Genomic DNA, 221,740 nt, shown 5'->3' on the forward strand with positions numbered 1-221,740 from the left:
CCGGCGCGAAATCCAGGACGCAGTCGCGGACCTGCGCCGGCAGGCTGACGCCGCCGTCGCCCACGTGCACCGGATCACCGGGCTCGATGCCGCAGAGAACCTTCGCGATTCCCCGGTGCTGATCGTGGACCGGGCATCCTGGGCCAAGGCAAACTCCCAGAGCTTCGCGGCCCTGATGAATCCCATGCTGCAGCACCTGGCCAAAACCCGTCCCGAGGCAGTCAATTCGACCAACACGGCCGTGGCAGGCGCGCTGACCGGCGCCGAGCTGGGGGCCGTCCTGGCATTCCTGGCCAGCAAGGTCCTGGGCCAGTACGATCCGTTCGCGGCGCTGGCCTCGGACAACCCGGCCAAGACGGCAGGCCGGCTGCTCCTGGTAGCCCCGAACATCATCAGCACGGAACGCGAACTCAACGTTGACCCCACGGACTTCCGCCTGTGGGTCTGCCTGCACGAGCAGACCCACAGGGTGCAGTTCGCTGCCGCCCCCTGGCTGCGCGATCACATGCTGGAACAGATCGGCGCGCTCAGCAACGGCCTGATGGACAAGGCCCAGGGCCTGCCGGAACGGATCAGCCAGCTGGCCAAGCAGCTTTCGGCCGCCGCAGGAACGGACAAGCAGGAAACCGCCTCCGACGGCGTACCCGCCAGGCAGGCTGATGTCCTGTCGCTGCTCCAGGACCCGGAGGACAAGGCCCGCCTCTCCCACATCACCGCGGTGATGAGCCTGCTGGAAGGCCATGCCAACGTGGTGATGGATGCAGTGGACGCCAGCATCATTCCGAGCGTCAAGACCATCCGGCGCCGCTTCAACGACCGCGGCGCCAACCGCCGCTGGCTGGACCGGTTCTTCCGCCGCATCATGGGCCTGGATGCCAAGATGCGCCAGTACGCGGACGGCTCGAAGTTCGTCCGGGCCGTGGTGGACACAGCCGGCATGGAGGGTTTCAACCGCGTCTGGGAAAGCGCCGGGAACCTGCCCACCGAGGCTGAGATCCACAATCCGGAACTGTGGATCCAGCGGATGGGTCTGTAAACCGCCAGTGACCGACTTTCCAGTTGCCTCCTCCAGCACCTCCTCCCTGCCCGCTCCGCGCCCCCGCCAGCGGCTGAACCCCACGCTCGGGAAAGCCCGCGGCCTGCTCCGCGATTCCCTGCGCGATGCCGGGATCATGCCGGATCCCAAAGCGCCGCCGATGCTGCTGGTCGCCTGCAGCGGAGGACCCGACTCGCTCGCCTTGGCGGAAACGGCCAGCTTCTTCAGCCGCCGCGGCGGCTACCGGGTTGGCGCCGCCGTCGTCGACCACGGGCTGCAGCCGGGTTCCGCCGGTGTTGCGGAAGCCGCGGCTGCCAAGCTGCGGGCCATGGGACTGGACCCGGTGACCGTTCACCGGGTGCACGTCCCGGAATCCGGCATGGGCCCGGAAGCGGCCGCCCGCAGCGTGCGGTACGAGGCGCTGGACGAGGCCGCGGATGCCGCGGAGGCAGCCGTGGTGCTGCTGGGACACACCCTGGACGACCAGGCCGAGCAGGTGCTGCTTGGCCTGGCCCGCGGCTCGGGCACCCGCTCCCTGGCGGGCATGCCGGAACAGCGCGGCCGCTACCTCCGGCCGTTCCTGGGCCTGCGGCGCGCCGAGGTTGATGAGATCTGCGCGGCCCAGGAGCTGGATCCGTGGCATGATCCCACCAACGCGGATCCGGCCTACGCCCGGTCCCGGGTCCGCACCACCGTGCTCCCCTTCCTGGAACGCGAACTCGGACCGGGAATCGCTGAGGCCCTTTACCGCAGTTCGCGGATCCTTGCCCAGGACGCCGACTACCTCGACGTCCAGGCCGCGGAAACCTACACCCGGCTGCGCCGTGAAGCCCCGGCCGCCGCCGGACCGGATGAGATCCTGCTCTCGGAAGAAGCGCTGCGGGGCCTGCCCCCGTCCCTGCGCCAGCGGGTCCTGGCCCTCGCCGCCGTCGAGCTTGGAGGTGCCCAGCCCAGCTGGGAACGCGTGCGCGCGGTAGAGGCGCTGCTGCGCCGTGAGGGCTCAGCAGGACCGGTCCAGCTGGTGGGTAAGGTCAGCGCCTACCGCCAGGTGCGGGGCAAACCGGTTCCCCAAGGCACCCCAAGCTATGGCAATCTTGTTTTTAGGAAAAAGAGCAGCGCCTAACTTCAGCTGCAACATCTCGTACCCGGGAGCCATTCGTGGATTCACACGACGTCCAGTCAGACCTCAAGCACGTTCTTTACACCAGGGAACAGATCGCCGATCGGATCAAGGAGCTGGCGGCGGAGATCGACCGCGACTACGCCGGACGCGACGTCCTGCTGGTCGGTGTCCTGAAGGGCGCCGTTATGGTGATGGCGGACCTGTCCCGCGCCCTGCACAGCCACGTCTCCATGGACTGGATGGCAGTGTCCTCCTACGGTTCCGGCACCCAGTCCTCCGGCGTCGTCCGGATCCTCAAGGACCTCGAGACCGACCTGCTGGGCAAGCACGTGCTGATCGTCGAGGACATCATCGACTCCGGCCTGACCCTGTCCTGGCTGCGGACCAACCTGGAATCCCGCGGCCCGGCCAGCGTGGAAATCTGCGCCCTGCTGCGCAAGCCTGCTGCCTCCAAGGTGGACATCGACGTCAAGTATGTCGGCTACGACATCCCGAACGAGTTCGTCGTGGGCTACGGCCTGGACTTCGCCGAGAAGTACCGCAATCTCGACTTCATCGGCACCCTGGCGCCGCACGTTTACGAGTAGGCCAAAGGCACTTTCGTGCCCCGCCCGCTGACCCCGGGCCGCCGCAGCCGGCAGCAGATCTGCCGGCCGCGAACCGGGGCAGCGGGTTTTTCGTTATCCTCATGAGGCGAATCACGCCGCCGGGATACGCCCAGAGGGAACTAATGCGCCCCGCGGGCCGTGTATTTCTGGGGACGGTGTATAGCTAGAGACTGCTAGCCAACGAATTCCCGCGCACAATCAAGCGTTGTTGATCAGGAGGGACGGGGCATCTGCCCTGACGACGAATGAAATCCAAGAACTTCTTCAAGGGACCGATCATTTGGATCGTGCTGGCGCTGGCCGCACTGCTGATCATCCTTCCCAACCTTTCCAACTCCGGCGCGTCCCAGGTGGACACCAACGTTGGCCTGCAGCTGCTGCGGGACAACAAGGTGGAGCAGGCGAAGATCTACGACGGCGACCAGCGCGTGGACCTTACGCTCCGGGAGCCGTACGAGGACAAGGGCGAGAACGTCCAGTTCTTCTTCGGATCGGCCCGCGGCGAGGACATCGTCGAGGCAGTGAACAACTCCGATGTTGACGGCTTCACCGACCAGCCCGTCCAGACCAACTGGTTCACCAGCTTCCTGGGCCTCTTCCTGCCCATCATCATCCTCGGCGTAATCTTCTGGTTCCTGCTCTCCCGCATGCAGGGCGGCGGGTCCAAGGTGATGCAGTTCGGCAAGTCCAAGGCCAAGCTGACCAACAAGGACATGCCCCAGGTGACCTTCGCCGATGTTGCCGGCGCTGATGAGGCAGTCGAAGAGCTGCACGAAATCAAGGAATTTCTGAAGGAACCGGCAAAGTTCCAGGCCGTTGGCGCCAAGATCCCCAAGGGTGTGCTGCTGTACGGCCCTCCCGGCACCGGTAAAACGCTCCTGGCGCGCGCCGTGGCCGGTGAGGCCGGCGTGCCGTTCTACTCCATCTCCGGTTCCGACTTTGTGGAAATGTTCGTTGGCGTGGGCGCTTCCCGTGTCCGCGACCTGTTCGAACAGGCAAAGAACAACGCTCCGGCCATTATCTTCGTTGACGAGATCGACGCCGTCGGCCGTCACCGCGGCGCCGGCGTCGGCGGCGGCAACGACGAACGCGAGCAGACCCTGAACCAGCTGCTGGTGGAGATGGACGGCTTCGACAGCACCACCAACGTTATTCTCATTGCCGCGACCAACCGTCCGGACGTGCTGGACCCCGCACTGCTGCGGCCCGGCCGCTTCGACCGGCAGATCGGCGTCGAGGCCCCGGACATGCAGGGGCGCCTGCAGATCCTGCAGGTCCATGCCAAGGGCAAGCCGATGGCACCGGGCGTGGACCTGGCCTCCGTGGCCAAGAAAACCCCCGGCTTCACCGGTGCGGACCTGGCCAACGTCCTGAACGAGGCCGCCCTGCTGACCGCGCGTTCCAACGCCCAGCTCATCGACGACCGTGCCCTGGACGAGGCGATCGACCGCGTCATCGCCGGCCCGCAGAAGCGCAGCCGCGTGATGAAGGAACTCGAGCGCAAGATCACCGCCTACCACGAGGGCGGACACGCGCTGGTTGCCGCGGCCCTGCGCAACACCGACCCGGTCACCAAGGTCACCATCCTGCCCCGCGGCCGCGCCCTGGGGTACACCATGGTGCTGCCGCAGGACGACAAGTACTCGATTACCCGCAACGAACTGCTGGACCAGCTGGCGTACGCCATGGGCGGCCGGGTCGCGGAGGAAATCGTCTTCCACGATCCGTCCACCGGTGCCTCCAATGACATTGAGAAGGCCACGTCCACGGCCCGCAAGATGGTCACCCAGTACGGCATGAGCGAACGGATCGGTTCCGTGAAGCTGGGCTCCGGCGGCGGCGAGCCGTTCCTGGGCCGGGACATGGGCCAGGAACGGAATTACTCCGATCAGGTGGCCTACGTGGTGGACGAGGAAGTCCGGCGCCTGCTGGACAACGCCCATGACGAGGCATACCAGATCCTGACCGAGAACCGGGACGTCCTGGACCGCCTGGCGCTGGAACTGCTGGAACGCGAAACGCTGAACCAGGCGGAGATCGCCGAGATCTTCCACGATGTCCGCAAGCGGGACCTCCGCGAAGTCTGGCTGTCCAAGCCCACCCGCCCGGTCCACGACATCCCGCCCGTGGTCTCCCCACGGGAACGGGCAGAAGCCGCTGCCGCCGGTGAACCGGATCCGGAGACCGTGGCTCCGCAGGACCAGATCGCCGACGCCGATCTCCCGCAGGACTTCGACGTCTCGAATGACGGGCTCCCTGAGCCCGAAAACAGCGGCCAGGGAAGCCACCGCGGCTCCGCCAGCCGCAGCGAATAGCGCAGGACCGGACGGCAGCCAATCAACACCGGCTGCCGTCCGGGCCGTTCCGGCGTCCACGGTAGGATCAAGCAGTGACCGATTTCGACGACGAACTAATTTTGGCCGAGCTGACCGATACCGCCTCGCCGGTCGACCAGCCCCGGATCGAGCGGGCGGTGCGCGAAATTCTCATCGCGATCGGGGAGGACCCGGACCGGCAGGGTCTGCTGGAGACCCCCGCCCGTGTGGCCAAGTCCTACGCGGAGATTTTCGCCGGCCTGCACCAGAGCCCCGCCGACCTGCTGGCCACCACCTTCGACCTGGACCATGAGGAAATGGTGCTGGTGAAGGACATCCCGTTCTACTCCACCTGTGAGCACCATCTGGTGCCGTTCCACGGGTCCGCCCACATCGGCTACATCCCCTCGCATGACGGCAAGGTGACCGGGCTGAGCAAGCTTGCCCGCCTGGTGGAGGTCTACGCACGGCGCCCCCAGGTCCAGGAACGGCTCACCACCCAGATCGTCGACGCCCTGATGGATAACCTGCAGCCGGTGGGTGCCATTGTGGTCATCGAATGCGAACACCTGTGCATGTCCATGCGCGGCGTGCGCAAGCCCGGGGCCCGGACGGTGACCTCGGCCGTGCGCGGCCAGCTCCGCGAGACTGCCACGCGTGCTGAAGCAATGAGCCTGATACTCGGACGATAGGACGCTACGAATGGATTCCCTCGCCGCCACCCCCGGAACCGGCCCGGCCACCAACCCGCTGCCGGTGATCCGTCCCGGCGTGAAACCCCGCCGGTTCGAGGACCTGCCCACCGGACGCGCTCTGGTGATGGGCATCCTCAACGTCACCCCGGATTCCTTCAGCGACGGCGGTGAACACGTGACGGCGGACGCCGCCATCCGCGCCGGACTCAAGATGCACTATGACGGCGCGGACATCATCGACGTCGGCGGTGAGTCCACCCGCCCCGACTCCAAGCGGATTACCGCGGAGGAAGAGCAGCAGCGGATCCTTCCGGTGGTCCAGGCCCTGGTGAAAGCCGGAGCCTTGGTGAGCGTGGACACCATGAACGCTTCCACCGCGGAAAAGGCCATCGAAGCCGGAGCCGGGATCATCAACGACGTCTCCGGGGTGGAGCTGGATCCCGGGATGCCGGAACTGATCGCCCGGACCAAGGTGCCCTACATCCTGATGCACAGCCGCGGCAGCGTCCGCAGCCAGGATCCGAAGGCCGAGTATGACGACGTGGTTGAGGACGTTATTTCCGAACTGACGTCGCTGCGCGACCGTTTCTACGAGGCCGGAGTGGCTCCGGAGCAGATCATCCTTGACCCCGGACTGGGCTTCGCGAAGAACGCCGAGCACGACTGGGCGCTGCTGCGCAACATCGACCGCCTCACCGTGCTGGGCCACCGCGTCCTCATCGGCGCCTCCCGCAAGCGCTTCCTGGGCTCGCTGCTGACCACGGCCGGCAAGGCGGCGCCTCCGGCGGAGCGAGACAACGCCACCCTGGCCACCTCCGTCCTCGCGGCAAGCCAGGGCGTCTGGGGCGTGCGCGTGCACGACGTCGCGGCCAATGCCGACGCCGTCAAAGTCGCTGCCGCCTGGCAGGGCTAGGCCGTGTCCCTTCCAGCCGGTCCGCCGGCCCCCCGGGACCGGATCCGGCTCAGCGGACTCAGCGCCACCGGCTACCACGGCGTCTTCGAACACGAGCGGCGTGAGGGGCAGAGGTTCGTGGTGGACCTGGTGCTCTACACCGACCTTCGTCCGGCTGCAGCCGCCGACGACCTTACCCGGACCGCTCATTACGGTGAGCTGGCGGAGCAGGTCTGCGCCATCATCGAAGGCGATCCGGTGAACCTGATCGAAACCCTCGCTGAACGGATCGCCGCCCACGTGCTGGCCGCCTTCGAGGTCATCGAAGCCGTGGACGTTACGGTGCACAAGCCGCAGGCACCCATCACCGTCCCGTTCGGCGACGTGGAGATCCTGATCCACCGGGAGCGGGCATGAGCACCCCCGGGATACGCACCATCCTGGCCCTGGGCAGTAACCTCGGCGAGTCCCGCAGCACCCTCTCCGACGCCGTCGCCGCCCTTGCCCGCCATCCGCAGATGACCCTGGTGGACGTCTCCCCGGTGGCCCGGACCCGTCCTGTGGGCGGACCGGAGCAGCCCGACTACCTGAACCTGGTTGCTGCCTTCGACACCACGCTGGACCCGCATGCCCTGCTGGAGCACTGCCACGACGTCGAAAACCGGCACCACCGCAAACGCGAGGTGCGCTGGGGGCCGCGCACGCTCGACGTCGACATCATCACGTACGGCTCGGACCACGTTGATGATCCGGACCTCACCATTCCCCACCCGCGGGCCGCACAGCGGGCCTTTGTGCTGCAGCCGTGGGCCTGGATGGATCCCGGCGCCGTACTGGAAGGTGTCCCGGTGGCAGAATTGGCTGCGCGGGCCGCTGACCTGCCCGGGCTTGAACGCTTCGAGGGGGAGTGAATTCCGCGTGAGGACCATCCGGTACCGCTGGCTCGCAGTCATCGCCGTAGTCTTTGGGATCGCAGGCTGGCTGGTGAATTCCTGGGCCACACGCAACGGGTATCCGGCGCCGGTCCTGAATCTCACGGCCCTCCTTACGCTGGCGTTCATCGTCGGTTTTACCCTGTTTCTTGGCCTCCGGGTCCGCCGGTGGCGGGACGGCAACCGCGAAAAGCAGCTTGATCCGATCGCAGCGGCCCGGACCCTGGTCCTGGCGCAGGCCACCGCCTACGCCGGTGCTCTCCTGCTCGGCTGGCACGGCGGCATCTTCCTGGACCAGGTGGGCCTCTGGGAGATGCGCCCCAACCATGCCCCGACCTGGGCCTCGCTCGCCATGTCAGCCGGCGGGATCATAATGATCGCCACCGGCCTGGTCGTGGAACGGTTCTGCAAACTGCCTCCCGAGGACAAAAACGGCGGCGACCCCAACATGCCAGACAACGGAGGAGAATATGCGTAGCCAAGCCATTGATTCGCAGGGCGTGGACTGGCAGCGGGTCTCTCCGCGGTACCTGACGCTGCGGGTGCTTTCCCTGGCCGTGGAGGCAGTCATTACCCTCGCGGTGGTTTCGATGCCCCTGGTGCTGCGCTCCCTGGACATCTGGGGTGGCTTCCCCGCCTGGATCGCCTGGGGACTTCCGGCACTGTTCCTGGTTATTTTTATCTGGCGGGGAATCCTGCTGCCGCGCCAGGTCCGGGCCATTGGATACGCCGAGCGGCGGGAGGACCTGCTGCTCCGCAGCGGCATCTTCTTCCAGCGCACCCTGGTGGTCCCCTATGGGCGGATGCAGTACGTCGACGTCGGCGTCGGCCCGCTGGAGCGGATGTTCGGTCTGTGCACGCTGAAGCTCCACACCGCAGCCCCGGGAACCAACGCCACCATTCCCGGCCTCCCCGCCCCGGAGGGTGAACGGCTCCGCGAACACCTGTCTGCGCGCGGCGAGGCGCAGCTGGCGGGCCTGTGACTGCCGCGTCCGGGGACCGGGAAAACCAGCTCCCGCCAAACCCGGAACGCCCGGGAACCATCCCGGCCGCGGAGCCGGAATGGAAACGGGTCCATCCGGTCTCCCCGCTGGTCCGCGGTTGGATTGCCCTGGCTGCGATCGCGTACTTCGTGGGCCGCGACCGGGTCGAGGCGATGTTCCGGAACGAGGGCGGCACCGGTCCGCTGCCGGAGGGCACACCCCTGCTCTGGGCGGTGCTCGGGCTGCTCGCCGTGCTCCTGATTGTTGCCGGTATTTTCTTCCTCTCCTGGTGGTTCACCCGTTACCAGGTCACCGCAGACCACGTCCGGGTCCGTTCCGGCGTCCTTTTCCGCCAGCACCGGCAGGCACGCCTGGACCGGGTGCAGGCAATCGACATTGTCCAGCCTTTGCTGGCCCGGCTCTTCGGTCTGGCCGAACTGCGCTTCGAGGTCGCGGACGCCGGAGAATCAGCGGTCCGCCTGGCGTTCCTGCGGATCGACGACGCCCGGTCGCTGCGCGCCACCATCCTCGACCGCGCCTCCGGGGCTGAACCGGAGGCCGGCACCGGCAGCGACGGCGCCGGGCGGGCGCCGGCGTCGGAAGCGCCGGAATACCCGATCCTCGCCCTGGCGCCGAAAAGGGTGGTGGGGGCAACCCTGCTCTCCGGCAACACCATCTTCCTGATCCTTGGCACAGCCTTCGTGGTGGTCCTTGCCGCCGTGACCCGGGCGGGTGTCTCCCTTGCTGTGATCATCCCGGTGATCCTCGGTGTGGCCGGCGGCTACTGGTCCGCCTTCAACAGCGCCTGGAACTTCCGCGCCGCGGTCTCCAGGGACGGGATCCGGATCCGCTACGGACTTCTGGACACCCGGACCCAGACCGTGCCGCCCGGGCGCATCCAGGCCGTCGCTGTCTCCCAGCCGCTGCTGTGGCGGCTCACCGGCTGGTACCGCATCTCCGTCAACGTGGCCGGCTACGGAACCGGCGCCACGTCCGAGGGCGCTGCCCGCACCCGCCTGCTTCCCGCTGGAACACTGGAAGAAACCATGCAGATCCTGGCCATCGTCCTGCCCAATCCCGGCTCGGATGATCCCCGCGGGCTTTTTGCCGCCGGGATGGCCGGCAGCGGGGAGGACCACGGATTCACCGTGTCGCCGCGCCGCGCCCGCTGGGTGGCGCCGCTGCAGTGGCGCCGCAGCGGATTTGCCGTAACGCAGACGGCGCTGCTGTGCCGGTCCGGACGCCTCTGGCGGAGCCTCGCCGTCGTCCCGCATGAGCGGATCCAGTCGATGGCCCTGGAACAGGGGCCGCTGGCCCGGAAACTGAGGATCGCGGACCTGCGGCTGCACTCCACACCCGGACCCGTCGCCCCGCGCATCCGCCAGATCGACGCCGCTGCCGCCCTGGAACTGTTCGACGAGCAGTCCCTGCGGGCGCGCGATGCCCGGCGGCGTGACCGGACCGAACGCTGGCTGCACCGCGAAACGGCCACTGGACCCGCGCCAGCCGCCGGGGACGCCAACGCGTCATCCGCAGCCACACCGCCCGGAACGCCGCCGGCCCCTGAGGTGTCTGCAGCGGATCTCCCGAAGGCCCCGGGCGGCCCGGAGACCCCGGGTGTCCGGCAGACGCCGCCGCCCCCGCCGCCGGCGCCGCCTGCCGGCCCACACGGCACCACGACTGAGGAGAACTGGAATGAACACCGCTGATCAGCGCCGGCGTGGCCGGCTCGGAATCGGCATCATCGGTGCCGGCAAAGTGGGCGCCGTCCTCGGCGCCGCGCTGCGGGCAGCTGAACACGCCGTCGTTGGCGTTTCCGCAGTGTCCGACGCCAGCCGCGAACGGGCCGAGAACCTGCTCCCCGGCGTCCCTGTCCTCGAAATTCCGGACATTGTTGAACGTTCGGAACTGGTGCTCCTCGCCGTGCCCGACGACGCCCTGCCGCCCCTGGTCTCCGGCCTCGCGGCCACCGGCGCCTGGCAGGCCGGGCAGCTGGTGGCCCACACCTCCGGCAGGTTCGGCACCGGGGTGCTGGAACCGGCCCGCCGGGCCGGTGCGATTCCGCTGGCGCTGCACCCGGCGATGACGTTCACGGGCATGAGCCTGGACCTGACCCGGCTGGCCGACTGCTCCTTCGGAGTCACCGCACCCACCGCGGTGCTGCCCATCGCCCAGGCGCTGGTCGTGGAAATGGGTGCCGAACCCATCGTCATCGACGAAGCGGACCGGGTGCCCTATCACGCGGCCTTGGCCCACGCCTCCAATCACCTGGTGACCATCGCAGCACAGTCCTCCGAACTGCTGCGCAGCCTGGGCGTGGAACAACCCGCGCGCCTGCTGGGACCGCTGATGCGGGCTTCACTGGAGAACGCCCTCGCCTCGGGGGAACATGCCCTGACCGGACCCGTGGCACGCGGGGACACCGGCACGGTCCAGGCTCACACTCAGGCCCTGAACGAAGGGGCCTCCCCGGACCTGGCCGCAGCCTACCGGGCGCTCTCCAAGGCCACCGCCCGGCGGGCAGTTGCCCGCGGATTGCTCAGCGATGCCCAGGGACAGGCCATTATTGAAGTATTGAATTCCGAACCCGAAGGACCCCGGTGAACCACCCCCGGTTGGCAGCAACCCCCGCAGAACTCAGCAAGGCAACAGCCGAACTCCTGGCGGCGGCCGGCAAGGACCGCCCCTCGCTTGGCCTCGTCCCCACGATGGGAGCACTCCACCAGGGCCACGCAGCCCTGGCCCGGGCGGCCCGGGCGGAGAACGACGTGGTGGTGGCCAGCATCTTCGTCAATCCGCTCCAGTTCGATGACCCTGAGGACCTGGCACGCTACCCCCGTACCCTCGAAGCGGACCTGGACCTCCTCGGAGCGGCAGGCGTGGACCTGGTTTTCGCTCCCAGCGAGGAAACCATGTACCCCGGGGGGCTGCCGCTGGTGCGGGTCAGTTCCGGGAGCCTGGGCACGCGCTTTGAGGGAGCCTCCCGGCCAGGACATTTCGACGGCGTCCTGACGGTCGTCGCGAAACTGCTGCACTGCGCCCAGCCGGCCGTTCCCGCTGAATACCGGGCCTACTTCGGGCAGAAGGACGCCCAGCAGGTGGCACTGATCCGACGGATGGCCGCCGACCTCAACTTCCCCGTGGAAGTCCGCCCGGTACCCATCGTCCGGGCAGCAGACGGCCTGGCGGAGTCCAGCCGCAATGTTTTCCTGGACCCGGAACAGCGGCGGAACGCGCTCGTGCTCTCCGCGGCCCTGCGCCAGCTGCGGGACCGCGCCGCTGCCGGCCGGCCGCTGGACCTGCCCGCCGCCGCCGGACTTATCGCGGCGCAGGCCGGTGTGGAACTGGACTACCTGCAGGTTGTGGACCCGCTCACCCTCGACCCGCTGCCGGCCGGTCCGGACGACACCCTGTCAGGCCCCGGACTGGCCCTCGTGGCGGCCCGCGTGGGCGGAATCCGGTTGATCGACAACATGGAACTGCAGGTCTGAACCGCGGATCCCGGGCAGTCCCGTCAGGGACCTGCCGCACGGCTGGGTAGACTTAAGAACCGTGACCACCTCTAGCCCCGTTCCCGAAGCAGCCGATTCCTCCGAGCAGATGCGCATCCGCGCGGAAAAGCGCGCCAAGCTGCTTGAACGCGGCGACGAAGCCTATCCCGTCAGCGTCGAACGCACGCACTCCCTGCGGCAGGTCCGGGAAAAGTACGGACACCTGCAGGCAGATGAGGCCAGCGGCGAGACCGTCGGCGTAACCGGCCGCGTCGTTTTCATCCGCAACACGGGCAAGCTGTGCTTCGCCACCCTCCAGGCAGGCGACGGTACCCGGCTGCAGGCCATGCTGTCCCTGGCCTCCATCGGTGAGGAAGCCCTCGCGGACTGGAAGGCCCTGGTTGACCTCGGTGACCACGTTTTCATCCGCGGTGAAGTGATTTCCTCCCGCCGGGGGGAACTCTCCGTGATGGCCGAGTCCTGGTCCATGGCCTCCAAGGCCCTGCGTCCGCTGCCCGTCCTGCACGCCGGCCTGAACGAGGAAACCCGGGTCCGGCAGCGCTACGTCGACCTGATGGTCCGTGACGAGGCCCGGGACATGGTTTACAAGCGGGCATTGATCATCCGCGCGGTCCGCGACACCCTGCACGATCACGGCTATGTCGAAGTCGAGACCCCGATGCTGCAGCTGATCCACGGCGGCGCCGCCGCCCGGCCGTTCGAAACGCACCTGAACGCCTTCGACCAGCCGATGACGCTGCGCATCGCCACCGAGCTGTACCTCAAGCGCGCCGTCGTCGGCGGCATTGAACGCGTCTTCGAACTCGGCCGCATCTTCCGCAATGAGGGCGTCGACTCCACGCACAGCCCCGAGTTCACCACGCTGGAATGCTACGAGGCCTATGCCGACCAGTTCGTTATGGCGGACCGGATCAAGGAGATCATCCTCAACGCTGCGGACGCAGCCGGAAGCCGGCAGATCGAAACCGCTGCCGGAACCATTGACCTCGACGGCGAATGGCGCTGGCTGGCCGTCTACCCGGGCCTGTCCGAGGCAGTTGGAACGGAAATCACCCCGGACACGGATGCAGCCACCCTGCTCCGGATTGCCGAAGAAAAGGGCGTCAAGGTGGACCCGAAGTGGGATGCCGAGAAGCTCGTCGTCGAACTGTTCGGGGAAATCGTCGAACCGACCCTGCTGCAGCCCACCTTTGTTTACGATTACCCGCCGTCGGCCCAGCCCCTGGCCCGCCCGAACCGCAACGATCCCCGCCTGATTGAGGCCTGGGACCTGATTATCGGCGGGATGGAGCGGGGAACGGCGTTCTCCGAGCTGATCGACCCGGTCATCCAGCGTGAACGCCTGACGGAACAGTCCCGCCGGGCTGCCGCGGGTGATGAGGAAGCCATGGCGCTGGATGAGGATTTCCTCCGCGCCCTGGAGTACGGTGCACCGCCCATGGGCGGCATCGGTCTGGGCATCGACCGACTGGTCATGCTTTTCACGAACGTTGGAATCAGGGAAACAATTCTGTTTCCCCTCCTAAAGCCGGAAATGGGTTAGATCATGGAATATGTGGAAGTCCTGCTGCCTTCCATTTGTGTCGCAGCTCTCTTCTTTTTCGCAATGAAGGCGCTGTTGAACGCTGATCGTTCCGAGCGAAAAGCCCTTGCTGAAGCCGAACGCGAGGCCGATCAGTTGGCTATCGATGATCCAGAGGCAGCAAGTGGTGCCGCCGGACCCGCCAATAAAGAATAGTTATTGAAAATGCCTCCTCTGCTTTGACGCGGCATAACCAATTGCGTCATACTCGAAGTAGTCTCGAATTATCAAACATTCCGCTGCTTTGACTGCATAGGAGCCTGACATGGCGCAAAAGGTAAAAATCATTCTGGTCGACGATCTCGACGGTGGAAGCGCGGATGAAACAGTCCGTTTCGGACTCGATGGGTCACAATACGAGATTGACCTCTCAACTGACAATGCGAAGAACCTCCGTGCGGCATTGAAGTCTTATGTGGATGCCGGCCGCAAAACCGGCGGACGCACCGGGCGCCCCCGCGGCACGGGCGCCGCACGCAGCAATGAGGCAGCACAGATTCGGGAATGGGCCCGGAACAACGGCTACACCGTTTCCGAGCGGGGCCGCGTCAACAGCGAAATTATCGAGGCTTACCGCGCAGCCCAGGGCTAACAACCCGCGTGAGGTCACGCCCATGGCGAACACGCCCCTTAAGCGGGGTGTGGAGCCGTAGCATCGAATTACGCGTTAGCTAGGAGTGTGCCTCATGTTTGAAAGATTTACCGACCGTGCCCGTCGCGTTGTCGTGCTTGCCCAAGAAGAGGCACGCATGCTCAACCACAACTACATCGGCACCGAGCACATCCTGCTTGGGCTCATTCATGAGGGTGAGGGTGTTGCCGCCAAGGCCCTCGAATCCCTGAGCATTTCCCTGGGTGCCGTCCGCGAGCAGGTGCAGGAGATCATCGGCCAGGGCCAGCAGGCCCCGTCCGGTCATATCCCCTTCACTCCGCGGGCCAAGAAGGTCCTGGAACTCTCACTGCGGGAAGCCCTGCAGCTGGGCCACAACTACATTGGCACCGAGCACATCCTGCTGGGCCTCATCCGCGAGGGTGAAGGTGTCGCAGCACAGGTGCTCGTCAAGCTGGGCGCAGACCTGAACCGGGTCCGCCAGCAGGTTATCCAGCTGCTCTCCGGCTACCAGGGCAAGGAGCCCGTCTCCGCCGGCGGCCAGCAGCAGGAAGGCCAGCCGGCGGGTTCGGTGGTGCTTGACCAGTTCGGCCGCAACCTGACCCAGGCAGCGCGTGAGGGCAAGCTCGACCCGGTCATCGGGCGCGAGCACGAGATGGAACGGGTCATGCAGGTGCTCTCGCGCCGCACCAAGAACAACCCGGTCCTGATCGGCGAGCCCGGCGTGGGCAAGACCGCCGTCGTCGAAGGACTCGCGCAGGCGATCGTCCGCGGCGATGTTCCGGAAACCATCAAGGACAAGCAGCTCTACACCCTGGACCTCGGCTCGCTCGTGGCAGGTTCGCGCTACCGCGGCGACTTCGAGGAACGCCTGAAGAAGGTCCTCAAGGAAATCCGCACCCGCGGCGACATCATCCTCTTCATCGACGAGATCCACACCCTTGTGGGCGCCGGTGCCGCCGAAGGCGCCATCGACGCAGCATCGATCCTGAAGCCGATGCTGGCCCGCGGGGAACTGCAGACCATCGGCGCCACCACGCTCGACGAATACCGCAAGCACATTGAGAAGGACGCAGCGCTTGAGCGACGCTTCCAGCCGATCCAGGTCAACGAACCTTCCGTTGCCCACGCGATCGAAATCCTCAAGGGCCTGCGGGACCGCTACGAAGCCCACCACCGGGTCTCGATCACTGATGCGGCGCTGGCCTCGGCAGCAACCCTGGCCGAGCGTTACATCAGCGACCGTTTCCTGCCGGACAAGGCCATCGACCTGATCGATGAAGCCGGTGCCCGGCTGCGCATCCGCCGTATGACCGCTCCGCCGGAGCTGAAGGAAATCGACGAGCGCATCTCCGCCCTGAAGATGGAGAAGGAATCCGCGATCGACGCGCAGGACTTCGAAGGTGCTGCTTCCCTGCGGGACAAGGAGCAGAAGCTCCAGGACCAGCGCGCAGAGAAGGAACGCCAGTGGAAGTCCGGCGGCCTGGACGACATCGCCGAGGTGGATGAGGAACTGATCGCCGAAGTACTGGCGAACTCGACCGGCATCCCCGTGGTGAAGCTGAACGAAGAAGAATCCACGCGGCTGCTCAAGATGGAAGATGAGCTGCACAAGCGGGTTATCGGCCAGGACGAAGCCATCAAGTCGATTTCGCAGGCCATGCGGCGTACGCGTGCCGGCCTGAAGGATCCCAAGCGTCCGGGCGGTTCGTTCATCTTCGCCGGCCCCACCGGCGTCGGCAAGACCGAACTCGCCAAGGCCCTGGCGGAATTCCTCTTCGGCGACGAAGAAGCACTGATCACCCTGGACATGTCCGAGTACTCCGAGAAGCACACGGTGTCCCGCCTGTTCGGTGCCCCTCCGGGATATGTCGGCTACGAAGAAGGCGGGCAGCTGACCGAGAAGGTCCGCCGCCGTCCGTTCTCCGTGGTGCTGTTCGACGAGGTTGAGAAGGCCCACGCGGACCTGTTCAACTCGCTGCTGCAGATCCTGGAAGACGGCCGTCTGACCGACTCCCAGGGCCGGGTCGTGGACTTCAAGAACACCATCATCATCATGACGACCAACCTTGGCACCAAGGACATCTCCAAGGGCGTTATGACCGGTTTCCAGTCCGGAACCGACACGAAGACCGGCTACGACCGGATGCGTGCCCGGGTCACGGAAGAGCTGCGCCAGCACTTCCGCCCCGAGTTCCTGAACCGTGTGGATGACACCGTGGTGTTCCCGCAGCTGACCCAGGACGAAATCGTTCAGATCGTGGATCTGTTCGCCGAACGCCTGGGCAAGCGGCTTGCGGAGAAGGGCATGAGCATCGAGCTCAGCCCGGCTGCCAAGATCCTGCTGGCCACCCGCGGCTACGATCCCGCGATGGGCGCCCGCCCGCTGCGCCGCACCATGCAGCGCGAGATCGAGGACCAGCTCTCCGAGAAGATCCTCTTCGGGGATCTCAAGCCCGGGGAAACGGTTTCGGTTGACGTTGAGGGCGAAGGCGACGACGCGAAGTTCACCTTCGTGGGTCACGGTGCACCGCGCGCCATCGAAGAAGCCCCTTCGGCCATCGAGGCCGGCGTAGGCGACGCCAAGTAGCGGCAGGCACCACCAGAAGCACAGAGCAGAACCAAGCAGAAGGAGCTCCCGGGAAACCCGGGAGCTCCTTCTGCGTTCCGCCCGGACCGGATGCCCGGTTCGCGGCCGCAGCCCGGAGAAGTCCTAGACTGAACCAATGACGCTTACCGCACAGACAGCCCCGGTCACCGTCCGCCGCGCCCGCACCTCCGACGTGCAGCACATCCGGGAACTGGTGGCTCCGCTTGCCGACGAACGGGTCCTGATCGCCAAGGAGGCGGTGGCCTACTACGAAGGCCTGCAGGAGTTCCGCATCGCCCAGGACGCTGAGGGAAACGTGATTGGCTGCGGCGCGCTGCACGTGATGTGGGAGGACCTGGCTGAAGTCCGCACCCTGGCAACGCATCAGGACTGGCGGGGCCGCGGCGTCGGCCACCTGCTGCTGGAACAGCTGCTGGCTGATGCGGTGGACATTGGCGTTTCCAGGGTTTTCTGCCTGACCTTCGAGGTTGATTTCTTTCAACGGCACGGCTTTGAGGTGATGGAAAACCAGGCTGCGGTGGATCCGCAGGTTTATTCAGAACTCCTGCGTTCCCAGGATGAAGGCGTGGCCGAATTCCTGGACCTCGCACGGGTGAAACCAAATACGCTTGGCAATACCCGCATGATTCGATCTGTTCGCGGGTAGTGAACTGCCCGATATTACTGGCCATCGAGTAGCGAACCAGATAGAGTAAGGGTACTTAGCATCCACATAAGCCGAGAGCCGGCCGCAGCAGGAATCGTAATGAATCCGACGCGGTAAGCACCTCGGGAGATCAGAAAGCGGGTACCTAATATGGGCGCAGATGACAAGATGCAGAATAAGGGCGAAGAAGTAGGCGGCAAGGTGAAGGAAGGCCTCGGAAAGGTCACCGGAAACCACAGCATGGAAGCCGAAGGCCAGGGCGACCAGGCCAAGGCCAACATGAAGCAGGCCGGCGAGCACGTCAAGGATGCTTTCAAGGGTAAATAGTTTCGGCTAGACCCGGCACGGACAGAATCCGTGCAGACTCCCGGACGCTGTTGTCGCTGTTGACCGGGAAACCCGGAAAACCCGGGAAACACTGAAGGAAGGGCAGACGCCCTTCCTTCAGTGCGTCCGGGCTCATTCGCAGCCTGTGCAGCGCCGCTGCCGAGGGGTAGGGTTGCCTGAATCAGCGATCAGACAGGCGACGGAGCCTGTCCGGTTTAATCCCGTCCTTGTGGGTAAGAGGAGCGTCAGGCCATGAAGAAACTCATCAATGATCCCCGCGCGGTGGTAGCCGAATCCCTGGAAGGCTTCGGACAGGCCCACCACGACCTCGTCACCGTTCACGCCGATCCCGCGTACGTCCTGCGCCGTGACGCCCCCGTACAGGGCAAAGTCGCGCTGGTATCGGGCGGTGGCAGCGGACACGAGCCGCTCCATGCCGGTTACGTAGGACGGGGCATGCTCGACGCCGCCGTCCCGGGCGCCGTCTTCACCTCGCCCACCCCAGACCAGGTCCTGCCCGCCATCACCGGCACCGACTCCGGCGCCGGAGTGCTGCTCATCGTCAAGAACTACACCGGTGACATCCTCAACTTCGAGACGGCAGCGGAACTGGCCCAGGTTGAGGGCATCCAGGTCCGGACCGTAGTGGTGAACGACGACGTCGCGGTGGAAGACTCGCTGTACACGGCCGGCCGGCGCGGGGTCGGCGGCACCGTGCTGCTGGAACGGATTGCCGGAGCCGCGGCGGAACGCGGTGACGACCTTGACTCCGTCACCGCCGTTGCCGAGCGCGTCAATGCGAATGTCCGTTCCATGGGTGTGGCACTGAGTGCCTGTACCGTCCCGCACGCGGGGGAGCCGAGCTTCGAGCTCGCCGAGAACGAGATCGAGCTGGGCGTGGGGATCCACGGCGAACCCGGGCGGCGGCGGATGCCGATGGCGAACGCGGACACAATCACCGACCAGCTGCTCGAGCCGGTCCTCGCCGACCTGGACACAGCCTCCGGAGACCGCGTGCTGCTGTTCGTGAACGGCATGGGCGGGACGCCCCTGAGCGAGTTGTACATCGTCTACCGCCACGCCGCTAAGGTCCTGGCGGACCGCGGGGTCCACGTGGAACGTTCCCTGGTGGGCAACTACATCACTGCCCTGGAAATGCAGGGAGCGTCAGTAACCGTACTGAAACTAGATGACGACATGATCGACTTGTGGGACTCGCCGGTTCATACCGCGGCCCTGCGGTGGGGAGTATAGGGATGGACCTCAACGCCCAGTGGGCCGCTGCCTGGATGCGTGACGCGGCCGCGGCCATGTCCGAAAACCGCCAGCGCCTCATCGACCTTGACCGGGCAATCGGGGACGCGGACCACGGCGAGAACATGGACCGCGGCTTCACCGCGATCGTGGAAAAACTCGACGCCGACGGCGTTCCGGCCACTCCCGCGGACGTCTTCAAGCTGGCTGCCATGACTCTGATGTCCAAGGTCGGCGGCGCCGCCGGACCGCTGTACGGCACGGCGTTCCTGCGTGGTTCCACGGCCGTCACGGGCAAGGAGATCCTTAGCGCGGACGACGTCGTCGCCTTCCTTGCAGCCGCGCGGGACGGGATCGTCAGCCGCGGCAAGGCAGAACCCGGAGACAAGACCATGGTGGATGCCTTCACGCCCGCCGTGGAAGCGGCGCAGACCGCAGCCTCCGCGGACGCCGGCGGACCCCAAACCCTGGCGGCGGCAGCCAACGCAGCCGAGGCCGGTCTGGCCGGCACCGAGCCGCTGATCGCGCGCAAGGGGCGGGCCAGCTATCTCGGGGAGCGCAGTGCGGGCCATCTAGACCCCGGAGCCGCCTCCACGACCCTGATCCTGCAGGCGGCAGCGCAGGCTGCAGGGGAGAAGGCATGAAGGTCGGGCTCGTTATCGTTTCGCACAGTGACAAGCTCGCCGAGGGGCTCAGCGAACTTGCCGGCCAGATGGCGCCCGATGTGGCCATCATTGCTGCCGGCGGAACTGACGACGGCGGGATTGGCACCAGCCTCGAGAAAATCCAGGCGGGCATCGCCCAGGCGGATGGGGGAGCCGGCGTCGCGGTGCTGGCCGATCTCGGCTCGGCTGTGATGACCGCTGAAATGGCGCTGGAATTCCTGGAACCGGATCAGCGGGACAGGGTCCGGCTCGCTGATGCTCCGCTGGTCGAAGGGGCTGTTGCCGCTGCGGTGGCCGCCCAGACCGGGCAGGACCTGCAGGCCGTGGTGCGGGACGCTGAGGCAGCAGCCGCCTCGATGGCAGGAGCCGCAGGCAGTACAGCGCCGGCGGAGGCCGTGCCCGAGCTTGACGACATCGACCAGGATGACACCGGTGTGCGCGAGGCGTCGTGGGAACTGATCAACCCGATGGGGCTGCATGCCCGGCCCGCAGCGGTTGTTGCCCAGGCCATGGCGGACCTCGACGCGGACATTACGATCAACGGCGTGGACGGCAAGTCCGTGATGATGCTGATGACCCTCGGGCTGAAGGCGGGGGACACCCTCACCGTTTCGGCGCACGGGCCGGACGCGGAACGAGCGGTGGAGATGCTGGGGTTGGAAGTCCGAAACGGTTTCGGGGAAATCTAGGCCGGCAGCCGAAGGCCGTCCGCAGAGAGTTCGGCCAGGCCGTCACGCAGCAAACCCTCCAGTGCCCTTTCGAGCTGCTCCTGGGGAGCTGACAGGGCATGCAGCGCTGCCAGCGGTGTGGTCACTGCTTCCTTGCCGGCGGTGAGGTCCACCGGACCGGCCAGCAGCAGTTCGCGCAGGACGGGTCCCTCAGCTTCCCTGAGCACGGCCATCATGGCTCCACGCACCTGGCGGTCGGTCCCGTGCCAGGCCTGGCCCTTGGGGATGTAATGCGGTTCCGGCCTGCCGGCGCGCACCCAGGCGCAGTCTGCCAGCACCGGGCAGTCCGTACAGCTGGGGTTCCGGGCCGTGCAGACCAGGGCCCCGAGTTCCATGACGGAGGCGTTCCAAGCCACCGACCCGGCGGCGTCGCCGGGCAGCAGCGAGACCGCCAGACGCATTTCGGCCGCCGTCAGGGACGGCGAGGGCAGGGCGTTGCCGGTCACCAGCCGGGCATGCACCCGGCGGATGTTGGTGTCCACCACAGTTTCCCGCTGCCCGAAGGCGAAGGCCGCCACGGCCGCCGCGGTATAGTCGCCGACTCCGGGCAGGGTGAGCAGCGCGGCATGGGTGCCCGGGACCTCGCCGCCGTGTCCGGTGACAATGGCTGTGGCCGCCGCATGCAGGCGGAGGGCCCGCCGGGGATAACCCAGCCGGCCCCAGGCCCGGACGGCCTCTCCGCTGGGTTCTGCCGCCAGGGACGCCGGCTCCGGCCACCGCTGCATCCATTCCTGCCAGATGGGCAGGACGCGGACCACCGGAGTCTGCTGCAGCATGACCTCGCTGACCAGGACGCCCCACGGGCTGCAATCCGGTTCCCGCCAGGGCAGGGGGCGGGCGTTGCGGGCGAACCAGGAGGTGATACGGGTATGCAGTTGCGGCACTTGAGCTTCCTGCTCCGGTTCCATGCGCTGCTCCTTCCGTATTGACCAGCAATACTCTACTGATCGGCGTGGGGTCCGCCGTAATCCGGGCCAGTCTCCCTAGCCTTAAGCCATGGCGGTAAAAGGATCCAGCAGAACCCAGCCCAGCAAAGCGGTCTACCGCCGTCGCCGGCTGTTCCTGCTCCTGGTCCTGGCCGCAGTCCTCGGCGGCCTGGTGTGGGGCGGATTCGCCCTGGCCGGTGCGCTGACTGGAGACAAGGACGCCTCGGCCTCCGAACCGTTCCAATCAGCCCCGGAATCCTCTCCGTCAGCAAGCCCGGAGACGAGCGCCCCGGAGTCCGCCGGGGAACCAAAACCGGATGCCTCAGGGAAGGCTGAAGAGCCCGATGCCAGCTGCCCGGCTGCAGCGGTGAAGGTGGCTGCCGCGACCGACGCCCCGGCCTATGCCGCGGGGACCAACCCTCTGCTGACCCTCTCCGTGACCAACACCGGGACGGAACCGTGTGAAATCAACGTGGGCACCAATCAGATGGAATTCATCGTCACCAGCGGTTCAGACCGCATCTTCTCCTCCGCGGACTGCCAGGACGGCGGGGCGGACCTGATGAAGGAATTTGCTGCCGGAGCCACCGAAAAAGCCAACTTCACCTGGGAGCGGCTGCGGTCGGCGCCCGGATGCGGGCCAGTTGCCAGCAACCCGAATCCAGGCTGGTACGTCTTCACCGCCCGGTTGGGCGAGGCGACGAGCGAGAAGGCAGTTTTCCAGCTGGATTAACGCTTTCCGGCCGGACTATCCGCGGCGGCACCGCGGACCGGCGCCCGGCCATATCAACCGGCTACATAAACCGGTCGAGCAGGCTCGTTTCAGCAATCCGGGACAGGCCCTCACGAACCGTGCGGGCCCGCTGTTCTCCGATTCCGTCCACCTGCATCAGGTCTTCGATGTTCGCGGCCATCAGGTTCTGCAGGCCGCCAAAATGGTCCACCAGCCGGTTGGAGACCGCCGGAGGGACGCTCTTGATATTGCTCAGCAGGCGGTACCCGCGCGGCTGCACCACCGCTTCCAGGGACTCCTGGCCGGGCTGGAAACCCACCACAGTGGCGATCTTGCCCAGGTCCACCATGTCGGAGGAGCTGAGGTTCTGCAGCGTCGCCATCCGTTCCTCCACGTCATCCAGGCTGCCGCTGACGTCCACGTAGTCCCGGATGATCATTTCGCTGCCCGGGCCCAGGCCGGTGGTCAGTTCCTCCAGCTGCAGGGAGAGCAGGCGCCCATCGACGCCGAGTTCCAGGACGTACTGGGAGATTTCCTCGGAGATGCGGCGGACCATTTCCTGGCGCTGGAGCGTGACGGCGACATCCCGCATGGTGACCATGGCTTCGATCTCCAGCGCGGAGAGGGAGTTGGTGACCTGGTCCAGGCGGGCACGGTAGCGCTCCAGCGTGGCCAGCGCCTGGTTGGCGCGGGCCGCCACGGGCTCGGACCCTTCCAGGACGTGGCGGAGGCCGCCGACGTAGAGCTGGATGATCTGCATGGACTGGCTGACGGAAATGACGGGAAAGCCGGTCTGGATGGCCACGCGCTCCGCCGTGCGGTGCCGGGTTCCGGATTCGTGCGTCTCAATGGTGTGGTCCGGCACCAGCTGGACCGCGGCCCGGAGAATGTTCGCGCCATCCTTGTCGCAGACGATGGCACCGTCCATTTTGGCCAGTTCGCGCAGCCGGGTGGAGGAAAACTCGATGCCGATGTCGAACCCGCCGGAACAGATGGAATCCACTGTGCGGTCGAACCCCAGGACGATGAGCGCTCCGGTGCGGCCGCGCAGAATCCGCTCGAGTCCATCGCGCAGGGCGGTTCCGGGGGCAACCCTGGCCAGCGTGGCCTTCAACGCATCCTCGGGGGTGCGAGCCATTGTCACTTCCTTCCGGCCAGTCCGGCCCACGGACGTTCTGGGCGTGGGTGCGCAGACACTTCACCATAGTAATGCGCGAAACGGCCACATTTGTCACTTCCGTCACCGGAGTATGACAAATGAACCATCAGGCTTGGCCGGCAGGATCTAGAAGAGCAGTTCCAACGCCTCGGAAAGCGTGGATACCTCTCTTACCTTGAATCCGGCGGGCACCTGCCCCGGTCCGTTGGGCGACGCCGGAACCACGGCGTGGCTGAAACCGAGCCGTTCGGCTTCCTGCACCCGGCGGGCGATTCCGGGGATGGGGCGGACCTCACCCGCCAGCCCCACCTCGCCGAAGGCGATGAGGCGGGCTGGAAGCGGCTTGTTCATTTTGGCGGAGGCGACGGCCAGCGCAACAGCGAGGTCAGTGGCAGGCTCGGTGAGCTTCACGCCCCCGACGGTGGCCACGTAGCTGTCATCCTTGGCCAGGTTCATCGAGGCCCGCTGCTGCAGGACCGCCAGCAGCATCGCCACCCGGGCCGAATCGAGCCCGCTGGTGGCCCGGCGGGCCTGGGCATTGCCGGTTTCGGCGAGCAGTGCCTGCACCTCGGCAACCAGCGGACGCCGCCCCTCGAGGGTCACGGTGATGCAGGTTCCGGAAACCGGGTCCTTGGTCCGGGAGACGAAGAGTCCGCTGGGGTCGGCGAGTCCCTCAATGCCGTCCTCAGTGAGGTCGAAACAGCCGACCTCGTCCGTGGGGCCGTAACGGTTCTTGACGGCGCGGAGCAGCCGCAGGCGGGAGTGCCTGTCGCCGTCGAACTGGCAGACCACGTCCACCAGGTGCTCCAGCAGCCGCGGCCCGGCGATGGAGCCGTCCTTCGTGACATGCCCAACCAGCAGGGTGGTCATGTTCCTGGTCTTGGCGGCGTTGATGAGGGAGGCGGCGACCTCGCGGACCTGGCTCACCCCGCCGGCACTGCCGTCCACCGCGGCGCTGCTGAGGGTCTGGACCGAGTCGACGATCAGCAGGGCCGGCTTGACCTGCTCCACCTGGCCCAGGGCCTGGCCCAGGTCGGTTTCGGCGCTGAGATAAAGGCTGCCGGAGACCGCGCCGATCCGCTCCGCGCGCAGCTTGACCTGTGCCGTTGACTCCTCGCCCGTGACATACAGGACGTCCCGGCCCAGGCCGGCAACCCGTGAGGCGACATCCAGGAGCAGGGTGGACTTTCCGACGCCGGGCTCCCCGGCCAGCAGGATCACAGCCCCGGGGACCAGGCCGCCGCCCAGCACCCGGTCCAGTTCGCCGACGCCGGTCGGCTGGTAGGCAGCCGTGGTGGCATCGACATCGGCAATCAGCTGTGCGGGGCGGGCAACCGTTGCTGCTGCGGTGGTGCGGGCCAGTACTTCCCCGGCTTCCTCGACCGTTCCCCAGGCCTGGCACTCGCCGCAGCGGCCCACCCACTTAGCGGCGGTCCAGCCGCATTCGGTGCAGCGGTAGTTGGCGGTCTTCGCCCGTGTTGTCTTCGTGGCCATGCCAACAGGCTATCCCGCGGCACTGACGGAGCTTCGCCGCGAAAGCACCGCGGAGGATGGCGGCTGCTAGACCTCGGAGAGGTAGGTCACCGCTTCCTCGTGGCTGAGGCCGGTGGCTTCCAACAGGTCCACCACCAGGGGGCGGAACAGCATCACCAGGGCGTCGCCGTGCAGGTCCGTGACGGCCAGTGACGCCGGATGCAGGCGGGAGCCGACGGCGGCCAGTTCGTTCCGTGCCTGACGCAGGTGGCGCTCCCGCATGGCAGGGGATTCGCCGCCGCCCAGTGCGCGGGCCAGCACGTCAACGGCGTCGGCCGTGTCATTGATGACTTCGGAGACCTTCTCCACCGCCTCATCCGAGAGGGCGGCGTGGTTGATCACCGAGGTGGTCCGCCGGGCGAACACCCGGCTGTTCCGGATGGCCAGGTCCAGGTAGCTGACCGAACCGCGCAGGTCCCCCAGCTCGGCAAGGTAGCGGCGGTAGGCCGGGGAAATCCGGGCGACCTCGCGTGCATCACGGATGCTGCGGGACAGCATGTCCAGCTGCGGCTGGGTATTCCGTGCCCGGACCAGCGCGTGCCAGGCCAGTGTGGAGTCGCTGCGGGCCAGGGCGTCGGCGGTCTGGCGCAGCACTGCGGAGAGTTCGCTGAGCAGCTCACGCACATTGGACTTCGGTTCACGCCGTGGATCACGCGGCGCCAGCATGGTGACAATCAGGGCGCAGAGGCCGCCCACGACGGCGTCGGCGCTGCGGGTGAACACCCCGCCGTCGGGCGCCGGAAGCAGCACCACCAGCAGGGACTGCAGGCCCAGCTGCGTGGTGAAGATGACACCGCGGTCCAGGAAGCGGGCCAGCATCAGCGAGGTGAAGAGCACGATGGCGGCCTGCCACAGACCGTTGCCGAGCACCTGCAGGAGGATTTCACCGATAGTGATGCCCAGGGTGCAGCCAATCCCGACTTCCAGCACCCGCCGGGTGCGCGGTTCGCGGGAGAAGCCAAGCGAGATCAGGGCAGCGGTCGCGGCGAACAGCGGGGCCTCGTGGCCCAGGACATACTCGGCGAAGGCATAGGCGCCCACCGCACAGATGGTCATCTGCAGTGCGGGGATCACCGAGGCGCCGCTGCGTTTCAGCCCGATCCGGAACCGGTCCCGCAGGAAACCGCGGGTGGCGGAGAGACTGTCACGGGCGGGCATGCCAACAGTCTAGGACGGAGCGGCTCCAGTCAGGGTGCTGCGCGGGCACTGTGACCTCCCGATCACCGCAGCGAAGCGCTGCGGGAGCCGGCCCGGAAGCCCGCCCGGAAGCTCCGAATCCTGTCCCGGCGCAGAATTCCCGAGCTGCTTGGTTCGAGTTCACTTTCCGTTCACCTTGGCGGGCCACTCTCAATCCGGGACGACCAAACGTCCCAGCGAAAAGACTCCCGGCGTTGACGCGCCGGATATACCACCCTTGAAAGGGAACACAATCGTGAAGGTATTCCGCTTTGGCCGCACTGCGGCCGTACTCTCGGTGGCAGCACTGTCCCTGGCCGCGTGCGGCAGCGACAACGCCACCGACGCCGCCGGCACTGAAACTTCTGCCTCCGCCTCGACCGTCTCGGGAACACTGTCCGGCGTCGGCGCCAGTTCACAGGCCTCGGCCATGGATGCCTGGATTGCAGGGTTTAGTGCCGCGCACCCCGGCGCGTCCGTCCAGTATTCACCGGATGGTTCCGGTGCCGGACGGGAGGCCCTGCTGGCCGGCGGTGCGCAGTTCGCCGGCTCGGACGCCTACCTGAAGGATGAGGAAGCTGCCGCGTCGCAGAAGGTCTGCGGTCCGGACGGCGCCTTCAACGTTCCCGCCTACATCTCCCCGATTGCGATTGCCTTCAACCTGGACGGTGTGAAGGAACTGAACCTGGACGCCGCCACGATCGCCGGCATTTTCCGCGGAGAGATCAGCACTTGGAACGATCCGGCGATCGCCGGGCAGAACGAGGGCACCGAGCTGCCCGCCACACCGATCACCGTTGTCCACCGGGCAGATGACTCCGGAACCACCACTAACTTCACCGACTACCTCGCCGCCGCGGCTCCGGAGGTCTGGACTACCGAGGCCGACGGCGAATGGCCGGCTGAACTCGACGGCCAGGAGAACGCGCAGGGCACCAGCGGCGTCGTCTCCGCGGCCAGCGCAACCAACGGCGCCATCACGTACGCCGATGCCTCCGCCGTCGGGAACATGGGCAAGGTATCGGTCAAGGTGGGCGACGAGTACGTTGCCTACACCTCCGACGCCGCGGCCAAGGCCGTCGAGGCCTCCACTCCGGTCACCGGCGAAGGCCGTCCGGACGTTGACATGGCGATGGATCTGGCCCGCGACACCACGGAATCCGGCGCCTACCCTGTGGTTTTGGTCTCCTACCACATCTACTGCACCACCTACCAGGACCAGGAGACCGTGGATTTGATCAAGGCTTTTGGTGAGTACGTGGTGAGCGAAGAGGGACAGGCTGCAGCTTCCGACGCCGCCGGCAATGCCCCGCTGTCCGCTAACCTGCAGGAGCAGGCCGTCAAGGCCCTCCAATCCATCAAGGTCGCATCGTAATACCCGGCCAGCCGAGGCAGGCCCCCGCACAGCGCCACGGCGCACTGCGGGGGCATTTGCCCCGCCAGGGAGCCAGCTTGAAGTTCACCGGCTGACAGTGAAAACTGGCGAGTGCGGTGTCTTGTCCACAGGTGAAGCAAGTTGCCAACAATTGTTCGAAGGGTTGTGCAGTGTCAAGCAAGTCAATACAGGGCGCCGGCGGTGCCGGACGTGCAGGAGACAAGGTCTTCTCCGGCATCACACTGCTGGCGGGTTGCCTGATCCTGACTGTCCTGTTCGCAGTGGCTGCGTTCCTGCTCTGGCAGGCGCTTCCCACCTTCACCGCACCCTCGTCGGAGATCTCGGGCGGCTCAGGCTTCTTCACCTACATCTTCCCGCTGGTCATCGGTACGGTCATCGCGGCCGCGATCGCACTGCTGATCGCCACCCCGGTGGGAATCGGCGTCGCGCTCTTTATCTCGCACTATGCGCCCCGCCGGCTCGCGCAGAGCCTCGGCTACGTCGTAGACCTGCTGGCAGCGATCCCTTCTGTGGTTTACGGCGCCTGGGGCATGACCGTCCTGGCACCGGCCCTCGTGGGGCCGTATAACTGGCTGGCCGAGAACGCCGGCTGGATCCCGCTTTTCGCCGGACCCGCAAGCCAGACCGGCAAGACCATGCTGACCGCCGGCGTCGTGCTGGCCGTTATGGTCTTGCCGATCATCACCTCCCTGACCCGGGAAATTTTCCTGCAGACGCCGAAACTGCATGAGGAAGCCGCCCTGGCCATGGGTGCCACGCGCTGGGAAATGATCCGCATGGCCGTGCTGCCCTTCGCCCGGCCCGGCATCATCAGCGCCGTGATGCTTGGACTCGGCCGCGCCCTGGGCGAGACCATGGCCGTGGCCCTGGTGCTCTCATCCGGCGGGCTGATCGCCAGCCTGATCAGGCCGGGAAACCAGACCATCGCCGCCGAAATTGCCCTGAACTTCCCCGAGGCCTACGGACTGCGGCTGTCTGAGCTGATCGCCGCCGGCCTGGTCCTGTTCGTGATCACCCTGATCGTCAACGTGATTGCCCGCTGGATCATCAGCCGCCACAAAGAATTCTCGGGAGCCAACTGATGATTGAGACCACCCTGACCCGTTCTTCCGCCCTGACCAAGAACAAGCTCCCCGGCTACGCGATGTGGGCCGTGCTGGCCGCGTCGATCGTGCTGGGAGCGGCGCTCTCTGCGCTGCTGGGGTTCCACGTTGCGTCCTTCGCCATTTTTGCCGCGCTTCTTTTCGTGGCCGGCAGCACCATCGTGACCCGGATGGTGGAAGGCAGCCGGCGCGCCACCGACCGGTTTGCCACCAACCTGATCTACGGCGCCTTCATCCTGGCCCTGGTGCCGCTCATCTCGGTCATCTTCACCGTGCTGGTCCGGGGCCTGCCCGGGCTGAGCCCGGACTTCCTGCTGACCTCCATGGGCGGCATGACCGGAACGGTGGATAACAACACTGCCGAGACCGGCGGACCCGTTCTGGGCGGTGCCTACCACGCGATCATGGGCACGCTGCTGATCACGCTGTGGGCCACCATCATCTCCGTGCCGATCGGCCTGCTGACCGCCGTCTACCTGGTGGAGTACAGCCGGGGCGGCCCCCTGGCCCGGGCCATCACCTTCTTCGTCGACGTGATGACCGGCATCCCGTCCATCGTGGCCGGCCTGTTCGCCGCCGCGTTCTTCGGGCTGCTCTTCGGCCCGGGAACCCGCACCGGCTTCGTCGCCGCCGTCGCGCTGTCCGTCCTGATGATCCCCGTGGTGGTGCGTTCCACCGAGGAAATGCTGAAGATCGTTCCCAATGAACTGCGCGAAGCCGCCTACGCCCTGGGTGTGCGGAAGTGGCGGACCATCCTGAAGATCGTGGTTCCCACCGCCATCTCCGGCATCGCCTCCGGCGTCACCCTGGCCATCGCCCGCGTGATCGGCGAAACCGCGCCGCTGCTGGTGACCGCCGGGTTCGTGAACACCATCAACCTGAACGTCTTCGCCGGCTGGATGTCCAGCCTGCCGACGTTTATCTACCGCCAGCTGATGAGCCCCACCTCGCCCACCAACACTGACCCGAGCACCCAGCGCGCCTGGGCTGCGGCGCTGCTGCTGATCGTCATGGTGATGCTGCTGAACCTCGGCGCCCGCCTCGTTGCCCGGATCTTCGCACCCAAGACCGGCCGCTGACCCTCCAGACCCGGCCGCTGCGGCGGCACCGGAGAATCCGCCTGGATGCTCCACCGGAAAAGAACAGAAGGAAACACATGTCCAAGCGAATCGACGTCAAGGGCCTTAACGTCTTCTACGGCGACTTCCTGGCGGTCGAAGACGTCAGCATCAAGATGGAACCGCGTTCCGTAACGGCGTTCATCGGCCCGTCCGGCTGCGGCAAGTCCACCTTCCTGCGCACCCTGAACCGCATGCACGAGGTCCTGCCCGGCGCACGGGTCGAGGGGGAAGTGCTGCTCGACGGCGAGAACCTGTATGGCCCCGGGGTTGACCCCGTGACCGTCCGCAGCCACATCGGCATGGTGTTCCAGCGGCCCAACCCGTTCCCCACCATGTCTATTCGGGACAACGTGCTGGCCGGGGTGAAGCTGAACAACAAGCGGATTTCCAAGTCCGACGCCGACGACCTGGTGGAGAAGTCCCTCACCGGCGCCAACCTGTGGAAGGAAGTCCGGGACCGCCTGGACAAGCCCGGTTCCGGGCTTTCCGGCGGCCAGCAGCAGCGCCTGTGCATCGCGCGTGCGATCGCAGTGTCCCCCGAGGTGATCCTCATGGACGAGCCGTGCTCCGCCCTGGACCCCATTTCCACGCTGGCCATCGAGGACCTGATCGAGGAGCTCAAGAGCGACTACACAGTCGTGATCGTCACGCACAACATGCAGCAGGCCGCCCGCGTCTCGGACAAGACGGCGTTCTTCAACATCGCCGGCACCGGCAAGCCCGGCAAGCTGATCGAGTATGACGACACCACGGTGATCTTCAACAACCCGTCGGTCAAGGCCACCGAGGACTACGTCTCCGGGCGCTTCGGATAAACCACGCACCAACGCACGCGCAGGACCGGACACCACTGGTGTCCGGTCCTGCGGTGTCTGGAGGGCCTTCTGTGGGGCGGGGAGGCTAGAGGAGCGGGCTGAGGGCCAGGAAGAAGATTCCGCCCAGCAGGGCCGCCGCAGGGGCGGTGATCAGCCAGGTGCCCAGGATGTTGCGCAGCGGAATAAAGCGGACGGCGGCAAAGCGGCGGTTTGCTCCGGCGCCGACGATTGCCGCCGTCATGGTCTGGGTACTGGAGAGCGGGATGTGCAGCCACAATCCGCCCAGGAAGAGCATGCCGGTGGCCACAGCCTGGGCGCTCATACCCCGCAGCGGATCGATCCGCACCAGCCGGTAGCCGAGGGTATGGGTGATCCGCCATCCGCCGAACAGCGACCCCGCGGCCAGGGCGGTGCCGGCGAAAACCTGCACGCCCCAGGGAATCTCCCCGCCGGTCGCGTACCCGGCAGCCACGAGGCCCAGTACCAGGACTGCCATGGTGCGCTGTCCGTCCTGCATCCCGTGGCCCAGCGAGAACGCCGCGGAGAGCACTGACTGCGCAATGCGGTTCCCGGCGTCGCCGCGTCGCAGCGAGCTGTACCGCATCAGCCACATCACCGGGTAGACCAGCAGATAGGCCAGCACGAAGGCAAGGACGGGGGAGAGCAGCAGCGGCAGGGCGATCTGGTCCCAGAGCATCCGGAAGGATTCAGCGATGCTGGGTCCGCCTACCAGTGCGGATGCGGCTCCTGAGCCCACAATGCCGCCCACCAGCGCATGCGTTGAGGAAGACGGCATCCGCCGCCACCAGGTCCACAGGCCCCACGCGCAGGCCGAGGCCAGTCCGGCCATCAGGATCCCCAAGCCGCTGCTGCCCGGGGGCAGTTTCACGAACAGATCCGCCAGGACCAGTGCCAGAGCGGTGCTCATCAGCGCGCCCAGCAGGTTGAAAACGCTGGCCAGCACGACGGCGACGCCCGGTGTCAGGGCACGTGTCCGCACTGCCGCGGCAACGGAATTGGAGACGTCGTGGAAGCCGTTGATGAAGGCGTAACAGCCCGCGAAGGCAAACACGGCGACGAGCAGTGCGGTGGTCAACCTACGATTCCCGCACGAGGATGTTGCCGACGTAGGTGCCGACCCGGCGCAGTTCCTTCGACGCCGCTGCCAGCTGGTCGGCCAGGTCCCGGTGGCGGATGTAGGACAGCGCCTTGTGGTCGTTCATCAGCTCGGCGAGCCACATCCGGTGGGTCCGCTCCACGCGCTTGCTCAGGCGCAGCATTTCGATCCAGTAGTCTTCCAGGTCTTCGAGGGAAGCCAGGCTGCGCATCGCGGCCACGGTCAGTTCGGACTGCCGGCCCAGTACTTCGAGCTGTTCGGCGGCACGCCGGGAAACGTGCGTCAGCTTGTAAAGTGAAATGATCTCAGCGGCACTGTCCAGCCGCTCCATAACGGCCAGCAGAATGAGGGAGAGGTCGTAGAGATCCTCGCGGGGCAGTGGATTAATGAAGCTGGTCCGCATCTGCGTCATCAGGGCGAAATGCAGCTCAGTGGTTTCCGCCTCCAGAGTGTGGAGCTCTTCGGCGAGGCGCGGGAACTCCGCGGGTTCGGCTCCCAAAGCCTCGGAGAGCGTAGCGGTGCCTCGGACTGCTTGTACCGCCATGCGGGAAAGAAGGTCCAGGCCGGCGCTTTCCTGCGGGAACAGCCGGAGTTTCATCGGACAGGCCGGGTGCGCTGGGAGCTCATCACACCGGTAAGAATATCCGATGGAGAACATGTGAACGGTGCCGGACCGGGAGCGCCTCTCGGCGGAAGGCCGCTCGAAGCGGCTCTAAGTTGAAGCCCGGGGGTTCCGCGGTCCGACACCAATTTCAGTTTTCTACTCCCTGTCCCCGATGTCAACTGGAGTGTCCACAGGCCTGGAAGCTGCCCGGGATGGGCTTAGTCCAGTTCTCCGCGGCGCCAGGCCTCGGCCGAATACTCCAGGTCCTCGGCGGTTACCACCAGCTGGCGGGCATTCCGGGTGAGTTCGGTGGCACGCGCGCTGTTGCCTGCCTCCGCCGAGTCCGCGTGGTGGGTTTCGCCAAGGGACACGACCCGGCAGAACGCGGCGAACCGTTCCAGTGCGACGTCGAAGTCCCCTTTGAAGGCGCCGGACAGGATGGTGTCCGCCATGGCCCGCACTTCGTCCGCACCCAGGGGTTCGGCCACGCCTGCCACCACCTTGGAGACCTGTGCGGCTTCCTTGCCTGCCGCATACAACGCGGCAACACGTTCCGGGTTCTGCTGGACGGCCGCGCGCAGGGCGTAGAGCCGCCAGAGGGCTCCGGGCAGGGAGCGCGCCGGGCTGGTTGCCCAGATCTCCGCCACGGCTTCGAGCCCCTGCTGGTCTGCCAGTTCCACCAGACGGCGCGTGACCTCGGGATCGTCGCTTTCCCGTCCATGGTGGACCAGGGCCTGGGCCGCCAGATGGGCGGCCTCGGAAACCCGGGCAGGGTCCGCGCCGCCGGGATGGTTGGCGAAGTCCATGGGTGCATAGAGTTTCGGCTTGTGATGGCGGGGGGCTGATGAATCCGGCTCACTCATGTTTTGAGAATACTCCCGCCGGCACAGGGAATCGAGGCGGCTGCCCGCAGCCGGAGCCGGGCCGGAGGGACCGCCGAAAGAGGCATCCCTGGAAGGGCGGAGAAGGTTTCCGCGTTTCCTCGGCGGTGCGATAAAGTGGGAAAGTCAACACGGCAGGTGTGTTCCGTTTTTAGGTCAGCACCTGGTTTTGTTGATGGGGGCCTTTAGCTCAGTTGGTAGAGCATCGGACTTTTAATCCGTGGGTCGTGGGTTCGAGCCCCACAGGGCCCACCCATTGTTGGATGTTCAAGCCTGCGGTGCCCGCAGGTTTGAACATCCTCACTCGCCGGCACCTGACTCGTCGGCACCTCACTCGCCGGCACTGTGCACGGATCTGGCCGCTGCTGGGGGAATACCAATCTCCTGGATGGTGTGGCCGGAACAACTCGTCCTCGTCACGCTGGCCTGCTCAATGCGCGTCACGAGGAACCAGCGCATTTCATTCCGCAGCTGACACCAGCCGATCAGATACCACCGGCCGTTCGTGGACGCGAAAATCACCGGCTCGACGTCGCGGGTGGTCCTTTCCCCGGTCCGCGAGATGTAGCGGATCCGCACAACATATTGATCGGCCATGGCCTCCTCAAGGGCAGATCTGACGGCCCGCGCCGGAGCCGGTTCGCTGTTGACCCAGACACGGCGCGCGAGCTCGTCGGCCTGTTTCCGGGTTCGGGGGTCAAGGACATCCAGGATCTTCCGGATGCCGGCCGAGGCCAGGTCAGCATAGGGGGCATCGGGGGCTGCCGAAACTGCCGCGAGGAGCGCCACGGCCTGGGACGGGGTCAAACTGATAGGCGGGAGATTGGATCGGGCACTCAGACCGTATCCGCCGCCGGGGCCGGGGCGCGACCAGATCGGCGCGCCGCTGTTCTCAAGCGCGTCGAGGTCCCGTTTGATCGTCCGCACCGAAACGCCAAATTCACTTGCCAGCCGGTCCGCCGTGCACCCTCGGGTACCGCTGCGCCGCAGCATCTCCGACAATGCGTGGAGCCGCTCTCCTCTTTTCATGTCTCAACCTCCAGCCAAATCATGCCAGAAATAGTGACAGGCAGCTGTCCAAAAGGCCTGCGAAGATCGTGGCATGACAACCGACACGCAGAGCCCAACCATCCTTCTGATCCCCGGACACTGGCTGGGGGCCTGGGCGTGGGACGACGTCCTGGAACACCTGACTGGCATGGGCAGGCGGGGTGTTCCGATCACCTTGCCGGGCCTCGACGCGACAGACCCGGACAGAGCGTCCAGGACCCTCGGGGATCAAACCGCGGCAATTGAGCAGGCCCTGGCGGGTGAATCCGGCCCGGTGGTCATCGTTGCCCACAGCGGAGCCAATGCCCCGGTGAGCCTCGTACTCGATCGGCACCCCAACCTGATCCGCAGGGTGGTCTGGGTCGACAGCGGCCCGGTCTCCTCCGGCACTGTCTTCGCCCCCGGAGCGGACATGGAAGAGCTTCCGCTGCCGCCCTTCGAAGTGCTCGGACAGCAAGCCAGTCTTGAAGGCCTCAGCGCGGGCGTTCTTGAGCGTTTCCGGACCCGGGCAGTCCCCGAGCCCGGACCCGTGCTGCGCGGGTCAGTGGAACTGAGCAGCGAGGCACGCTTTCAGGTGCCAACCACCATCGTCTGCTGCTCTCTTCCGAGCACACAGATGATGGAGCTGGCCAGCTCCGGCAATCCCATGTTCGCCGAAGTTGCCAGGCTCGGGAACCTGGACCTTATCGACCTGCCGACAGGCCACTGGCCCATGTGGAGCCGTCCCGCGGACCTTGCCGGGGCGATCGCGGCGGCAGCTTCCTAGATCATCTGCTGGATCAGGACTTCACCAGACGGGCAATGGCGTCGGAGGCTTCCTTGATCTTCTCGTCAGCTTCGGGACCGCCGGCCTTGGCCGCGTTGACGACGCAGTGCTTGAGGTGGTCGTCGAGCAGGGCCAGGGCAACGTTCTCCAGGGCCGAGGTCAGGGCGCTGATCTGCGTGAGGATGTCGATGCAGTAGGTGTCCTCATCCACCATGCGGTGGATGCCGCGGGCCTGCCCTTCGATCCGCTTGAGACGGGCGAGGTAGCGGTCTTTGTCGCTGATGTAGCCGTGTGCGGTTCCGCTGGACGGCTTGGTGCTGGTAGCCATTGTGGTGCTCCTGATTCGGGGGTGCTGGTTAGTCGGAGGTGGTGTGCTGGGCGGTGGCGTGCTGTGTGGTGCTGCTGCCGCCGAAGCGGGCCGCGCTGGCAGCCGGCGACAGGTCCAGGCGCCGGAGCAGCTGGGCGTTGAGGGCGACGACGACGGTGGAGGCGGACATGAGTAATGCGCCGATGCTCATGGGCAGCACGAACCCTACCGGTGCCAGGACGCCCGCGGCCAGCGGGACGGAAATGAGGTTGTAACCGGCGGCCCACCACAGGTTCTGCTTCATCTTCCGGTAGCTGGCCCGGGAGAGGTCGATGACTGAGAGTACCGAGCGCGGGTCGGAACTGGCCAGGATCACGCCGGCGGAGCCGATGGCGACGTCGGTGCCGGCGCCAATGGCGATACCTACATCAGCCTGGGCGAGGGCAGGAGCGTCGTTGACGCCGTCGCCGACCATGGCGACCTTCCTTCCTTCTGCCTGGAGCTCGGCGACCTTCGCCGCTTTGTCTTCGGGGCGGACGCCCGCGAAGACCCTGTCGATCCCCAGCTCCCTGGCCACGGTCCCCGCGACGGCCTGGGCATCGCCGGTGATCATCACCACCTGCGCGCCGGCGGCGTGCAGTGCGTCCACTGCCTGCCGGGACTCGGGGCGGATCTTGTCGGCCAGCCGCAGGGCGCCGATGACGCTGCCGCCTTCGAGGACGTGCAGGATGATGGCGCCTTCAGTCCGCCAGGTATCGGCGATGGACAGTTCGGCAGTGCCGTGTTCCTCGAGCAGGTAAGGCCCGCCAACCTCCACCACCGTGCTTCCGCCCGGGCCGGCGACGGTGGCCTTAACCCCGACTGCCGGAGAGGAGGAAAAATCCGACGCCTTGGCGACGCGCAGTCCGCGGGCATGCGCCGCGCCGGTGACGGCCCTGGCCAGGGGGTGTTCACTGTCCGCTTCGGCAGCGGCAGCCAGCGCGAGGACTTCGTCCTCCGTGTGGCCGTCAACCGGTTCGACGGCGGTGACGGTGGGTTCGCCCTTGGTCAGGGTTCCCGTCTTGTCGAACAGCACAGCATCCACGGAACGCATGGACTCCAGGGCCAGGCGGTCCTTGATCAGCACACCGCCGCGGGCTGCGCGTTCGGTTGCGATCGAGACCACCAGCGGGATCGCCAGGCCCAGGGCATGGGGGCAGGCGATGACCAGGACGGTGATGGTGCGGACCACGGCGTCGTCAGGCAGTCCAAGCAGCGACCAGACGACGGCGGTGATGGCCGCGGAACCGAGGGCGAACCAGAACAGCCAGGCTGCTGCCCTGTCAGCAATCCGCTGGGCGCGTGAGGAAGAGGCCTGGGCATCCGCGACGAGTTTCTGGATGCCGGCCAGGGCTGTATCGTCCCCGATTGCCGTGACTTCCACCCGCAGGCCCGAATCGGTCGCGACGGTGCCGGCGACCACGGCATCGCCGCGTCCGCGGCGGACGGTCCGGGACTCGCCGGTGACCATGGACTCATCCATGCTGGCAGAGCCGTCAACGATTTTTCCGTCAGCAGGTACGGAGGAGCCGGGGCGGACGATAACGACGTCTCCCACCGCCAGATCCGCGGGTGAGACCTTGACGACCTCGTCCCCGTCAACCTTCTCGGCTTCGTCGGGCAGCAGCGCCGCGAGCGAATCCAGGGCCGACGTGGTCTGGGCGAGGGAACGCATCTCGATCCAGTGGCCCAGCAGCATGATCACGACCAGCAGTGCCAGCTCCCACCAGAAGTTCAGCTGAGCATCGAGCAGGCCCAGGCTGGCACCCCAGGAGGCGATGAACGCGACCGTGATGGCCAGTCCGATCAGCAGCATCATCCCGGGTTTGCGCGAACGCACCTCCGATACAGCCCCGGTGAGGAATGGCTGTCCGCCCCAGAAGTACATCACAGTGCCCAGGACGGGGGAGACCCACCAGACCCACGCAGCATCCGGCAGGTGATAGCCGATGAGGTGGGCGAACATGTCATTGAACCCCACCACGGGAACGGCGAGGATGAGCATGATCCAGAACAGCCGCCGGAACTGCCCAACATGGTCTCCGTGTCCGTGCCCGCCGTGCCCGTGATCACCGTGGCCAGCCTGAGCGTGGCCCTCATGGCCCACCTGTGCGGCTGCGGTGTGGCCGTTATGGTCCACCGCTGCCTGGCTGCTGTGAATGGCGTGGGGATCAGGTGCGGCCGACGGATCAGGATGGGGCTGGCGTTCGTGACTGCTCATGAACCTAGCCTATACCCCCTATGGGTATAAAACCAGTGTTCGGAAGCCCTGCAGCTTCCTGCTCCAGACCGCCTAGTCCGTGGCGGAGCCGTGCTTCAGCAGTTTGTGCGTTCCGTCGCACCAGGGTTTGATTTTGGACCCGGCGCAGCGGCACAGCGCCACTGTTTCCCGGTTCTTGGGAACCAGGTTGCCCTCGGCGTCGAACACCTCAAAGTCGCCGCGCACCAGCAGGGGGCCGCCGGGGCAAGCCATGACTGACACTGGTGCAGGGTTGCCGGCAGTGCCCTCCCGGCCCGCCGTGGTGGCGGAAACGCTCACGCCGGTGGCTTCGACCAGTGCCACGGGTTTCCCGGCAGGGGTGCTGCTCATGGTGAGACCCCGGCCGCTGCGGCATCGGCGGCCAGGGCGGCGGTAGCAGGGTGCAGAGCGGGGGCAGCTGTACGGAGCGCCGACCCGTTGTCCTTCCATGCCGCCAGCTGAAACTCGCCCTGGAGTGCGTCAAGGGTCAGGACGGCTGCCGCCCCGAAAAGGATGTCCGGAAGAAGCTCCGGTTCGGCTTCGGCGAGGCCGCCGGCAAGGTCCCGTGCGGCAATCTGCTCATGGACGGCGTCCGCTTCGACATGCTCGTCAAAGTAGAAGGTGACGTCGGGTCCGAATCCCGCACGGCGGAAACCCTTGGCGTAAAAGGAGTTCGGGATGGAGGAAGTCATCTCAAAGGCTGCCAGGTGCCCGGCGATGCTGCCGCGCAGCCGGCGGTTCAATCCGAACAGGGACATGGTGTTGGAGGAAGCGAGCACCAGCGCTGGAATCCGGTCCAGGTAGTAGCCATAACGGGTATCCAGCCCCAGGCCCGCCATGGTGCGGGCGAACAGGTGCGAATGCATCCGCTCCGGACGCCCCCCGCCGTACTCATCGGCCTGGATTTCCACCAGGGCAGCCTTGGCCCGCCCGACCGGAAGGCGGGGAATGGCCCAGCTATGGGGATCAGCTTCGCGCAGCTGGTAGACGGAGCGCAGAATCAGGAACTCACGCAGCTGCTCCTCGGTGGCAGAGCGGGCAATGAACCGGGACACGGAGGGGCCGTCGTCCTCCGCGGCCAGTCCGAACAGGGTCTGGGCCACCGCTTCAGCGTCCGGTTCCGGCGCCTCCGGTGCCGGAACGATGTTCCGCAGGGCGGCCTCGAAAGCCGCTTCCAGGGTGCGCCGCAGCCGGATCAGTTCAGGTTCCCACTCCATCGCGGGGTCCACACCCTCGAGCCCGCTGTAGTGGAGTTCGTAGAGGCAGAAGAGCGCCAGCTGAATATCGTCGTCGCGAAGCAGATCACTGGAAGCGGCAAGGGCGCTTTCCCCTGCGGCTGTTAGCCGGCCGAGTGTTTCAGGCGCGGCATCGGCTCCGGCCAGCAGGGCATCCAGAAGCGCGGAGGTCAATGCTCCGCGGGGAGCAGGTAGCAACATGTCGTTCCTTAGGTGTGAGGCGTCATGCAATGCTGGAGGTCCAGGGGTGGCAACTCCGGAGATAAGCATACTTGGTATTTAGGGACGATCCCGAACCCTGCCAGTGCCGGCAGGGACAGGAAAGGGGGCGTTATGCCCGGCGTGGACGGCAGTCTCCTGGCAGCGATTCCTGCAATCCTGCTGGCGGCTGCGGCAGTTCTCTTCACTGCGCCCGCACTGGATGCAGCGCTGCGCCGGGAAGACGGCGAACGCCTGTTCTGGGTGGGTTTCACCGGGCTGCTGACCGGAATCCTGGCGGTGGCCTGGGCTGGACTGGCGGGCACCGGCGCTGCCGCCGTCACCGGACTGGTCCTGGTGGCGGGATCCGCCGCAGCATCGATCTGGCTGCGGCGCCGGCACCGGGCCAGGAAGCTGGCACGCGCAGAGCGGATCTGGGCCAAACGCCTCCATGGCCTGGATCTGCGGCGGGAAGCAGTCCTGCGGGAGTGGAGTTCCTATGAACTCGACCCCTGGAAAGGCGTGGAATACCCGGGGCTGGGGGATGTGCGGGAAGCGGAAACGAGCCGGCTCGCACGGGCGTCCCGGGATGCCCTCACGGCGCAGGAAGCCGCGCAGTCCCCGTCGCGGGAACCTGCTGCGCTGGGCACGTATGCCGCCGCCGTCGACCGTCTGGAAGAAGCCTGGGAAGCTGCCCGCCATGCCGCGCGGCGGCGGGCAGGATGAGTTTTTGGTCTTTCCCGGAACCGCTGGCGGGCCGGGTGTAAAGCCGGCTGTTAATTGGAGCTGGCTCCCGCCTCTGCATATGGGGGGAACACAGAGGGGGGAGCCAGTTCCAGAAGTATACTAACTGGTAACCGGAGAATCCAATCGAGGAGGCGCAATGGCGGTAGCCGCCAAGGCATTCCAACATTGGCGCTCAACCATAGCCCCCGACGAGTCCACGACGGACCTGTGTCGAATGACCGGAATCAAGCGGTCAACACTCGCCCAGCAGTTGGTGCGGAACAAGGTTTCCATGGCCACGGTCATTCGGGTGGCCCGCGCCTACGGGCAGGATCCCGTCGCCGCGCTCTCCTCCTTCGCAGAGTTCGCGGGCCTGGATGAGGGCAGGCGGGAGCCCACTCAAGCTGAACTCATCAGCCAGGTGTCCTACCCGTGCATCCTCAAGGCCCTCTTGGACCGGGCCACCGCGGCCAAGGGTGGGAAGGTCCCCGAGCCGGAATTGTGCACCTATCCGGATACCGCCTCCGTGCGGCAGTGGTTCGATGCCGTTGATCCGGGCGACCTTCGCCAGCAGCTGTCTGCAGCCACCGGGACCGCGCCCCAGAACATTTCCGCGCAGCTGACCGCGGGACGCCTGGCACCGGATCTTGCCATCGCCGCAGCCCGGCTTGCCGGAGTGTCCCTCACCAGTGGGCTGGTAGTAACCGGTGTGCTGCACCCTGAAGAGGGAGGGTGGCCGCCCAAGGGCCGCGAGAAGGCCATCGCGGAACTTTCCGACGTCGACCTGGTCACGCTGGCACGGGACCGCCTCGATGCGCTGTCGAAGGTGCTGCGCAAGCGGGAGCAGGATGCAAAGTTCGATCAGGCACTTTTGGAGAATTTGGGATGACCGTGGACGTTGCCATCCAGTTGACGGCGCTGGGGCTTAGTTCGCTTTTTGCGCTGCTTCGGCTGCCGGGGGCGCTGCAGGGCAGGAACCGCGGAATGTTTGCCTGCATGGTGCTGATTGCGCTCGCCATGGCACTGAGCCTTCCGGGATTCTACGACCCGGTTGATGCCCTGCTGGGCGGCCGCAACCTTGCCAACCTGGCACTACGACTGGCCCTGTATGCGGTCTTCGTCATTCTGGGCGTGAAAGCCGCGGCGGCCTTTGGTGCCCGATGGTCAAGGAAACTGATCATCGGACCCGTAGGACTGGCGGTGCTGGGCCTGACAGTCGGGTTGACCGTGTACCTCTTCGCGGCCAGTGAGCTGCCGGTGTCCTCTGCGGGTCTGTGGGCCTATGCCGACCAGCAAACGGTCCGGTGGTATGCCTCTGTCGGCCGGCTCTATCCCGGGTATGTAGCCGCGTGCGTCTGCATTCCAGCGCTCGCGGCCGCCGCCAATCCGCGGCTCAGCGTCCTCCACAGGACGGGCGCGGGGTTCGTCGGGGTTGGGCTGGCTGTCGTCTTTGTTTTCAGCGTCCTGATCGAACTGTTCGTCATCGGCGTGTTCGGGTTGGTCCTGCCGTTTTCCGCCGTCATCCTGGTGACGTTGGGGCTGACGATTATGTGGGTCTCACATGCCCGCCAGCGCCGGCGGCCGCCCCAGAACCTCTTGGCGGAAAGTTACCGAAACGTGAGTTGAATTTCACAGAATCTGTTCACAACTTCATGACCCTGTGCCAGACTAATGAATATGTAACGTCCGCTGCCTGTGGGGGGTCAGCGTGAAGTTACTACCGAAGCCAGCGGCCCCGTGCCGCTGGCTTCGTTGTTTGTCCGGTCAGCCGCGGTTGGCGGCGGACTTCCCGCCGTTACTCGGCGTCCAGATCCGTCTCCAGGACCTTGACCAATTCATCCAGGGCAGCATCCGCGCCTTCCCCCTCAGCGCGCAGGACAACGACGTCGCCGTGCGAGGCGCCCAAGCTCATCAGGGCCAGCATGCTCGTGGCATCCATAGCGTCTTCTGCAGGGTCCCCCTCCATTCCGATCGTCACCTCCACCGGCTGCGCCGCGGCGGCTTCCGCGAAGAGGGAAGCCGGGCGGGCATGCAGCCCAACGCGGCTGGCTATGGTTGCAGAACGTTCTGGCATGGGAGGTTCCTTCCGGTTGGGTTGCCTGTGGTGTCTGCTGCCGGGGCTGCGGCTACAGTCCGAGTTTGTCGAGGATGGGCAGTTTGGTACGGACCTGGGTCCTGGCTTCTGCAGCAGTCTGGGAGGAGAGTGCCACGCGGGCAAGTTCCTGGGCCTGGGCCAGCGTCACTGACGCCAGTACCGCTCCGACGGTGGACAACGCGCGCGGTGTCATGGAGAGCGTGTTGACGCCCAGGCCGGCCAGGACGACGGCGAGGGCGGGGTCCGCTGCCGCCTCGCCGCAGACCCCAACGTTCCGGGGCCGGCTGTCTGCTGCGCCCGCCTGTGCGGCGCCGTCCACCGTCATGCCGATGAGCTGCAGGACAGCCGGCTGCCAGGGATCGTTGAGCGTGGCCAGGGTGCCGAGCTGCCGGTCGGCAGCCATGGCGTACTGCGTCAGGTCATTGGTGCCCAGGGAAGCGAACTTCACCTTGGACAGCACAGCCTGGGATTTGATCGCCGCGGCCGGAACCTCGATCATCACGCCCGCGGTGGCGAGCCCGGCGCCGGCACACATCACCGCGAAATCGCTGGCCTCATCGGCGGTGGAGATCATTGGCGCCATGACCCACACATCGGCATCGTGTGCCCCGGCGGCAGCAGCAATGGCCTCGAGCTGCCGGGCGAGGACCCCGGGAGAGGAACGGTCGGTGCGGAATCCACGGACCCCCAGCGCAGGGTTGGGTTCGGTGGCGTCGGTCAGGAACGGCAGGGGTTTGTCCGCACCGGCATCCAGGGTCCGGATCACGACTTTCTTGCCCGGGAAAGCCGCAAACACATCCCCGTAGGCGGCAACCTGTTCCTCCAGGCTGGGCTCGGTATCACGTCCGAGGAAACAGAACTCGGTCCGCAGCAGCCCGACGCCCTCGGCTCCGGCGGTGGCGGCAGCAGCCGCGTCCTTGCCCGATCCCACGTTGGCCAGCAGCGGCACCCGGTGGCCGTCCGACGTCGTTCCGATGCCGTTGAAGGCCGGAAGCGACGCCCGGGAAGCGTATTTCTGTGCCGCGTCCCGTTCTTGTGGACCGGGGTCCACAACCACGCTCCCGCCAGCTCCATCGAGGTAGATCTCAGCGCCGTCGGGAATCGAGTCGGCGCCCACGGCCCCCACGACCGCGGGCAGGCCCAGGGAGCGGGCCAGGATCGCGGTGTGGGACTGCGGGCCGCCGCCGCTGGTCACCAGCCCGATGACCAGGGAGGGGTCCAATGTGGCGGTGTCCGCCGGAGCAAGTTCCTCGGCAGTAAGGATGAATGGAACCTCCGACGCCGGGATCCCGGGAGCGGGCAGCCCGTCCAGCTGCGCCACGATGCGCGCCCGGACATCCAGAACGTCCTGGGTTCGTTCGGCCATATAACCGCCCAGGCTCTGGAGCATGGCTGCGACTTCCAGCCCGGCCTCCCAGACGGCGCGGTCGGCGGCCATGCCGTTGTTGATGTGTTTGCCGGCGGCCTTCAGCAGCATCGGGTCCGTCGCCATCATCGCGGTCGCGTCAAGGACCGCCTTGGCGTCGCCGGAGGCCGCGGCGGAGCGCCGCTTGAGATCCTCCCGCACGTTCTCCGCGGCGTCCTTCAGGCGTTCCTTTTCCGCGTCCACGGAACTGCCGGGACCAAACCTTGACTCGGCGTCGGGCTCCGGAACGGGCGGGGGCATCCGCAGCGACGGGCCGAGGACCCGGCCCGGGCTGACGCCGATTCCCTTGATGGTGCGCATTTCTGTACCTCTCTGTGGACTCGTCTCAGGTCCCTAGGCGACAACGGGTTCTTCGGTCATCTTCGGGGCGGTGAGGCGCTTAAGGCCGACCAGCACCAATGCCGTGACGACCATCCCGGCGATGATGGCCACAAGGAACATAAAGAAGTTCCCAATCGCGAAGAACACGAAAAGCCCGCCATGCGGCGCCTGCGACGTTACGCCGGCTGCCATGCAGATACCACCGGCCACCGCCCCGCCGAGCATTGTGGAGGGAATAACCCGCAGCGGATCCGAGGCGGCGAAGGGAATGGCGCCTTCGGAAATGAATGCCGCTCCCAGTACCCAGGCGGCCTTGCCATTCTCCCGCAGGGCCATGGTGAACTGGCTCTTGTCCAGCACCGTGGCCAGCGCCATACCCAGCGGCGGGACCATGCCGGCAGCCATCACGGCAGCCATAATCTCCCAGGGGGCCTGGTTCTCAAACGAGGCTTCGCCGAGTCCGGCGACCGCAAAGGCATAGGCAACCTTGTTGATGGGACCGCCGAGGTCCGCGCCCATCATCAAGCCCAGGATCGCGCCCAGGCCGATGGCCGCCACACCGGTGAGCCCGGACAGCCAGTTGTTCAGGGCAAGCGTGAGTGCAGCGATGGGGCCGCCCAGGACGAGCAGGAGCAGCCCGGAGGCTATCAGCGAACCCAGCAGGGGGATGATCACCACGGGCATCAGGCCGCGCAGCCAGGTTGGAACCTTCCAGCGGCCCACCCACATGGCCACATAACCGGCGAGCAGGCCGCCCGCGATGCCGCCGAGGAAGCCCGCGTCCATAAACAGGGCGACGGCGCCGGCGGTAAAGCCCGGTGCGATTCCGGGCCGGTCCGCGAGGGCATAGGCGATGTATCCGGCCAGCGCCGGAACCAGGAAACCCAGCGAGATGGTGCCGATTTTCCAGAAGACGGCCCCCAGATAGGCCCACAGTCCTTCGGGCGGGAGGTTGAACAGGCCGGAGCCGGCCAGCAGGTTGTCGCCGTTGGCTACCCCGGCCTCGTCCGACAGGGCGAGTTCGTATCCGCCGAGCAGGAAGCCCAACGCGATGAGGAGGCCGCCGCCGGCCACGAAGGGAATCATGTAGCTGACGCCGGTGAGCAGGGCACGCTTGAGCTGCCCGCCGAAATTCTCGCCGCCGGAGGCTGCACGTTCCTCGCCGCCGCCTCCTCCGCCTGCGACCTTCCGGGAGTTCGGATCCTTCGCCGCGGCCAGGGCCTCGTCGATCATCACCCCGGGCTCGTCGATGCCGCGCTTGACCGGGCCGCTGACCACCGGCTTGCCGGCAAAGCGGCCCTTATCCCGGACATCAACGTCGACCGCAAAAATCACGGCGTCGGCGTTCTTGATGATTTCCGGATCCAGGGGGGTGGCCCCGGCCGACCCCTGGGTTTCCACCTGCAGGTCAATGCCGCGTTCCGCAGCGGCTGCAGCCAGGGAATCCGCCGCCATATAGGTGTGGGCAATTCCGGTGGGGCAGGCGGTCACCGCCACGAGCCGGTGCGGCGTAGCCCCGGACTGGGCCTCATGTCCCTCGTCTGTCGCAGCCGCTCCGGTGCCGCCCTCCGGACCTGAGGTTCCCCGCGTGCCGGCTGCGCCAGTCCCGGCCGCCGCGCCAGCTCCCTCGGCTGCACCCGCTCCGGCGGCGGCGCCTGCTCCCGCTGAGGCAGGGCTCCCGGCCTGGTGGGCGCCGGCAGAACCGGGTTCACCAGCTCCCGCGGTATCCGGTCCCGGTGCAGGCCCCAGCCCGAGGGCGCCGTCAACGAGTTCCACAACTGCCTGCGGCGTTTCCGCGCTGCGCAGGGCAGCGGTGAAATCCTTCTTGATCAGGGACCGCGCCAGCTTTGCCAGCAGCTGCAGGTGTTCCTGGTCTGCGCCTTCCGGTGCCGCGATGAAGAAGACGATGTCCGCCGGCCCGTCCTTCGCGCCCCAATCCACGGGGGGCTGCAGCCGCGCCATGGCCAGGCTGGCCTGAGTCACGGCCGCGGAACGGCAGTGCGGAATGGCGATGCCGCCCGGGACGCCGGTTGCCGTCTTTTGCTCCCGGGCCATGGCGTCGGCATACAGTTCATCGAAACCCGTGGCGCGTCCGGCAGCGACCACCTTTTCTGCAAGGTAGCGGATGACCTGGTCCCGTGAACTGCCAAGATTCTGGTCCAGGGTCACCAGGTCCGGTGTAATAAGGTCTGACATCAGGATTGCTCCTTAGATGAGGTTGGGGCAGGTCCGCGCCTGGTGCTGGAAGCAGGAACCGGCCGCAGTTCCACCGGCGTGACAGTGACCTCTTCCGGGTGGGTTTCGTCCAGCGAAGGCACAGTGGTGCCAGGCAGCGACGCAGCAGCCGCGCCGTGTGCCACTGCCTGCCGAAGACAGTCCTGCGGCGGTTTTCCGGCAGATTCGGCCAGCAGATAACCGGCCAGGGAGGAGTCACCGGCGCCGACCGTGGACCGTGCCGTGACCGGCGGGCGGGTAGCCAGCCAGGCACCGCCGGACGTCACCAGGAGCGCGCCCCTGGCGCCGAGGGTGGCCAGGACGGTCTGCACGCCCCGCTCGATCAGCGTCAGCGCCGCGCCGGCAGCGAGGGAAGGATCGGCCTCAAGCTCATCGCCCGTGGCGATGCCGGTGACCTCCGCCAGTTCTTCACCGTTGGGCTTCAGGAGATTGGGTGCCGCACCATGCAGCAGTGCACCCAGGAGGGGCGGCCCGGAGGAGTCGATGGCGAGGGCGGGGGTGTTGTGTTGGAAGCGCCGCCGCACGGCATCGGCGGCTACAGCGTAGAAATCGGGTGGAACACCGGGTGGCAGTGACCCGGCCAGTACCAGCCATCGGGCCGGCTCGCCTTCGTCCGGTCCGGTGCACGCCTCCAGGGTCAGGGCCAGCAGGTTTTCCTGGATCGCCGTGCCGAGCTCCGGTCCGGGCAAATTGACCTTGGTGGTGGTTCCATCCGGTTCCGTGAACGTGAGATTCGCGCGCAGGGCGGCTCCGATGGGCAGGTTCCGGTGCTTGATGCCCGCAGCCCGCAGGCCTGCCATCACGGGATCCTCGTTATCCCCGGGGAGCACGGCCACACAGTCCGAGCCGGAGGCATTGAGTGCCCGGCAGACGTTCACGCCCTTCCCGCCGGGTTCTTCATGGACTCCCACAGCCCGCTGGACAGCCCCGCGGGCCAGGACTCCGGAGAGTTCCACGGTCCGGTCCAGACTGGGGTTGGCGGTTAGCGTCACTATGGCGCCCCGGTTTGTCCCTGAGTACATGAGCCCCCGCTATCAGCAGCCGCGGCGCACATCTATGCGCTGACTGAAACTGTAGATTCCTGCCATGCCCAGCACAATGGTCGGCAGCTGGCCCGGCGAACGCGGGGGCAAACGCGCCCGGGCACGCTCCGGCCCTACTCTGGAGGGATGCATCACCTCATCTGGTCCGCACCTGCGGCCGAGCGTCCAGGCACACATCTCCTGGTGATGCTTCACGGTTACGGCTCGGATGAAACCGCGATGCAGCCGCTCTTCCCCCCTCCCTCCCGCCCGGGATCACCGGGGTGGCCGCGGGGCAGATTTCACGTTGGAGGGAGTTTTGGCTGGTTCCTGCTGGACCCGATGCTGGACTCCGACGCGGCGGAGGTTCTCCAGGCAGGCTCGGAGCTGCTGGCCACGATCTCCACACTTGAGCAGCAGGGCAGCTTCACGGGGGTATCACTCCTCGGGTTTTCCCAGGGCATGGCGCTCGCCGTCACTGCGCTGCGGCTGCGTCCGGCCGCGTTCACCAGTGCCGTCGGGCTCTCCGGATTCGTGGTGGACAGCGAACTGCTGGCCATGGCGGAGCCCCTGACGCCCCGGGTGCCGTTTTTCTGGGGCCGGGACCGCGCCGACTGGGTAATCCATCCAGAGGCCATCGCGGCAGCCGGCAGATGGCTGGAAGTCAACACCCTGCTGACCGCCAGGACATACCCGGGAATGGGGCACCGGATCGAATCGGACGAAATGCGGGACATAGCTGTCTTCCTGCGCCGTTTCGCCTTGGCGCCGCAGAAAAATAAGGTCACTGATTAAGGCTCTGACTAGGCATGATACAAAAAATAGGGATAAATTTACGCGAAACCGGCTTCGCATAAGCATGCTTATGAAGTAGGCTTATGGAAAGCGTGGCCCACAGGCCATGTTGACTTTCACCAGTCACTCACACAGCGAGGAGTATTCACATGGGTATCATTGCTTTCCTTATTCTGGGACTCATTGCAGGTGCTATTGCGAAGGCTCTGCTTCCGGGACGCCAGGGCGGCGGATGGGTTATCACCCTCGTTCTCGGTGTTGTAGGTGCCCTTCTGGGCGGTTTCATCGGCAACGCCATCTTCAATGTTGGCCTTGAGAACTTCTGGTCGCTCCAGACCTGGATCGTGGCCATTCTTGGCTCGATCGTCGTCCTGCTGGTTTACGGCATGATCACCAAGCGTGGTGCCCGGGCCTAGCCAGGCCAGGGCGCGGGACTTACCCGCAGCCAGCGAACGGGTCCACGGGATATCTTCCGTGGACCCGTTCGTCTTTAACTCCGCTCACGTAGGCTGGGTGGGCGGATAAATCCGGTACACGTAAGGAGCGAATGCGCATGGGCTTCAAGACCACCAGTGCCCTCAGGCTTGCCGGCGGAGCGGTTTTTGACCGGGACGGCAAACCGAAGTCCCACATTGCCCGCGGAATCGAGCGGGCTGTGGAAGTGCAGCGCCCGCTGGTGCTGGCCAACATCCGCCGGCTGCAGCGCAGGCATCCAGAGGCCTCAGCAGCAGAACTGGTCAAAATCCTTGAGCACCACTACCTTGCAGCTGTCGCCGGAGGCGGAGCAGCCGTTGGGGCAACCGCCGTCGTTCCTGCGGTGGGAACCGCTGCCGCACTCGGGCTGTCCGCAGCCGCTACCTTCGGCTTCCTGGAAGCGACCGCTCTTTACGCCCAGTCCGTGGCGGAGCTGCACGGTGTCCGGCTCCAGGACCCGGAGCGGTCCCGCACCGTTGTTATGGCGATCATGCTGGGTGAAGAGGGCACGGCCATGATGCAGCAGCTCAGTAAGGGGAAGCCCTGGGGCAGCGCGATGGGCAGCGCGTCCTCGGGAATGCTGGGCAGCATAGGCTCCTCCATCCGCAAGCAGTTCATGCGGAAGATGCTGGCCAAGCAGGGATCCGTCATCATTGGACGGGCACTTCCGCTGGGGATCGGGGCCGTGATCGGCGGGGCCGGAAACTACACCATGGGCCGCTCCGTCATCAAGGCAACCCACCGGGCCTTCGGCGAAGCTCCGGGCGCTATCCCGGGAGAACTTGCGGCGGACATCCGCGCACTTCCCGAACGCCGGTCCGCCTAGCCGAAGATGGCGTGGGCCACCGTGAAGATGGCCAGGCCAGCGAGTGAACCCACCACGGTTCCGTTAATCCGGATGAACTGCAGGTCCTTTCCGACCTGCAGTTCGATTTTCTCCGAGGTTTCTTCGGCGTCCCAGCGTTCCACTGTCTCCGTGATCACCCCGGCGATGTCCTTGCGGTAGGTGCGCACGAGGTAACCTGCTGCATCAGCGACGTAGGCGTTGACCTTCGCTGCCAGCTCCGGATCGCTGACCAGCCGCGCGCCGAAATCCTGCACGGCTGCCTTGAAATTGGTGGTTAGTTCACTGTCTGGATCGTCCACCGCATCGGTCAGCGCCGACTTGATGGTGCTCCAGGTTTGGGTGACCAGCTCCCGGACCCTGGGATCGTCCAACACCTGTTCCTTGACGCGCTCAGCCTTGGCCATCGCCTCCGGATCATGCTGCAGGTCCCTGGCGAGGCCGCGGAGATAGTTATCCAGCGCCACACGGACCTGGTGGTTCGGGTCATCCTGCACAGCCGCGAGGAACCGGTTCAGTTCAACCTGGACACGGTCTCCCACCAGATCGTCCAGGAACCCGGGCACCCAGGAGGGGGAACGCTCCGCGACCAGCCGGGAAACGACGTCGGGGTTCTGCTGCACCCAGTCGCTCAGGCTGTCTACCAGCAGGTCCACCAGCTGATGGTGATGGCCTTCATCGAAGATCCGTTCGGCCATGCGGCCGGCGGGAGGGCCCCAGGGTACATCCACCACATGCCGGCGGAACATGGATTCAAGGACGTCCCGGACTGCCTCGTCGTCGAGCACGCGGAGGATGCCGCGGATCGCTGCCGCTCCCTCCCGGGCAACGCGGTCCGCGCTCTCCGGCCGGGCCAGCCAGGCGCCGGCCCGCTGCGCTATCCCGATGGAGGCCAGCTTGGCTTCCACGACTTCGTCGGAGAGGAAGTTATCCTCGACGAAGTCGCCCAGGGTAGCGCCAATCTGGTCCTTGTTCCGCGGGATGATTGCCGTGTGCGGGATCTTGATCCCCAGCGGATGCTTGAACAGTGCGGTCACTGCAAACCAATCCGCCAGCGCACCGACCATACCGCCCTCGGCGGCGGCCCGGACATACTGCAGCCAGGGGTATTGGTCCTGCAGGGCGAAGGCCACCACAAAAATGATGCCCAGAATGACCAGCAGACTGGTGGCCACAAGCTTCATCCGGCGCAGGGCAGCGGCCTTCACCGCATCCTTTTCCAGCAGCGGCGTGCTCACCGGCGTGCCCCGGATCCGGCTGCGGACCGGGCAGCCCGCAAATTCGCGGAAATCCAAGAAAGCGGGCGACCAAACATGCAGCAACTCCTGGGCTAGAGTGCGGGACAGCGTATTCCAGGCGTCCGGCTCTTCCGGTGCCTGCGCGAACCGGCACTGCCATCTAACCAGTACCAGGGACTCTCGCGCCACGCGCGGCAGAATTGGGGGGTGCCACGCGCGGCAGGCGGCTCGCGTAGCGTGGACTGCCTGCAGGGACACAGCGGCGAAAGGCCTGACATGCGATCGATCATCTATGCCCACCGCGGTGCCAGCGGTGTTTTCGCGGAGCATACGCGCGCCGCCTACCTGCAGGCCCTTGCTGATGGCGCTGACGGAGTGGAGTGCGATGTCCATCTCAGCCGGGACGGACAGCCTGTGCTCATCCACGACGCGGCGGTGGACCGCACCTCCAACGGAACGGGGCCGGTGGCCTCGCATTCCGTGGAGCAGCTGCGGCAACTGGACTTCAGCAGCTGGAAGCACGCCGCGGTTCCTGCCGCCTACGGAACCCCAGCCGAGCAGTTCCTTACCCTCGCCGATTTGCTGGACCTGCTCGCAGGCGCTGGCCGCCGGATTTCCCTTGCGGTCGAGTTCAAGCAGCCCGGCCCGTTCGGGCTGGACCTGGAGGACACCGTCCTGGCCCTGCTTGAAGCGCAGGGCTGGGAACCGGCGGCCTCCCGGCTCGGACCGGTCACCGTCAGCTTCATGAGTTTCAGCCCGGAGTCCGTCCGCCACCTGTGCCGCAGCGTGCCGGCCGCCTTCGTCTGCCAGCTGCTGGCCGACGTCGACGAGGCCGCCACCGCCGAAGCAGCGCCGCTGCTGCCGCCCGGCTTCGACACTGCGGGGATGCTGAACCGTGCGCTGGCCGAAGGTGAGGCACTGGTGTCCGATGGCGCGGCAGGCATCGCCGGTCCGGGCGTCGAGTATCTTCGCGCCCATCCGGAAAGGGTTGCCGGTTGGGTAGCTGCGGGCAGGACAATCCGGGCGTGGACTGTTGATGATCCTGCCGATGCGGAGGCTGCCTACCGGCTGGGAGTACAGGAGTTCACCACGAATTATCCGAGCGGGCTGCGAAGCGTTCTGGCTGCCCTTGAGCTGGCGGAGTAGGCCCGGGGCCGGATAGGCACGGCCCATAGGCCCCGGACGGCCCGTGTGGTTGAGTGGTGCAATGGCCACTCCGATTGAGGATTATGCCCTGATTTCCGATCTCCACACCGGAGCTTTGGTCTCCCGTGCCGGAAGCATGGACTGGCTTTGCCTGCCGCGGTTTGATTCCCCCTCTGTCTTCGGTGCGCTCCTCGGAACGGAGGACCATGGCCGCTGGCTGCTGGAGCCGGTTGCCTCCGGAGCCCGGGTATTGAGCCGCAGCTATCTTGACGCCAGTTTCATCCTGCGGACTGTGTGGCGGACCGCCGGGGGAGAGGTCCTGGTAACGGACTTTATGCCTGTCGGTGACCGGCGGGCGTCTGTGATCAGGCGTATCGAAGGACTCCGCGGCACGGTGGAAATGCGGCAGGAGCTGGAAGTCCGGTTCAACTACGGTGACACCGTTCCCTGGATGCGGCGGGAGCGCCACGGCGGGGTTGAGCAGCTGCTCGCCATTGCCGGGCCCAGCGCGATGGTCCTGTACGGGGGCAACATTCCGCACGGCAGCGATCACCGTCATACCGGGAGGTTCACTGTCCGCGAGGGCTCCACGGTGGATCTGGAACTGCTCTGGTACCCCTCACACCGGGAAACCCCGGCGAAGGCAGACGTGGATGCGGCTCTGGCTTCCACCACCAAGTACTGGCAGGACTGGGCCGGGCGGTGCGTGGACCTGGAGCGCTACCAGGAGCCGGTGCGGCGCTCGCTGCTGGTGCTGCGTGCACTGACCAACGAGGACACCGGGGGTATTGTGGCTGCGCCCACGACTTCCCTCCCCGAAGAATTCGGCGGCAGCCGGAACTGGGACTACCGCTACTGCTGGCTGCGGGACGCGGCGCTCACCCTGGAAGCGATGATGACGCACGGTTACCACGACGAAGCACTGCACTGGCGCAACTGGCTGCTGCGGGCAGTTGCGGGGGACCCGGAGGACCTGCAGATCATGTACACCGTGGACGGGGGACGGGACCTGCCCGAACGCATACTGCACCAGTTCCCGGGGCATTCCGGCTCGCTTCCGGTGCGGCACGGCAACGGAGCGGTTGACCAGTACCAGGCCGACGTCGTTGGCACGGTTATGGTTTCCCTGGCCCGCCTGCGGGAACGGGGTGTGAAGGAGGACAACTTCTCCTGGGCGCTGCAGCGTGCACTGCTTGGTTTCCTGGAACGGCATCTGGAGGATCCGGACCACGGTATCTGGGAAGTCCGCGGCGAACCGCGGTTCTTCACCCACTCACGGGTGATGATGTGGGCAGCCTTCGACCGGGCTTCCCGGGCGGTCCGGGAGGACGGGCTGGATGGTCCGGTGGAGCTGTGGGAAGCGCTTCGGGACGGCCTGCGCACGGAGATCCTGGAACACGGGTATGACCCCGGGTTGAACTCCTTCGTTCAGTGTTACGGCAGCTCTGAAGTTGACGCCTCGCTGCTGCAGCTGACCCACGTGGGGTTCGTCTCCTATGACGATCCCCGGATGCTCGGGACGGTGGCCCGGATGGAGCAGGACCTGCTCAACGGGGAAGGCCTGCTGCTGCGCTATGAGAGCGCTACCGGAATCGACGGCCTGGAACCGGGAGAGAATCCGTTCCTGGCCTGCAGTTTCTGGCTGGCCGAGCAGTATGCGCACACGGGACGCACCAGCGACGCGGTGGAGCTGATGAACCGGCTGGTCGGCTGCGCGAACGAGGTTGGCCTGCTCAGCGAGGAATATGACACAGTGAACGGGCGTATGGCAGGCAACTACCCCCAGGCCTTCTCGCACCTGGCCCTGGTCCGGGCTGCTGACGCCATGCACAGGATGCACTCCGGCGCGCAGAAGGCGCCGACGCCCTCCGTTCCGCCAATGGAAGAAGCCCATGAATAAACAGACCGCCTCAGCCGCCGCTCTTGCCGCACTGCTGGGCATCAGCGCCGCCAATCACTTCCGGAACCCGGGGTTCTACGCGTCAGTGGTGCCACGCACCCTCTGCCGGGACAAGAGCGGGCGTTTCGGGCTGCTGACCCGCAGCCAGTGGATCTCCGGCAGCGGGGTCATTGAGGGTGTGGCAGCGGCGGGCTTGCTGCTCCCGGCCACGAGGAAGGCTGCGGCCACCGGCACTGCCCTGATGTTCACCGCTTTTGTCGCTGGACACCTCGGTGCCCTGGAGCGTGCCTTTGGTGAGCGCGGCTCGGACCGCGAACGGATTATCCACAGCCTGCGGCTGCCCCTGCAGCTGCCGCTGATCCGCTGGGCCTGGAGCCTGCGGAGGAGCTAGCCCGCGTGCCCTGCCCGCCGCGGAGGAAGGCAGGGCACGAAAGGCCTAGTTCAGGCCGGGCTGGAAAACGACCTTGATGCAGCCGTCTTCCTTCTTCTGGAACTTTTCGTACAGTTCCGGAGCGGCGTCCAGCCCCGCACGGTGGGTGACCAGGTCCGTGACACCCAGCGGATCTGCCGGGTCCTCCACGAGCGGCAGCAGGTCATCCACCCACCGCTTCACGTTGCACTGCCCCATCCGCAGGTTCAGCTGCTTGTCGAACATGGTCATCAGCGGCATCGGACTGGCGGTACCGCCATAGACCCCGCTCAGGGAGATGGTGCCGCCGCGGCGCACGGAATCGACCGCGCTGTGCAGTGCCGCGAGGCGGTCCACACCCGCGGTTTCCATGGCCTTCTGCGCCAGGGCATCCGGCAGCAGTCCAACGGCTGCCTGGGCGAAAGCGCCGACCCCGGAGCCGTGCGCTTCCATGCCCACGGCGTCCACCACCGCATCCGGGCCGCGGCCCTGGGTCATCTCACGCAGCTCATCGCCGAGGTCCTTGGACAGGTCCAGCACCTCCGCACCGTGGCGGGCCGCCAGATCACGGCGCTCCGCCTGGGGTTCGACGCCGATAACCCGGTAGCCGAGGTGGGCTCCGATCCGGGCGGCGAACTGTCCCACCGGGCCCAGTCCGTAGACCGCCAGGGTGCCGCCGTCGGGCACGTTGGCGTACTTCACTCCCTGCCACGCGGTGGGGAGGATGTCGGACAGGAAGAGATACCGGTCGTCGGGGAGTTCGGATCCAACGACGATCGGGCCGTAGTCAGCGTGCGGCACGCGGAGGTACTCGGCCTGGGCGCCGGGAACGGACCCGTAGAGCTCTGAATAGCCGAACAGGGCAGCACCCATGCCCTTGTCCCGGACCTGCGTCGTTTCACACTGGGTCTGCAGTCCCTGCCGACACATAAAACACTGTCCGCAGGCAATCTGGAAGGGGATGACCACCCGGTCGCCGCGCTTGAGGTTGGTGACGGCGCTGCCGACTTCCTCCACGATGCCCATCGGCTCGTGCCCGACGATGTCCCCGGCCTTCATGTAGGGCCCCAGAACTTCGTAAAGATGCAGGTCCGAACCGCACAGTGCGGTGGAGGTGATCCTGATGACCGCGTCAGTTGGCTGCTCGATCACCGGATCGGGCACTTCCTCGACGCTGACCTTCCGCTTGCCCTGCCATGTCACTGCCTTCATGCTGGCCTCCTGCTCGTTGCGGGATGAATAGGCTCCATCCTCCCAAATTCATAAGCCTGCTGACAATTCGTCGGGGTGCGGCGGGGTGCGGCGCTCAACGGCCGCACAGCGGAGTCCAGCTCAGCCGGGCCGCCGGGCAGAGCGGAGGGCGGCGGGATCATGCTGCTGGAAGGCCAGCTCGAACGCCTGCGCGTTGCTCAGCGGATTCCAATCCGGCACCTGGACCCGGGGTGCGCAGGACGGAAGACGGGAGGGCAGGCGCACCGAGACCGTGGTGTGCCCGCCATCAAGCGGCAGGCACGGAACCTGCCCGGTCTGCAGCAGCAGTTCATCCAGAGCGGAGGCGTCCAGATGCAGGGCTTTGGTCAGGTTGAGGACCATATGGGCGCCCAGGGTGGCGGTGTGCCGGAGGATTTCCACCAGGTCCGGGCAGTTGGCCGGCACCAGGCACCCGCGCACCTCAATGCCGGCTGATGAGCTTTTCGTATCGATTCTTACCAGTACCCGCAGGGTGTGTTCCATGCCAACTCCACGCACAAGGGATCCGCGGCTTCTGCTTAACCTGCCGAGAATGCTAGCAAGGCCGGGCACCCGTGTCGCGCCGGAAAGACTGCTCCACGAACTTTCGCGTGGTACCGGCTGGTAGGGGTTGCTGTGCCGGAACTGCGTGCCATGATGGGGCGCTATTCGCGTCCTGCCGCCAAAACGGTATCCGCCGTCGCCTCGGCGATCGCTTCTTCCTCGTCCGTCGGAACCACCAGCACGTCGATGGCCGAATCCGGACTGCTGATCCTGCGGACCTCATTCGAGCGGAGGTTATTGGCGGCGTCATCAAGCCGGACGTTCAGGGCACCAAGCAGGGCCACCACCCGGGCCCGGAAGGCGCCGTCGTTCTCCCCGATCCCGGCCGTGAAGATAATGGCGCGCGCGCCGCCCACGGCCACGTGGTACGCGCCGATGTATTTCGCCAAACGGTAGGCGGAGACTTCCAGTGCCAGTTCCGACTGCTGATCTCCCGCCTCGGCCGCGGCGGTGATCTCCCGCATGTCGGCGACCCCGCTGAGCGCCAGCAGCCCGGATTCACGGTTCAGCAGGGTGTCAATGTCATCCGCGCTGTAGCCCTCACGGGCCAGGAAGACCAGGATCGAAGGGTCGATGTCGCCGCTGCGGGTTCCCATCACCAGCCCGGCCAGCGGGGTGAATCCCATGGAGGTGTCGATGCTCCGGCCGTTCTGCAGGGCGGTCACCGACGCCCCGTTGCCCAGATGGGCCACGACGGCGTTGAACTCGTCCAGGGGGGCGTCCAGGAATTCGGCGGCGAGTTCGCTGACATAAGCGCAGCTGGTGCCGTGGAAGCCATACCGCCGGATCCCGTAGCGCCGGTAGAGCGGCTGCGGGATGGCATACCGCCAGGCGCGCGGCGGCAGGGTCCGGTGGAATGCCGTGTCAAAGACGGCGACCTGGGGGACGCCGGGATAGCGTTCTGCGACCGCCCGGATACCCATGGCACTGGCGGGATTGTGCAGCGGTGCCAGCGGGCTGAGCCGCTCGATGGCGCGGGTGATCTCATTGTCCACCAGCACCGGCTGGCTGAAGCGTTCGCCGCCGTGGACCACGCGGTGTCCTACGGCTTCAATCGTTTTTCCGTGCAGCACCGGCCCGGCTTCCTCACTGAGCCGCAGCAGGGCAGCCCGGTGGTCCGGCACCTCAGCCTCACCGATCCGGTCAATGAGGCCTTTGACCAGGATCTCGTGGGTGTCGGTATTGCGCACCTGGTACTTCAGCGACGAGGAACCTGAGTTAATCACCAAGATCAGCATTAGTCCTCCTGCGCCTGGATGGCCGTGATGGCCACGGTGTTCACAATGTCTTCCACCGTAGCGCCCCTTGACAGGTCATTGACGGGTTTCCGCAGACCCTGCAGAACGGGTCCGACGGCGACCGCCCCGGCGGATTGCTGGACCGCCTTATAGGTGTTGTTGCCGGTGTTCAGGTCCGGAAAGATGAACACGGTCGCCTGCCCGGCGACGGTGGATCCCGGGGCCTTGGACGCGGCGACGGAGGCATCCACGGCGGCGTCGTACTGGATTGGACCTTCAACGGGAAGCTGCGGGCGGGCCTTGCGCACAATCTCGGTGGCTTCCCTGACCTTGTCCACTGCCTCGCCGGCTCCGGAGGCTCCGGTCGCGTAGGAAAGCATTGCCACGCGCGGAGTGACGCCGAACTGGGCGGCGGTGTCCGCGGAGGCCTGCGCAATGTCCGCCAGCTGCTCGGCATTTGGATCCGGGTTCACCGCACAGTCACCGTAGACCAGCACCCGGTCCTGGAGCAGCATCAGGAACACCGAGGAAACGATCTGGGAGCCTTCCTTGGTGCGGATGAACTCCAAGGCCGGCCGGATCGTGTTGGCCGTGGTGTGGGCGGCGCCGGAGACCATACCGTCCACCCGGCCCAGCTTGACCATCATGGTTCCGAAATATGCACCTTGGAGCATGCGTTCCTGGGCGTCCTCCATCGTGACGCCCTTTTTGGCCCGCAGCTGCTGGTATTCGCGGGCGAAGTCGTCCCGCAGTCCGCTGGTGGCCGGGTTGATGATGGTGATTCCGGCCAGGTCGATGCCCTCGCTGGCCGCGAGCTCCCGGACCTCAATCTCGGGGCCGAGCACCGTCAGGGCGCAGACATCGCGGCGGCGCAGGATCTCCGCGGCCCGCAGGATCCGCACGTCCAGGCCTTCGGGGAGCACGATGTGCCGGCGCTTGGCCCGGGCCCGGACGATCAGTTCGTTCAGGAAACGCAGGGGAGTGGTCTTTTCCGGGCGGGGGAGCTCCAGCCTTTCCAGCAGCTCCTGCTCGTCCACGTAGCGGGACCAGATGCCCAGCGCCGCCGCAACCTTGCGGCGCTGGCCGGTGGCGATCTCGCCGCGGACCTGGCTGACGTCCCGGGCAGTGGAATAGGTATCGCTGTCCACGGCAAACACCGGGAAGGGAGCCTGGGCGAGAAGGGCCAGGACACCGGCGTCCAGGGGCAGGCCGCCGGTGAGGATCATGCCGCTGGGAACGGGGAACTCCGCCGAGAAGGAGGAAGCGAGGGCAGCGACCATCACGTCGGCGCGGTCGCCCGGAGCAATCACCAGCGAGCCGTCGGCCAGCTGGGTGATGAAGTTGCTGACGGTCATCGCTGCGACCTTCACGCCCGTGACATCGCGTTCCAGTGACCTGCTGCCGGCTATCTGCCGGGCGGAGAGGGCCTTGGCGACCTCGGAGATCGAGGGCTGGGAGATTTCATTCAGCTCCGGGAGCACGTAGACCGGCCGGTGGGAGGCGCCTGGCCGGACGTGTGACCGAAGCTCATCCACAGCGGGCTCCTCCGCCCGGTTGACCATCATTGCCAGCAGGTCGCACTTGGTGGCGGCCAGCTGGCGGCGGGCAACATCCACGGCGTCGGCAACCTCATCGACGGACATGTCCCGGGCGTTGACCACGGCCATGACCATGGCGCCCAGGTTGTTCGCCAGGCGGGCGTTCAAATCGAACTCGAGGGCGACGTCGTGCCCGGAAAGATCCGTGCCCTCCACGATCACCACATCGCAGTTGGCGGCAATCTCGCTGTAGATGGCCATGCAGCGCGCGTCCACTTCGCCGCGCTCTCCGGTCACCAGCAGGGCCCGCAGCTCCCGCCGGGTCAGCCCGCCGCGGCAGTTGGAGGTGCTGAGGTTAAAGCGGCGCTGCATCAGGCGGACCACCGGATCGTCCTCGCGGTCGGAGCCTTCCACGATCGGGCGGAAAAATCCCACCCGGTCGGCGTGCCGGTGGAGCATGTCCGCCAGGCCCAGACTGATCAGCGTCTTGCCCGATCCCGGCGTCATCGCGCTTACGTAGATTCCGCGGGCCATGGGAGCATCCGATCTCTAGGAGGGGCCCGCACCCGGTCCTCATGGGGCAAGCCACCTCCATCCTCCCAAATGCGCACTGCACTTCGCTACCGCCCTGTGACTACACTGGTACCCCTCGGCCCCACTGGGGCCCTTCCTGCCAGCGCCCCACAGCAAGGATTCCGGAGTGAGCCTTTTCCGCACCAAGCCCATTGAGAAATCACTGGCCGACGCCGATGAGGAAGGCCGCCGGCTCAGACGATCGCTGACCACGTGGGACCTGATGATCATGGGGGTCGCCGTCGCCGTGGGTGCCGGCATCTTCTCCGTGGGTGCCAAAGCCGCGGCCGACTTCTCCGGCCCGGCCGTCACGCTCTCCTTCGTGCTGGCCGCCGTCACCTGCGCACTGGCGATCATGTGCTACGCCGAGTTCGCCACCGCGATCCCGGTGGCTGGTTCCGCTTACGTTTTCAGTTACGCCACGATGGGGGAGCTGGTCGCCTGGATCATTGGCTGGAACCTGATCCTGGAGCTGTTCACCGCGGCGGCGGTGATCGCCAAATACTGGGGCATCTACCTCAGTGAGGTCTTCGCCCTGATCGGCTGGGATATCCCGGCCAGCATTTCGCTGGGCCCGATCGAAATGACCTGGGGTCCGTTCCTGATCGTGGCGGCCTTCACCGTCCTGCTGGTCATGGGCACCAAGCTCTCGGCACGGGTTGGCAACGTCTTCACGCTGATCAAGATCGGTGTGGTCCTCTTCGTCATCGTCGCCGGCTTCTTCTACATCGACTTCGACAACTACACCCCGTTCATTCCCGATGCCGTGTCCACCGAAGCCGCCGGCACCGAAGGGGTCATGGCGCAGTCGCTCTTCTCCTTCCTCACCGGTGCCGCCCCCGCCCAGTACGGGTTGATGGGTGTCTTCGCGGGCGCCGCCGTCGTGTTCTTCGCCTTTATCGGGTTCGACGTCGTCGCGACGTCCGCCGAAGAGGTCAAGAATCCGGGACGTACCCTGCCCCGCGGCATCTTCGCCGGCCTCGCCGTGGTCACGGCCCTGTACATCGGGGTTTCCCTGGCCCTGACCGGCATGGTTTCGTATACCGAACTCGCCTCCGTGGAGGCTCCCAACCTGGCGACGGCGTTCAGTCTCGTCGGCAACACGGGCGCCGCGCAGGTTATTGCCGTCGGCTCGCTGATCGGCCTGACGACAGTCATTATGGTGCTGCTGATGGGGCTGGCCCGGGTGGTGCTGGCTATGTCCCGGGACGGCCTGCTGCCCCGGGCCCTGTCCAGGACCAGTTCCAAGCACGCCACCCCGGCCCGCCTGCAGATCCTCTGCGGTGTGCTCGTGGCGTTCGTGGCCGGATTCACCCAGGTGGACGTCCTCGAGGAAATGATCAACATCGGAACGCTCTCGGCCTTCGTGGTGGTCAGTGCCGGTGTGCTGGTGCTGCGGCGGAAGCGGCCGGATCTGAGGCCGGACTTCCGGGTACCGTTCGGCCCGGTGCTTCCGGTGCTGTCCACCCTGCTGTGCCTGTACCTGATGACCAACCTGTCGGTGGAAACGTGGATCCTTTTCGCCGGCTGGCTGCTCCTCGGATTTGTGGTGTACTTCGGGTACAGCCGCCGCCGTTCACGGCTGAACCCCGCAGTGGAGCGGGAGGAAGCGGCCGCCAAGCGGACAGCGGCCGAGGAAGGCTAGGACTGTGTTGCGCGGTACTACGGAGCGGTTCAGGTTTGACCGGACCGGTGGCAGACTGGGCGCATGCTTGTAGCCTTCTCAGTTGCTCCCTCCGGCGTGGGTCCGGAGACCGGTCCCGGCGGTCCGTCCGCAGACGCTTCGGTGCACGACGCCGTTGCCGCCGCCGTGAAGATCGTCCGCCAGTCGGGCCTGCCGAACCGCACCGACGCCATGTTCACCACGATCGAGGGTGAGTGGGACGAGGTGATGGATGTGATCCGCCGCGCCACCGAGGCGGTGGGACGGTACGGCAGCCGCGTCTCGCTGGTGCTGAAAGCGGACATCCGGCCCGGCCACACCGGCGAATTGACCGGCAAGATCGAGCGCCTGGAGCAGGTCCTGGACGCCGAAGACGAGTACCGCGGGCACTCCTGATGGCCGGCCAGCACCGGGGCATCCGGGCGGAGCACGGCTCCAGCGAGTGGGCCGACGTCGACTCCTACCTCACCGGCGTCGTCGTCCATCCCGATGCAGCGCTGGTCGCCGCGGTGGAGGACGCCGCTGCCGCGGGCCTTCCGCCGATCGAAGTGAGTCCGGGCCAGGGCAAGTTCCTGATGCTGCTGGCGCGGCTGGCCGGTGCCCGCCGGATCCTGGAGATCGGCACCCTCGGCGGGTTCAGCACGTCCTGGCTGGCCCGCGGGCTTCCGGCAGACGGCTCCATGGTGACCTGTGAATACGTGCCCCTGCACGCGGAGGTGGCGCGGAGGAACCTGGACCGGGCCGGCGTCGGGAATCTGGTGGATATCCGGGTGGGCGCGGCCCTGGACACCCTTCCCGGGCTGGAAGGCAGCGAGCCGTTCGACCTCGTTTTCATCGATGCGGACAAGGAAAACAACCCTGCCTACCTGGAATGGGCTATCCGGCTTTCCCGGCCCGGCACGGTGATTGTCCTGGACAACGTGGTCCGCTACGGCGGTGTGCTGGACGCCGGCGGCGATTCAGCCATCCAGGGCACGCGCGCCGCGCTGGAACTGATGGGTACACACCCCCGGCTGGAATCCACTGCCCTGCAGACCGTTGGTGCCAAGGGCTGGGACGGCTTCGCCCTGGCGATCGTGACCTAGGCGCTGGGCAGGTTCCGCCGCGCCTAAGCTGGAAGCATGAGCTTTGCGCAATTTCCTCCGGCCTGTCCCTGATGGGCAGGAAACGTCCCGGCCGCACCGGCACGGAACAACCTGCCGGTGACGGTACCGGGCCTGTGCCCGGCCGGTACGAGATTGATACCGGCACGTGCGAGCTGCTCCCGGACCAGTTCTCCTCCTCCGGCTGGCTGCTGAAGATCAACGGCGTGCACTCCTCCCACATCGACCTGGCGGACCCGCGGGAACTCGACTTCGAGTACATGCGCTGGATTGCCGCACTGGTGGAGTCCCGGTTCGCTCCGGAGGCCAAGCTGCGGGCGCTGCATCTGGGCGGCGGCGCCTGTTCCATGGCCCGCTACTTCGCCGACGTTTACCCGAACGCCAGGCAGGTGGTCGTGGAACTGGACGGCCGGCTCGCGGAGCTGGTGCGTGGCTGGTTCGATCTGCCGCGGGCTCCCCTGATGCGCCTGCGGGTCGGTGAGGCCCGTGAGGTCACGGAGTCGCTCACTGAGGACAGCAGGGACCTGCTGATCCGCGACGTCTTCGCGGGAGACAAAACTCCGCTGCCGCTGACCACGGCCGAATTCCTGGGCCACGCCAAGCGGGTGCTCGGCCCGGCCGGCCTGTACGTGGTCAACTGCGGGGACGCTCCGGACCTGCGCACCGCCCGCCGGGAAGCCGCGACGATCGCCGCCGCCTTCCCCCACACCGCCATCATCGCCGATCCGCCCATGCTCAAGGGCCGCCGCTACGGCAACATCATCATCGCCGGTGCGGATGTTCCCTTCGCGGAGGACCCGGGGCTGCCGCGCAGGCTGCTCGGCGGGGCCGTTCCGGCCCAGCTGTGGGATGACTCCAAGGTGCGGGCGTTTGCCCGCGGCGCCCAGGTGCTCCGGGACACCGAAGCGGAGGTCCCGGCAGTGCGCTGAGTACTGCCTTAACCAAAAATGGTGCCCCTGCCGGATCGGCAGGGGCACCATTTTTGGTGTGTTCGCCGGGGAACTACACGCCCAGTGCAGCTTCGATCGGACCGACGCAGAAGAAGACCGCGAAGGCAGCGGCGACAACCCACATCACCGGGTGGATCTCCTTGGCCCGCCCCTGGAAGACACGGATCAGCACATAGGACACGAACCCGGCGCCGAGTCCGTTGGCGATCGAGTAGGTGAAGGGCATCAGGGCGATGGTCAGGAAGGACGGGAGCGCAAACCCGATGTCGGACCAGTCGATCTTGCCGACCTGGCTGACCATCAGGTAACCCACGACGACGAGGGCGGGGGCCACGGCCTCAAACGGCACCAGGTAGATCAGCGGGGTCAGGAACATCGCCGCGATGAACAGCAGGCCGGTGACAATGGACGCCAGTCCGGTGCGGGCGCCTTCGCCGATGCCGGCGCCGGATTCGACGAACAGCTGGTTGGAGGAGACGCTCGCGCCGCCGCCGACGATCGCGCCGGCTGCATCCACCAGCAGCACCCTCTCGGTGTTGGGGATGTTGCCGTCCTTGTCGATACTTCCGGCCTCGCTGGACAGGCCGACCATGGTGCCCATCGCATCGAAGAAGATGCTCAGGAGGATGACGAACGCAAGCAGGGAAGCACCGATGATGCCCAGCTTCTCGAAGGAGCCGAAGAGATTGAAGTTGCCGATCAGGGACAGATCCGGGGCGCCCCACTCAGGCATGCTCGGGGTGACCAGGGACCAGCCGGTTGCCTCGCCTGCGCCCTGGCTTCCGGGAGATGCCACAGCCTCGATGATCACGGAGAGCACGGTGGAGGCGAGAATGCCGATCAGAATGGCGCCGCGGGCCTTGCGGGCCATCAGTCCAATGGTCAGGATCAGACCAAAAGCGAATACCAGGGTGGGCCAGCCGAGCAGTTCACCGCCGTCGCCAAGCTGCACCGGCACGGTGGTCCCGGCGGCGTCGGGGATCCGGCGGACGAAGCCGGCGTTCACGAAGCCGAGCAGTGCGATGAACATGCCGATGCCCACCACGATCGCGGTTTTCAGGCTCGCGGGCACCGCCTTGAACACAGCTGTCCGGAATCCGGTGAGCACCAGGATGAACATGGTGATACCGGCCAGCACCACCAGGCCCATAACGTCCTGCCAGGTGAGATTCTCATTGGTCGCCACAGTCACGGCAACGAACGCGTTGACGCCGAGCCCGGTGGCCATGGCAAACGGATGCTTGGCCCAGGCGCCCATGATGATGGTCAGGACGCCGGCTACCAGCGCAGTCGCCGCTGCGACCGCAGGCCCGCCAAGGGACCGGCCTGTGCCGTCCTCCCCGCCGAGGATCAACGGGTTCAGCACCACGATGTAACTCATGGCAAAGAAGGTGGCCAGACCTCCACGGATCTCCGTCCCTACCGTGGAACCGCGCTTGGAGATTTCAAAATACCGGTCCAGTCTGGAACCTTGCTTGAGCATGGCGGATTTCCTCTGAAGATGTTGTGGTGTCTGGGGGCGAGCGGACATGCCGCATACCGATAATAGTCCTGCACGGAACCGGCCCCTTAACAGAGCGTGCGTGTGTTGGATGTAAGTCACAGCCCCCCGCCCCGCGCAGTAGGCTGGGTTCAGGAGCGCAACCGATGGTGGTTGAGCGCGTACCCGAAGGGAGCCGGTAATGACCGATTCAGAGTGGAATGCGGCTGCTGCCCGGTCCGGGATCGTCGTCGGCGTTGACGGTTCGGACCAGAGTATCTGCGCGCTGACCTGGGCAGCGCGGGAAGCCCGGCGGCGTGATGTCCCGCTCCATGTGGTGACTGCCTACACGGTTCCGATCTTCGCCGCATCCTCGATGGATGCCGGCTACACGGCCGTTGATGACGCCGTCATCCGTGACGGCGCCCGCTCCGTCCAGGAGAAAACCCTGGCCAGGCTCAACCAGCACGGCCTGGAAATCATCCCCCGCGTCGAGAGCGGAGACGCTGCGGCCGTCCTGCTGGAACTGTCCGAAGACGCCGACCTGATGGTTGTGGGCTCGCGCGGCCGCGGCGGATTCGTGGGGCGGCTCCTCGGCTCGGTCTCCAGTGCGCTGCCGGCCCATGCCAAGTGCCCCACCGTCATTGTTCCGCTGCGGACGGCCGGCCGCCTGCCGGAATCCGGCGTGGCAGCACCGGCGGGCTCCCCGGTGACTGACGACGTGCATCAGGCTGTCGTGGTGGGTGTGGACGGTTCCGAACACGCACGGGCGGCTTCGCTCGCTGCAGCCGAGCAGGCCCGCAGCATGGGCCTGCCGCTGCGGATTGTGTGCGCGCTGCCCCCGTTCAGCGGCTCCCTTGCCTGGGTGCCGGCACCCTTGGACGTCGAAGCGCTCCACGAGGAACTGATGGTGCAGCTCACCGCGGGACGGGAGTGGCTGCAGAGCCACTTCCCGGACCTGGAGATGTCAGTGGAACTGGTGGACGGCCCGCCCGCGGAAATTATGGTTGAACGCACGGCGAAGGCCGAACTGGTGGTCTTGGGTACCCGGGGCCGCGGTGGATTCACCGGGATGCTGCTGGGCTCCACCAGCCAGAGCGTGCTGCACCATGCCAAGGGCCCGGTCATGGTGGTGCCCGATCACGAGGATCCGCGCCTGGCGGACCGTCCGAAGTTCGGACCGATGGTGGAGCAGTAACCGTAGTCCGGCCTCCGGAGCCAGCGCTTAGGCGTGCCGTTCACCTTCGTGGACGGCATGCCGCTCGGGCTCGAGCTGGAAGGTGCAGTGCTCGGTGTCGAAGTGGCTTGAGAGGCACGTGCCCAGCCGGTCCAGGATGGTGTCCATCCCGTGCGGCGTCAAGTACTCCTCATCCACCACCACGTGGGCGGAGAAGACCGGAACGCCGGAGGTAATCGTCCAGATGTGGATGTCATGGGCGTCGCTGACACCTTCGACCGAGACAATATGCTCGCGGATCATTTCCACGTCCACACCCTGCGGTGTGGCTTCGAGCAGCACGTCGATCACCTCGCGCAGGAGCGACCATGCGCGCGGCAGGATCATGAACGCGATCAGGAAGGATGCCCAGACATCCGCCTGCTGGTAGCCGGTAAGCATAATCACCAGGGCCGAAACCACGACGGCGGCGGAGCCCAGCAGGTCCCCAAGGACCTCCAGGTAGGCGCCGCGCACGTTCAGGCTCTCCTTGCGGCCGCTGCGCAGGATGAACAGCGACACCAGGTTGGCGAGCCCGCCGATGATCGCCGCGAAAAGCATGATGCCGGTCTGCACTTCCGGTGCATCCCCGATCCGCCGGATCGCTTCGGTGAAGATGACGACGGCGATCACGATCAGCAGCAGCGAGTTGGCCAGCGCGGCCAGGACCTCGGCCCGCTGATAACCGTAGGTCCGTTTCGACGTCGCGGGCCGTCCCGCGATCCAGGCCGCGAGCAGCGCGATGGAGACGCCGGCAGCGTCGGAAAGCATGTGCCCGGCGTCGGCCATCAGGGCCAGGGAGCCGGAGACCAAAGCGCCGGCAGCCTGGATGAAGACCACGGAGATGGTAATCAGGAAGACGGCAAGCAGCTTGCGGCGGTGCTTACCAGTCGCTGTGCCCTGCGGCAGGCCGTGGCTGTGGCCGGAATGATTCCCCATGCTTACAGGCTATCCCCAGCCGAGTTCGTGCAGCCGCGCGTCATCGATCCCGAAGTGGTGGGCCACTTCATGGATGACGGTAATCCGGATTTCGTCCACCAGTTCCTCCCGGGTGCCGCACATCCGCATGAGGGGACCGCTGAAGATCACGATGCGGTCGGGCAGGGAGCCGGCCCCCCACCAGGAATCCCGTTCGGTCAGGGGAGTGCCGTCATAGAGGCCCAGGAGTTCGGTGGCCGGGTCCTCGCCGGGGCCGGGAACATATTCGTCCTCGATGAAGACGGCCACGTTGTTCATGGCCTTGGCGAGGTCGGCGGGAATGGAGTTCAGGGCGTCGTCGACCGCGGCTTCGAAGTCGTCGGGAGTCATCTCGATCGGCACGTTTCCACTCTAGTGCGTGGCTCCGGGGAGGGCTCGGGGTGACGCTGTTACTGCCGGGTCAGGGCCGTGCGGGTGCCGATTTTGGAAATCCGGGAATTAGGCCCTATAGTTTTATAGGTCCGCAGCCGGGAAATCTGACTGACACCGAACAGATGTTCGGGGTTGGTCAAATTGAACGCTGCGTGTTCTGAGCCCCCATCGTCTAGCGGCCTAGGACACCGCCCTTTCACGGCGGCGGCACGGGTTCGAATCCCGTTGGGGGTACTCACGCAAGTGGTAAATGACCGGCTGAAAAGCTGGTAGAGTTGACACTCGTGAAATGCAAGGCCCTGTAGCGCAGTTGGTTAGCGCGCCGCCCTGTCACGGCGGAGGTCGCGGGTTCAAGTCCCGTCAGGGTCGCTCAGATTTTCTGAAGCGATTTGGAAGATCTCGGTGATCATCGATTCGATGATGCCCGGCTCTGTAGCTCAGTTGGTAGAGCGTTCGACTGAAAATCGAAAGGTCACCGGATCGACGCCGGTCGGAGCCACCAGCTAAAAACCCCGCACTCAGTGAGTGCGGGGTTTTTCTTTTGCCCGAATCCGGGTTACGGGCTCCCCGGGCGCCGGCACCCTTTTCAACTCCTCCTTTACCGGGTTCACTGGGACGCCCGACCCCTACCTGGAGGACAAAGATGTTTCCAAGCAGCGAGAGATTCGAGTGGGAGTCCGTCAGTCCCCACGAAAGCCAAAAGATCAGTGAGGCAGAGTGCTGGGCGCTGCTGAGCGGCGAGGACACCGGGCGCATCGCCTTCCTGCAGGACGGGAGGCTGCTCGTCTTCCCGGTGAACTATCTGGTGCACGGGAAGTCCGTCTACTTCCGCACCAGCAGCCAAAGCGGGCTTGCGCTGCTGCCGGGAGACCTGAACACCTCTTTCCAGGTGGATTCCCACGACGGTGAGCGCATGGCCGGCTGGTCTGTGCTGGTCAGCGGGCGCGCCAACGCTGTCCGGGACGAAGCCCTGCTCACCACACTGTGGGGGCTCCGGGCCGCGGCGCCCTACGGCGGCGGAGAGCGAAACCTGTTTGTGGGTATCGAGCCCACCGAGGTGACAGGCAGGCGGGTGCAGATGGGCTGAGTCTTTCCCTGCCCAACGAAGCAGGTGAGGGGCTAGGCTTGGCTGTTATGGATGACGCCCAGAACACGCCGGGGTCCGGTCCCGCCGATCCCGGAGCACAGCCAGCATCACCGTTACCGCCGCAGCCGGGCGCTCAGCCCGGCCGGCATACTCCCGCAGGCCAGCGCGACCCCGCGGGGCCTCCTCCTGCCAGCCGTCCCCATCCCGCCAGCGGAAATGGTCCGGCCGGCGCATCGACTCCGCCACCCGGGCCAGGACCCAAACCGCAGGAGCCAAGCAGCGGCCGGGTAGCCGGCGCAGCGCCCGCCACTGCAGTCCCGGGTGCCGCAGTGCCCGGTACCGTTTCCCCTGCTGCGGAAATGCCTCCGGCAGCCCCCGTTGTTCCTGGTGAAGCGGCCGGCGGCCGGACTGCCATCTCCGAACAGGCCGTTGCGAAGGTTGCGGCGATTGCTGCGCGTGCGGTCCCGGGCGTCCACGCCCTGGGCTCCGGCGGCGGGCGGACGCTTGGGGCGGTCCGCGATGCCGTCGCCGGTTCGGACAGCAGCGCCACAGCCGGCGTGAATGTCGAAGTGGGGGAGACCGAAGCCGCCGTGGACATCACCCTCGTCGCCGAATACGGCACACCGCTGACCGGGATCGCCGATCAGGTCCGGCAGGCCGTATATACGGCGGTCGAAAACCTGGTGGGACTGAACGTGGTGGAGGTCAACGTCTCCATTGCCGATGTGCACATTCCTGAGGCCACGGAGAGCCGCGGCGCCAAACACCCGCCCGCTGCAGGCGGCCAGGAGTAGCCGTGCGTGAACGGCGCGATGGCACTAACCGAATACCCAACGTGGCTCCAGCCCCGCGCGGAATCGAAAGTAAGGCAGGAATTATGAAACCGACCGTGGTGGGCATGGCCGTAGGCGCCGTGCTGGCCTTCACCGCCCTGATTTTCGACTTCTGGGGCTTCCTGCTGATGGCTCTGTTCATAGCAGTGGGAGCCTTCCTGGGCCGGGCAGCAGAAGGCAAGGTCGACTTCCGCAGCGTGCGGGATGCGCTGACCGGACGCCGTTCCTCCTCATGAGCAGTGCCGTTATGACTGCACCCGCCGGAACCCGTACGGCTTCCAAGCTGGCCGGACACAACCGGATCAGCACGCAGGCACTGACCAGCACGGCGCAGGCAGTGGCCGCAGAACATTTCGGCATCCCCGCTGCAGCGGTCCGCGTCACCTGGAGCGACGACGAGGGGCTGCTCGCCCTGGCCCTGGCCCTGCCCGTCACCATGCCGCCGCTGGACGCCGTCGTGAAAGACCCGGGGCTGGTGGAGCGCACCGGAGGCTCGGTCTGGCACCGGGTCCATGCGGCGAAGCCGCTGCTGCTGCAGCGCATCACCTACCTCACCGGTTCTATCCTTTCCCTCGTGGACATCCGCGTGACTGGTATCCGGGTACAGGAAGGGAGCCGGGTCCGGTGAGTGCGACAACCGCCGCGCCGCCGGCAGAGGGCACCATCAAGCGGATCGTGCGGCGTGAAACCCATGCCGCGCGTACGGTTCCTGCGATCATCGCTGCGGTCTTCGGCATCCTGTTCTGCCTTTACGTCCTGCTGGAATCGGTCCTGCAGTCCCTGGGCCAGGAGGAATGGCTGATCGATCCGCCGACCTTCGCGCACTGGCTCGCCGGCCTGCCCCGGGACGCCGATCCGCTTTTCCTGGGACTCGCTGGGGGCCTGATCTTCCTGGCCGGGCTGTGGTTTTTCCTCATGGCTGTCCTCCCGGGACGCCGTGCACGCTATGCCATCCCCAACCCGCGCGCCGCCGTCGTGGTTGAAGCCGAAGTGCTGGCAGCGTCGCTGGCCCGCCGCAGCCGGGTCAGCGCCGGGGTCACCGCCGGTCAGGTCCTGGTGACGGTGGGGCGGACCCGCGTTGAGGTCCGCATCCGCCCCACCTCGGGAATTCCGGTGAACGCCGACGCCGTGCGGGCCGCGGTGGAGGACGAACTGGCGCTGACCGGCCTGGAGCCGCAGCCTGCCGTCAGTATCCAGATTTCAAGCATGGGGGCGATCGGCCAGTGAACCGCACACCACGAACCCTGAACCGGGTCCTGCTGGGGCTGGGCGGCCTGCTGCTGCTGGCGGCCGGCGGGGGCCTGCTGCTGCTCAGCACCAACGCCGCGGCGGCCCGCTGGTGGCAGGACACGGCTCCGTCGCTGGTGGCTGATGCCGGGCGGATGCTCGAGGACACGGCCATGCCCGGCCAGTCCCAGAGCTGGCTGTGGCCGCTGCTTGCGCTGGCCATGGCCGTGACCGCCGTGCTGCTGGTCCTCTGGATTTCCGCCCAGGGCCGCGGGCGGGTGGACACGCTGGTGGAAGAGTACGACGATGAGGGCGCCCCCGGCCGGATCGCGGTCAGCGGTGCCGTGCCTGAGCAGGCACTGCGGGCGGCGCTGCAGCAGGACCCGGACGTTACATCGGTTGCGGTCAGTACCTGGTCTCTGCGCTCCGGAACGGGGCTGCGGGTCCGCATTACGCCCCGCCAGGGGGCGGCGCCGCACCTGGTCGCCGCAGACGCCACACACCTGGTGGACGCACTGGACGCTGCCCTCGGCCGCAGCTCGACGGTGCTGATCAGCTTGGAGGCAGGTCCGCGCTACCGGCTCGGCCGCGAGGACCGGGTGCGCTGACGCGGCTGGACCGGTGACCTGACGGACCGTTGAGGTGCCGGACCGTTGGCGGGCCGGGATGCTTAGGAGGCGCGGGAACGTTAAGGTGCTGGGGATGCCGGGCCACCGGAACACTGGGGCACGGAACGCTGATGCGCCGGAACTCTGGCGCGGCCGAACGCTGTGCCCGGGACACTTAGGAGGCGCGGGCCAGCTGACGGATGGGGATCCAGCGGCCGGCCAGCCGGCGGTAGGCGGCGGCCGCGCCGGTCATGTCTCCCTCTGCGAGGGATTCGATGCCCAGCCGCACGTCGGACGGGGAATCGTCCGGATACACCAGTTCCGCGACCGGCCCGTAGTCCAGCTCCAGCACCGCGTCCGGGGAAAAAACGTCCAGCCAGGCCACCAGGTCGGTGAGCTCATCCAGCAGGTCCAGCTCCGGGGCCGCCAGGGCAAGGGCTGCGGCGGCGTGCCGGGCCCGTTCGATGCACTGAAGGATCGGTGCGGACAACCGGACGGTGAGGACCCGGCCGTCATCCTCAATAACCTCTGCCTGGTCGTCCTCATGGATCAGCACAAACCAGCCGAACGGGACGCCCCAGGTGGCCGAGCGGGTGTGCAGCTTGGCGAGGGAATCGGCGAAGGCATCCGGATCTATGCGGGCAGCATGGGCTTCGCGGGCGACCTCCGGCAGCAGCACGTCCACCAGCGGCCCGTTGACCGTCTCGCCAAGTGACTCGGCTGCCAACGAGGTCCGCACTGCCAGTTGGTTGGGGCAGTAGAGGCGGGTGGTGGTTCCGTCCGGCCGGGGATGGTGCAGCACGCGGACCAGATCGGTCGAATTATGCGGGAAAGGATCCGATACGGCCCGGACCAGGCGGCGGACCGCATCGCTGCGCTCCAGCACCTCTGTCTCATGCCGGGCCCGGGAGCGCTGGTCCAGGATCCTCAGCTGCTGGTCGTCGTCGAAGGCATCCAGTGGTTCATAGACGCGGAGGTAGGACACGTACGGGAACGTGCGCCATGCGGTACCCCCGGATGCCCCGGCCACGGCTAATCCAGCTCCACAATCACGGGTGCATGGTCAGAGGCGCCTTTGCCCTTGCGTTCTTCGCGGTCAATGCTCGCGCCGGTGACCCGTGCCGCCAGGGCGGGGGAACCCAGGGCGAAGTCGATGCGCATGCCTTCCCGCTTGGGGAAGCGCAGCTGGGTGTAATCCCAGTAGGTGTAAACGCCCGGGCCTTCGGTGTAAGGCCGGGAAAGGTCCTGGAACCCGGCATCCAGGAAAGCCTGGAAGGCAGCGCGCTCCGGCTCGGTGACGTGGGTGGCGTTCTGGGCGCGGAACCAGTCGATGTCCCAGACGTCCTCATCCCGGGGAGCGATGTTGAAGTCGCCCATCAACGCCAGGTTGAGCTTGGGGTCAGCTTCCACCCAGGAAGCCGCCTGGTCTTTGAGGACCTCCAGCCACTCCAGCTTGTACGGCATGTGCGGATCGCCAACGGCGCGGCCGTTGGGAACATACAGGCTCCAAATCCGGACCCCGCCGCAGGTGGCACCGATGGCCCGGGCCTCAGCAGCCGTGGTTTCCTCGGTCTTGCCGAAGTGCGGCTGACCCGGGAACGTGCGTTCGACGTCGTCGAGCCCCACCCGGGACGCAATCGCGACGCCGTTCCACTGGCTCAGGCCGAAGTGCGCAACTTCATAGCCGTTGGACTCGAACATGTCCCACGGAAAGTTCTCATCTTTCGCCTTCGTTTCCTGGATGGCGAGGACATCGACGTCGGAGCGCTGCAGCCAGGCTTCAACGCGGTCGGCACGGGCACGGATGGAGTTCACATTCCAGGTAGCAATCTTCACCCTTGCTACGTTACCCAATCCGGGCATCGGCGTCCTGCGGTGCTGGCTCGCGCGTCTCTTGGGCTGGCCGGGGCCGGGCGGCCAGACTGCCCGCCCGCCCGTCCGCTCGCCCGCCTGTCCGTCCGCCCGCCGGGCGGGACGGAACGGCGGCAACGAAATTCCTTGCTCGCAGAGCTCGCCGGAATATTAAAGCCGCCTAACCCGGCCCGTCCGGAGGGCTGGATCGCGTTGCTTGGCCCGTCCAGGGTGGGCTGACCGCGTAGCTTGACCTGACCGGCGGGCTGGACCGATTGGGTGGACACTCTGGCCTCCGACCGCGGGCCGCGGGTCTGCATGGTCAGGTGTCGCGGCGGGCTGGATTACGTAAACCCGGACCGTCTGGGGGGGGGCAGGACTGCTTACCTGGACCGTCCGGTGGGTTGGACTGCCGGGGTGGATGAGGCCGCCTCCCACCCGCGGGCCGAGGTTTGCATGGTCAGGTAACTTGGCCGGTCGTTTCCGCCGAATCCTCCCCGTCCGGACTGGTGCGCTGGTCCGCAGTGTGTCCAGGGGCAGGCAAAGGGCCGTTTGGAATGGAACCGCATCTGGGGTGAAGACCGCACGGAACTGAGTGCGCAGATACGGCGGGTTCGGGCAGCGTGTCCAATCGCCGCGGCGCCTCCCTGACCCGCCTCCGATGGACCGTAGGCTTTGGGGGTGCTTTCCAAATCACCCTTGCTGCGCAGCGTTCCGGCGGTCCTCAGCGTTGCTGTTGGGTGTGCACTGGTCTGGTGGGCCGCCTCAGTCCACAGCCTGGACTTCAACGTCTACCGGGCAGGGGCGCAGGCTTTTTTGGGGCTCGGCGGATCCGCCCAGCTGTATGACGAGAAGCTATGGAACATAGCCGGGGATGCGTGGCTGCCGTTCACTTATCCTCCCTTCGCGGTCCTGCTGTTCCTGCCGTACGCCGTGATGCCTGCCGAAATGGGTGCTCACATCCATTCGGTGATTCTGCTGATGTCCCTGCTGGCCGTTGTGCACCTGATCATCACCAGATCGAAGGGTATAGCCGGGCTCCTGCAGCGGCGGACAGATTGGCGGGCTGCGGTTCTGCCTGGGCTGGTTGTGGTTCTCGTCGGCATTTCCGGCCCATGGCGGGAGGGGCTGTCCTTTGGCCAGATCAACGCGGCACTGATGGCCATTCTCCTGGCCGATCTGCTGGGTGCCCGGAAGATGGGACTTCCGAGAGGCCTTCTCACAGGTCTAGCGGCCGGCGTGAAATTGACGCCCTTGGCCTTGGGACTGTTCTTCCTGGCCCAGCGCGATTTCAAGGCCCTGTTCTGGATGGCGGCGGGTTTCTTCGGCTCCGTGGCGGTTGGTTTCACCATCAGCGCCGAAGGTTCCGTCTACTACTGGACCGAAGCCCTGTGGACGGCCTCAAGGGTCGGCACCGTGGATGACATGTACAACGCGACACTGCGGTCGTTCACGCTGCACCTCGGATTACCGGAACACGCGGCCACCGCCCTGTGGATAGCCCTGTCCTTGGCGGCCGTCCTCTGCGGCTATGGCGCCATCCGCAGGCTTTTGGCCGCATCCGAACAGCTGGCAGCGATGGGGGTGGCAGCGCTGGTGATGCTGATCATTTCGCCCATCAGCTGGTACCACCACTGGGTCTGGTTCATCCTGCTGCTGCCGGCGCTGGCCTTCCCCTCCCAGCCAGTTCCACGGCGGGTGCTTCGGCGGAGGCGGATCGGCGCAGCGGCCTTTTACCTGCTGTTCCTGACGTCCTCTTATGCCTTGAGCCTGGCCTATTTCGGGCGTATCCAGGGCCACGGCCCCTGGTGGATGGAACTTCTCTCATCAATCTGGCTTTTCGCCGCTGTATCCGCCGCCGCAGCAACAATCACGAAGGACGCCCGCCCCTCACTCCGGACTCCGTCCGATGCTCCGCCGCGGGTCCCGCGGGAAGCTACCGAACAGCCCTCCGGACGGGCCGGATAAGGCGGCTTTAATACTCCGGCGAGCTCTGCGAGCAAAGGAGTTTCGTTGCCGCCGTTCCGGGCCGCCCGGCGGGCGACCCTAGGGTGCCCGGCTGGCCACCCGGCGTGCGACGCCCGTGGATCCGCGATGAAAGGGAAAGACCCGCCCCTACTTCCACCAGGAATCAAGCAGCGAAACGGGCGTGGTGCGCTTGTGGCGGGTCGCCAGGTAGCGCTTCTCGATCTTCTGCGCGGTGTCTTCGGAGACTTCGCGGCCCTCGAGGTAGTCATCAATCTGGTCGTACGTGATGCCCAACTCGGTTTCGTCTGTCTGGCCCGGAACACCGTCGAGCAGGTCCGCCGTCGGGACCTTGCCGACCAGGGTGTCCGAGGCGCCCAGAGCGGAGAGCAGCTGGCGGACCTGGCGCTTGTTGAGGCTGAACAAGGGCAGAATGTCCGCGCCGCCGTCGCCGTACTTGGTGAAGAACCCGGTCACGGACTCCGCGCCGTGATCGGTGCCGATCACCAGCAGGTTGTGCTGGCCGCCGACGGCGTACTGGGCTGTCATGCGCACGCGCGCCTTGATGTTGCCCTTGTTGAAGTCGCTGATGGTTTCGCCGGACATGACGGTGTATTCCTTTTCGAAGCCGTCCACGGCGTCGCCGATGTTGTAGACCCAGGAGGTTTTGGGGCGGATGAAGTCCAGCGCGGCCTGCGCGTCGTCTTCATCGTGCTGCACGCGGTAGGGCAGGCGGAGTGCGATGAAGTTGGCGTCGGTGCCGCCGTCGTTCAGCTCTTCCACGGCCAGCTGGGCCAGCCGGCCGGCCAGAGTGGAATCCACGCCGCCGCTGATGCCCAGCACGAATCCTGCGGTGTGGGACGCGAGCATGTAGTCCTTGAGGAAGTCCACCCGCCGGCGGATCTCCGTCTCCGGATCGATGCTGGGCTGCACACCCATTTCGGCAATGATTTGTGCTTGTAGTTCGCGCATGGCGTTCAGCCTATCCAAAGCAGGGCCGGTGCAGCAGGTGATGCGAATCACTGCGGCGGGACGGGTCAGGCACGGCTGTTCCAACAGCGGCCTGATCAGGGTGCTCCGATAGGATTAGGACCATGACTTCCCCGCAGACCGCCGCGTCCCGTGCCCGCCTCCTGGAACTAATCAAGGAACTGGCGGTGGTACGTGGAAAGGTGATCCTCTCCAGCGGCAAGGAAGCCGATTACTACATTGACCTGCGCCGCGTCACGCTGCAGCACGAAGCCTCCCAGCTGGTCGGCGAGGTCATGCTGGACATGATCGAATCCGCCGGCATCAGCTTCCAGAGCGCCGGCGGCCTGACCATGGGCGCCGACCCAGTGGGCACTGCCGTAATGAACGCTTCGGCCCGCAACGGCGGCACCGTTGACGCGTTCGTGGTCCGCAAGGCGCAGAAGTCCTACGGCATGGGCCGCCAGGTTGAAGGCCCGGATGTGTCCGGCCGGGATGTTGTGGTGCTCGAGGACACGTCCACCACCGGCGGATCCGCGCTCGCCGCCGTCGAAGGGGTCCGCAAGGCAGGCGGCAACGTGGTGGCCGTCGCGGTCATCGTGGACCGCGATACCGGCGCCAAGGAACGGATCGAAGCCGAAGCCGGCGTCCCGTACCTGTTCGCGTTCGGCAAGGATGAACTCGGACTCGACTAGGTCCAACACCTGCAGCGGGAGCCTATGACCGATGACCCAGAAGAGGTCCTGCGCTCGGCGTCGGACCTGGGACGCTACTCCCGGCGGCGGTTCCTGGTGGGAGCCGCCGCAGGCCTGACGCTGGCCACGGACCTGTTTGTTACCCGGCTCATCCAGGAGGGCCGCGAGGAACTGGAAATCCTGCCGGTGCGCGACGACGAGGCGGCCGCCCGCTTCCCGCGGTCCATGTGGTTCCTCTTCCCCGGGTACAAAACCAGCTGGGAAGAAGCCGTCTGGATCCTCAATTCGCTGCGCCCAGCCCTGGCGAGCCGGGGGCAGATGGCCGCCGTCGGCTACTCCAACAAGGGCCTGGACGTGGATACCGTGGAGGCGGAGGTCTTTCGGTTCATCCGCACCCGCCGGATCAACCGGGTTTATTTCTACGGCCACAGCTTCGGTGGGATGCTCGCTGTGGAAATCGCCGCCCGGCTGCTGGCCCGCGGCGTGCAGGTGGAAATCATCCTGCTGGACTCCAGCCCGTCCGGCCGGTTCGACGTGCTGGATGCGGCCATGATCCAGGGCGTGGTTTTCCTCTACGAAGCCGGCGCGCGGATCCCCAGCGCACTGCGCGGCGGCTACGAGCTCCGCGAGCGGATCCTGCACAAGGACGAACGCAGCTGGAGCACCATCGCGGACCAGACGCTGGAGCAGCTCTCACCGCTGGCGCCGTCGAGCACCCTGATCCAATCGGAATCGTCCTACATTTACCACTACAACGCAGCCACCTTTGCCGGTGCCCTCGGGAAGGCCGAGCTCGCGTATCTCGGCAACCCGGATGACACCACGGTGAACTACTACACCGCCCGGCAGCGCTGGACCGAACTGTTCCCGCAGAACATGGTTTCCAACGGCCTGGTGACCGACGGCGCACGGCCGGCCCACGCCAGCCCGCAGTGGAATCCGGTCATCTACCAACAGGTGGTCCAGGACATCCTGGACACCTACGCGCCGCTCCCGGCCACCGGCGGCGGAGGCACTAAAACACCGTTCTAGCCTCCGCGCCGGAACCGGGAACTAAACCGTGTTGATCAGGTCCGCCACGGAGTTCAGCACCTGTGACGGGCGGAACGGGTAGCGGCTGATGTCTTCCCGCTGGGTGATCCCGGAGAGCACCAGCACCGTGGTCAGGCCAGCCTCGATCCCGGCGATGATGTCAGTGTCCATCCGGTCACCGATCATGCCGGTGGTTTCCGAGTGCGCGTCGATCTTGTTCATGGCAGAGCGGAACATCATCGGATTCGGCTTGCCCACAATGTAGGGGACGCGGTCGGTGGCCGCGGTGATCAGCGCCGCAATCGCGCCCGTCGCCGGGATGGGACCCTCCGCGGAGGGACCGGTGACATCCGGGTTGGTCGCGATGAACCGGGCACCGTCCAGGATCAGCCGGATGGCCTTGGTGATCGTGCCGAAGGAGTAGGTCCGGGTCTCGCCCAGGACCACATAGTCCGGGTTCGTGTCGGTGAGGATCAGGCCGGCCTCATGCAGCGCCGTCGTGAGTCCCGCCTCGCCGATCACGAAGGCGCGGCCCGGGGAGGAGGAGTTCTTGAGCTGGTCCTTGAGGAACTCCGCGGTGGCCAGGGCCGAGGTCCAGAGGTTCTCCTCCGGGACTTCCAGACCGGAGGCATGCAGCCGGGCGGCCAGGTCCCGCGGTGTGTAGATCGAGTTGTTGGTCAGCACCAGGAACCGCTTGGAGGTGTCCACCCAGCGGTTGATCAGTTCCGAGGCCCCGGGGATCGGCTGGTTCTCGTGGACCAGCACTCCGTCCATGTCGGTCAGCCAGCACTCGATGTTCTCGTTTTCGCCCACGGTTCCCTCTTCCTGCGTTCAATGCCGGCTCGTCCCGCGGAACGCCGGGGCGCACAGTCTCCGCCCCGCGCGGATGCGGGAAGGTCCAGTCTTTCACCTTAGGCTGGAAGGGTGATAGAGAGCCCCGAAACAATTGACGTTCCCGAGCCCGGACCGGCGGACTCCGCAGTCCACGTGGTCGGCGTCGGACCGTGGGAAGGGCCCTGGCCCGAGGGGGAGCACTGGGACCCTGAGCTGCTGGCCGCCGGCGACCGCCGGAACGTGGTGGATGAATACCGCTACTGGAAGCACGACGCGATCGTTGCGGACCTGGATACGAAGCGGCACGAATTCCACGTCGCCATCGAAAACTGGCAGCACGACCTCAACATCGGTTCCGTGGTGCGCACGGCCAACGCATTTATGGCCAAGGAAGTGCACATCATCGGACGACGCCGGTGGAACCGACGCGGAGCCATGGTCACCGACCGCTACCAGCACGTGCGCCACCACCCCACGGTGGAGGACTTCACCGAGTGGGCCCGCTCGGAGGGGCTGGCGATCATCGGGATCGATAACTTCCCGGACTCCGTTCCGCTGGAAACCTACGACCTGCCGCGCAACGCCGTCCTGGTCTTCGGCCAGGAAGGTCCGGGCCTGACGCCGGAAGTCCACGAAGCCGCTGAAGCCACCCTCTCGATCGCGCAGTTTGGCTCCACCCGGTCCATGAACGCCTCCGCGGCGGCGGCCATCGCGATGCACGGCTGGGTGCGCCGGCACGTTTTCGGGCAGAAAGTCTCCTGAGCCCCGGCGAAGGAGTTTAACCACCCTGATGCTCCCGGGGCACTTGTGGCTAGGATGGGAGGAGCCAAAGAGGGCCCGTCCCTGCCGCATTTTCTCAACTTCGCTAAGGAGTCAGCATGCCTATTGCAACCCCCGAGATCTACGCAGAGATGATCGACCGGGCCAAGGCGGGGGGATTCGCATACCCGGCTGTCAACGTCACCTCCTCGCAGACGCTGAACGCCGCGCTTGCCGGCTTCGCCGAAGCGGGCTCCGACGGCATCGTCCAGGTCTCCACCGGAGGCTCGGCCTACTGGTCCGGAGCCTCGGTCAAGAACATGGTCACCGGTTCGCTGGCCTTCGCCGCCTACGCCCGCGAAGTGGCCAAGAGCTACGACGTGAACATCGCGCTGCACACCGACCACTGCCCCAAGGACAAGCTGGAGGAGTTTGTGCTCCCGCTGCTGGCAGCCTCCGAGGAGCGGGTGAAGCGCGGCGAGGATCCCGTGTTCAACTCGCACATGTGGGACGGTTCCGCCGAAACACTGGATGAAAACCTCAAGATCGCCCAGGACCTGCTGGCCCGTACCGCGGCCGCCAAGATCATCCTCGAAGTCGAAATCGGCACCGTCGGCGGTGAAGAGGACGGCGTGGAGAACGAGATCAACGAGAAGCTCTACACCACCGTCGAAGACGGCATGGCCACCATCCAGGCCCTCGGCGACGGCAGCAAGGGCCGCTACCTCACCGCGCTGACCTTCGGCAACGTGCACGGCGTGTACAAGCCCGGCGGCGTGAAACTGCGCCCGGAAATCCTGCAGGAAATCCAGACCGCAGTCGGCGCTTCGATCGGCAAGGAAACCCCGTTCGACCTGGTCTTCCACGGCGGTTCCGGCTCCTCCGCCCAGGAGATCGCCGACGCCGTGTCCTACGGCGTGGTGAAGATGAACATCGACACCGACACCCAGTACGCCTACACGCGTCCGGTGGCGGACCACATGTTCCGTTACTACGACGGCGTGCTGAAGGTCGACGGCGAGGTTGGCAACAAGAAGCAGTACGACCCCCGCGTCTGGGGGGCCTCTGCCGAGAAGGGCATGGCCGCCCGCGTGGTCGAAGCAGCACAGTCCCTTGGATCGGCAGGAAAGCACCTCTAATGTCAGACGAATTCCGCAAGAACCTGCTCGGCCCCGAGCCCACTTATCTGCCCGAGGAAACGGACGTCCTCGCCCGCCTCGAGGCCGGTGACGAGCCCGTGGACCTGGCAGCTAAGTTCCCCACGTCCTCCCTGGTCTGGGCCCTGCTGGCCGACGATGCCTACGCCGAGGGCCAGCCGGTGGAGTCCTATGCCTACGCACGGGTGGGCTACCACCGAGGCCTGGACGCCCTGCGCCGGGCCGGCTGGCGCGGCACCGGGCCCATCCCGTGGGAGCACGAGCCGAACCGCGGTTTCCTTCGGTCGCTCTACGCCCTGGGCCGCGCGGCCGCCGCGATCAATGAAGCTGAAGAGGTGGACCGGATCGAGAAGTTCCTGGACAGCTCCGATCCGGCCGCCAAGGCGGCCATTGAAGCCGCATAACTGGAATTACTGATAAAAGAAATCCAAGGAGCCTTTGGGCTCCTTGGATTTCTTTTATGTTCCGGGGATTATTTGCAGGAAAGCGCATGGCCTTTCTGGCACAGGATAGTCAGGGTTCTCTGCGGAGTTAATCCGGAAAAGTGAATGGCGCTCATTAATCTCAGTCCTCTTGGGGTGCTTTCCAATGCCTGGACTGTATGCCGGCCTGGGATTCGGACTGCGCATCCATGCCGAAGCGGGCTGCCATTTCATGAATCTGGTGGAGTGTCAGTTGCTGGGCGCAGCGGCTGACCCCGGCCTTGTCTGCGCGGTAGAGGTAGTTGTCGACTCCGCGCAGCCATTTCCGGCGCCAGTTGTGTACCGATTGTTCGGCCGCCGCGGCGCGCATCACGGCGTGCTCACGGTGCAGGAGGGTCGAAACCTGGCGGTGGAAGCTCCGGTTGCTGTGGCCCCCTGACCGGCCAATCCGGCCCAGCGTGGTGTCCAGATGGGCATCCCAGAAGAAATCCCAGGAGACGCGGCGCCGGTCCGCCCATGCTGCGGAACGGGGGCCGCGCATCATCGCGTCGGCCGCGTCGTACATCAGCAGGGCCAGCAGCGCGCGGCGGGTCTGTGCGGTGGCAAACCTGGAGACCGCCCACAGTGTCAGGTCAGAGGACAGCTCGAACAGTTCCTCCGCCAGATTGAGCCCCTGCTCACCGCCCAGCCGGTACAGCTGCAGGGAATCTTCACTGCCGCTGTCCGGGCTGGAGACGGCGGAGGTGTGCCTGCGGGTGCTCACCTCCGTGGGCAAAAGACCCAGCTCTTCCTCTGACTGCTGCCGCAGGGCGGCAAGGAAAGAAGTAATCCGCCGCCCCGAGTCCGCCGCGCCGGAGAACCGGGTTTCAAGCAAAATGCCGCCCTTGACGGGCCGCCGTGAAAAATACCAGCGCTGGGAATTCCACGTGCGGGCCTGCGCAACCAGGGGGGTGAGGATCAAGGTGCACGCCCGGTCAGTGGCGGCCTGGTTCGGGAGCTGAGTGGTGAGAAAAGTCAAGGTCGCTGCCCGTTGGTCCGTGTCCCTTCCGCTGCTGCGGTGTGTTTGCGTTGCCAAAGTCATGGTGCTCCTTTTCCGGTACAGCTCGACAGGCGTGGGTCGCACAGGGGAAAGACTCGCGATGTCATGATGAAAACCCGGAAAGACTAATGAAAGCAAGGGTTCGTGTTGGAATAAACCGGCCTCAAGCAGCTTCCGTTGTGATACGCATTCTGGTCTTCTCGCCACAGTCCCGCGGTGTTACCATTTTTGTTTTTCCCGGACCTTAATGGCGGAAACAATGAGGTCATTAAGTCAATAGACGGCGGGCGCTAAGGGCGGCTGGGGAGGTCAAAACTCTAATCCTTATAAACCAGATGTTATTCAGCCGCCGCGTGCACTGCCGTCATTCTGCTGCTATAGCCCCTAACCAGGACCAGGACCAGGTGCCCGGCGGGGCGGTTACCAGCCCCAGGTGCCAGGCGGGCCCTTGAACGGGCCGGTCACCCGGCTGGTAATCCAGCCGCCGTAAAAGTCGCCGTCCTGGGGCTGCACCTCCTCGCCGTCCACCCGCACGGAGTCCATCAGCCCGGGGTACAGGGCGGCCGTATCGGCCAGCTCCTCGTAGCCGGGTGCCGGGTGTGGATAGGCCCAGGCCGCCCGCGCGGCACGGTGGCCGCCTGCGACGACGTCGTAATAGGAAGCAGCACCCTTGAACTCGCAGAAGGTGCGGCCCGGCACCGGGTGCAGGGCGCCGGAGACGAAGTCCTCCAGCGGCAGATAGTAGACCGGAGGATGGCTGGTTTCCAGCACCCGCAGCGCCGACGACGACTGCGCCAGCAGGGTCCCGCCCAGCCAGACTTCTAACGATTCATCGCTGGGTTCGATCCGGGGCGGGCGCGGGTAAGACCAGACGGATTCGGTATGCGGGTGAAAACGGTTCGCCATGGCCCGCTCACTTCGTCTCGTGCCGCCTCGCGGGCGGTGATGGTGGTGGTGACTGCAAGGATCTGCGGCCGGGACGGCACCGAGGAGAACCCGAACCGCACCGGCGGGCTGACCGGTGCCAGTGGTCCCAGGTCCTGCCCGTTCCAGGAGCATTCCGCCGCCGCGATACGGCGGATGGAACGCACACCGTAATATTCCAGCCGGTCCCCGGTGGTTCCCGCGGTCCGTACCCCGCGCACGATCAGCCCGGCCAGCGGATTCACTGCGCGCAGCCAGGAAGGATGCACAGCCAGCGGCGCCGGCACCGTCTGCAGGACATGGCCCAGGACCGTCACCCGTCCCAACTCGGCACGCAGCCGCAGCGGACCGCCGTCGACCGCCAGCGTTGCACCGTTCAACCGTGCGCTGACCGGCACAACGTCCACCGCATCAAAGGAATAGGTGGAGGAAACGTACCGGGCCGTGTTTTCGTCAGGGGCCAGCAGCAGGCGGGAACCGAACCGGTTCTCCACCATGACATCGGTGAACGGGCCGAACGGGGAATCCGGCCAGTGGCCCACTACCAGGCGGGTTCCGGAGGCGGTGCCCAGCCCGGCGATATAGCCGCGGAAGCGCTCCATGGCTTAAACCGTACGCCCGGCCGGCCGCTTCCGGAGGGGGCCGGCCGGAGATCGGCTAAACTTGACTGGTAAGAGCCCCGCAGCTTGAGCGTGTTCCACGCCACGAGTGCAGGGGCGTTCTCATGCACGGTAGCGGTTCAGCGCCTGGCGCGGCTCCCTAGCGTAACTAATGGGGGAGGATCCCATGCCAGCAATTGTCATCGTCGGCGCCCAGTGGGGCGACGAGGGTAAAGGTAAGGCCACCGACCTTCTCGGCGGCCGCGTCGATTACGTCGTCAAGCCCAACGGCGGAAACAATGCCGGCCACACCGTCGTCGTCGGCGGTGAAAAGTACGAATTGAAGCTGCTGCCCGCCGGCATCCTGAGCCCCAACGCGATTCCGGTCATCGGCAACGGCTGCGTGGTGAACCTCGAGGCGCTGTTCGCCGAAATCGACGGTCTTGAGGCCCGCGGGGCGGATACCTCGAAGCTGCGGATCTCCGCCAATGCCCACCTCGTTGCCCCGTTCCATCAGGTAATGGACAAGGTCACCGAACGCTTCCTGGGCAAGCGTGCCATCGGCACCACCGGCCGCGGCATCGGCCCTGCCTACATCGACAAGGTTGCCCGCCTCGGCATCCGGGTGCAGGACATCTTCGACGAGTCGATCCTGCGGCAGAAGGTCGAAGGCTCGCTGCGGCAGAAGAACCAGCTGCTGCTGAAGGTCTACAACCGCCGCGACGTGGATCCCGAAGAGATGGTGCAGTACTTCCTCTCCTACGCGGACCGGCTGCGCCCCATGGTCATCGACTCGGTGTACGAGTTGAACAAGGCCCTGGACGAAGACAAGGTCATCCTAATGGAAGGCGGCCAGGCCACGTTCCTGGACGTGGACCACGGCACCTACCCGTTTGTGACCTCCTCCAACCCGACGGCAGGCGGCGCCTCGGTGGGCTCCGGCATCGGCCCCACCCGCATCAACCGCGCCGTGGGCATCATCAAGGCCTACACCACCCGCGTCGGCGCCGGCCCGTTCCCCACCGAACTCTTCGATGACATGGGCCTGTACCTGCAGAAGACCGGCGGCGAGTTCGGTGTGAACACCGGCCGTCCCCGCCGCTGCGGCTGGTACGACGCCGTCCTGGCCCGCCACGCTTCCCGCGTAAACGGCTTCACGGACTACTTCGTGACCAAGCTGGACGTGCTCACCGGCATCGAGAAGATCCCGGTCTGCGTCGCCTACGACGTCGACGGCGTGCGTTTCGACGAAATGCCGATGACGCAGACGGACTTCCACCACGCCAAGCCGGTTTTCGAGTACTTCGACGGCTGGACCGAGGACATCACCGGCGCCCGGACCCTTGAGGACCTGCCGGAGAACGCCCGCAACTACGTGCTGGCATTGGAAAAGCTGTCCGGCACCCGGTTCTCCGCGATCGGCGTCGGCCCGGACCGCGACCAGACGATCGTGATCCGCGACCTGATCAGCGAGTAGTTTTTTCCAGCGAAGGCCCCGCAGCCGTTTGGCTGCGGGGCCTTCGCTTGTCCTGCCGCCGTTTCGAGCCCGTGACCTACTCGGAGCCGTCGCCGGAGAGGACGCAGAACTCGTTGCCCTCCGGATCCGCCATCACGACCCAGGAGACATCCGGTCCCTGGCCGACGTCGACCAGGACGGCGCCCAGAGCGAGCAGCCGTTCGACTTCCTCCTCCTGGGTGCAGCCGTCCGGCACCAGATCCAGGTGCAGCCGGTTCTTGGCTGTTTTGGGTTCGGGGACAGGGAAAACGTCGAGCGGCGGGCCCAGGAAACCGTTGCGCGGTGCCAGGCTCTTCCCGCCATCGAATTCCTCGGCCACCTGGTAATCCAGCGCCCGGGTCCAAAACCCGGCCAGCATGGGGACGTCAACGGCGTCCAGGGCGAGGGATGAGAATCTGCTGCTCACGGCTGGCTCCTTCGGCGGCGCGGAAAAGTACCTGCGAACCTAGCAGCGTCGTTCTCCGGGCGTCAATGGACAGCTCTCCCGGCTGCGGGACCGGACCGGGAACGATGCTTTTGCAGCCCGGGCGGCGCAGCTACCAGCGGTTCCGGGCCTCCTCCACCCAGCCTTCCAGCCCGTCGAGCTGGTAGCGGGTGCCGTCCGGCGTGGCCGCCCAGCCGGACCAGATGCCAAAGGCCTGCCAGATTTTCGAGGACACCAGCACGGCGTTGGTGGCTGCCCGGCGCCGGTGGAACGGGGTCAGCACCGCGTCGATCCATTCGCCCCGGACCTTCCACTCTGCCATCGGATTGGCGAGGTCATAGGTGAACTCCAGTTCGCCGTCGTAATGGTGCAGCACACCGTCCACGATCAGCGCGTTCTCCGTCGCCGGTGTGCCGTCGGTCCACAGCCCGCCCAGCTGCAGGCCGAGCCGGGTACCGTCCACGGTCCCGGACCCGGCCGCCCAGATCCACCGCTTGGAATAGGGCCAGCGGCCCCGGCCACGGTCCAGCACGGCGAATGATTCCGGCCCGCCAACCAGGTACTCCCGGCCGTCCACGGTGACGGTTCCACTGACCTCGCGGGCGACGTCCTTGAGCGTGTACTGGTAGCGCGTGGCCGACCAGGGGACCACGACGCCGAGCACGTCGCCGGCAGCGGGCGCATAAAGTTCGACGCCGATGCGTTCCGCGGCGGCGCGCAGGTGCGTGCCGCCGTCGTCGTCGTGGAAACGCAGGTGCGTCCCGCCCATGGTGCCGACGGCGGTCAGCGGCGGGGGCGTATTGGGCAGGATGGTGGTGGAGCCGGGAGGGATGGTCAGCGGGTCATAGCTGATCTCCTTGCCGGTGGCCCGCTCCAGGACGTAGAGCTGCAGGGCAGCCGCGTAGTCCAGATGAACGATCGTCATGTCGACCGCCAGCTCCGGAGTCAGCACACCCCAGTACTCCCAGCGCTTGGTCCGCCAGCCGTGCCGCAGCCCGGAGGGAAGGTCCGTGAAGCCGTGCAGGGCAGTGCGGGAGAAGCCTGCGGCGGCGGGATTCAGGGTGCCGTTCTTCCGGGACAGCTGCACCGGTTCCTTGATCTCTTCCATGGCGCAACAGTCTAGGATGCGGGCGGCAAAAATCCCGGTTCATCCGGCCGCCATACTTCGCGGAGGCCCTGACGGCGGCGACGGCGGCGGCGTAGCGTGGCCCTATGACTGCCCAGGCACGTGCCGCGATTCTGCGCGGCGTCCATGAACCCTTCGAAATCACCGACGTCACTCTCGATGATCCCCGGCCGGACGAGGTGCTGGTCCGGGTTACCGCCTCCGGAGTGTGCGGGACCGATCTGGGTGTCCAGGCCGGACATATTCCCTTTCCCCTGCCCGGAGTCCTTGGGCATGAAGGCGCCGGCGTCGTGGAGGCCGTTGGATCCGGCGTCACCTCGGTGGTGCCTGGCGACCAGGTGCTGCTGAGCTTTTCCAGCTGCGGAGTCTGCCGGAACTGCCGCATGGGCCACCCGGCCTACTGCACGGACTTCCTGGACCTGAACCTGGTGGGCGGGCAGCGCATGGATGGGAGCGCCACCATCACCAAGGACGGCAAAGGGGTCCACGGGCACTTCTTCGCCCAGTCTTCCTTCGCGAACTACGTTCTGGCCGATGCCCGCGGGGTCACCAGGGTGGACCCGGACGCCGACCTGAGCCTGCTGGCACCGCTGGGCTGCGGCATCCAGACCGGGGCCGGCGCCGTGATGAACGTCCTGCGGCCGGAGCCCGGTTCCACCCTCGCCGTCTTCGGGGCCGGTCCCGTGGGCCTGGCCGCAGTGATGGCCGCAGCCCTCTCCGGCTCCACCCGCATTGTGGTGATGGACCTGGTGGACTCCCGGCTCGAGCTGGCCCGCCAACTTGGTGCCACCGACGTCGTCAATTCCGGCAGCACCGACGCACTGCAGGCTTTGTTCGAGCTGACCAACGGCGGCGGCGTGACGCATGCGCTCGAAACCACCGGAAGTACCCGGGTGGCAGCAACCGCCGCCGATGCCCTGGCACCGCTGGGGAAGCTCGGACTGATCGGCGCGCCGGCCGCAGGATCAACCGTGGAACTGGACGTGAACTTCATGCTCAACGGCCGGCAGGTCATCGGCATCACGGAAGGCGACTCCACGCCGCAGATTTTCCTGCCCGCGCTCGTGGAGCTGGTGCAGCAGGGCCGATTCCCGCTGCAGAAGATGATCACCCGGTACGGGTTCAACGAGATCAACGACGCCGCCGCTGCGGCCAAGGCGGGAGAGGTCCTGAAACCTGTGCTCCACTTTGAGGACCTGCATTAGGCTGGAGGAAAGTCCGGTCCTCAAGGCAAGGCGGTAGCCCAATGTTGGTCAGCGTAGGTCAGTTCAGCCCCACCGGGGACGTAGCGGAAAACCTGACGGAGATGCGCTCGCTGGCTGAGAAGGCCAAGAGCGGGGGATCGGCGCTGATCGTGTTCCCCGAAGAGTCGATGTTCAGCATCGGCAAGGTCGAAGGAACCCTGGCAGAAGCGGTCGACGCCGGCTGGAGCACCTTCGTCCAGCGGCTGTCCCTCCTGGCGGCGGAACTGGAAATCGCCGTGATTGCCGGCGGCTACGAGTCCTCCGGCGAGGAACGCCCCTACAACACCCTGGTGGCGATCGAGGCGGACGGCCGGATCGCGGCGACCTACCGGAAACTGCACCTCTACGACGCGTTCAGCTATTCCGAATCCACCCGGATCAAGGCCGGCGACCGTGGAATCCAGGTGGTGGAAATCGGCGGCCTGCGGGTGGGCCTGATGACCTGCTATGACCTCCGGTTCCCGGAACTGGCCCGGGCCCTGGCCGTACAGGGAGCGGATCTGATTGCCGTCCCGGCGGCCTGGTTCAAGGGCGAACACAAAATCGAGCACTGGGAAACGCTGCTTAAGGCCCGGGCGATCGAAAACACCGTCTGGGTCGCAGCCGCGGGTACGTCCAGCGGGCACACCATCGGACACTCGGCCATCCTGGATCCGATGGGTGTGCCGCAGGTCTTCCTGGCCGATGAGACCGCCGGGGTGGCCACCGCGGAAGTGACACGGAACCGGATCGAGGAGGTCCGGGAATTCCTGCCCGTGCTGCGCAACCGCCGGTTCGCCGTCAACGAGCAGATCGAAGCGGCCAACTAGCTCCGGGCGGAAGGTGTGGGCAGCTCGATCGGCTCCCGGCCCTTGCCCTTAATCAGGAACTGGTAGGCGGCCAGCATCAGCAGAAGCCACACCACGCCCACGGCCAGCGCCGTCCGGCCTGGACCGGTGAAGGCGAGGATGACGGTCACCAGGCCCAAAAACGCCAGCGTGACGTAGTTCAGCAGCGGCCATCCCGGGAAAGGGAAGCCCGCTGACGGGGTTCCCTCCCGGCGCATCTGGCGGCGCATGCGGTGGTGGCTGAGCAGGATGGAGGACCACGTGAAAATGGTGGCAAAGGTGGCGGTGGAAGCGACCACCAGGAACAGCTGCTCGGGGATCCACAGGTACAGCCCCAGGCCGCAGACAAGGCTGGCCATGATGATGGCCACCGGCCAGACAGGAACACCGAACCGTGAGACGCGGGTGAATCCCTGCGGAGCGTGTCCCTGCTCCGCCAGGCCGTACATGGTGCGGGAAGCGGCATAGAAAATCGAGTTCATGGCGGAGAGAGCCGCTGTGAGGACAACGGCGTTGATCAGGTGCTCGGCGAAGGGAATGCCCAGCCCGGCGAAAACCTGTACAAAGGGGCTGCCTTCGGAACCGATCCTGTCCCAAGGCAGGAGGCAGAGCATCACACCCAGCGAAAGCACGTAGAAGAGCAGGATCCGCACGGGCACGGTATTAACTGCCTTGGGGATCGCCCGCGAAGGGTCACCGGTTTCACCGGCGGTCACACCGAGGGTTTCGACGCCGCCAAAGGAGAACACCACGATTCCCAGGCTCATCACGATGCCCCATACCCCGAACGGCGCAAACCCGCCGTGGTCCACCAGGTGGTTGACTCCGGGCTCGTACCCGCCGGTGCTGACCCCGAACACAATCAGGTAGATGCCGCCGGCAATCATGGCGACGATGGTGGAAACCTTAATCAGGGTGAACCAAAACTCCAGTTCGCCGAAGACGCTGACCCGCATCAGGTTCAGCCCGCCGATCAAGAGCATGGCCGCGATCATCCAGAGCCAGCCCGGTGTGTCCGGGAACCAGAGGCCCATATACATGCTGACCGCGGTCATGTCCGCGATGGCAACGATGATCATTTCGAACGCAAAGGTCCAGCCGGTCAGGAACCCCATCCGGGGACCAAGATAGCGGCCGGCGTACTGGGCAAACGAACCCGCGACAGGGTGGCGGACCGCCATCTCACCGAGCGCACGCATCACCAGGAACACGGCGCAGCCGGCGATGATGTAGGCAATGAGCACAGCGGGTCCCGCGGCCTGGATGGTCTCGGAGGAGCCGTAGAAGAGGCCGGTGCCGATTGCGGAGCCGAGGGCGATGAAACGGATATGCCGCAGTGAAAGACTGCGTTTGAGCTCTGTGTCGTGGTGCGTGGTGGAGTTGCTGAGGGTCATCAATATCCTGTGCCGCGGGGCTTGGCCGCGGGTTGCCGGTCCGGCGCGGAGCTGGCGTTTTTGATCCCGGCCGGCCGCGCCGCGTCCGCCGTTGGTAAGGCGGAGCCCCCTTAAGTCTCCCACATTCCCTGCCGGCGATGCCTGGCAGGACGGGCTGCGGGGGTCCCCGTCCGGCGCGGGAAAAAGAAATTCCTGCTGCCGCGTAACCTTTTCGGCCTCCGGTGCGATTACCCCTGTGTAATGGCCGCGCCGGGGCTTATCCCCCCAACGAGCTTCGGCGTGGCTATTTCCCTGCAGGACCTGCCTAGGCGGGGTACGATTTGGTTCGCCCCAACGTCCCAGATCGAAAGACCCCGCCTTGGCTGACCCGCTGACAGAGCAGATGGTCTCAGAGGCGCGCGCGGACAACCCGGTGGCCCTGCGGTCGGTCTACCAGGCGCTGGCTCCCGGGGTTCTTGGGTATCTGAGATCCAAGGGCTGCGAGGATCCGGAGGCGCTGGCGCAGGAGGTATTCCTGACCGTCTTTTCCAAGCTGCAGACCGTTGAAGGCGGCGCCGCCGGACTGCGGACCTTCGCCTTTTCGGTGGCCCACGCCAGGATGGTCGACGATCACCGCCGGCGGGAACGCCAGCCGGCCGCAGCACCATATGACCCGCTGGCGGATACCCGGTACACCCTGTCAGCCGAAGCTGCTGTCCTGGACTCCGTTCTGGCGGCGGAGCCTCTTTTGGCAGGACTTACGGAGCAGCAGCGCGAGGTTCTGCTGCTGCGGGTCGTGGCAGATCTGTCCCTCGAGGATTCCGCCAAGATTATGGGGAAGACGGCCAACTCCGTCAAACAACTTCAGCGGCGGGCGCTCATCGCTCTGAAGGAACGCATCGCAGGAAAGGAGGCAGCCGAGCATGAACGGTACGTCCAGCAACCCCAATGACGCGGAAGCAATCCGGCACCTCTTGGCGGAATCAGGTGTGGAAGCCTCCCAGGAGCTCACCGATGCTCTTCTGCGCCTGCGGAAAGCCGGAGGGGAACCGGCACCGGCGCCCTGCGCCGAACTCGAAGCCCTCTTCACCGCGGGGGTCACGCCCCTGCGGAAATCTACCCGCCGGCGGGGCTTCCTGCTGGGCGGCGCGGTGATTGCCGCGATGGCGGCGGGCACCACCGGTGTGGCCGCAACCAGCCATGACTTCTGGGTGACGGCCGAGACGGCGCACGAAGCACCTGCTCCCTTCAGCTACGAGGAGGTTCCGGCCCCCACGCCGGAACCTCCCATTGACCTGGCAGCCAGCCCCGCTGCCGTACCTGGCCCGGCCCCGGCAGAGCCGGAGCCCGTAGAGGAGGCCGCCGCTGATCCCGTCCCGGCCGCGCCTGCCCCTGTCCCTGAGGAAACCGCCGCTGAGGAAGCCACTGATAAAACGGAGCCCGGTTCCGGTGCAAACCGTGGCTGGTCCACCGGCGGCCGCGGGGACGGTCACGGCCGCGCGGAACGTCCCGGGCACCAATGGGACGACGATGATGACGACGACGACGGCTCCCGCGGTGGGCAGCACGCTGTACAACCCGGCGGGTGGCAGCAGCAGAACCAGGGCAGGGACTGGTCATCCGGCGGCAGCCGGAACCACGGCGGAGATTCCGCCTGGGGTCCCGGATCCCGCTAGACCTATGCCCCGGCCCTGCTCCCGCAGGTCTTCACCCCGGACAGGGCCCGGACGCTACGCCGTGAGCTGGCGTTTCGAGGAAATGACCCCGGTGTTGAAGCCGGCCAGGTTCAGCCCGCCGTGGAAGCGGGCATGCTCGATCTTCACGCAGCGGTCCATCACCACGTTCATTCCGGCGGCTTCGGCATCCCGGGCCACTTCCTCATGCCAGGAGCCCAGCTGCAGCCAGAGCGTCTTCGCGCCCACGGCCTTCGCCTCTTCCAGGACAGTCGGCAGATCATCGTGCCGGCGGAAAACGTCCACAATGTCCGGGGTCTCCGGCAGGTCCGCCAGCGAGGCGTAGACCGGCTGGCCCAGGATCTCCTTAGCCACCGGGTTCACAAAGTAGACCTTGTACGGCGAGGAGGAGAGCAGATAGGTGGCAACGAAGTAGGAGGCCCGGGACGGTTTGTCCGAGGCGCCCACGATGGCGATCGACTTGGCCGACCGGAGCAGGGCGAGGCGTTCGGGGGCGCTGGGGCCGGCCCAGGTGCGGCTTTCTGAAACGGCATTCTCAGACATTGGCGGACTCCTGGGTTTCGACGGCGGCCGGGGCGGGCACGGTGCAGGACGCGGCAGCTTCAGCGGTCCCGGCGGCGGGGGCTGCAGCGCCGGATGCTGCGGCTGCTGCTGCTGCGGTGAGACCCTGGTCCAGGTCCCAGAGAATGTCCTCCAGGTCCTCCAGACCCACGGAAATCCGCACGAGGTCCTCCGGAACACCGGCCGCGGCCATCTGCTCGGGGGAAAGCTGCTGATGGGTGGTGGAACCGGGATGGATCACCAGGGTGCGGGAATCGCCGATGTTCGCCAGGTGTGAGGCGAGCTGCAGCGATTCGATGAACACCTGTCCTGCAGCGCGGCCGCCCTTCACCCCGAAGCTGAAGACCGAGCCGGGGCCCTTGGGCAGGTACTTCTGCGCCCGCTCATGGTGCGGATGCGATTCCAGGCCAGCGTAGGACACCCAGGCGACGCGCTCGTCAGCCTCCAGCCACTCGGCCACGGCCTGGGCGTTGCGCAGGTGCTCGTCCACGCGCTGGGCGAGGGTTTCCACCCCCTGCAGCAGCTGAAATGCGGACTGCGCGGAGAGCGTGGGTCCTATGTCGCGCAGCTGCTCGGAGCGCAGCTTGGTCAGGAAGCCGTACTCCCCGAAATTCCCCCACCAGGAGATGTTGCCGTAGGAGGGCACCGGTTCGGTCATGGCCGGGAACTTGCCGTTGCCCCAGTTGAATGTGCCGGCCTCGACGACGACGCCGCCCAGGGTGGTGCCGTGCCCGCCGATGAACTTGGTGGCGGAGTGGATCACGATGTCCGCGCCGTGCTTGAACGGCTGGACCAGGTAGGGCGTGCTCAGGGTGGCGTCGAGGATCAGCGGCACACCGGCGTCGTGCGCCACCTTGGCCAGGCCCTCAATGTCGGTGACTTCGCCGCTCGGGTTGGCCACAACCTCGGCGTACACGGCCTTGGTGTTTTCCTGGATGGCTGCCGCGTAGTCCGCGGGGTCCGTGCCGGGCACGAAGGTGGTCTCGATGCCGAAGCGGCGCAGCGTGACGTCAAGCTGGGTGACCGTGCCGCCGTAAAGCTGGGACGCGGCCACAATGTGGTCCCCGGCCTGGCAGAGCGCCGCGAAGGTGACGAATTCGGCAGACATGCCCGACGCCGTCGCCACCGCACCGATGCCACCCTCCAGGGAGGCGATGCGCTCCTCAAATGCGGCCACCGTGGGGTTGCCGATGCGGGAGTAGATGTTCCCGTACTTCTGCAGCGAGAAGAGGTTGGCGGCGTCGTCGGTGTCCTTGAAGACAAAGGACGTGGTCTGGTAGATGGGAACGGCGCGCGCACCGTGGATGGCGTCGGGCGTGCCGCCCGCGTGCAGGGCGCGGGTACGGAATCCGAACTGGCGATCACTCATGGGACTGAGTGCTCCTTCCTTAGGGGGACCGCTGCGAAGCGGTAAGGCAATGGTTGCTTTATTGGGCGGTGGAAACCAACAATGTTGAGGACAGTTGCGCTGAGCGGGTTCTCACTCCGGCCGGAGCCTGAACCCCACACACCGGGAGTGGGCATGGAACAGTACGTGATCGTCGTCGAAACCGGTTACAAGCTGGCTTCCGCCAACCACAAGATCACCCCCACGGATCCCATGGACCGGATGGACGCGCAGCGGCTGTTCCTTGAACTGATGGAGAACGGGCATCCTGACCTGCTGCCGGAGAAAAAGGACACCTCGATCCTGGAGGTCTCCCCGGTCGAGTTCATCCGGCTGCACCGCGCCATGGGCGGGGCGGTGGAACTGGACCGGGTGACGCTCGCGCGGGTGCATTAGTCAGTGCTCCCGGTGCGCCGGGCCTCGCACGCGGCGTGGATCGCCGGAATGCACGGTTCGTTCTGCAGGCTGGTGGTGTCGCCCAGCGTGCTGCCCTCGAACAGCTGGGTCAGCAGCCGGCGCATGATCTTGCCGGACCGGGTTTTGGGCACATCGGGAACCACCACGACGGCGGCGGGCTTGGCGATCGGCCCGATTTCCTTGGCGACGTGGTTCCGCAGCTCCTTGGTCACCGCGTCCGCATCCTTGGCCGCGGCCTCGGTCAGGACCACGAATGCGGCGATCGCATGCCCGGTCTTCGGATCGGCGACGGGGCAGACCCCGGCTTCAACGACCCAGGGGTGGGAGACCAGGGCGGACTCGATTTCGATCGTGGAGAGCCGGTGGCCGGAGACGTTCAGGACGTCGTCCACCCGGCCCAGGATCCAGGTGTCGCCGTCGTCGTCGTACCGGGCGCCGTCGCCGGCCAGGAACCAGCCCTGCTTCGCGTACTGCCGCCAGTAGGAGGACAGGTAGCGCTGCGGGTCGCCCCAGCAGGTGCGGGCCATGGAGGGACCGGTCCGATCCACCACGATGAACCCCTGCACATTCGGCGGAACGTCGTTGCCGTCCCCGTCGACGATCCGGGTGGAGACGCCGGGCAGGGCGCGGGAGGCGCAGCCGGGCTTGAACGCGGTGTCGGTCTGGCGCGGGGAGAGGATGGTGGCGCCGGTTTCGGACTGCCACCAGGTGTCGATCACCGGGACGTCGCCGCGGCCGAGGTTCTGCCGCAGCCAGCGCCAGGCCTCCGGGTTCACGGCCTCGCCCACGGTGCCGAGCAGCCGGATTGAGGAGAGGTCCCAGGTGTCCGGAACGCCGTCGGGGAACCAGCCCATCAGGGAGCGGACCAGGGTGGGAGCGGTGTAGTAGCTGGTGACCTTGTAGCGTTCGATGATTTCGAAGTGCCGGCCAGGATGCGGGGTGTTCGGGGTGCCTTCGAAGATCACCTCGGTGACACCGTTGGAGAGCGGTCCGTAGATTTCGTAGGTGTGCGCGGTGACCCAGGCGAGGTCCGCGGTGCACCAGTGGACGTCGTCGGCGCGGGCGGATTCGTCCGGGTTGGCGAAGAGGAATTCGTAGCTCCAGGACGCCTGGGTGAGGTAGCCGCCCATGGTGTGCACCAGGCCCTTGGGCTTTCCGGTGGTGCCGGAGGTGTACATGATGAACAGCGGGGTTTCGGCGTCGAAGGACTCCGGTTCGTGCACGGCGGAGGCAGTGTCCACGGTTTCGTGCCACCAGACGTCGCGGCCCTCGGTCCAGGCGATGTCGCAGCCGGTGCGCTTGACCACCAGGACGTGCTCGATCGCGTTGGTGCCGGAGACGGCCTGGTCCGCGTTGTCCTTGACCGGGACGGCTGCCCCGCGGCGGTACTGCCCGTCGGTGGTGACCAGCAGTTTGGCCCGGGTGTCTTCCACCCGGAATTTCAGTGCTTCGGCGGAGAAGCCGCCGAACACGAGCGAGTGCACGGCCCCGATCCGGGCGCAGGCCAGAGTGATGATGATGGTCTCGGCGATGACGGGCAGGTAGATGACCACCCGGTCGCCTTTTTCGATGCCGAGCGCCAGCAGTGCGTTGGCGGCGCGGGAGACTTCCCGCTGCAGGTCCGCGTAGGTCAGCGTGCGCCGGTCGCCGGGCTCGCCCTCAAAGTGCAGGGCAGCCTTGTCCCCGCGGCCGGCGGCAACGTGCCGGTCCACGCAGTTCACCGCGACGTTGAGCTTGCCGCCGTCGAACCACTCGATCTCCGGGACGGTGTACTCCGCGTCGGCTTCAGGAACCTCAGGTGCGCTGAGGCGCTGCGGCGGGAAGAACCGGTGCGCGGTGTGCCATGGTTCCTCCCACTGCAGCCGTCGGGCGGCTTCCTCCCAGAACGCGATGCGCTCTGCTTCGGTGCCGAACTCCGGTTCAGTGGCCGGCTGGATTGCTGTTGTTACGCCCACTTCTTTACTGCCCACTTTTCTGCGACGCCCAGCAGGGCATCCGTTGTCTTGCCAATCACTGCCAGCAGCACGATCGCCAGGAACATGCGGTCGGTGCGGCCGTTGTTCTGCGAGTCCGTGAGCAGGAAGCCGAGCCCCATGGAGGAGGCGATCAGCTCGGCCGCCACCAGGAACAGCCAGGACTGCGCCAGCGCCAGCCGAAGGCCGGAGAACACGGCGGGTACGACGGCGGGCAGCTGCACCGTGGTGAGCAGCTTGACCCCGTTCAGGCCGAAGGCCCGTGCCGCTTCCACCAGGTTCTTGTCCACGTGGCGCAGTGCCAGGGACACGGTGGTGAAGACCGGGAAGAACGCGCCGATGGTGATCAGCGTGACCTTGGAATCCTCGCCGATGCCCATCCAGAGGATGAGCAGCGGCACCAGGGCCAGCGACGGGACGGCGCGGATGGCGCCGAACAGCGGGCCGAGCAGGACATCGGCCAGCTTGGACAGGCCCAGCAGGGCGCCGAGCACCAGGCCCAGCGCGGCGCCGGCGGCGAAGCCGGTCAGCACGCGCTGGGTGGAGATGGCGATGTGCGTCCCCAGCTCCCCGCGTTCCAGCAGGTCGGTTGCGGAGCTCAGCACCGCTCCCGGCGAGGGCAGCTGCACGGCGCTGAAAACCCCCAGCGCCGAAACCAGCTGCCAGAGTGCCAGGATCAGCACGGGTACGACGAGGCCCAGGACCACCCGGACCCAACCTTTGGACAGCGGTCCGGCGGGGCCGGCCTTGCGTTCCGGCCCGGAAGGCTTCGGGGGAAGAGCCGCCGGCGGGCCCTGGATGCCGCCGGATACGACCGAGCCTACGGTGAGGTACGAATCGCTCATTAGGATTCCTTGATGGCTTCCGGATCGGCCTGCTTCGCGAAGGAATCGTCCAGCAGGCTGGCAATGGCGTCGTCGATCGTGGACTGCTGCGCGACGTCACCCGTCTCGACGAAGGTGGGGCCGATCTTTTCCAGGACCGAACGCTGTGCGTCGCCCGGAACCGCGTTCACGTCCAAGTTGCTGCGCTCCAGGATCACGGTCTTGGCGACCTCGAGGTCCAGACCGGCGACGTCGGCCAGGATCTGTGCGGTTTCCTCCGGGTTTTCAGCGGCCCAGGTGCGGGCCTTTTCGTAGGCGTTCACGACAGCCTGCGCGAGTTCGGGCTTTTCCTCGAGGAAGGACTCGGTGGCGTTCAGGAAGCCGTAAGTGTTGAAGTCCAGGTTGCGGTAGACCAGTTTCGCTCCGGCCTGCTCAGCGCCTGCCATGATCGGGTCCAGCCCGGCCCACGCGTCCACGGCACCGTTTTCCAGTGCGGTGCGGCCGTCGGCGTGCTGCAGGTTTTCCACCGTCACGTCGGAAGTGCTCAGGCCGGCTTCCTCCAGGGCCTGGACCAGGAAGAAGTACGGGTCGGTGCCCTTGGTGGCGGCGACCGACTTGCCCGCGAGGTCCGCCACCGAGGTGATGTTCGAGTCCGGGCCGACCACCAGGGCCGCCCACTCGGGCTGGGAGAAGATGCTGATGGTCTTGATCTCCGAGCCGTTCGCACGGGCCAGCAAGGCGGCGGATCCGGCGGTGGATCCGACGTCGATCGCTCCGGCGCGCAGCGCCTCGTTCGCCTTGTTGGAGCCGGCCGACTGCACCCAGTTCACGTCCACGCCCTGCTCGGCGAGCGTTGCCTCCAGCCAGCCCTGGTCCTTGATGACCAGGCTCAGCGGGTTGTAGGTGGCGAAGTCGATGTTCAGGGTGCCGCCGTCGGCCGCTGAATTGTCGGCACCGGCGGAGGAATCCTCACCGGCAACGCAGCCGGTCAGGGCCAGCGAGAACGCGGCGGCGGTGGCGGCGAGTACCGCGAGGGGACGGCGGGAGAAGCGGGAACGGCTGTTCATGGGGATTCCTTCGGATGGAGAAATGCTGATGTGTGAGACAGGAGGATGCTGCGGGTTGGGGCTGCGTGCGGATACGGAGGACCCGCGGAATCCCGCCAGTGGGTGCCGGCGGGAGGGGGAAACGGGGTGGTCCGCTAGTGGCGGTCGACGCCGAGGCTCGCCAGGAGCTCGCCGCGCATTCGCGCCAGTTCGGCCGAGGCACGGTCCCGGGGACGGGCGCCCGGAACGGTGATGGTCTGGGTGATGGTGGCGCCGGGTTTGCCCGGTTCGCGGCCGAGGACGATGATGCGGTCCGCGAGCTGCAGCGCTTCGTCGACGTCGTGGGTCACCAGCAGGACGGTGGCCGGCGCGGCGCGGTGCACGTCCAGCAGCAGGTCCTGCATCTTCAGGCGGGTCAGTGCGTCCAAGGCGCCGAACGGTTCATCCAGCAGCAGCACCCCGGGCCTGCGGGCCAGGGCCCGTGCCAGGGAGGCGCGCTGGGCCATGCCGCCGGACACTGCGCGGGGCTGGTGCTTGGCGAAACTGTCCAGCTCCACCAGTTTCAGCAGCTCGGCAACCTTGGCCTTGCCTTCGCTGGCGCTGGTGCCTTTGGGCAGGCCGATCGCCACGTTCGCCTGCAGGGTCTGCCAGGGCAGCAGCCGGGGCTCCTGGAAAGCCACGGCACAGCGGTCATCGATGCCGCGGACGGCAGTACCGTCGATCCGCACGCTGCCGGTCGAGGCGGCGTCGAGCCCTGCGGTGGCACGCAGCAGCGTGGACTTGCCGCAGCCGCTGGAACCGAGGATGGCGAGGACCTCGCCGGGACGGACCTCGAAGTTGACGTCCCGGAGCACCACATGGGTACCGGCGCCAGAGCCGAAGCTGCGGCCAACGCCGTCGAAGGTTACGGACAGGGCGGTGTCTGGTGCTGTGCCCGCGGTGGCGGACACAGCATGGGACCCGGAGGAAAGTACTGCAGTCATTGAACACTCCATCGGTCCTGGCAGTAGCACCCTACGGAAAACGTCCTGGGCCGGCTTACCGGCCTCCTGCGACGTCCACCTCGTTATCGCCGCGCCTCAAGGAGGAAACGCGCCGACCAGGGTTGCTGCGGCTTCACTGATCCAGGTCTCTCAGCCGCTCGGGATGGTCAAGCCATAACTAAACGCCCTCGGGCTGCCCGCGGGCAAGTCCCGGCGTAACAATTCGCCGCGGCGGCTTCCTTAGGCGGTGAACAGGCGGCGCACCACCCTGCCCTCGGCGAGGGCATCGAGCCCTTCATTGATTTCCAGCAGCGGACGGGTGTCCGTATGCAGCAGTTCCACGGGCAGACGGCCTTCACGCCAGAGGTCAAGGTAGGCCGGGATATCGCGGACGGGCACGCAATCGCCCATGTAGGAACCCAGGAGGCGCAGGCCTTTTCCGGCGAACTGGAGGGCAGGAACTGACAGCTCCTGGTCGGGATGGGGCAGTCCCACGGAAACCAGCGCTCCGCCCCGGTCCAGCAGCGGCAGGCAGGCCTCCATCACGGCGGCGTTTCCGACGGCTTCCACCGCCACGTCCACTCCGGATTCGGTGTGGGCAGCAGTAAGGGCGGCAGCTTCTGCGGGAGACCCCACAAAGTGGGCGCCGCACTTTAGGGCCAGTTCACGCTTGGCCGGCAGGGGATCGATGGCCAGGACAGTGGTCTCCGAAACCTGCGCGGCTGCCATGACCGCCATTAGCCCCACGGCGCCCAGACCGAAGACGACGATGCTCTGGCCAGCCTGGAGCTGTGCCGTGTTGAGGACCGCGCCGATGCCCGTGAGCGCGGCGCAGCCAAACATGGCGGCAACATCCCACGGGACGTCGTCCTCGATGCGGACCAGGGATTCCCGTGCCACCACTGCGTACTCCGAAAAAGCGGAAACACCTAGGTGATGGTTGATCCTTGTCCCGGAAGCTGACCGCAGGAGCGGTTCGCCGTGCAGGAGCCGTCCCTCCGCGTTGGCTTCAGCGCCGCGGCTGCACAAAGCCGGACGTCCGGACCGGCAGCTGCGGCACGAGCCGCACGCCGGTACGAAGACCAGCACTACCCGGGTGCCCTCCGGCAGGTCCTGCACGCCTTCGCCCGGTTGGACGACGGTGCCGGCAGCTTCGTGTCCGAGTGCCATGGGGAGGGGCCGCTGCCGGGACCCGTCAATGACCGAAAGGTCGGAGTGGCAGAGGCTGGAACGTTCGATTTTCACCAGGACCTCACCCCGCCGCGGGGCGGGAACCGGGAGGTTCTCCAAAGCCAGCGGAGTGCTGGCGGCGTAGGGCCGGTCAGCACCTGATTCGTGGAGGACAGCGCTAAGCATCTGCTGAATCCTCGAAGCTCTGGATTCTGCGGTCCGCCAGCTTGGGGATGATCTGCGCTGCTCCGATCTCCTGGAAATGGCTTGTCTCCCGGTGTGCGGCGAAACCTGCAGCGTCGGTGTACTGCTCCAGGATGACGAAGTGGCTGGGGTCCTCGAGGTTCTGGAAGAACTCATAGGACAGGTTCGCGGGTTCAGTGCGGCTGGCAGCTGCGAGGGAGCCCAGCAGGCGGGCCACCGCCTCCTCCTCGCCGGGGTGCGTCTGGTAGTGGGCAATAACCTGGAAAAACGTGCGGGTCATAGGGTGTGCTCCTTGGCGGTGTTCGTTGCGGATGTCGGGGGCTTGGCGTCGGGCGCCCGGCGGACCGCCAGGTCCCAAAGCTCGGCTGCGCTGGTGGAAATCCCCTTGGCGCCTTCCTTCAAAGCAGTAGCCACGTCTCCGGCCGTCAGCACGAATCCGGCGGCGATAAACGGTGACAATCCGGCCAGCTCGCCGGCGGAGAGGTGTGAAACCACAGGCCATGGCATCAGCTGGACCAGATGCGGTTTGCTTTGTTCGATGGCGCTGCGGCTGCGTGGCAGGTTGGACCGGTCCGTGACGAAGACTTTCTGCATGGTCACCATCCCCATTTGGTTTGCGCGCTGGATCTGCGACGTCCGGGTGCTGACGATTGCTTTTGTGCCGATCTTCTTCAGGTACTCAAGGGCGCCTTTGTCCTGGCCCAGGCCCGAGCAGGCATCGATGTTGACGAAGGTGAACTTTCCCGCCTGGTCCAGTATCCGCAGTGCGCCTTCGAGCTGATGCAGCTCCAGGTGCGCCAGGATGCAGGTCCTGCAATCGGATGCAAGGAACCCGGGAACCGCCTCGATGCCGAACACGGAGGCGATAACGGGGTTTCGTGCCAGATGGAGCTCAAGCTCCGGGGGAAAATCGATCATTGCTCTATCCTCGTCCACGATGCCTGCCCGGGTTGGTTAGAGGCCCAGTTTGCCGGGGTTCAGCAGGTTCTGCGGGTCCAGTGCGGCCTTGACTGCGCGCAGCACCTCAAATCCGGTACCCAGCGAACGCTCCATGTAGGGAGCGCGGAGCAGCCCGACGCCGTGGTGATGGCTCAGGGTGGCATTGTGCCGCAGGATCACTTCGTTAGCCGCGTCCCAGGCCTGCCGGTACCAGACCCCGCGCTCGGCTACATCCACGTCGCCGCGCAGGGAGAAGTAGAGGCACGCACCGTCAACATAGGCATGGGACTGATGGGCGGATCCGGCGAGGGTTCCCGGAACGGCGTTAATGGCGGCAACCACGTCGTCATATACGGCCGGGAGGACGGCCCACGGACCGACCATCTCCAGGGTGTCCGCAACCAGTCCGGGGCTGCGCTTGAACCCCTCGGCGCTCTTTCCGGTGAGGTAACGGGTGTCGAGCCAGCGTTCAAAGATGGCGTCTGAGTCCAGTTCCGTGCCAGACTCTGCGCAGATCCGGTTGGCGATGGTGAGCCCGGCGTCGACCAGCTCCCGGGTCCCTTCATCCGCGATCAGCAGGACATTGGTCTCCGGGAGCCCGAACTGGAGTCCGCTTTCGAGTTCGTCGTAGAGCCGGAGCGCAGCGGGGGTGGCGCCGGCCTGCATGATCTGCCGGCAGGCTTCGAGCCCGTCGGCAAAGGACGCGAACCCATAGGCTGTGGCCCGGCCGAACCCGGGGAGGCGGTGCAGTTTGAAACGGACCCGGGTAATCACACCCAGGGTGCCTTCAGAACCGATGAAGAGCTGCAGTAGATCGGGTCCTACTGCTGCGCGTGCACTCTCGCCCAGGGTGACCAGTTCACCGCTGGCAAGGACCACGTCCATCCCGTAGACCATGTCCTCGATCTTGCCGTACCGGGTGGAGAGCTGCCCGGCTCCACGGCAGGCGACCCAGCCGCCAACCGTGCTGATGGCGTAGGACGAGGGCCAGTGCCCCATCGTCATGCCGTAGTCCCGCTGGATGGTTTCCTCGAAGATGTCGCCGAAGACGCCGGCTTCGACCTCGATGATCTGGCTGGCCTCGTCAAAGGACACGAACTTGTCCAGCCCGCACACATCCAGGACGATTCCGCCGGCGACGGGCAGTGCTGCGCCCGTAACGTTGCTCCGCCCGGCTGAGACGGTGACCGGCAGGGATGCCTGTCCGGCGATCCGCATAACGGCCTGGACCTGCTCGGTACTGGAAACGTGAACGATCACCGATTCAGGGGTGGCCGGGCGGCCGCCGGTTTCGGCGATCATCGTCCCGGCCCACCAATCACGGGTACCGTCCCGGACCAGCCCGGGATCGGTGACGACCTTGTCAGCTGCGGCTGCGAGGAGCTCCAGTGTCTGCGCATCAACGACGGCCGGCGCGGGCGAAGAGAAGTACGGTTCCCCCGAGAGTCCGGCTCCGTCAAGGCCTGCCGCGTAGCCGGGCTGGCTGGGCGCACCCACCGTGTAGTTTCCCCGGTTGTACCCCCGCTTGACTGCTTCTTTGCTGATCATTTACTTGGCTCCCATCAGGATTGCTCGTTCATGTGTGGTCTGGTTCTTGTAGTCGGCTACCTGGGCGTCGATGACGCTGGCGGGAAGGTCGAGTTCCTTCATCAGCAGGGCGCCCACCCTGGGCGCAGCGGCAGCGGAAGCGTCACGGGCCATAATGCGTGCGCGTGTACGCCGGGAGAGGATGTCGTCAACGCTCCGGGCCATCTCATGGCGGGCCGCGTAAACAACTTCGGCCTCCAGATAGGGCAGGCCTTCGACGATGGGACGGTCGAGGGAAGGATCAGCGGCCAGGATGTCCGTGACAAACCGGGACTCCGTCCCGTAGCGCTCGCCCAGATGAGCTGCCAGGCCGCCGGATGCCACGACGGCCTCGGCGTCATATCCGGCTCCGCCCAGCAAGGGGGCGCCGGTTGTGCGGCAGCGCCGCCGCTGTCCCAGGACCTTCTGAGCTGCGTCGACTGTCTGCTCAGCCATGTGCCGGGATGTCGTCAGTTTGCCGCCGACAACTGTGACCAGGCCGTCCTGGTCGGTGCGGATCTCATGATTGCGCTTAACCTCGACCGTTTTTCCTCCCGGCGGAGCCACCAGCGGACGGCATCCGCCAATGCTGCCCAGGACGTCCTCGGCTTCGAGGTCAAGGTTCAGGGCGCTGCGGGCACCGTCGAGCAGGAAATCCATTTCCTCCCGGGTGCAGTTCACATCGTCGAGGTCTCCGGCGTAGTCCTCATCCGTGGTCCCCAGATAGGCGGTGTTGCCCCAGCGGGTGATCGTGGCCCGCCTGGTGCGCCCGGGCACCGGAATCGTCACGGTGCAGTCGTTGCGGATCTTGCTCCACGGCACAGCGATATGCACGCCCTTGGCCGGGCGGATACTCGGGGCGTCGGCATCCTTGCCCGCGCCGTTCCAATCCCTGAGCCACGCGCCGGTTGCGATGACGACCACCGAGGCACGCACCCGGACCTCACGCCGGTCCACAGCCACCGTCACGCCGTCGACCTTCCCTCCACTGCGGGTCACGTCCGTGACCTTGGCACCGTTGAGCACGGTTGCCCCATGGAACGCAGCGGTCCGGGCCAGTGCCAGGGTCAGCCGGGCGTCATCGGCCCTGGCGTCGTAGTACATGAACCCACCGTCCAGCTTTTCCCCCTTGAACGTGGGGCAGTGGGAGAGGACTTCTGCCTTGCTGAGCTTCTGGTGCAGGACTCCTTCCCGCCACCCGCCGGCCAGGTCGTAGGTCCAGAGCAGGCTTTCAAAACCGGCTGCGAGGCGCCGGTCGAAGATGCCCTCTTCGGAAAGCACCGGAAACAGGAACGGCAGCCGCTGGACCAAATGGGGAGCGTTCTTACGGAGCCGCTGGCGCTCCAACAGGGAATGCCGGACCAGGGGCAGGTTTCCCTGCTCGATGTAGCGGAGCCCGCCATGGATCATCTTGGAGGACTTGGAGGAGGTCCCGGACGCGAAATCGTCCTTTTCCAGAAGGGCTACACGGTAGCCCCGCAGTGCTGCGTCCATGGCCGTGTAAGCACCCGTTACACCGCCGCCAACAATAACGATGTCAAAACGTCCGGTTTCAAGTGCTGCCAGCTGTTCTTTTCGTTCCAGCTTCAGCGGGGTTTCGGAGACCATTCGGGTCCGGTTTGTCTTTGGTTTACGTGCGGGAAAAGAGATCATGGATATATTTCTTTCTGCTGCAATTTAGTGCAATTAGTGCAAACGAAATGGGCTTCACGGCACCGGGTGCGGCTTAGCGCGCGACCTGCTCAAGTTCCCGGTCAATGTGCCTGGCCCACATGCTTCGCCGTTCTTCCCGCTCGGATGCGGAGATGGCCGGTTCGAACCGTTCGCCCGGCCCCAGGGCGCGGGCCGCTGTTTCGAGCGATTCCCACAGGAGCCCGTCGGCACCGGCCAGAAACGCAGCACCGCGGAGGCTTGCCGTACCGGTGGCGGGCATCCGCCGCATCGGAATCCCGGTGAGGTCAGCCTGCATCTGGATGAGTGGATCGCTGCCGGACATTCCACCGCCCACCCGGATCTCCGTGACCGATACCCCGGCGACTTCTTCGTTCGCGTGAACGCTGCTCGCCACGGAGTGGGCAATGCCTTCCAGGACGGCGTACGCCACCTCGGACCTGCTGGTAGCCATGGAAAGTCCGCTCAGGGACGCCCGGACCCTCGGCTCTACGACCGGGACCCGGATACCCGTCAGTGCGGGAACAAACATCACGCCGTTTGCCCCGCTGGACAGGGCAGCCAGCTCGCTGATCTGCACGGCGGACTCGAACCAGCCCAAGGAACCGCAAAGCCAGTCGAGCGCCGACCCGGTGGTGGCAGTGAAGGTCTCCACCGCGTAAACGCTGCGATGGTTGCGGCGCCACCCAGTGAGGGTCAGGGTCCCGTCATAGAGACCGGGGTTTTCGGGCAGGCGGGGTCCGGTGACCAGGTCAACGAAGCTGCCCGTGCCGTGAACGCACATGGCCTGGCCGGCATCCAGGCAACCCAGTCCCACGGTGCCGGCATGCTGATCACCCACCGCTGCCCGGATGGGCAGCTCGAGTCCGAGAAGCCGCGGATCGGTATGTCCGAGCTCGTCTGCGTCCTGGCGGAGCTCCGGGAGGATCTCCACCGGGAATTCCAGGGCTTCGATCCAGGGGATTTCATACCGGTGCTCAGCGAGCACATAGGCGCCGGCGGACGTGGCATTGGTGGACGTAGCCACGTAGGCGCGTTCCCTGGTGAGGTTCCACAGCAGCCAGGTTTCCATGGTGCCGAAACCGAGCCGTTTTGCCGTGTAGGCCTCGGCCACAGCCGGGCTGTCCCGCAGGTGATGGGCTGCCCACAGATACGGGGAGCGAACTCCAGCGGGACGGCCGACCGTCTGGATCAGGTGTTCGTTCCAGGTGCTGCCCAGGGCCTCGAGCCCCGTCGCGTGGCGGGTGTCCTGCCACACCATGGCCGGCACCAGGGGATGACCGGAGACGGTATCCCAAAGCACCGCCGTCGCCCGCTGGGTGGCGATGGCAGCTGCCTTGAGCTCGTAGCCCGCTTCCGCGGCACGCTGGACGACGATTCGGCATACTTCCAGCGTCTTGGCCAGGATTTCCCCGGCATCCTGTTCCACTACCCCGGCACGGGGAGTGGAGACCTGGAGGCGCCGGTACTCCTCGCCGTGGACCATCCCGTCCGCGGTGACCCAGGCTGCCCTGGTCCCCGTGGTGCCTTCGTCGATGGATAGGATCGCCGGCTGCATCCGTGCCATCTAGACCCGTGCCGTTTCGTTTCGGACCTGGTCACTCCGGAACTGCGGAGCATTCTCTTCTTCATCCGGGCTGACCGCTGCGCGGGTGGGATCCCATTTGATCACCGAGCAAACGATGCAGGCGATCAGCGGTACGGCGGAAAGGATCAGGAAGGTGGGTCCGAGGCCAAGGTCCTGCTTGAGGATGGGGAAGACGAGCAGGCCCAGAGCCGCTCCGGTGCTGCCAAGCGCCCCGATAACACCGTTGGCTCCCGCTCGCAGTTCGCTGCGGAAGGACAGGGTGGAGATGCTCTTGCCGTTGGCGCCGGGCCCGCCGGAGTGGAACAGGATGAACAGGGACGGGATCAGGAAGGCCAGGAAGATCGGCAGGCTCTCGTAGAAGGCTCCCAGTATCACCAGCATGATGAAGACGGCGCCGAAGCCGACTGCTGAGGCCTTGCGCAGGCCGATTTTCCTGCCGATCATCGGCGAAAGGAAGCCGCCGACGATACCAAATAGGTTGAAGACAAGCGCGCCCAATGTGGCCACCACGAAGTCTTCACCGAACAGGGTGAGGCTAATAATCGGCAGGTACCAGCCGACGGCGAAATACTGGATGGACTGCCCCATCTGGATGGTGGCAGCGAGGATCGTCCGTGGAAGGTAGATTCCACGGAAAATCAGCGCGATGTTGGCGAAACCCTTTGTCGCCTGGTTCAGGATCGGGGAGCGGTCTTCGACGGGCGCTGCAGTGAAAGGCTCACCATAAATCTTCGTCATGGAGGCGGCCGCCTTTTCAAGCAGGCCCTTCCGGGCTGCCCAGGTGGGGCTTTCGACCATAAAAGCGAGCTGGGCGACAAAGAGGGCCAGGGCCACGATGCCCGCTGAGCCGACGGCGTAGCGCCAGATCGATTCTCCGACACCCATGTTGTAGAACAGGATGGCCAGAATCAGGTTGGAGCTCACCGCGGTGTACCAGATGCCCTGCCAGGTGTTCAGGCGGCTCTTGAACCGGGCGGGGGTAAATTCTGCCAACAGGGCCATGGCGATCGCAAAGTCGATGCCGTAGGCGGCACCCACGAAGAAGCGTCCCACCAGCACCAGCTCGAAAGCGGGTGCAAAGGCGGCCAGGCCGGCGCCGATCAGCGCCAGGAACTTAGCGAAAACCAGTGGAGGAATGCGGCCCCAGCGGTCCGCCATCCAACCGCCAATCGGATTGAACACGATGGCGACCCAGGATGCGAGGGACGTCAGGATGGCAACCTGGGTGGCGCTCAGCTCCAGGTCCCTGGTCATGGGTCCAAGGCCGGCGCTCAGCGCAGAGTTGGAAAAGGCGTCTAGGAACAGGCCGCCCAGCGCGAGCCACCAAATGACCCCGGCCCGGCCCGCTATCTTGGGGCGGGCGTCAATGTAAGAAACTACGTCGTGCACGCCGCGGAGTGTAAAACTCGACATTATGGCCGACCTCTCTGTCGGGATTGCTCCTGTCAGAGACCACGGCCCAATAGAAACGCAAAAAGGGCAAGAAAAGACCTCCAACAGGAAGTCTCTATTCTTGCCCTGATAAATGTGATCTTAGACGCATAATGCCGTTTGTGGCAATACCCAGCCAGCGCTCTTTCCGAACCCGGGCATTACGCCGCGTGACACCCCGCAGCTTGCGCGCCACCGGGGGCGGTGTTCCATACTGGGCGGGCAGGATCATGAGTCCCAACGCGAAGCTCTGGCTGGTTGGGCGGCAACCCTCTCCCGTGGCGGGGTGCCCCAGATGACGATCCGGTCGCAGGCGCATCAGCCTGCGGCAAGTACGGCGCTCCTTCGACGGTGCGTCAAACCGGAAAAGGACTTCCATGGCCAATTCGCCCGCACCCCGACAGATCCGCTTCAACGCCTTCGACATGAACTGCGTGGGCCACCAGTCGCCCGGCCTGTGGCGCCACCCCGAGGACCAGTCCTCCCGGTACAACGACATCCGCTACTGGACCGAGCTGGCCAAGACCTGCGAACGCGGGCTTTTCGACGGCATTTTCATCGCCGACGTGCTGGGCACCTACGACGTTTACGGTTCCTCCAACGAGGCCACGCTGCGCCAGGGCACCCAGGTGCCGGTCAACGATCCGCTGCTGCTGGTCTCCGCCATGGCCCTGGTCACCGAGAACCTGGGCTTCGGCGTCACCGCCGGCACCGCGTACGAACACCCGTACCCGTTTGCCCGCCGGCTCTCCACCCTGGACCACATTACGAACGGCCGGGTCGGGTGGAACGTGGTCACCGGCTACCTGCCCTCCGCCGCACGGAACATGGGCCAGGAAGACCAGCTGGAGCACGACGAGCGGTACAACCACGCCGACGAATACCTGGAAGTGGTCTACAAGCTGCTCGAAGGCTCCTGGGAAGACGACGCCGTGGTCCGGGACCGCGAAACGGGTGTCTTCACCGACCCCTCCAAGGTCCATGACATCAACCATGAGGGCAAGTACTTCAAGGTCCCCGGCATCCACATTTCCGAGCCCTCCCCGCAGCGGACCCCGGTGATCTTCCAGGCCGGCGCCTCGCCGCGCGGCATCGCGTTCGCGGCCGAGAACGCCGAGGCTGTGTTCGTGGGAGCCCCGACCGTGGAGAAGCTGAAGGCCACCGTCACCAAGATCCGCGACGCCGCCGAAGCGGCCGGCCGGGACCGCTACTCGATCCGGATCTACACGCTGCTGACAATCATCACGGCCGCGACCGCCGAGGAAGCCGAAGCCAAGCACCAGGACTACCAGCGCTACACCAGCGACGAGGGCGCACTCGCCCTGATGTCCGGGTGGATGGGGGTGGACCTCTCCACCTACAACCTGGATGAACCGCTGGGCAACGTGGAGTCCAACGCCATCCAGTCCGCCGCCGCGAACTTCCAGAAGGTGAAGGACGACGGCGAGCCCTGGACCGTGCGGGACATCGCCGAATCCGCCGGGATCGGCGGGCTGGGCCCGCGGCTGGTGGGTTCCGGTGCCGAAGTCGCCGAGGAGCTGATCCGCTGGGTCGAGGAAACCGACGTCGACGGTTTTAACCTGGCCTACGCCGTCACCCCCGGGACGTTCGAGGATGTGGTGGAGTTCGTTGTGCCGGAGCTGCAGCAGCGCGGCGCCTACCCCTCCGGGTACGCGCCCGGAACGCTGCGGAACAAACTCTTCGGCGCCGGCGACAAACTGCCCGAAACCCACCGGGGCGCCAGGTACCGCTTCGCCCCGGCGGTCAACGGCTAGGGCAGGCTAGTACAGCTTGATGGAACCGCCGTCGGCCATCAGCGTCTGGCCGGTCATGTACTTGGACTGTTCGCTGGCCAGGAACACAACGATCGGTGCGATGTCCGTTTCGGGATCGCCGAGGCGGCCCAGCGGGACGGCATCCACGACTTCCTGGTAGGCCTCGGGGAAGGCCTGGCTCCACTGAACGATGCCCGGCGTCAGGGCAATGGGGGAGACCACGTTGACGCGGATGCCGTCCGCAGCCCACTCATTGGCAGCGGTCCGGGAGATGGCGCGGATGGCTTCCTTCGCCGCGGCGTAGGTTGCCTGGTTCGGCAGGCCCTTCATGCCGGCGCCCGAAGCGAAGTTGACGATGCTGCCGCGGGTCTTCTTCAGCTCCGGGTACGCGGCGCGCATCAGGTGGAACGTCGCCATGGTGCCCGTGCCGAAGGAGAGGTCCCACATTTCCTGGGTGGTCTCCATGATCGGCGCCTGTTTGGAGGCATGGGCGTTGTTGACCAGGATGTCCAGGGCGCCGAAATGCGCCACGGTTTCGGCCACGATCGCGGCGGCATTCTCCTCCTTGGAGATGTCCTTGGCGATGAAAATGACATCGCCCAGGCCGTCGAGGTCAGCCAGGAGCTGGTCGCCCTGGGCCTGGTCGATGTCGACCACGGCCACCTTCGCGCCCTCGGACAGGAACCGGCGGACAATTCCGCGTCCGATTCCGCCGGCACCGCCGGTGATGATTGCAGTCTTATCCTTCAGTTGCATTTTCTTCCTTCCATGAAACCGGGCGCATTGCGGAGCCGGGGAATTGGCCAAGCGCCTGTTCGACGCCGCGGATGAAGTTGGCGACGACGAAGTCCAGAGAGCGGCGGGAAGCTGCGGAGCTGATGCCCTGGTCCTGGAACCGGGCCGCCAGCGGGAACCGTGCCACGGCCCCGGAGTTCCACTGCGCATGGTCGTCAGGTCCGGACTGTTCGGGGCCGGACTGCGCCGCCGCCGTGATTGAGGCTGTGCCGATAACAGCCGCGGAGATCCCCAGCAGGCAGTCGAAGCCCTGCTCCTCGGTGATGCCGGCGCCGCGCAGCCGGGCGAGCAGCAGCTCCACCTCACCCGGTGTCGCCAGGTTCACCAGCCGGCGGGGGGTCAGCACGATGTGCAGCAGCCAGGGATGGGCCTGGAACGCCTGCCACTGGGCGTCGGCCATGTGTTCAAGCGTTGCCTGCCAGGTGGCCACGCCGGGAGGCAGGAGCGCGAAGTCCTTGGCGGCGTCGGCCATCAGCAGCAGGAGGGCGCGGCGGTCCGCGACATGGCGGTAGAGGGCCATCGCAGAGACGCCCAGCGTCCCCGCCACCCGGCGCATGCTGACGGCGTCCAGTCCCTCGGCGTCGGCAATCCGGACGGCGGCAGCGGCAATGGTATCGGGGTGCAGCGGGAGGGACCGGGCCATCGGCACCCCTTTCGTAAACGTCGGTGTTTACAGTGTATACCTCGTTTGTTTACGGTGTACGCACAGGTTCGGCAGACGCCGGGGCGGGCTCTGGCTCCTCCCCGGGAGCCGGGGCGGCACCCGGACTGTCGAGTTCCTGGATGTCCTCTCCGGAACGGTCCTTGGCTGCCAGGAGCGAGATCAGCGACACCGCGGAGAACGCCGTCCACAGCCCGGCGACCAGCCACAGGGATCCGCCGCCGGCGATCACCAGGGCGGTGGCGATCATGGGGGTGAATCCGGCTCCGAGGGTCGCCGCCAGCTGGTAGCCGATCGAGGCGCCGGAATAGCGTACGGAGGTGGGGAACAGTTCGCCGGCAAAGGCGCCGTAGGGTCCCGAGGTGAAGCCCTGCACCACCGAAAGCCCCAGGAAAATGGCCAGCATAAAGGCCACGGTGGAGCCCATGTCCAGCAATGCCATCACGGGGAAGGCCAGGATCATGGCCCCAATGTTGCCCCAGATGAGCACGCGGCGGCGGCCCATCCGGTCCGAAAGCTTAGACGCCACAATGATCACGAGGATGGTGCTGACTCCGCCGAGGGCCTTGATGTTCAGCACTTCGGTCTGGGCCAGGACCGCCTGCTGGACGGCATAGGAGATGGCCCAGGCTCCCATCAGGCCCTGGGCCATCTGTCCGGACAGGCCGGCGCCGACGGCGATGAGCAGGGCCTTGGGGTGCTCCCGGAACAGCTCGGCGGCGGGAACACGGCGCTTCTTCGCCTCGGCCTTGGCCGAAAGCTCGCTGAAGATCCGGGATTCGGAGACCTTCATGCGGATGAAAATGGCCAGGCCCATCAGGACGGCGGAGAGCAGGAAGGGAATACGCCAGCCCCAGGACAGGAACTGCTCCTGCGGCAGGGTGGACATGGCCGAAAGCATCAGGGTGCCGAGGATGGTGCCGGCCGGGGCGCCCATGTAGGCGAAAGCGGAGGCGAACCCGCGGGATTCCTTCTTGGCGTTCTCGAAGGCCAGCAGCATGGCCCCGCCCCACTCCCCGCCGACGGCGATGCCCTGGAACAGGCGCAGGGTCACCAGCAGGATCGGCGCCCATACGCCCACCTGTTCACTGGTGGGCAGCAGCCCGATCAGGGTGGAGGCGATGCCCATCATGAGCACTGTGGTGACCAGGATGGTTTTGCGTCCTACCCGGTCGCCGAGGTGGCCGAAGATGATGCCGCCCAGGGGTCGTGCGACATATCCGACGGCGAGGGTGCCGAAGGAGACGAAGATGGCGACCTGCGGGTCCATGCCGGCGAAGAAGACCTGGTTGAAGACGATGCCGGCGGCGGTGGCATAGAGGATGAAGTCGTAGTACTCGACGGCGGTGCCAAGGAAGCTGGAAAGCAGGATCCGGCGCATTTCACGCGGGGAGGCGTGGTAGCTGCCGGCCGGGGTGGCGGGGATGCTGGGCTGGGTGCTCATGGAGTTTTCCTCGAATCCTAGAAGGCGGCGGCTGGGGCGCCGGAGACGGATGGGCAGGCGGCACCCTTGCCGCTGCCGAAGGGGATGACGGCCAGGTCATCGGGGATGCTGAGGTTTCCGGCGAACGTTGTGCGGGCTTCGGCCCAGGCTTCGGGTGGGGAATAGCTCGGCACCAGGTGGTGCAGCGCGAGGTGCCGCACTCCGGCTTCGGCCGCAATCCGGCCGGCCTCCGCAGCGGTGGTGTGGGCGCGGCGGTGGTGGTCCATGGTGGCCTGGAGCATCTGTGCGTCCGTGTACTGGCGGGCCAGGAGGTCCAGGTTGATGGCCTCGTGCAGCAGCAGGTCCGTGCCGCGGGCCAGCCGCACCATGTTGGGGCAAGGTGCTGTGTCTCCGGAAATGGTCACCGAGCCGGACCCGGAGTCGAAACGGAAGGCAAAGGCAGGGGCGGTGGGGTGATGATCGACCAGGACCGCGGTCACGCTGACGTTCCTGTCCCGGAAGATTTCAATGGGTTCCATGTCCGGGGTGACGTTGTTGTCCGGATCAAACCCGAGGCTGGCCGGCAGGTTGATTTCGCGGGGCTGGAACTGCTCGGCCGGGCTTTTAACCAGGGAATCGAAGATCCTGTCGTTGCAGTCGGTGGCGTAGGCGGCCAGCAGGCCCTCGACCAGTCCGGCGACTCCCGGCGTCGGCCGTTCCGGCGCAACGGGAACCGGCACCTCGGTGGCCCGCGGCGACAGCGGCGGCAGTTTGCCCCGGTCGCCCGGACCGATCACGGGGATCGGACCCCGCGGTGTGTTCTTCAGTTCGAAGGCGCCGAACAGCAGCAGGGAGGGCAGGTCCACGGTGTGGTCGGAGTGCATGTGGGTGATAAAGATTCCGCCGAGGTTGGCCATGTCCAGGCCGGCGGCGTTGGCCTGGCGGCCCGCGCCCTGGCCGCAGTCCACGAGGTACCAGGTGCCGTTGACGACCACCGCCGTTGCGATTCCGAAGCGCGGGGTGCCCTGATGGTCCTTCCACCAGCGGGGGCCGCCCGCGGTGCCGAGGGTGATCACATGCGGGAGTGAATCGTTGACAGCCATAGGGGTTGCTCCGTGGGATTGCTGGTTTGTGGGTTTCCTCAAGGATGGTGTCCTGCATCACATTTACCTAGCTATAATTACTGGCCAGACCCATAAGATGTCCTTATGAGCGAAATCACACTCCGCCAGCTTGAGTACTTCGCGGCCGTTGCGGAGACCCAGTCCATCACTGAGGCGGCACGCCGCTGCCATGTCTCGCAGGCGGCGGTGAGCCTGGCGCTGTCCCAGCTGGAGCAGGCACTCGGCGTGACTCTGGCTATCCGGCGGCGGGGCAAGGGAGTGGCCCTGACCCCGGAAGGGCAGGTGGCAGCCACCCGGGCCCGGCAGATGGCGGACCAGGTCACGGATCTGGCAGCGGTGCTCGATCAGGTGCACGGCCAGTTGTCCGGCCGTCTCGTCATCGGGGTGTTCAGGACGTTGGCCATGCATGCCATTCCGGCGCTGGTTGACTGGTTCACCACGCGGCATCCGCAGGTCGCGCTGGACTTCGTAGAAGGCAGCGGCCCCGATATCCAGGAGGCCATGCTGGCCGGGCGGCTCCACCTGTGCGTGGTGTACGAGGCTCAGGTGCTGCCCGACTGCTCGGCCGAGCTGCTCAAGGAGACCCGCCGGCAAGCCGTCCTCAGCCCGGACCACCCCCTGGCCGGACAGCCTGCGGTGAGCCTGGCGGAGCTGGCCCCCTTCCCCGCAATCCTCATGGACGAGGAGCCGGCGCTCCAGCGGACCATCGCCGAATTCGCCCGGGCGGGCGTGGAACCGAATGTCCGCTGGCGCTCGGCGAGTGTCCAGGCCATTCACAACGTGGTCGGCCGGAACCTGGCGTATGCCCTGCTGATGCAGCCGGCTCCGGTCAGTCCGGAGGGACGGCCGCTGGTCTTCCTGCCGCTGGCCGGGAACAGCCGGGCCAATTCCGTGATGGCCGCACTGCCCGCAGGGGTGACCCGCAGCGCCCTGGTGGAAGAGTCGTTGGCCGCGCTCCGCGCCCACTGGCAGCCGGAGGCACCAGCCCATTGACCCTGCCCGAAGGCCCTCCTACCGTGGAATGACGGCCGCCAGCGGCCCCAACTCCAGTGAAGGAGAAGCCATGGACCCCTCAGCCGGCGCCTCGGGGCGCGTGCTGTCCGCCGATGGAACACCGATTGCCTGGGAGCGGCACGGGGACGGTCCTCCCCTGGTGGTGGTGGACCCGATCATGATGGACCGGACCACCTCGGGAATGGCCGGTGTCGCCGAGCGGCTTGCCGCGGGCCACACGGTCTACACCTATGACCGGAGGGGAAAGGGTGAAAGCGGGGACGGAGAGGAATACACGGCCGAATCCGAAGTCGACGATCTCCTGGCCGTCGTGGAAACTGCCGGCGGAACAGCGGATCTGCTGGGAACCTCCTCCGGAGCGATCCTGGCACTGCGCGCGGCGTCAGAATCCGCCGTGATCTCCAGCGTCGTGGCCGTCGAACCGCCGCTGTCCAGTGACGGCAGCTCCGGAGCGGACATCCGGCCCCAGCTCGCAGCACTCATCGAAGCCGATGACCGGGCCGGCGCGATCCGGCTTTTCCAGGAGTCCATCGGGGTCCCCGACGAGCTGATCCGTTCCTCCGAGCCCAGCCCGTTTGAACCTGCCGCGCACACCATTTCCTATGACCTCACCCTGATGATCGACACCGATGTCCGCAGCCTGACCGGAGTTCGGGTTCCGGTGCTGGTCCTGGCCAGCAGCGGCAGCGACGAACGGCTGAAGGACTGGGCGCGGAATACCGCTGAGCTGCTCCCCGAAGGATCCTTCCAGCTCCTGACGGGCGGATGGCACGGCATCGAAGACGCCGAACTGGCCGCCGCCGTCGAGGCTTTCCTCGCCTAGGACGTGAAGCGGCCCCTCCACCGCCGGCGCTGCCGGCGCGTAAGGTAAGAATGTCTTCAGCACGACCGACCGGAGGAAGCGGCCACATGACGCACCGTAACGATCCCGAGGTCATTTCCCGGCTGCTCTCCGCCCGGGGCCGATGGGCCGTGGTGGGGTTGTCCAACAACCCGATGCGCCCTGCCGTGGGCGTCTCCCGGTTCATTCAGGAGACGCTGGGGATGGAGATCATTCCGGTTAACCTCAAGGGCGAGGACGTCCACGGAAACAAGGGATACACCCGCCTCGCCGAAATCCCCGGCCAGATCGACGTCGTTGATTGTTTCGTGAACTCCGCGAGGGTGGGCAGCATTGTGGACCAGGCCATCGAGGCCGGCGCCAAGGCCGTCTGGCTGCAGCTCGGTGTGGTTGATGAAGCTGCAGCCCAGCGCGCGCACAACGCCGGGCTCGACGTCGTGATGGATACCTGCCCGGTGATCGAAGCCGGGCGCTACGGACTCTAGGGCAGCCGCTGGTCTACAGGCAGGGAGCGGTGGGCCTTCCAGGCCGCAAGCATCTGCTGCCGGGTACCGCCCGGATTGCGGGTGTGCCAGTCGCGGGAGAAACGGTTCAGCTCAAACTGCGCCCCAATCGGGCGGGCAGCGCTGTCCCGGGTGGCATGCCAGTGGTCGAGCGCAGCGCCCATGGTTGCCGTGCCGTCATTGCCGGCGAAGAATTCCCGCATGGGTGCGTCGAACCGGAACCCGGGGCCCAGGGCGTTAACGAAGAAGTCGCGCAGGACCTGGCTGCAGGGGTGCCCGGCCGGGACCACGGTGTGGATGGTCAGCGGGGGCAGCAGGCGGCGGGCACTCTCCTTCCTGGCGGCCGGGGCAGGCACGGCCGGAAGGGGCTTGCCGTCCAGGAACGCCGCGGTCCGCCCGGCCAGAATTTCCTTGGATCCCGAAGCGGGCAGCCCCTGGCTTCGGGCAAAGGCCTGCAGCTCCTCCTTGAGCCAGTACCAGCGGCGGAACTCTGCCCCGCTCAGGGCGGGGGTGAGCGCGGGGCGTTCGGAAAGAGTCACGCCTCCTATCCTCCCGCACCGATCTCCACGAGGAGCACACCGCCGATGATCAGGACGATGCCCAGCCCCATCAGCCAGGTCAGGGGCTCCTTGAAAAGGATCCGACCCAGGACCGCGGTCAGCGCCACGCCGGCAGCGGCCCAGATTCCGTAGGCAACACCCAGGGCCATCCCATCGGCCAGGGTGAGGGCCAGCATGGTGAAGGCCACCAGATAGCCCGTGAGAACACCGGCGTACCAGCGCTTGTTGTCCAGGGACATCCGCAGGCACAGGGTGCCGCCCACCTCGAAGACGATGGCGGTGCAGAGGAAGAGCCACGCCATTACGCCTCTCCTCCTGACCGCTTCTCTGCCGCCTGCCGTCCCAGCTCCACGCAGAGGACGCCGGCCATGATGGCCAGGATGCCCAGGGCCATCAAGGGGGTCACGGGCTCCGCGAACAGGAAGAAGGACATCACGGCGGTCAGCGCGACGCCGGCAGCTCCCCAGATTCCGTAGGCCACGCCCAGCGGCATTCCGGTCCGCAGCGTGGCCGAAAGCAGCACGAAGGCGCCCACATAACCGGTCACGACGACGGCGTACCAGCCGGGTGCGGAGAGCGCGCCTTTCAGCGAGAGGGAGCCGGCAACCTCCAGCAGGATGGCAGACCCAAGGAAAAGCCAGCCCCTCATGCGGGGTCCGGACCGGCAGCGGCGGATGCTGCCCGGGAATCCGCCCGGGAAGGGCAGGGAGAGAGTTCGGAAAACGGCACAAAACCATCCTGCCCTACCTGTGGCAGCCGGCTGGCTGCCGCCCCGGAGCGCAGGAAACGCCCCCGTTCCCGTGACGTCACAAAGCCGTAGTGTGACGCCCGGTGCGTCACAGAGCGACGCGCCGGGCCATACACGGAAATCTTCTTGTCCATCCGGGTCCTCCCCGGCTTTTATGGACCCATAACCATCCAGAGCGGCTGAGAGACCTGGCTCCATGACGCCGCAGCAACCCCTTCCGTAATCCTGCGAAGGAGAGGGGTGCTACCGCCAGGACCGATGGAGAAGCACCCGCTTTCTTTTGGTCCCCCCATGGGTTCGCCTCAACGCACCCATGGGGATGCCGTGCGGTGCTCACCTCTTGCCGGGCAATGACCGAAGGAGGACGGCATGATTCGGATCGAGAATGTTTCGACCGTTTTTGGCACCGGAGAATCCAGCTTCACCGCCGTGGATGACGTGTCACTGGAGATCCCGCGTGGCAGCATCCAGGGAATCATCGGCTTCTCCGGGGCAGGCAAATCCACGCTGCTGCGCAACATCAACCTGCTGGAGCGCCCCACCTCCGGCCGGGTCCTCGTGGGCGGCGTGGACGTGACGACGCTGGATGACGCGGCCCTGCGAGCCACCCGGCACGGGATCGGCATGATCTTCCAGCACTTCAATCTGCTTAACAACCGCACTGCGGCACAGAACGTGGAGCTTTCCCTGAAATTCTCCGGCGTCAGGAACGCTGCGGAGCGCCGCCGCCGGGCACTCGAGGCGCTCGCCGTCGTCGACCTGTCCGAAAAAGCGGAAGCGTACCCGGCCAAGCTTTCCGGCGGGCAGAAGCAGCGGGTGGCCATCGCCCGGGCCCTGGCCACTGAGCCGAAGGTGCTGCTGTGTGACGAGCCCACCTCCGCCGTCGACCCGCGGACCACCGCCTCCGTGCTGCAGTACCTCAGCGACGTGAACGCCCGCTTCGGCATCACGATCGTGGTGGTGACCCACGAAATGAATGTCATCAAGGCGATCGCGGACAACGTGGCCGTGATGGAGGACGGACGCGTGGTGGAACAGTTCGCGCTCACCGAGCTGCAGCGTCCGGGGTTCAGCCCCGCCACCTCGATCGGCCGCTACCTGATCTCGGATGAAATCAGCCTGGACCGTGCCCAAAGAACCGCCGCCAGCCGGCTCGAAGGAGCCCACCATGCTTGAGCGCATCATCGAAGTCTGGCCCGAACTGCTCACCGCGCTGGGCCAGACCGGCATCATGCTCCTGGTGGCCATTCCGCTGGCGGTGCTGATCGGCACCCCGCTGGGTGTGCTGCTGTATGCGCTCGGTCCCAACGGGCTGGTGCACAAACCCAAGCTGCACCGGATCCTGGACTCGCTGGTCAACCTGGTCCGGTCCTTCCCGTTCCTGATCCTGCTGATCGCCATTATCCCGTTTACCCGGTTCGTCGTGGGCACCACCATCGGCACCGCGGCGGTGATCGTGCCGCTGACCATCAACGCGATCCCGTACTTTGCCCGGTTCGTGGAGCAGAACATCACCTCCCTCGGCGGGGGAGTGGTGGAAGCCGCCCGCTCCATGGGTGCGACCCGGAGCCAGATTGTCCGCGACGTCCTGCTCGTGGAAGCCCGGCCGGGACTGATCAGCTCCGTGACCATCATGACGGTCAGCTTCATCTCCTATTCCGCGATGGCCGGGCTGGTGGGCGGCGGCGGAATCGGCGACTTCGCCATCCGCTACGGCTACTACCGCTATGAGACCGGGCTGATGATCACCGCCATCATCCTGATGATCCTGCTGGTGCAGGCCGTCCAGCTGGGCGGCTCCTGGATTTCCCGGCGCGCTGACAAGCGTCTTTAGCCTTCAACCGAAAGAACCACCATGCCTATCCCCAGCACCCGTTTTTCCGGGCCGCGGCCGCGCCTGCTGCTCAACGCGTTCCTGATGAACACCACCAGCCACATCCGCGGCGGCCAGTGGCGCCACCCCGAGGCCGAGCAGCACCGCTTCAACGAACTCGGCTTCTGGACGGACCTGGCCCGGCAGCTCGAAGCGGCGAAGTTCGACGCCCTCTTTTTCGCCGACGTCGTAGGCCTGTACGGAAACCACGACGGCGGCTGGGCCTCCCATGTGCGCCGCGGCCTGCAGGTGCCGGCCAACGATCCGGTGCTGCTGCTCGCCGCGCTGGCCGGAGCCACCAAGGACATCGGGCTGGCCGCGACATCATCGGTGGTGCAGAGCCACCCCTTCCAGTTCGCCCGGCAGATGTCCACGCTGGACCACCTCACAAACGGCCGGGCCGGCTGGAACATCGTCACCTCGGTGCTGGAGAACGCACACCGCAACTTCGACGGCGCCGGGCTCACCGAACACGACCGCCGGTATGACTGGGCGGATGAATACACCGCAGCCGTGTACAAGCTGTGGGAAGGCTCCTGGGATGACGGCGCGCTGATCCAGGACAAGGCCAGCGGTGTACACGCGGACCCGGACAAGGTCCACAAGATCCACCACCGCGGCGAGCGCTACTCGATCGACGGACCGCACCTGAGCGCGCCGTCAGCGCAGCGCACCCCCGTGCTCTTCCAGGCCGGCAGCTCCGGCCGCGGCCAGCAGTTCGCCGCGGCCAACGCCGAAGCCACCTTCATTTTCGCGTCCAACCCCGCCCACGCCGCCAAGGTGGCCGCCGGAGTCCGGTCCCGCGCCGTCGACGCCGGGCGGCAGCCGGACGACGTTAAGGTGTTCACCGGGCTGTCCTTCGTGGTGGGCGGCACCGAAGCCGAAGCCCGGCGGAAGAAAGCCGAGCTGGACGAATACCTGGACCTGGACGCCGTAATCGCCCACATCGGCGGCGGCTTGGGAATCGACCTGGGCGGGCTTGATCTCCAGACCCCGCTCGGCGATGTGCAGACGGAGGGCGGCCGCGGCGTGCTGCAGGCCATCATCGACTCCACCCCCGGCGGCAACCCGACCCTCGCCGATGTGGCCCGTTACCGGACCGAAGCGCAGCAGATCACCGGAACCCCGGAGCAGATCGCCGATGAGCTGGAGCGCTGGCAGGACTCCGGAGTGGATGGTATCAACATCATCAACTCCATCCTGCCCGGCTCCTACACCGACTTCGTCGACGGCGTGCTGCCGGAGCTGCGCCGCCGCGGGCTGGCCCAGAGCGAGTACGCACCCGGGACGCTGCGGGAAAAGCTCTTCGGCACCGGTTCCGGACCGCTGCTGAACGAACGCCACCCGGCCGCCCGGTTCCGGGGCGCCTTCACCGCCGGTGCCCCCGAACACCCCGGCCTTGCAACCGCAGGAGAAACCCGATGACCGCCAGCCTCCTTCACCGCTACGGCCGCAGCACCAGTGCCGGCCAGGACCACTGGTTCGCGCTGGCCGACGAGGTCGCCGCCATCCTCGGGGCCGATGCCCTGGAACGTGACCTGGCGAACAAGCCGCCCTTCACCGAAGTGGAAGTCCTGCGCCGGTCCGGGCTGCTGCCGCTGACCATTCCCACCCGCTTCGGCGGGGCCGGAATCGACTGGCAAACGGCGTTCGAGATTGTGCAGCGGATCGCCCGGGCGGATAACTCCATTGGCCAGCTGCTCGGGTACCACTACATCTTCCAGTCCTTCCCGTACATCGACCTGGACGAGGAACGCGGGAAGGCCCTCGCGGACGAATGCCTGGCCCAGCAGTGGCTTTGGTCCTCCACCGGCACCCCGCAGGGGCCGCAGGCCACCGCCCGCCGCGTCGACGGCGGTTACCTTGTCACCGGCAAAAAGCCGTTCTCAACCGGCAGCCGGGTCGCCGAGCGGATTTACGGCCGGGCGGTTGTGGACGGCGGTGACCGGCTGGCACTGGTCATCGACACAGCCTCCGAGGGTGTGATCCGGCACGACGACTGGGACGTGCTCGGCTCCCGGCTCACAGCCACGAACACCATCGAATTCCGGGACGTGTTTGTGCCGGACACGGACGTGATCACCAACCTGGGAGCGCACGACGGCGAGAGGCAGCCGCACCAGGTCCTCACCACCCCGGCCTTCCAGCTGCTCTTCGCGCACGCCTACCTGGCGGCCGCCGAGGGTGCCGTCCTGGCAGCCCGGGACTACACGCTGGGCGTTGCGCGGCCCTGGTTCCACGCCGAGGTGGAGACCGCGGCGGAGGATCCGTTTATCCAGAACCACTACGGCTCCTTCGCCGCCCGGCTCCAGTCCCTGGCCGCCGTCGTCGACCAGGCCACCACTGCCCTGCAGTGGGCCTGGGACGCCGGGGAGGAGCTGACCGCCGCGGACCGGGCCGGAGTCGCGGAGCAGATCGCAGCCGCGAAGATCACTGCGCACGAAGTCTCCCTGGACGTCACGGCACGGATTTTCGACGTCACCGGAGCCCGGGCCGCAGGCAGTAAATACGGCTTCGACCGCTACTGGCGGGACGTCCGCACCCACACCCTCCACGATCCGGTGGCCTATAAATACAACGAACTCGGCCGCTACTTCCTCAACGGCACCGAACCCGTTCCCTCCGCCTACCGGTAACCGCTCACTTCACCCATCCCTTACGAAGGACAACCATGGAACGCAGGAATTTTCTCAAGCTGGCCCTGGCCGGCGCAGGTGCCGCGTCGCTCACGGCCGCCACCGGCTGCGGCCTCACCGGCGGAGCCTCCGCCTCGAATGACAAGACCATCAAGATCATCGTCACCGAGTCCGCTCCCTACCAGGAGCCGACGAAGATCGCCGTCGAGCTGCTCAAGGCCAAGGGCTGGACGCTGGAACCCACCTACGTCACCGACATCGTGCAGCCGAACCTGGCCGTTTCCAACGGCGAATTCGATGCCAACTACTTCCAACACGGCGCCTACCTGCAGCAGTTCAACGTGGACCAGAAGCTGGAAGTGCAGCCGCTCTTCTACGTCTACGGCTCACCCGGCGGCATCTGGTCCGAGCGCTACTCCAGTCTGCAGGAACTGCCCGACGGCGCCCGGATCGCCTTGCCGGTGGACCCCTCAAACAACGGCCGCGCCCTGCTGCTGCTGCGCGACGCCGGACTGCTGGAACTGAAGGACGGTGTGGGGGTGATCCACACGTCGCAGGAGACCATCACCGCCAACCCGAAGAATCTGACCTTCGTGGAAGTGGACCAGCAGTCGCTGTCCAAGACACTGCCGGACGTGGACGCCGGGTTCCTGTTCGTGCGCTTGGCCGCGGAAATCGGGCACACGCCGGAGGATGCCCTGGCGTTCGAAAAGGAAGCCGACCAGATTCCCTTCCGCTGCGTTGTCGCCGGAACCGCGGAGTTCGCCGAATCCGACAAGGCAGCGGCGCTCAAGGAGGCGTACCAGTCACCCGAGGTCAAGGAATGGTTCGCCGGCTACATGGGCGGGGTGCTGCCCACGCCGTGGGACGCTGACCCGCTGGCGGAACTCGACGCCTGGTGGCAGGCCTAGAGCTTGCCGAACCGGGCCCGCATGATGCCCAGGTACAGGCCGTAGCAGATCAGCCCAACCCCGACGGCGCCCAGCGCCAGCCAACCCTGGGGCGCCTCCTTCAAGGCGTGCAGGGCGCCGTCGAGGCCGCTGGACTTCTGCGGGTCTGCAGTGGCGGCGGCCGTAATGACCAGCCCGCCCAGGATGAGCAGTGAGATGCCCTTGGCAGTGAAGCCCGTGATCCCGGTGATGGTTACGGCACGCCGCCAGGTCCCGCCCGGAACCGGTCCGAGGTCCTTCCGGAACGTCCGCATGACGCCCTTGTAGACGAAGTAGATCCCGATGCCGGCGACCACCGCTCCGATCAGGCCCACCAGGACCTGGCCGGAGGGCTGACTGAGGAGCCGGGCCGTCCAGGTGGCCTGGTTCTGCCCGCTGTCACTGGAACCGCCGAGCGCGAAAACGCCGAAGCTGATGCCGATCGCGCCGTAGACCACGGCTGAACCGGCATCGGTGGCACGTTTCTTCCAGACGTCCTTCCGGCTGCCGGCTGAATCGAGGAAGGTGCGGGTGATCTGGAAGAACGCCAGCGCGAGGCAGCCGAGGAAACAGGCCCAGATCAGGAAGATGCCGCCCGGCCGGGAAGCGAGTGCGGACATCGCACCCGAGGAGTCGGCACTGCCTCCGTCACCGAAGGCGATCTGCAGCGCAATGAGGCCAATCAGGGCGTGCAGCAAGCCGCTGGCCACGTAGCCCATGCGCGCGGCCCGCTCAAATGACTTGGAGTCGGCAGCACGCTCCGCGGCGTGCGTCATCCTGCTCCCGCCGGCGTTCGTCCGGTCCTTGCCCAATCCGTCCTCCAAAGGTTGCCGGCGCCCTGTGGTGCCGCCGAAGTAGTGCGTGTGCTTAGTGGTTTCTCCATCCTGCCATCTGTGGTGCGCGGGACCTACGCGGCGCTAAGGTCGATCCATGGACGCCGCAACCCTGAGGCAGTACTGCCTGTCCCTGACCGGAACGTTTGAGGACTTCCCTTTCGGTCCCGAGTCCTCCGTGTTTAAGGTCCGGGCCGCAGGCGCCGGACGGGCGGCCAAAATGTTCGCTCTCTCGGCGCTCTCCGGAGACCCCTTGATGATCAGCCTCAAGTGTGAACCGGACCTTGCCCAGCAGCTGCGGTCCGTGCACCCGGAAATTACCGGAGCCTGGCACATGAACAAAACCCACTGGAACCAGCTGGATCTCTCCGGGAGCCTGGAGGATGAGCTGGTGCGGAACCTCGTGGAGGACTCCTATGACCTGGTGGTGGCTTCCCTGCCCCGCCGGGACCGGGAATCCCTCGCCTGGAAGGGCCTGGCCGGGGGATGACACAGCGGAAACTGACCTATCTGGATCCCGGCCGGACCGAGCGCCCGTACCCGATGCCGCTGGAGGGCGGCTGGCCCCGGCGCTACCGCCTGGTGCTGCGCGAAGAACGTGTGCGGGTGCCGGATCCGGAAAAGGGATTCCTGCGCCTGGTGGATGGGGTGCTGGGCTGGGACCTGCACCGCGGCAGCGGGCTGCGGGTGGACGCCGGTACTCCCAGGGCCCGCCCGGGATTGGAGATGTCCTCCGGTGTGGGCATTGGGCAGCTGCGCTGGCACGCGCCGTGCCGGGTCCTTTGGAGCACTGAACCCGTGGTCGACGACGCCGGCCGCCCGGTGCCTGGCCAGCGGGCTGGTTTCGGCTACGGCACCCTGCGCGGACATCCCGAGGCAGGGGAAGAAGGGTTCTACGTCGAGCTCAGCGAGGACGGGCAGCTGTTCTTCCGCGTTGCCGCCTTCAGCCGTCCCGCCAACCTGCTCATCGCCGCCGGTGGACCGCTGAACCGGCGCACCCAGGAGATGTTTACGAACCGGTATTTCCGTTCGGCCCGTCGTCTGGCATTGGGGAAGGCGTAATTTCCTCGGGCGGGACGACAACAAAGAGACCGTTGACCAGGCTGAACGCCAGCAGCGAAGGGAGCCCGGTGCTTACCGTGGGCTGCTCCAGAAACAGAACTGCCACGACCAGCATGAGAACCCACACGCCGAGCAGGGCAACACTGAAGTTGAAGCTGCCGCCCCGGCCGCGCAGAACCCGTTCCTTGGCACGAGGTGAGGAGCTTGGATTCCGTCGGGACTGCGCAAGCCACCAGAGCCCGCCGGCGGTGGCCAGAACACCGCAGCCGGTGGCGACCCAGGGCACTCCGGCGTCCCACCCGCTGCCGCCGGACAGGTATGGAAGAGTCACACTGATGGACACCAGTCCCATGACCACAAGCAGCAACCCGGCAAGAAACATCGCCCGCTTCGTCCGTGCATCTGTCCTGGTGTTCACGTCTGTCCCCCTGAAAGTTACGGGCGACCCTACCAGCTCACCCCTCGGCGTCGGGCAGCTGGCTCTTGCGGTGCAGCACAAAGGCCAGGTCCGGACCCGAGGATTCCACCGGCATAAACCCTGAAGTCAGCAGGAGCGCCTGCGATGCCTCGTTCTGCTCGTCGGTGTACGCGGTCACCCGTTCGACGCCCGGCTGGGCGAGCGCGAACCTGCTGAGGGCAATCAATGCCTCAGTCGCGTAACCGAGACCCCGCCGGGACGGCACGATGTTGTAGGTGACCTCCACCGCGCCGTCGACCGGAGGGCCAAGGAAGCCGATGGTGCCAACCGCTGTGCCGCCGCGCTCACGGATCAGCCGGGCGCCGAAGATCCCGGCCTGCGGGCCGAGCAGCCCAGCCTGGAAGAACTGCTGAGCCGCGTCCTCATCCATGGCCTGCGGAAAGTCATCAGCCCAGGACGGACAGCGGATACCGGCAATCAAAGCATCAACGTCTGCCGCTGACATCTCCGCCAGCTCCAGCCGGTCGGACTGCAGGCTGCCCGCAGGCACCTGCTCCTCAGAAATCATGGTCACGATGAATATTCTTCCCCATCGATACGCGTGGAAACGCTCATTCAGCGGCAAAAATATCCAGTGTCCGCAGTTTCTGCAAGCCCCGGGAATCCGCGGGTTCCTGCGCCCGAACCGCCACTCGAGCCCGGCGGGCCGGGCCAGGGAGGCCGGGCCGGCTCCGGGCGTCATGCTCTCCCGCGTAACACGGGGCAGCGGAACGTCATTGACCTTCACTTCCTACCCTTTGCGGCAACCGCAGGGGCATACTCGTCTCCAAGATCAAGAGTCCCAATGGCAAGCTCTGGCTGGTTGGGCGGCAACCCTCTCCCGTAGCGGGGTGCCCCAGATGAGGATCCGGCCGCGCACAGAAACCGTGCCCGGCAAGTACGGCCCCCTACTGCGGCCGCATCCACCAACTGAGTGGTTCTGCGCGCCGGCAGCGGGTGCCTTGACTGAAGGACGCGATATGACCATCGTCGACACCGAAGTAAACCTGCGGGCAGCCCGCTCGCCCTGGAACGGACACGCTTCCCCTGAGGAGCTGGACCACTGGCGCAGGACCGCCGAGGACGTTGCCGCCGCACTGGCCGCGGATGTCCTGGAACGGGACCGCCGGAACGCTGACCCGCATGCAGAGGTGGACCTGCTGCGCCGCTCGGGACTGCTCAACCTGATCATTCCTGCGGAGTGGGGCGGCCGGGGCGGACATTGGGAAAGCGCACTGCACGCCGTGCGCATCCTGGCGCGCACCGACGCGTCGATCGCGCAGATCCTTGCCTATCACTATGCCAACCTTGGCGCCGTCGTGTTCTACGGCAGTGCATCGGTGCAGGAGCGGCTCTTCCGCCGCTCAGCCCAGGCCGGCTGGTCCTGGGGTGATTCGGTGAACCCGGTGGACCCCAACCTGGAACTCATTCCCGACGGCGATGGCTACCGGCTGGAGGGCATCAAGCACTTTTCCACCGGTGCGTCAGTTGGCGACGCCATCCTGGTGAACGCGGTGGTCTCCGCCGGCGAAGACCAGGGGAAATTCCTGGCACTCGCCGTTGACCACGACCGGGCCGGCATCGAATACCTCGGCAACTGGGATGCGCTCGGCCAGCGCCTTTCCGCCAGTGGTTCGGTGAAGTACGCCGGGGTGCGGATCACCGCCGAGGACATCATCGGAGAGGTGGGGGAGGAACCCTTCTCCACGCTGGTCACGCCGTACATTCAGCTGGCCTTCGGCAACCTCTATCTCGGTATTGCCCAGGGCGCCCTGGCCCGCGGACGTGAGATCACGCTGGGACGCAGGAACTCCTGGTTCCTGTCCAGTGCCGAAACCTACGCCCAGGACCCGTTGACCCAGCGGGTCTACGGGGAACTGGACTCCCGGATCGCGGCGGTGGAAGCACTGGCGGACCGGACAAACCGCAGGTTCGACGGCGTGATTGCCGCCGGCGGCCAGCTCACCGCCGAAGCACGCGCGGAACATGCCATCGAGATCGCCCGGCTGAAAGTTGTCTCCAGCGAGGTGGGCGTGGACACGGCCAACCGCATCTTCGAGGTGACTGGCTCATCCTCGGCTAAGTCAGAGGTGGGACTGGACCTGTTCTGGCGCAACGTCCGCACCCACAGCCTGCATGATCCGGTTGACTACAAAAAGGTCGAGGTGGGTGCCAGCTACCTGCTCGGCGAGGTCCAGCCGATTTCGCTCTACACCTGAGCTCCGGGCCGCGACGGAGCCACTTCCACCCTGCCCGGATGGGCGAACCCAGGAGCACCACTATGACTGAGATTCTCATCGATACCCCCACGGCCTATGAACGGGCCGCCGCCAAGTACCGGCCGGTGTTTGAACGCATTGCCGCCGGCACGCTGGGCCGCGAACTCGCCCGGGAGCTTCCGTTTGAACAGATCGGCTGGCTGCGGGAGGCCGGCTTTGGCGCCGCCCGCATTCCGGCCGAGTTCGGCGGGGACGGACTGGACTGGGTGGAGTTCACCGATCTGCTGATTGAGCTGGCCGCGGCGGACAGCAATATTCCGCAGGCCCTGCGCGGACACTTCGCCCTGGTGGAGGACAGCCTGTACCACCACGGCCGGGGCGCGGACCGCAGCGGCTGGCTCCGGCGCTTCGCCGCCGGTGAGCTCGCGGGCAACGCCTGGACCGAACCCGGGGCCGGCGGCACGGCAACCGTGCTGGCTGAAACACAGGAAGGGCTGGTGCTCGCCGGGCGGAAGTTCTACACCACGGGCACCATCTTCGCCGACTGGATCGATGTCACGGCGAAACGGCCGGACGGTTCGCAGGTATCGGTGATTATCTCCACCCGGGCGGCCGGCGTCGAGACCTACGACGACTGGGACGGCTTCGGCCAGCGGCTCACCGGCAGCGGCACCACCATCTTCACCGGCGCACCTGTGGACCCGGTCAACGTGTTTGCCTTCACCGACCGTTTTCCTTACCAGACCGCGCTCTACCAGCACGTCCTGCTGGTGGTGCTCGCCGGGATCGCGCAGGCGGCCGTTGAGGACGCCGGTACCCAGGTGCGGGAGCGCAAACGGGTCTTCGGCCACGGCAACGCACCGTTGGTCCGGCACGATCCCCAAATCCTGCAGGTGGTGGGGGAAATCAGCGCAAAGGCCTACGTTGCCAGGTCCGCCGCCCTCAGCGTGGCCAGCAGCCTGGACCGTGCCTTCGCGGCCCGGGAGCAGGGCGGTGCCGTTGAGAAGGCCGCCAACATTGCTGCCGAACTGGGCTCTGCCCGGGCCCAGACCGTGCTCAGCACGCTGGTGCCGGACGCCGCCGGAGCGGTCTTCAATGCCCTCGGCGCGTCCTCCACCAGCGCAGGCAAGGCCCTGGACCGGCACTGGCGCAACGCCCGCACGGCCGCCACCCACAATCCGTTCATTTATAAGGCCCGGATCGTGGGGGACTGGGAAGTCAACGGGGCTGAACCACCGTTCATCTGGGGCGTCGGCGAAGCGGACCAGCCAGGAGCCGCCGGACCGCAGCCGGGATAGCCAGCGCCGCCGCGCACGCAACGCAAAACACCCGCCCGGGAATCCCGGGCGGGTGTTTTCGCAGAAGCGGAGGAAGGACTAGCCGAAGTGCTTCGGCAGGGTCCCTTCGTGGGCTTCCTTCAGCTCATCCAGCGGCAGCGTGAAGTGGCCCTGGAAGTCCAGTGCCCCAACCTCGGTGTCGACGACGCCGATGCGCGAGTGTGCGAAGCCGCGGGCCGAGCACATGTCCTTGAACCGGACCTCTTCGCTGCGGGCCACGGAGACCACGGCACGGGCCTGCGACTCGGAGAAGAGCAGGGTGAAGATGTCCACCCCGTCGCGTTCTGCCACTTCGTCCAGACCGATCCGGGCGCCGACGCCGAAGCGCAGCGCCATCTCAGCCAGGGCCGCCGCGAGGCCGCCTTCGGAAAGGTCGTGCGCGGAGTCGATCATTCCGTCGCGGGAGGCGTTGATCAGCAGGTCGCCGAGCAGCTTCTCCGCCTGCAGGTCCACCTTAGGCGGCTGTCCGCCCAGGTGGCCGCGCAGGTTCGCGAACTCGGATCCGTTCAGCTCATCGCCGGTGACGCCCATCAGGTAGATCGCCTGGCCGTCTTCCCGCCAGCCCGACGGCGTGCGGCGGGCGACGTCGTCGAACACACCCAGCACGCCCACCACGGGGGTGGGGTGGATGGCGACGCCACCGGTCTGGTTGTAGAGCGAGACGTTGCCGCCGGTGACGGGAACGCCGAGTTCCTGGCAGCCGTCGGCGAGGCCGCGGACGGCCTCGGCGAACTGCCACATCACCTCGGGATCCTCGGGGGAGCCGAAGTTCAGGCAGTCGGTGACAGCCATCGGCCGGGCACCGGAGGTGGCGACGTTGCGGTAGGACTCGGCGAGGGCCAGCTTGGCGCCCTCGTACGGGTTCAGGTAGGTGTACCGGCCGTTGGCGTCGGTGGAGATCGCCACGCCCAGGCCGGTTTCCTCGTCCACCCGGATCACACCGGCGTCGTCAGGCATGGCCAGGGCAGTGTTGCCCTGCACATAGCGGTCGAACTGGTTGGTGACCCAGGACTTGTCGCACATGTTCGGGGAGGCCATGAGTTCCAGGATGGCCTGCTTGATGGCTTCGCTGCCGACCGGACGGCCGTCCGCCGGGAAGGTGTCAGCCTGCACGCCGTCCTGCCACTCGGGGCGGTGGAACGGACGGTGGTAGACGGGGCCTTCGTGGGCGACGGTGCGCGGGTCGACGTCGACGATCGTCTCGCCGTCCCAGTCGATGACCAGCCGGCCGGTGCCGGTGACTTCGCCCAGCCAGGAGTACTCGACGTTCCACTTGTCCATGATCGCCTCGAACGCCTCAACGTTCTCGGGGGTGACCACGGCCATCATGCGTTCCTGCGACTCGGACATCAGGATTTCGCCCGGGGTCAGGGTCGGATCGCGCAGCAGGACCTTGGTCAGTTCCACGTGCATGCCGCCGTCGCCGTTGGAGGCCAGTTCCGACGTCGCGCAGGAGATGCCGGCGGCACCGAGGTCCTGGATGCCCTCGACCACGGAGGCCTTGAACAGTTCCAGGCAGCACTCGATGAGCACCTTTTCGGCGAACGGATCGCCGACCTGCACGGCGGGGCGCTTGGAGGGCTTGGTGGCGTCGAAGGACTCGGAGGCCAGCACGGAGGCGCCGCCGATGCCGTCGCCGCCGGTGCGGGCGCCGAAGAGGACCACCTTGTTGCCGGTGCCGGAGGCGTTGGCCAGGCGGATGTCCTCATGCCGCATCACGCCGACTGCCAGCGCGTTGACCAGCGGGTTGCCCTGGTATACGGAGTCGAAGACCACTTCGCCGCCGATGTTCGGCAGGCCCAGGGAGTTGCCGTAGCCGCCGATGCCGGAAACGATGCCGTGCACCAGGCGGGCAGTGTCCGGGTGGTCGATCGCGCCGAAGCGCAGCGGGTCCATCACGGCAACCGGGCGGGCACCCATGGAAATAATGTCGCGGACAATGCCGCCGACGCCGGTCGCGGCACCCTGGTAGGGCTCCACGAAGGACGGGTGGTTGTGGGACTCGACCTTGAAGGTCACGGCCCAGCCGTCACCGATGTCGACGACGCCGGCGTTCTCGCCGATGCCGACCAGCAGGTGTTCCTTCATCTTCTCGGTGACCTTCTCGCCGAACTGCGAGAGGTGAACCTTGGAGGACTTGTAGGAGCAGTGCTCGGACCACATGACCGAGTACATGGCCAGTTCCGCTGCGGTGGGGCGGCGGCCCAGGATTTCGACGACGCGGTTGAACTCGTCTTCCTTGAGTCCCAGTTCAGCCCAGGGCAGCGGGGTGTCCGGGGTGGACGCCGCGTGGTCGACGGTGTCGATGTTGAACTTCTTCTGCTCGGCGGTGGAGCCTGCGGAAACGGTCATTATTTGCCTCCGGCAACGAGCGAGGTGAGTACTGAGGTGAAGATGCCGATCCCGTCGGTGCCGCCGCCCAGGGCAACGTCACCGTACGCGGAGGAGTCCGGGCCGAAGCCGGCTTCGATGGCGTGCTCGGGGTGCGGCATCAGGCCGACGACGTTTCCGGCGGCGTTGGAGATGCCGGCAATGTCGCGGCGGGAACCGTTGGGGTTGAAGCCGTCGTAGCGGAACACCACGCGGCCTTCGCCCTCCAGCTCGTCCAGGGTCTTTTCATCGGCGACGTACTGGCCGTCCTGGTTCTTCAGCGGGATGACCATGCCGGAGCCCTGGCCGTAGGCCGAGGTCCACGCGGTGGAGTTGTTCTCCACGCGCAGCAGCTGGTCGCGGCACATGAACTTCAGGTGATCGTTCTTGATCATCGAGCCGGGCAGCAGGTGCGCCTCGGTGAGGATCTGGAAACCGTTGCAGATGCCCAGCACGGGCATACCGCCCTTGGACGCATCCACCACCTTCTCCATCAGTGGAGCGAAGCGGGAGATGGCGCCGGCGCGCAGGTAATCGCCGTAGGAGAAGCCGCCGGGGATGATCACGGCGTCGACGTCGTGCAGGTCTGCGTCACCGTGCCAGAGCTCGACGGCGGTGCCGCCGGCCAGGCGCACGGCCCGGGCGGCGTCGCGGTCATCGAGGGTGCCGGGGAAGGTGATCACGCCGACGCGGACCGCGCGCAGGGCGGGGTTTTCCGGCGCGGCGGAGTAGTCGCCGATCAGCGGGGTGCTCAAAATCAGGCCTCCGAGATAACTTCGACGCGGGTGACGTCTTCGATAACGGGGTTGGAGAGCAGCGTGGCGGCCGCGGTGCGGGCCTGCTCCAGGATTTCCGGAGTGACATCTCCGTCCACGGTCAGCTCGAAGCGCTTGCCCTGGCGGACGCCGGTGAAGCCGGTCAGGCCCAGGCGGGGAAGGGCGCCGGCAATGGCTTTGCCCTGCGGATCCAGGATTTCGGGCTTGGGCATAACATCAACAACGATCCGGGGCATCCGGTGACTCCTGTGAGTAAAGAGGGGTGTGGCCGCGGATGTGCCGTCTCACGCTGATCCAGCGCTCCGCGAGCTTGCCGTTTCATTCTAAGGCTAAGCACCGCGTAACGGCGCATCGGCGGCGCCCGGATGAAGACGCAGCAAGGTGCCCCTTCGGAGTCGAAAAGGGCACCTTCTGAGCGTCTTCGGGCACTGGTCCCGGCGGGGGAGTCCTAGGCTGGAAGCTCGATCTGGAATCCGCAGGAGCAGCGCAGGATGGTGGTTTCCAGCCGGACCTCCGGCGGGGTGTCAGCCTGCTCGGTGCTGAGCGGCTCGAAGAGCGAGATGGTCCGGCTGTCCTTGGGCTGCATGGGTTCGCCGCAGTGCAGGTACTCCGCGTCGCTCGGCTCGGAAACCGCCCGGCGGGCCCAGAGCGGAGAGTGCCGGACCGGGTGGCCGTAGAAACGGTCGCACTCGCCGCAGGTGTAGCTGACTTCCAGGAACTCGGCTGCATCCGCCGTCGTCGAGGGTTCGACCGACTCGATGATCAGGTACTCATCTGTTCCGCAGTAGGTGCACCATGGCACCAGCTCGGCGGGAGCTCCCGCAGCGGGCAGCTGCGGGTGTTCGGGTGTTGCTTCGATCGACAATCTGGGTTCCTCCGGTGTTTCCGGCGCCCCGGAGGGCGCGGGCCGTGACGTGGATAGTAAGCAAGCTGATTCAATAATAGAACATTTTCGCGGAGATTCGGAAGATGGAATGATCTGCCTCACATTCTGTAGGGTGAAGCGGTGAAACTCCTTGCCGCCAAGCCCGCTGCTGTGCGCCGGTCCATGAACCTCTGGCCGCCCTTTGCTTTCTCCGGTATCCGGATCACAGACCTCCCGCCGGATTTTATGTCGGTAACCGTGCGGCTGCGGCTGCGCTGGTGGAACCGCAACGTGGCCGGAGTGCACTTCGGCGGATCGCTGTTCGCGATGACGGACCCGTTTTGGATGATGCTGCTGCTCCGGCATCTGGGTAAGGAGCACATCATCTGGGACCGCGCGGCCGAGGTGGACTTCGTGAAGCCGGGCAAGGGCGATGTCTACGCCCGGTTCCGCATCAACGAGGATGACCTGGTGCGGCTCCGGGGCGAAGCCGCCGGAGGGGCGAAGGTCCTGGAGTGGTTCACTGTGGAGGTTGTGGATGCCGGTGGCGACGTCGTCGCCCGGGTGCGCAAGCAGGTTTACCTCCGCCGCAAGCGGGAAATCCCGGCGAAGGCCGCCGCTACTGCATTCCCGCCGCGCCGAGCAGCCCGCTAAGCGCGTCCCAGCGGCTGATCTGGCAGCCGTCGCTATAGGCGAACGCGGCGTCAACGTTTTCGCCGTCCACCGTTCCGGTGACGGTGGCCCGCTGCGGGCCACCGTACTGCATGGTGCAGGCAACGTCCGGGCCGGGTTCAGCCATCAGCGCCGTGCCATGCTCGGCCAGTGCCCCGCAGGCGGCCGCCGGATCGGGGGCGCCGGAATTACCCACCGGCGCGGCGCCGTCGCACTCCAGGGTCCAGGTGTCAGTGACCGCTTCACCCTCCGCCATCAGCTCCACGGTCAGCGACGTTGCGCCCGCAGCCGGGGCTGAGCTGCCGGGCGAAGCAGCAGACGACGACGGCGATTCAGGGCTGGTTCCGGGGTTTGCGTCTCCGCAGGCGGCCAGGGCAAGGCCTGCGGCGGCGAGCAAAAGGGCGGTGCGGGACAGGCGGATCGTGTGCTGCATCGGTGAGACCTCCCGGTTGGTTGCGTACAGCCTAGCCGCAGAGCTGTTCCTGGAGCGGTCCCAGCAGGTCCAGGATGCGGGCGCGCAGCTGCTGGGATTCCTCGGAGAATGCCCGCTGAGCGGAAGCGTACTGTGCCCGTCCGGCCGGCGTCTCCACGGGAATCGGTTCATATCCCCAGTCCTGCAGGTCGTAGGGGGAGGCGCGCATGTCCATTTCGCGGATCCGCCAGGCGAGTTCAAAGCAGTCCATCACCAGTTCACCGGGAAGCAGCGGCACCAGCTTGTAGGCCCATTTGTACAGGTCCATGTTGGCGTGCAGGCAGCCGGGCTGCTCGAGGTCCCGCTGGTTCTCGCGGCTGGGGGTGAGCTCGTTCAGTTCTACGGCCTGCGGCGCGTAGAACCGGAACGCGTCGAAATGCGTGCAGCGGATCCGGCTTTGTTCCACCAGGGCGTCGGTGCCCTCGGCGCCCAGGCGCAGCCCCAGGTACTCGTGGCGGACGCCGTTGACGTCGGATTTATAGGCCATGGCCCACTCGTGCATTCCGAAGCAGCCCAGCGACGCTTTCCGGGCTGCGGTCCGGGAAAGCAGCATGCCGGTGAACTCCAGCGCCGGTCCGCGGGCGCCGGCGAAGGCGCCGAGGTCCACGGTGACAGCGGTGCCGTCCGGGCTCAGTCCGGCAGCGGCGAGTTCCCCGTCCGCCAGCGGGCGGTAGAACTTCCAATCGAGCCGCTGTGCCGCTGCGGCTCCGGTAAGGACGACGCCGGCGCCCGGGTGCCAGCGCAGCAGCTGCCCCGGTTTCTGCGAATAGTAGGTGAAGAGGAAGTCCTCGACCGGGTGCTTCCGGCCGGCCGACCGGCGCTGCAGGTAGCCGTCAGTGAAGGGGTGGACGCGTTTTTCGTAGGCCGCCTGCCGGGGGAGCCACTGGTCCTCGGTAAGGACCGTTACGGCGGGAGAGTGCTGCACAGCTCCCATTATCCCAGCTGCGGCTGCTGGGTGGCCTCGATGAGCCGGCGCATGGCGGCATTGAGTTCGAGCACCTGATCGCGGGTCAGCTGCAGGCGCGCCATCATGGCGCCGGGCACCTCCACAGCCTTGTCCCGCAGGGCCAGGCCGGCGCTGGTCAGGTTCACCGCCAGGGCCCGGTCATTGCCCGGCGCGCGGTCCCGGGTCAGGAGCCCGGCCGCTTCCAGCCGCTTGAGCATGGGGGAGAGAGTGGCGGGTTCCATCAGGAGGGTGTCGCTGAGGTTGCGGACGGTGCGCGGGCTGTCCTCCCACAGTGCCAGCAGCACCAGGTATTGCGGATGGGTGATGCCCAGGTCTTCCAGAACCGGGCGGTAGGCCCCGACGACGGATCGGGACGCCACGGACAGGGCAAAGCAGAGCTGGTGTTCCAGCAGCAGATCCTCTGCCTGGTTCACGGGGTTCGTCACGGTTCTCCGATCCTTAGTGCACTAACAATTAGCGTACAGTAGGTTACTGATACACCTCGGAAGGGACGTCAAATGGCAGGCAAGGAAAGCTTAACCGCGCGGTTTATGCGGACAACGGGCAAAGCCCGGCTGATTTTCGGCCCCGCGCAGAGTTCTTCGCTGAACCATGCCATGACCGAGGAAAACAAGCGGCTGCTCGAAGCCCAGCAGGCCGAGGAAAAGGCCAAGTGGGAGACCGTCACGCGGGCCGACGGCAGCAGCTACATCCTGCCCCGCAAGCCGGACTGAGTCCGCACGGATTTTTGTGTCCAGGGGTTCCCCCGGGGCCGCGGGATTTTATCCTTAAGGGACACCTTTGCCTCTAAGGAGGGGTTCCCCATGGCAACAATCGTGCCGGACCCGGGCGACGGCGGTGAGCCCCGTCTGCCCAGCGGCGAAATCCCGGAAGTGGCGGAGTTCGACGAGTCAGAGATCGTCGTCGAAACCGACAGTGAGGGACACCATTACGGAGTGGACCGCGAGTTTGTCGAGGGCAAGCCGCACCGTGAACCGGCCGAGCCGGTGATCTACCAGGACTACTTCCACGCCCCGGTTTTCCGCGAACACGTGTACTAGGCCGGCCGGACACAGCAAAGGGCGCCCGGCCCGCCGGACGCCCCCTCTGGTTTGAGCCTGCTGATTAGCGGCCGGTGCCGCCGTACACGGTAGCCTCGGCCTCGCCGTCGAGCCCGAACGCGGCATGCACCGCGCGGACCGCGTCGTCCAGAAGCGCTGCGCTGGTGACGACGGAGATGCGGATTTCCGACGTGGAAATCATGTCGATGTTCACGCCCGCCAGGTGCAGCGCCTCGAAGAACTTGTGCGAGACGCCGGGGTTGGAGCGCATGCCCGCGCCGATCAGCGAGAGCTTGCCGATCTGCTCGTCATAGTCGATGGCGTCGAAGCCGATGGTGGCCTTGGCGGCGTTGAGCACATCCATGGCGGCCTGCCCGTCCACCATCGGCAGGGTGAAGGAGATATCCGTCTTCCCGGATCCCTGGGTGGAGACGTTCTGGACGATCATGTCGATGTTGGTGTTCGCGCCGGCGACGATCCCGAAGATCTCCGCAGCCTTGCCGGGAATATCCGGGACACCCACGACCGTGAGCTTCGCTTCGGAGCGGTCATGAGCAACGCCGGAGATGATGGGCTGTTCCAAGGGTTCTCCCTCTTGAATCTTGATCTTGTCGTCTGGGCTGGGCAGTACCCAGGTCCCTTCGTGCTGGCTGAAAGAGGACCGCACATGCAGCGGAACGCCGAAGCGCCGGGCGTATTCCACGCAGCGCAGGTGCAGGATCTTGGCGCCGGAGGCCGCCATTTCCAGCATTTCCTCGCTGGAGATCTTGTCGATCTTCTGCGCGCTTGACGCTACGCGGGGATCGGCGGTGTACACGCCGTCAACGTCGGTGTAGATCTCGCAGACATCGGCGTCGAGGGCTGCGGCGAGGGCGACGGCGGTGGTGTCGGAGCCGCCGCGGCCCAGGGTGGTGATGTCGTGGCTGTCCCGGCTCATGCCCTGGAAGCCGGCCACAATGGCGACGTCGCCCTTGTCGATCGCGGTTTTGATCCGGTGCGGAGAGACGTCGATGATCCGGGCCCGGCCGTGGATGGCGTCGGTAATCATGCCGGCCTGGCTGCCGGTGAAGGACTGCGCGGAGGCACCCAGTTCGTTGATGGCCATGGCCAGCAGCGCCATGGAGATGCGTTCGCCCGAGCTGAGCAGCATGTCCATTTCACGCGGATGGGTGCCGGTGGTGATCTGGCCGGCCAGGTCCAGCAGCTCATCGGTGCTGTCGCCCATGGCAGAAACGACAACGACGACGTCGTTCCCTGCGCTTTGGGTGTCCACGACGCGCTTGGCGACGCGCTTAATGCCTTCGGCGTCCGAAACGGAGGAACCGCCGAATTTCTGCACTATCAGGCTCATGCGTTCACGCTCTCTGGAACTCTTCTTCGTTGCTGCCCGGCGGCGCTGCGCCGCAACGGCACTATCCGTGGAAAAGGCCGCCCCGGGCGGCCGATGTTCAAAAGTCTATAGCTGCCCTGCGGCGGTGCCGAAATGCCACCGAAATGCCGCTCAATCTCTCCTTAACGATCTCATGCTGCCGGCTAACCGTGCAGGCATGTTCCGGCCGCAACTCACCGGGGCAGTGCTGAGGCGCAAACACCGGTTGGCATGGCCCGCCCGTATAGTCTGGCCGCATGGGGACAACGGAGCCGGGCGGTATTACCGCCGAGGGCGTGCAGCGCAGTTTTGGAACGGTCCAGGCCGTCCGGGGAATGGACTTCACCGCTCCGCCCGGTTCTGTCACTGCCCTGATAGGGCCTAACGGTTCCGGCAAGACCACCCTGCTGCTGATCCTCGCGTCCCTGCTGGCACCGGATGCGGGCACGGTCCGGATCAACGGTGCCGACCCGCTGACGCAGCCGCAGGCCGTCCGCCGCGCCGTCGGCTGGATGCCGGACACACTCGGTGTCTGGGAATCGCTGACAGCCACGGAAATCCTGGTCACCGTGGGGAAGCTGTACGGTATGGCCCCGGCGGCAGCTGCTGCCCGGGCCGCTGAGCTGCTGGCCGAGGTCCGGCTCTCCGGGTTCGCTGAGCAGCCGGCCCGGGTGCTTTCCCGGGGACAGCAGCAGCGCCTGAGCCTGGCCCGGGCACTGATCCACGACCCGTCCGTGCTGCTGTTGGATGAACCGGCCTCCGGCCTGGATCCGGGCTCCCGGGTGGAGCTGCGCCTGCTCCTGCGCCGCCTGGCCGCGGACGGCAAAACCATCCTGGTCTCCTCCCACGTGCTGTCCGAACTGGACGAAATGGCCGACCGTGCGGTGTTTGTTTCCGGCGGGAAGACGGTCAAAACCCAAACCCTGGACGAGGCCGGGAGCCAGCTGCGGTGGTATGCCATCCGGGCGGGGCGCACGGGTGACCTCCTGCGTGCCCTCGACGCCCACGGGCTTCCACATCAGGCCGGCGACGGTCCACGCCGCGGCCAGGTGCGGGTCCAGCTCGCCGGCGAGGACCAGGCGGCGGCCCTGCTGCGGGACCTGGTGCTGGGCGGCGTCGACATCTCGGCCTTCGCACCGGCCACCGGGGCGCTCGAAGAAACCTACATGAGCCTGGAGGCGGACAAGTCATGAGCGTGGCAGAAGCTTCTCCGCGGACGGCCCGCCTGGGGTACTGGAAGGGCGTCAGCACGGTCTTCGCGCTGGAGATGAGGCAACGGGTACGTTCGCGCGGCTGGTACGTGCTGCTCGGTGTGTGGTTCGTGGTGATCGGGCTGGTGGCAGCGTTCACCACGTGGGTGTCCGGTGAGACGCCCGACGCCGGGCAGGCGCTCTTCGAGCTGATGATCAGCTTTGTGCTGTTCTTCGGCCTCCTGCTGGCCCCGGCGTTGTCTGCCAACGCCATTAACGGGGACCGTTCCGCCGGCACCCTGGCGGTGCTGCAGGTGACCCTGCTGCGCCCCGGACAGCTCCTGGCCGGCAAATGGCTGGCCTCCTGGGTGGCGTCGCTGGGGTTCCTGGTGGCCAGCGTCCCCTTCCTGCTGTGGGCGCTTGCCCTGGGCGGTGTCCGCCCGGGTGTGGCTGCAGTGTCCCTGCTGATGCTGGGCGTTGAACTGGGCGTGATCTGTGCCCTGGGCGTCGCGGTGTCCGCGCTGGCGAACCGGCCGCTTTTCTCCATTGTGGTGACCTACATGCTGGTGGCGCTGCTCTCCATCGGAACGCTGATCGCTTTTGCGCTGAGCATGCCGCTGGTCAAGGGGACGGTGCAGGCGAATTTCGCGCAGTATGAGCCGTACCAGCCCTACACAGCGCCGGACGAAACCTTCACCAGCAGCTACACATGCACCGGACCGCTGATGGAAATGGAGGTCAGCCATACCGAACGCTCAGCGTGGCTGCTGGCCGCCAATCCCTTCGTGGTCCTGGCTGACGCCCTGCCGTACGGCCCGCGGGAAGGCGCCGGCGGGCCGATGGAAGGCATCAGCTCGTCCGTCAGGTATGCACAGGCCGGGCCGGAGTTCAGTGGACCGCAGTGCATCAACGGTGAGGTGCGGGAAGACCGTGAGCTCCCGGCGTCGTTCCCCATCTGGCCGCTGGGCCTGGGTGTGCAGTTCGCCGGTGCCGCACTGCTGCTGGCCCTGGCACGACGGCGGCTGGTGACCCCGGCCCGCCGGCTCGCCTCGGGTACGCGGATCGCGTAGTGACGGCTGAGCCGCTTCGGTTGACCGTCCTGGGTTCCGCTTCCCCGTATCCCAGTGCGGAGAATCCGTGCTCCGGCTATCTGGCGTCCCACCGCGGTACCCGGATATTCCGGCCGAGGCGGTGGCGCGGGCGGCGGACCGGTACGACGGCGTCATTGACTACGCGGCGCCGGGGAACACTTTCACCGTCGGGGCGGCCGCGGATTAGGTGACGCTGAGCCTTGGGTGGGCTGAGCCTTGGTGAGCTGCGGCCTGGGCGTGCTGAGCCCTAGGCGAACTGAGCCTTAGGTCAGGACGTGCCTTAGGTGAGGCTGCGGCGGCCTTCGAAGGCGCGGCCGAGGGTAATCTCGTCGGCGTACTCGAGGTCGCCTCCCACCGGGAGTCCGGAGGCCAGGCGGGTGACGTTGATGCCCAGAGTCTTGAGCATGCGCACCAGGTACGTCGCCGTGGCTTCCCCTTCGAGGTTGGGGTCCGTGGCGATGATGATTTCGGCGATCTTCTCGTCGGAGAGCCGGCTGAGCAGTTCGCGGATGCGCAGCTGGTCCGGACCGATGCCGGCAATCGGGTTAATGGCCCCGCCGAGCACGTGGTACCGGCCCCGGAAGGAACGGGTCCGTTCCACGGCGATGACGTCCTTGGACTCTTCCACCACGCAGATCATGGTGGGATCCCGGCGCGGATCGCGGCAGATGTTGCAGGTTTCCTGCTCGGTGACGTTGCCGCACACCTGGCAGAACTTCACCTTTTCCTTGACCGTGGTGATCGCGGACGCCAGCCGGGACATATCTTCGGGATCCGATTCCAGAATGTGGAAAGCGATCCGCTGCGCCGACTTGGGACCCACGCCGGGGAGGCGTCCCAACTCGTCGATCAGTTCCTGAACCGCACCTTCGTACACTTGGCCTTCTTAGGGAATAGTTGTTGGACCGGTCAGCGGCGCATGTCTTGTCCGTCGAGGCTGCGTTCCTCGATCAGCCGGCCGCCCAGGATGCGTTCGATGGCCTTGCGGCCCACCAAACCCGAGTCCTCGAGAGTTACATCGTCGGCGCTTGGCACGTCTTCGATGTAGCCCAAGTCTACGTTGCCCCGTCCTGCGGCAGGCTGCGCCGTGCCATTGCGCTGGGCAGCTTCGTTCAGCAGTTTCTGGTACCGGCTGAGCGGGCGGTTACCCTGGTTCCCGGCCGGAGCTGCCGGCGCTTCTGCCGGCTGAGCCTGGGCCGGCTGCGGTGCCGTCCGCGCGGGCGCCTGCATCGTCTGCGCGCCGGATCGGTGTGTTGAGGATCCCTGCACGGAGGAGCCCGGCGTGGCGCTTCCGGGCGACCCGGCGGGAGTCCCGGCAGGAGAGCCTGCAGGAGCACCTTGCCCGGTCCCCGGGCGGGCTGAAGCCTGCCCCCAGGACCCTGCGGACTGTCCCACGGGACGCGTGGCAGTGGTTCCGGCCCAGTTGGTGTTGGCCCACTCATCGTCGCTGACTGCGCTGCTGACGTGGATGTCCTCCGGCGGTGCAGCAGTTTCCCAGGCGTTGCTCTCCGGCATATCCGCCGGATCGGAGGGCTCCTGCGGCCAATCATCGGGCAGCGGCGCCGCGGGGCGGGCTGCCTTGGGACGGGATGCCGCAGGGCGCCCCGCGGCGGGATGTGAGGCTGCGGGAGAACCGGGTGCGGGCTGCGCCGTCGGAGAACCCGGGGCATGTTGCGCGGTTTGAGCATCCGGTGCGGGAGCCGCCGGGCCTGCCTCGGGGGTGTGAGACTCCGGGCGTGCATTCGGGCGGGATTCAGGTCCGGCACCGGCTGAGGGTGCGGCCGCCGGCGGGACCGTGGCGGCCGCCGCACCTGCTGCCGGCTGTCCGTTCAATCCCTGGGCAGGCCGCGGCTGCGAAGCCTGCTGGTCCGCTGGCTGCGGTGCCTGCGGACTGACTGGCGGTGCCTCCCGCGGGGACTGCTGTGCCGGCTGACCGGCAGTGGACTCCGGCTGGGACACGCCCGTCCGGGGCGCATCGGGCTGGGGCGCGCCGGTTGCGGGCATCGCCGGCTCGCCTGGGTGCCCGGCAGTCCGGGATGCGTCTGATTCCTGCCGCTCCTGAGCTGCGGGCGCGCTGCTGTGGCCTGCCGGAGCAGGGGCAGACGATGCGCCACGCTGCGCCGGAGACACCTCGGACGTGGGCGCAGGCGCGCCGGCGGACACAGGTGCGGTGGCTCCTGTCGCGGACTGCTGGGGAGCCGGTGCCGGAACCTGTGCCGGCTGGTGAGGCCGGCTACCAGCTTTTGGGCCGGGTTCACCCGCTGCCGCGGTGCTGTCGTGGACGGCGTTGACCTGGCAATCCACGCCAAGGACCTGGTGGATGGCCTTGCGGAGATTTTCCAGGTGATCGGGCCGGTTGAAGTTTGTTGCCGCGCCGGGATTCGAGAACGCGAGTTCCAGGACCCGGCCGTCGAAGGCCCTCGGCGAAGCGTTCTTGCTGACGTTCAGCCAGGTCGCACGGCGGATGCTGGTGAGGGCATCCATGATCTCCGGCCAAGCCCGCCGGATCATTTCAATCTGTCCGCCGCCGCCGGCGGTGCGGCCGGCTTCCTGCGGAGCGGGCTGACCGGGCTGAGGTGCTGCTGCTTGGCCGGGATGAGGCGCTGCTGCCTGACCCGCCTGAGGTGCGGTTGCAGGGCCGGACTGGGAAGCTGCTGCGGGAGCCCCGGACGGTGCCCCACCCTCACGGATTTGCGGGGCTTGGGTTTGCGGAGCAGGCGCGGCGTCGCGGGAAGGCGCGGATGCTGCGGGAGCCTGCTGCCCTGGAGCGGACGACTGGGACGTCGGCCGGGCCGGAGGCTGAGCGGTGCCGGTTCCGTTGGCCTGGGGGTTCGAACCCGGCGCGCTCACGGCGCCTCGGGACCCAGCGGATTCAGGCACCGGTGCCGGCTGGGCCGGAGGCTGCTGCTCGGCTGCTTCGCGGGAAACATCGTCCCACGTCCGGCTCGATCCGCCAGAAGCACCGGAGGCGCTGGCGGCGGACTGGCCTGCTGCCGGGGAGGACTGACCTGTGGGAGCAGGTGTCGCCCAGGTTCCGCCCCAGTCCGCTGCGGCTGGTGCGGATTCCACGGGAGCGGGCTGCGGTGCTTCCGGCTGGGAAGCGGCTGGTGCCGCTGCTGCGGGACGCTGTGCCGCCGTCGGGCGTTCAGCCGCTGGAGCAGATGCGGCCGGTGACCCCTGCACTGTCTCGCCGGCCGCATAGGCCGGGGCGCCGTCGCCGGCGTAGCTGAGCCGCCGTTCGAGCCGGTCCACGCGCGCAGCCGTGCCGCGCTCCGACTGGTCCGCTGCCGGCAGCAGGATCCTGGCGCAGAGAAGCTCCAGGTGCAGCCTCGGGGAGGTTGCGCCCGTCATCTCGGTCAGGGCGGTGTTCGTGATGTCGGCGGCGCGGGAAAGCTCGGCGCCGCCGAACTGGGCCGCCTGCGTGTGCATCCGGTTGATCTGGTCTTCGGGAACGCCGCGGAGTACGGCAGCTGCGCTGTCCGGCATCGCGTTGACCACAATGAGGTCGCGGAACCGCTCCAGCAGATCCTCAACGAAACGGCGGGGGTCCTGGCCGGTCTGGATCACGCGGTCAATGGCACCAAAGACGGTGGTTGCATCACCGGCAGCGAAGGCATCAACGACGTCGTCGAGCAGCGCCACGTGGGTGTACCCCAGCAGATTCACTGCCAGTTCGTAGTCCAGCCCGGATTCACCGGCACCGGCCATCAGCTGGTCCAGGACGGAGAGCGAGTCACGGACGGATCCGCCGCCGGCCCGGATGACCAGCGAGAGGACCCCGGGGGCCACGGGCACGTTTTCCTGGCTGGCCAGCTTTTCCAGGTAAGCCAGCAGCGGTTCCGGGGGAACCAGGCGGAACGGATAGTGGTGGGTGCGGGACCGGATGGTGCCGATCACCTTGTCCGGTTCCGTGGTGGCAAAGATGAACTTGATGTGTTCCGGCGGCTCTTCGACGATCTTGAGCAGCGCGTTGAAGCCGGCCGAGGTGACCATGTGGGCTTCGTCAATGATGAAGATCTTGTAGCGGTCGCGCACGGGGGCGAAGGTGGCGCGTTCGCGCAGGTCGCGGGCGTCGTCCACACCGCCGTGGCTGGCTGCGTCGAATTCGATGACGTCGAGGCTGCCGGAGCCGTTGCGGGCCAGTTCAACGCAGCTGTCGCACTTGCCGCACGGGGTCGGCGTCGGGCCCTCAGCGCAGTTCAGGCACCTGGCCAGGATGCGGGCAGACGTAGTCTTGCCGCAGCCGCGCGGGCCGGAGAAAAGGTAGGCGTGGTTGACGCGGTTCTTTGAGAGGGCCGCCATCAGCGGCTCGGTGACATGCTCCTGGCCGATCACGTCCCCGAAGTTCTCGGGACGGTAGCGGCGGTAAAGGGCTGTACTCACAGATAGAACCCTATCGGTTGGCGCTGACGGTTCGCATCCGGTCCCGGGGCGGGGCAAAGGCCGCCGTTTCCGGATAAATTAAAGACCCCCCATGCACCTGCCAGAGCCCGCTTACCCTTGCTACCTTCCGGTCCTGGGGGAGTTCACAGGATGACACCACATGAGGGGCCGCCAACAAGTCTACCCGATTTTTTGCCTGCCCATTCCGGGGTGGTTGGCGGGTTGGCGGGTGGCCGGAATGGGGCGGAAATCTGGCCTGGGCGTATGTCAGGGGACCGGTGCCCGACGCCGGCTCCAGGGTTCCGGTGGCGGGCGCCGCTGCTGCGGTGGTCGCCGGGGTTCCGGTGGCGGGCGCCGCTGCGGCGGGTGCTGGCATGTCGTTTGGGTGCTGGGTGGGTTGGCCGGGTTGGGGTGGCTGGTGTCTTGGTGCGTGGGCGCCGTCGGGCAGGGATGCCGTGATGCGTTGATGGATGGGTACGTGGATTTGGCTGGGTGGATCTGGCTGGGCCGTCACCTCGGCGGTGCCCCGTTCGGGCGGTTGCTGCCCGGAAGAAGGGTGACTGCCCTATATAGGGGCATGAACGGCATATAGGGGCAAGAACGGCTGCCCGCACCTTCCTCTTTGCACGACCCTGGTGGAACACCCCCTATGTGGAACACCTCCTATGTGGTGCTGACCGCTGTGCGCAACCGTGGTGCGGCGCTCGGCACGTGTGGCTTGCCGCAGGAGCAGGCTCCTCTCTCCCCTCCCTCTCTCCGGCGGCTACTCTCCCTCGCGGACGCGGGGCCCGCATGCCTCCCTATATAGGCGCCCCACTATGGGTGCCCCACAAAGTTATAGACGCTCCAACAAAGTGGCTCTATGCTCCAACAAAGTGGCTCTATACAGGGACGTCCATATAGCGACACCGCCTTGGCTCATCCAGAGAGCTTGACCAGGACCGACCAGGGCCGGAGAACCATGACTAGGCGGCGTGCAGGAATGCCGACGTTCGTAACCGTCCTCTGCGGACGGGTGCGGAGCGCTTCCGGCCAATTCTGCGACGTGGTGCAGGACACCTTGATTCGATTTGCGCGCCCGCCCGGCGCCGTGTAATGTTTTCTGAGTCGCCGCGGCCGGGACGCTGAGAAAGCGCCCGAAGCATGGCGGCCAAACCCCAACTTCCTTTCGATGGTGGATCTGCTGCGCGCCTTGTGTGCCGGCGGGAAAGCCTGACAATGAATGCTGGGTTCGGACAGCCGGTTTGAACGGTTCGGAACGATTTCCACGGAAATCCGCCGAATTGCAAAAACCGGAAAGATGAAATAGAATTATGAAACACCGCAGCGGTGCGAAAAGAAAGACATTGATCCGGAAACGGAATGGTTTTTCTGAGTAGACCGGATGCGACTGTTGTTTGAGAACTCAATAGTGTGCCAAGTTTATTGATACCAATTATTTTGATTGGTTGAATTGGCTGTCCCGCCCACCCCGTGGGCTGTGGATGGTTTTTTTAGCTGGTTTCGAATTTAGTGCAGAACTGTGCAGCCAATTTTCCTTGGCTCCGGTTTTGTGTCTGTAACACATTTACGGAGAGTTTGATCCTGGCTCAGGATGAACGCTGGCGGCGTGCTTAACACATGCAAGTCGAACGATGACTTCTGTGCTTGCACAGAATGATTAGTGGCGAACGGGTGAGTAACACGTGAGTAACCTGCCCTTAACTTCGGGATAAGCCTGGGAAACTGGGTCTAATACCGGATACGACCACCTGGCGCATGCCATGGTGGTGGAAAGCTTTATGCGGTTTTGGATGGACTCGCGGCCTATCAGCTTGTTGGTTGGGGTAATGGCCCACCAAGGCGACGACGGGTAGCCGGCCTGAGAGGGTGACCGGCCACACTGGGACTGAGACACGGCCCAGACTCCTACGGGAGGCAGAGTGGGGAATATTGCACAATGGGCGAAAGCCTGATGCAGCGACGCGCGTGAGGGATGACGCCTCGGGTTGTAAACCCTTTTCAGCAGGGAAGAAGCAAGTGACGGTACCTGCAGAAGCGCCAACTACGGCCAGCAGCCGCGGTTTAGGCGCGCGTTATCCCGGAATTATTGGGCGTAAAGAGCTCGTAGGCGGTTTGTCGCGTCTGTTGTGAAAGCCCGGGGCTTCAACCCGGGTCTGCAGTGGGTACGGCAGACTAGAGTGGCAGTAGGGGAGACTGGAATTCCTGGTGTAGCGGTGAAATGCAGATATCAGGAGGAACACCGATGGCGAAGGGCAGGTCTTCTGCAACTGACGCTGAGGAGCGAAAGCATGGGGAGCGAACAGGATTAGATACCCTGGTATCCATGCCGTAAACGTTGGGCACTAGGTGTGGGGGACATTCCACGTTTTCCGCGCCGTAGCTAACGCATTATGCCCCCGCCTGGGGAGTACGGCCGCAAGGCTAAACTCAAAGGAATTGACGGGGCCCGCACAAGCGGCGGAGCATGCGGATTAATTGATGCAACGCGAAAGAACCTTTACCAAGGCTTGACATGAACCGGAAAGGCCTGGAAACAGGTCCCCCACTTGTGGCCGGTTTACAGGTGGTGCATGGTTGTCGTCAGCTCGTGTCGTGAGATGTTGGTTATCCGCAACGAGCGCAACCCTCGTTCTATGCTGCCAGCGCGTTATGGCGGGGACCCAGAGGAGACCGCCGGGGTCAACTCGAGGAAGGTGGGGACGACGTCAACCATCATGCCCCTTGGTCTTGGGCTTCACGCATGCTACAATGGCCGGTACAAAGGGTTGCGATACTGTGAGGTGGAGCTAATCCCAAAAAGCCGGTCTCAGTTCGGATTGAGGTCTGCAACTCGACCTCGCGAAGTTGGAGTCGCTAGTAATCGCAGATCAGCAACGCCGCGGTGAATACGTTCCCGGGCCTTGTACACACCGCCCCGTCAGTCACGAAAGTTGGTAACACCGAAGCCGGTGGCCTAACCCTTGTGGAGGGAGCCGTCGAAGGTGGGACCGGCGATTGGGACTAAGTCGTAACAAGGTACCGGAAGGTGCGGCCGGATCACCTCCTCTTTTCTAAGGAGCACCAAGGCCCATGTCCTTCCACAGTGCTGATGTGTTTGCAGGAGATGCCCATATGGGGACATATGTTCCCCGGTGGGTGCTCAAGGGTGGAATATCAATAGCAGGTGCCCGGCGCTACGCCTGGCAGCCCAGTACGTTCTGTCCTTCGGGGACGGGGATTGAACACGCCGCTGATCGTGGGACCGGGTTTTTTCCGTTTGGCACACTGTTGGGTCCTGGAGGCAACAGGACCGTATGAATGACAATTGACTGCTGGTGGCCTGATCCGTTTTGTGCGGAGCGGGGTGCCGGCGGGTGGTTGAAGGACACGGATTCGGTGTTGTTTCGATTGTTGCTGAGACTGTCACGGTAAATACGTGGTGGTGGAGGGGTGTGACGGGGTTGTTGTTTGAGAACTACATAGTGGACGCGAGCATCTTAAAAAATTATTAAGTGCAATTTCAGAAAACCTGGTAGATCCGGTTGGTCTGTTGGCTTGTCCTCCTTTGGGGGTGGGTTGATGGGTTGGCTGGTGAGACCGTGGTTTTCTCGATAGCGATATTAATTATTGATCTTTGTGGTCAAGTTTTTAAGGGCACACGGTGGATGCGCATCAGGAGCCGAAGAAGGACGTAGGAATCTGCGATAAGCCTGGGGAGTTGATAACCGAGCGTTGATCCCAGGATGTCCGAATGGGGAACCCCGCCCGGCGCGAGTGACCGGGTGACCTGCATCTGGAACACATAGGGGGAGGGAACGCGGGGAAGGAAACATCTCAGTACCCGCAGGAAGAGAAAACAACAGTGATTCCGTTAGTGGTGGCGAGCGGAACGCGGAAGAGGCTAAACCAGTGGTGTGTGATAGCCGGCGGGCGTTGCATCACTGTGGGACTTTCCGTACCAGTTCTTGCCGGATTGGTGAAGTGAGTGCAGGTGCATAGGTGAACTGGCTTGAAAAGCCAGGCCGTAGAGGGTGTTAGCCCCGTAACCGGGAATGTATGCTGCCGCCGAGAGGATCCCGCGAGCACGGGGCCCGGAGAAATCCCGCGAATCTGCCAGGACCACCTGGTAAGCCTAAATACTCCCTGATGACCGATGGATAGCGACAAGTACCGTGAGGGTAGAAAAGTACCCCGGGAGGGGGAGGAAATAGTACGAAACCGTGTGCCTACAAACCGTTGGAGCAGCCTTGTAGCTGGACAGCGTGCCTTTGGAAGAATGAGCCTGCGAGTTAGTGTTACGTCGCGAGGTTAACCCGTGTGGGGAAGCCGTAGGCGAAAGCGAGTCTGAATAGGGCGAGTGAGTGGCGTGATCTAGACCCGAAGCGGAGTGATCTACCGGCGAAGGTTGAAGCGACGGTAAGACGTCGTGGAGGACCGAACCCACTCAGTTGAAAATGGAGGGGATGAGCTGTGGGGTAGGGGTGAAAGGCCAATCAAACTCCGTGATAGCTGGTCTCTCCCGGAAATGCATTTAGGTGCAGCGTTGCGTGTTTCTTACCGGAGGTAGAGCTACTGGATGGCCGATGGGCCCTACAAGGTTACTGACGTCAGCCAAACCCGGAATGCCGGTAAGTGAAGAGAGCGCAGAGGAGACTGTGGGGGATAAGCTTCATAGTCGAGAGGGAAACAGCCCAGACCACCAACTAAGGCCCTAAGCGTGCTATGGGAAAGGATGTGGAGCGTCTAGACAACCAGGAGGTTGGCTTAGAAGCGCCACCCTTGAAAGAGTGCGTAATAGCTCACTGGTCAGCGACCGCGCCGACAATGTAGGGGCCTACACCGCCGAAGTTGTGGCATTCAGATTTTTGGTAACTCGTGGTTCAGCCGTCTGGATGGGTAGGAGCGTCGTGGGCAGTGAAGCTGCGGTAAACCAGTGGTGGATTCACGAGTGAGAATGCAGGCATGAGTACGAAAGACGGGTGAGGTAAACCCGCCGCCGAATGATCGGGTCCAGGTCAAGCTAATCTGCCCTGGAGTCGGGACCTAAGGCGAGGCCGACAGGCGTAGTCGATGGACAACGGGTTGATATTCCCGTACCGGCGAAAAAACCGCCCATACCCAAACGGGGATACTAACCGCCCATACCTGGACCGGCCGCCTTGTGGCGACCCGGTTTTTGGTGGAGCGCGGGACCGTAACCCGGGAGGTAAGCGTATTAACAGGTGTGACGCAGGAAGGTAGCCGGGCCAGGCGATGGTAGTCCTGGTCTAAGGATGTAGGGTCAGTGATAGGCAAATCCGTCACCGTGTTCTTTGATGACGCACCCGAGATCTGATGGGACCCCGAACGGGGGAATCCGGGTGATCCTATGCTGCCTAGAAAGCATCGGCGCGAGAGTTTTAGCCGCCCGTACCCCAAACCGACACAGGTGATCAGGTAGAGAATACTAAGGCGATCGGAGAGAATTATGGTTAAGGAACTCGGCAAAATGCCCCCGTAACTTCGGGAGAAGGGGCTCGCCCGTGACCGTCACTTGCTGGCGTGAGCGGGTGGGGCCGCAGAGACCAGGGGGAAGCGACTGTTTACTAAAAACACAGGTCCGTGCGAAGTCGCAAGACGATGTATACGGGACTGATTGCCCGGTGCTGGAAGGTTAAGAGGACCGGTTCCCTACGGGGCGAAGCTGGGAATTTAAGCCCCAGTAAACGGCGGTGGTAACTATAACCATCCTAAGGTAGCGAAATTCCTTGTCGGGCAAGTTCCGACCTGCACGAATGGAGTAACGACTTCCCGCTGTCTCAACCATAAACTCGGCGAAATTGCAGTACGAGTAAAGATGCTCGTTACGCGCGAGGACGGAAAGACCCCGAGACCTTACCATAGTTTGGTATTGGTGTTCGGTGGCTTGTGTAGGATAGGTGGGAGAGTCGAGACCCGGGACGCCAGTTCGGGTGGAGCCATTGAAATACCACTCTGGTCATACGGGATATCTAACTTGCCCGTAATCCGGGTCAGGGACAGTGCCTGATGGGTAAGTCGATCCGGGGCGGTGCCTCCAAAGAGTAACGGAGGCGCCCAAAGGTTCCCCAGCCTGGTTGGCAATCAGGTGTCGAGTGTAAGGCACAAGGGAGCTTGACCAGGAGAGACATCTCACAGGACGAAAGTCGGGACTAGTGATCCGCGGTACATTGTGGAATGGCCGTCGCTCAACGGATAAAAGGTACCTCGGGGATAACAGGCTGATCTTGCCCAAGAGTCCATGTCGACGGCATGGCTTGGCACCCGATGTCGGCTCGTCGCATCCTGGGGCTGGAGTAGGTCCCAAGGGCTGGGCTGTTCGCCCATTAAAGCGGACGCGAGCTGGCTGAACGTCGGAGACAGTTCGGTCCCACGCTGCGGCGCGCAGGAAATTTGAGAAGGGCTGTCCTTAGACGAGAGGACCGGGACGGACGAACCTCTGGTGTGTCAGTTGTCCAAGTGCACCGCTGATTAGCTACGTTCGGATGGGATAACCGCTGAAAGCATCTAAGCGGGAAGCCTGCTTGAGATGAGATTCCATACACCTTGTGTGTGAGAGGCCCCCAGCCAGACCACTGGGTTGATAGGCCGGATGTGGAAGCGGGGACTAAAGACCCGTGAAGCTGACCGGTACTAATAGGCCGATAACTTACACCACAACACACTCTGGCGGAACACGACTTCAAACGGTTCCGCAATATAGAGGGGTGTGATGATCATGCTGCTTGCGTCCACTATGTGGTTCCCGGACAACAACCCGTTGGGTTGTTATTCCAGGGAACAAATAATTGAATACACGGTACCCGTGTAATCCACCACAGATTTACCCACCCCCCGCCACCGCATCCTCCTTTTCGGGATGATGCCGGCAGCAAGAGGGGTTTGGGTTGGAAGGGTTACGGCGGTCACAGCGCGGGGGAAACGCCCGGTCCCATTCCGAACCCGGAAGCTAAGACCCGCAGCGCCGATGGTACTGCACCCGGGAGGGTGTGGGAGAGTAGGTCACCGCCGGACAATCATTTCAAGGCCACCCCCCCTTTGTGGGGTGGTCCGGGTTCAGGCCCCGCACCCTTGGTGCGGGGCCTGACCTGTTTAACCAGGTGTGTCTTCCTGGTGCTGGTTCGCCTGCCGGCCGCATCACGGATCACCGCCGGCACGGCCTCTGGTCTGGCAGGCCAGTGACCGGCCCGGCCCGGGAATGATCTTCACCACCTGCCGGCTCCGGCTCGGCCACGCGAACCCCGTTCTTGATCTTCCCGCCGGCCCAAAACACTGCACGGACCGCCACCTGTCCGGCCGATTCGCTCCGGAATGGGACACCGCTGCCACTGAGGACCGGAGCAAACACCCAAAACGTACGCAAAGTCCCAAACCGGAGCGATTTCCTCCGGCGGTCTGGGAACCGGATGCAGCCGGCCCCGCCAAGCAAGAGGCTCTACCAAGTAGCCGGCCCCGCCCTAATGCGGCACCCCGTCCTAACGCCGACTTACTCGCCCTTCATCGCGGCCGAGTCGCCGGGCGGTGGGCCAGCCAGCGCGTCCAGTTCCAGAGGGAGATCGCGCATCGTGATCAGGCGGGAAGCCAGGACAGGTATTGAAGCCAGTATGGCGATCGCGGCGAAGATCCAGAGTGCGGCAAGTACCCCAAGGGTGCTTCCGAGCAGTCCGCCGAGCAAGGCGCCGAGGGGCATCGGCCCCCAGACGAGGAAGCGGATCGAAGCGTTCATGCGGCCGAGCAGAGGTTTGGGGCAGAGCCGCTGACGGAAGCTGCCCTGGGTGATGTTGTAGACGACAACACCCCAGGAGGTAATGAAGCCGCCGATCACCAGGCAGGGGACGGCCGACAGGTAACTTGCCAACGGAGTGGAGAGCAGGGCCAGGCCGGCCACGGCTGAGGCGAGAGGGATGGCCCTTCCCTCGCCGACGAGCCGTTGAAAGCGGGAGGCGGTGACCGCACCGAGGATGCCGCCCGCTGCGGTCACCGACATTACGATGCCCAGCGTCGTCTCGGATAGGCCCAGCGTACGCAGCGTGTAGAGCACGAACAGCGCAAAGGTAGCGGACGTAGAGAAGTTCAGGAGACCCGTGCAGGCAACGATTCTGCGAAGGAGAGGGTGCTTCAGCACAAATGAAAGCCCTTCGCGGATCTCCACGGCCAGTGGCCTGCGCGCCTGCGGGTCGGCCGGGACCTCACTGTGGCGGATGCGGCTGACGAAAAGACTGGAGAGGGCCATGCACCCGCTGGTTACGGCGATCGTCAGCGGTGATCCGATGAAGCGGATCAGCGCGGAGGCTGCCGTAGGGCCAAGGACCATTGCGGTTTGTTGGCTTGCCTGGAGCTTGCCGTTTCCATCGCTGATCTGGCTGCCGTCCAGAATCTGGGGCAGGTAGGACTGATTGGCGACGTCGAAAAACACCGTGACGACACCAATGAGGGCAGCGACGACGTAAAGGTGGGGCAGCGTGAGCGCATCGAGAAGCCAGGCGACCGGGAGGGTCAGCAGCAATGCAGCCCTGAGGAGGTCACCAAGGATGATCACTCTCTTCTTGCGCATCCGGTCCACCCATGCCCCGGCGGGAAGGCTGATGAGCAGGAAGGCCGCAGATTCCAGTGCGGCCAGGATCCCCATTTGAAAGGCATCAGCCTGGAGCAGCTGCACCGCCATAAGCGGCATTGCGAACGCGACCAGCTGCATTCCGGTTACGGACACGGTGTCGCCGGCCCAGAGCTGGCGGAAATCGTGGTGCCGCCACAAGCTGGTGGGCGGCGTGGTAGTTGTACCGGGGCCGGCGGACGGTGGCATCAGGGCCTTTCCTTGCAGCACGTAGAAATGGTGACTGGATCGTAAGCCCCATAGTCTGGCACCGGATGCCTTCTCCAAGGAGTTCCGCCGTGCCGGGAGCCGCTGCGGATACCCGCTGAACCCAAATCCGCTCGCCCGCCTCCACCGCCCGCCTCACAACCCGCGACGCCCGCTCCCAGACCCCCGCTCAGCGCCACCCGGTGGTCACAGCTGCCCGGTTTTTACGTTATGATTAATGAGCATCACCGCCGCAGGCAGAACAGCTGAGAAGTTGAGGAAGCCCGCGGTATGTGACCCAAGGATTTCCCGCGAAAGCGTGGATAAAGGGTTACGGCGGTCATAGCGTGGGGGAAACGCCCGGTTCCATTCCGAACCCGGAAGCTAAGGCCCACAGCGCCGATGGTACTGCACTCGGGAGGGTGTGGGAGAGTAGGTCACCGCCGGACATTCTTTGAAGATAAGGACTCGTACAGCGACGTACGGGTCCTTATCTGTTTAACGCCCCACCACTCGCTGATCCCCACCCGCCGTGGCCCACGCGGACAGCAACCCCCCACACTGGACCTGTGCCAGCGAACAAGGACCCTTTTAGCCGACGGTTTGATTCCGGGCCGGACCTGGACCGCACCATGTTCTTCAGCGATGCAGTGTTCGCGATCGCCATGACCCTGCTCGCAGTAGACATCAAGGTGCCGGAGGTGCCGAGTGACCAGCTGGGCCAGGCGCTCTGGGATCAGCGCCAGGAGTTCTTCGCCTACGCTCTCTCCTTTGCCGTCGCCGCCGCATACTGGCTCAGCCACCACAGGCTCTTCCGGCTGTTGAAGGGGTACACGGGCGGTCTGCAGCGGTTGAACCTGCTGCTGCTGTTCTTCGTGGCCCTGCTGGCCTATGCCACCGACATGCTGGCGCTGCACGATGACCAGCCCCTCGGCGTCATTATTTATGCCGGAGCGCTGGGGCTGATTGGAACGGTGAATTACTGGCTGTGGATTTACTGCGGGCGGCGCGGATTGTTCCGGGACGACGTCGATCCGCGGCTGCTGGCCTACGCCCGGGTCCGCGCCCCGATAACTCCGATAGTTTTCCTGCTCTCGATTCCCATCGCATTCATCAGCCCCAGCGCGGCGGAACTGTCCTGGCTCTCCATCCTGGTGATCAACCGTGCCCTGCAATGGTGGGGACGGGCGCGCCTGGCCCCGCCCGGCAGTGTATGAAGCGCCGATTCGGTAATTGAGCCGTTGTCCGGTAGTCTTGTATCTGCTCTTGACGAGCAAAAGCCTGGAGGATTCGCCTAGCGGCCTATGGCGCACGCCTGGAACGCGTGTTGGGTTAACGCCCTCGGGGGTTCAAATCCCCCATCCTCCGCCACAATGCAAGCCCCGCTGATCGGATTCCGGTCGGCGGGGCTTGCTTGGTTTAACGTGCTGGCCTGACGTGCAGGTGAAACAGGGCTGCAGTCCCGGCACCCTTGACGCACGGCATCCGCCGGATGAGGATTTACGGACCAAGGGGTCCGTTGCGTACCGGCCGTACCGGCCGAGATAACGGCTCCGTGCGGCCTCCGAACGCCCTGTCCGAAGACCGCGCCCCGATTCGAGACGCCGGCGCCGGGTGCACGGTGCGGAAGGTTTGCCCGTGGAATATGACGGCAAGATCGCCCTGATTACCGGAGCGTCCCGCGGCATTGGCCGGCGCATCGCTGAGCGGCTCGCGGCGCAGGGTGCGCAGGTGGTGGTTGGTTACCGGAAGAACGCGGACCTCGCGAAGGAAACGGTCGCTGAGCTGCAGCGGCTTGGCGGCGGCGGGCTGGCGGTGCAGGCGGACATCGAGAACCCCGAGGACATCATTCGGCTGTTCGACGCCGCCGCAGCCGAATACGGCCGGCTGGATTACTACGTGAACAACGCCGCCGCGGCAGCCTTCAAGAAGGTCGTGGACCTCAAGACCCACCACCTGGACCGGGCCTACGCCGTTAACGTCCGCCCCTTTGTACTCGGCTCGCAGGAAGCGGTCAAGCTGATGGACGACGGCGGCAGGATCGTCGCGCTGACTTCTTACGGCAGCATCCGGGCCTTTCCCACCTACGCCGCACTGGGCTCCTACAAAGCCGCTGTGGAGTCCTTTGTCCGGTTCATGGCCGTGGAGTTCGCCGGGTACGGCATCAACGTCAATGCGGTGAATGGCGGCCTGATCGACTCCGACTCGCTCGAGTACTTCTACACCATGGACGGCATGGCGCCGATGGACAGCGTGATCTCCCGGATCCCGAAGCAGCGCCCCGGCACCGTGGACGAAATGGCCGCCGCCGTCGAGTTCCTGCTCTCGCCGGGAGCTGAGTACATCACCGGGCAGTCGCTCGCCGTGGACGGGGGACTGTCGGTGATCGCTCCGCCGTTCTTCAGCGAAACCACTGAACCCGTTGCCCTTCCCGAACGGCCGCGGCGCGCGCAAAACCCTGAGGCTGACTGAAAGAAAGGACCCCAATGCCGTACGACGCCGGGCGGTACAAGCAGTATTTCGAGCATCAGGTGACCTACGGGGCGGGCTTCCGGCGCAACGTGACGCGGTACCGGAACGCCATCGCCCTGATCGACCCTCCCAGCGGCCGGCAGTGGACCTACGCGGAGCTGGGCGCCGACGTGCGGCGCTGCGCCGCCGCGCTGGCCGAACGCGGCGTGGGCCGCGGGGACCGGGTGATGTACCAGCTGTTCAACGGCGTCGAATTCGCGCTGCTGTATCTGGCGACCCAGGAACTCGGGGCGATCAGCGTGCCGGTGAACTACCGGCTGGCGCCGGGCGAAACCGCGCATATCCTCCGCGACAGTCAGCCCACGGTGTTTATTGTCGACGCCGAGTGCGCGGCTGCCGCTGTGCCGGCATTGGAGCTGGCGGAGGCCCGTCCGGCGGTGCTGGCGGTGGGGGAGCCCGATGGCGGCTTCCCGGCCGGCTGGGGGGAGTTCGCCGCTGCCCTGGAACAGGCCACCGGGATGCCGCCGGAACTGCCTGCGGATTTCTCCACTTTTGAAGAGACCACCCGGCTTTACACCTCCGGCACTACGGGCATGCCTAAGGGTGTGGCGCTGCCGTCGATCGCGGAGCTAATGAGCGCGCACGACGTCATTATGCATTTCCCGCTGTCCCCCACTGACCGGACCCTGAACATGACCCCCTGGTTCCACCGCGGCGGGCTGCATTCGGGCGGGCCCACGCCGGCCTTTTACATCGGTGCCGGAGTGGTGCCGCTGCGCAGCTTCAATCCCGCCACAGTGCTGGACTGGGTGGGGGAGTACGGGCTGACGTTCCTGATCGGCGCGCCCACCACGCTGGAGATGATCGCAGCGGAGCAGGAGCGGCTGCCGCGGGACATCTCCACGCTCAAGGGCATTGTGACCATGGGCGCGCCGCTGGACCGCGCCGCGGCCCTGCGGTACCAGGAGCTGCTGACCCCGCGGATCTTCAACGGCTACGGCACCACGGAAGCTTTCTGGAACACGTTCCTGCGGCCGGAGGATCTGCCGGAGCGGGCCGGCACCGCGGGGCGTTCGTGTACGGATGACGACGTCGCCGTCGTGAAGGTCTTCCCGGACCGGCGCGGCCGGCCGGACGAGCTGGCGGCACAGGACGGTACCGAGGCAGGCGAGATGATCATGCGCTCCCCGAAGGCCGGGTACAGCTACGTCAACCTTCCAGCTGTGGAGGAGGAGAAGTTCCACGACGGCTGGCTCTATCCGGGGGACATGGCGACCTGGGATGAGGACGGGTTCGTCACCATCCTGGGCCGCAAGGACGACATGATCATTTCCGGCGGGGAGAACATCCACCCGGTGCAGGTGGAGGGCGTCCTGGCCGAGCATCCTGCGGTACTGGATGCCGTAGTGGTCGGCGTGCCGGATGACCAGTGGGGGCAGCGGGTGGTGGCATACGTGATCCGCAGCGGGGACGCTGGGGCTGTTGGAGACGCTGACGACGCCGTCGCTGCAGCAGCCGAACTGGAGGCGTTCTGCCTGGCGCATCCCGGCCTGGCGGACTTCAAACGTCCGAGGGCCTACCGGTTTGTCGGCGAGGTTCCGGTGACGGCGACCGGCAAGAAAATGCACTTCAAGCTGGCGGAGACCGCGGTGCAGGACCTGGCGGCCGGGAACTTCACCGCGCCCGGCGCGGGGCCCATCCTGGGAACTGAGCGGACGGCGGCAGCCGAGTGAAGGCGGTCCTGGGATGAGCTCCGAACGCGTGGTGATTACCGGCATGGGCGCGCAGACGCCGCTGGGCGGATCCTGGCCGCTGACCTGGGAGGCGCTGAAGCAGGGCAAAAGCGGGATCGACCGGATTACGGCCTTCGATGCCTCGGACTTTCCCACCCGGATCGCCGGGGAGGTGAAGGGCTTCGATCCCGCGGCGTGGCTGCCGGTCAAACGGATCAACCGGTCTTCCCGGGCCTCGCAGCTGGCCGTCGCGGCTGCCCGGGAAGCGGTGACCGACGCCGGACTGGGCGCCACGCTGGAAGAGGTGGACGCCGCCGTCGTCATTAACAGTGCCGTGTCCGGTTATCCGGAGATCCAGGACGCCACCACATTGTTTGAACAGAGCGGGATCCGGCCGATCAGTCCGAGTTTCGTGGCCTCGTCGCTGACCAACATGCCGGCCTGCGAGGTGGCGATCGACCTGGCGGTGCACGGACCCGTCAATGCGAGTGCGCTCGCCTGTGCCAGCGGAACGCACGCACTGCTCGAGGCGCGGCGGCTGCTGCTGGCGGGGGACGCCGACGTCGTTATTGCGGGCGGAACAGACGCCGCCATCACCTCGGTGATGTTCGCGGGCCTGACGGCGATGCGCGGGCTCTCGCGCAGTAATGATGTGCCGCAGGAGGCCAGCCGGCCGTTCGACGCCGACCGGGACGGGTTCGTCTTCGGTGAGGGCGCGGTGGTGTGCACCCTGGAGACGCTCACGCACGCCCGCTCGCGCGGTGCCCGGGTCTACGCCGAGGTGCTGGGCGGGGCGATGACCTCGGACGCGTTCCACATCGTGGCTCCGGAACCCAGCGGCAAGTACGCCGCCCGTGCGATTTCCCGGACCCTGGAGCAGTCGCGGCTGGACCCGTCGGACGTGGAGCTGGTCTGCGCGCATGGGACCTCAACCAAGGCCAACGACCGCACGGAAACCGCGGCGCTGCACACCGTGTTCGGGGAGCATGCCGGGGCGCTGGCGGTGACCGCGCCGAAGTCGATGACCGGGCACCTGATCGGCGCGGCCGGAACCCTGGCGTCGCTGCTGTGCGCGATGTCGATCGTGGAGGGTGTAATCCCGCCGACCATCAACTACGCCACCCCGGACCCGGAGTGCGACCTGGATTATGTGCCGAACACGGCCCGCGAGCAGGACGTGCGGTACGCGGTCACGAACGCGTTCGGGTTCGGCGGGCAGAACTGCGTGGTGGCGTTCGGGCGGGTGTAGGCCGCTTAGTTCGCCAGCGCGTTATCCAGCGGCTCCTGCAGCTCGGCGTAGTCCACCGATTCCAGCTGGAGCACCTGGCCGTCGAGGATCAGCGTGGGGGTGCCCTTGAGCTGGAGTGCCTTGGCGTCCTGCAGGTCCTTGGCCACGCGGTTCTTGATGGCCTCAGAGGAGTAGTCGGCGCGGAACTTCTCCACGGCCAGGCCGAGGTCCTGGGCGTACTGGGCGAAGGTGTCATCCGGGTCGATCTCGGCGGCCCAGTCCGCCTGGTGCTCGAAGACGGTTGCCGCCATCTCTTCCAGAGCGCCCTGTTCCGCGGCCGCTTCCACGGCCTGGGCGGCCGCCTCGGCATTCACGTGCTTGGCCAGCGGGTAGTTCCGGATGAGGATGCGGACCTGGTCCCCGTAGTCCTCCTTGGCCTGCTGGATCAGCGGGTCCATCTTGGCGCAGTAGGGGCACTCGTAGTCGGTGAAGAGAACCAGGGTGGCCTGGGGGTCGGCCGGGTTGGTGATCGCCCGGGCATCAGCCGGTACCACGATGTCCAGCTGCTCCGCGGAGATTGAGGGGGCTGCCGATGCCGTGGCGGTCGTTTCGTGTGCCGATTCAGGTGCCGCGCAGGAGGCGACACCGCCAAGGGCGAGTACTGAAGCGATAACCAGGGAAGGGACAGTCCTGCGCATAGTTCCTTTCGACGAAGGGAAGGCTGTATGGCGGATATATCTTCAATTTTTCCACCGGACGCCGGGGGATCGGAAGCCTGCTTCTGTGTGATTTCGATCAGGCGGGTGTGTGGCTGAAGCTACGTGTTCTGCTGCGGCTTCGACTGCTGGTTGCCCTGTTGGCGCTGCTGCTGCTCGGCTGTCAGCCGGGCGATGCGCTCGCGGGCGGAGCGTTCGGAGGGTCCCATGTTCCCGAGACCGAACCGGATCACCCGCAGCACCAGTTTCACCGGGCCGTGCACCGGCAGCTTGAACGGACCCAGTCGGGGTTCCTTCAGCCCAAGCAATTCGCGGTGCCGTGGTTCCAGGGAGGCGACGGCGCCGGCGAAGAGGACCCGGTAACCGATGAGCTGGTTCTTTGGCAGGGGCGGGCGGCGGATGAAGCCCACAACTTCTTCGACCGTGGGGCTGGAGCGCAGCTCGGGGTCGAACGCGGCCATCTGCTTCCGCAGCCCGGCCAGGTCCCGGGGCGGGTTCTCGATCCGCATCAGTTCACCGGCGGTGGCCCATTCGGCCACATACTGGTCCGGTCCGCCCGGGATCGGCCCGCCGAACTCGATGTGCGAGGTGAGGAACGCGTCGGTGAAAGCCAGATGGACCCAGCGGGCGAGCTCGGGATCGTTCGCCGAGTAGGGCCGCAGCGTTCCGGAGGCGTCTTCGTAGGTTCCCTGCACCCGTTCATGCAGCCGCAGCACCCAGTCCGAGGCACTGCGTGCCGCCGTCGTATCCCCGTAGGTGACGGTGAAGATCCAGCGGATGGTGCCCGCCAGGCGGCCCAGCGGGTCTTCCTTGTAGTTGGAGAAGTCGCGCACGCCGGCCATTGCGCCCGGGTGCAGTGCCTGCAGGAGCAGGGCGCGGATGCCGGCGATGATCGTGGTCATGGATCCGTGGACCGCCCACACGGCGGATTCCGGTCCGTAGTAGCCGGGGTCGGTGCCGTTGGCGAGCTCCAGCTCCCATTCCGGAATGGTCTCCGAGTTGTTGCTGAACGTGCCGACGAGCTGCCGGCGCCAGGATTCAAGAAGCTTGCCCATCCTCCCAGTATGGTCCTGCCGGCTGGGAGGAGTCAGCGACCCGGGAGGTTGGGGGAATTTCTACTCTTGATCCAGACCGTTGCCAGCAATGTCCTGGAGGATCAAAAGGTTGTTCCGGAGTGCCTGGTTGCCGGCCTCCGTGCTGGCGATCCACGTTCTCATCTGCCGCCCGTATTGGCGCTTTTCGATGGTGATGAATCCCGCGTCGGCGAGCCGGGTGAGGTTTTGGGAGAGGCTGGAATCTGAGAGATCGACGGCGTCCCGCAGGATGGAGAACTCGCACTCATCAACTGAGCCGAGGTAGCCCATGATGGAAAACCTCACGGGGGAGTGGATCAGCGCGTTCAGCTCATGACGGGGATGGCTCACCGGGACAGGGCCTGATCGGCTGCATGAAGCGAAGCTGCGGAGTATGTCGTGTTGGCCGAATCAGTCACGCAAGCAGTTTACGGACCGTAAAGTCCTTGTCGAGAGGTACTTTGCAGCGGACACAGCCAAGGTGGGTGGGGCTTGCCGCCGTCGCGAGCCGACTGGTCGATGGGCAGCGGCGGGCCCGGCACTAGTACCTGGCCCGCCCTCCGCTACCGCAGCAGAATGTCCACAGCCCGCGAACCGCCCGACCCAGACCCCACCGGAACCCGCTCCAGCGTGCCGGACCGGTTGGCGGCGTCGTCGCGCAGGATCTCGGTGACCGAGCCCAGGAAGCGGGAGAGATCCACCTTGTCCTCCGGGGCCGCGAGCAGCAGCTGGAAGCCGAACTCGTGCAGCGCGTTGATGGACGCCTCAGCGAAGGACAGGGAGGACTTCACAAACGCCTCATCCATCATCACCGTGCCGTAGGTGCTGAAACCCTGGGAAACAATGCCCAGCTGGTACGCCAGCGCCGAGGCCATGATGAACGCGGTGAAGCGCTGGCCCTCGCCGCCGGACATCAGCGAGGCCTGCAGGTTGGTGAACGACTGCCCGTTCGCGAGCTTGTTGGTGCAGGTGATGGTCACATGGGCGCGGACGTCCAGGACCTCGGCCCGCCAGCGCCGCTCCTGCGGGTCCTTCAGCTTCTCCACCAGACCCTCGAGCGCGGCGTACCGGGCGTCCATGTCCGCCTTGTCCTGCCGCACGCCCATCATCGGCAGCGCGTTCTTCAGCTCCATGCGGAACTTGTGCGCGTCGTCCGGGACGGTGGTCTTGACCTCGATCTCCAGGTGGCTGTCCACGTGGTACGGCACCCGGCGCAGCACCGAGTTCAGCGGCAGCAGGCGGGAGGAGATGCTGCGGCGTTCCTCGTCGAGCAGCTGCAGCAGGTCGCTGAAACGCTCGTAGGTGCGGTTGTTGAAGTATTCGCGGAACTCCGACTCGTGCTGCGGCAGGCCCTCGGTGACGATGTCCTCGTACCGGTGCACGTACTCCTCGGCCGAGTCCACGCCCGTGCCGAAGTCCGAGCCCCACTTCTCGCTGTACGTCTCGAAGCTGCGCTCCAGCCGGGTGCGGGTTTCCAGCAGGGTCTTATCCAGCCGCGCGGCGTCGGTGAGCAGGTTCCGCTCCACCTGCCCGGCGGCGTCGTTCAGGTGCACGACGTCGGTGATCTCACCAAAGGGGGCGAACAGCTCATCGAGCTGGGCGCGCAGGTCCTCCGCCAGGGCATCCGGGCCGCGGCCGGCCAGGGCGTCCCGGCGTTCGGTGGCGGCGGTCAGCTCGGCCTCGAGCCGGGCCAGGTCGCCCTTGAGCACGCCGATCTTCTCGGTGGCGGCGGTCAGGTCCAGCTCCGCGGTGTCCAGCTCGAAGCGGATCTGCTCCAGGTCCGCGTTGGCGTCACGCGCGGATTCCAGGCGCTCGACGGCGTCGGCGACGGCGGCGCGCTGCTCCCCGGCGGTGATCTCCTCGAACTCGCGGGTATCAGCGGCGACCTTGCGGACGGCGGCGAGTCGGCGGATCAGGTCATCCTGCTCGGCGGCGTGCTTGCGGGAGACGACGTCGGCCTCTTCGAAGCTCGCGCGCAGGGCCAGCAGCTCACCGGCGAGGGCAGCGATCTTGTCCTTGTTATCAAAGCCCAGCACGTTGTCCGAAGCCTTGGTGTGCCGGTCGTCCTTCTCCGTGGTGGAGGAGTTGCGCTTCACGGCACCGCCCAGGCTGACGCCGCGGGAGACCCGGGCGAGCTCGTCCGGGTTCTCGACGCACTCGAAGTCGTAGTGCGCGGTGATCTTCCGGGCTACCCAGTCGCCCATGGCGGAGTCGTAGGTGCTGAGCTTGGTGATCAGGTCGCGCGGACCCGGTTCGGCCGGGCCGTCCACGGGGATGGACGTGTCGATGCAGCGCAGGAAGCCGCGGAGGTTGGTTTCGCTGAGGTAGCGGGTGACGGCGGCCATGTGCTCGCCGGGGACCAGCAGGGCGGTGGAGAGCGGGCGGAGCACGCGTTCGGCGGCGGCCCGCCACTCGGTGTGTTCGGCGGGGACGTCGATCAGTTCGCCGGCGAAGGGCATCTCGGCTTCGTCGATGCCGGTGGCTTCGCAGATCCGGGCGCGCTGTTCCAGGCTTTCCGGGCGGATGTTGCTGCGCCGGCGGCGGAAGGACGCGATTTCGGTTTCCAGCTTCGCGATCGAGCCCTTCAGGGCCCAGGCTTCGCCGTGCGCGTCGGAGCTGCGCTCGCGGGCGGCGTCGACGTCGGCGTTCAGGGACTTGATCAGCTCGTTGGCGCGGCTGCGGGCGGTGACCAGCCCGGCGGGGGAGAGGTCCGTGTCGATGCCGGCGGCACGCAGGTCGGCGCGGAACGCGTTCTCGATGGTTTCACGGGAAACCAGCTGCGCCTGGGCGGCGGCGACTTCGCGTTCCAGGGTGGCGATCGCGCCGCCGCCCTCCTGCGTGTACCGGGCGGTGAGCGCGCTGACCTGCTTCTTCAGCTTGGTGCGCTGGGATTCGGCGGCCTTCAGCGCTTCGCGGCCGGTGCCGGTGGCGGAGGTGAGCCGCTCGACGTCGCGCTCGTGGCTGGCCAGCCCCAGACGGCGGCGGTAGGCAGGCAGGCCGTCGGTGCTCAGGGCGCGGACCCGGTCCAGTTCGGCCTTGGTGGTGAGGAACAGGCGGTGCTGGTCCGGGACGTTGGCCAGGTGATCGCGCTGCTGGCGGGCGCGTTCGAGCTGGCGGCGGATGCTGCGCAGGTGGCTGAAGTCCTCCACCGCCTCGTCGGCGGCGGTGAGGGTCTTGGGGGTGTCCAGGACGTTGGTGCGGAAGAAGTCGTTGACCGTTCCGCCCAGGCCCTTGCCGGTCTGCAGGATGCGCAGCAGGCCGAAGGCCTTCTCGTCCTCCACACCCAGGGCGGTGCGGTACCGCTCGGCGAAGAGTTTGTGCGAATCGAAGATCTGCGCGCCCGGCAGCAGGGATTCGAGGGCACCCTTGGTGAACCGGCCGCGCATGCCGGTTTCGAGGGAGGGAATGTCCAGGGGACGGTTGTGCACGGCGTAGAACCGGCCGACGTGGTGCTCGGTGCCCGTGGCGGGCAGGTCCATCAGCACGGAGAGGCTGGTGATCTGGCCCAGACCGTTGTCGAAGGTGAGGCAGACGGCGGACCAGGTGGCGCCGGGGCGCTGGTAGGCGGTGCCATCGCCGGCTTCCATGCCCTGGGTACCGAGCCGGCCGCGCATGTAGGAGAACGCGGTGCGCTTTTCCTCGGCGGCGGTGCCGCCGTTGTTCTGCGCGGCCTCGTTCATCTTGGGCCGGGCGTCCATGACCTGCAGCATGGCGTCGAAAATGGTGGATTTGCCGACGCCGGAGTCGCCGGTGAGCAGTGTACCGGCGCGGTCCACGTGGATGGTGTGCGCGCCGTCGAAGGTTCCCCAGTTCACGATCTGGATCCGTGAGAGCCGGTTCTGGCCGGGGTTGATCAGGTCCCCCATGGGAAGGGTGGTTTCGATGCTCATGCCGGCTCCTCGCCGTCGTGCTCTGTTTCAGTGACCGCGTTCTCGGCGGGTGCTTCGTTAGCCGTGTCCGGCTCCGCCGGGGCCTCGGTCAGCGAGTTCATGAAGGTGATGATGTCGCCGATGTGCTCGTACGGCAGGGCCAGCGGCAGCGCGTTGGAGATGACCCAGACGTCGTCCAGCTCGGTGGGCAGCAGCAGGCGGCGTTCGGTGACGAGCTTGCGGATCGCGGCGTCGGCCAGGTCTTCCACACCCTTGGCGTCGTGTGCCTGCGGGTCCACGTACTGCTCGAGCACGTCGAGAATGTCCTGCCGGGCGATGGTGGCTTCGTTGCCGGTGCCCGAGTGGCGGTCCAGGACCAGGCGCATGCGCAGCAGCAGCAGGGTTTCCTCGCGGGTCATTTCGCGCTGGCGCTGCAGGGCGGTGGTGTGCGGTTCGGCCATTTCCACCGGGCGCAGCAGGGCAACCTTGTGGTCCTCGTCCACGACCAGTTCCAGGAACAGTTCGCTCAGCCGCACGCGCAGCTGCTCCTGGTTATCCACCACGGTGTTGTAGACGTTGTCGGAGGAGTTGGCGTCCAGGTACGGGCCGCGCAGCAGCCGGATCAGGGCCTGGCGCAGCTTCAGCGGCAGGGTGCCGGTGTCGCCGGGGAACAGTTCCGGGCCGTCGATCAGGACGTCGCGGGCGGGCTCGATGCCTTCGGCAAACGGGTAATCCTCGTTTTCGTATGCTTCGGTCTCGGCTGTGGGGTTTTCGGTCATGACTGGCTTTCGGCGACGGTGAGGACGGGCAGCACCGCGGTGCGGGAACTGCCGTCGATCTGGAGGAAGGGAATGGACTCGCTGGCGGGCGCCGCCGTCGTTGTTCCGGTGCCCTCGGTTGGAGCGGCGGAGGCGAGGAGCGCGCGGATGCTGTTGAGGTGGCGGTGTTCGGCGGGCAGTTCCGCGAAGATCTCCGCGACGGTGGCGCGGCCGCGGCGGCTGCCGGCCCGGCTGATTGCGTCGCGCAGGACGCGGCGGTCGGCCTTGGGGGTGCGGGCGGCGCGGTGGATGTCCGCTTCGGTGAACGACGGCGGTGCGGGCAGCTTCCGCGGTGCGGCGTGCTCGGCGGGGTCGTAGCTGCGGACCATGCTGAGCGATTCGAAGGCGGACGCGTAGAGCCGCGGTGCGGGCACGACGGCGGCGCGGCGGCGGCCGCGGGGTGCCTTGTGGATGGCGGTTTCGGCGGCGCGGATGAGTTTGCGCAGCTGGACCGATTCCCGGTACTCGTCGCTCTGCACGTAGGTGTGCAGGGATTCGGAGAGCCGGCCGTAGATACGCTGGATTTCGGCGGCCTGTTCGCGCATGTCGCTGATCATCCGGTACAGGGCCTGCCGGTCGCCGGGCGTCATGGCGTCGGCGAAGTCGCGTTCCAAAACCTGCGCGATGGCGTGCCGGAAGCGTCCCTGCTGGTCGGCGTCGTTCAGGAAGGCGGTGAAGCCTTCATAGGTGCGGCCTTCGCTGGTGCTGCGCAGGCGCTTGTCCGCTTCGAGGATTTCGCCCATGGTCAGGCCCTTGGAAGCCTGTGATTCGACCATTTCCTGGCGGAGGGTGTGCAGCATTTTCTCAAGGCCGTCCCGCATGCGCTTGAAGTCGGCGGGCAGGGCGGCGGCGAGATCCAGGATGTCGCGGGCGGCTTCGACGGCGGTGTCGTCGTCCAGGGGCGGGGGAGCGTCGCCGGCGCGGAGGGACCGGATGAGGTCTTCGCGGCGGGCGATCTCTTCTTCGAGGACGGCGATGCGCGCTTCGGGGTCCGGGTTAGATTCGTGCGCCAGGGTTTCCACGCTGGAGAGCAGCGTGTTCAGGCGCGAGGAGTTCAGGCTGGTCGTGTCGCCGGTGAAACCGTCCAGGTAGGAGAGGAACCGGACGGCGGGTTCGGTGAGTTCGTAGACGAAGCGGCCGTCGGCACGGGGGCGCGCCAGGAACCGGCGGGCCACCCACTCATCGGCGTAGTTCTTGCCGGTCCAGTCCTCGCGCAGGCTCTGTCCGTTGAGCCTGAGCTGGTGCAGGAAGGAGTCGGTGAGGCTGTGGAATTCGTCCAGGGGGATGCGCGGGCGGGTGCGGGTGAAGGCCTCGCGGAACAGGGCCAGGACCCAGGGGTTTGCGTTGGTGAGTTTCCAGCCGGGCGAGGCCTGTAGCCGCTGCAGCTCCGCCCAGCGGGCTACGGCGTTTTCTGTGAAGGACATGCTGCGCTTTCCGCCCGGAACGAAGGGGTAAAACGGGCCTCCTCGATTTTAGCTGAGTGGGGGAGCGGAAGAGATTCTTGGGTAGAGCGGTCTGAGGAACTCGCAAAGTGAACGACCGGTGGAGGACTCCGTGTCGGAGGGAGCCGATGCAACATGACTCGTCGTCAGATATAGGTTCGGCAACAAACGCAAGGTGGAACAGGGTATTTCGGTGTGGCCGAGCGGACGAGGAAGTACTCCGTGGCTATACATACGAGCAATAATGCTGCACACGGGGATCGATGTCGGGTCAGGGAAAACAGTCGAGGGGGACCAATCATGCAAGACGGAGCAGCAAGCGCAGGTGCGGGACATGGCGCAATAGGCGGGGCGTCCTCTGATGCCGGGACTGAATACCGCAGGGGCGTAGCAGCCTACGCGGCAACTTGCGGACTAACTGACACTCTGACAGATGTTTTCGGTGTGCGAGGGCGGCAAATCAATTCCGTGGCCCTAGAAACAGAAGATGCGTTAGACGACATTCGCGTCTCGTATGAGGGGGGGTATGTTTCGTATATACAGGCTAAAAGAACACTGAGAAAAGGCTCAGTCTTTGAAGCTGCAGTCGCTCAATGGAGGAGCGCTGTGGCACAGAATTTAGATCCAGAAAAGGACCGTCTCGTCATAGTAGCAGGAAGTCTTTCTGCTCCTATGAAGAATCTCCAAGCCGTACTATTGCGCGAAAAAACAGACCAGCCTGGCCCGCCAAACCAAGCAGAGCGTGACGCGTTGGATTATCTAAACGGCAAACTTAATGGGCTGGATCCGAATCAGCGTGTGATGGTCCTCAAATGCGCAGTCATCTGTGAGCTAGCTGTGGAGGAACCCAGTTTTTCTGATGCAGTGAATGCCATAAATGGGTTGAGGCTCGTCGTAGCTGGGGGGAGTTACAACGAGGCTAGGGCGGCATGGATGGAGCTGCTACACGCTGCGGGGCGTCTCGCACGCATACGCTCTGGTAATGGTCTCGACAGTTGGCTCCGTGAGTTGCGCAGCTCGGGCGTGCAGATTCGAACTACAGGGTCTACTACCGCGGCTGAACTCGAACGCACCAGCCAAGCGATGGAACGGTACAGAGAGAGACTCATGCGAGAGGGGCTCTCCATGGACCTCAGGGGGCTCGGCGCAAGCCTGCAGCCAGTGGCTCTCGAGGTTGCGGAAGCGGATGTCCGTGTCGTGGGTGCTGCGGATGAGCGGGGCGGCGGAACCGAACTCCTGTGGGCGTTCCTACGGCGCGGCAGAGTCGTCTTGACCGGTCTCCCCGGGGGAGGCAAATCGATCGCACTACGGACGCTCGCGGCGCAGCTGTACACCCTGCCGGGGGCTCCAATACCTATCAGAATCTCGTTGCGTGATTTGGCATTGCACTCCGCTGGTTTGAGCTTCAGGGACCGTCTTCTGGACCTGGCTGTCAAAGATGACGCGGCGGAAGACCGGGAAACTGTTAAGGGTCATCTGGACCATCTTCTGTCGGTTGGCGGAGTAGCAGTGATTATGGATGCACTTGATGAGACTTATTCGCAACGTGACGCAATCATTATGCAAATAGACAGTTTTATTGCCTCCGTGCACGAGAATGTGGATGCCATTCTTTCAACGCGGGATGTGGCGTATGCATCAGCGTCTACATTAGGCTGGAGTGAGCTTATGCTAAAGCCTCCGGCGCATATTGAGCACACTGTTGAAGCCGTTTTAAGTGCGTATTCTCAAAAGCAGGATGGACTGGCTGAAGAAGAAGTATCCGACTGGGTTGAGACGCGTCGGCTATGGGTCATGGACGCACTCAGAAATGATCCAACACTGAAAGAGACACCATTAGTTCCAGTGCTTTTGACGATCTTGGCAGCGACGAAGGATCTGGAAGTCCTCCCCTCCACGCGTGCACATGTGCTCGCCGATATTGCTAAACAAGTTGTCACAACGTTCGAAGCTGGACGCTTTCTCGATAACGAACTTGGAAGGTTCACAAATCCTGAACTACGGGTTTTAGCGTTTCGGTCATTCGCTGTGATTGCCTTCGCTCTTATGCGTTCGGAAGGGAGCACTCCAAAAAATGTTCTAGTTCGCGAATTGTCAATGGACATCGGATCTCACTGGAATTTCAGTTCTGGGCACTCCGAAGTCGCGGCAGTGGAAATGATAAGGTTTTTCGATGAGTGCGGGTTTTTCATAATTCGGGGAAATACCGAGACGGTAGAGTCTAGAATTATCCTGTTTACAGAAATCGGTGACGCCCTGAGTGCGATAAATCTCAAGGATTCTGAAATTGTTTCCTGGATGGATGAACGGATCCAGAACGGACAAGTAGAATCCGTTGTTCTGGCGACCTGCCTTGATGAACGTGCGGCGGTAGCGCTGGGCGAGCTAGCAAGCGGAAGCCCTCGACTAGAAATCTTGGCGGCCGCCGTGCAGGCGCAGAGACAAGGAGCGCGTCTATCGGAACTACATGTCCAGTCGATTTGTGCGCGGTTGATGGAACTGATGGAGGAAGGCGGAGTTCTGGGGTGGGGTGCGTGGATTCAGTTGCGAAGAATGCCACTAGTAGCGGAGTTAAGGACTGATATTGAGCAGCGGGTGGACTCGTACGATGAGACGAGCCAAACCCTAATCCTGGCTGAACTTGCTCTTCGCTTCGACGACCAAGAAACCCTATGCCAAAATCCCGACGTATTACTGAAGCTGCTTTCGATGCGAAACCCTCCGGTCTCATTAGACGATCGACCCTCAAGGGGAAGTTTTGATGCGGTTGCTTGGCTGGCGAAACGGCCCTTGGATAAACTGCAAGAAGAGGCAGCTAAGGTTCTCGTAGGCAAGGTTCCGGAGGCCGCGATGCAGGCCCTCCAACTAGCGAAAACTGGGCCGCGCGGAATAGCAGCCACTATGCGGCGCATTTTGGAAGATGCTGGCCATCCAGTCGATGAGTTATCTCGAGAAGGACTGTTGGGCGTCATGATTCCAAGAAATTTTCGTCGGGTTTTAGAAATGGCAGACGAAAAGAAGATATTGCAAATCCTCGCAAGTAATGAGCAGTCTATGCTCACTTATGTGCAGCGCACAAGAATGACTGAAATCGGCGAATTTCTTGAAATTATGAAGCTGAACGATGGCAGTAGCGCGTATCTTTTCGACGAAAGAGTCGATTTGCATAAAGTTATTGCGCTGACGTTAGTTCTTTATAGCTTCGACCCCAAGGTCGTTGCTTCACAAGCGAATCTGATGCTCGAGCAGATGCAAATCCGCGCGGGCCTAGGCGGTTACTATTCTCTTTTTGAACTAGCGGACCCACATCGTAGCCCGAACTGGGGTGCTGTAGTTGATCAGGCAGAAGCGGTGGCAGTCTTGCGGGAGATGCTCACCTTGGGAAGGGCGCACGTTATTTTCGTCGCGGAGGCCTTGTGGGAGGCTCCAATAGGTGACATCGCCGCACCGATGCTGCGCGAAGCCCTGCCCAAGCTCGTATCGAGTCCCTTCCATCTTGAGTGGGCTGCTCATACTTTGAGCTCGCTTGAAGGTCCTGAGCCCGGGGTCTGGGCCGGATCAGAAGATCCGGTACTTCGGGGGGTCCGAGCGGCATGGTGCGACTTGGGTGCTGATGGGTTACTTGAGAAAGAACATTTAGCGCTGCTAGGGGATTCGGATGATCTGGTCCGGGCAGTTGCGGTAGGAAGAGCCATCGACCTCGATCCATTCAATCTGTCCGATGTACTTCGACGAATCCGTGACTCACCTGCTAAGCAATGGACTTGTTCGTCCTGTCGCACAGTAAATCCAATTGAGCTTTCTGTGTGCGGGAAGCACAAGTGCTTCCGGGCAGCTCCACAATCCATGGCGAAAATGGCAAGCTACGAGCCTCCGCCAGTCGGATAGCGCTGAGTGCCTCGTCCGGCACCCCTTCGGCTTTGCGGGTCAAGAATGGGATGGCCTCAAGCAGCGAGGTAGTCTTCGCGGTTCTTTGACTACACAGGGCACCTCCTGCACAACGCGATTATTCACAATCTGCGAGAAGAAGGAAGCATGTGGGGGAGTGCATCATCGGTAGCCGAGGGAGCAACGGCGGGTTGCGGAGAAAACCGGCTTGCTCCGGAAGTGGTCTCGATGCTCACTGAGCCGGTCCAGCTAGGTACTGAACGTGTGCGCTCGGATTAGGCGGGTGTCGATCTGGGGCCGACCATTGTTCGGAGCATCGTCCAGCCCACGACGAGCCCTCACCATCACGGACCGGTCCGACGGCGGACTCCGCATCTCCGCGAAGCTCCCCTGCAGCCTGCCTGGAGAAGTGGCTGGCACAGAAGATCGCAAATAACTTGATATTCTCGGCGGATGGAGCTTGAACGAGACGAACGTGGCGAACCGGCCACAAATCGCCTGAACTACACGGCCTACCGTCTCGGCAGGGCACTCGACCGGTTCACCGAGAACCTGGCCTTGGCCCACGGCGTGACGCTGTCCCAGTTCCTCGTGCTCCAGGTGCTGGGGGAGGGACTGCCGCTCTCCAACGCCCAGCTGGGACGCAGAACCTTCGTCAGCTCCCAAGCCGCGCACCTCGTGGCAAACGAACTCCTCGAGCTCGGACTCGTGGAACGCGGAAGCCACCCGACCAACCGGCGCATCCGCCTCGTCCAACTCACCGCATCCGGCTGGGACGTAGTGCAGGCCTGCACCCAGGAACTCCGCGCCCACGAACAGCGCCTCACCGGACTCATCGGAGAGGACCTCGGCAACTCCATTGTCGGCGTCCTGGACCACGCTGCCGAGGTCCTTGCAGGTGGCTACTTCGGCGACGACGAAGCCGAGGCAGAAGCAGTCTCCCGCCGCCAGATCACCAGCCGCCCGCGGCACGTGCCGTCCCGGCTGGCGGCCAGCCGCCTGAAAGGCCTCAACCGCGAAGCCGACGGCGCCACCCCCGGCAGCTGACAAGCGTCCTATTGCGACGCGGGCCGCGTTCGGACCAACACCACCACCAGGCAGGCAAACGCGCTTGCCGCAGAAACGGCCAGAGCGACCCGGCCGGAACTGGCATCGATCACCCAGCCCATCAGCAGCGCCCCAAAAGGCACCATGCCGTAACTCCCCATCGTCATCAGCGACATCATTCGCCCAATGAACTGCGGCCGCACCGAATCCTGGGCGGCAGCGTTCACAATGCCCTGGTAGTAGCCCACCGCAATGCCCAGGACGGGAGCGGCTGCCAGGAACAGCAGGAGCGTGGGAGCCGCGGCATTCAGCGCCAACGTCGCTCCGAACACACTTGTTGCCGTAATCATGGACCGCACCGAAACCCGGGGCCTCCGCGCGGCCAGAATGCCTCCGAGCACGGCACCCACGGCATTAAGGGTGTGGACAGCGCCCACCGCGCCGGCGTCACCACCGTAGGAGAGGTTCACGGTTGAGGTGAGCACCAGCCCGAAGTTCATGGCCAGGAGCGAAATCACCACGTTGACCACCAGCAGGGTGTTCACATCCCGGCTGCGCCGAAACGTTCCCGACGCCGCTGCCCCCACCGCCTTGATGCCTTTTAAATCCGGATGTTGCTGGGCCTGGGACGAACGCCGGTGGAGTTCGTCCGGACGGATCCGCAGCCGCGAAAGGAACACCAGCAGGTAGGCGGCGGCGTTGATCAGGATGCACGCGCTGGGTCCGAGTCCCTGGAACGCGAGTCCGGCCAACGCCGGGCCCACCGACCGGGCAGCGGCCAGTGAAATGGTGCTGATAGACGCAGCCCGGGACAACCCGTCCGGGCCCACCAGCTCGAAAATGATGGTCTGAGTGGCCACCCGTTCAAAGGCCTGGACCGAACCCAGCACCCCCACCATGCCGTAGAGCAGCCACAGGTCCGGATCCCGGGTCACCACAAAGACCAGGCTGGCGGTAACAACTGCGGAAGCCAGCGACGTCACCAGCAGCACAGTGCGGGGGGCCACCCGGTCCAGCAGCCGCCCGGCGGGGATTCCGAGCAGGAAGATCGGCAGGAACTGGGCGATGGTGATGCCGCTCAGGGCCTGGGCGCTGCCGGTCGCCCCCAGGACCACTAGCTGCAGGGCCAGGTTCTGGAACCAGACGCCAGTGTTGGACAGGACCTGCCCGGTGAAGTACCAGGAGAAGTTCGGATTCCTGAACGGCCCCGCCGGCCCCGCGCCGCTAGCCACGGGAGGGCCGGGCCGGACAGCGGAAACGGCAGCAGGAATCAGACACGGTCGCGGATAAACTCGGCCATCCGCTCGGGGATGCGGGCGGCGTCGCTGGAGCGCTGGTCGGCGTTGTTGGCCCGGATCTCCAGCACGGGAATCCCCTCAGCTTCCAGGGCTTCGGTGATGAAGCCGCTGCCGGGGGTATCGTCCGCCACCAGGTGCACCACCCCGTCCACGCGATGGCTTAGCGCCTCCTTTACGTACCACTGCGCGGACCACGGCGGCACGTAGAGCTGGTCCGTGATCCCGACGAAGCGGGCGGCCAGCGCCCGGACGGGGTCCTCGCCGTAGCGCAGGTAACCGTCAGCGGCGATCGCCAGGTACATGGACCAGACGAACACGGCGCCGAATTCCTCCTGGAAACGGGTGTACAGGCCCAGATCGGACCAGAGTCCGCGGCCCACCCACATCAGCCGCCGCTTCTCGCCCGGGCACACCGCAACGCCGTCGGCCACCCGCTGGGCGGTTTCCTCGTAGAGGGACCGAGCGGCGTCCACCGCCCACGGAGTTCCGCGCTGCCACTGCGGTGCCATGACGGCAGGCATCGTGTCATTTACCAGTACGGGGGCGAACGGCGCGGAGGCAATGAGGTCACGGGTTTTGCGGTTCCATTCGGCCTGTTGGTTGCCCAGGTCCATGATCTCCGCCAGCCGGTCCCGGTCCAGCGTGCGGCCGGTGCGCTCCTCGAGCCAGCTGATCAGCTCCTCGATTTCGCCCTGCAGCAGATCCAGCCGGTCCGAGCCGAAGGCCTTCTCCCAGTCATGCGGCACCAGCTCCCACCACCGGTCCGGCAGCGGGTCAGCGCCCGTGCGGGAGAGGAGGAACGTCTCCGTGCCCGGGTGCCTGCCCCACTGCTCAAAGATCTTGGCGGTGACGTCCCCGCTGCGCTCGGCCACGGCGAAGCGCGGCGCCGGCAAGCCGCCCCAGGGGCGGTCATCGGCGTCGAGCAGCTGCTCGCCCAGTGGCATCGCATCGTACTGCTGGCTGAAGTCCGGCAGCCCGCGGGCGGCCAGCCGCTCCATGGAAGCGGGCCCGGCACGCTTGGCCGCGATGATGGAGGACCACCACTGCGTCACCACGTAGGGAATATCCAGGGCGCGGAAGACTTCGTGCGGGGCATCGGCGTTCAGCAGGGCGATGGGTTCGCCTGCCGCGGCCCGCTGGCGCACCGACTGGAACCACTCCTTCTGGTAGCGGGTAGCCGTCACGGCTGAACGGAGTCGATGGTCGGTCATGAGGCAATCTCCCCGGACAACTGGACGCTGGCAATAAGTTCGGCGGCGGCAGCCGCGGCTCCGTCGGCTGGAACGCGGACGACGCCGGCGAGCCAGGTTCCGCCGGCAGCCAGCGCCTCGCGCTGGGCGGGCAGGTCCCAGACCGGGCCGTCGTCGAGGTCCCGGACCAGTGCCACCACTCCGGCTGCGCCGGTCCGGCGGACTTCGGCGAGCAGGTGATCGGTCCGTTCAGAGGTCAGGGACCGCGACGCCGACGGCGGACGCTGCGCATGCCGTTCGGCCAAGGCACGGAAAGCAGCCTCGGGCGAAGCGGCGTCTACCGTCTCTCCGATCCACGCGGCGTCTCCGGCGTCGTGGTCTTCTCCTGCCACCACGATGCCGGACTGTTCGAGCGCCTCATAAACGGTGGTGTCCGGATGCGAGCTGCCGGTCATAAACACTGGCAGCAGAGTCCCCGGCTCGGCAGCCTGTTCGTCGAGGATTGCCTCGATAGCGGCCAGTGCCTGCTCCGGCGCCAGCTGGGCCGCGGCCGCGTAACACCGCAGGGCGGCGCTCCCGGTGAGTACGCCCTCTACGCGCAGATCCCGCACCCGCCCGAGGGCCTCACCCAGCGACTTCTCTCGGGCGGCAGCGGCAGCCAAGGCATCGGCGTCGAGCACTTGCCCCGTGCAGGCGGAGACGAATCCCGCCAGCCGCTCGTACTGCCGGGCAACGAAGCGGTTCACATGCCGGCCGCCGCCACGGGGCGTATCCAGCAGATGGACCGGGTACGGGATGCGCCCGCGCTCTGCCAGCAGCCGCAGCACGTAGTACACGCGCAGGTTCGCGGCGGAGTCGTTGCAGACCACCAGCCCGGCCAGATCGTCATGGAAACCGGACAGGACGCCGTCGAGCACCCGGGCGGCAACGGCGTCGGCCGCTCCCAGGAGCTCGGCCGCTTCCCGCGAGACGTCCCCGGACCAGGCACCGAACAGCCGCACCGGCGTCGCGCCCGCGGCCAGGAGAATCTGCCGGGGCGCATCCGCCCCGATGATCCCGATCCGGGGTGCCGGATCAGCGGGTGCCGGTACCGTCACAGGACACCCGCGGTGCGCAGGTTCTCGATCCGGTCGGAGTCATAGCCCAGGGCCTTCAGGACCACATCCGTGTGCTCGCCCAGGTACGGGGCCGGGGCGTCGAGCGTGGTGCGGCTGCCGGAAAGGACCATGGGCAGCCCCGATCCGAAGAGGCCGTCGAAGTGGCCGAACTTGGGGTGGGACAGCGGGACCACTTCGCCGCGGGCGAGCACCAGCGGATCCCGGACGGCCTCGGCAGTAGTCCGGACCGGTGCCGCGGGAGCACCATGGGAAGTGAGGGCTTCGAGTACCTCGGACAGGGGCTTCTCGGCGGCTCACCCGGCGATGATCCCGTGGAGGCGGTCCGCGTTGGCCACCCGGGCATCACGGGAACCGAAGTCTTCGGAGTCCAGCAGGTCCGGGCGTTCAATGGCGCGAAGGACGCCCGCCGCGAACTGGTCCGTCGGCGCGCAGATCGCGAAGTACCCGTCAGCCGCGCGGAACGTGCCGAACGGTGCCAACCGGGGAACGTAGGCCCCGGTGCGCAGCGGGAAGCCCACGGATTCAAGGGCGTCAAAGGGTTCGCAGGCCACCATCGAGGTCAGCGCGCCGAGCATCGAGACGTCCACGTGCTGTCCCTCGCCGGTGTGCTCGGCCTGCAGCAAAGCGCTCAGGGTGCCGATGACGGCGAACAGCGGGGCGGACAGGTCGCCGATCGGCAGGCCAAAGCGTACCGGCGGCTGCCCCGGCTCCCCGGCAGTCATCATGACGCCGCTGAGCGCCTGGACGATTGTGTCCATCGCCTTGCGGTCGCCGTTCTCCGTGCCGGCGCCGAAACCGCTGATGGAGGTGTAGACGAGTTTCTCGTTGAGGTGGCGCACGCTCGCATAATCCACGCCCAGGCGCTTGGTCACGCCCGCGCTGTAGTTCTCCACCACGATGTCCGCTTCCGCGATGAGGTCGAACAGCACCTGCTTACTTTCCGGGTGCTTCAGGTTCAGCGTCACGGACTCCTTGCCGCGGCCGCGGAGCATCATGGAGACGGACATGTCGTCCTCCGATGTCCGCCGCACATTCAGGCCCTGGGAGGTGACGTAGGGGGAGTTATTGCGCGAGGAGTCCCCGCCGCGGGTGGGGTTCTCCACCTTGATGACCCGCGCGCCCAGCCCCGCCAGCAGCAGGGTGGCGTAGGGGCCGGCCAGCGCCGTCGTCAGGTCGATAACTGTCTTGCCCGCCAGGGGTTTGGTGTTAATGCTCATGGGGTGTCTCCTTCAAGTGAACGGTGAGCCGGTCTCCTGCCCAGTCCAGGACAGTGTCCAGGCCGGCTTCCCGGGTAATGCGCTTTAGGTAGTCGCCCACCTGTTCCCCGCCGTCGGCGCGTGCCAGCGGGACGGGCCGGGCGTCGTCGTCGATCCAGCAGGGAATGACCTCCGCTGCAACGCTGCCCTCCGGACCCAGGGTGAGAACGGCGATCAGGGTGTTCCGGCTTTCCGGGTGGAACGGGTACTCCGGCATGGCGGGGTCCGGCTGGAAGCCGAACAGCCGGGTCCGCTCACGGGCCCAGGCCCGCCGCTCCGGCGAATCGCCCGGCGCTCCGCCCAGCGCCCGCGTCACGGTGGCGAAGTTGCCCAGACCGTGGAAGATCGGTCGCCCGTGGTAGGCTTCCACACCTTTGAGGATGTGGGCGTGGTGGGCCAGCACAGCCACAGCCCCGGCGTCGATGGCGGCGTGGGCGACCTCGTACTGGTACTGGGCGATCTCCACCGGCTGGTGGACCAGCCCCTGGTGCAGGGCGACGACGACGGCGGCACCCTGGCGCACGTGGCTCGCCACCTGTTCGGTGAAAGCGGCCAGGGAGCCCGGTTCGGCGAACGTGTAGGTCCGCGGCGGGCCACCGGGGTTGGCGCCCCGCGGCTCATAGTGCGTGACGACCTCTACCCAGGCGCAGCCCGCTTTCGAGCTGCCTGCCCAGGACTCCCTGGGTCCCACGCAGTTGACGCTGAGCACGATCACCTGCCGGCCGCCGTGCTCGGTGACCGCCGGTTCCCATGCCTCCTCGAGGTTGCGTCCGGCGCCGGTGGTGGCCATGCCCCGGTCGCGGCAGTGCCGCCGGGTGTCTTCAATGCCTTCCGCGCCGAAGTCGTAGACGTGGTTCCCGGCCAGGGTGAGGACGTCGAACCCGGCGGCGGCCACGGCGTCGAGGGCCGACGGCGGTGCCGGCAGTGCGGGCACGTCCGTGGATGCCGTGGTGGTGGAGTTGGTGTGCGGGACCTCGAGGTGGCCGATGACAATATCTGCTTCGGCCAGCACGGGGGCAACGGCGCTGAAGAGGGATGAGGCGTCTTTCCGTTCCAGGACCAGGTCCCCGGTGGCCATCAGGGTAGTTGTCACTGCTGCTCGTCGTTCCTGCGCATTGAGCGGGCCAGGAAGGAGCGCAGCCGGTCGGTCTGCGGGTTGCGGAAGAATGCCTCTGCGGGACGGTCTTCGATGACGCGGCCGTCGGCCATGAACACGCAGCGGTCCGCGACTTCGCGGGCGAACTCCATTTCATGGGTGACCACCACCATGGTCCGCCCCGACGCGGCCAGGGACTTCATGGTCTGCAGCACTTCATCGATCAGTTCCGGATCCAGGGCGCTGGTCGGTTCATCGAAGAGCAGGACGCGCGGCTCCACGGCCACCGCACGGGCGATGGCAACGCGCTGCTGCTGGCCGCCGGAAAGCTGCCGCGGGTACGCGGTGGCCTTGTCCGAAAGGCCCACTTTCTCCAGCAGGTCCAGTGCCTGCGCCTTCGCTTTGGCCGGGGCAACACCGTGGACGGCGATGGGAGCCTCCGTGACGTTGCGCAGCACGGTCCAGTGCGGGAACAGATTGAACTGCTGGAACACCATGCTCATCCGGCGGCGCTGGGCCCGAACACCGGCATCGGTCAGCGGGCGCAGGACCTTTCCCTGTTCAAAGCCGAGCAGCTCCCCGTCCAGGTACATGGCTCCGCCGTCGATGGTCTCCAGCTGGTCCAGGCAGCGAACGAGGGTTGATTTACCCGACCCCGAAGGGCCCAGGACAGCCACCACCTCGCCCTCGTTGACGGTGAGGTCGATGCCGTCCAGGGCCGTGTGGTCGCCGAAGCGCTTGCGCAGGCCTACTACCTCGAGGACGGGACGGGTCGCCGTCGCCGTGCCAGCGCCGGGCCCATCAGGGTTCTGGGTGGTGCTCATCATTGGTTCTCCTGGTTCCGGATCGCGGCGGCAGAACCGGCAGCGGCGGCAGTTCCGGCCGGATCCGCAGAACCGGCTGTGCCGGCGTCGGGCTTGGAAGTGGCGGTTGCCTTGGGTGCGGAGCGCGTGGCGCCGCGGCCGTAGTAGTCCTCGACCCGGCGTTGGAAGAAGGTCAGGATGGTCACGGCTACGAGGTACCAGATCACTGCCACGATCAGCATGGGAACCACGTCATAGGTGCGGTTGTAGATCACCTGTACGGCGTGCAGCAGATCCCCCATAGCGATAACGCTCACCAGCGACGTGCCCTTCAACGTGGCAATGATTTGGGAGCCGGTGGGCGGAATGATGACCCGCATGGCCTGCGGCATCACGATCCGGGTGAAGGAGTGCCAGCGGCTGAAGCCCATGGCGGCCGAGGCGTCGTGCTGGCCTTGGTCCACCGAAAGGATGCCCGCGCGGATGATCTCCGCCATGTACGCGGCCTCGTGCAGGGACAGGCCAATGATCGCAGCGGTCAGCGGCGTGATGAGGTCATTGGTGGACCAGCTGAACAGTTCCGGGCCGAACGGCACCCCCACAGCAATCCGGGGGAGCAGGTAGGCCAGATTGAACCAGAAAATCAGCTGGACCAGTGGAGGGACGCCGCGGAAAAAACCCACAAAGCCCATGCAGGCCATACGGACCGGCCAGTAATCGCTCAGTTGGCCTGCGGCTAGCACGGTGCCCAGGGCTGTGCCCAGCACCATGGCCACCACCATCAGCAGGATGCTGGTCACCAGACCGAGCAGCACGCTGGGGTTGAAGAGGTACTCGGCCACGATGGGCCACTCGAACCGCTTATTGGTGATGAGGAAGGAGAGGATGCCCACCAGTGTCAGCACGAGCAGCGCGGTGCCCAGGATCCGGAGCGGCTTGATCCGGGGACGGGCCAGGGCCACGTCCACTGCGTCCGCGCGCAGGGCGTGGCTCGTTGGAGACGCAGGGGTGCCCGTTAGGCTCATTTGCCGGACCCTTGGGCGGTCATGGGGTTCAGCGAAGGGGCGTCAACCGTCACGTCGTCGAGCTTCCACTCGGACATGACCCGGCTGTATTCGCCGTTCTCGAAGATGGCCTGGAATGCGGCAAGCATGGCAGGGGCGAGTTCGTTGCTCTTCGGCAGGAACATGGCGAGCTGGTCCACGCCGGCGCCCTGCTCGTCGCTCTGCACGAGGAACTCGAAGGTGCCCTCATCCTGTGACTGAATGTCGAGGGCCGCAGTCTGCGTGGTGCCGGCATAGTCCGCGCGGTCAGACTGCACGGCGAGGATGGTGGAGTTGGTGTCCTTCAGCCCGACGAACTCGGGGGCATCAAGGCCCTTTTCCGCGCACCATTCGGTGTAACGCTCCAGCTGGCTCTCGGTCACTGATCCGGTGACCCCGGCTACACGGGCGCCGCAGAGATCCTCGGGAGCATCGAGATCGTCCTTCCGCTCCGCAAGGTAGAGGTAGGAGGTGCGGGTGGTCATCCAGACGACGGCGTCGAAGTCGGCCTCCCGCTCGAGTGTGGTGCGGACCGGGCCGTTGAAGGCGTCGTAGCGGCCGGAGAGCATTCCGGTGAGCATGGCATCCAGGCCGGACGCCGTCTGGATGGCGAAGGGGACGCCGAGCTGCTCGGACAGAGCTGCCTGGATGTCCGGGTCGATGCCGGTGATGTCACCGTTCTGCTCAAGCGTGCGGTACGGCGGATGGGTGTCCCCGGCGATGTTGATGACGCCGGCGGACTTGATGGCCTCCGGCAGCTGGTCATACACCGGTGCTTCGGTGTTGACCCCGCCGGAAGCGGACTGGCTTCCCTCGCTGGCCGCGGGTTCCGCCTCGCTGCCGGACGCCGAACAGGACGTCAGGGCGAGGAGGACAGCGCCGGCAACGGCGACGGTGCTGAATCGGTTGAGCTTCATGGTGATCTCCTGAGTGTGAGCTGCATCACGGATCGAATATTCGAGGAGAATATCATGCTGCTTGATATTAATCACGAAGCAGTTTGTTCCGTGACGACGCGGTTCACCCGGCAGCGCTCGCTACAGCCATGCCCCGGTTCGCGTTGCCAGAAGTGTTCACGGGGGCCGGGTCTCAGTGCTTGAACTCGTCCGGCCACGGACGGTACCGGCCCCCTCCTGTCCCGCTCCACGGCGGCAGGTTCAGGTCGTATCCGGCGTGCCGCGCAACCAGTGGCCCCGCCGTTCAGCAAGTACTACTGGCAGCCCGGCGCCGCCGTCGATGTGGAAGCGGACTTCCCTGTTGCCAGCGCTATCGAACCGGCCGGGAACGTTGTGCCGGGGCATCTGCCGGCAGGCAGGATTGTGGAGGCGGCGCACTTCGGGACCGTCGACAGACTGGCGAAAACCTACGCGAACATTGAGAACTTCTTTGCCGAGCATCAACTCAGGCCTGGCGAGGGTATATGTGAGAACTACCTAGCCGATCCGGAGACGGAGCAGAACCCCGAGGATGCACGGACCCAGACCTGCTGGCCGGTCGATTGACTCCGGGACCCTGCGGCCGGTGACACGGGCCGCGTGTCTAGGGCCATGTGCCAGCTAGGCTCGGGTGCCCCGGCGCTGCGGCCGAAGGAGCAAGACAGCCGTTCCCAGCGCAGCAGTGAGTGACCCCAGCACTACAGTGAGCCAGACTTGTCCAGGGGTGGGTGAGCCAAATAATGCCGGGATGCTGAGAATGAGGGCTGCTGCTGCCAGCGACATTGCGAGCAACAGAATGATGAATACCCGCTGCGATTTGTGATGCATCACTGATCCCTTTTTCCTGGTCGAATGCTGGCTGATTCGCCGCAAAGTCAACTGTGGACGCCGGTGGCAGTTTTCTCCCGCTGGAGCCCATGCCATGCAAGAAGTGCGACGACGGCAAAGAACCCGGCGAGCATCCAGTCGAAGTTGTTGACCAGGTATCCGCCGGCCGCGACGAGCGTAGCTGCGGTGGGCAGCCAAGGAATGTGCTTCCAGTGCCGCAGATTGGCGGCCAACCCAGCAACGAGGGCAACCAGCGCGCCGGTCACAGGAAACAAGCTTGTCTGATCATTGGGAAGACCGCCGAACGTGACGACCGCGGTGGCGAGCAGTACTACCGCGAGGATGGGAAGAGCTGCGCGAAGAGCCGGCTTCATTCTTGCCTCCTGGTCATGCGGGCTGTGTCCGGCCCACCCTAGGCGCTTGCGGCCTGGACCTCAAACCTCAGCGCTCTCCCTATACCAAGGAGGGCACGTAGCACCTCTGGCGGCTCACTCAGGGCGCGGACCGACCTGCGCCGTCGTCAGGGTAGTGTCCTCAGCCCAGCAGCTCCATCACCGCCTTGTCTATAAAAGTGGTGTCAATAGGGTTTTTGCCGCCGCCGGCGAAGTGGCCCCAGATGCCCGGAATGACACGTACTTCGCTGTTCGGAAGGTGCTGGGATGCCCAGACCTCGTCTTCCGGCGGGAAATAGAGGTCCTTTTCGGCCGGCATCTGGATGGTCCGTGCCTGGATGGAGGCCAGCGCCGCCGTGGTGTCGCCGTCGAAGCCCGGAGTCTTGCCCACGTCGCCGTTCTGCCAGGTCCAGAGCATGGTCAACAGGTTGTTGGCATCCCGGTTATCCAGGAAGAAGTCTTCCCAGAAACCGACCAGGAAGTCCTCGAGTGAGGTGAAGCCCAGCGTCCGCCATTCCTCGTGCCAGTAGAAGGCCTGTGAAAACCCCCATCCCGCGTAGACCCTGGCCGCCGCGCGCAGGCCGGTTTTCGGCTGGTCCGTGTACCAGCCCTGCCGCCAGGCGGAGTCGGCGGTAATGGCAGCGCGGACAGATTCGAGGAACACAACATTGTGCGGCGCTGTACGGGGAGAACCGCAGAAGGGAAGCAGGGCGTCCATCATCTGCGGGTAGCTGACGCCCCACTGGTAGGTCTGGCCGGCTCCCATGGACCAGCCCAGGACCAGCCGCAGGTGCTCAATTCCCAGGTGCTCCGTGACGAGCCGGTGCTGCGCAGCGACGTTGTCAAAGACGGTGATGTTGGGAAACCGCGGACCGTCAAAGGGCTCGGGGGTGTTGCTGGGCGAGGAGGAAAGACCGTTGCCGAACATGTTCGGGACGATGATGAAGTACCTCGCCGGGTCCAGACCCATCCCCTCGCCGATCAGCCACTCGTTGTCCCAGTGGCGTCCCGAGTACCAGGTGGGATAGAGAATCGCGTTGCTGCGTTCCGCATTCAACGTCCCGTAGGTTTTGTAGGCCAGCCGGGCATTCCGCAGCGTCATTCCAGACTGCAAAGGAAAGCTGCCCAACTCATAAACTTCGTAGTCGTCCATGATGTCCTTATCTCAGAGAGAGGGTGCGTGGCTGCAGTCTAAGAGCTGACCGCCACCTGGCCACGGTCACGACTCACCGGCCCGTTGCCGCCCGGCCGAATATCGACGTCGAAAATCTCGGTGGGCAGGAACAGCGAGCAGGCGGCATTGGGGATATCCACCACCCCGCCAATCCGTCCCTCAATGGGTGCGGTGCCCAGAATCAGGTACGCCTGCTCGCCGGTGTAGCCCCATTTGGTGAGGTATTCGATGGCGTTGAGGCAGGCGTTTCGGTACGCCTGCGTGGCGTCGAGGTAGAGGTTCGTATCATCACGGTGGTCAACGGAGATGCCGATGAACGTCAGGTACTCCGAGTACCTCGGTTCAACCCGGCCGGGCATAAAGACCGGGTTGTTCCGGATCCCGTAGGTTTCCATGCCGCCCTTGATCAGGTCGATGTGGAAGTCGATGTAGCCGCCCATCTCGATGGCGCCGCAGAAGTTGATCTCCCCGTCGCCCTGGGAGAAATGCAGGTCTCCGCCGGAGAAGAGGCCGCCGTCGACGAAAACGGGGTAGAAGACGCGGCTGCCGCGGGTGAAGTTCTTGATGTCATGGTTTCCGCCGTGTTCCCGGGGCGGAACGGTGCGCGCGCCGTCGCGGGCAATCGCATCCAGCAGGTCGCCCTGAGCAGTGCCGCCCAGGGTGTTTTCCCGCAGCGGCGGCAGGGCCAGCGGAGGAACCCGGTCCGGGTTGGTGTCGATCAGGGCCTGCTCACGCCGGTTCCACCGGGCCAGCAGGTCGGGGGAGGGGGCGGTGCCGAACAGGCCCGGGTGGGTGATGCCGGTGTACCGCACCCCGGGGATGTGCCGGGAGGTGCATTCCTGGCCGGAGAAGTCCCAGATGGCTTTGTAGGCATCGGGAAAATAGTCGGTGAGGAAACCGCCGCCGTTGATCTTGGCGAAGATGCCGGAATATCCCCACCCCTCGCCGCAGTTCTCACCCACCGTCTGTGGCACGGGTCCTATGTCCAGGATGTCCACCACCAGCAGGTCGCCCGGCTGGGCACCCTCCACGGCGATTGGGCCGGACAGCATGTGGCACCGGGAAAGGTCCACGTCGCGGACGTCGTTCGCGGAGTCGTTGTTGCCGATCTGGCCGTCAGTCCATTCCTTGCACTCGATGCGCACGCTGGAGCCAGGTTTGACGGTGGCGGCGGCAGGGATGCCGGGGTGCCATCTGTTGTGGCCGGGCACGGCCTGGTCGCGCATGGACTTGCTCTGGTCAACGCTAAACACTACTTCGGGCATGGCGGAGTCCTTTCAGGATGCAGGGGTCGGTTTCAGGCAGGTGGGCGAGGGCTCAATAAGGATCATGGCTACGGCTTGGGCAGCGGCTGGTAGGGTCCGGTACTCTGCCCGGAGCCCCGTTGTCCGGCCGGCCGGGGTGCGGCTCCGGTGAACGGGCTCCAGCGCCGCCCGTTCCCGATGCCTGCGCCCGACGGCAGCGAACGGACGACGGTCGGCGACTCGGCGCTGGCGTCTGCTGCGTTGCGGGCTCGGTCGGCAGCCCGTTGTGTTCCGGTCAGCGCGGGAGCGGTATAGACCCGCCGGGATTCCTGGCCGCACCGCGGGCACGCCAGCGCGGGTGCCAGCTCGGACATCGGGATCAGCAGCTCGAACTCCGCGCAGTCAGGACAGCGGAAAACATAGGTTGCCAAGGAAGCCTCCACATGATCGGCCCTGCAGTCCAGCGTGCAGCCATGGAACTGTCAAGAGTGGACAGTTCAACCAGCACCAATTCCCACACAGGAGCATCTGACCCCAAGCTGGGATCGACGCCGCACCGCTGGCGCCACAGACCCCGGGTGCCGTGCAGCGTCAGGGGTTCAGCCGCGGGTCCCAGGTCGGATCCGCATACATCGCCGGACAACCGGAGGTGACGGCGTCGGGCAGGTACTCGAAATGCCAGGCTTCGTTGGCATAGACCTGGCAGAGCCCGTAGCGGGCACCGTGGATGGCCAGCCAGTCGATGGCGGCGTAGGGTCCGACGTCGACCGCGTCCCCGTGCACGTGGGCGGAAGTATCGGCGGTGGCCACCCATCGGGCCGCTTCCGCCTCGGAGCCGTACAAGGCGACGGCGTCCTGCAGCAGTCGGTCCTGATACTCGGGGGAGCGCCAGCCGCTGGTAACGACGACGGCGACGCCGGCGTCCGCTGCATCCGTCGCGGCGGTGCGCAGGGCGTCGAGCAGCGCGGTATCCAGGTTGGCCACCGCCGGATGCCCGGCGTCGAAAACGGTGATCCCCTCGGCTGCAACAATGCCGTCGTCAGCCGGGCTGCCAAAGACAAGGTGCCGGACGGCGGCGGATCCTCCCGAGCCCGCGGGAGCGCTGAGGGTAATGAAGGCGGATATTCCGATGAGCACAGCACCGAGCGCCAGGAGGACGAAGAAAGTGGCGAGAATGAAGGCGCGGGCGGAGCGGGACCGGCGGGGCTTTGGAGGGAGGAGGGAGTTGTTGGCCATGGCTCCACTGAAGGCGTTGGCATGTTCCCACCACGTATGGGTTTTTCGATACGCGGACGATATCCGCCGTCTCGTAGGATCGGCCCTATGCGTGTGTTGATCGTGGAGGACGAACCCCTGCTGGCCGAAGCCGTCCGCGACGGACTGCGGCTGGAAGCCATTGCCGCCGACATTGCGGGCGACGGCCACACGGCCTTGGAGCTGCTCAGCCTGAACTCGTACGATCTGGCGATCCTGGACCGCGATATTCCAGGCCCTTCCGGCGATGAGATCGCGCAGCGGATCGTCCGCGCCGGCAGCGGGCTGCCGATTCTGATGCTCACCGCCGCGGACCGGATCGATGACAAGGCGACCGGCTTTGAGCTGGGCGCCGACGATTACCTCACCAAGCCCTTCGAGTTCCGCGAACTGGTGCTGCGGCTCCGGGCCCTCTACCGCCGTCGGGCCCATAACCGGCCCCCGGTCAGCGAGCTGGCCGGGCTGCGGCTGGATCCGTTCCGCCGGGAAGTCTTCCGCGACGGACGCTACGTGGCGCTTACGCGGAAGCAGTTCGCCGTACTGGAAGTCCTGGTGGCGGCCTGCGGGGGAGTGGTCAGCGCCGAGGAACTCCTGGAGAAGGCGTGGGACGAGAACGCGGACCCGTTCACCAACGCCGTGCGGATCACCGTTTCTGCGCTGCGCAAACGCCTGGGGGAACCCTGGATCATCGCCACCGTCCCCGGCGTCGGCTACCGCATTGAAGCCGCGGCGGATACTGCGGATGCGGGTGTGCGTGCGTAGGAGGCGGGGACTCAGCGTCCGGATTAAACTCGCGCTCAGCTATGCAGGTTTTCTCATGGTGGCCGGCGGACTGCTCATCGCGGTGGTGTGGCTCTTCCTGCTGCGCTATGTGCCGGAGCGGGCGGAGGTTGTCCCGCATGACACCCCCGGCGTCGGCAGCCTTTTCATTCCCGGGCGGGATGACCTCTGGGACGCGTTTGCCCCCAGGGCGGCGTGGGCGCTGTTTTTTCTCCTGGTCATCGGCCTGGTTGGAGGCTGGTTTCTGGCCGGCCGGATGCTCGCCCCGCTCACCCAGATCCGGGCCGCCACTCACACGGCGATGGACGGCACTCTGTCGCACCGGATCCGGCTGCCGGGCCCGCGGGACGAGTTCCGTGAGCTCGCGGACAGTTTCGACAGCATGCTTGAACGGCTGGAGGCACATGTGGCGGAACAGCGGCGGTTCGCGGCCAATGCCTCGCACGAGCTGCGCACGCCGCTGGCCATTTCGCAGACCCTCCTGGAGGTTGCCCGGAACGATCCGGACCTGGACCCGGTTCAGCTCATCGACCGGCTGCACACCGTCAACGTCCGCGCCATCGACCTGACTGAGGCGCTGCTGATGCTGAGCCGCGCGGACCAGAAGTCCTTCACCAGCGAACCGGTGGACCTGTCCCTGCTCCTGGATGAAGCCGCTGAGACCCTGCTCCCGCTGGCGGAGAAACGCCGCGTCCGCCTGGATACCTCCGGCGAGGTCACCCCGGTCGTCGGCTCACGCGCCCTGCTGCGGCAGCTGACTATCAACCTCCTGCACAACGCGATTGTCCACAACCTGCCCGACGACGGCGCGGTGTGCGCGACGACCAGCTGGCGCAGCGGGCGCGTGGAACTGATCGTGGAGAACTCCGGTGAACAGCTGGCGCCCGAGCTGGTCTCCAACCTTGCCGAACCTTTCCGGCGCGGCACGGACCGCGTGCGCTCGGACCAGGCCGGCGCCGGCCTGGGACTGACCATCGTCAAGAGCATCGTCCAGGCCCACGACGGAACTCTCACCATCACCGGACGGCCCGACGGCGGCCTGCGGGCTTCCGTTGAGCTGCCCGCCGGTGCGGGTGCTTAGAACAGAGGCCAGGGCACGGCAGGCATCCCGCCGCTGGGTGCCGGGAAAACCGCCGTCGACCGCAGCCGTGCACACCGCGTGGCAAGCGCCTCGATCTCCTCGGCAGTTAGCAGCTCCGCCAGTTGCTGTCCCAGCTCACCGTCCAGGCCCTCGCGAACCCGGTCAATCCCGGCGAGTTCTTCCTCGCTAAGCTTCTCGCCGATCCATCCCCAGAGCACGGTCCGCAGTTTGTGGTCGCTATGGAAGGTGAGCCCGTGGTCCACGCCGTACCGGTGCGCGTTGGCCATGGGAAGGACGTGGTCGCCTTTGCGGTCCGCATTGTTGACGACGACGTCGAAGACCGCCATCCGCCGCAGCGCCCCCGAGTCCTCGTGAATGAGGGCGACGATTCGGCCGGCCTGGTCCTCGCCCTCCAGCACGAGCTTGAACCCGGATTCCGGCACATCCTCCAGCGGCACCAGATCCACGGCGTTCTGTTCCGGGGCGGTCTCCTGCCAGAGCTGGACCATGCCTTCGCCGAGCGGCCCGTCCCGCAGCCAGGTGCGCGGCACGATGTTCCAGCCCAGGGCCTCGGACACCAGGTAGGCGCCGACTTCGCGGTGCGCCAGGCAGCCGTCGGGAAAGTCCCACAGTGGCTTCTCGCCCGCGATGGGTTTGTAGACGACCGTGGCGTCGCCGATGCTGCCCAGGAAAGTGGCGTTGGACGCCGTCGCAATCCGCCCGGTGAGCGTGAGTTCGTCGGTGAGCAGGTCCCGTGCCGGCATCAGGATTCAGGGAGCGTGCAGGTGTGTCCGTCGGCGTCGATCGGCTGACCGCAGATCACGCAGATCGGACGCCCGGCGCCCACCACTTCCCGCGTGCGCTTCGCGAAGGCCCGCGCGGTGCCCACCGGCATCCTCACCCGCAGCACTTCGGCGGCGTCGGCGTCGTCGGCATCCTCGAGGAGCCCGTCGTCGTCCTCATCAACTTCTTCGATGGGGTAGGCCTCGATGACGACCTGCGCCGTCGTCGGGTCCCAGCCCAGGCTCATCACGCCGGCGCGGAACTGTTCCTCCACAGCCTCCAGATCGTCATTGTCGACGAGCTCCAGGGGAGTGTTTGCGGGAACGTGGAAGGGGTTGCCGTCGACGGTCATCAGTTGGTCGAGGATCTCGTCGATCTTCTCGGCCAGCTGGTCCGCTTGCAGCTTCTCCAGGACGATGCTGATGAGCTGCTTGCCTGCCCGCGCCTGCAGGTAGAACGTGCGCTGACCGGGAACGCCGACGGTGCCGACGACGACGCGGTCCGGCCAGTCGAAATCGTGAACGGTAGTAGGCATAGGACTACTTTAGGCTCCTTGGGCGGGCGGTGCTGCGTGGCCTGCACCACCACCGACCGGCGCATCGCTGTGTTCGTGGGTGGCGGCCAGCCAGGACAGGTCTCCGGCGTCGGTGTTGGTCGCGTGGACGGTGGGCCGCCCCGCGCCGTAGCGCACGATCGATACGGACGCAGGCCCGACGTCGATGCGCTGGAACATATCCAGGTGCATGCCGAGCGCGTCCGCCAGGACAGACTTGATGATGTCCCCGTGGCTCACCGCCACCCACACGGCGCCCGGCCCGTGCTCAGCCTCGAAGGCTGCATCGTGCCGCCGGATCGCCGCCACTGCCCTGGCCTGCATCGCGGCCATGGACTCGCCGCCGGGGAAAACGACGGCGGAGGGTTGGGTCTGCACGACCTTCCACAGATCCTCTTTCGCCAGGTCGGCGAGGGTGCGGCCCTGCCACTGGCCGTAGTCGCATTCGGTGAGTTCGTCGTCGACCGGCGCATGCGGGCTGCCCGGCTGCTGGTCGACGATGAACTGCGCGGTTTGCCGGCAGCGCTCGAGCGGGCTCGACACCACTCCAACAAGGGGTACGACGGCGAGCCGTTTCCCGGTTGCGTCCGCCTGGTCCCGTCCGACGTCGTCGAGGCTCACGCCGGGGGTCCGCCCGGCCAGCAGGCCGGAGGCATTCGCTGTGGTGCGGCCGTGCCGCACGAGGATTACTGTTGCCATCCACCCAGCGTAGTTCCCTGCAGTCAGGTGCCCGACGGCGGCGTGGGGGGTGGGAGCGCTGGGCGCCGTTGAACGGCGTTGAATGCTGTAGCGGTTGGGCCACCTTCACCGGGCATTATTGCGGGCGGGGTATATGCGAATGGCATGGTCACGCAGTAGTTGGCCGCCCCTTGGTCGCAGGCGCGACCTCAGCCATCCCGGTTACGGCGTCCCCGCTTCCGCTCCGTGAGCATCATGCTGACGAGCGCAGCAAAAACTACGACAGGCATGAGCCCCGTAACCACCGCTATGAGGCCAGGAAAAATCGCACCAGTAATTCCAAGGGCAACAACAATCACCAGCGCTGGCAGCATGAAAGAAAAGCGCAGTTTCAAGTCAACCCCTTTTGATTTCGCCATCTTTTAGCTGCTGCGATTATTTCGGCTCTACCAGGACTGTTCCCTATACGGGCATGAATGCGGGAACCTCCATTCTCGCTGTGACCCTAGCGCACGAATGGCAGCGATACCTAGCGACGTTTTCCCATGTCTGTGCGTCATCCACATGTCTGTAAGCCGATCCCCGACTGGAGCAGTCCGGGTTTAGCTCCTCAGCTAGGGACGTCCCGTTGAGGGACCGGTTTACGGGACGGGAACCTCATGGTCGGGAAGGGCTGGCGAGGGAACCTTCAGAATCGTTAGTCTCGGTCCATGAGTGCATTCCCTCAGATGCTTCAGACGGTTCTCGACACTACTGATGTGCGAGGACTGGCGGAGTTCTACCGTCACCTCCTGGGACTCCAGTATCGGCCAGGAGATGAGCCCGTGGAGGAGGGCAAGGCTGACTATGTCGATTGGCTCGTTCTCACTGATGGACAGGGTAAACGCAGGCTTGCTTTTCAGCAGGTTGATCATTTGCAGCGGACAACATGGCCGCTGCCTGAGGTGCCGATGCAGATGCACCTCGACCTGACGGTTCCTGACCGAGAGGCGCTGGAGCATCACCACTCCAGGGCGTTGGCGTTGGGGGCAGAGCTCCGTCTCGATCGGACGGACGACCCGAACGAGCCGTTGTACGTTTACGCCGATCCGGCCGGTCATCCGTTCTGCATCTTCGTAGCGGGCATGGGGTCAGGTGTCCGTTGAAGGACCCTCCACTGGGACAACGGGAGCATCCAGAGCCTCGGGATCACACCGGGCGCAGCCGTGCATGAGTATCGAGGGTTGAAGCGTTTAGTGCCGTACTGCAGCTCCCAGACCCGCCGGTTTTGGTGCGGGAGATCTATCGACGGCCATGAACCGGCACCAAGCCGCAGCCGGACACACCCGACATTGGACGTCCGGGGCAAGCCAAAACAGACTTGGTGACTACGGACCGGATAAGCGCCGGGGAAGTGACTAAAACTGTCCAGTTGTCTCGCCTGGGGATCATTAACCGGTACAACTCGGGCATCATTCTGCGAGGATTCATTGGCGAGTGTCCGAAAGCGGAGGATGTGCACCGATGGAAGAATTTCCCCCAGCCGCCCTAGCGCGTCAGCGCAGAATGAAGCGTGTTGCGAGAGCGTTCTTCGCGCTGTCCGCGCTGGCTGTTCTGACGCCGGTCGCAGTTGGTCTCTTCGGCTACAACACGGACTTGCCGATTACTTTGATCGCGGCGGCTCTGATGATAACGGGGATCGTCATCCAGACTCGGTCGGACCCGGCTTATGCCAAGACATCACAGAATCACACGTAGCCTCCCTGGGCGTCCCCTCAGCGCGAAACGTTTACGGCTCCTGCTAGGCAGGACATTCATCGCACGGGCGATCAACCGCTACATTGTCACCGCCATCCAATCTGCGGAAGGCCGCCAACAACCTTGGAGTCCAGCTATGGCACGTAACCGCAGGCGTTGGAGATATCGTGATCCGGCCGCAGATCGGTTTGCTGTACCTGCTGGCGATAATCTTCACCATCGACTCAACTCCACCTCGAATTGCCTATGCATTGTTTTTGCTTCGTTCACCACAGTCCTCGTAGTCATCAAGGTGGTAAGGAACTCAGCTTCCCCACCAAACGAAGGCGGCCGATAACCTGATCCTGGTCCCGGCGCCCGGCCCTACCTCCCGTTCCTATAACGAAGAGGGTGTGTAACACTTCGCGCATGAATGACCCACGAACGCCCAGACTTCTCTGCTGCCTCGGGATGGGACAAGCGGTCGCTTTCTGCGGCGCTGGTACTGACGGGCCAAGGAAAGTGTTGGACCGCGGGTGGGTTGAAAGAGCTGCGCCACTTGTCCGTCCCCCAACCGGATGACGGTATGAAGAACTGGGTCCGGCTACACCCCTACCTGGCACTTGCATCCGGCTATGTGATCTTCTTCGTGTTCACAGCAGCCGTACGCTTCAGCATTAACTCACGTGACCTGGTTGATGCCCTGGTCGGTGCCTTTATATACACCTCGGTTTACTGGGTTTTCGCACTGTCGCAGGTTCGAACTGCTTGGAAAACCAAAAAACGGCTCGCGGAACACGGGCAGTTCAAGGCCTATATCCGCTATCCCGACTCCCGTCCGGGTTCACTCAGCGGCATCTGGAACCAAGGGATCGCGACTCCCGCTGCCGGGTCTGTCCGCTTCCAGCCCGCTGTTTACGACACCTTGGAGCCTTCAGGACGGGCAACAGACTTTGTAGTGCTGGACGTGTTTCCGGACCGGTGGAAGGTCAGCGGTAAAGAGCGCAAGTATCTGCCAGCCTCCGGATACCAAGCCATGACCCTGCTGACTGACAAGGGCAAGGTGCAACTCGCCGCGAGTCCGGAGTCGCTGGACGGACTCGCCACGGCTCTGGCATCCGGTCCTGTGTAGCGGCCGCCTTTACAAGGCCGCATGCCAAGCGTGAGTGGCGCGCTGCACGCAATGCTGCTCGTAGGGTCCCAGCCGCACGTCAGTCCGCGCTCACGCGGTCCTCGCGTTTGCGCCGTGCCCGGGCGGCGAGAAACAACAGGGATCCGACCGCCACGTAGGCGGCGGACCCGAGCCAAATGGGCCAGGTTTGCTGTGCCAAGAGCACGATGCTCGCAATGATCGCGAGGACCGGCACGAATCGAGGTGCCGTGAAGTGGTCGTGCTCCACTTTGTCCTTCTTGAGGACGAGGACACTCACGTTGGCGGAAAGGAACACCAGGAGCAGGAGCAGCACGGTGGTTTCGGCCAGCGAGGCGACATTCCCGGTCAGGGTGAGGATGATCGTCAAAGCGGCAATGACGACGATGGAGACCCACGGGGTACGGCGGCCGGGCAGCACGCGGCTGAAGGCACGGGGAAGCAGTTCTGCTTCTGCCAATCCGTAGCCGACCCGGCTGGCCATGACCATGAACAGCAGCGCTCCGTTGGCAATGGCGATCAGCGCGATGAGGCTGAAGAACCAGGGCGGGATGCCGACACCGCTGGCGGCGACGACGTCGAGCAGGGGCCCGGTGGAGTCGGCCAGTTCCGTCGGGGGCAGGACGATGACTGCGCTCAGGGCGATGAGGAGATAAACGAGCCCTGCGGTGCCGATGGCGCCGAACAGGGCGCGGGGGTAGGACTTGGACGGCTGGCGCACTTCCTCGGCCATGTTGGCCGCCGCCTCGAAGCCGAGGAACGAGAAGAAGGCGACGATGGAGGCGGCGAAGGCGCCTTCAAGAGGCGGTATGTCCGGTTCGAACTCAAGGAGCCGGGAGGGCTCTCCGTTGCCGGAGGTGAGCACGACGGCGCCGACGAAGATAACGATGACGAGTCCGGTTACCTCGATGATGGACGCAATGAGGTTGGCGGTAAGGGACTCCCGGACGCCGCGCAGGTTGATCAGGGTCAGCAGGATGATGAACGCGACTGCAGCGGGGGCGGAGGGAACATCAATGATCGCGGTCAGGTAGTCGCCCGCGAAGGCGTTCGCCAGGGCGGCGGCAGTGGTGATTCCTGAGGCCATCATCAGGAAACCGACAATGAATGACAGGTAGGGGATGCCGAAAGCCCGGTCGACATAACGGGCGGCTCCGCCAGCGTGAGGGTATTTGGTGATCAGCTCCGCGTAGGTCGCGGCGGTGAGCATCGCGACGACCAGCGCGATCAGCAGGGGAAGCCAGATGGCGCCGCCGACGTCGGCGGCCATGGTGCCCACGAGGGTGTAGATGCCAGCCCCGAGGGTGTCTCCCACGATAAACGCGAACAGCAGCGGCGTACCGACTGCCCGCTTCAACCCGGTTTGGGGTTTTGACGCGGCGGTTCCCGGATCTTTTGTCATTGGGCTATTGGAATTCGTTTGCCATCCCAGCGCAAGAGGCTTTTCCATCTTGTGGCGCCGGTTTGTGATTCAACCGTCCGGCGCAAACAACTCAACATGGCTAAGCCGACGACGGCGCTCCGGTGCCGTCTCTGGCTGCGGCAGCGTCTTCTGGCTAGGGTGAGCGCATGGCAGCACGACTCTCGCGACTCCTGACTGCGACCACAGCCTTTCTCCTGGTGGCGCTCCTGCTGATCATGATCGTGGACGGATTGACTCCGTTAAACCTCAGCCGGTGGAGCAATGCGGTTGTCTGGGCGCTCGCCGTCCTGATCCTGATTCGCCTAATAACCCGTGCTGGATCCTGGCGTTCGAGAATTGCAGGTCCGGTTGCCGGCTCAGCATCCGTCCAATCACGAATATTCGGTTTCACCCCAGGAAGCTCAACGATTGAACATTCCAGCGGCCCGGCCTACACAATCTCGGACATAAACGATGACGAGAATCCTCGGCGCCTTCGAGAGGGGAACTCCCAATAACCGACCGTTCCGGACGCTCATTGTTGCCGCCGCCGTCGTCGTCGGTATGCCCGCTCTGGCCGGCTGCCAATCCATCTTCAGGGACGATCCGCCATGCCTGCCTCCTGAGTTCTCGGCCAGCCCTGCGAGTGCCACGGTTGGTGGCCAGGTCACGGTGGCGGCTGACGATTCGGAGTGCAATCCCCGTTATGGGCAGGACGCCAGCATCAAGATCACCGTCACGGACTCCGCTGGCAATCAGGTCATCGACACGACGGCCCCGATGAACGACGCCGGTGGGTTCACCTACACGTTCAACGTGCCAGCCAGCACCGCACCGGGAGCGGGCTCCATTGTTGCTTACCCAGACGGCATCGACTGGTGCGACGACACCGGCCGGAACAATCGGGCACAAGTTGGCCCCCATAACTTCGCGCTCGTATCCTGCGTGATGCCGCAGGTGGCCATCGCGATACTTCCTTAGTGCGGGAACGTGCGGGCGGAATTGGAACCCTGCTCGTGGTCGCCGCCGCCCGCAGCATGTAAAAGTGCCAGCGATCGCTGGGGCACGAAGGACCTCCGGGATTGGTGGACTTGGATAAGCTCCGCCTTACCCGGAGGTCTCCTAGCGGTCATCCGCGCCGCGTGAACCAGGTTATTGGTCCTCGTGCTTCGCCTTGAAATTCTCGTTGTCGGCGTTCAGGCCTTCGGCCAGGTTCGAGTGGACCCGGGTGCGCGGGTCGGACTTGTCTTCGCCGCCGCTGCCGTCCGGAACATCTTCACCGAGGTCCTGCATGAAGTTGTCAGCTGCGTTCTCGATCGCATTTGACGGTTCGGGTTTGGGATCTTTCGCATTCGTGTCGGCCACGATGTCCTCCTCTGCCTTCGATTATCAGCAACCTTACGATCACCACGTTACTTACCAAAGCTGCTTGCTGGCCAGCGGGGCGCTCCGGTCGCTGAACCAGATCGCTGCGCGAGCTGGCCCGTGCGGTTTGGTGTTCCGCCTGCCATTTGTGATGGCCGTGAAGGGCGGAGATGCACGGTGGTTGACCCGTCCCGGCGTCCTGCTGCCACTCATGTTCACCAGCTAAAGTCTCGAAAATGACCTTCCACGACGCACCGGCGAGCTGGCGCGCGCTGATGCGCCGATACACCAGGCCTGGTTCGGGGAGAAGCATCGCGGAGTCCCGGCCCCGGGGCGCCGGGCGCAGGAGGGGACAGAGCGCCGTCGTGGTGGTGCTGGGCATTGACGGCTCGGGTAAGACAACCGCCGCGGGGGCCCTTAAGGATTTGTTTCCACCCGGAGAGGTGCTGGTTCTGGGGAACTACTCCGGACGGAAAACCATCGCTGGCTGGGGGCTGCGTTACCGGGTAGGGGTCCCGGTACGGATTGCCGACGCCCTCGAAACGGCAATTAGGGTGTCCAATGTCCTCATCAACCATCTGCGGGCCCGGCGCTTTGCGGGGCTGGTCATCATGGATCGGCATCTCTATTGCCAGGTGGCCTTGCGGAAGGCGCGCGGAATAGGTCCAGGAACTGCACTCCCGGTCCTGATGGGTCTCCTGCCGCAGGCCCATGTGGTGGTGTATTTCGATCTCCCGGCTGAACAGGCCTATGAGCGGATCAGGTTGCGGGGCGAGGATCAGGAGACCATCAACGGTCTCCGTAGTTTTCAGGCCGGCTACAGGGAACTGCCGGGTTATTCGGGTTTTCGAACCATCGACGCGGGTGGTCCCCGGGAAAGCATCCTCCTTCAGCTGCAGGACATCGTCACCCAGGTGATGCACGGAGACGCTGTTATCCAGCCGGAGTTGCTGGAAGCGTAAGAACCACCCGATTAGTAAACTGTGATTTACTAATTAAATGAGCAGACCACAGCGCGCCTCCGATGCAGAGTTGCTCGAACGCATCGACGCCGCCATGTCCCAGCGGCCGTCGATGGGCGCTTGGGGGCTGCACGACGTCGCTCCGGCCGCAGGCATCAGTCCCGCCGGGCTGATTAAGCGGTTCGGTTCCAAAGAGGGGCTGCTGCATGCCCTGACCCGAAGGTGGATCGATCGGATACCGGATGCGCCGGCAGGAGTCACAGATGAGTTGAACGAGCTTCGCGACTACGTCGACGCAAACTTCGCCGCCCCCACATCCGGATCAGCTGTTTTTGGCCTCGGTGAGCTGATGCGCGACCTCTGGTCACCCACCTCGGCGGACCTGCTCCGCGAGGGCTGGCGCAGGCAGGCGGACTACTTCGCCGCCCTCCTGGCATGCCTGCCGCTCCGGGACGGCATTGATCCTCGGGCAGCGTCCCTGACACTGCTCGACGCGCTTCACGGCAGCCTGTACCGCCGTGCTGTGGATCTGCAGCCGAGCACCCCTGCACAGACCCTGGATACTCTCCTGAAAGGCTGGACATGACTACCGATCGCACGTGGCGAGGATGTGTTTTCGTCGGCGCAAGCCTGGACGGTTACATTGCACGGCCCGACGGCGGCCTCTCCTGGCTCACCGACCCGTCGCCCCGGCCGCACACCACGGACTCGACAGCCCATCCAGCCCTGGTGTGGGACACGTTCTTCCCTGCCATCGACACGCTGGTCATGGGCCGTTCCACCTACGAGACCGTGCTTGGCTTCGATGACTGGCCCTTCGAGGGGAAACGCGTCATCGTGCTCAGCACCACCATCCCGGGTGATGACAAGGTGCAGGTCGTCCGCTCAGTTGATGAAGCGAAGCGGCTGCTTGAGGCCGAAGGGGCGGCTCGGGTGTACGTCGATGGTGGCCGCACCATTCAAGCGTTCCTGGGCGCCGGACTGATCGACGAAATTACGGTATCTATCGCACCGGTGCTCCTCGGCCGGGGGCGCCGCCTGTTCGGGGAACTGGACCAGGAGGTGCTGCTGACGCTCCGCGGCCATCATTCGACGCCCGACGGCGGACTGCTGCGGGCAACGTACGACGTGCATACCCGGTAGCAGGCGAGAGATAGGTGACAGACGCTGTCTCACAGCTGGCCCCTTCGCACCGGCAGACTCTGATCGTAGACTCGTTCCGTCCCAACCGAGTTCTCGGCGGCCACGTCACCCGAGCCCGTACCGCGCACCAACCGTGAGGTCCTTCCCCGGGCGGAGGCGACGCAGCGGGCCAGGACAGGCAGGCGGGCAGGAAGAGTATCCGCATGACGACCGTCTCCCGTTTCCGGCTCGAGCCCATGAGGCCGCGCAACCCGAACGAGCCCGGTAGATCCGCGTCCACCCTGGAGCTGTTCTTCGACCTCGTCTTCGTCGTGGCGGTGAGTACTGTGTGCAGCTGCATCATGAGCTCACCGAAGGGTACGTGGCCGATGGGATCCTGAATTACGCGATCGTGTTCTTCGGGATCTGGTGGGCGTGGATGAACTTCACCTGGTTCGCCACCTCCTTCGACACCGATGACTGGCTCTACCGGGTGCTGACCATCGTTCAGATGGGCGGCGTCCTTGTGCTTGCCGCGGGCATCGCGCCTGCCTTCGAGGAGCACGACTACTCGGTGCTGATCTTCGCCTACGTCGTTATGCGGCTGGCGATGGTGGTGCAGTGGCTGCGCGCCTCGCGGGGAGCCGGAAGCGCGCGCCGGGCGACCCTCATCTACGCCGGCGGGATCACGACCGTCCAGGTGCTGTGGCTGCTCTCCCTGTTGCTGCCGTCGTCGTTGTTCCTCCCGGGGCTGGTTATGCTTGTCCTTGCAGAAATCAGTGTGCCGATCATCGCCGAGGGCACCGGCTCCACACCCTGGCACCCGCATCACATCACGGAGCGCTACGGGCTTTTCACTCTCATCGTCCTCGGCGAGAGCCTCCTCGGATCCGCCAACGCCATCATCGAGGCACTGCAGGATACTCAGAAACTCGGCTCGCTAATCGCCATCGCGGCACTGGTGCTCATTGCGACTGCGGCTCTCTGGTGGATCTACTTCTGGCCGCCCCACCACCACGCGATCAGCAGCTTCTCCAGGTCCCTGGCTTACGGCTACGGCCACTACTTCATCTTCGCCGCAGCCGGTGCGTTCTCCGCCGGCATCGAGGTCGAAATTGACGTGCTCACCGGGCACAGCGAGCTGCACCCGCCCTGGGCATCGTTCGCATACACCGTCCCGCTGGCGGTATTCGTACTGGGAATCTGGCTCCTGGCGATCCGGCCCATCGCGGACCGGATCGTCAATACCGTCGTCCCGGTCGCCGGCGTCCTCGTTCTCGTCGACCCACTGATTCCGGTGCCCTTCGCGCTCACCGCAATGATCCTCGCGGGCACTGTCGCAGTGCTGGTCTGGCAAGGACCTGAACACGGATAACGGCTGGCTCACGCCTTCGTGACAGTCTCCCGCCGGCCGTAATCGCCGAGTTTCTCCACCGCGAAATCCAGAAGGGCCGAAGCGCGCGGCGTGAGATTCATATCCTCAGGCCAGATCCCGACAACATGAGAGACGGTGACGGGTGGGTCGAGGGGCCGCCGAACCACCGGCCGGCCCTCGGTGCTCATCGGGAGCCTGTTGGGCCGTGACATCAGCAGGCCATAGCCCACGCCGCGGCCCACAAGCGCCTCGACGAGGTTGGTCTGGCTGACCCGGGTTTCGATCCTGGGTTCAAGGCCGAGCGCGGTGAAGGCGTCGGTGACGTTGACGGTGCCGGGGGTCGCCTCATATTGGATGTAAGGCTCGCTGGCGAGATCCGCGAGGCTGACGGTGCTGGCCGACGCGAGCGGATGGTCCGGATGCAGGTGGACCTCCAGTTCCGTCGCGTAGATCTTCCGGCGCCGGTACCCAAGCGGGAGAGACACGTTGTAGACCAGGGCGACATCGAGATTTCCCGCCTGGAGCGCGGAAAGCAGTTCTTCGTTGGTGCCCACCATGATCTCCATGTGCACGCCCGGATGCCTCCGCGGGAAGCCTTCGAGAAGTTCGGGAACCACGTTGATGGCGAAACTCGAATAGCAGCCGAGCTTCACGGGCCCGCGCAGCTCCTCGGCCCGGCGGGCGCTCAGAACGAGCTCCTGCGTGTCGGAGATGATCCTGCGTGCCTGCTTAGCGAACTGCTGGCCGGCCGGAGTCAGCGTGAGGCCCCGCGCCTTGCGGCGCACGCACAATTGCTCCCCCACCGCATTCTCGAGGGAAGTGACCGCCTGCGACAGTGCGGACTCCGAGATGTGCAGATGGGCCGCAGCCGCGCTGAGGGTGGCGAAATTCGGCAACGCGGCGAACAGCTCAAGCTGCCTCAGGCTCACATCCGTCATAGCCGTCCTCTTCTCCGAACCAAGCTTCTTCGACTCAACCGAACTACATCCTCACATTACTGTGATTTACACGCAGAGATAAGCACCACAGCATTGGAGGAACAGCTTCCCGGGCCCTTCTCATTTGGGAGGGCGACAAAGACGTTAGGGACGAGAATGACCTCCTCTGCAACCACCCGAAGGCCCGCCTCCCAGCGGCGAATCGCCTTTGCGACAATCGTCGGCACCACCATCGAGTGGTACGACTTCTTCATCTACGCGACGACCGCCGGGCTCGTGTTCGCGCAGCTCTTCTTCCAGCCCGCGGGCGGGGAGATCGGCGTGCTCCTCTCCTTCGCCACGGTCGGAATCTCCTTCCTCTTCCGCCCCCTCGGCGCATTCCTCGCCGGGCACTTTGGTGATCGGATCGGCCGGCGGGCGATGCTCGTCCTCACGCTTGTGCTCATGGGGGTCGCGACGACGCTCATCGGCTTGCTGCCCACCTACGCCCAGATCGGCATCGCCGCGCCGATCCTCCTGCTCCTCCTCCGCATCCTGCAGGGTCTCTCCGCCGGCGGCGAGTGGGGCGGGGCGGTACTGATGGCCGTGGAACACGCTCCCGCGAACCGCCGCGGCCGCGCCGGCTCCTGGCCGCAGCTCGGCGTTCCTCTCGGCTTCCTCCTCGCCTCGGGCATAACGGCCCTCATGACCGGCGTCATCTCCCCGGGCGATGCCTACCTCGAGTGGGGCTGGCGTGTGCCGTTCCTGCTGAGCATTGTGCTCATTGTTGTGGGCTTCGTGATCCGCCGTTCAGTCGAGGAGAGCCCGGTATTCACCGACATCGCCAAACGGGGCAAGCAGAAGCAGGTTCCGGTCGTGACGCTGTTCAGGCGGCACTGGTACCTCGTGATCCTCGCCGCGATCGTATTCGCGGGCAACGGCACCCTGGGCTACATGACCACGGGCGGGTTCCTCAACAGGTACGCGATCAACGTACAGAGCCTCGACACCACATCGGTGCTCCTGGCGGCATCAACCGGAGCGGTGGTGTGGTTCTTCTCGACCCTCCTAGCCGGTTACCTCTCCGATGTGATCGGCCGGAGAAACACGTTCCTCATCGGCTTCGCGCTGCAGGCCGCCGTCGTCTTCCCGGTCTTCTGGCTCGTCGACCACGGAGGACTGCCCGGGCTCTACACCGGACTCGTCCTCATCTCCACCAGCCTTGGCCTCACTTACGGCCCGCTGGCCGCGTGGTACTCGGAGATCTTCCCGGCGTCGATCCGCTTCTCCGGTGTCTCGATCACCTATGCGATCGGGGCGATCCTCGGTGGAGCTTTCGCACCCATGATCGCCCAGATGCTCCTTGAGGCCACGGGCACGACGGCGGCCGTCTCCGGTTACCTTCTCACCGCATCCGTCCTCGGAGGCATTGCGACCCTCTGCCTGCGGGACCGCTCCGGCATCCCGCTCGGGTCCGAGCACGAGGCCGTGCAGGCAAGCGGCGCCACGATATTCACCCCGCGCGCTGCCGCCAAGGAGTTCTCCGGAACGCGATAGGGAATCACATGTTTTGCGCAGTACAGATGCAGTACAGATAGGGAGAAATAATGGTTAGTCCCACCACCAGAATCGCGGTCGTCGGCGGAGGGATGGGCGGGCTCACCGCTGCCATCGCCCTGACCCGGATCGCCGGCGTCCAGGTCACAGTGTTCGAGCAGGCCAGCAAGCTCGGCGAAGTGGGTGCAGGGGTCACGGTGGCACCGAATGCCCAGCGCGTGCTGGACACGCTCGGTGTGCTGGAGCAGGTCAAACGCGCCGGGGCGGTCCCGGACGGGCACGGCGTTTACCAGGATGCCATGGGCAATCTTGTCACCGACGCAGCCTGGGAGGATTCGGGGCGGCAATACCGAAACATCGGCATGTACCGTCCGGACCTCATCAATGTCCTGGCTCAGGAAGTCGACCCCGAAACGATTCGCCTCAACCAGCGGATCGCGTCTGTTCACACGCTGGACACCGGTGTCCGCATCGATTTCGAGAACGGCGGGAACGAGGATTTCGACGCCGTCGTTGGTGCGGACGGTATCCATTCGGTGGTGCGCAAATCCGTGCTGCAGTATCCGGAGCCCGTTTACTCCGGCTACATCGTCTACCGCGGAGTCGTTGACGCGTCCCTCCTCCCCGACGACTGGCGCATGATCAGCCAGGTATGGATGGGCAATCAGCGGCACTTCATGTGCTATCCGCTCCAGAACCGGAAGTTGTTCAACTTCGTCGCCGGCGTGCCGAGCGACCGGCCGCTCAACGGTCCCTGGTCCGGGCCGGCGGAGGTGAGCGAGCTCGCCGCCGAATTTGCCGGCGAGGACTGGGACCCGAGGCTGCAACGCTTCATCGCGGCCATTGAGAAGACTTTCTGGTGGGGCCTGTTCGACCACGAACCCCTCACCAACTGGTCCCGCGGGCCGATCACACTCCTCGGCGACGCAGCGCACACGATGCTGCCGCACCAGGGGCAGGGGGTGAACCAGGCGATCGAGGACAGCATGGCGCTTGCCATCTTCCTGAACGCCGCAGAAACCACCGCCGATATCCCCGAAGCATTCCGCCGCTACACCTCGGTCCGGATGCAGCGCACCGCGATCCTGCAGCACGGTTCCCGGCGGGCCGGGGCCATGTTCGATGCACAGTATGAATTCGCGGACCTCAAAAAGCGCGACGCCGACCTGCGCGTCGGGCGGGATTTCCGGCGAAGCGCGGTATTCGATTACGACGCGCAAAAGGTTGCCGAGAGGGCACTCACACGATTCAGGAAGGTCCAGTTCGCATGAGAACCATCAGCATTATCGGAAGCGGCAAGATGAGCGCGGCAATCGCGGAAGTCGCTGCCCGGGCCGGCGCGGGTATCCAGATCATTCGGCGCAGTACATCGAGCTCATCGGGGGACCGGCCGGATGTCACCTACAGCAGCTTCGGCGACGAGCTCACCGGCGACCTTGTGGTGCTCGCGGTCCCGTATATTGCCTACGCCAGCATCCTGGAGCACTACCGGGACCGGTTCGCCGGCAAGGTCGTCATCGACATCAGCAACCCCATCGACTTCAGCACCTACGATCAGCTGACTTCACCCGCCGATTCCTCCACAGCCGCAGAGCTCGCCACACAGCTCCCGGAAAGCGCCGCCGTCGTGAAGGCGTTCAACGTCAACCTTGGCGACACGCTGACCTCCGGCACGAACGGCACCACGACGACGACCGTCCTGTTCGCCGGAGATTACGCCGAGGCGAAAATCGCCGTTGCGGACCTGATTGAGGCGGCGGGAATGCGGGCGGTCGACGTCGGCCCCCTGTCGCGTGCGCGGGAACTCGAGGCGATGGGTTTCCTGCAGATCGTGTTGGCGGCACTCGGTAAGACCCGTAATGAATCAGGATTCACCCTGCTGCAGTGAGGAGAGGGTGGTGGTTCCCGGGCGTCCGGGAATCACCCCCTCGTGTTCTTAGCAATCTGCAGCTGTGGGTGCAGCCCGATAAAGCAGGATCTTATGGGCCCTGAGATTAGTTCAAGCCCCGGCCTGGTCCCTTCCCCGCAAAGCACCTGTAGCCTCAGAGCATGCTTGTGCCAGCAATTATCATCATCACGGCTGCTCTGGTCTTCTACACGATTGGTGTGTGGTCGGAGCACCGGCAGCGCGTCCTGAAGTGGTGGCATGCTGGATTTTTTGCTCTCGGGCTCATCTGCGATGCCACCGGCACCTATCTCATGTCCCAGCTTGCGCAATCAGGGGATGCCAATTCAGGCGGGACCGGGGCGGGGCTCAACGCCATTATGGCCGTCACCGGCGCCATTGCTTTGCTCCTGATGGTGTTCCACCTCGCCTGGGCGGTCATCGTGCTGGTCCGCAACCGCGAGGCGGAGAAGGAGCGCTTCCACAAGTTTTCCCTCATCGTCTGGGGGATATGGCTGGTTCCCTACGTAACAGGGGCCCTCGGCACCAGCCTCGGCTGATCCGGGACTCCGCACGGTCCCGGATGCCCCGAAGCATCCGCTCGGTCATGACCAAACTGACCATCTCGACTGGCTCCACAAGGGCCCCGGCCCAGCCGGTGAGATATTTGTACCGCTCGCGGACCACGAGCCGCGTCGTCCCGTCCGGAAGGCGCCGGGCCCGGCCTCTCACTGCGCTCTTTTCCACGGCAGATCGGCATCGTCGAGGACGGGGTTCAGCGGGATCACCACCACGGGACGGTGCTGGCGGTGGGCCAGCCGAATGGCTACGGAACCGTTGAGAAACTCTTCAACAGAACCCCGGAACCCCGACTCCCGGGTACCAATGACGATCAGCGCTGCGTCCAGCTTCTCGGCCAGCCGCGCAAGCTCCTGCGCCGGACCACCCGCCAGTGCGCGCACCGACCACTCCACAGGTTTAGGGTCCAGGACCGCGGCGATCTCCGCGCGCAGCCGGGGGTCGAACTCCTCGCTCGCTTCGAACGGCAGATCCGGATTGAGCGGCCTCGACACCACCGTACCGTCCGGCTTTTCCTCGACCTTCTCGCTGGAGTCGTCGACGTGGGCGCAGACCAGATCCGCACCGAGACGGTCGGCCAGCCCTCCGGCTGCTTCGACCACTGCGGCAGCAGCGCCGGCTACAACACCAACCAGGACGTGGGGATTGGGGCTGGGCATCTGGCGGACTCCTTACTTGGGGGCGTACTCCACGGCTTCGGCTCCTTCGCCGCTGGCGTCCGCAGAACGGATCACCAGTGAAGCCGTGACCAAGGTGACCGAAAGCAGCGCGCACGCCACCAACAAGATCAGGTGGGTCAGCGATACCAGCACGGCTATGGGGGCTGAATCCCAGACCCCGGGACGCAGCACAAAGATCAGGCTGTCGCCAAGGCCGAAGTTCCGATTGATGAAGGGACCCAGAACGATCAGGACGACGGCGGCCAGGCCGAGCCGGGTTCCGAATCTCATCGTTGATCTGGCCAGAGCTGTGCCGGACATCTTGCTCCCAGGGGCTGGTCGGTGGGCTCATCCCAAAGATCTGCGATTGCTTGGCCCTGAGTATGGGCGAAACCGGCAGCGGTATCAACACTTTGCGGGAACCAGATTCACCAATTAGCCAGCTGCTATGGAACTTCCCCTCGTTCCGTGCTCCACTATTTTCACGGCCCGAGCGATGTGATGATCGTGAAGCCCACCCCCTCGGACCGCCGGTTTGGAATCCGGCCCGATCCGAAGGAGACGACAATGTGTCGTTGGCTAGCATATTCCGGTTCCCCCGTCCGCTTGGACGACCTGCTCTACAAACCCACCAACTCCCTCGTTATGCAGAGCAAACACTCGCGGCTGGGCGCCGAGACCACTAACGGGGACGGGTTCGGCGTCGGCTGGTACGGCACCGAGCCGATTCCCGGGCTCTTCCACAGCACCGAGCCTGCCTGGCACGACCGCAACCTGCGCGAACTCGCAGCGCAGGCCTCCGCCGGCCGCGTCTTCGCGCACATCCGGGCCACCACCGGCACGGCCGTCCAGCAAACGAACTGCCACCCGTTCCGCCACGGCAAGTGGCTCTGGATGCACAACGGGGTGCTCGGGGACTTCCCGAAGGTGAAGCGTGACCTGGCCATGGCGGTCGAGCCCAGCCTCTACCCGGAGATCGAAGGATCAACGGACTCCGAGATGTTCTTCTACCTCGCGCTGACCTTCGGGCTGGAGCGCGATCCCCGCGCGGCGGTCGCTGAGGCAGTGGCATTCATCGAGGATGCCGGGCGGGAGCACGGCGTTGAACACCCCATCCAGATGACAGTCGCAACGACCGACGGCGACACGACCTGGGCCTTCCGTTACTCCAGCGAGGGCAACTCGCGGTCCCTCTTCGTCAGCAGCGACATTGCGACCCTCCAGGCCCAGTACCCGGACAATGAAGTGCTCAGCGGGCTCTCGGACGACGCTCGGTTGGTAGTCTCCGAACCGCTGGGAGATCTCCACGGTGCCTGGCAGGAAGTACCGGAAGCCACCTGCATCGTCGTACACGGCGGCGAGCAGGAGCTGTATCCGTTTGCGCCCTCGGTTCCGATCGCCACGGCAGTCTGAGCCGACGGCGCTGCGACCCTTACACGTGGTTCCAGCATCGGGACTGGCCAACTGGGTGCTCGTGACGCTGTTCGCAGCTACGAGCGCATCTTGTCGGTTGAGTACTCCTTGGCAGCGTAGGCGCCGCCCTGTGGCAGGTTTGGGTCAAAGCCTTCCGGTGTTCCAAGCCGGGCTGCATCGTCCTCGGGGATGAACCCGACGGCCTCTCCCGGTTCGAGGTCCCACCACCGGCCGGTGTTCGCTGAGACGGCGTAGAAGACGGCGGCGTGTTCCGCCGTCGTCATCGCCGCTAGGAACGCCCGAACCGCATCCGATGGACTCAGCCATGTCCGCTGCTCACGCGCGGAACCCGGACGCTGTTCATAGCTGCCGATGCGCACCGCAACGGTGCTGACGCCGAACTTGTCCGCATAGAGCCGGCAGAGGGCTTCGCCGGCAACCTTAGACACTCCATAGAAGCCGTCCGGGCGGGGCGGCATCTCGGGTGTGACCGGAACACCCGCAGGGTACATGCCGGTCAGCCGGTTGCTGCTGGCGTAGACCACGCGCGCTACACGGGTCCGGCGGGCAGCCTCAAGGACGTGATAGGTCCCAACGATGTTCACCTCCGCCAGGTCATGGAAATCCGCTTCATCGGGGATTCCGCCAAGGTGGATCACACCATCCGCGCCCGCGAACAGCTCCGCCAGTGAACTCAGGTCACTGAGATCGGCCGTCACCACGTGATCGTGCGGGCCAACCGGCACCACGGGCCGTATATCAGTGGAGACCAGCTCGACCTGCAGCGCGGAGAGCGCCTGCCGCAGGGCAGACCCAATCGTTCCCGCAGCACCAGTGATTACCCAGCGGCTTCCCGCAACATCAGCCATGCCCCAACCGTAGTGGGCGTTGGGTCACATCACTGGATGAACATGCTCAAGTACCTTTTCGCCGAGGGACTTGCTGAAGAGCAGATAATCGCCGTCCTGGCCTGCGGGGTTATAGCCCGCACCCTGGTAGAGCAGGCGGGCCGGGTTGCTTTGGTGAACGCCGAGTTTCGCCACGCCGGCTCCGCCGACGCTGGCTCTCTGCTCGAACGCCTCCAGGAGGAGCTTCCCGAGTCCTTGGCGGCGGTGGCTGTGAAGGACCTGGATCGAGACCAGGGTTGCGGTGCCGCGGTCGGGGCGCCACATCGCAAACCCTAGTGACTGCCCGTTTGCGTCCACGCAGAACAGCGTATGGGGGAGGCAGCCGATCCAGAGAGCGAGGTTCCGGTCCAGAGCGGCCTGCCACCCCTGGAGTGCAGCCGGCTCTATGGTCTCGATGTACCCGCGCTCCTGCCGGAGGATGAACGGCAGGTCGTTTACCCCGGCAGGTCGAAGGCGTGTTGGCGCGATCATGGGACAGAGCATCTCACGCCGGGTTCAGGCGCTTCACCACGCCAGGCAACGTAACCGCCTAGTCAGCCAGGTGAATCCCGAAGTCGGTCCGGCCGGGCAGGATGTCCGCGCGCAGGGCACGGGTGCCGCGGTAGTCGCCGTCGCGCAGGCTGCGGAAGCGGCGGGGGGTCTCCGCATCCAGCTCGTCCAGCCGCTCCCGCAGCCGCTTGATCTCCCTCTCTGCCCGGGCTGGGTCCAAGGTGTCGGCGTCGTACACCACGTGCAGATCCAGGGTCTCGATGCCCGTGTACCAGAGCACCCCGTGGGTGATCGGGAAGAGCAGGGTGTCAAGGTCCCCACTGAGGCCGCGCGGGCCGATCGTACGTTCGTCTTCGCCGGCGGTGACGACGACGAGCGCCCGGCGCCCGGTCAGCCCGCCGTCGCCGTAGCGCCGGGGGATACCCAGCTCGGGGTCCAGGTCCCCGTAGGCGAAGCTGTCGGTGAGCACGCGGTCGAACCAGCCCTTCAGGATCGCCGGGGGACCGTACCACCACAGCGGGAACTGCAGGACCAGCAGCTCGGCCGCCGCCAGTTTGGCTTGCTCCGCCTGGACCTCGGACGGCAGCTGGCCGGCGGCGTAGGACTGTCCCGCCTGTGCCGCGAGGTTGCCGGGAACGCCGGCCAGGCCGCCGAGGTCGCCGTCGCCCAGGACAGGATTGAAGCCTTGGGCATAGAGGTCGGACGTCGCCACCTCATAGCGGGTGGAGAGGGCCTCCACGCCCTCGCGGAATAGCCGCCCGTTGAGGGATTCGGCGCGGGGGTGGGCAGCCACCCAGAGGGCACTTCCCGGCGTCGGGGGATGGGAAATCGGCATATCAATCCTCCTGGGTGGGGCCGTTGCGGCCGGCGACGGCGAGAACGATCGTGGTGAGCGTGCCGCGGGCCTGGTCGGCGCTGATTCTCCCGCTGAGTGCTGTCCGGGCCAGCGCATCGCCGGCGCCAATGATGGACTGCAGCGCGGCGAGGTCGACGGGGCCCGCGAACGGTTCCAAAGCCGACCGGCACCTGGCGAGGTAGGCGTCCTCGGCCTCCTGCCGGATGCCAGCCAGGGTGGCGGAGCCGGCAAGGGCAGCGACGACGTCGGCCAGCTCCCGGCCTTCGGCGACACAGCAGTCGATGTACGCGCCGGCGACCAGTCCCGCCACCACTGAGAGTTCTGGTTCGGCATTTGCGAGGGCGGTGGCCAGCGTGCTCCGCTGCCGGGCCTCGAATTCACGGTACAGCTCGGCGAAGACTCCGGCCCGGTCGCCGAAATGGTCATAGACCAGCGGCTTGGTTACGCCGGCCCGGTCGGCGAGCCGCCCGAGGGTAAAGTCATCAGTTCCGGCGTCCCGGATGAGCTCGCGGGCCACCTCCAACAGCTGGATCCGGCGCTCAGGTTTGGAGAGCCGCCGTCGTGCCGTGGTGCGGACATCCGTCATGCTGGCTCCCGGGCGTAGGCAACTTACTGCTGGTAACTTACCGTTGGTAACCGCCCGTGTCTAGGGCATTGGCCTGCTTTTTCGGGAGCTGCCAGGGGGGGCAGTGACCTCTGCGCCGGTGGCAGGCTGGGTTAGGCGCCGGCCCCGTAGGGCGCGCACCGCTCCTCAAGTTCCGCGGCAGCGGCGGTCCAGGTGTCGGCGTTGAATGTCCAGGCCCGGCCGGGCTTTTCAGCCTGCAGGATGACGTTTCCAGTGGCGGAAGACAGCTCTTTCACCAACGGCGCCAGGTCAGCGGGTGCGTCCTTGGCGATGGCGAGGACTTCCTCGTGGAGCGGGCGCGCGTCCTCCGCGCTCATCTCGACGCCGCTTGTTCCGTCGCCGATCCGGACCACGGAGATCACCTGGTTCAGCGGTCCTTTCCCGTCCGTCCCGAGGAGCTTGAGGCAGGTCTGCTCTTCGGTATCTTCGACCGAGGCTTCGGTTGAGGGCTCGGCAGAGACCGAGCTGGGAGGTGGCGAAGGCTGAGCTTCAGCCTCCGCGTTGGCAGCGCTGCAGCCGGTGACGAGCAGCAAAGCTGCGACAGTAAGGACAGGGCCAGCAGCTGTTTTTCTCATCGTTCCCCCGGGAATCGTAGACAGTCGTCGCACCCTAGCACGCGGGCGTCCGGCAGGGTCTTCCGCCGCGGCACTGGCGTGTACAGGACCGCGGCAGATCTGCAGACTGACCTGGATAAACACTCTCAAGAGACGCGGCGGAATTGCACCTGGGATAAGGGATAACCGTCGTACGATACGGGAACATAAAACCAGCGAATGAGGGCACATATGGCATGTGAAGGCTGCACGACCGCTCCAAAACTTGATTTCGATTTCAGCATGGCGTTCCAGCCGGTTTACGACGCCGTTGCTGGCCGCGTCTGGGGCTATGAGGCGCTGGTCAGAGGCGTGGCCGGCGAGGGAGCCTACGAGGTCCTGTCAAAGGTGTCGCCGGAGCAGCGGTACCGCTTCGACCAGGACTGCCGGGTCAAGGCCATCGAACTCGCCTCGCGGCTCTTCCCCGCGGGGGAGGACCTGGTGCTGTCGATTAACTTCATGCCAAAAGCGGTCTACGAACCTGCAGCCTGCCTGCGGGCAACCCTGCAGGCGGCCCGGAAGTTCAGCTTCCCGATGTCCTCCATCATGTTCGAGTTCACCGAGAACGAGGAAGTCGCGGATCCCGCACATCTCACGAACATCATCACCGAATACCGCAAGCACGGTTTCACTACCGCCCTTGATGACTTTGGCGCCGGCCATGCAGGGCTGGGCCTCCTGTCCGAGTTCCAGCCGGACCTGATCAAAATCGATATGAAGCTCATTCGCGGAATCGATACCAGTCCGGCCCGCCGCGCCGTCGTGGCGGGAATTCTCGGCATCGCCAAGGAACTCGACATCACCCTGCTGGCAGAGGGCATCGAGACCGAAGCGGAATTCCGGGTCCTTGAGGCAGCCGGCATCCGCCTGTTCCAGGGGTACTGGTTTGCGAAACCAGCCTTCGAGAAGCTCCCGCCGGTGCGTGCCGGACAACTGATCGCCTGAGGGCCGGCCGGCGTCGTGCCGAAGGAGGTACTGCCAGTACAAGGAACGCTGGTCCCTTGTGGTGCGCGGCCGGCAGGAGTGGGATAGAGGCATGCAAACAGTGACTCTTAACAACGGCATCGAGATGCCCGTCCTCGGCTTCGGCGTTTACCAGGTCGGCAGCGAAGAAACCGAACAGGCCGTCACGGCCGCTTTGAACGCGGGTTACCGGCTGCTCGACACCGCCGCGGCCTACGGGAACGAGGCAGCCGTCGGTGCTGCCATCAAGCGTTCCGGCATTCCGCGCGAGGAACTCTTTATTACCACCAAGCTGTGGATCCAGGACGCTCCCGCAGAGGAGAACACCAAGCGGGCGTTCGACACGTCGCTGCAGAATCTGGGGCTGGACTACGTGGACCTCTACCTGATCCACCAGCCGTTCGGTGACTACTACGGTCAGTGGCGGGCCATGGAGCAGCTGAACAAGGAGGGCCGCGCCCGTGCGGTCGGTGTCTCCAACTTCGCCCCGGACCGGCTGGTGGACCTCATCACCAACAATGAGATCGTCCCCGCGGTCAACCAGATCGAGACCCACCCGTTCAAGCAGAACACTGACTATCAGGAGCTTATGAAGGGTGACGGAATCCAGATCGAGTCCTGGGGCCCCTTCGCGGAGGGCAGGAACAACCTGTTCACCAATCCGGTGCTGTCGGAGATCGGCAAGGCGCACGGCAAGTCCGTGGCGCAGGTTGTGCTTCGCTGGCTCATCCAGCGCGGCGTGGTCGCCATCCCGAAGTCCGTCAATCCGGACCGCATGGCCCAGAATTTCGACGTGTTCGACTTTGAGCTCACGCCCGGCGAGATGTCGGAAATCCGCGGCCTGGATACCGGTGCGTCGCAGTTCTTCGACCACGCCGACCCGAACGTGGTGCGCGGCCTCAGCGCCCGCCGCCTGGGCTGAACTCCCCGCCTGGCACCCGGCTTGCCTCCGGTGGGCACAGAACGGCTGGCACAGAACGACGGCGGTGCGCTCCGAAAAAGCAGCGCACCGCCGTCGTTTTCTGCCTGCAAAGCGCAGAGGGCTGTTTAGGAGAAGTTGATGCCGCCGTCGATCAGCACCGTCTGGCCGGTCATGTGGTCCGAATCCGGTCCGGACAGGAACGAGACCAGCTTGGCGACGTCCTCGGGCTCCGACACCCGGCCGGCCAGGATGTTGTCCACCTGGGCCTGCAGGGCGCTGCCCCGCGGGGTGCCGTCCCGCTCCGTGAGCCGCTCATCGATCAGATCCCACATGGCAGTGCCCACCACGCCGGGGGCGTAGGCGTTCACCGTGATGTTGTACTTGGCAAACTCCATGGCCGCTGCCTGGGTCAGGCCGCGGACGGCCCACTTGGTGGCCGAGTAGGACGCCAGCACGGGGAACGGCCGGAATGCCACGATCGACGCGGCGGCAATGATCTTCCCGCCGGTGCCCTGGGCAATGAACTGCCGCGCAGCCGCCTGGTAGCAGTAGTAGACACCCTTGATGTTGACGTCCAGCATCCGGTCCAGGGCATCGGGCTTCACATCCAGGATTTCGTCCACCTGCGCGATGCCGGCGTTGGCGATCAGGACGCTCAGGTTCCCCAATGCGTTGGTGCCCTCGGCAACCATCCGGGTCACGTCGTCGGGATCTGCCACATCTCCGGTGACTCCGACGGCGCGGCGTCCACGGGACTCGACGGCACTGACGACGTCGTCAATGTTCGCCTTAGCACCCGGAACATCGGCAACGATGATGTCCAGGCCGTCGTCGGCGAGCCGTTCCGCGATGGCCCGGCCGATGCCCCGGCCTGCTCCGGTGATCAGGGCAACGCGGTTTTCATTTTCTGACATGGGATTCTCCTCTTACTGGGTGGGTTTCGGTGGAAAGCGGGTCAGGGGATGAGGATGGCGCGGCCGCGGACCTTGCCGGCGTCGAGGTCGCTGATGGCCTGCTGGAAGTTCTCCAGCGGGTATTTCTGCGTGTGCAGGGTGACGGCGCCGCGGGCTGTGAGCGCCATGAGGTCCTGCAGGTCGTTGTAGCTGCCCACCAGGTTGCCGATGATGTTGATTTCGGCGGACACCAAGTCGATGGTCGGGACGTTGACGTTCTCGCCGTAGCCGACCACGAAGTAGTCGCCGCCCTGCCGGGTCATGGCGATGCCTTCGGATGTTGCCCCGTTTTCGCCGACGAAGTCGATGACCGCTTCGGCGCCGTTTCCGCCGGTGAGGTCCAGGACCTGCTGGACCTGCGTGCCGTCGGCGAGGATGCCGGCATCGGCGCCGATGCCTGTCGCCAGTTCGAGGGCCGCGGGATTGCGGTCGACGACGACGATCCGGCTGGGCGTGAGTGCCTTGAGCACCTGGATGCCGATGTGCCCGAGGCCGCCGGCACCGATGACGACGCACGTGTCCCGGGGAGTCAGCCCCCGGGCTGCCTTCGCGGCTGCGTGGTACGCGGTGAGACCCGCGTCGGCGAGGGCAGCGACGTCGGCCGGTTCGAGCGAATCGTCGATTTTCACCACCGAGCGGGCCGAGGTGAGCAGGTAGTCGGCATAGCCGCCGTTGGTGTCGATGCCCGGGAACTTGTTGGTCTCGCAGTGCACGTCGTCCCCGGAGCGGCAGGCCCGGCAGAGGCCGCAGGTCACCAGCGGGTGCAGGATGACTTTGTCGCCCACACTCACGTTGGTCACTGCGCTGCCGACGGCGTGGACCCACCCGGCGTTCTCATGGCCGATCGTGTAGGGCAGTTTCACCTGGGACTTCTCCGCCCACTGTCCCTCGAGAATGTGCAGGTCGGTGCGGCAGACGCCGGCTCCGCCGATCCGGACGATCACGTCCAGCGGACCGGTGATCTCCGGCATGGGAACTTCTGCCATTTTCAGGCCCTGGTCGTAACCGACAACCTGGACGGCTCGCATGGTGTTCACGCGTTCTCCTTAACAATGATGGGAAGCAGAGTGTGCTGGTCGCCGGGTTCGGCGCCTTCCGGGCGGGCGTTCTGGTCCGCTTCGGCTCCGGCGTAGCGGGTGCGGAGCAGCCCGCGGCAGAAGTGGGCGTTGCCGTCGATCGAGATGCGGGTCGACCGCGCCCGCCGCAGAGCCATCGGCACGTCCTTCGTGGGATACGACGTCCCCCGGTGGTCGACGAGCACCAGGGCGGCGGGATCCAGCGGTAGCCCGAGGGCCTCCCGCCGCCGGAGCAGGGCGGTGGTGGTGCGTCCCGGCGGCAGGTCGGCAAGCGTGACCTGCCCGACGTCGGCCTCCGCCAGGTCCCGGTCCGCCCGCAGCAGCTCGGTGAGGCAGCGTTCCATGGCGGCAGTGTGCGCCTTCCGGCGGAACGTCCACCGCAGCTCGTCCAGGCTGTCCTCCGCCTCGTGCCCGAAGGTACCCCGGTATCCGGCGTCGGCGGCGAGTCCGGCGTTAATCAGGCCGGAATCATGGTGGTCATCGAGTTCGACGATCACCGTCTCCACTCCCGCCAGCGCCGCGACGGCGTCCTTGCTGTCGGACGCCATCAGGTAGGCGAAGTTGGGTGAACAGAACGACGTCGGCAGGCGCAGGTGCACGTGAACTGCGGCTCCCCGGACGCTGGGGGAGATGTCGATGGAACGGACAAAACCCAGATCGGTGATGGGTTCATCGAGCTCGGGGTCCTGCACTGTGCCCAGGACCCGGCGAATGTCCTCCGTCCCGACGGTGCCGGTTTGCGGGGCGGGCCGGGTTTGGATCACCGTCATCACACGGCCCCCAGGTCTGCCCGTTCCGGCTGCCGCGGTCCGGTTTCCGTTTCCGGCGCGTCGGGAATCCGCAGCGCCTCCGGAACCGGAATGTCGTACATCTTCGCCGCGTTCAGGCCGAGAATCTTCTTCTTCTGCTCGATGGTCAGCGGCGCGTACTCGGTCATGTCTTCCGGGATCTGGAAATCGACGAAGGATTCGATCAGCCAGCGCGGGGTCCAGAGCGCGTAGTCGCTGGAGAACTGGATGCGGTCCTCACCGATCCAGTAGATGAGTTCGCCGATGATCTGGGCGAAATAACGCGGCCGGGTGTGCATAAACGGCATGGCGACGGCGAGGCCCCCGTGGACATTGGGTTCCTGCGTGGCGATCCAGCAGAAGTCCTCCAGCCGCGGCAGCCCAACGTGCTCGACGACGAAGTTCAGGTCCGTGAAGTCCGTCGCCGCGTGGTCGACGTCGGAGACATCAAAGGCATCCCGGTCCAGCGGGCGGATGGTCGGGCCCTTGTGGACGTGGATGTTCTTCACGCCCAGCTTCCGGCATTCCTCGAAGTACTTGTAAGTCCACGGGTCGTTGAGCTTGTAGCCGCGCGAGTCGCCGTGCCACTCAGCCGTGTAGAGCTTCACGCCCGTGAACCCCATGCGCTCATGGTCGGCGCGCAGCTGGTCCAGCCCGGCCTCACCGTTGCGGGGGTCGAAGCAGTGGTTGTAGGTGAGGCGGTCCGGATTGGCGGCGGCGAGGCTGTAGGCCTCTTCGGTCTGGCCGAATCCGTTTTTGTAGAACTCGCCGAGGTAAGCCGGCTGGAAGATCGCGTGATCAACATAGCCGTCCTCGAAGATGTCCTTCATCAGCCGCTGGCTTCCCTGATAGAGGTACTCCTCGTAGGGCCACAGTTCCTCGGCCGGTGAGAGGTTGCGGTGGTAGTCGTAGAAGCAGTCGATGAACTGCTTGCCGTGGATGTTGAGCTGGTTTTCAGGGCGGGCGTCCCAGAGGGCGATGTGAGCGTCAACGATGAAATAGTTCTCGCCGTTTTTGGTGTACATGTCAGATCTCCGTCTCTCCGCGACTGCCATAGTCGCGATGCGGACGACGGTACGAGCTATTTCACCGTTGCGGGTGTGACCGGCGTCTCAATTTGAGACGGCATCCCTGATATACAGGGACTCATCCGGGTTAGTCTCAGTGGACGATGCTCAAGGAGGGCGGCGATGAAGCCGGACCACGATGACTGCGTTCTTCCATCAAGGGGGCGATCCAGCGCCCACGAGGTTTCTTCCGGGTCCCGGCGGCTCCTTGCGTCCTGGCAGCGAAGCCAGGAATACGGTGTGTCCGCGGAGACCGTTGATCCTGCCTGGGCCGGTGAGATTCCGGACGATTCACTATTTTATCAATGCGGCCAGGAAGTGCTGGCCGGGCTCCAGCAGTCCCTAGCGAACGAGCCGCTCAGCCTGATGCTGACCGACGCGGACGGGCTTGTCCTCAACCGGTTCAGCGGTGATCCCGCACTCCTGCGTGCACTGGACCGGGTGTATCTGGCTCCTGGATTTGCGTTCTCCGAGCGCCTGGCCGGAACCAACGGGCTGGGGCTCGCCCTGGCGGACAAGGCACCGACCCTGGTCCGCGCCGAAGAGCACTACAGTGCCAGTCTCCGGACCTACACCTGCGCAGCGGCACCGGTGCTGGACCCGGTCACCGGGAGCCTTGAAGGAAGCGTCAACATCACCACCTGGTCCAAGACCTCGCCCGGGCTCCTGGTGGCGCTCGCCCAGTCCGCTGCCGCCAATACGTCGTCACTGATGTCCAGCCGGTCACGCACCCGGGTCCAGTCCGCTAAGCCGCAGGGCGGGGTGTTCCGGGTGCAGCGTCCCCGCCTGGAACCGGCGGCAGGTACCATGCGCGCGATGTCGACGGTCTGGTCCGAAGCCCTGGATGACGCGACGGCGGCGCTGGCGGCGGGCGACGTCGTCGCCGCGGTCGGGGAACATGGCAGTGGGCGGGCCACGCTGCTGGGCCAGGCACTGCGTCAGGCACGTCCCGCCAGTAGGATCCTCTGCGCGTCCGTACCCGCGCCGGACATGGTGGAGGAATGGCTCGCCCTCTGGACGCCGGAGCTCTCCAAACCGGACACCGCGATCATCATCGAGAACGCAGATTTCCTCCCGGAGTGGGCTGCGCACGAGCTTGCCGCCCAGGTATGGAACCTGCTCCGCGCCTCAGCCCACGTTGCTTCCACCGCCTCAGCTCCGGCCCTGCTTTGGGCGTTCACAGCGGAGGACCTGGAGAACATTCCGTCGGAACTGACCCGTTTGGCCGCCCGCGTCGTCTCCGTTCCGGCGCTCCGGGACCGGCCCGCCGACGTGATGCCCCTGGCAAGGTACGCGGCGCGCCAAACCCGGCTGCGGGAGCTCGATTTCACCGCGGCAGCCGAGCGGGCCCTCACCAGCCACGACTGGCCGGGAAACGTTGACGAGCTGATCCAGGCGGTCCACGCCGCCGCGCTGCTCACCGAAACCATTGACGTCCGGCACCTTCCGCCCGACCTGTTGGGGCGCACCGCCCAGCGGCTGACCCGGATGGAAACGTTCGAGCGGGATGAGATCTTCCGGGTACTGGCGCGGCCCGGAACCTCTGTGACCGAAGCCGCGGCGGAACTGGGGATCAGCCGCGCGACAATCTACCGGCGTCTTGCGAAACTGGGCATCGATCCGCGGAACCCTCGGGCGTAGCTTTCGGCGCCGGCGACTGGCCCCGGCCTTGAAGCTGCGCACCGTGCCATACTCCGGTAATGACCGTTTCCTTTGTGTGCACAACCCGGACAAACATGCCCAAAGCGGAGCTGTTTGACCGTGCCCGAAGTATTGACGAGCACAAGGACTCGATGGCTCGATCTCGTGAAGCTGCGGTCGCCGGCGTTACCTCAGGGTTCATCTCCCTAGACGAAACAGTCACGTGGCGGGCGTGGCACTTTGGCGTTCCGTTGCGGATGACCAGCCGGATTACCGAGATGGAGCCGCCGAACTATTTTGTGGACGAGCAGGTCAAGGGTCCGTTTCGGCGGTTCCGGCATGTCCACGAGTTCAGCGAGGATGCGGAGGGCACCACAATGGTGGATCGAATCGAGTTCGAGGCGCCGTTCGGGCCGGCGGGACGCATGGCTGAAAAACTGCTGCTGGGCCGCTACCTCAAGAAGCTGATCGAGAGCAGAAATCAGTACCTCGTGAAGGGCCATGAGGGCGATTAGGCCCCAGCGGAAGCCAGCTCCTTGCCGCTAGTGCTCCTCAGTCCCCGGGGCAACACCCGACCAGGAAGCGGCCGCCCCGGATCCGGGGAAAACCGTCTGTTTCATGGCACTGCTCCCGGCCACCTTGGATGAGTCGTAGTAGGCCGCCAGATCAGGAACATTGGGGTCGTACGGCGCGTAGAGTCCTGGGGCCAGCGCCACAACCTGACCGTCCACCAGCCTGTCGCCGAACCAGGCAACAACACGGTAGTCCACGGAGGCGGCGTTCACCAGCAGGGGATAGCCCGCGTACACAGCGCTGGCCCCGCCCGCCGTGGAAAACGCGGGCGCAATTGGCACGGCGGCGGTGCCGGCGTCATGGGGTGCGCACCGGGTGAGGAGACCCGCGACGGCGCTGGACCAGGTAAAGGGGTCGAAGGTCCCGGCGGTATCCAGCTTCCCGGTCCGCGGCATGGTGCTCTTCATGGCGGTAGACAGTTCGTCCAGCAGCGGAACCATGTCCTGCGGGGCCTTCTTGGCTATTGCCTGAACTTCCCCGTTGAGCAGGCGGGAGCTCTCGGGGTCCCCTCCTCCGAGGCTGTACGTCCCGTCACTGATCCTCACAATCGAGATCGCCTGGTACAGGGGTCCTTTGCCATGGGTTCCGAGGAGCCCCAGGCAAGCCGACTTTTCCGGGTCCTCAGCCACCGTCTCGACGGCGGCTGAAGAGGGCGCGGCGGCTTCGGCACTCGCCGGGGCGGTTGCCTGCGCGGACGATGGCATCGAACCGGGCTTCGCATCAGCTGCACTGCAGCCGGTGAGGAGCAGCAGTGCGATGACAGGAACAGCGGCAGTTTTCTTCATGGTTTCCCCCCGGACTCGTACTCAGTCGTCCCACCCTAAAGGCTAACCGTCCGATCCATTCATTGACAGTTAGGTCTCTAACTATTAGCCTTCTAACTATGGATGAAACCGAAGTTCCCCTCAATAGCACGCTGGACCTGGTCCGCTGGATCGGCTGGGCTCAGCGCAAAGCTGGCGAGGACTGGATCCGGGCACGCGAACTCAGCCACGAACAGGCTTTCGTGCTCGGCTACCTGAGCAAGAACCCAGGGATAATCCAGCGTGAAATCGCGCAGATGACCCGGACGAGCCCGGCGAGCGTGTCAAGTCTCCTGCAGGGACTCGAGCGCCGCGGCCTGGTTGAACGCCGCAGCGAAAACGGTGATGAACGCAGAAAGCGCGTCTACGCCACCCCGGCAGGCACCGAGCTTATCTCCGGATTCGAAGCCGCGATGAGCGACGCCGACGAGGTCATTTTGTCCCCCTTGGATCAGGCCGAACGGGAACTTCTTCACAACCTGCTCCTGAAGGTCACCGCAGAAATGCCGAAACCGACCCGGTAGTAGTAGGGGCCGCCCCGGTAGTCACTGCCGCCTGCGGCCAAAACCCACCTCAACAAACCTCCCTTCCCCCGTGCCGGCCTTCGCCGGCGCGGCGCTCGAACCTGCCTGAAAGGAGCAGCTATGAGCTCCACAAACCCCGAATTTCCGGTACCGAAGGCAGCCGCCGTCGGCACCAATCACTGGTACCTGTCCGCTTCACCGATCATGCGCGCGCTTGTACACCTCTGTGTACCCATGGCCGCAGCCATGATCGTCGGCGCCATCTACAACGTCATCAACGCCGGCTTTATCGGTTCGCTGCATGACACGACGCTTCTGGCCGCCATCACGTTGGGCTCCCCGCTCCTGGCACTTGTCATGGCGGTCGGCGGCGTCTTCGGCACTGGCGGCGGCGCGCTGGTTTCCCGGCTGCTCGGCGAGGCGGAGTCCGACCCCGCGAAGGCCCGGGGCATCAAGCACGTTTCGTCGTTCTCCCTCTGGGGCGCCGCGTTGGCCGGATCGATCCTCGGCGGCATCGGGCTGCTTCTGCTGGATCCGCTTGTGAGTCTCCTGGGAGCCGATGCCGCAGCGGCCCCGGCAACGCGGGACTTTGTTGCCATCACACTGATCTTTGTTCCGGTGCTCTCCGCGGCCTTCTGCCTGGAACAGCTCGTGCGGGCGGAAGGGGCTGCCCGCCAGGTCATGACCGGGCTCATCGCCTCCACCGTCGCCAATGTTGTCTTCGATGTACTGTTCATCTTCGGACTGCATTGGGGCGTCGCCGGCGCCGCACTGGCAGTCGGGCTCTCCAACCTTGTACTTATCGCCTATTTCTCGACCTGGCTGTACCGGCACAGCGAACACATGAGTCTCGCTCCTCGCTGGTTCACGCTTTCCCCGGCCATTCTCAAACCAGTCCTCGGCATCGGAATCAGCGAGCTGCTGCAGGCCTCTTTCCTGATCGTCACGTCCTTGGTGCTGAACAATCTTGCAGCCGCCTATGGAGACGGGCCCCTCGCAGCCATGGGGGTGGCCGTCCGGATTGCCCAGGTGCCCGAATTCCTGCTGATGGGCATCACCCTTGGCGTGCTGCCGCTCCTGGCCTACTCCTACGGCAAGGGCGACAGGGGCAGGCTTCTGGCCGCGCTGCGTACGTCCGGAATCGCGGTAGGCGCTATCGCCCTGAGCTTTGCAGTTCCGGCCATTTTGTTCCGGGAACAGATCTTCTCCTTCTTCATGCCGGATTCCTCCGTACTGCTTCTGGCAGCCACCATCCTCACAGCACAACTCGTTGCGATGATCGCCAATGGTTTTACCGGCCTTCTGACATCACTTTTCCAAGCCACCGGGCGGATCATCCCCGCGACCGTAATGTCCATGACCCAGGGCATCCTGTTCATTCCCGTAGTGCTTCTGGGAAATCTCTGGTTCGGACTCGACGGCATCATCTGGGCACTGACCATCACCGAAGTTGCCGTGCTTCTCCTCGGCATTCTGATGTGGCTGGTATTCCGCAGCGCCATCGACCGCGGCCTCGCCGAGGGGAGCCCGCAGCGCGCCGATGACGTGCTCGCCCAAATGGACGCCTGACAGCACTGTTCTCGCTGAACATGGCGGCGGGCCGTCGCGCCCGGACCGTCGTGCCCCGGCTGCCGGAGAGCGTGCCGGAGTGTCAGGGCTTCGCGTAGTCGGCGAATCCCTGCCAATCGATGAACACACAGGGCTCGTCGCCCAGCACCCAGGCATCGTGCCCGGGGGCCATGCTGGCGAAGTCGCCCGGCCCGTATTCCATTTCTTCGCCGTCGTTCATGACCACCTTCATCCGTCCGGATACGAAGTACCCCAGGTGGGCGGCCTGACAGCTCTCGGTTTTAGCGATTGGTTTGACGTTCAGGGACCAGCGCCAGCCGGGCAGGAACGTCGCGCGTCCTACCGCACCCTGCTCCAGGTTGACGAGTTGAAGTTGACCCGAATCGCCTTCGAAAGGACGTGTCTCCTCGGGCGAATCCAGGCTATTGCGAACTAAACCGGGCATCATGACCTCCTGCGGTCGGTCCTGCTGGTTGTCCTGGGCAGGCTCCAACAACTGCGCTTTGGCACTGAATACCTCCGCAGAGCACGCACCTTTTCACCTGGCCCGGCCTCTGCGGAGGCCGCCGGCGCATTGACCTACCCCCTTGATTAATAGACCCAATCGCGCGCGTTGCCTAGGGCCCGCCGGTCCCGCCGAAGCGGCCCCAAATATGGCGCACCCGCCGACGCCGTCACCAGCCTCCGCGGGTGGGCGTATGTCCTTTCCGGGCGTCCTCAGGCATCGCCATTTCGGCGCGCAGGCCGAGCAGCCGGATCGGGCGGCCGGCTTCGATGGCGCCGGCGAGGTCCAAGGCCCGGGCCAGGACTTCATCCCGGTCGAAGGTTCCGGGGATCTTCCGGGCGTGGGTTTTGGTGGTGAAGGGCGCGTAGCGGACCTTGAGGGTCAGCCCAATCACGGGCCGTCCCTCGGCCGCCACATCCTGCAGGACATCCGCGGCCAACCGGGTGACGGCGTCGTGCACCTGGGCGGGTTCGGTGAGGTCCTGCTGGAAGGTGGTCTCCCGGCTGTGCCCGCGGGCAACCCAGGGCGTGTCGTCGACGGCGCTGGAGCCGTCTCCGCGCCCGAGCTGCGCGTACCAGGGACCCATCTTGGGGCCGAACTCCGGCACCAGGCCCTGCGGATCGGCCGCGGCCAGTTCGGCAACCGTCGTGACACCGAGCTTCGCCAGCCGGCCCGAAATCTTCGCCCCGACACCCCACAGTTCCCTGGTGGGTTTAGCCCCCATCACCTCGAGCCAGTTCTCTTTCGTGAGCCGGAAGACGCCGGCCGGCTTGCCGAAATCGGTGGCGTTTTTGGCGCGGACCAGGGTGTCGCCGATGCCCACGCTGCAGTGCAGCTGCGTCCGTTCCAGCACGGCACCCTGGATCTGCCGCGCGTATGCTTCCGGGTCTTCCGCTGTGATGCCAACGAACGCTTCGTCCCAGCCCAGGACCTGCACGACGGCGCCGGGCTGGGCCCGCAGCGTGGCCATCACCTGTTCGGACGCCTCAAGGTAGGCCTCGGCATCCACGGGGAGGAGGACGGCGTCGGGCACTTTCCGGGCCGCGATCCGCAGCGGCATTCCGGAGCCGACGCCGAACGCCCTCGCCTCATAGGACGCCGTGGACACCACCGCGCGTTCGGTGGGATCGCCCCGGCCGCCGACAATGATCGGCTTGCCCGCGAGCTCCGGGTGCCGCAGCACTTCGACCGCAGCGATGAACTGGTCGAGGTCCACATGCAGCACCCAGGGGATGGAGTTCACGCGCCCAGTGTGCCCTACCTGCGGCCCGTATGCACGGCGTTTTCACCATCTGCGCCGCGTAGGGAACCAGGTGCCGGGTACCGGCGGATCCTAGGCGCTCTCTTCACTTACCCGGATCAGGACCTTGCCGGTGACACCGTTCTCCACGGCGTCGTGCGCGGCAGCGGTCTCCTCCAGCGGGAACCAGGTCAGCGGGAGCCCGGCGGACTCACCCACGGGAAAGACGCCGTCGCGCAGAGCGGCAGTGATGTCCTCCGCAGCGGCCTGGATGGCCCGCTGCCCCACCGTGTAGATCAGCACGCCCTGCCAGCGGATGTTCTTGATGAAACTCGCGACGATCGGGGCGGTGAACTCTTCCCCGTTGTTGTTCGCGTAGTAAGCGATGCTGCCGTGGTTGGCGATCACCTCAACGTCCAGTGCCGCGTTCTGGGCCGGAGCGACCTCGACGATGTGGTGCACGCCGTCCGGAGCGAGCTCGCGGATGCGGGCGGCCTCGGCGTCGTCCGGATAGCGGACGATGTGGTGTGCGCCGGCGGCACGTGCCAGCTCCGCCTTCGCATCGCTGCTGACCGTGGCGATCACGGTGGCGCCGGCCCAGGCCGCGAACTGGATCGCAGCGTGTCCCACGGCTCCGGCGCCGCCCTGCACCAGGACCACCCGTCCTTCGAGCGCTCCCGGGGAGAGCCGGGACGGGCCGTCCTCATGCACGGTCAGGGCACGGTGCGCCGTCATTGCCGGCACCCCCAGGCTGGCTGCGACATCGAAACCAACGCCGTCGGGAAGCAGGACTGCCCGGTCGGTGGGGACAACGGTAAATTCCTGGGCGGTTCCCGTTGGCCGGCCGTGGGCAGCGAGGTAGAGCCACACCCGGTCGCCCGGCCGGAGGTCCGTGACGCCCTCGCCAACGGCGTCGACCACTCCGGCACCGTCCTGATTCGGCACCACCTCGGAAAAGGCCAGATTGCTTCCGGCGCGGGCCTTCCAATCGGTGGGGTTCACCCCCGAGGTGACGACGCGCACCCGCACTTCGCCCGGACCGGGCACTGCAGCCTCCCGCTCAGCGAGCGAGAGGACGGAGGAGGGACCGGTGGCCGAGTAAACGATTGCTTTCATGAGCGGTAAAAGACGCTCACCCTGCTTTCTATTCCCGGCGGCCGGTCCTCCACGGTCAAACCGCGGTCCGGGGCACCGTTAGGAACTCAGCGCCGCGTGCGGGTAGCCGGCCGCCCGCTGCTGGAACTGCAGCACATCCTGGTTCTGGATCACGCCGCCGCGGATTTCGATGGCCTTCCGGATGGTTTCGTTCTGCTCCCAGGCCGCGGGGCCGCTGAGCACGGTCTCCAGGAAGGGCAGCAGCGCCTCGCTGATTTCCCAGCTGGAGGAGTTCCAGAGGTAGGACGGGCTGTGGTCCACGGCGTAATAGTTGATGTGGTCGCCGACCTCGAACATGGGATCCGCGAAGGTGGTGGTTTTCGCCCACTCGAAACCCATGCCCTCGTCGCAGGAAACATCCACGATCAGGCTGCCGGGCCGGAAGGCCGCCAAATCCTCGGTGCGCAGGTAGGTCAGCGGCGCGTTGGGATCCTGCAGAGTGCAGTTGACCACGATGTCCGCCTCGGCCAGGAACGGGGCAAGTGGCACCCGGCCGCGTTCGGTGATGACCTCGCTGAGGTACGGCGCCTCGTCGTCGTGGTCGAACTGCACAATCCGCACCGAATGGATTGGAGACCCGACCGCAGCGACCCCGCGGTGGGTCAGGACCTGGACGTCGTGGACTCCGTGGGCGTTCAGGGCAGTCACCGCGCCCCTGGCCGTGGCGCCAAAACCAATAACGACGGCGCGCAGCCGCCGGCCGTAGTCACCCGTCGTTCCGGTCAGGGCGAGGGAATGCAGGACTGAGCAATACCCGGCCAGCTCATTGTTTTTGTGGAAAACGTGCAGGCCAAAACCGCCATCGCTGGCCCAGTGGTTCATCGCCTCGAAGGCGATCAGGGTGAGTTTTTTGTCGATGGCGAGCTGGGTGATGGCACGGTCCTGCACACAGTGCGGCCAGCCCCAGAGGGTCTGCCCGTTCCGGAGGTCGGCGAGGTCCGCCGGCTGCGGCTTGGGCAGGAGGACGACGTCGGCCTCCGCCAGCAGCTGCGTCCGCGGGAGCATGGCTCCGACCAGCGGTTTCAGGACGTCGTCCGCAACGCCGAACTTCTCTCCGTAACCTTCCTCCAGGATCAGCTGCCGCCGGACCTCGGGCGCGATGCGTTCGAAGTGCAGCGGGTGGATGGGCAGGCGCCGCTCATCGGGCTTTCGGGTGCTGGACACAACGCCCAGCGTGAGGCCGTTCGAAGGGCCGTTCACTTTTTACGGCTTGCAGGCTGGGCGCCGGGGGCCTTGTCGCTGGAAGCGGATGGAGCTGCCGCAGCCTTCTTATCGGCGCGCTTTTCCTTGATGGATTTGCCGGACTTTTTGGATGCTGATTGGCGCGGGGACTTGTCTGACATGTTCGCTCCTGTAGCGGAACCGAAGAGGTTCCTGACTCCGAACCCTACAG

General features: G+C 65.7%; 216 protein-coding genes, 5 tRNA genes, 4 rRNA genes, 1 other RNA gene, 1 pseudogene and 3 riboswitches (1 of these 230 cut by a window edge). Of the genes and pseudogenes, 116 read left to right on the top strand and 111 right to left on the bottom strand.

The genetic code is table 11. From position 1 onward, the window contains the following. From ArtHe_RS15340 to dhaM, 22 genes are all read left to right on the top strand, one after another. Window positions 1–1,036 carry the 3' portion of a zinc-dependent metalloprotease gene (locus tag ArtHe_RS15340; RefSeq protein WP_248317728.1) on the top strand. It extends 110 nt beyond the left edge of the window, so the window shows 1,036 of its 1,146 coding nt (coding positions 111–1,146); its start codon lies beyond the left edge, outside the window; its stop codon occupies window positions 1,034–1,036. Between the two features lie 7 nt (window positions 1,037–1,043). Continuing rightward, window positions 1,044–2,159 (top strand): tRNA lysidine(34) synthetase TilS, encoded by a 1,116-nt coding sequence (tilS, locus tag ArtHe_RS15345; RefSeq protein ID WP_248317729.1) that lies wholly within the window; start codon window positions 1,044–1,046, stop codon window positions 2,157–2,159. A 35-nt stretch (window positions 2,160–2,194) separates the two neighbouring features. Beyond that, on the top strand, window positions 2,195–2,746 hold the full coding sequence (hpt, locus tag ArtHe_RS15350) for a hypoxanthine phosphoribosyltransferase (protein ID WP_066300669.1): 552 nt from the start codon (window positions 2,195–2,197) through the stop codon (window positions 2,744–2,746). A 266-nt stretch (window positions 2,747–3,012) separates the two neighbouring features. After that, the gene (gene ftsH / locus ArtHe_RS15355) at window positions 3,013–5,082 is read left to right on the top strand and encodes an ATP-dependent zinc metalloprotease FtsH (RefSeq protein WP_066300672.1); all 2,070 of its coding nucleotides are present in this window, start codon (window positions 3,013–3,015) and stop codon (window positions 5,080–5,082) included. Window positions 5,083–5,156: 74 nt separating this feature from the next. Beyond that, window positions 5,157–5,774 carry a GTP cyclohydrolase I FolE gene (folE, locus tag ArtHe_RS15360; RefSeq protein WP_066300673.1) on the top strand — a complete coding sequence of 206 codons (618 nt, stop codon included), beginning with the start codon at window positions 5,157–5,159 and terminating at the stop codon, window positions 5,772–5,774. 10 nt (window positions 5,775–5,784) lie between these two features. Then, window positions 5,785–6,690: a dihydropteroate synthase gene (gene folP, locus ArtHe_RS15365; RefSeq protein ID WP_248317730.1), complete on the top strand. Its 906-nt coding sequence runs from the start codon at window positions 5,785–5,787 to the stop codon at window positions 6,688–6,690. A gap of 3 nt (window positions 6,691–6,693) precedes the next feature. Further along, the gene (gene folB / locus ArtHe_RS15370) at window positions 6,694–7,086 is read left to right on the top strand and encodes a dihydroneopterin aldolase (RefSeq protein WP_248317731.1); all 393 of its coding nucleotides are present in this window, start codon (window positions 6,694–6,696) and stop codon (window positions 7,084–7,086) included. Then, a complete protein-coding gene (gene folK / locus ArtHe_RS15375; protein WP_248317732.1) occupies window positions 7,083–7,580 on the top strand; it encodes a 2-amino-4-hydroxy-6-hydroxymethyldihydropteridine diphosphokinase in 498 nt (165 codons plus the stop codon). The genes folB and folK overlap by 4 nt, the downstream gene beginning before the upstream one ends. A gap of 7 nt (window positions 7,581–7,587) precedes the next feature. Then, window positions 7,588–8,079: a DUF3180 domain-containing protein gene (locus tag ArtHe_RS15380; RefSeq protein ID WP_066300683.1), complete on the top strand. Its 492-nt coding sequence runs from the start codon at window positions 7,588–7,590 to the stop codon at window positions 8,077–8,079. After that, on the top strand, window positions 8,072–8,584 hold the full coding sequence (locus tag ArtHe_RS15385; protein WP_248317734.1) for a PH domain-containing protein: 513 nt from the start codon (window positions 8,072–8,074) through the stop codon (window positions 8,582–8,584). The genes ArtHe_RS15380 and ArtHe_RS15385 overlap by 8 nt, the downstream gene beginning before the upstream one ends. Then, entirely contained in the window at window positions 8,581–10,293 is a 1,713-nt protein-coding gene (locus ArtHe_RS15390; RefSeq protein WP_248317735.1) for a PH domain-containing protein, read from the top strand. Before ArtHe_RS15385 ends, ArtHe_RS15390 begins: the two co-directional genes overlap by 4 nt. Further along, on the top strand, window positions 10,280–11,188 hold the full coding sequence (locus ArtHe_RS15395) for a DUF2520 domain-containing protein (RefSeq protein WP_248317737.1): 909 nt from the start codon (window positions 10,280–10,282) through the stop codon (window positions 11,186–11,188). Before ArtHe_RS15390 ends, ArtHe_RS15395 begins: the two co-directional genes overlap by 14 nt. Then, entirely contained in the window at window positions 11,185–12,075 is an 891-nt protein-coding gene (panC, locus tag ArtHe_RS15400) for a pantoate--beta-alanine ligase (protein ID WP_248317739.1), read from the top strand. Before ArtHe_RS15395 ends, panC begins: the two co-directional genes overlap by 4 nt. A gap of 109 nt (window positions 12,076–12,184) precedes the next feature. Next, window positions 12,185–13,639 (top strand): lysine--tRNA ligase, encoded by a 1,455-nt coding sequence (gene lysS / locus ArtHe_RS15405; protein ID WP_248319823.1) that lies wholly within the window; start codon window positions 12,185–12,187, stop codon window positions 13,637–13,639. A gap of 3 nt (window positions 13,640–13,642) precedes the next feature. Then, window positions 13,643–13,834, top strand: a complete 192-nt coding sequence (locus tag ArtHe_RS15410; RefSeq protein ID WP_248317741.1) for a hypothetical protein — start codon at window positions 13,643–13,645, stop codon at window positions 13,832–13,834. A 109-nt stretch (window positions 13,835–13,943) separates the two neighbouring features. Next, the gene (locus tag ArtHe_RS15415; protein ID WP_066300705.1) at window positions 13,944–14,270 is read left to right on the top strand and encodes an Lsr2 family protein; all 327 of its coding nucleotides are present in this window, start codon (window positions 13,944–13,946) and stop codon (window positions 14,268–14,270) included. A gap of 94 nt (window positions 14,271–14,364) precedes the next feature. Further along, window positions 14,365–16,878 carry an ATP-dependent Clp protease ATP-binding subunit gene (locus ArtHe_RS15420; RefSeq protein WP_066300707.1) on the top strand — a complete coding sequence of 838 codons (2,514 nt, stop codon included), beginning with the start codon at window positions 14,365–14,367 and terminating at the stop codon, window positions 16,876–16,878. A gap of 136 nt (window positions 16,879–17,014) precedes the next feature. Next, window positions 17,015–17,545: an amino-acid N-acetyltransferase gene (locus tag ArtHe_RS15425; protein ID WP_248317743.1), complete on the top strand. Its 531-nt coding sequence runs from the start codon at window positions 17,015–17,017 to the stop codon at window positions 17,543–17,545. A 150-nt stretch (window positions 17,546–17,695) separates the two neighbouring features. Then, the gene (locus ArtHe_RS15430; protein ID WP_248317744.1) at window positions 17,696–17,872 is read left to right on the top strand and encodes a CsbD family protein; all 177 of its coding nucleotides are present in this window, start codon (window positions 17,696–17,698) and stop codon (window positions 17,870–17,872) included. 252 nt (window positions 17,873–18,124) lie between these two features. After that, the gene (gene dhaK, locus ArtHe_RS15435) at window positions 18,125–19,126 is read left to right on the top strand and encodes a dihydroxyacetone kinase subunit DhaK (RefSeq protein ID WP_248317745.1); all 1,002 of its coding nucleotides are present in this window, start codon (window positions 18,125–18,127) and stop codon (window positions 19,124–19,126) included. A 2-nt stretch (window positions 19,127–19,128) separates the two neighbouring features. Further along, entirely contained in the window at window positions 19,129–19,770 is a 642-nt protein-coding gene (gene dhaL / locus ArtHe_RS15440; RefSeq protein WP_248317746.1) for a dihydroxyacetone kinase subunit DhaL, read from the top strand. Beyond that, window positions 19,767–20,480: a dihydroxyacetone kinase phosphoryl donor subunit DhaM gene (gene dhaM / locus ArtHe_RS15445; RefSeq protein ID WP_066300719.1), complete on the top strand. Its 714-nt coding sequence runs from the start codon at window positions 19,767–19,769 to the stop codon at window positions 20,478–20,480. The genes dhaL and dhaM overlap by 4 nt, the downstream gene beginning before the upstream one ends. Here the strand turns inward: dhaM and ArtHe_RS15450 are convergent. After that, window positions 20,477–21,427 carry an A/G-specific adenine glycosylase gene (locus ArtHe_RS15450; protein ID WP_248317747.1) on the bottom strand — a complete coding sequence of 317 codons (951 nt, stop codon included), beginning with the start codon at window positions 21,425–21,427 and terminating at the stop codon, window positions 20,477–20,479. The two genes, dhaM and ArtHe_RS15450, sit on opposite strands and share 4 nt — an antisense overlap. Window positions 21,428–21,515: 88 nt before the next feature. Between ArtHe_RS15450 and ArtHe_RS15455 the strand changes: the two genes are divergently transcribed. Beyond that, complete coding sequence (locus tag ArtHe_RS15455) at window positions 21,516–22,178, top strand: hypothetical protein (RefSeq protein WP_248317748.1); 663 nt, start codon at window positions 21,516–21,518, stop codon at window positions 22,176–22,178. A gap of 61 nt (window positions 22,179–22,239) precedes the next feature. Here the strand turns inward: ArtHe_RS15455 and disA are convergent, their stop codons facing one another. The 3 genes from disA to ArtHe_RS15470 all read right to left on the bottom strand — a co-directional run bounded on the left by disA (window position 22,240) and on the right by ArtHe_RS15470 (window position 26,028). Continuing rightward, entirely contained in the window at window positions 22,240–23,316 is a 1,077-nt protein-coding gene (disA, locus tag ArtHe_RS15460) for a DNA integrity scanning diadenylate cyclase DisA (RefSeq protein WP_066300726.1), read from the bottom strand. Window positions 23,317–23,463: 147 nt separating this feature from the next. Further along, window positions 23,464–24,831 carry a DNA repair protein RadA gene (gene radA / locus ArtHe_RS15465; protein WP_066300728.1) on the bottom strand — a complete coding sequence of 456 codons (1,368 nt, stop codon included), beginning with the start codon at window positions 24,829–24,831 and terminating at the stop codon, window positions 23,464–23,466. 66 nt (window positions 24,832–24,897) lie between these two features. Then, the gene (locus tag ArtHe_RS15470; RefSeq protein ID WP_066300730.1) at window positions 24,898–26,028 is read right to left on the bottom strand and encodes an FUSC family protein; all 1,131 of its coding nucleotides are present in this window, start codon (window positions 26,026–26,028) and stop codon (window positions 24,898–24,900) included. Window positions 26,029–26,302: 274 nt separating this feature from the next. Here ArtHe_RS15470 and pstS point away from each other — a divergent pair, with 274 nt between their 5' ends. From pstS to pstB, 4 genes are all read left to right on the top strand, one after another. After that, entirely contained in the window at window positions 26,303–27,421 is a 1,119-nt protein-coding gene (gene pstS, locus ArtHe_RS15475) for a phosphate ABC transporter substrate-binding protein PstS (RefSeq protein ID WP_066301057.1), read from the top strand. A gap of 170 nt (window positions 27,422–27,591) precedes the next feature. Then, window positions 27,592–28,524: a phosphate ABC transporter permease subunit PstC gene (gene pstC / locus ArtHe_RS15480; RefSeq protein ID WP_066300733.1), complete on the top strand. Its 933-nt coding sequence runs from the start codon at window positions 27,592–27,594 to the stop codon at window positions 28,522–28,524. Next, the gene (gene pstA / locus ArtHe_RS15485) at window positions 28,524–29,624 is read left to right on the top strand and encodes a phosphate ABC transporter permease PstA (protein WP_174522139.1); all 1,101 of its coding nucleotides are present in this window, start codon (window positions 28,524–28,526) and stop codon (window positions 29,622–29,624) included. Before pstC ends, pstA begins: the two co-directional genes overlap by 1 nt. A gap of 77 nt (window positions 29,625–29,701) precedes the next feature. Beyond that, a complete protein-coding gene (gene pstB / locus ArtHe_RS15490; protein ID WP_191745254.1) occupies window positions 29,702–30,481 on the top strand; it encodes a phosphate ABC transporter ATP-binding protein PstB in 780 nt (259 codons plus the stop codon). Between the two features lie 85 nt (window positions 30,482–30,566). Here the strand turns inward: pstB and ArtHe_RS15495 are convergent, their stop codons facing one another. The 3 genes from ArtHe_RS15495 to ArtHe_RS15505 all read right to left on the bottom strand — a co-directional run bounded on the left by ArtHe_RS15495 (window position 30,567) and on the right by ArtHe_RS15505 (window position 33,065). Then, entirely contained in the window at window positions 30,567–31,577 is a 1,011-nt protein-coding gene (locus tag ArtHe_RS15495; RefSeq protein ID WP_248317749.1) for an inorganic phosphate transporter, read from the bottom strand. A 1-nt stretch (window position 31,578) separates the two neighbouring features. Further along, a complete protein-coding gene (locus ArtHe_RS15500; RefSeq protein ID WP_248317750.1) occupies window positions 31,579–32,196 on the bottom strand; it encodes a nuclease PIN in 618 nt (205 codons plus the stop codon). A 224-nt stretch (window positions 32,197–32,420) separates the two neighbouring features. Further along, entirely contained in the window at window positions 32,421–33,065 is a 645-nt protein-coding gene (locus ArtHe_RS15505) for a hypothetical protein (protein ID WP_066300743.1), read from the bottom strand. Window positions 33,066–33,262: 197 nt separating this feature from the next. On the opposite strand from ArtHe_RS15505, the gene ArtHe_RS15510 reads away from it, so the two are divergent. Continuing rightward, window positions 33,263–33,335: transfer RNA gene (locus tag ArtHe_RS15510), tRNA-Lys, on the top strand. 78 nt (window positions 33,336–33,413) lie between these two features. Here ArtHe_RS15510 and ArtHe_RS15515 read toward each other — a convergent pair. After that, the gene (locus ArtHe_RS15515; RefSeq protein WP_248317752.1) at window positions 33,414–34,112 is read right to left on the bottom strand and encodes a WYL domain-containing protein; all 699 of its coding nucleotides are present in this window, start codon (window positions 34,110–34,112) and stop codon (window positions 33,414–33,416) included. Window positions 34,113–34,185: 73 nt separating this feature from the next. Between ArtHe_RS15515 and ArtHe_RS15520 the strand changes: the two genes are divergently transcribed. Further along, window positions 34,186–34,899, top strand: a complete 714-nt coding sequence (locus ArtHe_RS15520) for an alpha/beta hydrolase (protein WP_248317753.1) — start codon at window positions 34,186–34,188, stop codon at window positions 34,897–34,899. 13 nt (window positions 34,900–34,912) lie between these two features. On the opposite strand, the gene ArtHe_RS15525 is transcribed toward ArtHe_RS15520, so the two are convergent. The 4 genes from ArtHe_RS15525 to ArtHe_RS15540 form a co-directional block, all read right to left on the bottom strand. Then, window positions 34,913–35,227 (bottom strand): metal-sensitive transcriptional regulator, encoded by a 315-nt coding sequence (locus ArtHe_RS15525; protein ID WP_066300753.1) that lies wholly within the window; start codon window positions 35,225–35,227, stop codon window positions 34,913–34,915. Window positions 35,228–35,255: 28 nt separating this feature from the next. Next, a complete protein-coding gene (locus ArtHe_RS15530; RefSeq protein ID WP_248319824.1) occupies window positions 35,256–37,250 on the bottom strand; it encodes a heavy metal translocating P-type ATPase in 1,995 nt (664 codons plus the stop codon). A 288-nt stretch (window positions 37,251–37,538) separates the two neighbouring features. Next, window positions 37,539–37,835, bottom strand: coding sequence for a CDGSH iron-sulfur domain-containing protein (locus ArtHe_RS17910; protein ID WP_349238362.1), 297 nt, complete (start codon window positions 37,833–37,835; stop codon window positions 37,539–37,541). Continuing rightward, the gene (locus tag ArtHe_RS15540) at window positions 37,832–38,920 is read right to left on the bottom strand and encodes an iron-containing redox enzyme family protein (RefSeq protein ID WP_248317754.1); all 1,089 of its coding nucleotides are present in this window, start codon (window positions 38,918–38,920) and stop codon (window positions 37,832–37,834) included. The genes ArtHe_RS17910 and ArtHe_RS15540 overlap by 4 nt, the downstream gene beginning before the upstream one ends. 132 nt (window positions 38,921–39,052) lie before the next feature. Here ArtHe_RS15540 and ArtHe_RS15545 point away from each other — a divergent pair, with 132 nt between their 5' ends. The 3 genes from ArtHe_RS15545 (at window position 39,053) to ArtHe_RS15555 (ending at window position 41,269) form a co-directional block, all read left to right on the top strand. Next, window positions 39,053–39,643, top strand: coding sequence for a hypothetical protein (locus ArtHe_RS15545; RefSeq protein WP_248317755.1), 591 nt, complete (start codon window positions 39,053–39,055; stop codon window positions 39,641–39,643). A gap of 235 nt (window positions 39,644–39,878) precedes the next feature. Continuing rightward, window positions 39,879–40,532, top strand: a complete 654-nt coding sequence (locus ArtHe_RS15550) for a hypothetical protein (RefSeq protein WP_349238363.1) — start codon at window positions 39,879–39,881, stop codon at window positions 40,530–40,532. Beyond that, the gene (locus ArtHe_RS15555) at window positions 40,529–41,269 is read left to right on the top strand and encodes a hypothetical protein (RefSeq protein ID WP_248317757.1); all 741 of its coding nucleotides are present in this window, start codon (window positions 40,529–40,531) and stop codon (window positions 41,267–41,269) included. The genes ArtHe_RS15550 and ArtHe_RS15555 overlap by 4 nt, the downstream gene beginning before the upstream one ends. 169 nt (window positions 41,270–41,438) lie before the next feature. Here ArtHe_RS15555 and ArtHe_RS15560 read toward each other — a convergent pair whose 3' ends face one another. The 4 genes from ArtHe_RS15560 to ArtHe_RS15575 are packed head-to-tail and all read right to left on the bottom strand — an operon-like array spanning window position 41,439 to window position 46,742. Beyond that, on the bottom strand, window positions 41,439–41,717 hold the full coding sequence (locus tag ArtHe_RS15560) for an HPr family phosphocarrier protein (RefSeq protein ID WP_066300769.1): 279 nt from the start codon (window positions 41,715–41,717) through the stop codon (window positions 41,439–41,441). Window positions 41,718–41,769: 52 nt separating this feature from the next. Continuing rightward, window positions 41,770–43,464, bottom strand: coding sequence for a phosphoenolpyruvate--protein phosphotransferase (gene ptsP, locus ArtHe_RS15565; RefSeq protein ID WP_248317758.1), 1,695 nt, complete (start codon window positions 43,462–43,464; stop codon window positions 41,770–41,772). A 33-nt stretch (window positions 43,465–43,497) separates the two neighbouring features. Continuing rightward, window positions 43,498–45,681: a fructose-specific PTS transporter subunit EIIC gene (locus ArtHe_RS15570; protein WP_248317759.1), complete on the bottom strand. Its 2,184-nt coding sequence runs from the start codon at window positions 45,679–45,681 to the stop codon at window positions 43,498–43,500. After that, on the bottom strand, window positions 45,681–46,742 hold the full coding sequence (locus ArtHe_RS15575; RefSeq protein ID WP_248317760.1) for a 1-phosphofructokinase family hexose kinase: 1,062 nt from the start codon (window positions 46,740–46,742) through the stop codon (window positions 45,681–45,683). The genes ArtHe_RS15570 and ArtHe_RS15575 overlap by 1 nt, the downstream gene beginning before the upstream one ends. 147 nt (window positions 46,743–46,889) lie before the next feature. Between ArtHe_RS15575 and ArtHe_RS15580 the strand changes: the two genes are divergently transcribed. From ArtHe_RS15580 to ArtHe_RS15590, 3 genes are all read left to right on the top strand, one after another. Further along, a complete protein-coding gene (locus ArtHe_RS15580; RefSeq protein ID WP_248317761.1) occupies window positions 46,890–47,537 on the top strand; it encodes a phospholipase in 648 nt (215 codons plus the stop codon). Between the two features lie 149 nt (window positions 47,538–47,686). Continuing rightward, entirely contained in the window at window positions 47,687–47,953 is a 267-nt protein-coding gene (locus ArtHe_RS15585; RefSeq protein ID WP_066300776.1) for a GlsB/YeaQ/YmgE family stress response membrane protein, read from the top strand. A 137-nt stretch (window positions 47,954–48,090) separates the two neighbouring features. After that, complete coding sequence (locus ArtHe_RS15590; RefSeq protein ID WP_066300778.1) at window positions 48,091–48,837, top strand: hypothetical protein; 747 nt, start codon at window positions 48,091–48,093, stop codon at window positions 48,835–48,837. Here the strand turns inward: ArtHe_RS15590 and ArtHe_RS15595 are convergent. After that, entirely contained in the window at window positions 48,834–50,039 is a 1,206-nt protein-coding gene (locus ArtHe_RS15595) for a DUF445 domain-containing protein (RefSeq protein WP_248319826.1), read from the bottom strand. The two genes, ArtHe_RS15590 and ArtHe_RS15595, sit on opposite strands and share 4 nt — an antisense overlap. Before the next feature lie 330 nt (window positions 50,040–50,369). On the opposite strand from ArtHe_RS15595, the gene ArtHe_RS15600 reads away from it, so the two are divergent. Genes ArtHe_RS15600 through ArtHe_RS15610 form a run of 3 tightly spaced genes read left to right on the top strand, consistent with a single transcriptional unit; the run spans window position 50,370 to window position 53,530 of the window. Further along, window positions 50,370–51,239, top strand: coding sequence for a glycerophosphodiester phosphodiesterase family protein (locus ArtHe_RS15600; RefSeq protein ID WP_248317762.1), 870 nt, complete (start codon window positions 50,370–50,372; stop codon window positions 51,237–51,239). A gap of 43 nt (window positions 51,240–51,282) precedes the next feature. Then, entirely contained in the window at window positions 51,283–53,139 is a 1,857-nt protein-coding gene (locus tag ArtHe_RS15605) for a glycoside hydrolase family 15 protein (RefSeq protein WP_282568692.1), read from the top strand. Further along, window positions 53,132–53,530 (top strand): hypothetical protein, encoded by a 399-nt coding sequence (locus ArtHe_RS15610; protein ID WP_248317764.1) that lies wholly within the window; start codon window positions 53,132–53,134, stop codon window positions 53,528–53,530. The genes ArtHe_RS15605 and ArtHe_RS15610 overlap by 8 nt, the downstream gene beginning before the upstream one ends. 45 nt (window positions 53,531–53,575) lie before the next feature. On the opposite strand, the gene ArtHe_RS15615 is transcribed toward ArtHe_RS15610, so the two are convergent. The 4 genes from ArtHe_RS15615 to pta form a co-directional block, all read right to left on the bottom strand. Next, a complete protein-coding gene (locus ArtHe_RS15615) occupies window positions 53,576–54,760 on the bottom strand; it encodes a zinc-dependent alcohol dehydrogenase (RefSeq protein ID WP_066300785.1) in 1,185 nt (394 codons plus the stop codon). 120 nt (window positions 54,761–54,880) lie between these two features. Next, complete coding sequence (locus ArtHe_RS15620; protein WP_066300787.1) at window positions 54,881–55,282, bottom strand: hypothetical protein; 402 nt, start codon at window positions 55,280–55,282, stop codon at window positions 54,881–54,883. A 161-nt stretch (window positions 55,283–55,443) separates the two neighbouring features. Then, complete coding sequence (locus ArtHe_RS15625; protein ID WP_248317765.1) at window positions 55,444–56,580, bottom strand: acetate kinase; 1,137 nt, start codon at window positions 56,578–56,580, stop codon at window positions 55,444–55,446. Continuing rightward, entirely contained in the window at window positions 56,580–58,652 is a 2,073-nt protein-coding gene (pta, locus tag ArtHe_RS15630; protein ID WP_248317766.1) for a phosphate acetyltransferase, read from the bottom strand. Before pta ends, ArtHe_RS15625 begins: the two co-directional genes overlap by 1 nt. Window positions 58,653–58,818: 166 nt before the next feature. Here pta and ArtHe_RS15635 point away from each other — a divergent pair, with 166 nt between their 5' ends. The 4 genes from ArtHe_RS15635 to ArtHe_RS15650 all read left to right on the top strand — a co-directional run bounded on the left by ArtHe_RS15635 (window position 58,819) and on the right by ArtHe_RS15650 (window position 62,386). Continuing rightward, a complete protein-coding gene (locus ArtHe_RS15635) occupies window positions 58,819–60,336 on the top strand; it encodes an amino acid permease (protein WP_248317767.1) in 1,518 nt (505 codons plus the stop codon). A 63-nt stretch (window positions 60,337–60,399) separates the two neighbouring features. Beyond that, window positions 60,400–60,750 carry a thiamine-binding protein gene (locus ArtHe_RS15640; RefSeq protein WP_066300796.1) on the top strand — a complete coding sequence of 117 codons (351 nt, stop codon included), beginning with the start codon at window positions 60,400–60,402 and terminating at the stop codon, window positions 60,748–60,750. Next, window positions 60,750–61,439, top strand: a complete 690-nt coding sequence (locus ArtHe_RS15645; protein ID WP_248317768.1) for an O-methyltransferase — start codon at window positions 60,750–60,752, stop codon at window positions 61,437–61,439. The genes ArtHe_RS15640 and ArtHe_RS15645 overlap by 1 nt, the downstream gene beginning before the upstream one ends. Window positions 61,440–61,510: 71 nt before the next feature. Further along, window positions 61,511–62,386 carry a fused MFS/spermidine synthase gene (locus tag ArtHe_RS15650; RefSeq protein ID WP_248317769.1) on the top strand — a complete coding sequence of 292 codons (876 nt, stop codon included), beginning with the start codon at window positions 61,511–61,513 and terminating at the stop codon, window positions 62,384–62,386. Window positions 62,387–62,459: 73 nt separating this feature from the next. Here ArtHe_RS15650 and ArtHe_RS15655 read toward each other — a convergent pair whose 3' ends face one another. Beyond that, complete coding sequence (locus ArtHe_RS15655) at window positions 62,460–63,890, bottom strand: NCS2 family permease (protein ID WP_248317771.1); 1,431 nt, start codon at window positions 63,888–63,890, stop codon at window positions 62,460–62,462. Window positions 63,891–64,089: 199 nt separating this feature from the next. Between ArtHe_RS15655 and ArtHe_RS15660 the strand changes: the two genes are divergently transcribed. Further along, window positions 64,090–65,085: a universal stress protein gene (locus tag ArtHe_RS15660; protein ID WP_066300804.1), complete on the top strand. Its 996-nt coding sequence runs from the start codon at window positions 64,090–64,092 to the stop codon at window positions 65,083–65,085. A gap of 27 nt (window positions 65,086–65,112) precedes the next feature. Here the strand turns inward: ArtHe_RS15660 and ArtHe_RS15665 are convergent, their stop codons facing one another. Further along, complete coding sequence (locus ArtHe_RS15665; protein ID WP_248317772.1) at window positions 65,113–66,042, bottom strand: cation diffusion facilitator family transporter; 930 nt, start codon at window positions 66,040–66,042, stop codon at window positions 65,113–65,115. A gap of 9 nt (window positions 66,043–66,051) precedes the next feature. Beyond that, window positions 66,052–66,411 (bottom strand): metallopeptidase family protein, encoded by a 360-nt coding sequence (locus tag ArtHe_RS15670; protein WP_248319827.1) that lies wholly within the window; start codon window positions 66,409–66,411, stop codon window positions 66,052–66,054. Window positions 66,412–66,614: 203 nt separating this feature from the next. Here ArtHe_RS15670 and ArtHe_RS15675 point away from each other — a divergent pair. The 9 genes from ArtHe_RS15675 to ArtHe_RS15715 all read left to right on the top strand — a co-directional run bounded on the left by ArtHe_RS15675 (window position 66,615) and on the right by ArtHe_RS15715 (window position 70,208). Beyond that, window positions 66,615–66,687: transfer RNA gene (locus ArtHe_RS15675), tRNA-Glu, on the top strand. Window positions 66,688–66,748: 61 nt separating this feature from the next. Further along, window positions 66,749–66,822: transfer RNA gene (locus ArtHe_RS15680), tRNA-Asp, on the top strand. Window positions 66,823–66,879: 57 nt separating this feature from the next. Beyond that, a tRNA-Phe gene (locus ArtHe_RS15685) sits at window positions 66,880–66,955 on the top strand. Between the two features lie 141 nt (window positions 66,956–67,096). Then, a complete protein-coding gene (locus ArtHe_RS15690) occupies window positions 67,097–67,540 on the top strand; it encodes a pyridoxamine 5'-phosphate oxidase family protein (RefSeq protein WP_248317773.1) in 444 nt (147 codons plus the stop codon). A 359-nt stretch (window positions 67,541–67,899) separates the two neighbouring features. Continuing rightward, window positions 67,900–68,334, top strand: coding sequence for an Asp23/Gls24 family envelope stress response protein (locus tag ArtHe_RS15695; protein WP_248317775.1), 435 nt, complete (start codon window positions 67,900–67,902; stop codon window positions 68,332–68,334). Between the two features lie 83 nt (window positions 68,335–68,417). Beyond that, window positions 68,418–68,609: a DUF2273 domain-containing protein gene (locus ArtHe_RS15700; RefSeq protein WP_066300812.1), complete on the top strand. Its 192-nt coding sequence runs from the start codon at window positions 68,418–68,420 to the stop codon at window positions 68,607–68,609. A gap of 11 nt (window positions 68,610–68,620) precedes the next feature. After that, window positions 68,621–69,001, top strand: coding sequence for a hypothetical protein (locus ArtHe_RS15705; RefSeq protein ID WP_066300813.1), 381 nt, complete (start codon window positions 68,621–68,623; stop codon window positions 68,999–69,001). After that, window positions 68,998–69,600 carry a DUF6286 domain-containing protein gene (locus ArtHe_RS15710; protein ID WP_248317777.1) on the top strand — a complete coding sequence of 201 codons (603 nt, stop codon included), beginning with the start codon at window positions 68,998–69,000 and terminating at the stop codon, window positions 69,598–69,600. The genes ArtHe_RS15705 and ArtHe_RS15710 overlap by 4 nt, the downstream gene beginning before the upstream one ends. Further along, window positions 69,597–70,208, top strand: coding sequence for a hypothetical protein (locus tag ArtHe_RS15715; RefSeq protein ID WP_248317778.1), 612 nt, complete (start codon window positions 69,597–69,599; stop codon window positions 70,206–70,208). Before ArtHe_RS15710 ends, ArtHe_RS15715 begins: the two co-directional genes overlap by 4 nt. Window positions 70,209–70,383: 175 nt before the next feature. Here the strand turns inward: ArtHe_RS15715 and ArtHe_RS15720 are convergent, their stop codons facing one another. Together ArtHe_RS15720 and ArtHe_RS15725 are read right to left on the bottom strand one after the other, a co-directional pair. After that, entirely contained in the window at window positions 70,384–71,238 is an 855-nt protein-coding gene (locus ArtHe_RS15720; RefSeq protein WP_248317779.1) for a hypothetical protein, read from the bottom strand. A gap of 2 nt (window positions 71,239–71,240) precedes the next feature. Beyond that, window positions 71,241–72,044 carry an exodeoxyribonuclease III gene (locus ArtHe_RS15725; RefSeq protein ID WP_248317780.1) on the bottom strand — a complete coding sequence of 268 codons (804 nt, stop codon included), beginning with the start codon at window positions 72,042–72,044 and terminating at the stop codon, window positions 71,241–71,243. 696 nt (window positions 72,045–72,740) lie between these two features. Between ArtHe_RS15725 and ArtHe_RS15730 the strand changes: the two genes are divergently transcribed. After that, complete coding sequence (locus tag ArtHe_RS15730; RefSeq protein ID WP_248317782.1) at window positions 72,741–74,027, top strand: glycosyltransferase 87 family protein; 1,287 nt, start codon at window positions 72,741–72,743, stop codon at window positions 74,025–74,027. 147 nt (window positions 74,028–74,174) lie between these two features. Here ArtHe_RS15730 and nadE read toward each other — a convergent pair whose 3' ends face one another. Next, a complete protein-coding gene (gene nadE, locus ArtHe_RS15735; protein WP_248317784.1) occupies window positions 74,175–74,996 on the bottom strand; it encodes an ammonia-dependent NAD(+) synthetase in 822 nt (273 codons plus the stop codon). Between the two features lie 122 nt (window positions 74,997–75,118). Here nadE and pyrE point away from each other — a divergent pair, with 122 nt between their 5' ends. Both pyrE and ArtHe_RS15745 read left to right on the top strand, forming a co-directional pair. After that, a complete protein-coding gene (gene pyrE / locus ArtHe_RS15740) occupies window positions 75,119–75,688 on the top strand; it encodes an orotate phosphoribosyltransferase (protein ID WP_066300831.1) in 570 nt (189 codons plus the stop codon). Window positions 75,689–75,712: 24 nt separating this feature from the next. Continuing rightward, window positions 75,713–76,720, top strand: coding sequence for an alpha/beta hydrolase (locus ArtHe_RS15745; RefSeq protein ID WP_248317786.1), 1,008 nt, complete (start codon window positions 75,713–75,715; stop codon window positions 76,718–76,720). Window positions 76,721–76,741: 21 nt separating this feature from the next. On the opposite strand, the gene ArtHe_RS15750 is transcribed toward ArtHe_RS15745, so the two are convergent. Beyond that, window positions 76,742–77,494, bottom strand: coding sequence for an HAD-IIA family hydrolase (locus ArtHe_RS15750; RefSeq protein ID WP_083521695.1), 753 nt, complete (start codon window positions 77,492–77,494; stop codon window positions 76,742–76,744). Between the two features lie 171 nt (window positions 77,495–77,665). Between ArtHe_RS15750 and ArtHe_RS15755 the strand changes: the two genes are divergently transcribed. From ArtHe_RS15755 to ArtHe_RS15765, 3 genes are all read left to right on the top strand, one after another. Continuing rightward, window positions 77,666–78,316 (top strand): TrmH family RNA methyltransferase, encoded by a 651-nt coding sequence (locus tag ArtHe_RS15755; RefSeq protein ID WP_248319828.1) that lies wholly within the window; start codon window positions 77,666–77,668, stop codon window positions 78,314–78,316. 116 nt (window positions 78,317–78,432) lie between these two features. Further along, window positions 78,433–79,452 (top strand): class II fructose-bisphosphate aldolase, encoded by a 1,020-nt coding sequence (gene fbaA / locus ArtHe_RS15760; RefSeq protein WP_248317788.1) that lies wholly within the window; start codon window positions 78,433–78,435, stop codon window positions 79,450–79,452. Beyond that, on the top strand, window positions 79,452–79,874 hold the full coding sequence (locus ArtHe_RS15765; protein WP_248317789.1) for a DUF3151 domain-containing protein: 423 nt from the start codon (window positions 79,452–79,454) through the stop codon (window positions 79,872–79,874). The genes fbaA and ArtHe_RS15765 overlap by 1 nt, the downstream gene beginning before the upstream one ends. A 160-nt stretch (window positions 79,875–80,034) precedes the next feature. On the opposite strand, the gene ArtHe_RS15770 is transcribed toward ArtHe_RS15765, so the two are convergent. The 3 genes from ArtHe_RS15770 to ArtHe_RS15780 all read right to left on the bottom strand — a co-directional run bounded on the left by ArtHe_RS15770 (window position 80,035) and on the right by ArtHe_RS15780 (window position 82,457). After that, window positions 80,035–80,973: a lantibiotic dehydratase C-terminal domain-containing protein gene (locus ArtHe_RS15770; protein WP_248317790.1), complete on the bottom strand. Its 939-nt coding sequence runs from the start codon at window positions 80,971–80,973 to the stop codon at window positions 80,035–80,037. 378 nt (window positions 80,974–81,351) lie between these two features. Next, the gene (locus ArtHe_RS15775; RefSeq protein ID WP_248317791.1) at window positions 81,352–81,837 is read right to left on the bottom strand and encodes a DUF427 domain-containing protein; all 486 of its coding nucleotides are present in this window, start codon (window positions 81,835–81,837) and stop codon (window positions 81,352–81,354) included. Then, the gene (locus ArtHe_RS15780) at window positions 81,753–82,457 is read right to left on the bottom strand and encodes a hypothetical protein (RefSeq protein ID WP_349238364.1); all 705 of its coding nucleotides are present in this window, start codon (window positions 82,455–82,457) and stop codon (window positions 81,753–81,755) included. The genes ArtHe_RS15775 and ArtHe_RS15780 overlap by 85 nt, the downstream gene beginning before the upstream one ends. A 184-nt stretch (window positions 82,458–82,641) precedes the next feature. Between ArtHe_RS15780 and ArtHe_RS15785 the strand changes: the two genes are divergently transcribed. Next, the gene (locus ArtHe_RS15785) at window positions 82,642–83,931 is read left to right on the top strand and encodes an adenylosuccinate synthase (RefSeq protein WP_066300852.1); all 1,290 of its coding nucleotides are present in this window, start codon (window positions 82,642–82,644) and stop codon (window positions 83,929–83,931) included. Between the two features lie 76 nt (window positions 83,932–84,007). Here ArtHe_RS15785 and ArtHe_RS15790 read toward each other — a convergent pair whose 3' ends face one another. After that, the gene (locus ArtHe_RS15790) at window positions 84,008–84,376 is read right to left on the bottom strand and encodes a VOC family protein (RefSeq protein WP_248317792.1); all 369 of its coding nucleotides are present in this window, start codon (window positions 84,374–84,376) and stop codon (window positions 84,008–84,010) included. 130 nt (window positions 84,377–84,506) lie between these two features. Continuing rightward, a complete protein-coding gene (locus ArtHe_RS15795; protein ID WP_248317793.1) occupies window positions 84,507–85,502 on the bottom strand; it encodes a DUF2804 domain-containing protein in 996 nt (331 codons plus the stop codon). Between the two features lie 104 nt (window positions 85,503–85,606). Between ArtHe_RS15795 and ArtHe_RS15800 the strand changes: the two genes are divergently transcribed. Further along, window positions 85,607–86,725, top strand: a complete 1,119-nt coding sequence (locus tag ArtHe_RS15800; RefSeq protein ID WP_248317794.1) for an NAD(P)-dependent alcohol dehydrogenase — start codon at window positions 85,607–85,609, stop codon at window positions 86,723–86,725. 41 nt (window positions 86,726–86,766) lie between these two features. Next, on the top strand, window positions 86,767–87,573 hold the full coding sequence (locus tag ArtHe_RS15805; protein WP_248317795.1) for a carbon-nitrogen hydrolase family protein: 807 nt from the start codon (window positions 86,767–86,769) through the stop codon (window positions 87,571–87,573). Here ArtHe_RS15805 and ArtHe_RS15810 read toward each other — a convergent pair. After that, the gene (locus tag ArtHe_RS15810) at window positions 87,570–88,985 is read right to left on the bottom strand and encodes an amino acid permease (RefSeq protein WP_248317796.1); all 1,416 of its coding nucleotides are present in this window, start codon (window positions 88,983–88,985) and stop codon (window positions 87,570–87,572) included. The genes ArtHe_RS15805 and ArtHe_RS15810 overlap by 4 nt on opposite strands. 358 nt (window positions 88,986–89,343) lie before the next feature. On the opposite strand from ArtHe_RS15810, the gene ArtHe_RS15815 reads away from it, so the two are divergent. Beyond that, the gene (locus ArtHe_RS15815) at window positions 89,344–89,916 is read left to right on the top strand and encodes an RNA polymerase sigma factor (protein ID WP_248317798.1); all 573 of its coding nucleotides are present in this window, start codon (window positions 89,344–89,346) and stop codon (window positions 89,914–89,916) included. After that, window positions 89,888–90,640 (top strand): hypothetical protein, encoded by a 753-nt coding sequence (locus ArtHe_RS15820; RefSeq protein WP_248317800.1) that lies wholly within the window; start codon window positions 89,888–89,890, stop codon window positions 90,638–90,640. Before ArtHe_RS15815 ends, ArtHe_RS15820 begins: the two co-directional genes overlap by 29 nt. Before the next feature lie 54 nt (window positions 90,641–90,694). On the opposite strand, the gene ArtHe_RS15825 is transcribed toward ArtHe_RS15820, so the two are convergent. Both ArtHe_RS15825 and ArtHe_RS15830 read right to left on the bottom strand, forming a co-directional pair. Then, on the bottom strand, window positions 90,695–91,201 hold the full coding sequence (locus ArtHe_RS15825; protein ID WP_248317801.1) for a CoA-binding protein: 507 nt from the start codon (window positions 91,199–91,201) through the stop codon (window positions 90,695–90,697). Next, on the bottom strand, window positions 91,194–92,588 hold the full coding sequence (locus tag ArtHe_RS15830; protein ID WP_248317802.1) for an O-acetylhomoserine aminocarboxypropyltransferase/cysteine synthase family protein: 1,395 nt from the start codon (window positions 92,586–92,588) through the stop codon (window positions 91,194–91,196). The genes ArtHe_RS15825 and ArtHe_RS15830 overlap by 8 nt, the downstream gene beginning before the upstream one ends. A 153-nt stretch (window positions 92,589–92,741) precedes the next feature. Here ArtHe_RS15830 and ArtHe_RS15835 point away from each other — a divergent pair, with 153 nt between their 5' ends. After that, window positions 92,742–93,002 (top strand): hypothetical protein, encoded by a 261-nt coding sequence (locus ArtHe_RS15835; RefSeq protein WP_066300876.1) that lies wholly within the window; start codon window positions 92,742–92,744, stop codon window positions 93,000–93,002. Here the strand turns inward: ArtHe_RS15835 and acs are convergent. The 11 genes from acs to ArtHe_RS15890 form a co-directional block, all read right to left on the bottom strand. Next, window positions 92,999–94,978 (bottom strand): acetate--CoA ligase, encoded by a 1,980-nt coding sequence (acs, locus tag ArtHe_RS15840; RefSeq protein WP_248317803.1) that lies wholly within the window; start codon window positions 94,976–94,978, stop codon window positions 92,999–93,001. The genes ArtHe_RS15835 and acs overlap by 4 nt on opposite strands. After that, entirely contained in the window at window positions 94,969–95,841 is an 873-nt protein-coding gene (locus ArtHe_RS15845) for an ABC transporter permease (protein WP_248317805.1), read from the bottom strand. The genes acs and ArtHe_RS15845 overlap by 10 nt, the downstream gene beginning before the upstream one ends. Next, window positions 95,841–96,887 (bottom strand): aliphatic sulfonate ABC transporter substrate-binding protein, encoded by a 1,047-nt coding sequence (locus tag ArtHe_RS15850; RefSeq protein ID WP_248317806.1) that lies wholly within the window; start codon window positions 96,885–96,887, stop codon window positions 95,841–95,843. The genes ArtHe_RS15845 and ArtHe_RS15850 overlap by 1 nt, the downstream gene beginning before the upstream one ends. Window positions 96,888–97,021: 134 nt before the next feature. Then, a complete protein-coding gene (locus ArtHe_RS15855; RefSeq protein ID WP_066300881.1) occupies window positions 97,022–97,849 on the bottom strand; it encodes an ABC transporter ATP-binding protein in 828 nt (275 codons plus the stop codon). A gap of 240 nt (window positions 97,850–98,089) precedes the next feature. Next, the gene (locus tag ArtHe_RS15860; protein WP_248317807.1) at window positions 98,090–99,205 is read right to left on the bottom strand and encodes an alcohol dehydrogenase catalytic domain-containing protein; all 1,116 of its coding nucleotides are present in this window, start codon (window positions 99,203–99,205) and stop codon (window positions 98,090–98,092) included. Then, window positions 99,198–99,503, bottom strand: coding sequence for a putative quinol monooxygenase (locus ArtHe_RS15865; RefSeq protein WP_248317808.1), 306 nt, complete (start codon window positions 99,501–99,503; stop codon window positions 99,198–99,200). Before ArtHe_RS15865 ends, ArtHe_RS15860 begins: the two co-directional genes overlap by 8 nt. Then, on the bottom strand, window positions 99,500–100,141 hold the full coding sequence (locus tag ArtHe_RS15870) for a glycerol-3-phosphate responsive antiterminator (protein WP_248317809.1): 642 nt from the start codon (window positions 100,139–100,141) through the stop codon (window positions 99,500–99,502). The genes ArtHe_RS15865 and ArtHe_RS15870 overlap by 4 nt, the downstream gene beginning before the upstream one ends. Window positions 100,142–100,177: 36 nt before the next feature. After that, window positions 100,178–101,710 carry an FAD-binding oxidoreductase gene (locus tag ArtHe_RS15875; RefSeq protein WP_248317810.1) on the bottom strand — a complete coding sequence of 511 codons (1,533 nt, stop codon included), beginning with the start codon at window positions 101,708–101,710 and terminating at the stop codon, window positions 100,178–100,180. Continuing rightward, a complete protein-coding gene (locus tag ArtHe_RS15880; protein WP_248317811.1) occupies window positions 101,711–103,336 on the bottom strand; it encodes a glycerol-3-phosphate dehydrogenase/oxidase in 1,626 nt (541 codons plus the stop codon). Window positions 103,337–103,454: 118 nt separating this feature from the next. Continuing rightward, on the bottom strand, window positions 103,455–104,957 hold the full coding sequence (locus ArtHe_RS15885) for an FGGY family carbohydrate kinase (protein ID WP_248317812.1): 1,503 nt from the start codon (window positions 104,955–104,957) through the stop codon (window positions 103,455–103,457). Between the two features lie 9 nt (window positions 104,958–104,966). After that, a complete protein-coding gene (locus tag ArtHe_RS15890; protein WP_248317814.1) occupies window positions 104,967–106,400 on the bottom strand; it encodes an MFS transporter in 1,434 nt (477 codons plus the stop codon). A 244-nt stretch (window positions 106,401–106,644) separates the two neighbouring features. Beyond that, window positions 106,645–106,759: riboswitch (SAM riboswitch) on the top strand. Between the two features lie 36 nt (window positions 106,760–106,795). Here ArtHe_RS15890 and ArtHe_RS15895 point away from each other — a divergent pair. Further along, complete coding sequence (locus ArtHe_RS15895; protein WP_248317815.1) at window positions 106,796–108,193, top strand: LLM class flavin-dependent oxidoreductase; 1,398 nt, start codon at window positions 106,796–106,798, stop codon at window positions 108,191–108,193. Window positions 108,194–108,199: 6 nt separating this feature from the next. Here ArtHe_RS15895 and ArtHe_RS15900 read toward each other — a convergent pair whose 3' ends face one another. The 4 genes from ArtHe_RS15900 to ArtHe_RS15915 are packed head-to-tail and all read right to left on the bottom strand — an operon-like array spanning window position 108,200 to window position 112,175. Next, window positions 108,200–108,949 (bottom strand): SDR family oxidoreductase, encoded by a 750-nt coding sequence (locus ArtHe_RS15900; RefSeq protein ID WP_248317816.1) that lies wholly within the window; start codon window positions 108,947–108,949, stop codon window positions 108,200–108,202. Continuing rightward, the gene (locus tag ArtHe_RS15905) at window positions 108,933–109,631 is read right to left on the bottom strand and encodes a TetR/AcrR family transcriptional regulator C-terminal domain-containing protein (protein WP_248317817.1); all 699 of its coding nucleotides are present in this window, start codon (window positions 109,629–109,631) and stop codon (window positions 108,933–108,935) included. The genes ArtHe_RS15900 and ArtHe_RS15905 overlap by 17 nt, the downstream gene beginning before the upstream one ends. 49 nt (window positions 109,632–109,680) lie before the next feature. After that, window positions 109,681–111,093 carry an MFS transporter gene (locus ArtHe_RS15910; RefSeq protein ID WP_248317819.1) on the bottom strand — a complete coding sequence of 471 codons (1,413 nt, stop codon included), beginning with the start codon at window positions 111,091–111,093 and terminating at the stop codon, window positions 109,681–109,683. A gap of 17 nt (window positions 111,094–111,110) precedes the next feature. Further along, entirely contained in the window at window positions 111,111–112,175 is a 1,065-nt protein-coding gene (locus tag ArtHe_RS15915) for an MBL fold metallo-hydrolase (RefSeq protein WP_248317820.1), read from the bottom strand. Between the two features lie 105 nt (window positions 112,176–112,280). Between ArtHe_RS15915 and ArtHe_RS15925 the strand changes: the two genes are divergently transcribed. The 3 genes from ArtHe_RS15925 to ArtHe_RS15935 all read left to right on the top strand — a co-directional run bounded on the left by ArtHe_RS15925 (window position 112,281) and on the right by ArtHe_RS15935 (window position 114,536). Next, window positions 112,281–113,189: a LysR family transcriptional regulator gene (locus ArtHe_RS15925; RefSeq protein WP_282568693.1), complete on the top strand. Its 909-nt coding sequence runs from the start codon at window positions 112,281–112,283 to the stop codon at window positions 113,187–113,189. A 70-nt stretch (window positions 113,190–113,259) separates the two neighbouring features. After that, the gene (locus ArtHe_RS15930) at window positions 113,260–114,033 is read left to right on the top strand and encodes an alpha/beta hydrolase (RefSeq protein ID WP_248317822.1); all 774 of its coding nucleotides are present in this window, start codon (window positions 113,260–113,262) and stop codon (window positions 114,031–114,033) included. Between the two features lie 86 nt (window positions 114,034–114,119). After that, complete coding sequence (locus ArtHe_RS15935) at window positions 114,120–114,536, top strand: CoA-binding protein (protein ID WP_248317823.1); 417 nt, start codon at window positions 114,120–114,122, stop codon at window positions 114,534–114,536. Here ArtHe_RS15935 and ArtHe_RS15940 read toward each other — a convergent pair. The 3 genes from ArtHe_RS15940 to ArtHe_RS15950 are packed head-to-tail and all read right to left on the bottom strand — an operon-like array spanning window position 114,533 to window position 115,763. Continuing rightward, complete coding sequence (locus tag ArtHe_RS15940; RefSeq protein ID WP_248317824.1) at window positions 114,533–115,093, bottom strand: SAP domain-containing protein; 561 nt, start codon at window positions 115,091–115,093, stop codon at window positions 114,533–114,535. The genes ArtHe_RS15935 and ArtHe_RS15940 overlap by 4 nt on opposite strands. 5 nt (window positions 115,094–115,098) lie before the next feature. Beyond that, on the bottom strand, window positions 115,099–115,416 hold the full coding sequence (locus tag ArtHe_RS15945; RefSeq protein ID WP_066300925.1) for an SMR family transporter: 318 nt from the start codon (window positions 115,414–115,416) through the stop codon (window positions 115,099–115,101). Continuing rightward, the gene (locus tag ArtHe_RS15950; protein WP_248317825.1) at window positions 115,416–115,763 is read right to left on the bottom strand and encodes an SMR family transporter; all 348 of its coding nucleotides are present in this window, start codon (window positions 115,761–115,763) and stop codon (window positions 115,416–115,418) included. The genes ArtHe_RS15945 and ArtHe_RS15950 overlap by 1 nt, the downstream gene beginning before the upstream one ends. Window positions 115,764–116,025: 262 nt before the next feature. Then, a riboswitch (SAM riboswitch) is annotated at window positions 116,026–116,127 on the top strand. A 104-nt stretch (window positions 116,128–116,231) separates the two neighbouring features. Here ArtHe_RS15950 and ArtHe_RS15955 point away from each other — a divergent pair. From ArtHe_RS15955 to ArtHe_RS15975, 5 genes are read left to right on the top strand one after another with little or no spacing between them, the layout of a single operon-like run. After that, complete coding sequence (locus ArtHe_RS15955) at window positions 116,232–117,038, top strand: ATP-binding cassette domain-containing protein (protein ID WP_248317826.1); 807 nt, start codon at window positions 116,232–116,234, stop codon at window positions 117,036–117,038. Continuing rightward, on the top strand, window positions 117,031–117,696 hold the full coding sequence (locus tag ArtHe_RS15960) for a methionine ABC transporter permease (protein WP_248317827.1): 666 nt from the start codon (window positions 117,031–117,033) through the stop codon (window positions 117,694–117,696). The genes ArtHe_RS15955 and ArtHe_RS15960 overlap by 8 nt, the downstream gene beginning before the upstream one ends. A 21-nt stretch (window positions 117,697–117,717) precedes the next feature. After that, complete coding sequence (locus tag ArtHe_RS15965; protein ID WP_248317828.1) at window positions 117,718–119,160, top strand: LLM class flavin-dependent oxidoreductase; 1,443 nt, start codon at window positions 117,718–117,720, stop codon at window positions 119,158–119,160. Continuing rightward, window positions 119,157–120,371, top strand: a complete 1,215-nt coding sequence (locus tag ArtHe_RS15970; RefSeq protein ID WP_248317829.1) for an acyl-CoA dehydrogenase family protein — start codon at window positions 119,157–119,159, stop codon at window positions 120,369–120,371. The genes ArtHe_RS15965 and ArtHe_RS15970 overlap by 4 nt, the downstream gene beginning before the upstream one ends. 35 nt (window positions 120,372–120,406) lie before the next feature. Further along, a complete protein-coding gene (locus ArtHe_RS15975) occupies window positions 120,407–121,282 on the top strand; it encodes a MetQ/NlpA family ABC transporter substrate-binding protein (protein ID WP_248317830.1) in 876 nt (291 codons plus the stop codon). Here the strand turns inward: ArtHe_RS15975 and ArtHe_RS15980 are convergent. Next, on the bottom strand, window positions 121,279–122,112 hold the full coding sequence (locus tag ArtHe_RS15980) for a DUF1206 domain-containing protein (protein WP_248317831.1): 834 nt from the start codon (window positions 122,110–122,112) through the stop codon (window positions 121,279–121,281). The genes ArtHe_RS15975 and ArtHe_RS15980 overlap by 4 nt on opposite strands. A gap of 118 nt (window positions 122,113–122,230) precedes the next feature. Here ArtHe_RS15980 and ArtHe_RS15985 point away from each other — a divergent pair, with 118 nt between their 5' ends. Together ArtHe_RS15985 and ArtHe_RS15990 are read left to right on the top strand one after the other, a co-directional pair. After that, window positions 122,231–122,623, top strand: a complete 393-nt coding sequence (locus ArtHe_RS15985; RefSeq protein WP_066300943.1) for an MmcQ/YjbR family DNA-binding protein — start codon at window positions 122,231–122,233, stop codon at window positions 122,621–122,623. Then, window positions 122,620–123,195: a DUF1990 domain-containing protein gene (locus ArtHe_RS15990; RefSeq protein ID WP_248317832.1), complete on the top strand. Its 576-nt coding sequence runs from the start codon at window positions 122,620–122,622 to the stop codon at window positions 123,193–123,195. Before ArtHe_RS15985 ends, ArtHe_RS15990 begins: the two co-directional genes overlap by 4 nt. On the opposite strand, the gene ArtHe_RS15995 is transcribed toward ArtHe_RS15990, so the two are convergent. Next, the gene (locus tag ArtHe_RS15995; protein ID WP_248317833.1) at window positions 123,143–123,613 is read right to left on the bottom strand and encodes a hypothetical protein; all 471 of its coding nucleotides are present in this window, start codon (window positions 123,611–123,613) and stop codon (window positions 123,143–123,145) included. The two genes, ArtHe_RS15990 and ArtHe_RS15995, sit on opposite strands and share 53 nt — an antisense overlap. 37 nt (window positions 123,614–123,650) lie before the next feature. Further along, entirely contained in the window at window positions 123,651–124,181 is a 531-nt protein-coding gene (locus tag ArtHe_RS16000; protein WP_248319830.1) for a GNAT family protein, read from the bottom strand. Window positions 124,182–124,443: 262 nt separating this feature from the next. Next, window positions 124,444–124,559: riboswitch (SAM riboswitch) on the top strand. 73 nt (window positions 124,560–124,632) lie between these two features. Between ArtHe_RS16000 and ArtHe_RS16005 the strand changes: the two genes are divergently transcribed. Next, window positions 124,633–125,871, top strand: coding sequence for an acyl-CoA dehydrogenase family protein (locus ArtHe_RS16005; RefSeq protein ID WP_248317834.1), 1,239 nt, complete (start codon window positions 124,633–124,635; stop codon window positions 125,869–125,871). A 62-nt stretch (window positions 125,872–125,933) separates the two neighbouring features. Further along, entirely contained in the window at window positions 125,934–127,169 is a 1,236-nt protein-coding gene (locus ArtHe_RS16010) for an acyl-CoA dehydrogenase family protein (RefSeq protein ID WP_248317835.1), read from the top strand. A 78-nt stretch (window positions 127,170–127,247) separates the two neighbouring features. Here ArtHe_RS16010 and purL read toward each other — a convergent pair whose 3' ends face one another. The 4 genes from purL to ArtHe_RS16030 form a co-directional block, all read right to left on the bottom strand. Next, window positions 127,248–129,560 carry a phosphoribosylformylglycinamidine synthase subunit PurL gene (gene purL / locus ArtHe_RS16015; RefSeq protein WP_248317836.1) on the bottom strand — a complete coding sequence of 771 codons (2,313 nt, stop codon included), beginning with the start codon at window positions 129,558–129,560 and terminating at the stop codon, window positions 127,248–127,250. After that, window positions 129,560–130,321 (bottom strand): phosphoribosylformylglycinamidine synthase subunit PurQ, encoded by a 762-nt coding sequence (purQ, locus tag ArtHe_RS16020; RefSeq protein WP_246168443.1) that lies wholly within the window; start codon window positions 130,319–130,321, stop codon window positions 129,560–129,562. Before purQ ends, purL begins: the two co-directional genes overlap by 1 nt. A 14-nt stretch (window positions 130,322–130,335) precedes the next feature. Further along, entirely contained in the window at window positions 130,336–130,590 is a 255-nt protein-coding gene (gene purS / locus ArtHe_RS16025) for a phosphoribosylformylglycinamidine synthase subunit PurS (RefSeq protein WP_066300964.1), read from the bottom strand. 212 nt (window positions 130,591–130,802) lie between these two features. After that, window positions 130,803–131,219: a hypothetical protein gene (locus ArtHe_RS16030; protein WP_248317837.1), complete on the bottom strand. Its 417-nt coding sequence runs from the start codon at window positions 131,217–131,219 to the stop codon at window positions 130,803–130,805. A gap of 141 nt (window positions 131,220–131,360) precedes the next feature. Here ArtHe_RS16030 and ArtHe_RS16035 point away from each other — a divergent pair, with 141 nt between their 5' ends. Further along, entirely contained in the window at window positions 131,361–131,873 is a 513-nt protein-coding gene (locus ArtHe_RS16035; RefSeq protein WP_248317838.1) for a DUF4442 domain-containing protein, read from the top strand. On the opposite strand, the gene ArtHe_RS16040 is transcribed toward ArtHe_RS16035, so the two are convergent. Genes ArtHe_RS16040 through ArtHe_RS16050 form a run of 3 tightly spaced genes read right to left on the bottom strand, consistent with a single transcriptional unit; the run spans window position 131,839 to window position 133,755 of the window. Further along, window positions 131,839–132,324 carry a subtilase-type protease inhibitor gene (locus tag ArtHe_RS16040; protein ID WP_248317839.1) on the bottom strand — a complete coding sequence of 162 codons (486 nt, stop codon included), beginning with the start codon at window positions 132,322–132,324 and terminating at the stop codon, window positions 131,839–131,841. The two genes, ArtHe_RS16035 and ArtHe_RS16040, sit on opposite strands and share 35 nt — an antisense overlap. Window positions 132,325–132,355: 31 nt before the next feature. Next, a complete protein-coding gene (locus tag ArtHe_RS16045) occupies window positions 132,356–133,288 on the bottom strand; it encodes a 3-methyladenine DNA glycosylase (protein WP_248317840.1) in 933 nt (310 codons plus the stop codon). A gap of 8 nt (window positions 133,289–133,296) precedes the next feature. Next, window positions 133,297–133,755 (bottom strand): MarR family transcriptional regulator, encoded by a 459-nt coding sequence (locus tag ArtHe_RS16050; protein ID WP_248317842.1) that lies wholly within the window; start codon window positions 133,753–133,755, stop codon window positions 133,297–133,299. Between the two features lie 72 nt (window positions 133,756–133,827). Here ArtHe_RS16050 and ArtHe_RS16055 point away from each other — a divergent pair, with 72 nt between their 5' ends. Beyond that, a complete protein-coding gene (locus ArtHe_RS16055) occupies window positions 133,828–134,043 on the top strand; it encodes a hypothetical protein (protein WP_066300979.1) in 216 nt (71 codons plus the stop codon). A 90-nt stretch (window positions 134,044–134,133) separates the two neighbouring features. Further along, window positions 134,134–134,370: a hypothetical protein gene (locus tag ArtHe_RS16060; protein WP_248317844.1), complete on the top strand. Its 237-nt coding sequence runs from the start codon at window positions 134,134–134,136 to the stop codon at window positions 134,368–134,370. 64 nt (window positions 134,371–134,434) lie between these two features. Here ArtHe_RS16060 and ArtHe_RS16065 read toward each other — a convergent pair whose 3' ends face one another. Continuing rightward, window positions 134,435–135,721, bottom strand: coding sequence for an aspartate kinase (locus ArtHe_RS16065; RefSeq protein WP_248317845.1), 1,287 nt, complete (start codon window positions 135,719–135,721; stop codon window positions 134,435–134,437). 275 nt (window positions 135,722–135,996) lie between these two features. Between ArtHe_RS16065 and ArtHe_RS16070 the strand changes: the two genes are divergently transcribed. The 3 genes from ArtHe_RS16070 to ArtHe_RS16080 all read left to right on the top strand — a co-directional run bounded on the left by ArtHe_RS16070 (window position 135,997) and on the right by ArtHe_RS16080 (window position 138,207). Continuing rightward, window positions 135,997–136,932 (top strand): ABC transporter ATP-binding protein, encoded by a 936-nt coding sequence (locus tag ArtHe_RS16070; RefSeq protein ID WP_248317846.1) that lies wholly within the window; start codon window positions 135,997–135,999, stop codon window positions 136,930–136,932. Next, window positions 136,929–137,999, top strand: a complete 1,071-nt coding sequence (locus ArtHe_RS16075) for an ABC transporter permease subunit (protein WP_248317847.1) — start codon at window positions 136,929–136,931, stop codon at window positions 137,997–137,999. Before ArtHe_RS16070 ends, ArtHe_RS16075 begins: the two co-directional genes overlap by 4 nt. Before the next feature lie 67 nt (window positions 138,000–138,066). Beyond that, the gene (locus ArtHe_RS16080; protein ID WP_248317848.1) at window positions 138,067–138,207 is read left to right on the top strand and encodes a hypothetical protein; all 141 of its coding nucleotides are present in this window, start codon (window positions 138,067–138,069) and stop codon (window positions 138,205–138,207) included. Window positions 138,208–138,300: 93 nt separating this feature from the next. Here the strand turns inward: ArtHe_RS16080 and recR are convergent, their stop codons facing one another. From recR to ffs, 3 genes are all read right to left on the bottom strand, one after another. Next, complete coding sequence (recR, locus tag ArtHe_RS16085; RefSeq protein WP_066300994.1) at window positions 138,301–138,897, bottom strand: recombination mediator RecR; 597 nt, start codon at window positions 138,895–138,897, stop codon at window positions 138,301–138,303. A gap of 32 nt (window positions 138,898–138,929) precedes the next feature. After that, window positions 138,930–142,403: a DNA polymerase III subunit gamma and tau gene (locus ArtHe_RS16090; protein WP_248317849.1), complete on the bottom strand. Its 3,474-nt coding sequence runs from the start codon at window positions 142,401–142,403 to the stop codon at window positions 138,930–138,932. A 77-nt stretch (window positions 142,404–142,480) separates the two neighbouring features. Continuing rightward, an RNA gene (gene ffs / locus ArtHe_RS16095) (signal recognition particle sRNA small type) lies at window positions 142,481–142,576 on the bottom strand. 1,393 nt (window positions 142,577–143,969) lie between these two features. On the opposite strand from ffs, the gene ArtHe_RS16100 reads away from it, so the two are divergent. The 3 genes from ArtHe_RS16100 (at window position 143,970) to rrf (ArtHe_RS16110) (ending at window position 149,417) form a co-directional block, all read left to right on the top strand. Next, window positions 143,970–145,453 (top strand): 16S ribosomal RNA (locus ArtHe_RS16100). Window positions 145,454–146,023: 570 nt separating this feature from the next. Continuing rightward, window positions 146,024–149,061: ribosomal RNA gene (locus ArtHe_RS16105) — 23S ribosomal RNA — on the top strand. Between the two features lie 239 nt (window positions 149,062–149,300). Then, window positions 149,301–149,417 (top strand): 5S ribosomal RNA (rrf, locus tag ArtHe_RS16110). Together the 16S, 23S and 5S rRNA genes form the textbook arrangement of a ribosomal RNA operon. Window positions 149,418–149,889: 472 nt before the next feature. On the opposite strand, the gene ArtHe_RS16115 is transcribed toward rrf (ArtHe_RS16110), so the two are convergent. Continuing rightward, window positions 149,890–151,206, bottom strand: coding sequence for an MFS transporter (locus ArtHe_RS16115; protein WP_248317850.1), 1,317 nt, complete (start codon window positions 151,204–151,206; stop codon window positions 149,890–149,892). A gap of 329 nt (window positions 151,207–151,535) precedes the next feature. Between ArtHe_RS16115 and rrf (ArtHe_RS16120) the strand changes: the two genes are divergently transcribed. The 6 genes from rrf (ArtHe_RS16120) to ArtHe_RS16145 all read left to right on the top strand — a co-directional run bounded on the left by rrf (ArtHe_RS16120) (window position 151,536) and on the right by ArtHe_RS16145 (window position 156,657). Beyond that, window positions 151,536–151,652: ribosomal RNA gene (gene rrf / locus ArtHe_RS16120) — 5S ribosomal RNA — on the top strand. A 120-nt stretch (window positions 151,653–151,772) separates the two neighbouring features. Then, on the top strand, window positions 151,773–152,420 hold the full coding sequence (locus tag ArtHe_RS16125; RefSeq protein WP_248317851.1) for a TMEM175 family protein: 648 nt from the start codon (window positions 151,773–151,775) through the stop codon (window positions 152,418–152,420). Between the two features lie 66 nt (window positions 152,421–152,486). Then, window positions 152,487–152,574, top strand: a tRNA-Ser gene (locus tag ArtHe_RS16130). Window positions 152,575–152,841: 267 nt separating this feature from the next. Then, window positions 152,842–153,675, top strand: coding sequence for an SDR family oxidoreductase (locus tag ArtHe_RS16135; RefSeq protein ID WP_248317852.1), 834 nt, complete (start codon window positions 152,842–152,844; stop codon window positions 153,673–153,675). 14 nt (window positions 153,676–153,689) lie between these two features. After that, window positions 153,690–155,408, top strand: coding sequence for an AMP-binding protein (locus ArtHe_RS16140; RefSeq protein ID WP_248317853.1), 1,719 nt, complete (start codon window positions 153,690–153,692; stop codon window positions 155,406–155,408). A 13-nt stretch (window positions 155,409–155,421) separates the two neighbouring features. Further along, window positions 155,422–156,657: a beta-ketoacyl-ACP synthase II gene (locus tag ArtHe_RS16145; RefSeq protein WP_248317854.1), complete on the top strand. Its 1,236-nt coding sequence runs from the start codon at window positions 155,422–155,424 to the stop codon at window positions 156,655–156,657. A gap of 5 nt (window positions 156,658–156,662) precedes the next feature. Here ArtHe_RS16145 and ArtHe_RS16150 read toward each other — a convergent pair whose 3' ends face one another. From ArtHe_RS16150 to ArtHe_RS16175, 6 genes are all read right to left on the bottom strand, one after another. Further along, window positions 156,663–157,334, bottom strand: coding sequence for a thioredoxin domain-containing protein (locus ArtHe_RS16150; RefSeq protein WP_248317855.1), 672 nt, complete (start codon window positions 157,332–157,334; stop codon window positions 156,663–156,665). A gap of 119 nt (window positions 157,335–157,453) precedes the next feature. After that, complete coding sequence (locus tag ArtHe_RS16155) at window positions 157,454–158,407, bottom strand: oxygenase MpaB family protein (protein ID WP_248317856.1); 954 nt, start codon at window positions 158,405–158,407, stop codon at window positions 157,454–157,456. Window positions 158,408–158,467: 60 nt separating this feature from the next. Then, window positions 158,468–158,776 (bottom strand): transcriptional regulator, encoded by a 309-nt coding sequence (locus tag ArtHe_RS16160; protein WP_248317857.1) that lies wholly within the window; start codon window positions 158,774–158,776, stop codon window positions 158,468–158,470. Window positions 158,777–158,988: 212 nt separating this feature from the next. Continuing rightward, a complete protein-coding gene (locus tag ArtHe_RS16165) occupies window positions 158,989–162,315 on the bottom strand; it encodes an ATP-binding protein (RefSeq protein WP_248317858.1) in 3,327 nt (1,108 codons plus the stop codon). Next, the gene (locus tag ArtHe_RS16170; protein WP_248317860.1) at window positions 162,312–163,073 is read right to left on the bottom strand and encodes a DUF4194 domain-containing protein; all 762 of its coding nucleotides are present in this window, start codon (window positions 163,071–163,073) and stop codon (window positions 162,312–162,314) included. The genes ArtHe_RS16165 and ArtHe_RS16170 overlap by 4 nt, the downstream gene beginning before the upstream one ends. After that, window positions 163,070–164,536: a DUF3375 domain-containing protein gene (locus ArtHe_RS16175; RefSeq protein ID WP_248317861.1), complete on the bottom strand. Its 1,467-nt coding sequence runs from the start codon at window positions 164,534–164,536 to the stop codon at window positions 163,070–163,072. Before ArtHe_RS16175 ends, ArtHe_RS16170 begins: the two co-directional genes overlap by 4 nt. A 624-nt stretch (window positions 164,537–165,160) precedes the next feature. On the opposite strand from ArtHe_RS16175, the gene ArtHe_RS16180 reads away from it, so the two are divergent. After that, a complete protein-coding gene (locus ArtHe_RS16180) occupies window positions 165,161–168,442 on the top strand; it encodes a hypothetical protein (protein ID WP_248317862.1) in 3,282 nt (1,093 codons plus the stop codon). Between the two features lie 453 nt (window positions 168,443–168,895). Continuing rightward, window positions 168,896–169,489, top strand: a complete 594-nt coding sequence (locus tag ArtHe_RS16185; protein WP_248317864.1) for a MarR family transcriptional regulator — start codon at window positions 168,896–168,898, stop codon at window positions 169,487–169,489. A gap of 8 nt (window positions 169,490–169,497) precedes the next feature. On the opposite strand, the gene ArtHe_RS16190 is transcribed toward ArtHe_RS16185, so the two are convergent. From ArtHe_RS16190 to ArtHe_RS16225, 8 genes and pseudogenes are all read right to left on the bottom strand, one after another. After that, entirely contained in the window at window positions 169,498–170,721 is a 1,224-nt protein-coding gene (locus ArtHe_RS16190; RefSeq protein ID WP_248317865.1) for an MFS transporter, read from the bottom strand. Window positions 170,722–170,759: 38 nt separating this feature from the next. Next, window positions 170,760–171,998 carry a 2-hydroxyacyl-CoA dehydratase family protein gene (locus tag ArtHe_RS16195; RefSeq protein WP_248317866.1) on the bottom strand — a complete coding sequence of 413 codons (1,239 nt, stop codon included), beginning with the start codon at window positions 171,996–171,998 and terminating at the stop codon, window positions 170,760–170,762. Continuing rightward, window positions 171,995–173,074, bottom strand: coding sequence for a 2-hydroxyacyl-CoA dehydratase family protein (locus tag ArtHe_RS16200; RefSeq protein WP_248317867.1), 1,080 nt, complete (start codon window positions 173,072–173,074; stop codon window positions 171,995–171,997). Before ArtHe_RS16200 ends, ArtHe_RS16195 begins: the two co-directional genes overlap by 4 nt. After that, a pseudogene (locus ArtHe_RS16205) lies at window positions 173,071–174,312 on the bottom strand (CoA transferase). The gene ArtHe_RS16200 and the pseudogene ArtHe_RS16205 overlap by 4 nt, the downstream one beginning before the upstream one ends. Next, window positions 174,302–175,444 carry a CapA family protein gene (locus ArtHe_RS16210; RefSeq protein WP_248317868.1) on the bottom strand — a complete coding sequence of 381 codons (1,143 nt, stop codon included), beginning with the start codon at window positions 175,442–175,444 and terminating at the stop codon, window positions 174,302–174,304. The pseudogene ArtHe_RS16205 and the gene ArtHe_RS16210 overlap by 11 nt, the downstream one beginning before the upstream one ends. Beyond that, complete coding sequence (locus ArtHe_RS16215; RefSeq protein WP_248317870.1) at window positions 175,441–176,271, bottom strand: amino acid ABC transporter ATP-binding protein; 831 nt, start codon at window positions 176,269–176,271, stop codon at window positions 175,441–175,443. The genes ArtHe_RS16210 and ArtHe_RS16215 overlap by 4 nt, the downstream gene beginning before the upstream one ends. Then, window positions 176,271–177,275 (bottom strand): amino acid ABC transporter permease, encoded by a 1,005-nt coding sequence (locus ArtHe_RS16220; RefSeq protein ID WP_248317871.1) that lies wholly within the window; start codon window positions 177,273–177,275, stop codon window positions 176,271–176,273. Before ArtHe_RS16220 ends, ArtHe_RS16215 begins: the two co-directional genes overlap by 1 nt. After that, a complete protein-coding gene (locus tag ArtHe_RS16225; RefSeq protein ID WP_248317873.1) occupies window positions 177,272–178,210 on the bottom strand; it encodes a transporter substrate-binding domain-containing protein in 939 nt (312 codons plus the stop codon). The genes ArtHe_RS16220 and ArtHe_RS16225 overlap by 4 nt, the downstream gene beginning before the upstream one ends. Window positions 178,211–178,480: 270 nt before the next feature. On the opposite strand from ArtHe_RS16225, the gene ArtHe_RS16230 reads away from it, so the two are divergent. Then, a complete protein-coding gene (locus ArtHe_RS16230) occupies window positions 178,481–178,795 on the top strand; it encodes a GyrI-like domain-containing protein (protein WP_248317874.1) in 315 nt (104 codons plus the stop codon). Window positions 178,796–179,103: 308 nt separating this feature from the next. Here ArtHe_RS16230 and ArtHe_RS16235 read toward each other — a convergent pair whose 3' ends face one another. The 5 genes from ArtHe_RS16235 to ArtHe_RS16255 all read right to left on the bottom strand — a co-directional run bounded on the left by ArtHe_RS16235 (window position 179,104) and on the right by ArtHe_RS16255 (window position 183,102). Then, on the bottom strand, window positions 179,104–179,430 hold the full coding sequence (locus ArtHe_RS16235) for a hypothetical protein (protein ID WP_248317876.1): 327 nt from the start codon (window positions 179,428–179,430) through the stop codon (window positions 179,104–179,106). A 160-nt stretch (window positions 179,431–179,590) separates the two neighbouring features. Further along, complete coding sequence (locus ArtHe_RS16240; RefSeq protein ID WP_248317877.1) at window positions 179,591–180,601, bottom strand: alpha/beta fold hydrolase; 1,011 nt, start codon at window positions 180,599–180,601, stop codon at window positions 179,591–179,593. A gap of 38 nt (window positions 180,602–180,639) precedes the next feature. Then, window positions 180,640–181,887: a formamidase gene (gene fmdA / locus ArtHe_RS16245; protein WP_066299513.1), complete on the bottom strand. Its 1,248-nt coding sequence runs from the start codon at window positions 181,885–181,887 to the stop codon at window positions 180,640–180,642. A 68-nt stretch (window positions 181,888–181,955) separates the two neighbouring features. Further along, window positions 181,956–182,297, bottom strand: coding sequence for a zinc ribbon domain-containing protein (locus ArtHe_RS16250; RefSeq protein ID WP_248317879.1), 342 nt, complete (start codon window positions 182,295–182,297; stop codon window positions 181,956–181,958). A gap of 160 nt (window positions 182,298–182,457) precedes the next feature. Continuing rightward, on the bottom strand, window positions 182,458–183,102 hold the full coding sequence (locus tag ArtHe_RS16255; RefSeq protein ID WP_248317881.1) for a M15 family metallopeptidase: 645 nt from the start codon (window positions 183,100–183,102) through the stop codon (window positions 182,458–182,460). Between the two features lie 87 nt (window positions 183,103–183,189). Between ArtHe_RS16255 and ArtHe_RS16260 the strand changes: the two genes are divergently transcribed. Then, the gene (locus ArtHe_RS16260) at window positions 183,190–183,882 is read left to right on the top strand and encodes a response regulator transcription factor (RefSeq protein ID WP_248317883.1); all 693 of its coding nucleotides are present in this window, start codon (window positions 183,190–183,192) and stop codon (window positions 183,880–183,882) included. Continuing rightward, entirely contained in the window at window positions 183,863–184,981 is a 1,119-nt protein-coding gene (locus ArtHe_RS16265; protein ID WP_349238366.1) for a HAMP domain-containing sensor histidine kinase, read from the top strand. The genes ArtHe_RS16260 and ArtHe_RS16265 overlap by 20 nt, the downstream gene beginning before the upstream one ends. Here ArtHe_RS16265 and ArtHe_RS16270 read toward each other — a convergent pair. The 4 genes from ArtHe_RS16270 to ArtHe_RS16285 form a co-directional block, all read right to left on the bottom strand. Then, window positions 184,978–185,745, bottom strand: coding sequence for an SCO1664 family protein (locus ArtHe_RS16270; protein ID WP_248317885.1), 768 nt, complete (start codon window positions 185,743–185,745; stop codon window positions 184,978–184,980). The two genes, ArtHe_RS16265 and ArtHe_RS16270, sit on opposite strands and share 4 nt — an antisense overlap. After that, a complete protein-coding gene (locus ArtHe_RS16275; protein ID WP_248317886.1) occupies window positions 185,745–186,299 on the bottom strand; it encodes a DUF3090 family protein in 555 nt (184 codons plus the stop codon). The genes ArtHe_RS16270 and ArtHe_RS16275 overlap by 1 nt, the downstream gene beginning before the upstream one ends. A 9-nt stretch (window positions 186,300–186,308) precedes the next feature. Further along, complete coding sequence (locus ArtHe_RS16280) at window positions 186,309–187,016, bottom strand: histidine phosphatase family protein (protein WP_248317887.1); 708 nt, start codon at window positions 187,014–187,016, stop codon at window positions 186,309–186,311. Window positions 187,017–187,204: 188 nt separating this feature from the next. After that, complete coding sequence (locus ArtHe_RS16285) at window positions 187,205–187,414, bottom strand: hypothetical protein (protein WP_248317888.1); 210 nt, start codon at window positions 187,412–187,414, stop codon at window positions 187,205–187,207. A gap of 291 nt (window positions 187,415–187,705) precedes the next feature. Here ArtHe_RS16285 and ArtHe_RS16290 point away from each other — a divergent pair, with 291 nt between their 5' ends. The 3 genes from ArtHe_RS16290 (at window position 187,706) to ArtHe_RS16300 (ending at window position 189,843) form a co-directional block, all read left to right on the top strand. Further along, entirely contained in the window at window positions 187,706–188,140 is a 435-nt protein-coding gene (locus tag ArtHe_RS16290) for a VOC family protein (RefSeq protein WP_248317889.1), read from the top strand. Between the two features lie 358 nt (window positions 188,141–188,498). Further along, entirely contained in the window at window positions 188,499–188,732 is a 234-nt protein-coding gene (locus ArtHe_RS16295) for a hypothetical protein (RefSeq protein WP_066299531.1), read from the top strand. 412 nt (window positions 188,733–189,144) lie between these two features. Then, the gene (locus ArtHe_RS16300) at window positions 189,145–189,843 is read left to right on the top strand and encodes a hypothetical protein (protein WP_248317890.1); all 699 of its coding nucleotides are present in this window, start codon (window positions 189,145–189,147) and stop codon (window positions 189,841–189,843) included. Between the two features lie 79 nt (window positions 189,844–189,922). Here ArtHe_RS16300 and ArtHe_RS16305 read toward each other — a convergent pair whose 3' ends face one another. Then, on the bottom strand, window positions 189,923–191,263 hold the full coding sequence (locus ArtHe_RS16305; protein WP_248317891.1) for an APC family permease: 1,341 nt from the start codon (window positions 191,261–191,263) through the stop codon (window positions 189,923–189,925). Between the two features lie 474 nt (window positions 191,264–191,737). On the opposite strand from ArtHe_RS16305, the gene ArtHe_RS16310 reads away from it, so the two are divergent. Continuing rightward, window positions 191,738–192,244, top strand: a complete 507-nt coding sequence (locus ArtHe_RS16310) for a hypothetical protein (protein WP_248317893.1) — start codon at window positions 191,738–191,740, stop codon at window positions 192,242–192,244. 171 nt (window positions 192,245–192,415) lie between these two features. Here ArtHe_RS16310 and ArtHe_RS16315 read toward each other — a convergent pair whose 3' ends face one another. Further along, window positions 192,416–192,628 (bottom strand): hypothetical protein, encoded by a 213-nt coding sequence (locus tag ArtHe_RS16315; protein ID WP_248317895.1) that lies wholly within the window; start codon window positions 192,626–192,628, stop codon window positions 192,416–192,418. 236 nt (window positions 192,629–192,864) lie between these two features. Here ArtHe_RS16315 and ArtHe_RS16320 point away from each other — a divergent pair, with 236 nt between their 5' ends. From ArtHe_RS16320 to ArtHe_RS16335, 4 genes are all read left to right on the top strand, one after another. Continuing rightward, window positions 192,865–193,590: a thymidylate kinase gene (locus ArtHe_RS16320; protein ID WP_248317896.1), complete on the top strand. Its 726-nt coding sequence runs from the start codon at window positions 192,865–192,867 to the stop codon at window positions 193,588–193,590. A 37-nt stretch (window positions 193,591–193,627) separates the two neighbouring features. Next, window positions 193,628–194,176: a TetR/AcrR family transcriptional regulator gene (locus tag ArtHe_RS16325; protein ID WP_248317898.1), complete on the top strand. Its 549-nt coding sequence runs from the start codon at window positions 193,628–193,630 to the stop codon at window positions 194,174–194,176. Then, window positions 194,173–194,733, top strand: a complete 561-nt coding sequence (locus ArtHe_RS16330; RefSeq protein ID WP_248317900.1) for a dihydrofolate reductase family protein — start codon at window positions 194,173–194,175, stop codon at window positions 194,731–194,733. Before ArtHe_RS16325 ends, ArtHe_RS16330 begins: the two co-directional genes overlap by 4 nt. 328 nt (window positions 194,734–195,061) lie before the next feature. Further along, the gene (locus tag ArtHe_RS16335) at window positions 195,062–196,087 is read left to right on the top strand and encodes a low temperature requirement protein A (RefSeq protein ID WP_248317901.1); all 1,026 of its coding nucleotides are present in this window, start codon (window positions 195,062–195,064) and stop codon (window positions 196,085–196,087) included. Between the two features lie 8 nt (window positions 196,088–196,095). Here the strand turns inward: ArtHe_RS16335 and ArtHe_RS16340 are convergent, their stop codons facing one another. Continuing rightward, window positions 196,096–197,025, bottom strand: a complete 930-nt coding sequence (locus ArtHe_RS16340; protein ID WP_248317902.1) for a LysR family transcriptional regulator — start codon at window positions 197,023–197,025, stop codon at window positions 196,096–196,098. 156 nt (window positions 197,026–197,181) lie between these two features. Between ArtHe_RS16340 and ArtHe_RS16345 the strand changes: the two genes are divergently transcribed. From ArtHe_RS16345 to ArtHe_RS16360, 4 genes are all read left to right on the top strand, one after another. Then, window positions 197,182–198,561, top strand: a complete 1,380-nt coding sequence (locus ArtHe_RS16345; RefSeq protein ID WP_248317903.1) for an MFS transporter — start codon at window positions 197,182–197,184, stop codon at window positions 198,559–198,561. A gap of 50 nt (window positions 198,562–198,611) precedes the next feature. Further along, window positions 198,612–199,832, top strand: coding sequence for an FAD-dependent monooxygenase (locus ArtHe_RS16350; protein ID WP_248317904.1), 1,221 nt, complete (start codon window positions 198,612–198,614; stop codon window positions 199,830–199,832). Further along, window positions 199,829–200,449, top strand: coding sequence for an NAD(P)-binding domain-containing protein (locus ArtHe_RS16355; protein ID WP_248317905.1), 621 nt, complete (start codon window positions 199,829–199,831; stop codon window positions 200,447–200,449). Before ArtHe_RS16350 ends, ArtHe_RS16355 begins: the two co-directional genes overlap by 4 nt. Window positions 200,450–200,610: 161 nt before the next feature. Beyond that, the gene (locus ArtHe_RS16360) at window positions 200,611–201,006 is read left to right on the top strand and encodes an HsmA family protein (RefSeq protein ID WP_248317906.1); all 396 of its coding nucleotides are present in this window, start codon (window positions 200,611–200,613) and stop codon (window positions 201,004–201,006) included. 168 nt (window positions 201,007–201,174) lie between these two features. Here ArtHe_RS16360 and ArtHe_RS16365 read toward each other — a convergent pair whose 3' ends face one another. Then, window positions 201,175–201,684 (bottom strand): universal stress protein, encoded by a 510-nt coding sequence (locus tag ArtHe_RS16365; protein ID WP_248317907.1) that lies wholly within the window; start codon window positions 201,682–201,684, stop codon window positions 201,175–201,177. Window positions 201,685–201,696: 12 nt separating this feature from the next. Beyond that, the gene (locus ArtHe_RS16370) at window positions 201,697–201,975 is read right to left on the bottom strand and encodes a hypothetical protein (protein WP_248317908.1); all 279 of its coding nucleotides are present in this window, start codon (window positions 201,973–201,975) and stop codon (window positions 201,697–201,699) included. Window positions 201,976–202,251: 276 nt separating this feature from the next. Between ArtHe_RS16370 and ArtHe_RS16375 the strand changes: the two genes are divergently transcribed. After that, the gene (locus tag ArtHe_RS16375; protein WP_066299560.1) at window positions 202,252–203,097 is read left to right on the top strand and encodes a class II glutamine amidotransferase; all 846 of its coding nucleotides are present in this window, start codon (window positions 202,252–202,254) and stop codon (window positions 203,095–203,097) included. A 77-nt stretch (window positions 203,098–203,174) separates the two neighbouring features. Here ArtHe_RS16375 and ArtHe_RS16380 read toward each other — a convergent pair whose 3' ends face one another. The 5 genes from ArtHe_RS16380 to ArtHe_RS16400 all read right to left on the bottom strand — a co-directional run bounded on the left by ArtHe_RS16380 (window position 203,175) and on the right by ArtHe_RS16400 (window position 206,550). Continuing rightward, the gene (locus ArtHe_RS16380) at window positions 203,175–203,966 is read right to left on the bottom strand and encodes an NAD(P)-dependent oxidoreductase (RefSeq protein WP_248317910.1); all 792 of its coding nucleotides are present in this window, start codon (window positions 203,964–203,966) and stop codon (window positions 203,175–203,177) included. 24 nt (window positions 203,967–203,990) lie between these two features. Continuing rightward, the gene (locus tag ArtHe_RS16385; protein ID WP_248317911.1) at window positions 203,991–204,476 is read right to left on the bottom strand and encodes a GNAT family N-acetyltransferase; all 486 of its coding nucleotides are present in this window, start codon (window positions 204,474–204,476) and stop codon (window positions 203,991–203,993) included. 58 nt (window positions 204,477–204,534) lie between these two features. Beyond that, window positions 204,535–205,329: an NAD(P)H-dependent oxidoreductase gene (locus ArtHe_RS16390; RefSeq protein WP_248317912.1), complete on the bottom strand. Its 795-nt coding sequence runs from the start codon at window positions 205,327–205,329 to the stop codon at window positions 204,535–204,537. Between the two features lies 1 nt (window position 205,330). Beyond that, window positions 205,331–205,936 carry a TetR/AcrR family transcriptional regulator gene (locus ArtHe_RS16395; protein ID WP_248317913.1) on the bottom strand — a complete coding sequence of 202 codons (606 nt, stop codon included), beginning with the start codon at window positions 205,934–205,936 and terminating at the stop codon, window positions 205,331–205,333. A gap of 131 nt (window positions 205,937–206,067) precedes the next feature. Beyond that, a complete protein-coding gene (locus ArtHe_RS16400; protein WP_248317914.1) occupies window positions 206,068–206,550 on the bottom strand; it encodes a hypothetical protein in 483 nt (160 codons plus the stop codon). A gap of 261 nt (window positions 206,551–206,811) precedes the next feature. Here ArtHe_RS16400 and ArtHe_RS16405 point away from each other — a divergent pair, with 261 nt between their 5' ends. Both ArtHe_RS16405 and ArtHe_RS16410 read left to right on the top strand, forming a co-directional pair. Further along, window positions 206,812–207,513 (top strand): EAL domain-containing protein, encoded by a 702-nt coding sequence (locus ArtHe_RS16405; protein ID WP_248317915.1) that lies wholly within the window; start codon window positions 206,812–206,814, stop codon window positions 207,511–207,513. A gap of 91 nt (window positions 207,514–207,604) precedes the next feature. Next, entirely contained in the window at window positions 207,605–208,453 is an 849-nt protein-coding gene (locus ArtHe_RS16410) for an aldo/keto reductase (protein ID WP_248317916.1), read from the top strand. A 125-nt stretch (window positions 208,454–208,578) separates the two neighbouring features. Here ArtHe_RS16410 and ArtHe_RS16415 read toward each other — a convergent pair whose 3' ends face one another. Genes ArtHe_RS16415 through ArtHe_RS16430 form a run of 4 tightly spaced genes read right to left on the bottom strand, consistent with a single transcriptional unit; the run spans window position 208,579 to window position 212,295 of the window. Next, window positions 208,579–209,367, bottom strand: coding sequence for an SDR family NAD(P)-dependent oxidoreductase (locus ArtHe_RS16415; protein WP_248317917.1), 789 nt, complete (start codon window positions 209,365–209,367; stop codon window positions 208,579–208,581). Window positions 209,368–209,408: 41 nt separating this feature from the next. After that, window positions 209,409–210,443, bottom strand: coding sequence for an NAD(P)-dependent alcohol dehydrogenase (locus tag ArtHe_RS16420; RefSeq protein ID WP_349238367.1), 1,035 nt, complete (start codon window positions 210,441–210,443; stop codon window positions 209,409–209,411). Further along, window positions 210,440–211,252 carry an iron-sulfur cluster assembly protein gene (locus ArtHe_RS16425; RefSeq protein WP_248317918.1) on the bottom strand — a complete coding sequence of 271 codons (813 nt, stop codon included), beginning with the start codon at window positions 211,250–211,252 and terminating at the stop codon, window positions 210,440–210,442. Before ArtHe_RS16425 ends, ArtHe_RS16420 begins: the two co-directional genes overlap by 4 nt. Beyond that, window positions 211,252–212,295: an amidohydrolase family protein gene (locus tag ArtHe_RS16430; RefSeq protein WP_066299597.1), complete on the bottom strand. Its 1,044-nt coding sequence runs from the start codon at window positions 212,293–212,295 to the stop codon at window positions 211,252–211,254. The genes ArtHe_RS16425 and ArtHe_RS16430 overlap by 1 nt, the downstream gene beginning before the upstream one ends. A gap of 282 nt (window positions 212,296–212,577) precedes the next feature. Here ArtHe_RS16430 and ArtHe_RS16435 point away from each other — a divergent pair, with 282 nt between their 5' ends. Next, the gene (locus ArtHe_RS16435) at window positions 212,578–213,978 is read left to right on the top strand and encodes a helix-turn-helix domain-containing protein (protein WP_248317919.1); all 1,401 of its coding nucleotides are present in this window, start codon (window positions 212,578–212,580) and stop codon (window positions 213,976–213,978) included. Window positions 213,979–214,130: 152 nt separating this feature from the next. Further along, a complete protein-coding gene (locus ArtHe_RS16440) occupies window positions 214,131–214,493 on the top strand; it encodes an SRPBCC family protein (protein WP_349238368.1) in 363 nt (120 codons plus the stop codon). Between the two features lie 27 nt (window positions 214,494–214,520). Here ArtHe_RS16440 and ArtHe_RS16445 read toward each other — a convergent pair whose 3' ends face one another. After that, window positions 214,521–215,336: a hypothetical protein gene (locus ArtHe_RS16445; protein ID WP_248317922.1), complete on the bottom strand. Its 816-nt coding sequence runs from the start codon at window positions 215,334–215,336 to the stop codon at window positions 214,521–214,523. A 98-nt stretch (window positions 215,337–215,434) separates the two neighbouring features. Between ArtHe_RS16445 and ArtHe_RS16450 the strand changes: the two genes are divergently transcribed. Together ArtHe_RS16450 and ArtHe_RS16455 are read left to right on the top strand one after the other, a co-directional pair. Beyond that, entirely contained in the window at window positions 215,435–215,878 is a 444-nt protein-coding gene (locus ArtHe_RS16450) for a MarR family transcriptional regulator (protein ID WP_248317923.1), read from the top strand. A gap of 120 nt (window positions 215,879–215,998) precedes the next feature. Beyond that, window positions 215,999–217,447 (top strand): MATE family efflux transporter, encoded by a 1,449-nt coding sequence (locus ArtHe_RS16455; RefSeq protein ID WP_248317924.1) that lies wholly within the window; start codon window positions 215,999–216,001, stop codon window positions 217,445–217,447. An 82-nt stretch (window positions 217,448–217,529) separates the two neighbouring features. Here the strand turns inward: ArtHe_RS16455 and ArtHe_RS16460 are convergent, their stop codons facing one another. The 4 genes from ArtHe_RS16460 to ArtHe_RS16475 all read right to left on the bottom strand — a co-directional run bounded on the left by ArtHe_RS16460 (window position 217,530) and on the right by ArtHe_RS16475 (window position 221,547). After that, entirely contained in the window at window positions 217,530–217,892 is a 363-nt protein-coding gene (locus ArtHe_RS16460; protein ID WP_248317925.1) for a cupin domain-containing protein, read from the bottom strand. A 229-nt stretch (window positions 217,893–218,121) separates the two neighbouring features. Then, the gene (locus ArtHe_RS16465; RefSeq protein ID WP_248319832.1) at window positions 218,122–219,177 is read right to left on the bottom strand and encodes a DNA polymerase IV; all 1,056 of its coding nucleotides are present in this window, start codon (window positions 219,175–219,177) and stop codon (window positions 218,122–218,124) included. Between the two features lie 108 nt (window positions 219,178–219,285). Next, a complete protein-coding gene (locus ArtHe_RS16470) occupies window positions 219,286–220,308 on the bottom strand; it encodes an NADPH:quinone reductase (RefSeq protein WP_248317926.1) in 1,023 nt (340 codons plus the stop codon). A 78-nt stretch (window positions 220,309–220,386) separates the two neighbouring features. Beyond that, the gene (locus ArtHe_RS16475; RefSeq protein ID WP_248317927.1) at window positions 220,387–221,547 is read right to left on the bottom strand and encodes a N(5)-(carboxyethyl)ornithine synthase; all 1,161 of its coding nucleotides are present in this window, start codon (window positions 221,545–221,547) and stop codon (window positions 220,387–220,389) included. Window positions 221,548–221,740: the final 193 nt, after the last annotated feature.

Source organism: Arthrobacter sp. Helios (genome assembly GCF_023167125.1).
Lineage (GTDB): Bacteria > Actinomycetota > Actinomycetes > Actinomycetales > Micrococcaceae > Arthrobacter_B > Arthrobacter_B luteolus.

Excerpts from the sequence above, each read along its gene's own strand:
- ftsH (WP_066300672.1), top strand. The coding sequence starts at position 3,013 with ATGAAATCCAAGAACTTCTTCAAGGGACCGATCATTTGGATCGTGCTG.
- folP (WP_248317730.1), top strand. The coding sequence starts at position 5,785 with ATGGATTCCCTCGCCGCCACCCCCGGAACCGGCCCGGCCACCAACCCG.
- folK (WP_248317732.1), top strand. The coding sequence starts at position 7,083 with ATGAGCACCCCCGGGATACGCACCATCCTGGCCCTGGGCAGTAACCTC.
- ArtHe_RS15385 (WP_248317734.1), top strand. The coding sequence starts at position 8,072 with ATGCGTAGCCAAGCCATTGATTCGCAGGGCGTGGACTGGCAGCGGGTC.
- ArtHe_RS15395 (WP_248317737.1), top strand. The coding sequence starts at position 10,280 with ATGAACACCGCTGATCAGCGCCGGCGTGGCCGGCTCGGAATCGGCATC.
- lysS (WP_248319823.1), top strand. The coding sequence starts at position 12,185 with ATGCGCATCCGCGCGGAAAAGCGCGCCAAGCTGCTTGAACGCGGCGAC.
- ArtHe_RS15410 (WP_248317741.1), top strand. The coding sequence starts at position 13,643 with ATGGAATATGTGGAAGTCCTGCTGCCTTCCATTTGTGTCGCAGCTCTC.
- ArtHe_RS15415 (WP_066300705.1), top strand. The coding sequence starts at position 13,944 with ATGGCGCAAAAGGTAAAAATCATTCTGGTCGACGATCTCGACGGTGGA.
- ArtHe_RS15420 (WP_066300707.1), top strand. The coding sequence starts at position 14,365 with ATGTTTGAAAGATTTACCGACCGTGCCCGTCGCGTTGTCGTGCTTGCC.
- ArtHe_RS15425 (WP_248317743.1), top strand. The coding sequence starts at position 17,015 with ATGACGCTTACCGCACAGACAGCCCCGGTCACCGTCCGCCGCGCCCGC.
- ArtHe_RS15430 (WP_248317744.1), top strand. The coding sequence starts at position 17,696 with ATGGGCGCAGATGACAAGATGCAGAATAAGGGCGAAGAAGTAGGCGGC.
- dhaK (WP_248317745.1), top strand. The coding sequence starts at position 18,125 with ATGAAGAAACTCATCAATGATCCCCGCGCGGTGGTAGCCGAATCCCTG.
- dhaL (WP_248317746.1), top strand. The coding sequence starts at position 19,129 with ATGGACCTCAACGCCCAGTGGGCCGCTGCCTGGATGCGTGACGCGGCC.
- dhaM (WP_066300719.1), top strand. The coding sequence starts at position 19,767 with ATGAAGGTCGGGCTCGTTATCGTTTCGCACAGTGACAAGCTCGCCGAG.
- ArtHe_RS15450 (WP_248317747.1), bottom strand. The coding sequence starts at position 21,427 with ATGGAACCGGAGCAGGAAGCTCAAGTGCCGCAACTGCATACCCGTATC.
- ArtHe_RS15455 (WP_248317748.1), top strand. The coding sequence starts at position 21,516 with ATGGCGGTAAAAGGATCCAGCAGAACCCAGCCCAGCAAAGCGGTCTAC.
- disA (WP_066300726.1), bottom strand. The coding sequence starts at position 23,316 with ATGGCTCGCACCCCCGAGGATGCGTTGAAGGCCACGCTGGCCAGGGTT.
- radA (WP_066300728.1), bottom strand. The coding sequence starts at position 24,831 with ATGGCCACGAAGACAACACGGGCGAAGACCGCCAACTACCGCTGCACC.
- ArtHe_RS15470 (WP_066300730.1), bottom strand. The coding sequence starts at position 26,028 with ATGCCCGCCCGTGACAGTCTCTCCGCCACCCGCGGTTTCCTGCGGGAC.
- pstA (WP_174522139.1), top strand. The coding sequence starts at position 28,524 with ATGATTGAGACCACCCTGACCCGTTCTTCCGCCCTGACCAAGAACAAG.
- pstB (WP_191745254.1), top strand. The coding sequence starts at position 29,702 with ATGTCCAAGCGAATCGACGTCAAGGGCCTTAACGTCTTCTACGGCGAC.
- ArtHe_RS15500 (WP_248317750.1), bottom strand. The coding sequence starts at position 32,196 with ATGAAACTCCGGCTGTTCCCGCAGGAAAGCGCCGGCCTGGACCTTCTT.
- ArtHe_RS15505 (WP_066300743.1), bottom strand. The coding sequence starts at position 33,065 with ATGAGTGAGCCGGATTCATCAGCCCCCCGCCATCACAAGCCGAAACTC.
- ArtHe_RS15515 (WP_248317752.1), bottom strand. The coding sequence starts at position 34,112 with ATGAAAAGAGGAGAGCGGCTCCACGCATTGTCGGAGATGCTGCGGCGC.
- ArtHe_RS15520 (WP_248317753.1), top strand. The coding sequence starts at position 34,186 with ATGACAACCGACACGCAGAGCCCAACCATCCTTCTGATCCCCGGACAC.
- ArtHe_RS15525 (WP_066300753.1), bottom strand. The coding sequence starts at position 35,227 with ATGGCTACCAGCACCAAGCCGTCCAGCGGAACCGCACACGGCTACATC.
- ArtHe_RS15530 (WP_248319824.1), bottom strand. The coding sequence starts at position 37,250 with ATGCTCATCCTCGCCGTTCCCGTGGTGGGGTTCAATGACATGTTCGCC.
- ArtHe_RS17910 (WP_349238362.1), bottom strand. The coding sequence starts at position 37,835 with ATGAGCAGCACCCCTGCCGGGAAACCCGTGGCACTGGTCGAAGCCACC.
- ArtHe_RS15540 (WP_248317754.1), bottom strand. The coding sequence starts at position 38,920 with ATGTTGCTACCTGCTCCCCGCGGAGCATTGACCTCCGCGCTTCTGGAT.
- ArtHe_RS15545 (WP_248317755.1), top strand. The coding sequence starts at position 39,053 with ATGCCCGGCGTGGACGGCAGTCTCCTGGCAGCGATTCCTGCAATCCTG.
- ArtHe_RS15550 (WP_349238363.1), top strand. The coding sequence starts at position 39,879 with ATGACCGGAATCAAGCGGTCAACACTCGCCCAGCAGTTGGTGCGGAAC.
- ArtHe_RS15555 (WP_248317757.1), top strand. The coding sequence starts at position 40,529 with ATGACCGTGGACGTTGCCATCCAGTTGACGGCGCTGGGGCTTAGTTCG.
- ArtHe_RS15560 (WP_066300769.1), bottom strand. The coding sequence starts at position 41,717 with ATGCCAGAACGTTCTGCAACCATAGCCAGCCGCGTTGGGCTGCATGCC.
- ptsP (WP_248317758.1), bottom strand. The coding sequence starts at position 43,464 with ATGCGCACCATCAAGGGAATCGGCGTCAGCCCGGGCCGGGTCCTCGGC.
- ArtHe_RS15570 (WP_248317759.1), bottom strand. The coding sequence starts at position 45,681 with ATGTCAGACCTTATTACACCGGACCTGGTGACCCTGGACCAGAATCTT.
- ArtHe_RS15575 (WP_248317760.1), bottom strand. The coding sequence starts at position 46,742 with ATGTACTCAGGGACAAACCGGGGCGCCATAGTGACGCTAACCGCCAAC.
- ArtHe_RS15580 (WP_248317761.1), top strand. The coding sequence starts at position 46,890 with ATGCATCACCTCATCTGGTCCGCACCTGCGGCCGAGCGTCCAGGCACA.
- ArtHe_RS15585 (WP_066300776.1), top strand. The coding sequence starts at position 47,687 with ATGGGTATCATTGCTTTCCTTATTCTGGGACTCATTGCAGGTGCTATT.
- ArtHe_RS15590 (WP_066300778.1), top strand. The coding sequence starts at position 48,091 with ATGGGCTTCAAGACCACCAGTGCCCTCAGGCTTGCCGGCGGAGCGGTT.
- ArtHe_RS15595 (WP_248319826.1), bottom strand. The coding sequence starts at position 50,039 with ATGAAGCTTGTGGCCACCAGTCTGCTGGTCATTCTGGGCATCATTTTT.
- ArtHe_RS15600 (WP_248317762.1), top strand. The coding sequence starts at position 50,370 with ATGCGATCGATCATCTATGCCCACCGCGGTGCCAGCGGTGTTTTCGCG.
- ArtHe_RS15610 (WP_248317764.1), top strand. The coding sequence starts at position 53,132 with ATGAATAAACAGACCGCCTCAGCCGCCGCTCTTGCCGCACTGCTGGGC.
- ArtHe_RS15615 (WP_066300785.1), bottom strand. The coding sequence starts at position 54,760 with ATGAAGGCAGTGACATGGCAGGGCAAGCGGAAGGTCAGCGTCGAGGAA.
- ArtHe_RS15620 (WP_066300787.1), bottom strand. The coding sequence starts at position 55,282 with ATGGAACACACCCTGCGGGTACTGGTAAGAATCGATACGAAAAGCTCA.
- ArtHe_RS15625 (WP_248317765.1), bottom strand. The coding sequence starts at position 56,580 with ATGCTGATCTTGGTGATTAACTCAGGTTCCTCGTCGCTGAAGTACCAG.
- pta (WP_248317766.1), bottom strand. The coding sequence starts at position 58,652 with ATGGCCCGCGGAATCTACGTAAGCGCGATGACGCCGGGATCGGGCAAG.
- ArtHe_RS15640 (WP_066300796.1), top strand. The coding sequence starts at position 60,400 with ATGCTTGTAGCCTTCTCAGTTGCTCCCTCCGGCGTGGGTCCGGAGACC.
- ArtHe_RS15645 (WP_248317768.1), top strand. The coding sequence starts at position 60,750 with ATGGCCGGCCAGCACCGGGGCATCCGGGCGGAGCACGGCTCCAGCGAG.
- ArtHe_RS15650 (WP_248317769.1), top strand. The coding sequence starts at position 61,511 with ATGGGCAGGAAACGTCCCGGCCGCACCGGCACGGAACAACCTGCCGGT.
- ArtHe_RS15655 (WP_248317771.1), bottom strand. The coding sequence starts at position 63,890 with ATGCTCAAGCAAGGTTCCAGACTGGACCGGTATTTTGAAATCTCCAAG.
- ArtHe_RS15660 (WP_066300804.1), top strand. The coding sequence starts at position 64,090 with ATGACCGATTCAGAGTGGAATGCGGCTGCTGCCCGGTCCGGGATCGTC.
- ArtHe_RS15665 (WP_248317772.1), bottom strand. The coding sequence starts at position 66,042 with ATGGGGAATCATTCCGGCCACAGCCACGGCCTGCCGCAGGGCACAGCG.
- ArtHe_RS15670 (WP_248319827.1), bottom strand. The coding sequence starts at position 66,411 with ATGACTCCCGACGACTTCGAAGCCGCGGTCGACGACGCCCTGAACTCC.
- ArtHe_RS15690 (WP_248317773.1), top strand. The coding sequence starts at position 67,097 with ATGTTTCCAAGCAGCGAGAGATTCGAGTGGGAGTCCGTCAGTCCCCAC.
- ArtHe_RS15695 (WP_248317775.1), top strand. The coding sequence starts at position 67,900 with ATGCCTCCGGCAGCCCCCGTTGTTCCTGGTGAAGCGGCCGGCGGCCGG.
- ArtHe_RS15700 (WP_066300812.1), top strand. The coding sequence starts at position 68,418 with ATGAAACCGACCGTGGTGGGCATGGCCGTAGGCGCCGTGCTGGCCTTC.
- ArtHe_RS15705 (WP_066300813.1), top strand. The coding sequence starts at position 68,621 with ATGACTGCACCCGCCGGAACCCGTACGGCTTCCAAGCTGGCCGGACAC.
- nadE (WP_248317784.1), bottom strand. The coding sequence starts at position 74,996 with ATGCGCGAACTACAAGCACAAATCATTGCCGAAATGGGTGTGCAGCCC.
- pyrE (WP_066300831.1), top strand. The coding sequence starts at position 75,119 with ATGACTTCCCCGCAGACCGCCGCGTCCCGTGCCCGCCTCCTGGAACTA.
- ArtHe_RS15745 (WP_248317786.1), top strand. The coding sequence starts at position 75,713 with ATGACCGATGACCCAGAAGAGGTCCTGCGCTCGGCGTCGGACCTGGGA.
- ArtHe_RS15750 (WP_083521695.1), bottom strand. The coding sequence starts at position 77,494 with ATGGACGGAGTGCTGGTCCACGAGAACCAGCCGATCCCCGGGGCCTCG.
- fbaA (WP_248317788.1), top strand. The coding sequence starts at position 78,433 with ATGCCTATTGCAACCCCCGAGATCTACGCAGAGATGATCGACCGGGCC.
- ArtHe_RS15765 (WP_248317789.1), top strand. The coding sequence starts at position 79,452 with ATGTCAGACGAATTCCGCAAGAACCTGCTCGGCCCCGAGCCCACTTAT.
- ArtHe_RS15770 (WP_248317790.1), bottom strand. The coding sequence starts at position 80,973 with ATGACTTTGGCAACGCAAACACACCGCAGCAGCGGAAGGGACACGGAC.
- ArtHe_RS15775 (WP_248317791.1), bottom strand. The coding sequence starts at position 81,837 with ATGGCGAACCGTTTTCACCCGCATACCGAATCCGTCTGGTCTTACCCG.
- ArtHe_RS15780 (WP_349238364.1), bottom strand. The coding sequence starts at position 82,457 with ATGGAGCGCTTCCGCGGCTATATCGCCGGGCTGGGCACCGCCTCCGGA.
- ArtHe_RS15785 (WP_066300852.1), top strand. The coding sequence starts at position 82,642 with ATGCCAGCAATTGTCATCGTCGGCGCCCAGTGGGGCGACGAGGGTAAA.
- ArtHe_RS15795 (WP_248317793.1), bottom strand. The coding sequence starts at position 85,502 with ATGGAAGAGATCAAGGAACCGGTGCAGCTGTCCCGGAAGAACGGCACC.
- ArtHe_RS15800 (WP_248317794.1), top strand. The coding sequence starts at position 85,607 with ATGACTGCCCAGGCACGTGCCGCGATTCTGCGCGGCGTCCATGAACCC.
- ArtHe_RS15805 (WP_248317795.1), top strand. The coding sequence starts at position 86,767 with ATGTTGGTCAGCGTAGGTCAGTTCAGCCCCACCGGGGACGTAGCGGAA.
- ArtHe_RS15810 (WP_248317796.1), bottom strand. The coding sequence starts at position 88,985 with ATGACCCTCAGCAACTCCACCACGCACCACGACACAGAGCTCAAACGC.
- ArtHe_RS15820 (WP_248317800.1), top strand. The coding sequence starts at position 89,888 with ATGAACGGTACGTCCAGCAACCCCAATGACGCGGAAGCAATCCGGCAC.
- ArtHe_RS15825 (WP_248317801.1), bottom strand. The coding sequence starts at position 91,201 with ATGTCTGAGAATGCCGTTTCAGAAAGCCGCACCTGGGCCGGCCCCAGC.
- ArtHe_RS15830 (WP_248317802.1), bottom strand. The coding sequence starts at position 92,588 with ATGAGTGATCGCCAGTTCGGATTCCGTACCCGCGCCCTGCACGCGGGC.
- ArtHe_RS15835 (WP_066300876.1), top strand. The coding sequence starts at position 92,742 with ATGGAACAGTACGTGATCGTCGTCGAAACCGGTTACAAGCTGGCTTCC.
- ArtHe_RS15845 (WP_248317805.1), bottom strand. The coding sequence starts at position 95,841 with ATGAGCGATTCGTACCTCACCGTAGGCTCGGTCGTATCCGGCGGCATC.
- ArtHe_RS15850 (WP_248317806.1), bottom strand. The coding sequence starts at position 96,887 with ATGAACAGCCGTTCCCGCTTCTCCCGCCGTCCCCTCGCGGTACTCGCC.
- ArtHe_RS15855 (WP_066300881.1), bottom strand. The coding sequence starts at position 97,849 with ATGACTGCAGTACTTTCCTCCGGGTCCCATGCTGTGTCCGCCACCGCG.
- ArtHe_RS15860 (WP_248317807.1), bottom strand. The coding sequence starts at position 99,205 with ATGCTTAGCGCTGTCCTCCACGAATCAGGTGCTGACCGGCCCTACGCC.
- ArtHe_RS15865 (WP_248317808.1), bottom strand. The coding sequence starts at position 99,503 with ATGACCCGCACGTTTTTCCAGGTTATTGCCCACTACCAGACGCACCCC.
- ArtHe_RS15870 (WP_248317809.1), bottom strand. The coding sequence starts at position 100,141 with ATGATCGATTTTCCCCCGGAGCTTGAGCTCCATCTGGCACGAAACCCC.
- ArtHe_RS15875 (WP_248317810.1), bottom strand. The coding sequence starts at position 101,710 with ATGATCAGCAAAGAAGCAGTCAAGCGGGGGTACAACCGGGGAAACTAC.
- ArtHe_RS15880 (WP_248317811.1), bottom strand. The coding sequence starts at position 103,336 with ATGGTCTCCGAAACCCCGCTGAAGCTGGAACGAAAAGAACAGCTGGCA.
- ArtHe_RS15885 (WP_248317812.1), bottom strand. The coding sequence starts at position 104,957 with ATGCAGCCGGCGATCCTATCCATCGACGAAGGCACCACGGGGACCAGG.
- ArtHe_RS15890 (WP_248317814.1), bottom strand. The coding sequence starts at position 106,400 with ATGTCGAGTTTTACACTCCGCGGCGTGCACGACGTAGTTTCTTACATT.
- ArtHe_RS15895 (WP_248317815.1), top strand. The coding sequence starts at position 106,796 with ATGGCCAATTCGCCCGCACCCCGACAGATCCGCTTCAACGCCTTCGAC.
- ArtHe_RS15900 (WP_248317816.1), bottom strand. The coding sequence starts at position 108,949 with ATGCAACTGAAGGATAAGACTGCAATCATCACCGGCGGTGCCGGCGGA.
- ArtHe_RS15905 (WP_248317817.1), bottom strand. The coding sequence starts at position 109,631 with ATGGCCCGGTCCCTCCCGCTGCACCCCGATACCATTGCCGCTGCCGCC.
- ArtHe_RS15910 (WP_248317819.1), bottom strand. The coding sequence starts at position 111,093 with ATGAGCACCCAGCCCAGCATCCCCGCCACCCCGGCCGGCAGCTACCAC.
- ArtHe_RS15915 (WP_248317820.1), bottom strand. The coding sequence starts at position 112,175 with ATGGCTGTCAACGATTCACTCCCGCATGTGATCACCCTCGGCACCGCG.
- ArtHe_RS15925 (WP_282568693.1), top strand. The coding sequence starts at position 112,281 with ATGAGCGAAATCACACTCCGCCAGCTTGAGTACTTCGCGGCCGTTGCG.
- ArtHe_RS15930 (WP_248317822.1), top strand. The coding sequence starts at position 113,260 with ATGGACCCCTCAGCCGGCGCCTCGGGGCGCGTGCTGTCCGCCGATGGA.
- ArtHe_RS15935 (WP_248317823.1), top strand. The coding sequence starts at position 114,120 with ATGACGCACCGTAACGATCCCGAGGTCATTTCCCGGCTGCTCTCCGCC.
- ArtHe_RS15945 (WP_066300925.1), bottom strand. The coding sequence starts at position 115,416 with ATGGCGTGGCTCTTCCTCTGCACCGCCATCGTCTTCGAGGTGGGCGGC.
- ArtHe_RS15950 (WP_248317825.1), bottom strand. The coding sequence starts at position 115,763 with ATGAGGGGCTGGCTTTTCCTTGGGTCTGCCATCCTGCTGGAGGTTGCC.
- ArtHe_RS15955 (WP_248317826.1), top strand. The coding sequence starts at position 116,232 with ATGATTCGGATCGAGAATGTTTCGACCGTTTTTGGCACCGGAGAATCC.
- ArtHe_RS15960 (WP_248317827.1), top strand. The coding sequence starts at position 117,031 with ATGCTTGAGCGCATCATCGAAGTCTGGCCCGAACTGCTCACCGCGCTG.
- ArtHe_RS15965 (WP_248317828.1), top strand. The coding sequence starts at position 117,718 with ATGCCTATCCCCAGCACCCGTTTTTCCGGGCCGCGGCCGCGCCTGCTG.
- ArtHe_RS15970 (WP_248317829.1), top strand. The coding sequence starts at position 119,157 with ATGACCGCCAGCCTCCTTCACCGCTACGGCCGCAGCACCAGTGCCGGC.
- ArtHe_RS15975 (WP_248317830.1), top strand. The coding sequence starts at position 120,407 with ATGGAACGCAGGAATTTTCTCAAGCTGGCCCTGGCCGGCGCAGGTGCC.
- ArtHe_RS15985 (WP_066300943.1), top strand. The coding sequence starts at position 122,231 with ATGGACGCCGCAACCCTGAGGCAGTACTGCCTGTCCCTGACCGGAACG.
- ArtHe_RS15990 (WP_248317832.1), top strand. The coding sequence starts at position 122,620 with ATGACACAGCGGAAACTGACCTATCTGGATCCCGGCCGGACCGAGCGC.
- ArtHe_RS16000 (WP_248319830.1), bottom strand. The coding sequence starts at position 124,181 with ATGATTTCTGAGGAGCAGGTGCCTGCGGGCAGCCTGCAGTCCGACCGG.
- ArtHe_RS16005 (WP_248317834.1), top strand. The coding sequence starts at position 124,633 with ATGACCATCGTCGACACCGAAGTAAACCTGCGGGCAGCCCGCTCGCCC.
- ArtHe_RS16010 (WP_248317835.1), top strand. The coding sequence starts at position 125,934 with ATGACTGAGATTCTCATCGATACCCCCACGGCCTATGAACGGGCCGCC.
- purL (WP_248317836.1), bottom strand. The coding sequence starts at position 129,560 with ATGACCGTTTCCGCAGGCTCCACCGCCGAGCAGAAGAAGTTCAACATC.
- purS (WP_066300964.1), bottom strand. The coding sequence starts at position 130,590 with ATGCCCCGGATCGTTGTTGATGTTATGCCCAAGCCCGAAATCCTGGAT.
- ArtHe_RS16040 (WP_248317839.1), bottom strand. The coding sequence starts at position 132,324 with ATGCAGCACACGATCCGCCTGTCCCGCACCGCCCTTTTGCTCGCCGCC.
- ArtHe_RS16055 (WP_066300979.1), top strand. The coding sequence starts at position 133,828 with ATGGCAGGCAAGGAAAGCTTAACCGCGCGGTTTATGCGGACAACGGGC.
- ArtHe_RS16060 (WP_248317844.1), top strand. The coding sequence starts at position 134,134 with ATGGCAACAATCGTGCCGGACCCGGGCGACGGCGGTGAGCCCCGTCTG.
- ArtHe_RS16065 (WP_248317845.1), bottom strand. The coding sequence starts at position 135,721 with ATGAGCCTGATAGTGCAGAAATTCGGCGGTTCCTCCGTTTCGGACGCC.
- ArtHe_RS16070 (WP_248317846.1), top strand. The coding sequence starts at position 135,997 with ATGGGGACAACGGAGCCGGGCGGTATTACCGCCGAGGGCGTGCAGCGC.
- ArtHe_RS16075 (WP_248317847.1), top strand. The coding sequence starts at position 136,929 with ATGAGCGTGGCAGAAGCTTCTCCGCGGACGGCCCGCCTGGGGTACTGG.
- ArtHe_RS16115 (WP_248317850.1), bottom strand. The coding sequence starts at position 151,206 with ATGCCACCGTCCGCCGGCCCCGGTACAACTACCACGCCGCCCACCAGC.
- ArtHe_RS16140 (WP_248317853.1), top strand. The coding sequence starts at position 153,690 with ATGCCGTACGACGCCGGGCGGTACAAGCAGTATTTCGAGCATCAGGTG.
- ArtHe_RS16145 (WP_248317854.1), top strand. The coding sequence starts at position 155,422 with ATGAGCTCCGAACGCGTGGTGATTACCGGCATGGGCGCGCAGACGCCG.
- ArtHe_RS16150 (WP_248317855.1), bottom strand. The coding sequence starts at position 157,334 with ATGCGCAGGACTGTCCCTTCCCTGGTTATCGCTTCAGTACTCGCCCTT.
- ArtHe_RS16155 (WP_248317856.1), bottom strand. The coding sequence starts at position 158,407 with ATGGGCAAGCTTCTTGAATCCTGGCGCCGGCAGCTCGTCGGCACGTTC.
- ArtHe_RS16165 (WP_248317858.1), bottom strand. The coding sequence starts at position 162,315 with ATGAGCATCGAAACCACCCTTCCCATGGGGGACCTGATCAACCCCGGC.
- ArtHe_RS16170 (WP_248317860.1), bottom strand. The coding sequence starts at position 163,073 with ATGACCGAAAACCCCACAGCCGAGACCGAAGCATACGAAAACGAGGAT.
- ArtHe_RS16175 (WP_248317861.1), bottom strand. The coding sequence starts at position 164,536 with ATGTCCTTCACAGAAAACGCCGTAGCCCGCTGGGCGGAGCTGCAGCGG.
- ArtHe_RS16185 (WP_248317864.1), top strand. The coding sequence starts at position 168,896 with ATGGAGCTTGAACGAGACGAACGTGGCGAACCGGCCACAAATCGCCTG.
- ArtHe_RS16195 (WP_248317866.1), bottom strand. The coding sequence starts at position 171,998 with ATGACCGACCATCGACTCCGTTCAGCCGTGACGGCTACCCGCTACCAG.
- ArtHe_RS16215 (WP_248317870.1), bottom strand. The coding sequence starts at position 176,271 with ATGAGCACCACCCAGAACCCTGATGGGCCCGGCGCTGGCACGGCGACG.
- ArtHe_RS16220 (WP_248317871.1), bottom strand. The coding sequence starts at position 177,275 with ATGAGCCTAACGGGCACCCCTGCGTCTCCAACGAGCCACGCCCTGCGC.
- ArtHe_RS16225 (WP_248317873.1), bottom strand. The coding sequence starts at position 178,210 with ATGAAGCTCAACCGATTCAGCACCGTCGCCGTTGCCGGCGCTGTCCTC.
- ArtHe_RS16235 (WP_248317876.1), bottom strand. The coding sequence starts at position 179,430 with ATGAAGCCGGCTCTTCGCGCAGCTCTTCCCATCCTCGCGGTAGTACTG.
- ArtHe_RS16240 (WP_248317877.1), bottom strand. The coding sequence starts at position 180,601 with ATGGACGACTACGAAGTTTATGAGTTGGGCAGCTTTCCTTTGCAGTCT.
- fmdA (WP_066299513.1), bottom strand. The coding sequence starts at position 181,887 with ATGCCCGAAGTAGTGTTTAGCGTTGACCAGAGCAAGTCCATGCGCGAC.
- ArtHe_RS16255 (WP_248317881.1), bottom strand. The coding sequence starts at position 183,102 with ATGGCCAACAACTCCCTCCTCCCTCCAAAGCCCCGCCGGTCCCGCTCC.
- ArtHe_RS16260 (WP_248317883.1), top strand. The coding sequence starts at position 183,190 with ATGCGTGTGTTGATCGTGGAGGACGAACCCCTGCTGGCCGAAGCCGTC.
- ArtHe_RS16265 (WP_349238366.1), top strand. The coding sequence starts at position 183,863 with ATGCGGGTGTGCGTGCGTAGGAGGCGGGGACTCAGCGTCCGGATTAAA.
- ArtHe_RS16270 (WP_248317885.1), bottom strand. The coding sequence starts at position 185,745 with ATGCCGGCACGGGACCTGCTCACCGACGAACTCACGCTCACCGGGCGG.
- ArtHe_RS16275 (WP_248317886.1), bottom strand. The coding sequence starts at position 186,299 with ATGCCTACTACCGTTCACGATTTCGACTGGCCGGACCGCGTCGTCGTC.
- ArtHe_RS16280 (WP_248317887.1), bottom strand. The coding sequence starts at position 187,016 with ATGGCAACAGTAATCCTCGTGCGGCACGGCCGCACCACAGCGAATGCC.
- ArtHe_RS16285 (WP_248317888.1), bottom strand. The coding sequence starts at position 187,414 with ATGGCGAAATCAAAAGGGGTTGACTTGAAACTGCGCTTTTCTTTCATG.
- ArtHe_RS16290 (WP_248317889.1), top strand. The coding sequence starts at position 187,706 with ATGAGTGCATTCCCTCAGATGCTTCAGACGGTTCTCGACACTACTGAT.
- ArtHe_RS16295 (WP_066299531.1), top strand. The coding sequence starts at position 188,499 with ATGGAAGAATTTCCCCCAGCCGCCCTAGCGCGTCAGCGCAGAATGAAG.
- ArtHe_RS16300 (WP_248317890.1), top strand. The coding sequence starts at position 189,145 with ATGACCCACGAACGCCCAGACTTCTCTGCTGCCTCGGGATGGGACAAG.
- ArtHe_RS16305 (WP_248317891.1), bottom strand. The coding sequence starts at position 191,263 with ATGACAAAAGATCCGGGAACCGCCGCGTCAAAACCCCAAACCGGGTTG.
- ArtHe_RS16310 (WP_248317893.1), top strand. The coding sequence starts at position 191,738 with ATGACGAGAATCCTCGGCGCCTTCGAGAGGGGAACTCCCAATAACCGA.
- ArtHe_RS16320 (WP_248317896.1), top strand. The coding sequence starts at position 192,865 with ATGACCTTCCACGACGCACCGGCGAGCTGGCGCGCGCTGATGCGCCGA.
- ArtHe_RS16325 (WP_248317898.1), top strand. The coding sequence starts at position 193,628 with ATGAGCAGACCACAGCGCGCCTCCGATGCAGAGTTGCTCGAACGCATC.
- ArtHe_RS16330 (WP_248317900.1), top strand. The coding sequence starts at position 194,173 with ATGACTACCGATCGCACGTGGCGAGGATGTGTTTTCGTCGGCGCAAGC.
- ArtHe_RS16340 (WP_248317902.1), bottom strand. The coding sequence starts at position 197,025 with ATGACGGATGTGAGCCTGAGGCAGCTTGAGCTGTTCGCCGCGTTGCCG.
- ArtHe_RS16345 (WP_248317903.1), top strand. The coding sequence starts at position 197,182 with ATGACCTCCTCTGCAACCACCCGAAGGCCCGCCTCCCAGCGGCGAATC.
- ArtHe_RS16350 (WP_248317904.1), top strand. The coding sequence starts at position 198,612 with ATGGTTAGTCCCACCACCAGAATCGCGGTCGTCGGCGGAGGGATGGGC.
- ArtHe_RS16355 (WP_248317905.1), top strand. The coding sequence starts at position 199,829 with ATGAGAACCATCAGCATTATCGGAAGCGGCAAGATGAGCGCGGCAATC.
- ArtHe_RS16360 (WP_248317906.1), top strand. The coding sequence starts at position 200,611 with ATGCTTGTGCCAGCAATTATCATCATCACGGCTGCTCTGGTCTTCTAC.
- ArtHe_RS16365 (WP_248317907.1), bottom strand. The coding sequence starts at position 201,684 with ATGCCCAGCCCCAATCCCCACGTCCTGGTTGGTGTTGTAGCCGGCGCT.
- ArtHe_RS16370 (WP_248317908.1), bottom strand. The coding sequence starts at position 201,975 with ATGAGATTCGGAACCCGGCTCGGCCTGGCCGCCGTCGTCCTGATCGTT.
- ArtHe_RS16375 (WP_066299560.1), top strand. The coding sequence starts at position 202,252 with ATGTGTCGTTGGCTAGCATATTCCGGTTCCCCCGTCCGCTTGGACGAC.
- ArtHe_RS16380 (WP_248317910.1), bottom strand. The coding sequence starts at position 203,966 with ATGGCTGATGTTGCGGGAAGCCGCTGGGTAATCACTGGTGCTGCGGGA.
- ArtHe_RS16385 (WP_248317911.1), bottom strand. The coding sequence starts at position 204,476 with ATGATCGCGCCAACACGCCTTCGACCTGCCGGGGTAAACGACCTGCCG.
- ArtHe_RS16390 (WP_248317912.1), bottom strand. The coding sequence starts at position 205,329 with ATGCCGATTTCCCATCCCCCGACGCCGGGAAGTGCCCTCTGGGTGGCT.
- ArtHe_RS16395 (WP_248317913.1), bottom strand. The coding sequence starts at position 205,936 with ATGACGGATGTCCGCACCACGGCACGACGGCGGCTCTCCAAACCTGAG.
- ArtHe_RS16400 (WP_248317914.1), bottom strand. The coding sequence starts at position 206,550 with ATGAGAAAAACAGCTGCTGGCCCTGTCCTTACTGTCGCAGCTTTGCTG.
- ArtHe_RS16405 (WP_248317915.1), top strand. The coding sequence starts at position 206,812 with ATGGCGTTCCAGCCGGTTTACGACGCCGTTGCTGGCCGCGTCTGGGGC.
- ArtHe_RS16410 (WP_248317916.1), top strand. The coding sequence starts at position 207,605 with ATGCAAACAGTGACTCTTAACAACGGCATCGAGATGCCCGTCCTCGGC.
- ArtHe_RS16415 (WP_248317917.1), bottom strand. The coding sequence starts at position 209,367 with ATGTCAGAAAATGAAAACCGCGTTGCCCTGATCACCGGAGCAGGCCGG.
- ArtHe_RS16425 (WP_248317918.1), bottom strand. The coding sequence starts at position 211,252 with ATGACGGTGATCCAAACCCGGCCCGCCCCGCAAACCGGCACCGTCGGG.
- ArtHe_RS16430 (WP_066299597.1), bottom strand. The coding sequence starts at position 212,295 with ATGTACACCAAAAACGGCGAGAACTATTTCATCGTTGACGCTCACATC.
- ArtHe_RS16440 (WP_349238368.1), top strand. The coding sequence starts at position 214,131 with ATGGCTCGATCTCGTGAAGCTGCGGTCGCCGGCGTTACCTCAGGGTTC.
- ArtHe_RS16445 (WP_248317922.1), bottom strand. The coding sequence starts at position 215,336 with ATGAAGAAAACTGCCGCTGTTCCTGTCATCGCACTGCTGCTCCTCACC.
- ArtHe_RS16450 (WP_248317923.1), top strand. The coding sequence starts at position 215,435 with ATGGATGAAACCGAAGTTCCCCTCAATAGCACGCTGGACCTGGTCCGC.
- ArtHe_RS16455 (WP_248317924.1), top strand. The coding sequence starts at position 215,999 with ATGAGCTCCACAAACCCCGAATTTCCGGTACCGAAGGCAGCCGCCGTC.
- ArtHe_RS16460 (WP_248317925.1), bottom strand. The coding sequence starts at position 217,892 with ATGCCCGGTTTAGTTCGCAATAGCCTGGATTCGCCCGAGGAGACACGT.
- ArtHe_RS16470 (WP_248317926.1), bottom strand. The coding sequence starts at position 220,308 with ATGAAAGCAATCGTTTACTCGGCCACCGGTCCCTCCTCCGTCCTCTCG.